We start from the raw sequence: 230,686 nt of genomic DNA on the forward strand, positions 1-230,686 counted from the left end.
TATTAGACAAAGAAGTTTTTGCTGTATTATATAAAGCTGCTCCTGGTATACATTTACCAAGAAACGACTGGAATTCTAATGTATTTAAAAAACTTGGTCAACAAATTGGAAAATTACATCGTATATCTAAAGACTTTGAAAGAATTCAACCGGTAAATCATATAAACGACTGGTATGAAAATGAAGAGTATAATTTTCTTTACTATATCCCTAAAGAAGAAACTACTATAAGAGAAATTGCATTTGACGTTTTAGCTTCTATAAAGGAACTGCCAAAGAATCCTTCAAATTATGGCTTAATTCACGGAGATTTATGGTTAGAAAACATATTAGTCGAAAATAATTCAAATTTAACAATGATTGATTTTCAAGACTGTGAGAAACATTTTTATATATTCGATTTAGCAGTTCCAATCTATAGTGCGATAGAGTATTCATTCGTTGGGAATGGTAACATAGTTGACTATGAGAGTTCTATTACAAAAGCAATAGTTGAAGGATACAAAGAGGAAAATGATTTACCAAAAGAGATGCTAGACCAACTACCATTTTTTACCAAATTAAAAGAGATATTCGAATATAGTTTAATGCATATGTATTGGGATAAAGAAGAATTAACTGAGGAAGAGGTACGGATAATGAATCTTTATAGAATGAAGATCGAAAATAATCATTCTTTCATTAACATCACTTGACACTCCCACCCCTAAAGGGGTCAGCTGACTAATGTCAGTGGGATTCTTGCTACCAAAGGCGAAGTCCATTTCTGGTATCGCTGACGTGCAAGGTTGCAGTGTGCCATTACCACTCCCACAACAGACCGTTTAGGTTCGTGGGCTACGGTACTGTGACCATACCGTACAGATTGTTGGTTCTCAAATATTTTTACGTCTTTTACATGACTATAAATAACCTATACCATGTTTTGCTATGCAAAAACGCTGCTTTCATCCCACGTCTAAAGACGCACTAAAGTCCTGCGTGGGATGAAAGCAGCGTAAATTCTGTAATTACTAATTTTCCGGAAAAATTCTATATTTCCTCTTTTATAAATTGATGTTCCTTCCCATGTCTTTTCTTAATTAAAATAGCTTTATACAAAGATGCTATACCTACTACAGCAAATATAATGATTATAGGAATACGAACAATATGTGGCAGGTAGCGAGGCAGAAAGAAAAGACGAACTTTTTCATCTACACTAAATATCTCAAAAATTAACGGTATTATACTTTGATGAATCAAAAAAAAGATCCCCATAAATACTAATAGAACAACAACAGCAAGTTTTTTCTTAGGTAATTCAGCCGCTATTCTGTTATTTTTCTTTTTGTTATCATCACGCAATATTTTCATGCCACTTTTCATTGCAAATAGCAACTCAGGGCCACTTTTTTCAAGTTTTAAGTAAGCAATTCGACCAAGCCCCCAAGCTAAAAACACTCCTGTACAAATGCCAGTCAGTACACCTAGCCATTGTATGAGCTCTATATGTAGTAATGTCCCAATCCATACAACTAACAAAGCGGGTATAGCTGTTGCTAATACCATCACCATCATTAACCATGTTGTTATAAACATTTTACTGGCACTCATATCATCACCTGAAATAACGGTTCCTTTTCCGCGACGATGAGGATCAGTTATTGGGATTAAGTTAAATACAGAAAACATCATAATAAGACCTGCAGCCCCACCGAGTAATGCCGGAATTATTGCAAATACCCAAGGATAAACGAAAGTAAGTCCGCTATAAATAGTGAAAATAATTGTTGTCAAAATTGCAATCGGGCCAATAGCTATCAACCAAGCAAATTGACGACCACACACATCAATCCGTTCTGCGCCAGGCGTCGTTAATGTTAACCATAATGCACTCCCATCAAACCCATATATATTGCAGGCAAACATACTTGTGAAAACAATCATAATTACCCCTGCCCAAGGCATTAAATACGATATATGAGCGCTTGTAACTAAAATACCATAAAACACTCCTATCCAAATACCCATCCGGAGGAAACGGCCTCGTTGTGGATCTCTTGCCCAACTTTTTAATTCTTTAGTAATTATTGCTCCAATTTTCGTTTCTGAAAAGATTCGGAGAGCTTTTCTATGTTTATTAGTAGTAATCGTATCTTGGATTTTCTTAGTATCCTTCACTGTATTTTTCATCAGTAATGTCGTCCATATAAATAAAAGCAGTCCGCATAATATTGTTAAAACAATTAAAAAAACAAAAGCTAATAACCAATTGGATTGAATAGCAAACTCTACAGCAAGTATCGCCCAACTAGACGGAAACATGTAAAGAAATGTAGGTTCGTTTAGTGTTACCCGATTAATAGCAGGAAGTGCATACCAGCCTACATTTAAAAACGCAATGATGAAACCAAAGAGCATTGCTCCCACTTCCATACCTATTCTTGATTTCATCGTCTCACCAATAATACTAGCTACTACTTTTGATAACAGCACCACAAATATTAACTGTAAAATAATTGCTGGAACTGCAACTATAGTTGCATATAAGCTAACCCTAGCTGCGTAAATTAATAATCCTACGTAGGCTATAAGACTAACAAGTGGCCCTAATCCTATAAAAGCTACAACGAGTAACGCCCTAGCAAGTTTAAATGAAGTGAGTGGAAGCAGCGCGAAATATTCAGGACGTAACATTCCATCTCCCCCAGAAAGAATCGGGCCCAAAATCCACCCTACTGTCCACAGAGCGAATACCACATATAGAATACTTTTTGAAACGTTATGTTCTGTAGGATAAAAAGAAAAGAGCACAATGGTTCCAATTGCAATCAATAAACCAACTATTCCTATAATAGTTAAAAGAACTGCTTTACCACTATTCATTGAATTTTTTAGGATTGATAACTTCATTCGAATCAAAACACTAACCAAGACAGTTCTCCTCCTTTAACAGCAGGAATGCCTACTAGCTGAACGAAAATATCTTCGAGCGTTTCATCACCGCAAACATCTTCCATTGTTCCTGAAGAAACCACTTTTCCTTTGGAAATAATTGCAACGTGATCACAAATTTGTTCAACTAACGCCATGACGTGACTTGAAAATACTACTGAACCACCAGAACTAACAAATTTCTGTAAAATCTTTTTAATAGTAGTTGCAGAAATAGGATCTACCGCCTCAAATGGTTCATCGAGAATGAGTAATTTCGGTGCATGGAGGAGTGCAAGTGCAAGACCAATTTTTTTACGCATGCCAGTAGAATAATTGATAACTAGCGTTCCTTCAGCATTATTCAATTCTAGTATTGTAAGTAATTCTTCTGTTCGTCGATTAACTTCTTTAGCACTCATTCCCCTTAACAGGCCCATATATGTTAATAATTCGCGACCAGTAAGTCTTTCCGGCAAGGCCAATCCATCTGGTAATACCCCGATCAATGTCTTTGCTTGTGCCGGATTTCCCCAAACATCAACCCCAAAAACTTTAGCGTACCCGCCATCTGGTCGTAATAAACCAACAGCCATCGACAACGAAGTAGTTTTTCCTGCCCCATTAGGGCCAACAACTCCATAAAAAGATCCCCTCGGAACAGTTAAATCAATATGATTGACTGCAATAAACTCGCCGAATAGTTTATACAGCTTCGAAATTTGTAGTGCGGGAGCAGATTCCTCCCATTCAGGTTCCCCTGAAATCGATTCAAAAGATTTCATAAAATGGACTCCTCCTTTGCAAATTTAATATCTGATTGTAAATCTCAATACCTTTACTTATCGGTTTGTATTGCTAGAACGTATTTAATTTAAAAATTAAAATGGCGAAAGTTTTTCTTTAATTACAATACTGTGCTACCAGATCATTCAAATATTCAATGTTTGTAGCAGATACATTTTCAGATATTCTAGCCGCAATAATAATAGGTGCCCATTGAAAAATCTCATTTCTTGATATTCGGGTATTCCTGCAATATATATGTAAATACATTTCAGCTAATTCTACAGAAGATTGTGAGTACAACAAGTATGTTCGAAACACATCTGCCCGAATATCACCTAAACTAGCATCAACCCAATCTATAGTTTTCACATAATCATTACTCATAATTAAATTAAACGGATGAAAATCACCATGACATAATCTTGGTTCAAACACAATTGAATCCATTTTGCTCAATATATTCTTCTTTTGTTTCTCATCTAGATTTTGAACAGATTGAATTTGACGATAAAGTCTCTCTTCCATCTGTTCTATTTCATCCGATCTTACAGAAATAGCATGAATCTTTTGTTGTTCATTAACACAAATACTTATGTAATGCTCTGCTTCACTTAAATTATTTAGCAGAAGCTCACCAATACTTTTCCCTTTTACATATTCCATAATAATCGCTTGTCTACCTTGTATCTCTGTAACTTCAAACACTTTAGGAACGTGTAAACCACGTGAATATGCATACTTCTGTTTTTGTGCTTCATATAGAGATTCTGTATTAGGGAGGTATTCTTTAAATAATTTCACAACTTTATTATTACAAAGGTAAATTTCAGCAGTATTTCCTTTTGCTATCGGATTTCCCAGATTCAATTCATTTCTCTCCTTACAGTAAATTAGGATAACGCCTTATACTCCTCTATAAATTCAGTGTAATTATGCTGAAACCCTTCTTCATGGAAATGCAAAAAACCTACCACCTCCTATAATTATATAGAAAGTGGTAGGTTTAATTTTCTAGGAGTATCTGAATGAAAATCCGGTGTATGCAAGATTGAAAATTTATACCCATGTTGTATAAATAATACTTCATTATGTTTACTTTCAAATGGAACACTATTTTTCTTAAATTTATTTTGGATTCGTTCTAAAAATACTTGATCAGTTGTTCCGAAAGAAACATGTACTTTCGGTGGTAAAGCTTTCATCGCAATTGGAATCCAAGGCCTCTGCCACCAAGTCGCAACAATATATGCAGTGCCACCAATAACAAAGTTGAAAATATCCCCATCTTCCATCGTTTTCATATTTAAATTTGATTTCAACCATTCCCTAAATACGGGTACACTTTTAACGGGAAGACCAATTTCCCTTACGTATAAAATGTTTAACGGTGAATGCGGGACTAATACATCTTCTTTAACATAACTATGTGCAATAATTTCGAGAAGATTTCCATCACCGTCTTTAAAGTATAAATTGAATAGATCGTTCTCCTCACCAATTGTATGACCATCTTTCCATTTCACAATGAGTAATCCAGACTCTTTAAGCCATTTTGCCGTTTCATGAAACTTTGAATATGGGATCTCAAAGGCGAAATGCGCAGGTGCAATTGGTTCATACACTTCTTGAAAGCTAATTGTTGTATACGGTGTTACTTCAAATTGAATATATGATGCGGTTTCTTTTTTTATTTGAAAAGATAATATGTCCTTATAAACTTGCTTTACCCCTTCTATGGAAACCGTTTGTAGTTTTATATCTGAAATATGTGTAATCATATTAAATCCCCCCTATTTTATTCTATTTATTCGTATTGTATTACACTTATAAACAGATAAAATCAAACGGAAGGATTGATTTTTCATATGAAAACTACAACTTTAGTATGAATCGTCTAAATCCAATTACTTTTAATTTCCTCTATAACAACTTCTGGTTTATCCCAGTGTAACAAATGTGTAATATCAGGAATTACTTTTACGTTAAAATACACTATGATTTAACAGCAATAATCATAAACCTTTTTGAATTCGTACGAATCCCTTTTTCGGAACTATTAGCGTCAATGAACTTTTGTAAAATATTAAAGTCCTCTTCTTTTTCTCCAAATCTAGGAATAATAGGCGTATGTTTTAATAAGAAAATGAGATCCTCAGGAGTACTGTAATAATCGGTTACATCATATTCACGTACTTGCACGAGTTCAAATCCTGCACTAATAAGTTCATCCATATACTTATCTTTTAACGTTCCATCTTTTTCACCTAAGCATTGCCCTCTACCAAATGCTTCTTTAAGATTTAATTTATCATGTTCGCTAACTTGTTGTGTTAAGAAAAAAGCACCTTTTTTTATTACTTTTGCCAATTCAGATGCTACAAACGGCGCATGACAACTTGAAGCAATATCAAAATGAGCATGCGGAAACGTTAAAGCTTCAGAATCCATTTGAAGAAATTCAACGTTTTGTACACCGGCTTTATTCAAATTGGAATGTGCTGTTTTGATCATTCCAATAGAATTATCTATTCCAATTAATAATTTGGCTGAAGATGCTATGTTAAGTACATTTTCTCCTCCACCTGTACCAACATCAAGTAAAATATGTGATGGTTTACATCTTACTTTCACTTCGCTATAAAAGTCCCAGGTGTCCCCTACAGTCTCACATTTTAGCTTACTAAAATCCCAGCCGTTTTCACTTCCCACTTTATCATAAAAGTTTTTGTACTCTAATTCATTCATTTTATTATTTCCCCTTTGCAAAAATGTATTAAATGTTTATGATGATCCCCGAAATAGACTCAAAGTTGATATTTTCGTAAATCTCCTTTTATATCTGGTACGCATTTTTTCAGCCCCGAACAACTAGTTACTTCGAACGATACAGCATTTCATCTATATCACCTCATCTGGAAGACTGTATATATAATAACCTATAACACTATTTAATTATATATTATAAAATATAAATTATTAAAACGATATGTTTCGACACATCACATTTAGTTTACATAATAATATTATAGTTTGTTTTTATCGATATATTCTAAATGTCCTCTTCCCCAACCACACATACTATCCAAAACAATACTGACTGTTTTTCCATGCTCAGTTAAGCTATATTCCACTTTAGGTGGTATTTCTTGATAAATTTCGCGTTTTATTAGTTGATCGTGCTCTAATTCACGAAGCTGCTTCGCTAATGTTCCTTGAGAAATGTCTGGTATTAATCGCTTTAATTCACCAAACCGTTTCGTTCCATCTGTTAATAATATAAATAAAATGAGTGGTTTCCATTTACCTCCGATTATTTGTAATGTTGCTATTACCCCTTTTAATTTCGGATCCTCTAAATTCATTTTCCTCACCACTCCCCCCAGTAATTTTTTATATTATGTATCCATACAAAAAGCGATTAGTACGAAATTCGCGACTAAGTACATATAAAGTGCGTACTTTTCAGTAGTCATTTTTTAACGAATAATAAAATTAACACAACTTATTTTAAATCTTATATTAAGGGAGATGTTTAATCATGTCTATTACTGTGTTAAAAGATAAACATATCGTTATCATTGGCGGGAGTTCTGGTATTGGATTAGCAACAGCAAAACAAGCAATTGAACAAGGCGCACATGTTATTATTGCAGGCCGTTCAGAAGAAAAATTAATGATTGCTCGAGAAGTAATAAATAACAACCATCTTCAAACTTATGTATTGGATAACCAAGATAAAAACCAATTACAAGATTTTTTCAAGAAAGTTGGGAATTTTGATCATTTATTCACACCAGGAGCCTCTTACACACTTGGACCAATAACTGCTACGGATGATATCGCCGAAAGCAGCTTTATCGGAAAGTTTTGGCCACAATATTATGCCGTAAAATATGCAATTCCTTTTCTCTCAAACTCTGGATCTATCGTATTAATGTCCGGTGCATTTAGTCAAAAGCCACTTAAAGGAGCGCCTGCTTACGGAGCTTGTAATGGCGCTATTGAAAGTTTAGGAAAAGCTTTAGCTGTTGAACTAGCTCCAATTAGAGTTAATGTTGTTTCTCCTGGAACGATACAAAGGAAAAATGAACAAAACGAAAATAGGCTAGCTGCTTATGAAGCTTATAAATCTCTTTCTCTTGTACAGAGACCTGGGCATAATGATGAAATTGCACATACTGTCCTGTATTTAATGCAAAATGGCTTTACTACAGGCAATGTATTGTTTCCTGATGGAGGATACACATATCATTAATTTAAGATTCAACTGTAAATTATCTTGAAGGTTTTTATTTAAACACAATTTCCAGTAGGTATAAAATTTTTTAACTTCCTCCACATATTTTTGTAATTTAGTTGATGAATCAAACCGACAAGCCCTTTAGCTATACATTTTTGAGCACAATAAAATAAAAAAAAGGCATAAAATATGCCTTTTTTTACTTATTTGTTAATTGGATAACAAACCTCTGTAACCCACTTATCAGGATCCGATTCCATCGCTGGGCTCACATGATAAATATTAAACATCGGGCCTGCTAATTCGTAACCTTCTGTCTCAATCCATTTTGCTGCAGCCTCATTTACAGCTGTCATTTGTTCATAACTTCCATTAACCGTTATAGAAGCTACATGAGTTGATTCTATATTTTTAAATGTAACATCTTTTGTATTTTCATGCTTACCTAAAATACTTAGCTGTATTTCTACATCTACATCATTTTCTTTGTATTCACGATCATGGAAAACCGCAATACTATAACTCGGATGGGCAATATTAATATTTTTCATTTGTATTTCTTGCATTAATATACCCCATAAATCCCCTTCGTGATTATAAGATGGAATAACCTTTCTAACACTAGCTACATTTCTTTCTGGAATTTCCTTTATTGAAATATGATAGTTCATCTCAACAACATCCTCTCTCATCGTTTTCATTGAGTCTTCGAGGAGACGTAATTGTTTTTGGAGGTTATTCATGTCTTCTTTAATTTGAGTACTACGATTTAGAAATTGCTCCTTTATACTATCTATATTATCGCATTCTATTATTTCTTTAATGGTAGCGATATTAAACCCCATATCTTTTAACGTTTGGATTCGATTTACTTTCTTTAATTGAGCTGCTGAATAATATCGATAACCACTTTGCTCATCAACTTTTACTGGCTGTAATAGCTCCACTTTATCGTAATGTCTCAACATACGTATACTAATGGAAGATAGTTTTGAAAAATCTCCAATTTTAAACATGGTTTCCTCCTAAAAATTCTATCTACTTCGAAGCTCAACTTTAGCTTAAACAATGACATTATGTGAGAGTCAACTATTTTTAACAACTTAAATTATATTTCTTCAATTATTTACCCTTATACTTTCTTACTCCTCAAGGCTATAAATATTGATATCAGTCCGTTCACAGCTAATAAAATTACTGTAATACTAGCGAGTAAAGCTACATCCGCTGCAAACAATTTAGTCGTATGCCACGGTGAATTTGTGCAATAAATAAGAAGTGGGATCAAAATAATAGATAATAGTAGAAATATACTCCCAACGAACAGCCTAGTTATTTTTTTACAAGTTTTCTTACGTTTATACTTTTTCACTAACATAATTGATGTAATAATGAGTGAGAGTGTGACTATCGACATAACAATTTGTGTGAATGGTATGTTTTTAGGGATATCACCAGGTTTTTCCCCGTTCAAAATACTAATAATCCCCTTTTTCAATACCGTTAGTGCTGTTTCTTCTAATACATGATTTTTATTCGTTAAAATCACACCAGCCCAGCCGCTTTTATTTAAAATAAACATTTCTGCACGAGCATCGGGCGTTGATCCTGAATGCCAAACCATCGTTTCGCCTTCATTTATATTTGTTGTTCTTAATCCAAACCCATAACTTTTTTCTGAATTTATTTTATAAAGCGGTGATAGATAAAGATCCATGCTTTCTTTCTTTAAAAATTGAGTGTACTCTCGGTGATTCAAAAACATTATAAATTGAATCATATCTTCCAAATTCGCGGTAATATAACCATACGGTGCTCCAGCATTATCATAAGACACTACACTTTTTCTTGGTATACCAAACCACGACTGATAACCTGTTAAATAGCCTTTTTCATATGCACTATCTTTATTTGCTGCCGCACCATTCATTTTTAATGGCTGAAAAACATGCTTTTCTATATATGAAGAATATGTTTCATTTGTGACTGCCTCAATAAGGGCACCAAGTATCATATAATTTGCATTACTATATTGATACTTTTCCCCTGGTGGAGCATTTAATTTTACTTTTGAAAGTTTCGTTACATTTTCTTTTAATGCTTTAGAACTCTTTAATTGTTTATCTGATAATGCTAAGCCTTCATATGTATTTATTCCACTTGTATGAGTTAGTAGATGTTGGATTGTTATATTTGAAGTTGATTGTGTATCTTTTAGTTTAAACGAAGGAAGATGTTGTTGAACTGAATCCTCTAATTTTATTTTTTTATCTTCTATTAACTTGACTATAGCTAAAGCTGTTAAAGATTTACTTATTGAACCGATTGCAAACGGCGTTTTACTTGTTACCTTTTTTTCAGACTCTCCAGTAATTCCCCACGATTTTGCGAAGAATACATCTTTATGATGTACAATTGCAACAGAAGCTCCTGGAATCTTCTGCTCCTTTATAAATTTTTCAATGTACTTATCTAAAGTAACTTTAATATTTTGCTCAGCATAAACTTTTGGATGTACGATACATAATATTAATACATTACAAAGAATACAAATTTGAAATAGTTTATAGATAGTTTTCTTCATTATACTTTAGATAGCTTTCTTTTTTTATAACTTACTAGGCTAATAAATACTAATATAGAGAGCGTAAAACTAAACATTATTAATATATAGTTCCACCATTGATTCTCTGCTATACGATATAAAAGATTAAAATTAAATGTATTTTTGCTATTAGCTCCGTTAAATGATTCGGTTAAAAATAGTGAAAGTGTAGTTTGTGAGATGAGGTAAGTAATAACTGCGATTAATATGCCACCTAAGATAAATGTGCTCGAATTTCCCTTTTCATTTTGAAGTTGTCTCATTTTAGCTTGTAGGTCAATTTCATTTATTTCTAAAAAATCTTGAACAAATAATTGAGGCGTACCTAGATCATTTATACTATCCTCCCCATTTTCACGACATTCTTGAACATGCTCTAATATTTGTTGCTTAATATTTTCCCTTTCTTCTAAGCTGATATCGTATTGCTCTAATTCCTTAAGTACGTCAGTTAAAAATTGCTTTTCTTTACCGTTTAATTCATTCCTCATTTCAGAAGGTCTCCTTTCAAACCGCTTTTTAATAATATTTGAATATCAGATTGCAATTCTAACCATTCATTAATTTTCTTCTCAAGACGTATTTTCCCGTTTTCATTAATTTCATAATAGATTCTAACTTTACCACTGTCTGTTACTTCTTGATAAGTATTTACCCACTCTTGATTTTTTAACTTAGTTAAAATAGGGTAAATACTTCCTACTCCTTTCAATTTTAAATTGTATACTTCAAGTTCTTTCATAATTTCATAACCATAACTTTTCTTTTTCGACAAAATAGATAACACACACATTTCTAAATGACCTTTAATTAAACTTGTTTTGTTCATAGGATAAATTTAACAGAAATATATACTTCATTCAAGTATATATTTCTGTTAAATTTAAAAATTCTAATAATTATACAATCACTAAAAAAGCAGCATATTCTTTTTGTTTATTATCCAAATAACCTAAATTATCATCCTCAAAAGAACATTTTTATACGTCAATAATTACATAATAAATAATCATAATTAACGATTTAAAACTAACTCTCGCAGATAAATATAAATGTATTTATATCTTAGAAAGACTAACAAAACTTAAACATAAATGCCAACCTGTAATACCTTTCAGTTTAAAATTTAAGAATAATTTATATTAGTATTACAAATAGATTTTTCTTGCTATATGGGGTAGCGTCAGGATAATGCCGATTTACAACGTTAAGGAAATTCCAACTTAAAAAGCCCAACTTCTCTGCAAAACAAAATAGAGAAAGTGAGCTTTTCAGTTACTTCATTATTTTTATTTGAACTAATATAAAACTGCTAAGTTGATTTTTTAGCTCAGCTATTTATTGAATTCATTAACTGGAAGAAGTATTCAGGTTTATGAGTCTTATTTAGGTTATACCATGAATGTAATGTGTCGGGTGCAAATACATCTAATTTTTTCAGTACTTCCATCGCAAATTCCAGAGGAGCTATTCCTGATGCAGTAACTAAATTCGCAGCAGATACCGCGGATCTCAACTCATAGAACTTTTCTCCTTTATAGTTAGGACATACCATTTTAGTGTATTCTAAATTATTACTTGTATGCTTTCTAGTATCTAAGTATCCCATATTCGCAAGGGCCTCAGTTGCACCACAAATTGCAGCAACAATAGTGCCAAGCTTTAAAGCTTGGCCAATTCTTTCCAAGATAGGTTGATGAATTTCTTCACTCCAAGTAGTCCCTCCTGGTAAAATCAAAAGATCTTTACTCTCAAAAGTACATTCATCAAGGGAAATATCTGGTTTTATGCTCAGTCCTCCCATAGTAGTAATCATTTCTTTATTAGCTCCTACTGTAATTACTTTTAAAGGTACTAAATCTTTTTTGAAATATCTTCCTGAGTTTAGTTCAGCAATTAAATATCCATATTCCCAGTCCGACATTGTATTAAATACATATAGAAAAACTTTTTTTGTTTGCATCCAATAACACTCCAATCACAATTGATATAGCTATTATAATATAACTTCCCTGACAGTTAACGTCAGGGAAGTTATCATACTTGATGAAATTTTATTAATTCCGACAGAACTTCAATAAGTCTTTTCTTAAGACTTATTGGCTCAATAACTTTAATAGATTTATTGTACGGTAAAAGTAAGTAAGGTACATATGTATGTATCATATCTTTTTCAAGAAGAAAAACTGCTTGATTTGAAGTCCGTTCTTGTAAATAATGTCCTAAAAACCAATGTTGGCAAATATCAGCCAATACACTTTTATCCCCATTAATAACCAAAGAAATAATCCCTTCCTTATCTTCTATAGTTGGAAGAAGATTTTTTATAAAAAAGTCACGTGCTGAAAAATTTTCTGGCCGGTTAAACTTATTTTCGGTTAGCATTAGACTTTCAATTCGATCTACTCTAAAACTACGGATATCATTCCTAAGATGACAAAATCCAATCACATACCACTTATTATTCCAATAGATAATTCTGTACGGATCGACCAATCTATAATTTAATTGCTTTTTGCCACTTTTATAGTAAAGAATTTTTACTGAGTACCCGTCAGCTACGGCCTGCTCCAACTCCTTCAAAAAAGGTTCCATAGAGAGTGAACTTAATCGACTTATTACTTCTAGACTAGTTAAATGTTGGTTTATCTTTGCTTCCTGCTCTTGATTTGAGTATTTACTTAGTTTTGAAATGGCCCTATTTAGTGCTTCACCTCCATAATATCCGGCTTCTTCCACAAAAACAGCAGCGTGAAATAGTGAAGTTTGCTCCTCAAAATCAAAAAAAAGAGGAGCCTCAATAAAATTGTTCAATAAAGTGTATCCACCGTTATGTCCTGGTTCTGAAATTATAGGTACGCCACTTGTTGAAATTGTATCAATATAACGATACACAGTCCTTATATTCATCTCTAACTTTTCTGAAATTTGTTTTGCAGTAATTTTTTTACCTGAGCGAAGCATCCATAGAATTGCTAACATATTGTCAATTTTAGGCATATAATTCCACCTCTATATGGAATTTATTTCCTATTATATATTTCTGATTTTTGGTATAACTCATCAACTGTTCCTTTCCGATAGCTTTCTATATAATGAGGCCCTAGACACATTTGTAATTTCACAAATTTGATTTACAGTCATATCTCCCTCTTTATAAAGCTTTACTGCATAATTCATTCCTGCATGATTTTTATGGTACTTCTTTAACCGACCTTTAAATTTCCCTTCTTTCTTAGCCAGTTCAATCCCTTCACGCTGCCGCATACGGATAAGATTACGTTCTAATTGGTTTACACCCGCCATAACCGTAATTAAGAATTGGCTGTAGGGATTATCTTCTGATAAATCTAGCCATGTATCTTTTAAGGATTTTAAATTTGCCTTTTTACTCCGTATGTTATCGATTAATTCAAATAAATCTTGTGTACTACGAGTAATCCGAGTTAAGTCCGTAACATAAATGATGTCACCTTCTTGTATATCCTCTAACATTTTTTGAAGTTGCTCACGATCTTTTGTTGTTCCGGAAACTTTTTCTTTAAAAATAATATCCATTCCGATTTCATTCAGTTGCTGAAATTGCCTTGAAGGATTCTGGTTAGTTGAACTGACACGTATATAACCGATTTTCCGCAAAATATCACCTCGTTTTTGAGACAAGTCTTATGAGACGCTCTTAACTATGATTTTATCAGTCTTCTACACTTGTATCAATAGAGTACACTCTATTGATATATAATTGAACTAATTAACTGAATAATTACAGAAATAAGATGATACTGTATGAAAATGGCGAGAGGTAGCGAATTACTTACACTGGAACAGCGACAAGCCTTTATACAAATTTCTGAAGATGAGTGGGTGCTAGAAACCTACTACGCTTTTTCCAAGCGAGATTTAGAAATTATAAATAAGCGAAGGAGGAAAAATTAGATGCTTTTGAGGTTTTAGGTACCCCTATATTATGTTAAAGAAACTCTTCTTCAACATAAAAACTCATTTGCAGATTATTGCAAATGAGTTTTTAATCCCTAACTGACCACTATTTTTTATTCTTCTTAATTTAATTATTTTTCTCCAGACATTCATAAACTGCCATCATTTCCCGCTTATTCAACTCACGAATTCGATTAAATATTAGAATGTCTGCAACATCCTCAGTTCGTAAGTTTTCATCCACAACATCACTAACTTTTCCAGTTAACCATGTTTGTACATCCATGCCATCAATAATTTCTTTAAGCCCTTCATCATTAATACCACTTGCATTACAAGTTATACATGGAATTGTTAATTTAAACACGCCATCATGTAGATTATCTTCGGTTATAACTTTTTTCCCGTTACAGAATCGACATGGGTTGCTTTTTTTAATTTTATTAATTTGGGTAACTAATTTTTTATAACCAAATGCTTCATACACATATGTTAATTTTTTATATTTTCCATTTGTGAAATACTTATCTATGATAGTTTCTCTTGTTTCATTGATATTTTGGAAATCACAAATAGTCACCTTATTATTATTGCTGATTGATTCGATATTACCTTTAATTTCGCCCCAGAATGGTAAAACATTTTGTAACACCATTTCATAGTTTGAAAAGCTTGCTTGTTCTAATTCAAACATTTTCAGTGCGACTTGTGTTTTCCTAGGCAGTAAAGAGACATCTTCTGTCATAATCATATTGTCACCTACGATGGATTTCAATTTGATGAGTACAGGTAAATCTCCTACAATTTTTATTATTTCATTAAGCGGCTGATTGATAATTTCACGAATATCTGTATCTCCAAATTTAAGCGGTTTATGATGATTTAAAACCGTCCCCTTACAAATTGGACATGTCATCATTTCTTTAGAAGACTTAATTTCTTCTTTAATTGCTGCTTTAGAAATAACAATATATCCACCGATGATTGTATTAAACCCTACCCATGTTCTACGTGTCTTGCCTTTCTTATCATAAAATGACTTATCAAAATAGCCGTACCAAAATGTATGTTTTTCTTCCTCAGACATATCATTATAGCTCTTTGACAAATCATGACCAAGCTCATTTTTGATTTCTTCAAATAGAAATTCTATTTTTTCATATTGATAAAATTTTAATACTTTCATGATTTCAGGATCGAATAGACCATCCCAAAATGGAACATTTTTATCTTGAATTGTAATTTCTTTATCAAAAACTTCAATTTGAAGACGTCCCGAACATGATGGGCAATGATTATCCTGAGAATAGAAATCGAAGCTTCTCGTATCTTTATTAGTCGGATGAGCAGCTACAATATGATTGATCAATCCACCAATTTCATAAAAGAAACTATATTGACTATACAAATGTCTCTCGAGATCAATAGCAACAACAGGTGCAATTGTATCAGATTCGTATTCACCGTAAATTAAACGCGCCATTGATGATAAGCTTTTTAATATGCCACCCTTATAGATGTTTTCTGCATTTTTAAAATAATCAATATGATTTTCTTCTAAGTAATTAATTCCACTTTGTTGATTCAGTGTTGAAGAAATATGTATTTGCTCAGCATTATTCAGACTGCTTTTTTGACGATAATAATCCTCATGACTTACTACATCAAGACGCTCTATAGATTCAAGCTGTCTTTTTCCAAAATCGACAATATAATCAGAGCTTTCTAACATGTAACTATTATGTTCAATCATAATGATAGAGACTGATTCATCTTGCAATATCCCTCTAACACTATCTATAAATTGATTTAAAATATTTTGTGATAACCCTTTTGAAGGCTCATCAAAAATAAATAATGTATGAGGGTTTCTTGTTTTTGCAAATAACTCAGAAACTAAATGAACACATTGAAACTCACCCGTTGATAATGTTTGTGTTTTTCGTTCTAATGTTAAATAGCCCAGTCCTAATTTGATTAGTAGGTTCAAACGTTTATACGCAATATCTTCATTTGGAATTTCATCAATAATATCCTCAATTGAGCGCTCAAACATATCATCAATTTCTTCACTATACTTTGTCAGTTTCTTTTTAATATCTAAGAAAGTTGCTACAGTTGATCGACTTGTAATCGATTGGTTTCGATCTTGCCCTACCATAACTAGTTTATCTTTTGGATATCGTTTCAAGAAATCTGTAGCTAAGCATTCATTGACAAGTGTAGATTTCCCGCATCCAGACTCTCCTGTAACAGTTACAAGTCTATTTTTAGGAATCTGAAACTCAGTCATTTGGATATTTCGGCAATATAATTCATGGAATGTATAATATTCTGTTGGCATTTCGTAATTTCGTTCTGATAGTATTGGCTTTGGCCTTGGTGATTCTTTTACGATTTTTCCACCATATTTTCCACTACCAGGTCCGAAGAACATTTGCTCATCCGTTGTATCCAGTACTGTATCTGAATGATCAATGAGCCAAATTTGATTTTTGCACCCTAATTTTTTGATCTCTTCTAATATTTGTAATAATGTTTCGTGATCAAGCCCCACGGAAATCTCATCAATAATAATTACAGCATTTTCACTTACTGCCATGAATTCAGCTAAGTAAAGTCGTGTTAATTCTCCACCTGACAACGTACCCATAATTCGATTTAATGTTAAATAACCAATGTTCATATTAACTATATTTTGCAGTATATGTTGTTTTGCTTCGCTAATATTTAATTCTTCTGCTAATGAAAGAATAGATTCAACACTTAAATCGTTAATATCCGAAATTGTATGTAATTTAGAAAATAACTCAATAGTACGTTGCTCAACTTCCTCACTATAACGTTTCCCCTTACATTTTTTACACTCAATATTTTTAGTAGTACCACGTCCTTTACAGCCAGTACACCAACCTAATTGATTATTAAATGAAAAGACTTCAGGAGAAAGATTAAATTCTTCCGCTAGTTTTTCACGAATCTCTTTAAAAACACCTGTATGAGTACCAATCGTCGAACGCGGATTGGAAGAAATTGATGATTTACCTAAAAATAGTACTAAAGGCATTTCTTCCATTTTAATTGCACTAAAATTAGTTTCCATAATATTAGGAAATAAATATTGATATTCAGCCTTTGGCAATAAGGAAACTAGACGCTTCTTTGATTCTTCACCAATTGTTTGACAAAGAGTTGTTTTTCCAGATCCAGATAAACCAGCAATACCAAGTGATTTATTAAATGGAATGACAGTATCAAGTTTATTTATGTTATTAGCAATTAATTGATTTACTTTCATATTAACCTCTATTCTTATTTTTCCACAAAGTCATTTTTGTAATATAATAATTACACAATAAATATTACTTATTATACAATTACCCTCTTACTTCATGAATCTTATCCTTGTATTTTTCGAACCATTGTTGCCATTCACTTTTAGAAAATTCTTTCTCTTCTCCTTCTAAAACGGAAGAAAAAAGATCTAAACAAATATGCCAACCAGCTATATCTTTCGGTGTATGATCAGTTAATTCATGAATGTATTCTTTAAGAAGTAAAAGAGAACCCTTTTCCTCTTTATGTATTTCAAATCGGACACGATCTTTATCCCATGTGAATTCAAGTACTGAATTTAGTTGGCACTCTAATATATCAATATTTAAAAATGAACCATCCATCATGTCAAATTTTATAATTCCAGCTGTTTTAAGGTTTTCAATTTGTAAATTGGACATCCACTTTTTTAACTTATTATTATCTGTTAATACAGACCAAACTTTTTCTATCGAATATGAAAAATAACGGTCAAATTGGACTACGTATTCATTACCCCGTTTATCTATTACAGCTAACATTATTAATTAACCTCCTCTTCACTAAAACGAATATACGTTCTGTTTTTATTTTACATGATTTCATTTAAAAAAGATATCTCTATTACCCCCCTACTAGTTTAAGACTTTTTTGTTACCTCCAAAATTGATTGACTTATTATATATGAGAGCTCTAATCTGGTTGACCATGCTTTTATTGGATCCATAATATTATCTTGGTTAAGCTTGTTCACATATTTTAAACCGTCCACTGCCATGTAACCAATATTAAAATCTGTAAAAGTATTTATAATCATTGGCCATTCTCCATCAGTCATTCTACATTTAGAATATTTTATTATGTGATTTATTGCTCGTTTTGATAGCGCACATGAACCAGCTGTAATATCTACTTCTTTCCCTAATTGTAATGACATAATTTTATTTGATACTGTTTCTGTAACTTGCCATTCTTCAGGATGCGTTTGAAAAGCTGTTTCCGTTCTCCCAATGATTAAATAATCTACATCCACTATATTATGAATGAAAGAATTAAGCTCAGCTGGATATTCTTTGATCCAAGTTAGTAAACGATCAAAGTCACAATAATGATAGTAATCATGATCATAGTTACTAACAAAATTCAGAGAATCCCTACGGGCATTTCCTACCCCTGATTTTTCTACTATGTTTATATGAAAGTTACATTCCTCCAGTTCTTTTACAATCTCTCTTGGAGTTACATTACTAATTGTTATACATTTTTCGTCATAATTTAAATTTAACAGTTCCTCTTTTAATTCTTTTATTGCAGCTAATAATCCCCCTGCTGGATCATGAGTAATGCATGTTAATGCTACTTGTTTTACAAGTTTCATACTATATTCTCCTCCCTCTGACAAATTAAAAAGCAGAAAGAATACTTTCTGCGCATTTTATAATAAATAATATATTTTGTATGTTCAATTTAACTCGTATTATATAATTTTAAGAATCTCTGTTATGTTGTTCCCACATAAAAAAACGCCGCTGCGACTCATGAAATTATAGTACTAGCACCTGCTTTAGTTGAATGACTTAACGTTTAATTGCATCAACAATTAGCGATGGAAAACCAAGTTTATCGCCTCTATTTCTAGAATCATACTTTTTCGAACGGAAAATAACACCATCGTTTGCATCCCATTCATTGTAATAAAATTGACCATTTCCATCACAATATTCAAGTAAAACTACCTCAAATCCAGCAATTTCAAATATTTTCGTTAATGTTTTATAATTATGAACGATTTTATGGCTTGCTGCTGGGTGATCTTTCGGACCAGGCCCGTCTATTTGAACTATATTTTGATATGCTTCATCTCGGAAAAACGCATCAGGAACACCGCACCGAATATGCCCTGATGGCTTTAAAAATTTATAACAAATTTCAGCTGCTTCTACACCTTCTTCAAACGTAAGGTGTTCCCATACATGCTCTGCTAAAATAGCTGAAATGGAATTGTATTCAAATCTTTCTTCCCAAGTGGTATTGTCTAGTAAATTAAGTTCATCTTCTTGAGTTTGAACCCAACCTGGATTATTATTAAATACTCCAGCTCCGACTACTACTTTAATTTCGTCTTGCTTAATTGCCATCACTTTCACCTCATAAACCTTTTGATATATTAATATATTCTATGTTTACTATATATTTTCCTTTTTCAACTAAAGTGCCAGTTAGCTCAATAAGATAGGTGACAAGACTTCTGTTGTTTTTACTTATCCTCCCACATACAGCAAAAACGTTTATAGTGCAAAATAAAAAGCGAAAAGAATAATTCTTTCCGCTTTTTATAGCAATAAATACATTTCATATTGTGCTAAAGAATTCTTTTCAAATCCAGATTTCTTTAAAAACCCTTCCAGTAAATTGTTGTTTGGAAACCCAATTGATAAACTTGATAACTTTAATTCTTCACTTGCTACCTGTAATAATTTCGTCCCAACACCAATATTTCTATAGTCTTTGTCTATGAAAATAAAACTAATTTTTCCTTGTTCATTTACACATACAGAACCTTTTATATCACTATCAACATATGCACCGTAAAATGTATGATTTGTTTTTTCGATATAATCAATATCATTTTGCCAATTTATATGGAAGTTTAACCATTTCTGAATTTCAACTTTAAATGTTGGAAATTCTAATTGTTTTACTTCAATATTTTTATTACCTTTATTCATTATTTCAGTTAAATCATTTAGATTATAATAAGAAAGATCATATACTTTTTCATAACCTAATTTTTTATAAAATTGAATCGCACGATCGTTTCCTACAATAACTTCAAGAAAAAGCTGCTTACATTTATTTTGTGTCGCTTCTTCTTTATGTAACTCAAATAACTTTTGACTTACACCAATGCCGCGAAACTTTGGATGAACCGCTAATGTTCCGCAGCGCATTGTTTTTATACTTTCATATACCTTAATACCACCAAGTATCACGCCAACAGATTTGTCACCGTCTAAAGCAAGAAAGGAGTGTTCCAGTGAATTCCCTTCTGCTCCAAAAAACCTTTTTATAAAGTCTTTTTTTGAAACATCCATTTTAATAATATAATCTGAAAATCCGTCCTTAAAAGCTTCATATACCAAATCTATACTGACTTCACTACATCTTTTGTATTGAATCATATAAATATAATCCTCCGCTTTGACTTGTTATAAACTGCATTCAAATACATGAAATGAATTCCCTACACCATATCCATCCTTTATTTCATGAACAACAATTTGACTAAATCCATTAGTAATAAGTATATTTTCAAACTCTTTTAAATCATATAGTCTTATAGGAAAATCCATAATCTCAGTTTCCTCAATTTTCTCATCATGAGTGACTTCATATTTCAGTATAATATTTAAAAGTTTTTGCGCCTTATCATATGACACTTTTCTATACTCAACAATTAATTCATTATTAATTTCTTTTCTATTTGTCTCTATCCAATCTAGAATTTGTTCTATCTCACTTCCACCTTGTACAATTGTTAGAAGCAATTTTCCATTTTCCTTTAAGTTATTTTTCATATTTTGAAGACTAATTCCTACTAAATTATCAGGTAACAGTGAAAATGAACCTACAGGAATCATAATAAGATCATATTTTTTATCACTATGGTATTCTTCTATTCTTCCTAGTGACACAACCGGTTTTAAGTTTAATTTTTCCGCTTTCTCTTTACACACTTTAAGCATGTCTTCTGAAATGTCGAATCCTTCTATATTCACACCATTTTGTATAAAAGGAATTAGCATTCTACCATTTCCGCACATTGGTTCTAACTCTTTCATGTTTTTGTCTTTTGCAAAAGAAAGATAAAAATCCAATTCCTTTCCACTCGCAATTGATTTATCACTTTCATATATCTTTGTACAAAGTTCTCCATAATACGTATGCAATTCTAATTCACCTCTTAATTTGAAATGAGTGGACATTTTCCTACATATGTCTCACTATTTATTTGTTTTATAACAAACGGTGCAATATCCCCATTTTGAATTTTGATTCCTGGCATATCTACTAAACTCTCTTTAATATCACCAGTACCATTTCCTTCTATAACAAAGGGTAATCTAACAATTGTCCAATCTACTTCACTACTTTGTATAATTTGCAATTCTTTATATTTATCCTGCATCATCTTTGGAAAAAATAATCGAAACAAATTAGCCCCTATTTTATTTGTAATTCCCTTCTGATCTCCTTTTACATTTAAGGATCCTCCAGAAATAAGAATATAGCGCTTCATTTCATATTCCTTCATTACTTTTAAAATATGCTCCGTAACTGTACTAAAAATATAAGATTCATTTTTCGGCTGACCTACCGCATTAATCACAGCTTTACACCCTTGAAGTAATTCCTGTATGGCTGACAAATCACGGGCATCCCCACTGATAGGCTCTATATTTTTATTGGTTATCGTCATATTTTTAGAATTTCTCGCTAATATTCGTACTTGATAGCCCTTTTCTAGCGCTTGATTTACTAGGAATTTTCCGACTTTTCCATTCGCACCAAGAATCGCTATTTTATTTGTATTTTCCATTATTAGAACCCTCTTACTATCCATTATTTACTACAGCAATCTCATAAACACGTAAAAAAGTAATTAAATGCTCACACGCTCGTTCACATGCTAACATTTTAAAAACCTTTTGTTCTTCTTTCGTTTTGTCATTTGCTTGATCTGAGGCAGCTTTTAAACATAGAAATGGTTTGTTATTTACACGACATACATAAGCAAATGCTGCCACTTCTTGATCAACGGCTAAAGCACCGTATACAGTATGAAGTAAATACCTCATTTCTGAACTTCGAATACGTTGATCTCCAGATAGAAATGTACCAAAATGGACCGGGTCATACGAACGCAATTTCTTCATTCGTTTTACGAGTGATTTAGTTGTTTCAATAGGTGCTGTTCTTCCATCATATAGATTAAAACTATCTTCTCCTGAACCAGCCGCTGTAACATCATGCTGCAAAGTATTAAGAGCTACAACGATGTGTCCATTTTTCACTTTATCTGATAAACTCCCGCAAATTCCTGTCATAAATAACTGGTCTGGCCGAAATTCACTAATTAATAATTGCACACAACTAGCACAACTTACTTTACCAACGCCTGTTACAACTGATATCACTTCTAATTCATTAATAGAATGAAAATGAAATTCCCAAGCTGCTCTCTTCTCTACACGCTCACTTGGATAATGTTGATGCAAATACGTAAGTTCTGGTTCCCATGCGGATACGATGGCGATACGTTTCATTACACGCTTCACTTCCCCTATTGTCATTTAAATAAGCTATCTATACTTTCTCGTTCATAATCTGGTATCCACTCTTTATACTTCTCATATAAATCCCGTATCTTTTCTTTATTCTTCGCGATTACTTCACATCCTCTATCATCATAAATAAACATGATGATATCCTTTGTTACATTTATAAAAAATATATCTGGATATGAAATCTCTTTTTTTCGTCCTAGGCGTGGACGTAGGTCAGGGAAATCCTCATGATTAACAGCTTCAATAAGCGGTTCATATTTAATATCTTCCGCAAAACATTGTAAAGAAAATTGATATGTACAATATAAGTCAGCTTCTGCATCTTCAAATAGAAAGGGGAATGTTTCTTGTCTTATATGAAACTTTAAATCCTTCTTTTTAATAAATCTATTGTATACGTTTATTTTCTGCGAATTTTTTATATTTTCCTGTTTAAATCGATAAACATTTGTGACTAAAAAGACAGTATCTTCTTTTGAAAATATATCTTTAAATAGACTTTTATTATACCTATATAGTTGTGTGAAATATTCCATATTATACGTGTTACCATCTTCTTTGAATTGATATTTATCTTTCCCAAAATCAAAATGAAGATGATTTTCCCACTGAAAGTATATGGACGGTACGAATGTAACTCCTGGGAATGTTTGATTCATATATTCTTTTAATTGCATTTTTATACCCTTTCTACTCTACAATTTCTTTTAAATGCCAATATGCTTCTTCTAGCCACGGGTGTATGACTTTTAATGTATCTTTTCTTTCCCACAAATATGAAATATATACAAAAGCAGCATGTTCTAAAGAGTTTCCTAAAGCTTTTTTTACATTTAGTAAATATGGAGGTGTCCCTATTTGATCCCATTCTAATTTATCAGCAACAAATAGTACTAAATCCATCTTTGTAGCATGTTTACGCAAAGTAGTGTGGCAACAGATAGCATTTAAAACTTCTTCATCCTCTATTTTAAATATCTCTTTTGCAATTACTCTCGATAATTTTTGATGAATAATCATTGGAAATTCTCGTTCTTCTTGTAATATTTCTATTCCAAATTGTTCAGCAACTGCAATCCGCTCCTCGTTCGGAAAGATTGCACTAATATCATGTAAATATCCTGCAATCGCTGCTTTTTCTTTATCTTCATAAAATATTTCCGCAATTTTTCTTGCCTCATTTGCCACACGAATTGAATGTTTATATGTACATCCTTTATTGTATTTTAATAGAAAAGCTTTAATATCATTTTCTATTTTTCCAGTCGGAGTAAATGGAGATATATCATTATATAACATAGCAAGTCCTCCTTATAACTAACTTTCAGTATAACGTGAAATTCAAATATCCTTCTTATTTTGTATTCGTTATAATTGTATTAATTCCTTTTTATTACGTTACGTGAAATTTTTTGTAGAAACATTACTACAAAATACATAAATGTTTGATATTATAGTAATGTTGATGATTCGCAAGGAAAGGAACTATATGATGAATAAAAACATATTAATTATTGATGATGATAAAGATATTGTAGAATTACTCGCTGTTTATTTGCGAAATGAAGGTTATAACATTTATAAAGCTTATGATGGTGATGAAGCATTACAAATGATATCTACATATGAAGTTGACCTTATGATTTTGGATATTATGATGCCAAAACGAAATGGATTAGAAGTTTGTCAAGAAGTGCGTGAAAATAATACTGTACCTATCCTTATGCTTAGTGCAAAAGCTGAAGATATGGATAAGATATTAGGACTTATGACCGGTGCAGATGATTATATGATTAAACCGTTTAATCCACTAGAATTAGTTGCTAGAGTGAAAGCATTGTTACGTAGATCATCTTTCCAAAACGCTGCCACACCAAAGAATGAAGATGGCATTATTCGCATTCGTACAGTTGAAATTCATAAACATAATCATACGGTTAAAGTAAATGGCGAATATATTAAGCTCACCTCTATCGAATTTGATATTTTATATTTACTTGCGAGTAATACTGGAAGAGTATTTAGTTCTGAAGAGATATTCGAACGCGTTTGGAATGAAGACGGTTATGGTTCTAATAAAACGGTAATGGTCCATATTAGTAATTTACGCGATAAACTTGAAACCGTAATGAATGGTGAAAAACTAATTCATACGGTTTGGGGAGTAGGATATAAAATTGAGAAATGAAGCATTTGATATATTAAAAGATATACCAAAGTGGAAGCTTATTTTTTGGCTTTTATTAGCTATCACTCTTACACCTATTACCGAATTAATTATATTTCGCCTCGTAACGAGTGTAATTGAGAGTTCACTTACTCTAAGCGAACTCGGTAAAGAATTCATTCGAATTTTTGGTTATGAAAAGTATAGAGGGATAAAGGAATCTTTATGGATGATGATCGTTTCTTATTTGTTTTTATTTTCTATTTTCTCATCCTATCTTTACATTTTTTATCGTCATGAAAGAAAGCTTTACTATGAAACTTGTATTAAAAAAATGATTGAAGAAATTCGATATATTGCGAGTGGAAACTTTAATCATAAAGTTTCTATTGTACAGCATAATTATTTAGAAGAATTAGCAACTGGTGTTAATCAAATTGTTGAACAGTTAAAAGTATCAATTGATGAAGAAAGACAGGCAGAACAAGCAAAAAGCGAACTAATTACAAATGTATCACATGACTTACGAACACCTCTTACATCTATAGTTGGATATGTGAATTTAATCCATCATGATAATTATAGAGATGAAGTGGAATTGCGTCATTATATACAAGTCATATACGATAAAGTAACCCGTCTCAACGCATTAATGAATGATTTGTTTGAATATACACGTGTTCAAAATAAAGAGTTAAGTTTAAATTCTGTTCCTATTGATATTGTAGAATTGCTAGGACAATTAACTGTCCAATTTCGGATACAGCTTCAAGAAGCTAATATTGAATGTCGCCCTTCTTTCCCATCTCAAAAGCTAATGGTACTCGCTGATGGGGATAAATTAGTACGTGTTTTTGAAAACCTAATCATAAATGCTATTACTTATGGAAATGATGGAAATCATATTGATATTACAGCTTACGAAGACAATAATACGATTGCAATTGATATAACAAATTACGGACAGGCTATCCCAAGTACTGATTTACCTCATGTTTTTGAACGTTTTTATCGCGTAGAAAAATCACGATCGACAAACACCGGTGGATCAGGGCTCGGATTAGCAATTGCAAAAAGTATTGTCGAACTGCATAAAGGAACGATTGAAGTATATAGTGATGATGAAAAGACAACTTTCACTGTAAAATTACTTCCATATAAATGTTAATAAGGCATATTTTTAGGTTCAATTTCTTATCTAATAAGAAATTGAACCTTTAATTTTCCATCAAAATCCAAAATTAAAGAATTCCTTAAAATTCTTTAGAAATTCTTTACCTTTTCTTTCTTACTAATTAAACATTCCTTCTTACAATAATATTATTGATGTAATTGTAGGAGGATCGCGTATGCAATTTTTTAAAAAAATAACAATTTTATTATTATCTTTTCTTATTACTGCACTTATCGTTTTATATTTTTATCTTTATGTAAATGGTCCAACTATTCGAGCTAAATCAGCTATTTTAATAGATACTAATTCTGGTGAAATTGTTTATAAAAAAAATGAACGTACTCCTATTCAGTCGGCCACTTTATCTAAATTAATGACAGAATATATTGTGATGGAACAACTTCATGATGGAAAAATACAATTAGATGAATCTGTGAAAATAAGAAACGAAGTTTTTAAAACAGAAACAAGTCCGATCCAAGTAACATCGAAGGATAACACTACCGTTCGTGACTTACTTCATGCTTTGCTTTTAACCGGAAATAATCGTTCTGCGCTTGCACTTTCAGAACACATTGCTGGAAATGAAGATAATTTTACATCGTTAATGAATGAAAAAGCAAAGCAACTAAAGTTATCACAACAATCTCCATTTTTAAATTCAACCGGAATAAATAGTGAAAAGAATAGACAATCAATTACAACAGCAATAGACGCAGCCGAAATAGCTGCACAATTAATAAAAGACTATCCAGATGTATTAAATATTACTAAACAAACCTCTTATCGATTTACCTTCAAAGATGTTCAAGTTTTCAACACAAATAAAATGATTTATTCTCTTAATAATAACATTAAATTAAAAGGTGTTGATGGCTTACAATCTAGTTTGTCAACTAACGGTAATTACAGCTTTGTTAGTACAGCAAAACAAGGAAACACACGGTTTATTTCTGTAGTATTAGACGCCAATGAAGAAAACACGGCTTTTGTTGAAACAAAAAAGTTACTTCAATACGCTTTTGAACCTACCTCATATTCTGCACTCCAAGCTTTCAAAGACACTATTACATCTTGGACCATTTTACTTCAGTTTAAAAATTTAATCATACAAACAGTAATAATCTTTTTAATCATTACGATCTTAATGTTTTTACATATACGTCAGAAAAAATCCGAGGACTTTAACTAACCGTTCTCTTTTATATAAAAAACCGACTTGCATTTAGCAAGTCGGTTTCTAAATATATAATCCTCTTCCAATTAAATTCGCTGAAACGGGCTGAAGATTTAATTCTCTTGCTCATATTGATAGCTGACCTATATGATGAATTTCATGTACAATAACGTGTCGTAACACTTCACCATACCTATACTCTTTATCCATCCATGAAACTTTTAATATTTTATTCTCTAAGTCTTCTGTCCACGATTGTAAAAACCTCTCTAAATCCTTGTTATACAAATCAGATAACGCTTTCAGTTTCTGGATTGATTGATAATCCTTAAATTGCGGCTCATCTACTTCTTTTCCTTTCAAATCACAAATCCAGCTATACTCAACATCTACAATATGGAAAAGTGTTTCTAAAATACTCCCAACACCTCCAACACGTTTGCGAAGCAATTCCTCCTCTGTAAGCTGTTCACACCACTTAAACCACTCTTCTCTTACTTGCCAATTATATTGAAATAAAGTGTACACATTTATCTCTCCCCTATCCCAAGGATCCACTTAACAGCATCTATAATATAATGTGGCTCATCCTTTTGAATATAGTGACCGCTATGTTCTGCAATTATAAATTTATTTTTGCTTGATAATTGTAATAATTCTTCTTGCAATTGTAACCATTTCAGTTGTGCATCTGCTGAATAAAAATCTTTTTTTCCAGCAGCTAACACGACAAGTGGAATATCACTCATTGATTTACAATGTCTATCTGCTTCACCTAGACTAAACATAAACTCTTCATATGAACTTTCATATACAAATTGCTTATAGTAAGCTTCTTGAAATTCTGGAGGCATTATTGATAAAAAATCTTCTTTATAATTTTCTGGTGTTGAATCAACCAAAACGATTCCCAACATACCATCAGGATAAAAAGTCGTAAATAAACGTGCATTGATACCACCAAATGAATGACCTACAAATATATATGGTGGGCTTAAATGAAGTTGCTTTAAACAATCTCTTAAATCTTTTACCATTTCAGAACTAATGCGTAGCTTAGAGCTATTCTCACTTTTTCCTAATCCAGCTCGATCATATGTGAGTACCGTCCCATATTCCGTCAGCCCTTCCGCAATACGATCCCATGCCTTTGAATGATCGCCATATCCTGCCTCCATTATAATAACAGGCTGCTGCTTTTTTCCTTGAAATATTTTTGTATATATTTTAAAGCTATCAACTTGTACATATTGTTTTATACATTTAACCATTCACAATCACTTCTCTTCGATTAAGTTCCTCTATTATTTGATCAATTATTTCACTTATAGATAAAGATCCATCCAATACAATATCCGAATTCGGCTTAACAGTATGAATTGCCTCTAAATAAGCTTTTCTCGCATGTGTCATGTAATGTTTCAAATTATTATGTATTTCACTCATTGTATCTTCTTTAAAATCTCTCAAAATTCTTCTAGCCATCGCAATATCTAAAGGTGTATCGATAAATATAGTTACATCAATTAGTTGTCCCACTTCCTTATTTAAGTATGCAAAAGGATAATCTACAATGATATAATCTAAACTACTATCTTGTATTGAACGCTGAATATCATCCATTAGCGGTGTAAGTACCCATTCATCGTAATTAGCTCCATCATCAATCCATTTACAAATATCAACAGGACAGTTATCAAATTTATATCTATCAAAATATAGAGCCTTTGAGTTTTTCAACTCATGAGTTAAACTTTCTGTAATGGTAGTTTTACCGCCCCCTGAAACAGCTGCAATTGAAATTATTTTAGTTTTTTTATTCACGATTCCCACCAAACCCCTTTTGTTAACATAATATAATTATAAAATACTATTGTTTATTGTCCCATTCATATTCTAACATACTCATTTCCCATAAATTCCAATACCTTTCTCCTACTCTTTTTGACTCTCTTAATAAACCTTCTTTTACAAAACCTATTTTTTCGTAACAAGAAATAGCTGACTTATTAAAGTCATAAACACCAAGAGTTACTCTATGTAGTTTTAATTCATCAAAAGCAATACAAAGTACGGCTTTCATCATATGTTGCCCTATAGAATGCCCTCTCATTTTCGTATTACCGACTAGCACTTTTCCAATTCTAGCAGACTTATTTATATTATCTATTTGTCCAAGAGAAATATGACCAATAACTGCTTTAGTCTCTTCATCTATTATTTTGAATGCCAGTGTGTTTGCACTTTCTGTATATTTCTCTAATTGCTGTTCATTTAAAGGATATGTAAATGCATTTCCCGACCATTGTATTAAAAATTCTTCGGAATTAATCCAATTTATTAATTGTTTGAAATCAGATCTTTTAAAGGGCACTAATTTAATCACTCTCATTCTCCTTTCGTACATCACTCTTTATAGCCTCAAACCTATTTCTATATAAAGAATATATTCTCCTTTTATACGAAATTAAAATAAAGCCATTCATAAGAATGGCTTTACAAAAAACAGCATAATTATGCTTTGTTTGCCACGTCAACACCATTAAAATCAAACTCAGCGGTAACCGTTGTAACAGGAGGGAAAATTGCTTCAATTTTGCAAATGGAGATAATTACTCCAACAGATCCAGGAATAGCTGCAAGCTTAACAACATCACAACTTACTGACAAAACAGTACCTACATAAGTACGTCCCTCTGTATTAATTTGAACTGTTTGATTAATTAATTTCTTAAGCTCATCTCTAATTCCTTGTACACAAGAATTATCACATTTCTCATGCTTTTCTTTTTTACACTCTTCGAATATTTCCAAACAATCATCCTGTTTACATGTACACTTCTTTTTACAATTATTAAATCGAGAACCCAAAACCTCACCCCCTAATCCTTTCTATTAGTAAAGTATGTCCAATAGCTTAAAAGTGTACGAGACGAAAGCATAAAAACAAAAAAATAAACACTTGTACTAAACCTTCTTTTTATATACTAAAAACGAAATTGCGTCATTTATAAAAACACCACTAATCTATTTTGTTAATAAAAAATAAAAAAGCGGGCACCCAACTACAGAGCAATATAACAACGCCCTTTTTAGTTTGATGTCCACTGGTTCTTCCAGTAGGACTAAATGTACAATTATTATTACAGCATTTTCTCATATTTTAGTATATTTCTTATTAGAAAAGGATTATTTTATATAGATTACTATAAGCATCCATAAAGCCAAGGCGCCAATGATAGTCAGCGCTATACGTGTAGATAGAACCCTGAATTCAAAGTCTGTTTTCTTGGAGAATTCAAGATCCCCTTTAGAACAATTCCAACACCTTTATATAGGCTAAATTCTGCTCTTTATTCATACAAACATGGCATATTCAATGCCCATCCTTAATCAACATATTTCTCTACGAAATGAAATTTTTATATCATTCTTCGTCATCATCTATCCGCACCAGCCGAAGTCGCTTTGTACTATTACCGTACACTTTTTCATAGTTTGGAGCTAACATACACCGAAGCCAATTTAATGATTTATTCATCTTTTCACTAACCTCTAAAATTGTCCCCTCTGTAATAAAATAATCACCTTGATACAATGTATACTCGCTTGTCCCATGGAATCATCATTATTCCCCTCCTTATTTAAATAGCGTTTTTGTTTCAAATGAGGCTCTCATTAATTTGGACGCATTTACCAGTATTTTCACCAAAAAAATTCATAATATCGTTAATTAGTTGAGTACGTCATTACTTGACTATTACCCTTAGGAGCTCCGCAGACAATCGGGGTTTCTTTTATTTAAATAATGATTTTGTTTAAACTTTACAAAACTCACCTATATTAATAAAATATCTTCTAAAATTCCTATTGAACATTTATAATACTTTTAAACGGTTTAAATTCTACAATCAGTAATGGAGGCATTTTAATGGGAAACATCCCAAAAGTATCATCACAACAATCAAATCCTAAGATACCCTCACAGCAAGTGAACGCTAACATCAAACAAGGTAATAATAAAAAAACAAGACGCCGTATTATAACTACTTTAGCTTTTATATTACCTATAATTTTTGTCCTTCAATATTCTCTTAATAACCAACAAGAAATGATTAAAGAAAAACAAATCACGGTTAATACGGAGCAACAAAAATTATCTTCTTTAAAGAAGGATGGTCATACCCTTAAAAATGATGTTAAAGTTTTAACAGGTAGTGAAGAAGAAGTTTTAAAATTCGCAAGGAAACTGTATGGATTTTCCAAACCGAATGAAACTATATTTCAAATAACTGAATAAAATTACACTGCATTTTCCAAAAGTCGATATAAAGATAATCGCCTTTTTATATTTAATTTCTAAAGTAATCATATTAATATCTCTTTCTATCAAATAACTATTTTGTTTAATTTATTAAAATACAACCGCTTGTCCATTTCACTTTGCTCTATCATTACATTTACTATTAGTAATACGATTTTAAGAGGTGATATATAATGGACGAGTTTTTATCTTTTGCTGCACTTAATCCGGGTTCTATTGGACCTACACTTCCACCTGTTCCACCCTTTCAATTCCCTACTGGTCCTACTGGAGCTACCGGTTCTACTGGATCAACCGGTTCAACCGGACCAACCGGACCAACCGGACCAACCGGACCAACCGGACCAACTGGATTTAATCTTCCTGCTGGGCCTGCATCTATTACCTTGACTTCTAACGAAACCACAGCATGTGTATCCACTCAAGGAAATAATACTTTATTTTTTTCGGGTCAAGTATTAGTAAACGGTAGTCCTACTCCAGGAGTAGTCGTCAGTTTTTCATTTAGTAACCCTTCTCTTGCTTTCATGGTTCCTCTTGCTGTCATTACCAATGCTTCAGGCAACTTTACCGCTGTATTTCTAGCCGCTAATGGGCCTGGAACAGTAACTGTTACTGCTTCACTTCTTGATTCTCCTGGAACAATGGCAAACGTCACTATTACCATTGTGAATTGTCCGTAATGGTTTTATTTTTAAGGACTAAGCAATTTCTGATAAGATGAGCACTGATTTACAGTGCTCATCTTATCATTGGGATGTTCCTTTCAAATGAAATTTCGTAGCATCCAACGAATGGGATCTAGTTACCACTAATAGAAATGTTCAAGTAACCTCCATTCATTATCTGTTGTCCTTTTTGAAAGGAATTGTTCCGTACAACAGGTTCTATTTAATCTACACCCCACTAAAATAACGCTTTTATTAAGAACTAATGATCTTTATATTCCTTAAGCTTGTCACCACAAGTAATTTTTATAATTAGTTAAATTCTCAATATAGTTTGTGTATATAATTCCATTCAAAAATACATAATACCCACGTAACTATTTAAAAAGACATCGTTTTTATATCTAAGTTCAAAAAGGAGCTACATAACTTGGATAAGAAAAATCTATTAAATCAACAACTTGATTATGTGTCATCGGATGCGCTGAATACTCCTAGTAAAGCCCAAGAGCAGATGCAAGAAGCATCTCAGGAGGCACATGATTCAAACAAAAAGGACAGTACTCAAGCTTTACATGGCGAAGATTTACCAATTTCAGATGTATATAGAACAACGAACAATCAGTAAATTTAAAAGGGAACAATCTTAAGAACAAGTGAACTTAATTCTTTTCCCTTTTCCTATTTAAATAACATTTTTATATGGAACCTGTACACATTTTTGACACATCCACTATCACAATCTCCTGAAAATTCGTGATAATATTAATTTGTCGGATACGCCAAATTTCGACATTGAACGACAATATTATCTCCCTTATTGAATCCCTGTCCCCCAGGGATTTCTCCTTTTATTCATTACTTTTTTCTTCACTAAATTTTCATTCTTAACAAAATCCAATCACTCCATTGAATAGACAGCCACAGTATCCTATTTTGATAAAAACTAAAAATAAACAGACATACTTAACACTAATAGTAGATTTTTTAACTTCAAATTTACTTTTTCTCTCGTATCTTTTTGTAAACATTAAAAATGAGCTCTATTTACATAGAGCTCATTCGTAATTTTATAATTTGCTAGACTGTAGTCCTTGAATAAAGGGTACTACTTCAGGATTTACTAGTGACGATAAATCGCCTAACTCTTTTCCTAAGTAAGCTGCTTTAATAACACGTCGCATTACTTTAGAATTACGTGTTTTTGGTAAATCCTCCACAACGTGAATATCTTTTGGACATAATGCTTTTCCGATATGAGAATTTACTAAACTCATTAATTCTTTCTTTAATTCTGCTGTAAATATTACACCGTCTCGTAATACTACAAAGCAATGACAAACCTCGCCTTTAATATCGTCAGGTACACCAATTGCAGCTGCTTCTATTACATTATTATGTTTCACAAGGATAGATTCATATTCAGCAGGTCCAATACGTTTTCCAGCAATGTTTAACGTATCATCTGAACGGCCTGTAATGATATATTGTTCACCGTCATAAATGACCCAATCCCCATGGACCCATTTATTTTCAAAGCGTGACCAATATGTGTTTACATAACGCTCATCATCTTCCCAGAAACTCTTCGTCATACCTACCCAAGGTTTTTCTAAACATAATTCTCCGACTTCATCACGAATAGGTTTACCTTGATCATCAAGTACAACCGCTGCCATCCCTGGTAAAGATGCGTTAAAACTAATCGGTGCGATTGGCTTAACAAGAACATTTCCGAAAATCCCACCTGAAATTTCAGTTCCTCCTGAATAGTTACAAATTGGTACTTTCCCTTTTCCAACCGTTTCAAACAGCCACATCCAAGGGTCTGGATTCCAAGGTTCTCCTGTTGATGCGAATACTTCTAAACTCTTGAGTGAATGTTTATTTACATATTCATCACCTTTAGCCATTAACGCACGGATTAATGTTGGTGAAATCCCTAGGTGAGTAATTTCATATTTATCGACTGTCTCCCATAAGCGGTCTGATTCTGGAAAGTCTGGAACACCTTCATACATAACCATCGTTGCTCCATTAATTAAAGAGCCAAATAGTAAAAATGGTCCCATCATCCAGCCCATATCAGTTACCCATAATACACGGTCACCTTGTTTTATATTCATTCCAAACCCTGCATCAAATGCAGATTTTAGCGGAAAACCAGCATGTGTGTGTACTGTTCCTTTCGGATTACCAGTCGTTCCTGATGTATAAATGAGCATTAATGGATCATCACTATGCATTTCTTCAGCATGTATAAATGGTTTTTCTTTTTCTAACGTACTCCATGAATAATCATAATTATGCGGTGTAAAATCATTTCCTGCATGACGAACAATTACCACCTTTTCAACAGTTGGACAATGTTCACAAGCTTTATCTACTTCATCTTTTAAAGAAACAATTTTCCCGCGGCGTGAAAAGCCATCTGCGGTAATAATCATCTTTGAACCAGCTGCTTGTACACGTGTCATTACTGCATCCGAAGCAAAACCTGAGAATATTGGTGAAATAATCGCTCCAATTTTCATTACTGCTAACATAGCAACAACTGTTTCAGGAATCATTGGCATGTAAATTGTTACACGATCACCTTTTTCAATACCAGCATATTTCAAACCGTTGGCAACACGGCTTACCCAGCTGTCAAGCTCTTCATATGTAAATGATTTCGAAGTTCCATTTTCCCCTTCATACATGAGTGCTGCCTGTGTTTTCGTTTTATCATCTGCAAGCCAGCGAGATAAAGCAGATTCTACAACGTTACAAGTACCCCCAGTGTACCACTGTGCAAACGGTGTACCATTTTCTAAATCTAACACTTCTGTATATGGTTCCATCCACTGATAACCAACTGCTTTCTCAGCTTCTCCCCAAAACCACGCTGTTTCTTCAATTGATTTATTATAAAAGGCTTCGTAATCTTCATAACCTAATGATTTCATCCAACTAAATAATCTCGTTTTTTCTTTATATTCTTCTGTTGGAAACCAAACTGCTTGTTTCAATGTTTTCCCCTCCTTGACTTATTGAGCAAGAAAGCCCTTAATAGGGCTTTTAAACTGGATATACAGGATGTTTACGATCCGTAAATACTTGATATTTACTCATATACATTTCGAATCGTCCTTTTAACTCTTCACGTAAATTGTTTGGATGAACAATACCATCAATCACCATTTCTGATGCTAAATGATAAATATCAATATCCTTCTTATACTCTTCACGTTTTTCAGCAATGAAGCTAGCACGCTCTTCTTCTGGTAAAGCTGCAATCTTATTTGCATATACAGCATTAACCGCTGCCTCTGGACCCATTACTGCAATAGAAGCTGTCGGTAATGCTAAACAGCAATCTGGTTCAAATGCTGGACCTGCCATTGCATATAAACCAGCACCGTATGCTTTACGAACAACGATAGAAATTTTCGGTACAGTTGCTTCACTCATTGCGGAGATCATTTTTGCACCGTGACGAATAATACCAGCACGTTCTACTTTCGTACCAATCATAAATCCAGGTACATCCGCAAGGAATAATAGTGGGATATGATATGCATCGCATAAATTAATGAACTTCGCTGCTTTATCAGCTGAATCATGGAATAAAACGCCGCCTTTCATACGCGGCTGATTTGCAATAATGCCAATTGGCTTACCGTCAATACGTGCTAAACCTGTAATTAGTTCTTGAGCAAATAATTTTTTCACTTCAAAGAAAGAACCTTCATCAATAATTCTGTTAATGAGATCTTTCATATTGAAAGGAGCATTTTGATTTTCTGGAATGATTTGTTCTAACGTTTTATCGAACTGTTTCGGCTCTTGAGGTGTAATCAATGGAGTCTTTTCTAGATAGTTACTTGGGAAATATGAAATGTATTGTCTTGCTTGCGTAATTGCATCTTCTTCTGTTTTACATAAAACATCTCCGCATCCTGATACTGAGCAATGCATACGAGCTCCGCCCATTTCTTCTAAAGTTACCTTTTCGCCAATAACCATTTCGGCCATACGCGGAGACCCTAAATACATAGATGCATTTCCTTCAACCATCATAACAACATCACAAAATGCTGGAATATATGCACCACCAGCTGCTGAAGGACCAAATAATAAACAAATTTGCGGCACTTTACCAGATAATTTCACTTGGTTATAAAAGATTCTTCCTGCACCGCGGCGTCCAGGGAACATTTCAACTTGATCTGTAATACGTGCCCCAGCGGAATCAACTAAATAAAATAACGGCACACGTAATTTCTCAGCCGTTTCTTGAATACGTAAAATCTTTTCAACTGTACGTGCTCCCCATGATCCAGCCTTAACAGTTGAATCATTTGCCATTACGCACGCAGTACGACCATGTATTTTACCAGTTGCAGTTACAACGCCGTCAGCTGGTAACCCGGTTTGTTCACAATTTGCAAATAATGCATCTTCCACATATTCACCATTATCGAATAAAAGAGCTAAACGATCTCGAACAAAAAGTTTTCCTTTTGCCTTGTTTTGTTCATGATATTTCGGTGCCCCGCCTTGCTTAATTGTTTCAACTCGTTCTTCAAATGAATTAGATTGTTGTTTTTGATCTAACATATTTACTCCCCCTTATACATTGGTTTGCGTTTTTCCTTGAATGCCTGTAATCCTTCTAATCTATCTTTCGTATGGATTACGCCCTCATACGCCTGTTTTTCCATTTGTAATCCGGTATGTAAATCTACTTGAATACCATTTGAAATTGCTTCTTTTGCTAATCGAACAGCAATTGGACCATTTTTAGCAATTCGATCTGCAATTTCAATTGCTTTCTCTTCTAGTAAATCAGCTGGTACAACAAATTCTACTAAACCATATTCTTTCGCTTCTTGCGCCGAAATACGTCTTCCAGTATAAATTAATTCTTTCGCTCTACCGACTCCAATTAATCTCGGTAAACGCTGAGTACCACCTGCTCCTGGTATAATTGCAAGAGAAGTTTCAGTAAGACCTAGACTTGCAGTGTCAGAAGCAATTCTAAAATCACAAGCTAAGCTTAATTCAGTACCTCCACCAAGTGCGATTCCATTAATAGCAGCAATAACTGGTTGTGGTAATTGTTCCACCATCTCCATAGTAGAACGAATCATACCCACAACATGGCGAACTTGTTCTTCACTCATGTTGGCACGCTCTTTTAAATCAGCACCAGCGCAAAACGCTTTTTCGCCAGCCCCTGTTAAAATAACAACGCGCGTATTTGATTCTTCGTTTATTTGAGTTAATATAGTTTGTAATTCTTCTAATAATGCCAAAGATAATGAGTTTGCTTGTCTATCACGATTTAACGAAATCTTTACAACGTGCGGTGTAACATAGTCAACTGAAATATTTTGTAATTGTAGCATCTTCTCACCTACTTATCGTTTTATGTTGAAGCGCTCTATACACATGACTCGGTAATTGGATATTTAACTTACTTTGAATAAACTGACTAGCTCTCAATAACTTTTCTTCATCAATATTAGTTTGGACTCCCAACTTATGGAGCATATGTACTAAGTCATCAGTAGCAACATTACCCGATGCTCCTGGTGCATAAGGACATCCTCCGAGCCCACCACAAGAACTATCAAACGTTGTAATACCATGTTCTAAAGACTTAACTACATTTGCCAGTGCCATTCCATACGTATTATGAAAATGCATTGCAAACTGCGAAGCATCATACTTCTTTAATAGATGTTCTAATACTTGTTCTACTTGTAATGGATTCGCTACACCAATCGTGTCACCGAGAGAAACTTCATAAATGCCATATGAAAATAGTTGATTACATATTTCGTCAACTGCTGTGGCACTTATATCCCCTTCATAAGGACATCCAAATACAGTAGAAACATAGCCTCTTACCTTTTTACCTTCGAACGTTGCCTGTTTTGTTATATCTTCAATTACAGCTAATGCTTCTTTAATAGATTTATTAATATTACTTTTATTGTGAGATTCACTTGCTGATAAAAAAACATTCACCTCATCCACATTTTGCAAAAAAGCTCGTTCCAAACCATTTTGATTTGGAACAAGCGCTGCATATGTAACATTTGGATCCCTTTTTAGCTCAGAAAATACATCACTTGCATCTGCTAATGCAGGAACCCATTTAGGGTGAACGAATGAGGAAACTTCAACGTACGATAATCCCGCTTCTGTAAGTAGTTGAATCCATTTTACTTTATCTTTTGTGCCAACAATCTTTTTTTCATTCTGTAAGCCATCACGTGGCCCGACTTCTTTAATGACAGCAAAATTAGGTAGTTTCAATTCGCTTCCCCCTATATCTCCCTATTCAATTTCTAGTAATACATCTCCTTCATTTACAAAATCGCCTTCTTGCACATTAATTTTCATAACTGTGCCAGCTTCTTCTGAAATGATTGGAATTTCCATTTTCATAGATTCCAAAATGACGACATCCTGCTCTTCCTCTACTGTATCTCCTACTCCTACAACTATCTTCCAAACATTTCCTGCCATCGATGCATATACTTTCGTCATCATTTTTTCCCCCTTAATATTCATAAACCCTATTTTTTAACAAGCTGTTTCGTTACAAAACCTGTTGTATAAATACCACTTTTGAACACATCGTCTTCCAATACTTGCAGTAGCATTGGTGTATTCGTTTTAATACCTTCTACTTTTAACTCTTGCAGTGCATCCTGTAATTTTGATATCGCTTCTTCGCGAGTTTCACCATGAGCGATTACCTTCGCAATCATTGGATCATAGAACGGTGTAATCGTTACTTGATTCTCCAAAAAGTGATCAATACGTACATTTGTCGGTAAAGATAGCTCTGTAATCTTCCCAGGTGATGGGAAGAAAGTTTTCGGATCTTCTGCATAAATACGTGCCTCGATGGCATGACCACTACGTTTTACATCCTCTTGTGTAAATGATAGCTTCTCACCGTATGCAATCAGAAGTTGTTGTTCTACAAGATCTAAACCAGTAATCTCTTCTGTAACTGGATGCTCTACTTGTAATCTCGTATTCATCTCTAAGAAATAGAAGTTCTTCTGATCATCTACAAGAAACTCAACTGTACCAGCATTCGTATAACCAAGAGCTTTAGCAGCCTGTACCGCAACTTCTCCCATTGCTTTTCGCGTACCTTCATCTAAAAATGGTGAGGGTGCTTCTTCAATTACTTTTTGATTTCGGCGCTGCACTGAACATTCACGCTCCCATAAATACACTGTGTTACCATGTGTATCTGCTAAAAGCTGAATTTCAATATGATGTGCATCTGCAATATAGCGCTCTAAATACATTTCTCCGTTACCGAAGAAGTTCTGCGCTCTTGTTTTGTTACTTTCAAATGCTTTGGTGAGCGTTTGCTCAGTTTCCATCAACTGCATTCCAATGCCTCCGCCGCCTGCGGATGCCTTCAGCATTAATGGATAACCAATTTGTTTAGCAATTTCAATTGCTTCTTCAGCAGTTTCAATATTTGTAGTAATACCTGGAACTACTGGGACATCTGCAGCTTGCATTGCGATACGAGATTCGATTTTACTTCCCATCTTTGTAATGATTTCTTCTGAAGGACCGATAAATACAATTCCTTCTTCTTTACAGCGAATCGGAAAAGATGGATTCTCTGATAATAATCCGTATCCTGGATGGATTGCTTCAGCTTTTGACTTCTTAGCTATTTCTATAATTTTTTCAAGGTTTAAATAGCTTTCTTGGACACGTGGGCCGCCTACTAAGTAAGATTCATTTGCCATTTTTACATGAAGGGCATTTTCATCAGCCTCAGAATAAATAGCAACAGTGCGAATGCCAAGTTTTTGACAAGTTTTTATAATGCGAACTGCGATTTCCCCTCGATTTGCAATTAATATTTTTTGAAACATAGTGATTCCTCCTTTTTATCTACATCCTAAATGTCTTGCAATTACGAGACGTTGAATTTCAGAAGTACCTTCACCAATTTCTAACAGTTTTGCATCACGAATATGTCGTTCAACTTCATATTCACGCATATAGCCATATCCACCATGAATTTGTACTGCATGATTCGCTATACGACTTGCTGCTTCAGATGCAAACAGTTTTGCCATAGCCGCTTCTTTACCGAAAGGTTTATCATTATCTTTTAACCAAGCTGCTTTATGTACTAAATTACGCGCTAATTCCACTTCAGTCGCCATATCAGCTAATTTAAATTGAATCGCTTGGAAATTAGAAATTGTTTTTCCAAATTGTTGGCGTTCTTTCGCATATTGCAGAGCACGTTCAAATGCAGATTGTGCAATACCTACTGCTAATGCCGCAATTGAAATACGTCCTCCATCAAGTGTATATAAGAATTGTTTGAATCCTTTATTAACATCACCAAGAATATTTTCTTTCGGTACACGTACACCATCAAGTACGATTTCACAAGTATTAGAAGCGCGAACACCCATCTTATCGTAAGGACTTGTAATCGTTAATCCTTCACTTGTAGTCGGTACGATAAATGCAGAAATACGTTTTCTACCATTCTCTTCAATACCATTGATAGCGGTTACAATAATTGTATTTGCATACTCTGCGTTTGTAATCCAGCACTTTTCACCACTAATTACATACTCATCGCCATCTAATACCGCTTTCGTTTGTGTGCCTCCTGCATCTGATCCAGCGTTTGGCTCCGTTAATCCGAAAGCACCTAACGTTTTACCTGATGCCATTGGAACTAAATATTTTTGTTTTTGTTCTTCTGTACCGAAATAATAAATTGGAGAAGCACCTAATGAAATTGTTGCAGCGTAGCTTAAGCCTGTACCACCACAAGCGCGACCAATTTCTTCAACTGCTAACGCGTACGATACTGTATCGCCACCTGAACCTCCATACTCTTCCGGGAATGGGATGCCTAATAATCCTAGTTCGCCCATTTTTTGAAATGTTTCATATGGAAATTCCGCAGTTTTGTCATAATACACAGCTTTTGGTGCGATTTCCTTTTCAGCAAAGTCACGTACCATTTCTTTAATCATTTGTTTTTCGCGAGTTAGAGTAAATTCCATTCCGCTACACACCCCTTATCGAATATTGAGTTTCGACAGCGTGCGAGTTACTACTACAAACATTACTTCTTAAAAGACACGAATATTAGTTAGACAATTGCTACAATTCTGTCATAACTTAATTTTAAAACAGATTCTGTACCAATGCACAAAAAAATTCCTACATTGTTCTACAACAACATAGGATATTTCATGTCGAAATATGCATTTTTTTGTTTAATAATCTCTATTTTTTCCGAATCAGAAATTATCACTATCGTTTCTGAGGGTGTTTCGAAATATGTTTTTTAATAATACTTTTCATCAAATCAAATTGCCCACAATTTTAAAATAGTAATCAAATCGCTAAGTGTTTTTCTCCTCCATGCATATTTATAAAATACCTCAGCAAATGCTCATACTATTTTTAAACTGTGTTTTATAATAAAATATGCTCACATACATTTCAATTTGATAAATAGAGCGGCGTATGCATTAATAACTAATAAAAGATCTTCTCATGATTTTCAAATACTACCTTTACGTTAGTAACATTACATCCTAATTTTTTACCCTTCACTTTGTTATGTGCCATAAATAAAAATCTTTAATCAAGTTATAAATTTAAATGGCATTCATATTTCAATTAATTTCTAACGTTTTAGAATATGCGATTGTTAAAAGACTTTTAAAGAAATGTTCCCGAATAATAAAATTCGACAATCTCTTTTCTTAATCACATAATTTTAACGTTTAATTTAATCAATTTTTTTCGTTTTATTTCACGCCGTGTAACATTACCTTTATCAATTCGACTATTATCTAAAAAGCAATCCAATTAAATTCATAAACTGTGCGTATACTTACTCCTGCTTTTCTGCTAGAAAACTATCAATGATTTCGTTTTAAGTCCGCTACTTTTCAGGTCACTCCAAAGCGTTGTCCGATTCACATCGAGTTCTTACGTTAATTCATCCTGTGGCCTATTGTTATGTTTTTTTGTCTTAGCTCGTTTAGCTTAGCCAATATTATGTTACGCTCCTCTTCTGAAATAGAAAAAAAGCAATCGATTTTATATCGATTGCTTTGAATTTCGTGTATCTTTCGTAGTTCTTATTGAAAGTCTGTATTAAACAACTAGATTCACCACTAATACAGCATGATCAAACGGCCAAAGAGCTGTTATCGTTATATCCGCGTTTGAATTCAGATTTTCTAGAAGAATTAGCGGTAGGTGTGTATTAACCGGTCCCAACAACAATTCGTTCTCTTATGCAACTTGAGCAATCGGAGAATTTCACATAATTTATTTCATTACCTCCGTGGCGTTAGTCCATACAATATAAATTGAATCGTATTTTCAATTTCCGCTTCATCATCCCATTTCTCTTCAGGCAATAATAAAAACCTCGTTAAGAGAAATCCTAATACAGCTGATAAAGTAAGACGTAATACGGAAGATGGTGGCATTTCAATAATTTCCCCTTCTTCTTGAAACTTTACAATTAACTTTTTAAATTGTGAAAGCAGTTCTGTTTCTACTAATTGTTGTATTTCGCTTTTTAGTTCCGGCTGAAATGGTACTTCTTGAATTAGTATTTTTATCATTGGAAAGTGCTTTTTGGCAAATTCAAACCTATTATGAATTACTACTCTTAAAAGACCATCATACGATTCATAATTTGTTTTAAATATTTCCTTGGCAAAAGCTTGTATGAAAAATGGCGCAGCGAACTTTGTTAAGGTCGGCATCACAACTGCAAACAATAAATCTTTTTTCGTTTTATAGTAGCGGAAGATTGTTCCTTCCGCTACACCCGCACGCTTTGCAATTTCACTCGTTGAAGTTGAGGCGTATCCTTTTTCTCCAAACATATCAACAGCTGCCTCTAATATACGCATTTGACGTTCATTACGTTTATCAGTATTCGTTGCGGCAACTAATTCTTCCAGCCAATCCTTCTTCATTTATAATGCTCCTTTTTTTCTTCATTATATTCTGCGATGTTTCTTTAAAGCAAATACATTTCCTACTGCAAATAATAGTGAAAAAAGAAGTAAAACAGTAAGATCTAAAGCAATTTCTGTAAATCCTTGATTCCGAATCATTACTTGTCTCATTGCGTCAGCACCATACGTGAGTGGAAATAATTTACCTAACATTTGCAACCACTTATTCATGGATTCCATTGGAAACAATCCAGAAAAGAAGACTTGAGGTACAATTACAAGCGGTATAAACTGAATCATTTGAAATTCATTATTTGCGTATGCCGATAAAAATGTACCTAATGTTAATGCAGTTAAAGAAAGCATACATGTTATAAGTAGCGTTAGCCATATTGAACCAGCTACATATAAATCTAAAATATAAACTGAAAAACTTACAATAATAATAGATTGTATAAATGCAAAGATTCCAAAACCAATAATATATCCTACAACTATTTCCCATCTTCTCACCGGCGTGGACAATAATCTCTCTAATGTGCCACTTAACCGTTCTCTTACAAAAGAAACTCCCGACAATATAAATACAAAGAAAAATGTAAAGAAACCAATTAATACGGGACCAAGCCCATCAAACATCGTAATGTCTTTAGAGCCATGTAAGTAATTCACTTCAGGCTTCATAACTGATACATCATTCTTTTCTATACTCTTTTGCAACACTTGGAGTACAGCACGATTTTTTGAAGAATCACTGCCTTCTAACAGAAGATTCATTTTCCCATTCTCTAAATAAATTACTGCATCTACCTTTTGTTTTTCTAACTCAGAAATTGCTTTCTCTTTCCCGTATTCATAAATTGAGGCTTCTTGATTTTTCATCGTTTTTACTATAGGAGCAGGCACATCGACTACGGCGATATGCGGTGTATAGTCTTTTTGTGTAAATATTAGCGACAATAACCAAAGTAATAACATTGGTGCCCCAAACATCATTGCTAAAGAACGTTTATCTCGAAAAAATTGACGAATGATTCGGATGACTACACCATTAACTCTCATGATTCAATCACTCCTTCTAACATAAAGACGTCTTCAATTCTTCCAGATGATGTTTGGTTTTTTAATTCCTCAGGTGTACCAATCGCAACTAACTTCCCTTCTCTAATTAGCCCTAGACGTTCGCAAAACTCTGCTTCATCCATAATGTGCGTTGTTACAATAATAGTTGTCCCTTTCTTTTTAAGATCATAAAACTTCTCCCAAATCGATTTTCGAAGAAGTGGATCTATCCCAACTGTTGGCTCATCTAAAATCAATATTTCTGGTTCATGTAGGAGTGCTATCGCCAATGATAAACGTTTTTTCATTCCACCTGAAAATTGCTGTACTTGCATTTTCATATGCTCGGATAATTGCACAAGTTCAAAAACTTCTACAATTCTCTCTTTCTTACGCTTACCTTTTAACCCATACATCGTTGCAATAAAATCTGCATTTTCATATGCCGATAGTTCTTCGTATAATGCATCAGCCTGAGCCATATAACCAATTCTTTTCATTCCATTTAAATTAGGCATGTTTGTATTAAAAACAATTACATCTCCTGTAGTTGATTCATTAATACCTGCAATCATTTTAATGAGTGTTGTTTTCCCTGATCCGGAAGGTCCAACCAATCCAAAAATTTCTGCTTTTTCTACTTGCAACGAAAGGTTATGCAAAACTTCTTTTTTCCCAAAATTTTTTGATACATCTCGTAAAATAATTGAAGATTGTTGCACTAAAAATCCCCCTTTTCTGTAAAATGAGTGAGTACTCACTTTTATTTTACTCTCGAATTATTATATGTCAAACTTTACACATAAATAATTTTCTGTTAATTACTAAAACAATGAAACAGAGTCGACATTAGAATACCTTTTCTGAAAGTCGACTCTGTTTCATTGTAAATTATTCGATTTTAGTTATGTTTTTAAATTTAAATATCTTCTAATTCTAGCAACATCTAATGAATATTCGATAACTATTTGCTGTATTGGTAATATAACCGTTTCCGGATATAAATGTGCATATTGTAACGTTTCTGCATACTTTTCTAACCGTTTTTCTAAATACTTTACAATTTGCTCAGGATGACTTACTAATAAAGACGTACTATAATAATGAATTTGCTCCTCAATCGCCGTATATTCTTCAATTTCAAATTCTTTATGCATTTGTACACCCCTTTATATTTTTAATATTGCTTAATAATAACTATTTTAACTCGACTAATTTTTAAGTTTTTTGATTATTTACACTATAACAAACTCAATAGGTCAAAATTTGTTACTTTATGTAACGTTGAAAAATTTTAACAAAATTGTAATGGAAACTTGTACTCAAGAAAAACTACCTTTAAATTATTCTCCTGAACAAAAAAGCCGTACAGATTAATTTAACTGCACGACTACAATCTCAGGTCTATTAAAAACTCTTTGCGGAATGATACTATTGCCTAATCCTCTACTAACTATCATAGACGTATTTTGTTGTTCATATAAACCCGCTGTATATTTGGGCAGTATTCCTTGATTAGGAGCAACTAATCCCCCGATAAAAGGTAACCGAACTTGTCCCCCATGTGCATGACCCGATAACACTAAATCTACTTTCTCCTCAGCATACTCTTCTAAAAATTCAGGCCTATGGGATAATAATACATTATACCTATCTGGCTGCGTTTCAATTTTTGCTTTTACAATACTTCCTTCATCAATATCTCCAGTATAAAATTCCGGATCATCAATTCCTAACAAGTTTATTTCGTGTCCTCCCTTTTGTATTATTACATGTTCATTTCTTAAAACAGTGACATGCTGTTTCTTTAATTTTTTTCTAAACTGTTATATTTTCCTGACCATTTTTCATGATTTCCTGTCACAAAATATACCGGATATTCCTTTACAAGTTCTCGTATTACTTGCATACTAATTTCTGCATCGTACGATTTACTGTCTATTAAATCACCCGTAATAGCAATAATATCTGGATTTATGCTTTTTACTTTTTGAATTAAAACGTCTTGATTATCACCAAATTTTTTATTATGTAAATCTGAAATTTGTAGTATTTTATATCCTTTAAAAGAAGAGGGAATTTTACTAGAGGTTATTTTAACCTCAGTTATACTTATTAAATTGTTTTGTAAATATAAAAAGATACTAATGCCTACTAATATACCAATAATTAATATGATTCTTTTAGTCTTCTTGTTCATATTTCCTCCTAAAATCTTGATCAGTACTACAGTTCACAATAAATATTACGTGCCCTTCGCATTCAGAATAACTGAAATTTTTTAATTGATTTATAGTATTTGTTATAGTTTTATACGCCACTTATAAAATTTTTCAATCGCATGCGTGTATGATGTCATGCTCATTTTTCAGTAATTTTATAGCAGATCACTGGAATCTCTTCATAATATTAACATTTATCTTACTTAGTTTGATAACTATATCATGATAATTCCTATAGTTTTTTATAAAAATATTGTGTACTTTTCTCGAAGTATATACGACATTTGATTACAAATATATTATTGCCACTACGATTTTAATTTGTTTAAAACGTACAAAGAGAGAATTGAAACACTAAATTGCCTTATGAAAAGGTATTACTGTATTATTTGTTAGAAAATTGAAAAAACATGTGTAGATAGCTATCATTGTAAGTGCATATATAATTAACTTTAATTTTCTGACATAATTTCACATAATTCTTAAACTAGTTTTTTGCGTGCATTATGAAATAAAATATTGCCCCATGTCAGTCTTTAAAAAATTATATATCATAACTTTAAGGGAGGAAGAAAACTATGAAGATGAAAAGAAAAATCATGATGACGACAGCACTTGCAGCTACATTGGCTACAGGTGCACTACCAAGTACATCGGTGTTTGCTGCTGAAAAAGAGGCTCCTATCCAACAAGAAGAGACACAGATGAGTATTCAACCATTTGCACAAAATAATTTGGAAACAGCAGTTAAAGCTGCCTTAAATGGTCCAGAAGTTAAAAAAATTAAAGTATTTGAGCATGAATTTAATGTAAAACCAATTGAAGTAGTAAATTTAGGTGGCGGTAAAACATATGTTAAGGGACAAATTTCTCATCATTTAAGTTTTCGTCCAGATGATCAATTTTATTATGAGTTTACAGTGCAAGATGGAAAGGTAATAGATAAGCCTGTATTTAATATCGATAGAGGTGGTTGGACACCATTTGCTGCTCCACTTTTATCAATTCTTGCTGCGTATAATGGGATTCCAGTTAATCCAAATGATTTAAATGCACTTGGTCAACAGATTGGAAAAGTGATAGATGGAAGCTGGGAACATGCAGCCCAATCTATCGCAACTGTAGTTAGTTTAAGTTTTAATGAGTAGAATTTCTTAATTTTTGTTAGCCTAACAGAGTCCCATTTTTCGTAAGTGACCTTGTTATAAAAAATTCTGAAACAGCTATAAATAGATTTTTACCACTCAGTCACATTATCTTGATTTGTTAACTACCTTATCATTCATTATATGTCACAAAATAGAAGTCTTTTTTAAGACTTCTGTTTTGTTTGTATACAGTACAGCGGAAAGTTTGTTTTTTACCTATCTATGCTTCAATTCTTTAAGAATCCGTTTGACTATTAGATACAATTTATTACAACAAACTATTAAAATCTCAAATAACTTCCTACCCTATTTTGATTTTTTTCAAACACAAAAATTCATTACTTTAAGAATGAAAACAATAGATGTAGTAAAAAACCATCTTGTTTTATTCTATCTATTGTTTAAAAGTCAGGAGAGATAAAATGAACAAAATAAAAATGAGGAATTTTTTTAAAATCAGTATCCTTACTTGTTTCACACTAGCAAGTTTAAGTACACCATCTACTATTTTTGCTGATAGTCATCCAGGTTATTCCTATGAATCCAATATAGGCTATCAAAACCCAGCATGGATGTCGAAAGTAGCAGATTCAACAAAATTGAGTGAAATATCTATTCCAGGGACTCACGGTACAATGGCTTTACATGGAGCAAGTTTTCTTGATGAAAATTTGACAAGAAATCAAACTATGAGTCTACCACAACAATTAAATTCCGGAATTCGATATGTAGATATGCGTGTTAAACGTGTAAAAGATTCTTTTGCAATGTACCATGGGATTGTAAATCAAAAAGCAATGTTTGAAGATGTATTAAAAGAGGCAATTCAATTTTTAAAAGATCATCCTACAGAAACAATTTTAATGCGCTTAAAAGAAGAAACTACTCCTGAAAGTGGCTCACTATCATTCGAGGAAATACTTAATAAATACAAAGACCTTAATTCTTCCTATTTTTGGGATCCGAGTTCTGTACCAACTTCAAAAAGAAATAACCCTACTCTAGGAGACATCCGAGGGAAAATTGTAATCTTACAAAACTTTACAGCCCCTCAGCAATATGGTATTAATTACGATAGCTTAAATATACAAGATACATTTGAAATTGAAAACGGACCAGACGGAATGTATGAAAAATGGAATGCGGTGAGAACCCACCTTCAAAATGCAAATAATAATTTTAACAATGATAAAATCTATCTTAACCATTTTAGTGGCACAGGTGGTGCTGCTGCATTATTAAATAATGTTTATCCTTGGTTTGTTGCAAGTGGTAAAGAGAGCAGAAATACTGATAGTAACCCCAAGATGATTCAAAAAGCTACAACTACTGCGTGGGAAGATTTCCCTCGTGATATAAATGGTCAAGTATTTTATGGTGGAATGAATACACTTGGGACCGAACTCTTGCAACAAGGTGGAATTAAACATTCTGGTATTATCGCAGCTGATTTTCCTGGTCCAGGTTTAATTGATAGTATCATTAAATTAAATGGTATACATTCGAATGAAAAAGAAATATTAATTTCGCAAATTTCATCCGAATCTAGCCCTTTATCCGGACAACAAAATCGATCCAGTCAAAACTTTAAAATTGATAGTTTACCTGTAGGTACTAAGGAATTAAAATGGATTATTGAGCCTTCAGAAAAAGATCATCCTTCTTCTATCTCTTTCAATGTAATGATTGACGTTTCCCTAGGTACAGATTCTACTCGTTGGAAAAATATTTCACATGGATCTAGGACTGAAGCTTATACGAATACTAAATATTATATTGCAAGCCCACTTGGTGCCACTAACAAATTTACAGTGAAAATATACGCTATTACAAATTAGAAAATAAAAAATCCCAATGGAATTCCTTTTTGATGGAATACCATTGGGGTTCTTTAATAATTTCATTTCGTATATATTGGGATGAAGAGTAAAAATTGCACCCCTGTTCCGGTATTGCACATAGAATAAGTGATAACTACCCTTTTCCACTTATCATTTATTTAAAACTGGCTTCCAAAGCGATAGTGCAAAAATCCAATTTGGATCGCCGTTCCCTTGATAACTTTGAATCGCTTCATACACTTTTCCCTCATGTACTACTTTATCACCTTTATTGTATGCTTTTCTTGCATCCCATTTTTCATAAGTAGAGTCCTCTAGTTTTGTTGCTACAGTTAAAACATCACTTCTACTAGACTCATTTCCAGCTAAATCAACCGCTGTCACTACATATTTGTACGATGTATTTGCCTTTAAATTTTTATCCACAAAGGATGTATTATCCGTTGTCCCAATTTTATTCATAACCCCTGCGTTTTCTCTATATACAACATAATGGTCAACACCTACATTATCTTCAGACGGACTCCACATCAAATCAACAGTTGTCGCTGTTGTACCCATACTATGTAATCCTTTTGGTTGAGTCGGAGCCTCTTTATCTGGAATTTCATTTGTTGTCTTAGCCTTTAGCTTTTCACTTTCTTTTGATATGTTTCCAGCAGCGTCTAATGCCTTTATTGTATAGGTATATTCCGTATTTGCTTTTAATTTTTTATCAGTAAAAGTTGTACCTGGTACCGTACCAATTACTTCTCCATTACGTAACACTTGATATTCTTTTACGCCTATATTATCAGTAGAGGCCTTCCATGTTAGTTCAACACTATTGGCAGAAACTTTAGACGCATTTAATCCCGTTGGTTGACTTGGAGCTACTGTGTCGGGAGTTTCATTATTTACTAAATTCACATCAATTACGTTATAAAACGCATTTGACGTATCTGCTACATCCCATACAGCTAAAATAACATGATAACCATTGCGATCAGTTGGTACATTAATTGTATGTGTTAAATTATTTGATGCTGCCGAACCGTCATGATTCACAGTTCCAATTGGTTCTAATTCAGCACGTGTTAATGGTTTATTAGGATCCCATCCCTTTTTTGTAATGTAATAATGCCATTTACTTGTAGAATGTGCCGCTGTGTATTTCCATGTAAATGTATTTGCTCCCCCCTTTATTGTGTTTTTGAACCAGCGATTTGATGTTTGTTGGTCAAGAATCCCTCCAAACAATCCTCCTGCCGAAGCAATTTTCCCATCAATCGGTCCACCATCTGGGAATCCTTTAGGTGCTTCTAGACTTTGAGGTTCGTACATTACATTTCCACAATTTAAATTTAATGCTCCATAATTCTGACTACATAAAGCAGCACGACTACTCGGCTTTTCAACAAACCCATGTGCATATGCACTTTGAGGAATCATTGTAATTGCCGTCACCCCTGCAGCTAAAACACAAGCACCAATTCCTTTTTTACTTTTTCTTAATCTTTCTAACTTAGATGTTAATTTTAAATTCATACTTGTCCCCCCAATATATTGTTTACGCTAATATAATAGCAATATAGGGATAAACGAACAAATCACCTATTAATATATTAATAGTTCAATAACATAAACACATTTAGTTTATTTATTAACCTGATATGGGGCTAAATTAAGCAAATTAATTCTATTTTGTAACATTATGTAGTAAAGAGTTTATAAAAAACCAATAAAGATTCACAAAAAATCCAAATATCGATTACTTAATTTTTTACAACCACACCCCACACGATAACTACATTATTAAGCAGGTTTCATGATTTATTACATTCTCTCGCCACCTGACAAAATCAGATCAAAAACATATCCCTGCATATTATCAATTAGTTTAACCACATCTGGATTTTTATCGTTGCTCAGCGACCAATTAATTGACACCATTGCGTTTGCTGTATACAACTGAGCTACAAAGTCAATCGGCACACTTACTTCAACCTGCTGCTCTTTCAAATAGGAATAGCAGGCATTATATAAAATGGATTCTAATTCTAAACGTAAATCCGCTGAGGGAACACGTACATGGAGTAAAGTTGCAACCTCTTTTTTTCGCGCTGAGATCTTATCAGTTATCATATTAATAGCTTGAGCCACATTTCCATTCTCTATTAATGCGAAACGAAATTCAATTTCTTCCTTGAACCAGCAGACATAATTTTGCACTAATTTTTCCAAAAGATCATATTTATCTGCAAAATGGCTGTAAAATGTGGACTTACTCACCATAGCATGTATGCAAATATCTTTAGTTGTAATTCGCCCAAACTCTTTTTCGTTCAAGAGGGTAATAAGTGTATTAGAAATATTTTTCTTCGTTTTATAAACGCGAACATCCTCTCCCATTAATAATCAATCTCCTTCCCAAAGTTGCTTATCAAACCATTTATATCCTTATGGTTCGATTTCGTACTTCTTACCCTTTCCTGCTTGTTGTTTCTTTAATATACTTCTCTTATCCTTACCTTGTAGTCAAATATAAGGAGGGGTTTTATGTTTAAACAGTATGTAAACAACGAACAGTTCAATTTGCAAATTAACCGTTTTTTCAACGATTTCTATCAAGACGATGAGCGGGCAAATCAAGATTTGCAAGCCATCATCCCAAGACTTACAGACACGGACAGCTGGTATAACACTTGGATAGAATATGCAGCAATGCGGGAGCATCAGAAAGACTTCGATCTGGCTTCGGTTTATTATCAGGCTGCCGAGTTTTATATGGAATCATCCGATCAAAAAAAAGAAAAAGTGTACCAAAAATACCGTGAAACTTTTTATAAGGGCTTTCATGACTTTGAGTATGAAACCTATCAAATTCCTTATGAAGATTCCTATCTTCCTGCAATCAAATTCATGACACCAGGCGCATGTAATACACTACTTTTCTTTGGTGGCTACGATTCCTACATGGAGGAAATGATGAAGATGATGAACTACCTCATAGGAATCAATTATAATATTATAGTTTTTGATGGACCTGGACAAGGAACAGCACTGAAAAACGGCTTAAAATTCATCCACAACTGGGAGAAGCCCGTTTCCACAGTCATTGACTATTTCAAACTTGACCGTGTTAGTATTCTCGGAGCTTCTTGGGGCGGCTACTTGGCAATGCGTGCCGCCGCTTTTGAAAAACGAATCGACAAAGTCATCGCCTTTAATATTTTTTATAGTGGCCTTGATGCACTCAAGATGCGCATGCCGGATAATATCTGGAATAAATTGACCACGCTTCTGGCTACTAATGAAGCTGACAAAATTAATACCATGTTTAAACAAATGATGGCCACCAGCATCGACCTGAACTGGAAAGTTAAAAAAGGTATGGAAAATACAGGTGAAAAAACGCCATTTAACTTACTTAAAAACTTTGAAAAACATACGATGGCAGGAATCGGTCAGTTCATAAATCAAGAAGTATTGCTCCTGGCTGGTGAAGACGATCAGTACGTTCCAATTAGCCGATTACCGCAAATCGAATCGGAGCTATGTAATGCAGCCTCCATCACTTCTGTAGTTTTCACTAAGAAAACTGGTGGTGAACAACATTGTCAGGCTGGTCATCGTCACTTAGCTTTTGATGAAATTAAAAGATTTTTGCGACATAGCTTCTAGTGAATAATATCAAGCATTTTAGCACTTTCAAAATTTTTTATATACTAATAACACATTAGAACATGGTGACTATCGTGACACTCCTCAAAAAAACTGATATTTTGTCATAAAAGAAATCCCCCACTTATTTGTGGGGGGATTATTCTGTGCTTTACTTATAATGATATGTGTGAAGTTTTGTTTATTTACAAACCTAAAATCCCTACAATCTGACTCGCCTTTAAATTAGTAAAATAATTGTTTATCTCTAAGCCTTTTCTTTCAGCCTTTAGCACCTTGCCTCTCATTTTCGATAAATGTTGGGAAACAGTAGATTGTGTAACATTACATTTTTTATACTGAATTAACTCGTTTATAATTTGCAATCTAATTGGATGTGCCATTATTTTTAACATATCTACATCCTCTTCAGTTATTACACTCTTTTTCATTTCACTTTTATACATTGTCATAAGAAATTCTCCTTTATTATCCGTGCATTTCCGCACGTCTTTTAATTAGAAGTATATTCTAAAATTATTACGGTTTAATATTCTTACTTTTTGGTATATTGAAGTTTATATTTTCAAAATAATATCATTCCAGAAACGCCTTACACACATATTGTGAAATTCCAATATATGATTCATATGAACTTAATATACGGTTTAAATGAATCTTATATAATAATTCTCACTTCACTATGGAGACACTGTTGAAACTTTACTTCAATAACTCTGTAGGAAACTTATAAACAACTAAAAAAGGACACACCTATAGCATATGTATGCGTAGGTGTGTCCTTTTCTAAGATAAATTTTAGAGTATTAACTTCTTTTTATCACATCGTATAAGATAACTATTTAAATTTTAAAATATATAGTATAGAATAGGAACATTCGCTATATTTATGTATGAAAGGATTTTCGGAAATGGACTTGTTGCAAATCAAGAAAATGGAAAATTTAATTTGGACTATTGAACATAGTAGTGACCTCTCAAAAAGGTTTTACATAATAAAATTTTTTGATAGAGAAAATACAATTAAGCCAATTGAAACATTAGAATTTGGAAATAGAAATATCGACAAATTTGAATGGGTGTTTATTAATTTCCAAGGGTAGTAACAACTTATGTCCCTTCCACTGGAAGGAAACCTGATGAATCATTAATAGATACAACTAGAGAAAACAGTAAAGAATCACTTATTTTACAAGGAATACGAACCTACACCAAGTTTTGGTCATGTTAACCCCCACCCTTCTATAGCAGCAAATATAATTTTGCATAAAATGTGTTTTTTTGAGTTAAGGTGAATTCTATATGTAAATTCTTCTGAGAGTTTCATTCACATTGTATTGTTCGTTATTTGAAGAACAAGGAGTTTTTTATAATATACGATATATCAATTTTTAAAATGTATGCTTATACTTATTTTTTTAGGCATTTTATTCTCTTAAGAGCATCCACGCAAATACATGCTCTTAAGAGAATAAAAGTAGTACGCATGAGATTGAATGAATATTAAATAAAACACTTTGGATCTGGAACTTACCTTACACTTTGTTTTATATACATAAAAGAAGAGGAGAATATCCTTTTTTATTTTTATATTTTCCTACTAACACTTCAAACAATCTATCAGGACGTTAAGTAGTGAATAGTTCAATTTAAGGGGATTGTTTTAGTCTCTACTAATTCACCAGAAAATTCAGTTTCATATTTAACCTTTCTAAATTCTAGATAATTAAACCCTTGATTAGCGCCTCATCGGTTGAATCAAAAAGGGTATGCACTTTAATACACCTAGTCCAACAAACGTAAATATTACTCCTACCAAATCTAACAAAAAAATTTGAGTAGCCCCCTATTTATTGCACTAATTATAACTAGAGCTAGCCCTTTCCTTTTCTTTAAATTCCTACTTTAACTAGACCATACGGACGTTAAGTGATATGAGTTCATTTTATAATGGGGGAAATTTTCACCTTTTCTAAACAACTTATTATATTATTTTTATCTAATAAGGCACAGAAACAAATTAAAAAACTTTAGTGCTCCTGAGAAAAAATCTCTTGAGGAAAAACGTTTTTAGGGTACTTTTATACTGACTCTTTTCCTTAAAATGTTTCTGTACCTAATATTTAAATTAACTTATGTCAAAATATTTCGCAATACAAGTGCTAAATGCTACATGGATATATAGAAAATGACACTTTTTATCACCATACCCCCTCAAATACTTATATTAAATATAGAAAAGTCACCTTACTATTATTAAATTTGTTAAATTAAATAATGAAAATGGAGAATACTAACTTTATAATTGTCACAATTTAATATATATATCTACTCTTTTATTACTCGTAAAAATCATTTGATAATTCCTTCAATATTAATTTATGAAATGCAGAGACCATCTAAAGCAACAATTTTCTTACATTAGATTGTTTTTCTATTTAATTTATTTTGTCGAAAAAAGTCGATATTTTTATATTTTTTTCATTTAATTATTGTACATTTGCACATTTAATGTTAGGATTATGCCTATTCAAATTAGATCCTATTGATTCCTCTTTAAGATTTCTTTATTTTATTTGTGAAAATTAGTTACTTTCTAGTAAATTCCCAGCAATAATACAGCAAACTACACTAATAATAATTCTAAAATTATATTTTTACCTCGTAAATTCATAAAAAGGAATTTAAGTCAAACTATATTTTCTATCTGTGTATATTCATTCTTTATTCAAACATGATTAATTATAAGTTCTAACTCGTTAATCAAATTTAAATAACAATTTTGATTCTAAAATAAGTTCAAAATCAAAATAAATATATTGTTATTTCAAAATAATGTTGTAAACTATCTTTAGAATGGAAAGATTTATGTAACAGCATGTTAAGGGTTTACAGGGGGAATAAAAATGAGAAATTTTTTCGATGACAGGTATAAAAATATTGAATTAAAAAGGAGACTATTAAATATAATTAGTGAAATTAGTGAATTAAAAGGAAAATTAGCTGCTTATCAGGAACAAAATCCTGATATATTTACTAGCTTAGAAAAAACCATACCACTTCATTACATAAAAAACTTTACTACTACCTATGAAGATATAAAAGTCCCTAATAAAAGATTAAAAGAACTTATTTTAGATGATATAGTACCTCAAAATATTTCGGAAGATGCTATCTTTTGTTTTTATCAAACACTTACTTTTGTACATAAGAATTCCTGTGATTTATTAATCAATCCAGAGACTATACAGGAATTACATTTTCAATTAATACATTACATTACCTCTGACAGTGCCAAATGGCGCGAAAAACCGTTTACTATTCCAGGTATTCCTGAAAACGGAATGCACTTAAATAGTTACCGCATTCTTCCACATGAGCTTATTCCACAAGTAATGGAACAATTATGTGATCAATATAACTCATTAAATTCTAGTAAGGGCCATCATTCACTTTTATTAATAGCTCGTTTTATATTTAATTTTTATTGCATAGTCCCTTTTAATCAGGGTAACGGCAGATTGGCACTTATGTTAATGCAATTGCTATTAATTAAGAGTGGAAATACATTTGTAAAATATGTATGTCTGGATAAATACATTAAGAAAAATGAATCTGAATATTACAATTCGATTTATAAATCTTCGGTAAATTGGTACTGCGAGGAACATAATAGTAGCTTTTGGTTAAAAACGTTTTTAACTATTATATTAGAGGCGTACAAAGATCTTCATAATACAGTTCTAGATTCTATATGTAAGCATACTAAAGTGGAGAGAATTCAGGATTTTATCCTTAAACAAAAACAACCCTTTACTAAGGAGTGTATTCGTAACACATATCCAGACATAGCAGAGAGTACAATCAGTAAGGCTTTAAATTCCTTGCAATTGTTTGGCCATATTAAGCTAGTGACAAAAGGAAGAAATGCTAGTTGGATTAAAGTTTAACTATACTTGTAAAACACTTACAGTTCAAAAAGGAAAATTATAACTTTATCATTTAAATTCATGCCTTTGGACTCTTATTCATTGAATTTCACTTTAATATATTAAGCTATTATTACTAATTTAGTTATTTCTAATTCCTACAAAATGTTTTATAGGAATATTTGTCGAAAAAAGTCGCATTTTAATATTTTTTCTTTATTTTCTGGTTGTAAACGTTTCATTTTCGTGTTACCATCTTAATCAAACAATAGATGGTAATAAAAATGAAAATATTTCTTTCCCTTAGAAACATATAAACGTACGGTCATATCAAGAAAATAAGGCCAAAGAAATATTTGATACCTATCCAAATTACCAATAGGAATTTTGCCGCATTAACTTTCTGTTATTTCAGAATAAAACTTCAAATTTTGTCCCTAAACAAAATTTGTTAGCGTGCAAAATTCAAATACACTAAAACACCCAAATAAATGAAATGTCCTTTTTTATTGAGCATTGAGGTATGCAAAAATAATTCTTCCTACAAAATTCAGCTGAGTAACATAAAGACATCTAAATTACTACCTTTATCGCCATCTATTGTTGACAACATATCTACCAACTATTAAAAAGAACCTATCAAGGGTTCTTTTTTATTATAATCATTCAAATTTCACTTCTATCTTGATACTTAGATTTCTACACAAATTACATCTACTTTTTTACTCTCAATTATTGAATTTATTATATAGTACTTCAATTTTAGTTATTCTTGATCTCAATCCGTTTAAATTAGTGAATAAAATTCAAACATATAAAAATAATAACTACAACTAATCGTTATATATTAAAGAGGTGTCAATTTTGTCCTTAAATGAAAAGACCCTAGAAACAAAGACAGATAAAACTATTGAAAAAATCCAAACAAGTAACTTAAAAGAACTTAAAAATACATTAGATAACATCTTTGATATTAGTGCAGATTTGATTGAACATCCTTTGCAATTAAAAACAAACACGAATATTTTACTATATTATTTTGAAGGCCTTACAGATGGTGTCGCATTAAAAGGAAATGTTGTTACACCATTATTACAAGAAGTGAATGAAGACAGTCAAATATTTAATTCTAATATTATTGCTACTCATACCAAAATAGTATATACGTGGAATGAAATTAAAGAAGGATTACTTGAGGGACAATGTGTACTGTTTATGGAAGGAGAAAAGAGGTCCCTTCTAATAAATACAAAAGGCTGGGCAGAAAGAGCGATTCAAGAACCCATTTCAGAAGTTACTATTAAAGGCTCACATGATGGGTTTATTGAGAATGTCACAAAAAACATAGGCTTAATTCGTCGATATATTCCTTCTACTGAATTAAAAATTAAAAAAATGACAATTGGAGAACGCGCCACTTCTTTAGTCTATTTAATTTACTTAGGGGATGTAGCAAACGAAGATGTGGTCCAAGAAATAGAAACTAGAATCTGTAATATTAAAACGGATGCGGTATTGAGCATTGGAGAACTATCTAATTATACAAAAGATCAAAATTGGACCCCTTTTCCACAGGCTTATTTAAGTGAACGCCCAGATGCCATTTCTAATCATATACTCGATGGAAAAATAGCAGTATTAATTGATAGATCTCCTGGCGCGATGATTGTCCCAATGAATTTAATTGGATTTTTTCAAACTCCAGATGATTATAATATTCATTGGCTCATTGCATCATTTTTTCGCTTATTACGATTTGCAGGATTTATTATAGCAATTTTTTTACCCGCATTTTATATTGCTATAGTCTCTTTTCACTTTGAAATCATTCCTATAGATTTATACACTTCTATTGCAACGTCAAGAGTCAAAGTTCCTTTTTCTCCTTTACTGGAAGCTTTTATAATGGAAATCACACTAGAAATGCTACGTGAAGCTGGTATTCGCTTACCACAACCAATTGGACAAACCATTGGAATTGTTGGAGGAATTGTAATTGGGCAGGCGGCTGTTCAAGCTGGTCTTGTGAGTAACGTTATGGTTATTATCGTATCTATTACAGCCATTGCATCATTTATTGTTTCTAATTATGATTTATCAAGTTCTATACGCCTTATTCGTTTTCCAATGATGTTATTGGCATACTTTTATGGGATTGTAGGTATTGTTAGTGGATTAATGCTCTTATTTGCTCATTTTGTTTCACTAACTTCCTATGGTTCACCATATGGATTGCCAATAGCACCATTTCGTCTCCAAGAGTTAAAAGATTCATTTGTAAGATTTCCTATTTCTATGATCACCACCCGCTCGAGTACCGGACAGCCGAAACAAAAAAAGAAAAAAGAAGGTGGTTCGCATGGGGAATCTTAAATTCCAAAACATAACTTTATTTGAATTTATTGTTTTCATTCATTCACTGCAACTAGCATCAGGTATGTTAATTATGCCAAGCCCACTTGCTACTACCGCTGGCACAGATGGCTGGATTTCTATCATTCTGGGTTGGATAACTACTTCTATAATTGGCGTATTTATTATATTAATGTTACAAAAAAATCCTAACAAAAACTTCTCACAGATTTTAAAAACATACTTTGGTAAATGGATTGGGACAATTTTTTTTCTTTTATATGCCTTTTATCTATTTTTTGCTGGTTTTAATACTTTATTAAAGGCAACTGATATTGTAAAAGTGTGGATATTCCCTTCCACTCCTGCTTATCAAATCGCCATATTATTACTATTGCCTTTTATTATTTTAGCCTTGAGTGGGTTAAGGGCTCTTACTAGTTATTCTATGCTTGTTTTCTTCTTCACTACTTGGATGCCACTATTTCTTCTTTTTTCACTAAAGAGTAACTACAATCCTTCACACCTACTACCTATTTTTAAAGATGGCTTATACCCTATTGTAAAGGCAACGAAAGAAACCATTACCCCTTATGCCGGCTTAGAAATTGCATATTACATATATCCGTTCTTACAAAAAAAACAAAAAGCTATAAAGGGACTACTAATAGCGAATACTGGAACCATGTTTTTCTATCTATATGTGACTATTCTTTCTTATATATACTTTAGTCCGGAGGGGATAAAAGACGTAATTTGGCCAGTATTTCATCTGTTAAAAGGAGTTCGTTTTTCTTTCATAGAACGATTAGAAATTATATATATCGCTTACTATTTAATTGTATTTTCCACTACAATATATCCATATTTATTTTTCAGTTTTGAATCTGTGACCATTTCACTTCAAAAAAACGCTCGCAATTGGGCGCTGGTTGGTTTTATGGTATTAATAGTCAGCTTATTTATTTTTCTAAATCCCAATGTGGATCAATATTTATTTATATATTCTCTTATGGATATCTTAAATATCATTTTCTTTATTCTATTACCAATTTTATTTTTCGCTTACAGCATTCTTTTTGCTTGGGTTACTAGGGGGAAACAACTTTGATTCGAAAATGGATATGGATTTTAATTTGTTGTGTATATTTGATTGGTTGTAGTCAGAGAATTCCTCTTGAGAAGGTTTCATTAATCCTATTAATTGCCTTGGATAGAACCCCTAATGGAGACGTAAAGGTGGGCACAAGCATACCACTCTTTCATCATAAACAGCAAAAAAGTACTATAGAGCATTGGACGCAGGCATCAACTGTATATAATGGATTCAGTAAGATAGATACGAAGTTAACGGGTTATATGACAGCCTCCAAAGCCGAAATCATTTTAATTGGAAAAAAATTAGCACAAGAAGCAAATTGGATACAGGAGCTTGATTCTTCTTACCGTGATCCTTACGCTACCATTAATGCTAAAGTAGTACTTGTTGATGGACCTGTAGAAGAAATTTTTACAATTAATAAGCCCGATAAACCATCACTACCATCTTATATAAGTAGTGTGATTGAATCCTCCATTCAAAATAATCAATCAGTTTCTTCCACGATTCAACAATTAATGAGAGAAAAAAATGAAGAAGGAATGACACAAGCTGTTCCAGTTATCAAAAAAACAAAGAATGAAATTGACACGGTAGGAATTGCACTTTTAGATCGACAAGGAAAATTTTTAACTCGTATCCCTAAAAAAGATGTTAAGTTCTTCAATCTTATAAATAAGCCCAAAAATAAAGGCCGGATGATACTACACCTTTTGCTTCCTCCTAAAAAATCCAACAAAAAACCAAACACCTCTATCTTGGTACAGAATGTGACAAGGAAGATAGAGGTTAATTTTCAAAACGGAAAGTTTGTATTTAATTTCGATATAAGCGCTAATGTAGCCTTAGTAGAAAAAACCAATGCGAATTTGCTTAAGGAGCATTATGATAATAAAAAAAACATAAATAATTTAGAAAGCGCTATCCAAAAAGAAATTAATAAGAAATTACAAAATATGTTGCATGAAATACAGCATAATAAAATTGATCCAATTGGATTATCCCTATATGCTAGAGCTTTTCAATATAAAGAGTGGAAAAAAGTAAAAGGAAATTGGTTGCAAGCGTTAACAGAGGCTAAAATAAATGTAAAGACACACGTCAAAATAAAAGATACTGGGACCATTAGAAATTAGGTCATCCTATTCTTGTATTTTATATAATGTCTCCTATGAATTTTCCTTCCTCCAGTATTATTATGTGAAGAGTGATTATACTTGAGGAAGGGTCTTTTGGTTTGATTCTAGCCAATAGATATTTTCTTTTTAACTAATGGTTCATACAGAATTCAAATCCGTAATTATATATATAACTATTCACGTGTTACAACCACCTCTGTTCCATTAAAATCCTTCGTAATTACTCATCTTACACTGCATTAATACCTATTTCTTTTAGAGTATTTCAACTGATTCTGTTTCACTTTCACTACTGACATCGTTTAATTTTCTTGTATCACTTGTTTTTCTTGTATTGAAACCTGATTATTATCAAAGGACATTTTGTAACCAAAATATATCAGGAAAAATAATAAAATAATTATCCAAATACAAACAAATACTTTATAAGAATGCTTCATATTATATACCTCAATTACTCTATCTATATTCAAGTATTTTAAAAGCCCAGAAATCCGTATGTATAAATTAACAAAATACTAAAACGTTTAAATTTCTCTATGAAAAATATCGTCTAGGCTTTTTTATAATACTTAAAATATCTAGGTGATATTTATTAAAGTTTAGCTTTTTAATGATGGTTTAAGTACTAACTTCTTCTTTAATTCTGATAAATCTTTAAGTATAAGAGTCTGTGTAGTAAATTGACTGAACCTTATATATGTACTAAATTGTGTGTGGAAAGGAAGTACATTTTATTTAATCTCATTGCCTAAAAAACCCCTAAATAGTTGGTATTCTTCTTTTAAGACAGAAAGGAGTTTTAATAAATTGCATGGAATTCTAACTCAGACTTTTTACTACACACACACTCTTATACAAATAGAAAAAATCACAGTTTATAATTTGTAACAAACCATAAACAATAAGAAATCATTTCGAAATAATTGTTACATTTTATAACTTTTTGTAACAATAATGTAACACAAAAAAATTAAACGTACAATAGATTTTTTTATAGCATTTTTCCATGATCGAATATTTATGAAATGTCTAGGCACCTCACTACATTTCATTCCAATAATTTTCCAATACCAGTACTATTCTAATAACGATGGATTTTTCAAAAAAGCGCTATTTCTTTTATAAAAAAATAGTTGGTACCATTACCGATACATCCGAATTAGAGAACCATTAGATTTACATGCATGAGAACTACGGGAATAGCCTATTGAATTAGATACCGTAATGTTTCCATACTTTTAAATTTTCTACTTCAAACAGTCCGTGAGGCTGTTACGTGCTGAATGGTTTAAATGTAGTTAACTTCGAATATAATTTATGTATATAATTCCATTCAAAAATACAAAATATCTAAGTAACCATTAATAATTACATTGCTTTTTATCTAAATCCAAAAAGGAGCTGTATAGCATGGATAAAGAAAATCTATTAAGCCGACAGATTAATCACGTCCCATCGGATGCTCTGAATACGCCTAGTAAAGCTCAAGAACAAATGCTAGAAACATCCTCTCAAGACAAGCATAATCCAAGCAACAATCATGTTAACAAAAAAGGTATTACCCAAGACCTATATGGCACAGACTTACCAATTTCAGATGTAGATAGAACAACAAATCAAAAGTGAATTACAATGAAAAAAATCTCAAGAAGCAGTAAACTTGATTCTTTTCCATTTATAAATAACAGGTTAGGATCACCCTCCAAAATAAGGGATTGGTTTTAACGTAATTCCCAAAATAGTTCTCCTTCCTCAAATATGCGAAGGCCGATAGCACAAAGATGAAATCCCCTTTCTGTGCATAGATAAGAAAACGAGCACCCTATCACAATGGATAGGAGTGCTCGTTTTTACTTTTGTAGATCAATATATAGACATACTTCTCTATTAAAGGCTTTTTACGAGCAGAACGCTTCAATAAGAAACAAAAAAGGACCGTATTCCGGTCCTTTTCTATTAATTGTTATCAATTTAAAAACATTCATCCTACTCTATTCAATTTGGTCTCAACCTGCCTTGTTAGCTTAATAGACATGGAGCTTTTCCTCTTTTCATATAATTCTTATCTCCGAATCTGTCCATTTCCACGGATCACATATTTTGTAGAAGTCAATGCAGGAAGCCCCATTGGTCCCCTTACATGTAGCTTTTGTGTACTGATGCCAATTTCTGCTCCAAATCCGAATTCAGATCCATCAGTAAAACGAGTTGATGCATTATGATAAAGTGCAGCCGCATCAACAGCTGTGAAAAATTTTCCGACGTTTTCCTCGTTCTCTGTAATAATCGCTTCGGAATGCATAGATCCATACGTATTTATGTGATGAATCGCTTCTTCTATAGAAGAAACTACTTTAACTGCCAGCGTAAGAGATAAAAATTCTGTCCCCCAGTCTTCTTCTGAAGCGAGTACAATTGAAGAATCAATTGCCAATGCTTTCTGATCACCTCGTAGCTCCACGCCTCTTTCCTTCAAAGAAGAAAACAACTCGCTACCGAATTGCTGCGCCCAGTTCTCATGAAGTATAATCGTTTCAATGGTATTACATACAGATGGACGTTGCGTTTTTGCATTTATAATAATATCAATTGCCATTTGTTTATTCGCTGTTTCATCAATGAAAATATGACAATTTCCCGCACCTGTTTCAAGTACTGGAACAGATGCTTCTCTCACTACAGTATCAATTAATTGTTTGCCACCTCTTGGAATAAGAACATCTAAGTACCCATTCAATGTAAACAACTGCTTTGCACTATCTCGCGTTGTATCTTCTATGAGCTGTACACTTTCTGGAGGCAAGCTTGTTTGTTTGAGTGCTCGGTGAATAACGGCAACGATGGCTTTGTTAGAATTGATAGCAGAAGAACTACCACGTAATATGACTGCGTTTCCTGTTTTCAAACATATTGTAGCAGCATCTACCGTTACATTTGGCCTTGCCTCGTAAATTATCCCAACAACACCAAGTGGTACACGCATCTCCTGAATAGATAGTCCATTTGGTCGCTCCCATTCGCTTACACATTCTCCAACAGGATCACGTAATTCAATTAGCTGCTTAATTCCCTCTGCCATATCAATAATACGCTGCTCATTGAGCATAAGACGATCAAGAAGAGAATGAGAAAATCCTTTCGCCTTACCTTCTTCAATATCCCGTTTGTTTTCCTCTAAAATATAAGCTGTTTCTACTATTAGCCTTTCAGCAATTGAAGCAAGTGCTTCGTTTTTTTGATCGGTTGATTTAAGCACAAGATCCCTAGCAATTTCTTTCGCTTTTTTTCCCTTTGCCAACACTTCATTCATTTTTATTTCCTCCTTTTTAAAGATTACAGTTTGAGAGCCCTTTAACACCAGTATCTAAATCTTTCTTGTATTAGAATTACAGCTTAAAATGAAACCCAATGATCCCTATGAATGACTTCATAATTATGCCTTTCGCCTCTTGCTTGAATATCTTGGCTTTGCATACCTTTTACAGCCCCTAGTTCCTCTGCGTTATATGTGCATTGTCCTTTTCCAATTACGCGCCCTTGTTGCGTGATTACTTCTACGACTTCACCCACTTTGAAAAATCCTGACACATTCGTAACACCAGCAGGAAGAAGACTCTTACCATGCTGAATAATAGCAGTAGCTGCTCCGGCATCTACTTCAATTTGTCCGCTAACAAGCGAATGCAAGGCGATCCATTGCTTGTTCATCTTCATTTCTTTTTGAGGAGCATTTCCGACATACGTTCCATCACCTTTGCCCTTCAAAACATCTACAAACTTCTCTTGTCCACGTCCTGTTCCGATAAATACACTCACGCCAAGAGAGAGTGCTGTCTTCGCAGCATCAATTTTTGATTTCATACCGCCAGTCCCAAGTTTTGATCCAGCATCTCCTGCAAGAGAAGCGATTTCTTCCGTAACTTCAGGAAGGAAATAATATTTTTTCGCATCTGCATTTTTCTGAGGATTTTTGTCATATAAACCGTTCACATCCGTAAAAATCATAAGCATATCCGCCGAAACAAGCCCGCTTACTAAAGCTGACAGCATATCATTATCACCGAACGTCAGCTCCTCTAAAGAGATGGAATCATTTTCATTAATTATGGGAAGAGCAGAACGGTTTAGTAACTCTCCTAAAGTAGCGTAAGCATTACTATATTGTTCTTTTCTAGAAAAATCACTTCTCGTCAGCAAGAGTTGCGCAGTAACGATACCATACTTACGGAATTCCTCCGTGTACGCCTGCATTAACAAACTTTGTCCGACAGCCGCAGCAGCCTGTTTTCCTTTAATTGTCACAGGTCTGCTAGGATACCCTAGAGCAGAAAAACCTGCAGCGACGGCCCCAGATGTAATTAACAAAACTTCATGCCCTTCCTCTTTCAATCGAGCCAATGCGGCAACATGATCTGAAAGTTGTTCTTTTGAAATGCCTCCATGACTATCTGCTAGAGAGCTGCTCCCAATTTTTACAACAATTCGTTGTTTTTTCACTTTTGTATCCCCCAAGTCTAAAATCAAAGTTTTTTATAAATTACACTTCTATTCATACAGCTTGCAGCGATTTCTATTCTCACCAATGCTGCACCTAGCCTATTAAAGAGCAAAATAAAAATGACCGTTTCGCCCTTAATAAAATAAAAAGGACGAAACGGTCATTGTTCCGCGGTACCACCTTAATTGATATGCATAGATATCCACTTGGCGCCCATAACGCAGGCGTACGCCTAAACTTTCATTTAAGACTCAGGGATAGGTTCGATACTTTCTATACGAGGAATCTTTCAGCCGGTGAATTCCACTCTCTTTCGTAAGAAGACATATGTACTAATTCCCTTCAACGATTTTCAATCTAATTTTTTTATATTATGCGATATAGTTTGGTTTTGTGTCAAGAGATATTTTGAAAAATTATTAGAGCGACAAGTTTTTAGTATAAAATTATGAACATCACCATTTCTTAAAAATGTAGATTTAACTATACCTTATCGATTATTAATCAACATACAGCTTTTTAGCATGCAACACATAGAGCTAGTCATGTCACAAATCCTACAACTTCTCCTAATTCCTTATGCGAATAATAGAATGTTTTGCTATTATCAAACATGATTTTTGATGTTATCAAGTGTAGACAATACAAAATATTAAATTATACTGCATGTACTTATATAGTTTCAAATAAAATTATTTTCTTTATTTTTTGTATTGCAAAAAGGCACGCACTCTCTTAAAATGTTTCTTTATATTGTATGGGATGTTATTTACTTTTTCAGAATAATAATTTCAAACAGATAAAATTTATTATAAAAGGAGCCAGATCGAGTTATTATGGACAAACAAATTGGATTCATCGGATGTGGAAATATGGGGATGGCTATGATTGGTGGGATGATAAACGAAAATATAGTGCCTTCAGAAAAAATAATTTGTTCAGATTTAAACGTTACAAATTTAAAAAATGCTAGCGAAAAATATGGCGTAACTATAACTTCTGAAAACAATGCGGTAGCTAAAAATGCTGATATTTTAATTTTGTCAATCAAGCCAGACTTATACTTATCAGTAATTAACGAAATAAAAGACCAAATAAATGGCGATGTAATAATCGTAACTATTGCTGCCGGAAAAAGCATTATGAGTACTGAGGATGCTTTTGGCAGAAAGTTAAAGATTGTAAGAGTAATGCCTAATACACCAGCTCTTGTTGGCGAAGGAATGTCTGCATTATGCCATAATGAACTGGTTACAGAAAAAGATTTAGAAGATATATTAAACATTTTTAATAGTTTTGGTCAAACAGAGATAGTAAATGAAAAATTAATGGATGTTGTAACTTCTGTAAGTGGTTCTTCGCCAGCCTATGTATACATGTTTATAGAAGCCATGGCAGATGCTGCTGTATTGAATGGCATGCCAAGAGATCAAGCATATAAATTCGCAGCCCAGGCTGTATTAGGCTCTGCAAAAATGGTACTAGAGACAGGGATACATCCAGGTGCATTGAAAGATATGGTTTGTTCTCCAGGTGGAACGACTATAGAAGCTGTAGCAACATTAGAAGAAAAGGGTTTAAGAACAGCCATCATTTCAGCCATGAATCGTTGTACTCAAAAATCTGTTGAATTATCTAGTCAAACGAACAACAATTAAAATAAAATTTAACAATTGCGTATGCCTTTATTAAGTTGTATACCATATTCACATTTGATTTAGATAATCCTCATTATAAGTAGTAAATAAAACGGACGAATTCATACTTACTCGATTCTGTCCGTTTTGTTCTTTTTATTATTCTTAAATAACTTCACTCTTTCCTAATTACATGCCTTTTGTTTCCTCTATTTTCACCACTTATTTCCCGAATAAGATTCTACATAAATACAAAAAACGATTCTTTTCACACGAAAAAGAATCGTTTTCTAATTTTAAACTTTCGATAACATGAAATAAAGAAATGCGAAAACTGAGAGTTTATTACCTAAGAGCATTGATTACAACTTCAGCAGCCTCTGCAATTAGTTGATTATCATAGGTAGCCTCTTTCTCATCTTTACTAGATAAAATTGCGATGATAATGGGTGCTCTATTTGGCGGCCAAACGATAGCAATATCATTGCGTGTCCCATAACTTCCAGCTCCTGATTTATCTCCAACTATCCAGTCAGTTGGTACGCCTGCACGAATAAGTTTGTCTCCTGTAGCATTTCCTTTCATCCACTCTGTAAGAATATTACGTTTATGAGCTGGAAGCGCATTTCCGACCGTAAAAGCTTTAAGATTCGTAGCAATTGCTTTCGCTGTACTAGTATCACGAATGTCTCCTGGGGTAGCTTCGTTTAACTCTGGCTCAAAGCGATCAGCCATAGTAACCCGATCACCCATCTGTCTAAGTGCTTTTTCATATCCTTTAGGTCCGCCTATTTTATTAAATAAAATGTTCCCGGCAGTATTATCACTGGAACGAACAGCGGCCTCTGCAATTTCCCCAAGTTTCATGCCTGTATCTACATGTTTCTCTGTAACAGGTGAATATTCTACTAAGTCGTCTTTCGTATAAGTGATAACTTCATTTAACTTCTCAGTTGAGTTTTGCTGTAGCAATACCCCTGCCGCTAAGGCCTTATAGGTTGATGCATAGGCAAACCTCTCATTAGGTCGATATGCAATTGTTCGATTTGTACCAGTATCAATAGCATACACACCTAATCGAGCATCAAATTTTTTCTCAAGTTGAGAGAATTCTTGATACGTCGCATGATTTTTATGTTTCACTTGCTCTGTCTTTTCTTTCGCTTCAACTTGCAATGTCCCTCCTGTAATAGTTTCTAGGCTTGTAAGACTTAAACCTAATATACCAACGCATATTCCTATTTTTAGTATCCTCTTGTTTTTCAAAATCATCATTCCTTTCAAACTTTTAATACTGAAAACAAGTGGTAAATTCAATACACTGTATCCAATTTGAACACCTGTTTTTATACGTACACATAATAGACTCTCTAAGTAACAAGTTTGTTCCATAAATAAAAAATTCTTTAACTAGTAATAGAGGTATTAACAAAAATGAGAAATAACAACTATGGTAGCTGCTATTTCTCATTTCAAATCTTATTTTTATTCTTTAGTTTATAACAGATTTATATAAACAGTGTCTCTTCAGCCCTGGTAATAGTTCTCTTTCCTAAAGAAAGATACACAAATTTCACTGATTTTTATTTGAACTATCTGTACTAGCAGCTTCACCATGTATACGTTGCTGTTTTAAATCAAAGTATACATCTAAAATTTCCTTTCCAATTATAGAATTAATTCCATTTTTATCATCATGAAGCCATGGGACTACTACAGAAAATGCTACTTCCGGATTATCATATGGGGCATATCCAACTAATGTTAAGTTGTAACATTCCATACGTTCTCCTTTTGCATTTCTACCAATTGGATCATCTCCACCATATACAGTTTGAGCTGTCCCTGTCTTTCCTGCTGGTTTATATGAAGCATTTTTGAAATACTTCACACCAGTTCCATCACCTTCTTGAAATACCCATCTAAACCCTTCTTTTATCCGATCAATATGTTCTTTCTTCATATCAACTCGATTTAATACTACAGGCTCTATAGAACTTATAACTTTGCCAACTTCCTCTTCTTTTATTGATTGTTCACGTATTTCTTGTACAATTTGAGGTTGCATTCTATAACCGCCATTAGCAATAGTTGAAATATATTGTGCCAATTGCAATGGCGTATAAGTATCATACTGACCGATAGAAAAATCTAGTAAAAATCCAGGTTGACTATCTACTTTTCTAGTTTGTCCAATTATTTCATTCGGTAAATCAATACCTGTCGGGACCCCTAAACCAAATTGTTTAAAATAATAGCGCATCGTATCAAATGCTTCTTGTTTAATATCCAACGAACCATTTGGTACGTAATTAACTCCCGCAATTTTTAAAGCTGTCTGGAACATGTATACATTCGAAGATACTTGTAAAGCTCGTAAATCATTAATATTACCAAATCCGGATACATTCCACGATTTCTTAGCTTGTGTACCTTTAAATTTCATCGGTGCATCATAAAATTGATCTCCTGGATGTATTGCCCCTGTCTCATATCCAGTTAATAAAGTAGCACCTTTTACAGCTGACCCTAGCTCATACGAAGTTGTCATGTTACCTAATGCTAAATCCTCAATCTCTATTTTCCCTTCTTTTTCTACAATCTTTTTGCCTGCCATGGATAAAATCTGCCCATTATTTGGATTCGTCATGACGACAAAAGCTCGGTCCAACAGTGGCTCTGAACTCTTAAAAGCTCTCAAATTTTTCTCAATACTTTCTTCCACTTTCTTTTGTAATTCCATATCAATCGTTAATGTTAAACTATTACCACTTTTTCCTTTAGAGATTATTTCTGTGTTTATAATGTTTCCTGATTTATCAGTAATGTTTTTCACTTCTTCTTTTGTGCCGTGTAATACATCTTCATATCGTTGTTCAATATAACTTTTTCCTACACGATCATTACGGTTATATCCACGTACCAAATAAGAATCTAAGTTTTCTTTCGGTAATCCTTCTTCACTACTTGTAATATTACCTAACACGGAACGAAATAAATTACCATTTACATAATTACGTTCCCACTCAACTGCTGCATCTACTCCTGGAAATTCCGCAAGTTTTTCACTTATGCGTGCATACTCTTGATCTGTTACATCTTTTTTAATAATTTGTGGTGTTAGTTGATAACCTGAACTCATTCTACTTTTAATAGCTAACACTTTTAAATCTTGTGCTGTTAATTCTGCCAATTCCACTTCTGTCACACGACTTCGTCTTAAATCTTCAATTTTTTTGTCTAGCTCTTTTCCCTCTATTCCCTTCTCTTTAAACTTTCCTATGTCTTTTTTAGTAATCTTTGATTCCGCACGTTTTGTATTCAATTGCATCCAGAAATCTTTTTTATCAATATCAGTTAATTTATTTATATCTTGCTCAGGCATTTCAAGTACTATTGCCAAGTCTTTTGCTGTTTTTAAAATGTCTTTACTCGTTATCCCCTTCACCCTTGTATACGTAATCGTACGAAGAGATCGATTATTAACAACCATTTTTCCTTCTCGGTCTAGAATTTGTCCACGTGGAACCGGAATGCTAGTTGTTTCATTTTGACTGTTTTCCACTTGGTTCTTATAAGCCTCTCCCTCTACGATTTGCACCTTTCCTAGCTGAACAATAATAGCTGAGAATAGTAAAAATATGCAAAGGAACATTATATTTAATCGAATAGATATATATGTCTTGTTCTTTCCTTTTTGTTTTTCCATAAATCCTCCATTTAATTCTTTCAGAAATTGCTATCAATATTTAGTAAATACAAATACTAAATGCATTCCTTTTGGTTAGCCACGTAATTAATAACCCTCCTTTCCTGTTGTTCTCTCTATTTTTTTGTCGCTCATATTAGAAATGCTAAACTGTATAATGACCCATATTAAACTTACACATAAATTTGCTAAAAACTTTTCATACTGATTATTCCTTTCTTCATGCTGTAATACTTAATAGACAACCTAAATAATAAAGTTGTTCCACATTTACAAAAAAAATAATTAACTATAAGATGAAATAGGCTACATAAGGGAGGGTTATATGTTACATACAAAAAGATGGAGATTTTTTGCGGTTCTTTCTATTGTAGGTTTGATTTTACTAATTTTATTAAAAATCAACTTCATTTCAATTACTATCGCAACTTCTTCAGCTGAAAGAGGAAAAATTTTTGATCAAAATGGTGTAATACTAGCTACAAATAAGAAAGTTAAGTCTCTATATTGCACTTCTAATGATGAAAAGTTATCGAATCAAGATACATCAAACACATTATCTTTTTTCAATCAATTTTCAAACGAGTTTCAACATGACATTTCTGCAGAGGACATAAAATCACAATTACAACAATCTTGTAAAAAGCAGACTATGAATGATATACCGTTATACTCTGACATAAATGAGAGTGAACTTACATTCATAAACAAAAACAAACCCAATAATGTAATAATCAAAGATGAATGGATCCGATATTATCCTAAACACGAAATTGGTTCACAGCTAATTGGGTATGTAGAAAATGACCTTAATTCTAAGTATGGACCTGTTGGAAAAAGTGGGATTGAGCTTCAATATGAAAATGATTTAAAAGGAAAACCCGGAAAAACTCTGATTTTTAAAATGAATAATAAAAAGTTCTTGTGGAACATTCAAAAAGTACAAAAAGGAAAAGATGTCCGGCTAGCTTTAGACTCTAAATTACAGCAAAAAACAGAGGAAGCATTACGATCTCAAATTAAGAAAATACCTGATGCTAATGCTGGCTATGTTGTAGTAACCGATGTAAAAACTGGCGCAATTTTAACTATGGCCAACTCGGCAGTTTTTAATCCAAATACATTAAATACAAATGTATCATCTAAAAATGAAAACATTAAATCACTTTCGCAAAATAAAGCAATTCAAAAATTAAAGTACGGTGAATCTTATGTAAATATGGCCTCTACTATAAAGCCACTTACTATTTTAATTGGATTAAACGAAAAGCTTTTTCAACCTGAAGATACTTATTTAGATAAGGGTAGTTTTCAGTATGACAATCAAAATAACATTACGAATGCACCTGGAACGCCAACAGGTGAGATTACACCGAGGCAGGCTATCATTAATTCATCTAACACATTTATGACAGCAAAAGTAGCTCTGCCCTTATTCAACCAAAATAATGGGAATATAGAAAAAGTGGCACATATATGGACAGATTATTTAATGCAATTCGGCCTACGTTCTAAAACTGGGATTGATTTACCTTTTGAAGAAGACGGACAATATGAATTCCATCCATCTAATAAGTTTGAAAATGGAATCTCCGCTTTATTAAATGCCTCTTGGGGAGGAAATGAAGTGCATACTCCTCTTCAACTCGCTCAATATGCAGCAACTTTGGCAAGTAAAGGTGATAAATATAAACCCCAAATTGTAAGTGCTATTATTGGTCAGGACGGTAAGGAAACAAAAAAGTTTAAACCAATTTTAGAAAGTTCAAATCGTTATCCTATGGAATTTTGGAGTGTCGTGCAAGGTGGAATGAGTCAAAATATAGAGGAGATTAAAAACTTGCCCTTTCATGTGGCAGGTAAAACGGGTATTACAGGTTTTCCGAATGAGCAAGAAAGAATGATAAATCATTCTCTATTCATTGCATATGCTCCTACCGAAGATCCACAAATTGCTATTTCTGTCGTTATTCCTGGTAGTAATTCAGAAAAAAATATTGCTGCTCTCGTTACATCAGAAATTTTAGAGTCCTGGAATACGCTTCAAAAAGAAAATAAAAACAAAGAGGAAGGTTCATTAAAGTGAACCTTCCTCTTTTACCAAATAGAATCTATATTTATTATTTTCCATTCACCTGCATCATTCTTTTCAAACATAAATGAATACTTAATATCAGTTAAAACATACTCTTTTTGTACATATCCAGTATTACCGTTTATTGTAGATATTTTTATATATCCATCATTCTGCACCTTTTCTGGAATCCAAGCTTTTACCATTTCATTAGATACTTCATATAAGACTTGTGATTCTCGTTTTGGTTCAGCTAAAATTTTCGTTTTATTTCCAGTAACAGTTGCATATATAAAATGCGCTTGCTTTGGTTGGTTACCTTCTGTCAATCCACTTGGTACTTTGTATACTTTTTTTGTATCATTTGCAAATTCTCCTCCCATTGTAAGAGCGACTTGCAACTCATGAAAAATATCTTCATCAAACTTCAATTCATCCTTCTTATAACTCTTCCCTTTAAATAGAACTTCATCATTTAAAGCTCTAAACAGGTCATTTTCATTTTTTGAATTTGTGCTTCGATATAAATCATTCATAAATTGCTTTAATGATGAATCTTGAGCAGACTCATCTTTTGTTTTCGGCTTAATTTGAGTACTACTTTGTACCGGTGATTTATTATCATCAAGCCAAGGTTGTTGTACAATAAAAAATAACATTGTACAAACCAAAACAACTACAACAGGCAATGCTTTTTTACGAAATGGTCTCTTGTATGTTACAGAATCTACTTCACTATTTTGGTATATCGATTGCTTTATTTTATAAATAAATTCTTCTTCATCTTTACGATGCTCCATTGGGCCGTTTTTTATTTTACTATACCAGTCAGGATTTTTTTTACTGTTCATCACTTCTACCCTCCCCTATTAGTTTTGAAACCTTACTTCTCGCTCGGCTTAATCTAGATTTGACTGTTCCAATTGACACCTCTAATGTTTCAGCCATTTCTTCATAAGACAATTCATATTTCGCGTCCAATATTAGTATTTCACGGTGTTTTTTAGGTAGTTTTAATACAACATCCCATACATCATTCATTTCCTCTTGCTTAAAAAATTCTTGTTCTGCCGATGGAGATTGCTTATCATCACTAAAAAATCCCACTAAAGATATCCTTTTAAAATAAGAGGATTTCAAATAGTTTATTGCCGTATTTCTTGTAATTTTTAATATCCACGTTTTAATAGATGACTCCTTTCGAAACGAATGCCAATGTTTAAAAACCTTAATAAATACATCTTGTGTGATGTCATCTGATAAGTGTGGATCTTTCGTAATAATAAATGAATAATTCCATACATCTTGCCAATAGTCTTTTATAACATACTCAAGCTCATCATGATTACATTTTTCAATAAACTTCTGTTCCATTTCCACACCTCAAACTTATTTGAATAAACATAAAACTGCCCTCACTTTTAATATGGTTTCAATATATAGACATGATACAAGTTTCATTTGTTCCATTGTTTATCTTTTTTTCGACAGATGATATTTCTAAAAAAATGTAATAAAAAAGACCAGGATAAATTCTTAAAATCATCCTGGTTTTTCCGTATTAAATATATTTTCATTATTTTTTAAATTTCAATTATTAAATTTAACATTTTAAATTTGTTGTTTTATAATTTTCAAATAAAAAATAATCGTATTTAATTGTGTAAAAAACACGTAATTAAATACGATTATTAAAATCATAAAATCTGCATTTAGACATGAATCAATCGATTCCTAATATAATCTTGAATCGGTAAGATTTGCATATTTACCAAAGAAGTAAATTTCACCTTTTAATTAAGTATTATTTCTGAAAAACATGTTTTACTTTTTCGCCCGGAACATTACTCCCCCCTCTTCCTTTTACATCTTCGATCATCATGGTAACAATCATGTCTGGCGCATTTGCATCAAAAGCTGCAAACCACCCAAGTTCTTTTCCGTCTGCTTCTTTCGACTCTTTCAGTTCTGCTGTACCTGTTTTACCAGCAAGCGTTACACCATCAACCTTAGCAATTCTCCCCGCGCCATCAGGGTCATTAATGACTTTTATTAATGCACTTTTTAATATCTCTTGATTCTTTTTAGAAACCACATTTTCTTTCCAATTCCCCGCTACTTTTGTTTCTTTTAAAAGATGTGGCGACGGAATATTCCCTTCATTCACAATTGGCGCATATGTTAATGCTAAATGAAGTGGTGTCATTAATACTTGTCCTTGTCCGTATCCCGTGTCTGCTAGTTGAATATCATTTTTTATCCCATCTTTTGCAATTATTGAAATAGGAAATTCGTATTCGATTGGTAATTTTTCGTGAAATCCGTATTTCTTAAATTCATTTACATACTGATCTTTCCCCATTTTCAAAGCTTGTTGAGCAAAATAAATATTATCAGAGTACTTCATTGCCTTATCAAAATCAACTGGACTAGCTTCCTTCACACGTGTTACATAATAATTTCCCCAGGATGAATCTTTTGTCCACTTTAATCCTTGAATTTTAAATTCTTCTTTAGGATTTATTGTGTTTGTTTCCAAACCAATTGCACCTGTAATCGTTTTAAATACGGAACCTGGTACAAATGCTTGTGTAAAGCGATTCATCATTGGTAGTTTCGAGTCATTATTCCATGCTTCTCGTTGCGCTTTTGATGCTCCTCTAACTATAGTATTTGGATTATAAGCAGGGCTACTTACAAGTGCGATTGTTTCTCCTGTTTTAGGATTAATCGCTGCACTAGATCCTGCTTCATTTTTCATCTCATTAAAGATTTTTTCTTGAATTGCAGCATCAATTGTTAACGTAACATTTTCCCCTTCTTTTGCTTCTTTTTTTGCTACGTTTTTAATTTCTTTCCCATTCTCATCTTCTATAAATACGCGTCCACCCTTTTCACCACGCAATTTATTCTCTAGCACTTTCTCTAAACCCGTCTTACCTACTAAATCATCTGCTTGATAACCTTTTTTTTGAAGCGATTTTAACTCCTCTGCATTCACCTTTCCTATATATCCAGTTAAGTGTGCGGCTGCTTCTCCTAATGGATACGTACGAATATTTACTGGGCGGGATGAAACTCCTTCTAATTCAATATAATCATTCTGTCTGGTTCCCTCTTTTAAAATACCAATTGGTACAAAGGAGTCTGGTTTTATCCATTTCGCTGTGAGCTTCTGTTCGACCTCTTCTATAGACATATCAAGTAATTGTGCTACTATTTCTTTTGTCTGCGTTGCCGTTTCGCCTAGTTTCTCTGGAATAATTCCAACCTCAGACGCTTTACCATTCGTTGCAAGCCCTTTTCCATTTCGATCATATATTTCTCCGCGTTTTCCTTGCTCTGTTTGCATACGTACTTTGTAATCTTTTTTCATACCTGGGAAAATGAAGTCTGGTGTCCAATCTATTTTCCAAGATTCCTTATCTTTCACGAGTTTTGCTTCATGGATGAATGAAACAGTTCCTCCATCTGTATCCATATTAACTTCAAAAAGAAAAAGCTCTTTATCTTTAGTATTCTCGCCTTTCGTTTTAACTTTTAAATTCTTAACTCCTATACCCTCATAGATTTTTTGATATTTCTCTGCGAAATCCTTTTTAGAGATCGTTTTTTTTGCATGTTCTGATAAATGATCATACATATTTGTAAATTTTTTATCATTCCATAAATTAATATATTCTTCAAATGCTTGTTTTGGCGGTTCGTCTTTATTACATCCTACCAACATAACTCCAAAACAAAAGAAAAACAGCATCCATAATTTTTTCAATTCAATCTTCTCCCTTAGTTAAAAATGTTTTAACGCTTAATAGACAGTGTAAGTAATGAAATTGTTCCATATTTACAAAAAGATTAAATTTATGGTAAAGCTGCATTCCTGGAGGGAAGATTTTAAGTTTCTTCCAAACATAAGGAGCGAATATATTTAGCGAACGTTATCATTATTAGTGTTGTTTTATCAATTTTATTTAAAATACCTTTTAGTTCATTTTCGCCGATCTTATCTTTTTTTCTTTATAGATTTTTGATACAAAAAAGAATCCTTATACTAAGGATTCTGCAACATCAAATAACAAAAATATAAACAATAAAAAGAATTACTTAAAGTATAATTTATAGGCACTCTATATCCTTCTTTTTCGCACCAAAAACCCCTGTACAGCATGCCACAGGAGTTTAGGTCATTCTACAGCTTATTTAGAAGAGTCATGTACAGGCAAACTACTAAAAATCAATTCAGCAACTTTTACATATCCTTTTGAGTTTGGATGAATTAAATCTGTAGACCAAAGCGTATTGTCCTTAACTAAATGATGATCCCAAAAGTCAACATGATGAAGCTTATACTCTCTACTCAATGAAAGTATAACTTCATTTGCCTCTAATAATTGTTCTTTTAATACTTGTTTTTTTTCAGAAGAAAAAGGAAGCCGAACTGTAAAATCTGGAAGGTTTGCTATAATAATATCAGCATCTGTTTTACTTAATGTATCTATCATAAATTCCATATCGTTCTTATATGCTTGATGATTCCAACGTCCTTTTAAAACATCGTTTGCACCTGCAATTAGACTAACCAAATCTGGATCAAAAGTTAATGCCTTTTCCAATTGCTGTGAGCGAATTTCTTTAGTTACTAACCCACGCTTTGCAAAATTAGCATATTCTATATCGTTTACACACAGTTGAACAAAATGATCTACCCAGCTTTTTAATGCTATTCCCTCAATTTCATCTCCTATCCCCTCTGTAAAACTATCACCAATCGCTACAAAACGCTTCCACATATCTAATCCCCCTTTTTGCTATTTATATCTACACTATACAATAGTTCACAACGTAATTGTTCTTTCTAAATGTATTTCGATTTCAATTAAATTCCATAGGGGATTTTTAAAATGAACAATTACAAATAGATTAAACTATTTCACATGAACAAAAACATGAAAATCTACGTTATTTTCTCGCAGAAATAGGTTGAGACCAACTATCTTTGTCGTTATCATTTAAGCGTACTTGAAAAACATATATAGGTTGAGAAAAACCTTTCGAATCAGCGTGGTAATCTATATTATAATCTGTAATGACTAATGTATCGCCTGCTTTGAAAGATATTATAGGATCAAAGTCTCCTTGTTTTAGTTTTTGAAATGCTTCTTTGGGCGAGAGAATTTCAACATCTCGAATATGTAATTTTTTTGTAACTAGCTCATTGTCATTATGCATTGTTGTAATTTTCTCTTTGTAAACAGGCATTTTTTTACCTTCGTCTTTTAAATCTATTAATGTTTTTATAGTGACATCAGTCATATCTGTTTTTGTAATGGGATCAAAAGACGTATTCCCAAATTCCTTCATTTGATACGAAATTATTATTCCAAGTGCAACAAAACTTACAGTAATCGGAAGAAATAAATACTTGATCATTTGTGTATCCGTTTCTTTTTTCTTCAACAATATAAGTACTATATTTACCATAGAATATCCTAGCATCATTCCTAAAGTATTATGAAGTAAATCGGCTAGTTCCATACTTCCACGTTGCATTGTAAATTCAAGGATTTCAATCAATAAACTTGCTATAATTGAGCTGATTAACATCCATTTTATTTTTTGAAAAACATTACTAAATAAAGGTAATAAAATTCCTAACGGAAAAAGCATACCTATATTCACAATGATATGGAAAAAAGAAGAAAATGAAAAAGTATTCCATGCTTTTTTATAAACACTAAGTACATCAAAGTCGATTGTTCTTGCAAAGGTCATATCATCTGGACGACCAAATGAAGTAGCTGATAATGCAAGGGAATAATATCCTATTATTAATATAAATAATATAATTTGTTGTACGGTGAATTTTTTTCCTCCTTTACATACCTTTTTGTATACTACAAAATAGCTAAAAACAACTATGAGTAGTAACAAGAATGTGAGTTTTATTGTAGGAATTGCAACGGTAACGAATAGTTCGGAAATAAAATTCATTTTACACCTCTGTTTTTACGAATAAAATATTCAATAGTTTTATATAACATTCTAGATATAGGTGGCGATGTGTTGTTACCCCTAATAATTATTAATACAGAGTTAAACCTGTATCCATTGAGCATTTCTTCCTCTTGAAACTAGTATTTTACTAATTGTACTTTCGGCTATGTTTGGATAAACGTTACGAAGATTTTCTTTAGTAAGAGGATTTTTGAAGTTATGTATAAAATTAAAAATTTATTCAATTTTATTATGTTTATATAGAATTTATAATTGACCGATTCCTAATATACATAGGAACCGGTCATATACGTATATTTACTAAAGAAATAAGATTCCTTCAAGCATTACACTTTTTTTCGGAAATTTGTTGTTCTTTGTTTTGCCCAGTTGATACATTTTTTTTCAATTAAATGATACGAAACTATAGAAAAAAGTAGTGTCATTGTAATGCACAAAGTAAGAAGTAAGAAGATAGGTAACTTTGTATACAAAAGTTTAAATAGTACCATCATGATTGGAAAATGACACAAATAGATACTATATGAAATTTCTCCTAAGTATACAAATACACTCTTATTTAAAAATGCTTTTACTTTTAGGTTACTCATCGCCATGATAATAAATATACTAATACCAATTACGACACCCCAATCTTTTAATAAGAAAGTAGTATCATTACGGGAAAAACCATAAATTAAAATGGAGTATAAATATAGAATTATCCCTAATACAATAAGAAATCCTTTTTTAAATTTTTTCATATTTTGATATAAATAAAAAAGCTTTTCCTGATACTTAAAAAGTAACATTCCAACCATAAACATAGATGTGAAATGCAGTGTATCGGCATAACCATTATAAAATCCCTCTGCTTTCCCAATATGCAACATATTAAGAAAAACACTAATTAAAGAAAAGCTTAAAGCAAATAGTATCGTTTTCTTCCAACTCAGTTTATAAAAAAGAAGAAATAACAATGGAAACACAATAGATATACGCATTTCTTGAGCCAATGACCAAATAACTGGATTATAATTTTCCGTAAAAAAGTTATTAAGAAGCACAAAGTGGTTTATAATATCTAATTTTGTTATAGACCCTTGCCACCTATCATAGAACCAATCCCGTAGTCCTGCCACTTCATACGACGAAAACAAAATAAATAAAGCAAAGGTAATGATTATCCAAAAATAATAAGGGATATAGATTCTTACAAATCTCTTAATTAAATATCCCCAATAATTTGTTTTTGAATGATAAAGTGCCATAGATAACACAAAACCACTTAGTACATAAAAAACGATTACAGCTTCTCCACCCGCCCATAAAAACCTAAGCGGGGAAAATTTAATAGAATTGGGCAACGATGGTAGCATTAAACAAAAATGTCCAAATACCACTGTAAGTGCGGCTAACCCTCGTATGGAATCTAACTCTTTTATTCTCTTACTCATAAAATGTTCTCCTTGTAAATTGTAGATTTTGCTGTTTATAAAGGCCACTATACTAGTGTAGTGGGAGAATTATACATATTGTTTCTTTAAACTCCTAATACAAGCAGTACAAAGTCAATTTGGCCTCCATTTCTTTATATAAATAATTTAAAACAAAATATTAAATACAAAGAAAAGATTTTATTAAATTTTTATAAAACTTAATAACAGAAATAAGTACCAGATATTAATTTTTTATTGTCACATGATGGAATAATAAATATTTTTCCATCATGTAACTTTATTAAACTAACCTTGCACCAGAATCCTTTAAATCGAAAGATTCATAATAAACGCTATCCGTATTGTATATTTCTACAAAAAGAATAGCGTTTTTTGATTATATGAATACAAATTTATTTTAGCTTGATAGCAATACCAAAAGTTCCGAAGAACCAAATTTGAGAATAAATGCAATCTTCAATTCTAAGCCATCCACATAAGAATCTATACTACTTTCAACCCTTTTGTTTCAAGCTAATATTTTGTTTTATTCTATAAAGTTAGCTTTTTACTATATCAACCACACTATCCCACATACTGCTAAAGAAAGTTCCTATTTCGCGCATAATACGTGTAAACCAATTAGCTTGTTCTACATCAGATTTTGTTACAAGGTCTACTTGTAATGACTTACCTGATAAGAACCCAGGATCTGTACTATCTTTAGGCGAGATAATCATTTTACTAATTGTTACACCTTTTTTAATAGGTGCTTCTTGCTCTTCATTCAATACTTTAAATTCTTCTTTATATACGTCTTTGTTGCTCTTTAGCATTGGAAGTGAAACATCTTGCTTCATTTGAACTACTACATCTTTGTCTTTTGCATTTGCTACTCGCACTGTTTCATGCCCTTTTACTACTGAACCTTTTCCATAGACCTTCTTCACTTCAAAATTCGCAAATCCATAATCATATAATTTCTTTGTTTCATCAAAACGTGCTGTATGAGAGTTTGCTTTTATCACTACAGAGATTAGACGCATACCGTTTCTTTCTACTGTACCAGTAAAACAATCTCCGGCTTCTGGAGTAGTTCCTGTTTTTAACCCATCTACACCTTCGTATTGCTTAATTAAACCTTTTAACATCCAGTTAAAGTTCGTCATATCAATCGGATACTTGCCACCATATTGGAATGTTTTTTTAGGGATTTTTGCTGTGTCTAATATTTTCGGGAAATCTTGAATAAGACGTTGTGCTAAAATCGCACAATCTCTTGCGGACATTTTATTTTTCTCGTCTGGATTTGTCCCTTCTGGGTGATGTCCTTTTAAATCATAGTTTGTTAAACCTGTAGAGTTTACAAATTTATAATTTTTCATTCCAAACTCTTTTGACTTATCGTTCATCATTTTCACGAAATTGACTTCTTTTCCAGCAATCTCTTCAGCTAAAGCAATTGTTGCACCGTTTGCAGAATAAATTACCATTGCCTCATATAAATCTTTAACCGTATAAGAGCCACCATTTTCTAATGGAACGTTTGATAATGAGCGATCTTGCGAAATCTTATATGCATATTCAGAAATTTTAACTTTTTGATCCCATTTGAGTTTTCCTTTATCCACCGCTTCATGAACTAAATATTCACTCATCATTTTTGTCATACTAGCAATTGCTAATAATTCATCTGCATTTTTTTCATATAAAATTTTCCCGGAATTTGCTTCTACTAAAATTGCTGATCCTGCTTCTACGTCTATAGCAGGAAATGTTTCCGCTGATGCTCTTCCAAATGTAACGACCATGCTACAAAATAGTGTAAGCACTGTTACTATTGCAATAAATCTCTTGCAAAACATACTTTTCACTTCTGTTACCTCCAATATCTTTGTATTCAAAAAAACGTTATTCTAACATAATCCCCAAAAAAATAGACAGCGTTATCAAATTCTATATACATATAAGACATTAGGATCACTTTCATATAGACCATCTCATCCCACCCTTTTAGGCACACTGACACTTAGTATTCCCACACATATCCCTCTTTTTAATACCTTTGTATTTTTCAAAATGATTCGTACTTTCATATCTTTTAGGATTACACTTAATAGACAATCTAAGTAATACATTTGTTCCACATTTATATAAAATAGAACCAGTGTGTCCCGATGAAATATCGAAACACACTGGTTGCTAAATTTACTATCGTCTTTTCCATTGTTCATATCAATGAACTTCCCCTTTATCCGATTAATTACTTTATAATAATAAACAAATTAATTAGTAAGTATCATGTCTACTATGAATGGCCTACTTGAATTATTAACTTAAGAAGTTTCTTAAGTTTTAAAAAAGCTTATGGAACCTTTCATTCCATAAGCCATTCTATTTGATCGGATGTTCAACAATAAAGGATATCCAACCTTCTTTATATTCTGCATGTATATTACCATTATGAAGTGCAACAATTCTTTTTGAGATAGCGAGTCCCAGTCCATTTCCTTGATTATCTTTTCTGGCCTTATCACCCCTGAAAAATCTCTCAAACAATTTATTTGGATCGCTAACAGGTGGTTTCTCAGCTTTATTTGATACTTTCAAAATTACTTTATTATCTATTACTTCAAGACATATTGATAATTCGGATGGTTTCATGCTGTACTTTATCGCATTTATAAACAGATTTTCATAAACACGTACCATTTTTTCTACATCCATGAGAATAGGTATTGTTTCTTCCGTTATTGATTTTTGAACAATTAAACTTTCCTTTTCGAATATAGGAGTGTATTCTCCAACTATTTGCTCCAACAAACCTGATACATCAACTTCATTAAGGTTTAACTTGGCATCGATGTCTGATAAACGGGTGTACTCAAATAGTTCATCAATTAAATATTTCAATCTCTGTGATTTTAAATAAGTGGTTTCGAGATACTCCTGTAATTGTGCTTTACTGTCATATTGCCCTCTTTTTAATAAATCTACATAGCCGATAATAGATGTCAATGGTGTGCGTAAGTCATGAGATACGTTGGTTATGAGTTCATTTTTTGTACGTTCCAATCGTCTTTCCTGTTCAAATGTATTCTCCAATTCCTTGGACATGTAATTAATATTTTGAGCAAGTTGGGTCAATTCGTCTTTTCCCTCAATCTCAATTGTCAAACCCAGTTTTCCATTGGCAATATCATTCACATTATCAGAAATGAGCTTCAAATATACTATTTTCTTTCGAACCAATATTAAAAAAATGATTATAAAAGTAAAGATCGCTAACGCGAATATAAGAAATGTAAGCATATTATTTTCAAATGTACTAAGATCATCAAGATAGTGATTTAGAGTTAATGGTATTATAATATATATAAAAGTGAGGATTGTTAAACCAAACGAAACAAAAAAACTAACTGCAACAGCACCAAGAAGTTTTATAATTATCTTATTTCTAAAACTAACACTCTTCATATTTTGTACCCAATTCCCCAAACAGTTTTAATATAAATTGGATGTTTAGAATCCTCTTCAATTTTGTCTCTTATTTTTGTAATATGCACCATGACGGTATTATCCGATTTATAAAAAGCATCTTTCCAAACTGCTTCATATATTTTTGCAACACTCAGGACAATCCCTTTGTTACGAGCAAGTAGTTCGAGTATATCAAACTCTTTTGGAGTTAGCCTTACTTCCGTGCCTCTTATCCATACTTGACGTGTATCTGTATTTACGGTCAAATCACCAATTTCTAGGACACTTTTATCATTATCTGTATTTGTATTATATTTTTTAAACCTTCTTAATTGGGATTTTACTCTAGCGATTAACTCCAACGGATTAAACGGTTTTGATAAATAATCATCGGCACCAGAGGCCAAACCCTGAATTTTGTCTATATCCTCTGATTTTGCAGAAAGCATGATAATAGGCATATTTCGTTCTTCCCTAATCTTCATACACGCTTCAATGCCATCCATATTAGGCATCATAACATCCAAAATAATAAGATCGAATCGCTTTTCTTCTAACAGTTCTAACGCTTCAATAGCATCTTCTGCCTTTTGAGTTTTCAGACCCTCATTTTCCAAATATACAGAGATAAGATTTCTAATCTCTTTATCATCATCAACAATAAGAATTTTTGATTCCATATGATTCCTCCACATTTTTCTCATATTGAACAACTAAAAGCATAAGCAGGCGGTACATTTCTATCCTCTTTTTTGTAAACCTGCAATTGAATGACCAAAAGTAACATAATCGATATAAAAGAATAACATCTTAAATATTGTTCAAAATTTTCTTTAGATCCATTTACAATTAATAATTTTTCTTCTTCATTAAATTAAGCTTTTAATAAAAAATATTTTTTTTGAGATTCCTTCTTTTAATTAAATTTTTTTGATTACACCGGTAGTGTATATAACTTATAAAATGAAAAAAGAATCCTCTTCAATACGCTCTTTAAAGAAAATTCTTTTTCAAATCGTATTTTCTTTACTCGTTACTTATTTTCACCAGTTTTTCTCCTTGTTCTAAAAGTGTTTCATAGTCATTGTTCTCTTTAATTTCTTTAATTTCTTTAATTTCTTTGATTTTATTTTCAATTGTGGGCGTATTATTTATATTAAAGTACGTATTTAATACTTCATATGGTGTCTTTCCTTGTTTGATTGCACTATCTTCAATAGCTTCTTTCCATGGAATATTTACTTTGTCCATGCTTAATTCAAGGGCTGAACCAGTCTCATATCTTATATTTCGCTCTAAAAAACTTGGAGATTCTGCCTGTCCATTAGCAATAAAATTGAATGCCTCCATATAACGGGGGCCAATTATGATGATACTTAGTATACATAACATTATTACATTAACCTTCTTTCGGAAGTACAATTCTTTTATACAATTGAACTGTAATCCAGTAGTAAATCGAGTAAATCACTATGAAAATAACAATTGGTAACCAAATTCGAAAATACGGATCGATTAAAAGAGGGCCAAACATATTCATACCAACTAATATGTGAACAATACCGATAATTGCTGGGACTAAGAATACGAAGGATAACTCCTTATAAATCGATTGTGTTAATAATTCCCGGCGAACACCAATTTTACGAAGCATTTGATAACGTATACTATCTTTAGATGCACCAGATAGAATTTTAAACATTAAGCAACTTGCCATCATTGCTAAAAACGCAATTCCAACGAAGAACCCCATAAACATTAGTCCGCTGGAAAAACTTTGATTCACCTTATATGTTTGATACTTACTATCCAGTTCTTCCACTTTCACATTTTTATATTTAACTACCTGTAATTCATCAATTTTTTTCCATTCTTTTACGTATGCTCCAAAAACATCTGTTTTCCCAATAAACACCGTATTTTCTGTATCTTCCATACTATCGTATATGTTTTGATCTACAATCTTTATTTTATGATCAGGATGTATATAATTTGGCTGAATTGTTTCGAAAGCTTCGCTCCATTGTTTTGATTTTGCATCCTCTTTACCCCATTGTCTTGACAATACAAATGCATCCATGGGAATCTCTTCTGAAACTTTCATTATCTTCTCATTTTTTCTATCTTTTACTAAAGGACGATTGTTCTCTAGCTCTTCTTTTATATAATAAACATACTTATCATCTACTTTGTAACGATATTCAAGTTTCTCTTGAAATAAAATACTACTCAAAATGCTCTTTTCTTCTGCTGTTGGATTATGAACTACCGAATCGTAAATTGTTCCTTTATCAGTTTGCTTTAAAACGTCGTTTTTAAATGCCATACCACACGCAATTCCACCTGCTCCAAGAGCCACTAAGATTGCTACCGTCGCAAGCACATTTGTTAGGCCATTAATGCGGAAGTTTAATTGAGCAAATGTAAAAGTATTAAGCCCTTTTTCACTACGCTTTTTATTACTTTTTATTTTTTTTATCATAACTGGAAGAAGTGATCCAAACAACATGTAAGTACTAATAGTTGCTGCGATTAATCCAAGAGCCATTAATGTAGGAACTGTTCCTAGATTTTTTGCCTGTGGTATATAGAGCAATGATGCATAACCAATACCTAACAAAATCAGACCAAGTAATGCAACTACAATTGTCATTTTTCCTTTTACCGCGACACGCTCTGTTTGTGCATCTGCATGTACAAGCTGTAATACAGAAATACGTGACAATTTAATACTATTCATACTTGCTGATAGTACAAATAATGCAAAGAAGAAGATGCAAGTAACAACCATAGACGGAATGTAGAAAGCTTGGTAACCTTCTCCAGTTAACTCCAATTGTTTCATTAATAACTGCCCGATACCTTCTGCAAGTGCTACACCACTTGTAATCCCAATTACAAGTGACGCCGCACCTAATATGATTGTTTCAAGGAACATTAATAATGTAACTTTATACTTTCTTGCTCCTAACATCATATACATACCAAACTCTTTTTGGCGAAGAGATAATAAGAAAGAGTTTGCATACATAATGTAAAAAAATGTTACAATCGCTAATAAAGAGGAACCTATTTGAAATATTAATACAATAGGACCAACGTTTGCATTGGATTCAAGGAACGCTTTATTTAGTGATAGCGTTTGAAACATATAAAAAGTTGAAATAGATACAATAAGACCAATAAGTAATACAATATAATCTTGCAACTTACTTTTTAACCCTGACATGGAAAGTTTAAATAACATGTCCAAACCTCCTTTCTTACGCTTTTTGTGTGCCTAAATCTGCAAGTACGTCTAAAATTTCTTTATAAAACTCTTCACGTTTACCACCACGGTAAATTTCTTTATATAACTCACCATCTTGAATGAATAAAATACGCTGACAGTAACTTGCACTATATGGATCATGCGTAACCATCATAATCGATACGCCTTGTTCTTTATTTAAATTTGTCATTGCATTAAGTAAACTAGTTGCATTTTTAGAATCAAGAGCTCCTGTTGGCTCGTCCCCTAAAATAATTGCAGGCTCATGCACTAACGCACGTGCTGCTGCTGAACGCTGTTTCTGTCCACCAGATACTTCAGGTGGGTACTTTTGAAGTATTGCTACAATCCCTAACATATCAGCTACCTTTTCTACTTTGGCCCAATTTTTCGTGATGGGACACCTTGAAGAGATAATGGAAGTGCAATGTTTTCGTAAATAGATAAATTCTCTAATAAATTAAAGTCTTGGAAAATGAATCCTAACTTTTGCGAACGGAAATCAGAAAGCTCACCTTGCTTCATTTTCGTAATATCCGTTCCTGCAATTTCAATAACGCCACCTGTCGCTTTATCAAGAGTCGAAATTACATTTAATAATGTTGTTTTGCCAGAACCAGATGGCCCCATAATCCCAACAAACTCCCCATCTTGAATCGAGAATGAAACACCTTTTAATGCGTGTGATTGATTCTCACCTTTTTTACCGTACACTTTTTGAATGTTTTTTACGTCTACGACTGGTTTTATCATATATATCCTCCTACATCTCTATGATTGATAAGCTACTGTTTTGGTTGTTTCTTTTTCTTTTTCGTTTCCACTTGCAATGCCTCATCTGTAAAAGTATTAAACTTGTACCCCACCAATATATACCCTTTTATTTTTCAAAATAATAAGTCCTCTCATATTTTTGCAATACATAAAAATAGATATCAAACAGGATAAATTGTATTCAATTTGAACATCCATTTTTAGGAATACACGCAATAGACAATCTAAGTAATAAATTTGTTCCTTTTTAGATAAGAAAGCACTAGGTATTTTGTTAAGAAAACAAAATGAATTGCATAAAAAAATCCCTTTTCGCTATCTCAAAAAAAAGAATCATTGTGCTGGTTTTATAAACTGTATAATGTCCAGCTTATGCATAAGTACAAATGTTGCTGTCCACCAATACTTCAGGTAAATACTTTTGGAATATCGCTGAAACTTCTAATATATGAGCTACCTTTTTTCTATTTCCTGGCGAATATTTCGTGATGGAACACCTTGCAGGGAAAATGAAAAAACAATTTTGTGCAATCATTTGAATTATAAATAAAACATATTAAGAACTACTGGTTATATTTCTTAATTTTTCTTAAGATAATTTATAAAAACTAAACCATAACGGGGAGATTATTTCATAATTATTTCTAGTACAAATAATAAAAAACTACACCCTATTTAGGATGTAGTTTCTCTAACTGATTTATTTCTTTTTTACTTCATTTTTATAAAAAGTAAATAATGGTTCAATGGCTGGACTAGATAAAAGAGGAATTGCCTTCTCAATCAACTCTCTATCCCAATCAAACCAACGCATCTCCATTAGCATATTCATTTCTATATCAGTGAACCGCTTCTTTATTTCCTTAGCAGGATTTCCACCAACTATTGTATACGGCGGAACATCTTTACTTACGACAGATCCTGCTGCAACGATTGCACCTTCACCGATTGTAACGCCAGGCATTATAATAGCATTCATTCCAATCCAAGCATCACTTTTAATGACTGTATCACCCTTCGGTTCATATGATTGTTCAATTTGCTCAGCGAATGGATATACTGTAATCCATTCTGAGTGATGATTATGATTACCACCCATTAATATGACTACTCCACTGGCAATACAAACATAATTCCCAATTATGAGTTTATCAAGATGCCATCCCATCTGTTCAATTGGATTGAAAAGTGCTCGGGACTTAGCGTCTCCCCACAAATACCTTACACAGCCATCTTCAAAATTTTGATGACTATAATACCCAGAATAATAGGAGTATTCTCCTACTTCTATGAGTGGATTTGTTACTATATCTTTTAAATACTTCGTTTCTGACCAATGATTAAATAATGGATGCTTCATAACTTTATTCCTCGCTTCTAAGTATTATAGATCTTTGTAATTCACTTAGAAGCTTAATACAACTGCAACATTTTTTAGCTTTTTCAAACGACGAATCATTATATTCAAGCCTTTCTTTTATAATAAAAAAATCATAACGTGATAAATTACATAAGTCAAATTGTAAAATTATGTGCTCAAACTTAAGGTGTGCATTGAAATTTCAGTTTTAAAATAATCATGGTTTCAAATAATATATCGCAATTACATATAATAAAGATTTATTAGCTATATCTCTAACTTCTTTCTTATATTAGCCTTCACTCCCTCGATATAATTGTATTATTTATTAATTTGTCTGATAAATCAATAAATGTTAATATGATTATAGAAGATATTATCATCCATTAGATTTCACAGCTAGTTTTTCACAAAAATGATTTCTGAATCCTTTATTAATTAGGAGGTCTAGATGATGAAACTTTTAAAGCAATCAACAATTATCGGTGCATTGACTGTTGGAGGATTTTTATTTTCAAATACAATTAGTACAATCCCACCTGTGTCTGCTGAATCGCAACTTATACAAAAAGAATCACAATTTACAGATAATTGGCGGTGGCAAAGCTATTTTTTATTACATCATAATGCAGATTTTTTAGAAGAGTTAGCAGTTGGTGACTTAAAGCATGGAGATACATTCGATGTTAATATATATACTGGTGGTAAGGATACTGGTATTGTAAAAATATATCAATTGAGTCGAAATGAAAATGATGGAATAAACTTGCATAGATATAAAACCATTTACGACTCAGGTATAACACATAATTATGGTAGATTTGTAACACCTATTACTACGGTTTATAATCCAGGAACATATGTAGCCGTTATGAAACTTGGAGAAAATTATTATTATGGGGGCAGCTTTAAAATCTCAAAATAATTTACGTTTATCTCACCAATAAATATTGGATACTATAGTTATTAGACAAAAACTATTTTAAAAGCTTCTCTGCCTTATATAAGGTAGAGAGCTTTTTGATTGTCTGCCCTTTTAAGGTTAGAAAAAATCCTTACTTTCTTTATAAATTAGCATTTTTATTCACGAACCGTTTTCACTTCTTTATATCCTACAATTCGATATGTAATATTGCATATTCTATATGTTCATGCTTTTAACATGTGATAATTTATTTATATAAATATTTTAAATTAATATTGAAAGGAGAATATTACATGTCTTTCTTTTCTTGGTCTCCTCTTATTTTCTTAATAGTTGTCGCAATTATCATTTCTATTCAAAAGGCTAAGAAACAATAATTTATTATTTGGAGGTGTAATAATGTCATTTGCAGCATGGAGTGCAGTTTTTATGACTTTAATCGGAGCAATCTTTGGTACCCTTCCCTCTAGAAATAAGAACAAATCTATGAACTAAAAAGCGAATAATAAAAATTAGCATCTATACTTCTAATAAAATTCAATACAAAAAAGTAGCCTATACAGTTTTATAGGCTACTTTTCATTTCATCATTATTACTTAACTAATTCTTTCGTTCCCTTCATTACATCAACGAAGAATCCCCAGTTATTCACAACAGAAGAAATACTAATATGCTCATCTGGAGTGTGAACGTTGAATATATCTGGACCGAATGAAATTGCATCTAATTCAGGCATCTTTTGAACGAATACACTACATTCAATCCCTGCATGCACAGCAAAGATTTCAACATCTTTATTGTATTTTTCTTGATGCACTTTTTCAAATAAATTACGAATCTGTGAATTCGGATTGTATGGCCATTCTGGATACTCTGACTCTATTTCAAATGTTGCACTAACTAATTCGGCAATACATTTAATTTCATCTGCAACATGTTGTTTTAAACTACTTACAGAACTTCTCACTTCGTTACGTAATTTAATTTCATCTTGCAACGTTTCAATAACGCCTAAATTTGTTGAGCTTTCTACTAGACCTTTAATATCCAGGCTCATACTTTGAATGCCGTTCGGAATTAAGAATAATGATGAAATAAGCTGCTTTTGTGTCTCTTTAGCAAATACTTTTTCTACTGCTTTATCCAATTTTGTAAGTGTTACATGAACATCTGGATCAACAGCACGCATTTCTTCTTGTAATACTCTTGTCCATGATACTAGTTTTTCTTCTACTTGCTCTACATCTTCTGTACGTAATAAAATTGTAGCTACACTTTCACGCGGAATTGCATTCGTTTTTAATCCGCCGTGAACCTCACTTATATCAAATTGAATATTTGCTGATAAATCACGTAATACTCGTCCTAATACTTTGTTCGCATTACCGCGTTGTTTATCAATTTCCATACCAGAATGTCCGCCTTTTAGACCACCAACATATAGACGGTATGCATCCATATTCGCTGATGCTTCATCCCAAATTACTGGAATTGTTTCAACAGCTTTCGCACCACCTGCGCTACTTACAAGTAATTTATGATCTTCTTCAGAATCAATATTAATAAAAATCTTTCCTTCAAAATGATTTGAATCAACAGCGAAAGCTCCGCCCATTGTCGTTTCTTCTTCAGTAGTAATAACTACTTCAAGTGCTGGATGCGGAATATCTGATGCATCTAATAAAGCCAATGCATATGCAACAGCAATACCATTATCAGCTCCTAAAGTCGTTTGATTTGCATATAACATGTCCCCAATAATTCGTAATTCAATTGGATCTTTTTCAAAATCATGTACGGTTGCTTGATTTTTTTCACATACCATATCCATATGACCTTGAATGATAATAGCTGGCACATTTTCATAACCAGTAGTTGCTTCTTTTTTAATAATGACATTCAATGCTTCATCTTGAATCACTTCTAAGTTACGCTCTTTTGCAAAGCCCACTAAATAATCACTAATTTCCTTTTCATTACCCGATCCTCTAGGAATCTTTGAAATTTCTGCAAAATGATAAAATACAGGGTGCTTTGTTAATTGTTCTAAAGTAGAAAGCATTTTTAAGCTCCTCTCAAAATGACAAAATAATATGTAAGTCTTTAATCATTATACCATGATTCATTATTTTACCTTTCTTTTAACTTTTTAATATATTGTTCATTTTATGTACAACACTCTTACAACATTGTAAGGGTGTTGTAATCTATATCGATTTTTCTCATTTCATAATAGCCGTATACTGTGTAAAGAAACAAATTGAAGGAGATAAAGAAAATGAAAAAGTTTTTAGCAATTATTTCACTATGTTTATTATTTTCTAGTTTTACTATTGGATGTGAGAGAGCATCACTAAATCGAATTGGTAAAGATGTATATTACGTGCAGATAAAAGGAGAAGGAAGTATCGAAAAAGTAGAAGGTAGAAACTTACGAAACTACACACTGCCTGCTTATGACGAAGACGGAGTAAAAAAAAAATTACATTTAGAAGTACAAAAAAAGAAAACGATCATAAATTAAATGAAAATGCATTTTTACGCCTTTATGTAGATCAAGATGATAATAACAAAAATGAAATATCATCTATTGAAGTAAAGTCCTATGAAGAGATTCAGAAAGCAGATTTACCTGAAAAAACAAAAGAAAAGTTTAACATTAAATAAAAAAACAAAAGAAAATGCTCTATGCATTTTCTTTTGTTTTTTTCACTCGTATATATTTCGAACTATTACTATTCATAAGCTTTTCTAAACGATTTATATTTTCCGTTAATGCACCTTTCACAAGAGAGAAATCTGTATTTGCTTCTTCTTTTTTTTCTTTAAAAAACGAAGACTTTTGTACATTGATTTCAGCCATCTCTTCTCCCCCTTTTCAAAAAGATACAACCTTTTATTTATATTATATAGCAAATGCAGACAGCGTGTACACGTATCATTTTCTTTTTAATTCTTCTTCTAACTCTTCTACTTGCTGCAAAGTATCTCCTTTTATTAAAGAGAAATCTGTTGTATCTTCATTATCTTCTTTAAAAAAATCATTGTCATAATCTTTTATCACTACAATCACCTCTACGTGCTAGTGTAGGAATGATTGTCCGATTTTATTCAACTTTATCCGATTTATTCCGAATTTATGTATAAAAGAGTAGGACAGAAAGTTCTGTCCTACTTACTAAAATAACTATGATGTATTGTTAAATTATAAACATTTTCAAAATCCCGATCTTGCAGGTTATTTTTCTTCCCATCAATAACAATGAAAACATCAATCACTATTTTTGCTGGTATTATTCCGACATTTTCTACTTGCACCGCTTTCTGCTCATTCAGTTGATCAATGTGTTCTAACGGAACCATAATACTAAATTGCGAGCGGATACTGCGAAAGTTTGTATTTAATTCCTTTGCCGCTTCAAATACAACAATTTTCGCACCAATCTTTTCCCCATACGAATCTAAAAATGCGTTTAAGCTTTTTGTATATTCTTCTTCCGTATGCCATTCCATTGTACCGAATACTGCTGGATTGACATTTTGAATAATTGTTGTGTATATTTCTCCTCTTGCTTTTGAAGCAATTAATGACCGTTTTATCGATTGAACAGTCTTGCCGATATCGCTAAATTTCGCTCCCCATATTTCTGAAATGTTAGGTGTTAAAATAAATGCAATATCAACGAAAATGACCATCGCAGTAAACATTAATAAGTTTTTCCAGAGGGTTAAATCGATTCCTTTTATCATGAAATAAACTGTGACTGATGTTATGAATAATCCATACCAAGTTTTTCGAATTCGCTGCTTTTTCTCTTCGTATAACTCTTCATTTCTCCAATAAAAGAAAACAAGAATTACAAAAATGATCGCTAAAATAAATAAGCCGATTCGAATGTTAGAGATTACCAATCATATCACCCTCCATTCAAAAACTACTCACGATATCATTACATGCACAAGCAGCTCTCTTTATGACAAAAGACGTGGACAAGCTTCTAAATTTAGCAATATCGCATATACATTAGAAGGCGGCCGCGTCTTTTATCATGAGTCTACATTGTATATGTAGACAAGCATGCGTTTCAAATTTTCATGTTAAAAAGAGATATGTTTCGGAATTTCCCCTTCAGGTACTTCTCCATCCATACTTAAGTAATAATGACGAATCGGACGTAAATTTTCGTCTAATTCATAAACAAGCGGAATGCTAGTTGGAATATTTAATGAAACCACTCCATCATTTGAAAGGTTGTCTAAGTATTTCACTAGCGATCGAATTGTATTACCATGAGATGAAATAATTACTTTCTCACCACTTTTTAATGACGGTGCAATTTCTGAATGCCAATAATTAAGCACTCGTTTCTCCGTATCCTCTAAACATTCAGTTAATGGGAATTCACCTTTTGGAAGTGTTTTATATCTTGGATCGTTCGCTTCATATCTAGGGTCATCTTCAGTAAGAGCAGGTGGTCTTACATCAACACTTCTTCTCCAAATATGAACTTGCTCCTCACCATATTTTTTCGCAGTTTCATCTTTATTCAACCCTTGCAATGCACCGTAATGTCTTTCATTTAATTCCCAGGATTTATGTATAGGCACCCAAGTAAGATTCATTTCATGCAGCACAATCCATAAAGTCCGGATTGCTCGTTTTAATACAGATGCATAAGCAACATCGAAAGTATAACCATTTTCCTTTAATATTGCTCCTGCTTCTCTTGCTTCACTTAATCCATTCTCTGATAAATCTACATCAGTCCATCCAGTAAAGCGATTTTCAAGATTCCATAAACTTTGTCCGTGACGAATAAGTACAAGTTTTATCATTATAATTCCCCTCTCGGAAATGTGAATTTTATTGTTCCATCGCGTACACGTATAAAGTAGCTAGTAATGTAACTTTTTATCCATTCACTCTATGATTTATCCATAGTTGCCAAATGCATGGATAAAATTCATTTTTTTTCAAACTATAACGAAAGGCATATTTCTCATTATTTTTGATCAACCGGTATTTCTCGTTTCGATATCCATGCATCAAAACCTGAACGGCTATTCGCCATATCATTCATAACTTGATGCCAATTTTCTTCACATGATTCACCAAATTTTGAAAAAATAGCATCCATTTGCATCCTTTGAACATCGCTCAGTTTTTTCTCTAAATCTGTACCTTCTTCTGTTAAAGATAACTGTTTCACACGGCGGTCATGTGTAGCTTCATTACTCTCAATAAGTCCCTTTTCCACAAGTTGACGAAGTGGTCCGTGAAGAGCTTGTTTACTTATTTCTAATAGCGATAGTAACTCATTTACACTTATCCCTGGAAAACGTGCAATAAAAAATAAAATTCGGTGATGTACTCGCTGTATACCGTACTCTTTTATAATTTCATCTGGCTTTTCAGTAAATGTTTTATATGCAAAGTAAAATAATGCTAATGCCTCATTCATCTGTTCTTCTTTATGTTGTGTCATCTACTTTCCCCCTGTATGTAAATTATACCACAATCCAGTAATCAATATTTTAATCAATGCACTGGAACTTCTTTAGTTTATTGAAATATTCATTGTACAGTTAGGAGATGATTCAATTGCAAACGCAATATACTGTAAGTACATATTTATTAGATCGACTAAACGAATTAGGAATTGAACATATATTTGGTGTTCCTGGTGATTATTATTTGGCTTTTTTAGATGATGTACTCGCACATAAAAATTTAGAGTAGATTGGCAATTGTAATGAATTAAATGCGGCATATGCTGCAGATGGATACGCTCGCATAAAAGGAATCGCAGCGAGGAAGTTCTTGAAATTAAGCCTTTTATCTCTGAATCATCTTTATTTACCGAAGAGTTCATTCCCAAAAAACAAATCGTTACGCAAAAACGATTTTGGCAATAAATGTATCATTTTTTAAAAGAAAACGATGTCTTAATTGCAGAGCAAGGAACACCTTTCTTTGCTAGTTCCACTATCCCTTTACCAAACAACACTACATACGTAGGGCAACCATTATGGGGGGTTATACATTACCTGCTCTACTTGGTACACAGCTCGCTGATTTATCGCGACGTAACATTTTAATTATTGGTGATGGTTCTTTCCAATTAACTGTTCAAGAGTAATCGACTGTACTTCGTCAAAATTTAAAACCGATAATATTTTTAATCAATAACAATGGATATACTGTTGAACGTGCGATTCACGGCCAAAATCAACCGTATAATGACATACAAATGTGGGATTACACTAAACTAGCAAACATATTCAGATCAGAAGAAAAAAGCCTAGCATTTAAAGTGGAAAATGAAATAGATTTAGCAGAAGTCTTAACTAAAATAAATTTTAATATGAATCGACTTATCTTTATTGAAGTTGTAATGAGCCAAGGGGATCAGCCTGGATTGTTAACTTGGGAAAAGATTCGGCAAGCAGAATTCTTAAAAAGAAAAAGCGTAACTATAAATAATAACAAGTTAAGCTAAGAGCTATAAAACTTATTATTATACTCAAAATACACAAGGAAAAGGATGGCATGTGCCATCCTTTTTGACATATATTGAACTTTCCCTATTTTTAAGACCATTCTTCTACTAACGCCCAGTATAACAAGTAAAAATTTTTAATCCATCTTTAACTTTATAGCTTTTGTAGCAATAAAAGTTTTAATATGCTTATCTAATATCCTAGTTCCACCAAAATCATCCTCATAAAAACCGGTTATAACTAAACCAGCTTCAATTTGACCTTGAATTTGGTCTTCAAGAGTATGTGCATATTCTATTGTTTGATTAGAATTCACATACTCTTGAACTTCATCCTCTGGTAAATAATCTAGTGTTGATGATGGTATTGAATGTTTAACATCTAGAATACCTTTTTGTTCTAAGTTGTCATCAAAAATCCATAGTAATGGATTTGTAAATCCAGAAATAAGAATACCTCTATTCTTTAAAACTCTTGACGCCTCATTCCATACAAGATGAACATCTTTTACAAACAAATTAGAAACAGGATTTACGACAATATCAAAATATTCATCTTCAAAATCACTAAGGTCTGACATATCTCCTTGTACTGTTTTTAAAGTTAGCCCCTCCCGTTCCGCTACCTTTTTATCTTGTTCCAACTGCTTTCTTGATATATCAGTAACTGTTACATCTGCTCCAGCAGCAGCTAGAACCGGTGCTTGTTGCCCTCCACCTGATGCTAAGCACAGTATCTTTAATCCCTCTAATGACTTTGGAAACCAATCTCTAGGAACTGATTTTTCTGTGGTGACTGTGATTTCCCATTCACCTGATTTACTTTTTTCGATAACCTCGCTACTTACAGGTTGCGTATATCTAGAACCTTCTTCAACCTTTTTATCCCATGCATTACTGTTTTGTTGAGTTGTATCCATTATAACTATTCCCCCTAGCTATCTTGTTACATTTTAAGTGTAAGATCATTAACTATTTATTCTTTCCTTTTCTATTAACCTGCCTAATAGCTAATATACACTTTTCTATATTTATATTAACAGATAAAAAGCGGTAAGAAATATAAATATTCCAAATAGAAATAAAATTTAGTGTTTAATTAATATAACAGTAGAATTAGTGAGTTTAAACAACTCACTTACATATAAAAAGGCGTTCCAAACCTGTTGACGGTTGGAACACCTTTTTACATGTTATTTAAATTTCCAACCTCTTAACTGAACTCATTAAACAAATAAATTACAATTTATTCCACAAGTGTTAACTGCCAAGACACACCATACTTATCATTTAACCAACCAAATTTTTTACTAAATGGATAGGAACCTAAAGGCATTAATACTGATCCATCCTGCGCTAGTTTATTAAAGACCGTTTCAATTTCTTCTTCCGTCTCACAAGTTACATAAAGAGACATAGCTGGAGTGAATGTAAAATCATGCTTTACGTAACTATCAATACACATGAACTCTTGTCCATTTAGCGTAAAAGTTGCATGAATTACAGTTCCCTCTTTACCTGGTCCATTCTCATCATAACGAGAGATACTTACAATTTCTGATTGATTAAATAGCGATGTGTAAAAATTCATCGCTTCCTCAGCTTTGCCCTCAAACATTAAAAACGTCGTAATTTTTTGATTTGTGTTACTCATATAGAGACAGCCCCTTGTTATGTATTTATGTAAAACATACATTGGCCAACAAAAACCGAACGTATATTCTTATAAATATATTGTCTATAAAAACGATGAGTTTGTCAATTATCTACTTTCTTATTTCTTCTTAAATAATGCTGTCCAAAGAAATGATTCTCCAAACATAGTATTTGGTTGTTCAATTTGTTTCATCTTCCTAATTTCTATCACTTCAAACTCTTTAAATATTCCCCTTAATTTTTCTTCAGAATATGCAAGACCACCTTGTAGACTCCATCCTCTATATACGTCCCAATCCGTTATTTCTGATCCATTCCTCTCATCTAAATCGCCAGCTGCAAAACATGTTAATCCGAAATAACCACCAGATTTCAATGAATTTTTAATTAAATCGACATAATTCATTCTTCTATGCGGTGGAATGTGATGCAAACAGCCCGAATCGTATACAAAGTCAAATTCATTTTGAGCACCTAAATTAAAAATTGAATCACAAATAAAGTGAATTTCTATTCCTTTTTCTAATGCCCTCTCTTTCGCCCAATTAATACCTTCTATAGATAAATCTACTGCTGTTACATCAAATCCCTCATTTGCTAAATAAATTGCATTTCTTCCTGGACCACATCCAAGTTCTAATACTTTCCCTTTTGAAACACTCTCTTTTTGTATATACGAAACTAGATTCTCATCTGGAACATTTTCAAAAAACGGAACATCTTTTTCTCTATTCACATAAAATTCATTCCAAAATGGTTCTGCAGGTCTTAATAATGAATCAAGCATTTTTAATATATCTTCTTGTGTACGTAGCGTTTCATTTTTCATTTATATCCCTCCATAATCAATAGTCAGAAAATTATTATATCTCTTTTTGAACTTTCAAACAAAGAAAAAACTCCTATATTCAATAGGAGTCAAAAATATTATCTCTTTAAAATCCAAGTACGGTTAACCATTTTAACAACTTCTCTTCTCGCACTTTCAAATCATCGTTTCTATACTTACCCATCTGTATTTCGCTAACAATTTCTCCGTCCGCCATAAAAAGAACTCTTTCTGTTTTAGCTGCTACCTTTACATCATGAGTTACTAACATAATAGTAGTTCCATCACGGTTAATATTTAGTAATATTTGCATTACCTCTTCTGTTGATTTTAAATTTAGAGCACCAGTTGGCTCATCAGCAAAAATAACATTTGGATTATTGATGAGCGCTCTACAAATAGAAACTCTTTGTAATTGCCCTCCAGATGCTTCAGTTATATAATGAGACGCTATATCACTTATCCCCATTTTCCCCATTAGCTCCAGAGCACGTTTATTTACTGTTTCCTTACTCTCATATTTCGCTAAATATGCTGACAAGATGATATTATCAAATAGATTCAAGTTTCTTAGAAGGTTGCTCTGCTGAAAAATAAATCCTATTTCAGTAAGGCGCAATTTGGCTAACGCTTCTTCTTTCATACATGATATTTCTTTACTATCAATTTTCACACTTCCTGATGACATTTGATCCATTCCACTAATATTATATAATAACGTCGATTTCCCAGAACCAGAAGGCCCCATGACCGATACAAACTCTCCCTCATAAATCTCTAAATCTATATTTTTTAACACATGATAAGTTGCATTTCCATCTATTGAATATTTTTTGTTTAATTGCTTTACTTCTAAAATTTTTTTCACGTTACAACCCCTACTCCCCATTTCGTTTTAAATCGTTTGTTTGTTTCATAGTAAAACTACTGAAAAGTGTTGTTGCTGTCACAGATATAAATAATATAGCTGGACATATTACATAAGAAACGATAGGATTTACAACAAATTTTATTTGAGCTGCTCCCATAAATGAACCTAACCAACTTACTAGCATTTCACCAAACGTAGCAGCTATAAATGTCCCTGTTAAAATGCCTATTAATACAATGACAATAGAACGAGTTATATACTGTATACGAATATCTTTGTCAGAAAAACCGATACTTTTCATAATTAATATTTGTGAAGAATCTTTTGCCAATAACATTTTAAAAAACATTGCAGTAATTAAAACCGATATCAATATAGCCACCAAAATTGCCACTTGAGTCACGAATCTTAATTGTTTAATTGTCTCTCCTAAAGTTTGAGATAAATAATTATCCGTATCTGTTATTTTTGCAGAATTAAAATTTTGTTTATACTCCTTCACTTTTTCTTGCAGATTCACTTTGGGTTTCATATCTACATTTACTATATACCATAATATATTTTTTTTATTATAAGAAAAGCTCGCTTTAGCTGTTTTGCCGCCATTTGTTACATCTTGATATATACCAGTAATAGTTAGCACTTTCTCTTTTCCTTCTACAAATAAAACGATCTCATCCCTTACATTCTTTTTTAATTCATTTGCGTTCATATAAGAGAGAGCGATCTCATTTTCATTTTTTGGTGCCATACCTTTAACATATTCTATTGGAAATTGAGTGAAATCTCCTACTTCTACATTTAAGTTTTCATTTGTACCATCAGCTTTCACCATTTTAAATGTACTCGTTACAAATGCTGCATATTTTTCTACTTCTTCATCATTTCGTATATATGAAATTACGTCCTTAAATCGTTTATCTATATTTTCAGATTGCTGTAAATCTATTCGTATATCACTCTTTCCTGTTCCCATGTAATTTACAAACTTCGGTGACTGAATCGTATACAAAAAGTTAACAGGTACAACAATCATGAACACGGCTATGATTAAAACGATACTTAATACGCGATATAACTTAAATCGTTTCACTACATCTTGTATACCAATAAAGATATTTACATTTGTAATTTTAGTTTGATAGAGAGAAAAAAATCTTCTAATCTTTCTTTTTCCTAGTTTATCTCTTGATCGTAAAGCGTCTATTGCTGTAATTCTCCTGAAATTCCGCAAAATGATGCAGCAAAAAAGGATAACGGCTAGAAATAACAATGTTGTGACTATCAATGGCACAACATAATGTAAAATACTTTTATTAGCTGTCCCCATATAAAGTGCGATGTTAGAGGTAAATATTTTTGTAACAAATAACGAAAGGATATATCCACATATACATCCGATAGCGGAAATAACAATATATTTTGTTACATATAGTTTTTGAATATCTTTACTTTGAATGCCGATAGCTTTCATAACACCAATTTCCCGATAATCTTCTTCCATTGAAGTCATAATCGTAAATCTAATACATAAAATCGCGATTAGCATTAATAATGCACTTATTATGATAAGTACTGCAGCTATTATTCCATCTGTTAATGAATTGAGTGTTTTAAAGAGTGAATACGTAATAGAGGGACCTTTTTGAGGTAAGTTCGATGACTGGTATAGATTTTCAAATTCATTTATTTTATTTAAATCTGTTAGCTGGAATTCAATAAGATATTCACTTTCTCCAAAATTCCCCTTTATTCTTTCGAAGTCTTCATCGCTTATTACAAATCGTTTTGAACTCACAAGTGATGGGTTCATTTGAACATCACGAACAAATGCCGAAATAGTAAATTCTAGCTCATTATTATTTTTCACAACCCATATTTTATCTCCAATACGCAAATTATATTTTTGCATATAATAAATTGGTACACCTATTTCCCCTTTCCTAACATCGATCACTTCATTATTTAAATCTAATAAAAAGTCAAAAATAGTATTTTGCTTAACGAAGCTAATGTCCATTACACTATTATGTTCCGCTTGATTTTTCTTCTTTATAAAAATGTTAGATCCGCCTATTTGAACCATCTCTGCTGTTTGTTGTTTTTTTACAAAAGGAGTTTGCGCTACAAATGAATTAATTGACTTTTGGTTTATTTCTCCGGCATGCATTTGTACGAAGTGCGGTGCGTTTGATACTTTAAATAATTGATCCATTGAGTTCAATAGATTTATAACGTTACTTGAAGCACTTGCCATTAAAAGACTGGATAACATGATAAACATAAATAAAATGGTAATTATCATTTTATTTTGAGAGAAATCTCTCTTTAACATTCTCCTAATCATATTAAGCTAGTTCCCCTCACTCCATAATATTTTCTTCGTCACTATCGCTATTATTATCATTATGAAACTAATAGCTAATATAGGTAAATAAATTTTCATACTGAATCCTTCAAACATAAAACCATAAATGACTTGCCCAATTGGTGCCATACATTGAGATACCGCTGTTATAATTGCCATTACTTTTCCTAGGTTTTCATTTGGTGTTTTCTTTTGGACTACAGTAATCACATAGATGGATACAATTGTCATGATTATTGCAATTAGAATAGAAGAAAGTATAAAGAGGATAAATGGTGGATAGTATCCTAAATTAAGAATAACCGGCATAACTGAAAGTGCCATTGGTATTACTAATAAAGCTATTAAAAGCATCCAGTAATACAATGTTTTCATCTGTAGCTTTTTCGCAAAAAAACCTATTGATAATGCACCCAAAATAGTAGCAAAATCGATTAATCCCATTCCAATTCCGTATAACATGTCGCTACTTTCCATTGTTACTCGTATAATAATTGGAGCACCAACAACAAATAGCGGTGTAAGTATTAAATTTAGTAATGCAGCTAAAAGCATAGATTTCAAAATAAATGGTTGTTTTAAAACATATATAAATCCTTCTTTCATATCCTTTACAATTGTCGGTATGATATGGATTTCTCGCGCTCTTTTTATAAAAGGTATTGTAATAAACATTTCTAAAATCGCAGATAAAAAGAAAGCAAGACAACTTATTATTACGAGCATTTTCAAACCAATTATGCCGTAGAATATTCCTCCTAATACAGGAGCAACTATATTAGATAATGCTTGCACACCATTTACGATACCGTTCGCTTGCTCTAACTTATTCTCTGGAACTAATTGCGGTATACTCGCCATTACAACAGGTGAATACATTGCACTAACGACTGCTAGTAAAAACATAATTGTTCCAATCAATATAATAGATACAGTTCCAGTAAATAACAAAACTATAAAGCTTAATACAATCGCAGCGTTGATAAAGTCAAAAATAACCATTAAATTACGGCGATTGAAACGATCTGCTATCGCTCCGCCAAGAGGAGCTAGCAAAAACGGAATACTCGTTACCGCATATAATCCTGCGAAGATATCAGCACGTCCTGTTATATCTAATACATATAAAGACAGGGCAAAACGTAAAAGTGTTGAACCTAAAATAGTAATAATCTGCCCACTTACCATTAAGTGAAAATCTTTCATAGAAGATTTTATACTTGCTGGCATCCTCATCACACCCTTCATTTAATTTCGACCGACTGTCGGTCTATAATAATTAAACAGAAATCATGATTTCTGTTTAATTAAAACCTCAACCATATAATCAAAGGACCCTTTTTTCGCTCCAACAGATACTTCCATCATTTTAATATAAGCTTTAGCTCTCCTTATCATTTCTTCCTGCTTCCACTGGAATAAACCTTCATCAAATATGACTTGTGCTGAAGAGAGTAATAATTCAATCGTTTCTTGTGGGTATGGTGTAGAAAATATGCCTTCATCGATTCCTTGTTCTAAAATCTCTGCTAAAACAGGAGATAAATGAATAATGGATTGTACTATACTTTTTTGATGCATTTCCGCATTATTTGGCTGATGAAATTGCTCAATCATTTTATCTTTTATATCTCCTGATTCTGGTGATTGTTCCATTAAAACTCGAAATAACTTATCCAAAACTGGGATATTAGGATTAGAGACAATTGCTTTCGCTTTAGCAACATCTGCTTTAATAATCCTCATAATAATTTCATCCATTACTTCTTCTTTCGACTTAAAATAATGATAAAACGTCCCCTTTGCTATACCAATCTCTTTTAAAATGTCATTTACTGTAGTTTTCGTATACCCTTTTGTAACAAACAAACGTTCAGCAGTTTCTAAAATTTCATTTCTACGCTCCCCATACTCTTTTACGATCCTCATTCATGTACTCCTTCCTACGGACCGACTGTCGGTTTATTTAAAGTATATGTTTAGTATGTAAAAAGTTTCCTGTTATCATACATATACAACAACCTACTTTATATTTCCTTTATGAATTTTAAAATTTATTTTTAATACGGTGAATGAAATTTTTAAAATTATTCCTATGCAATCACCCTTGTACTTATATCGACTGCGTTGTTTAAAAATAAAAAAGAGCCGCAATGCTTTGCGACTCTTTTAGAATAATAACTATTTAACGGCCACGTCTTTGCTGACCTTGTTTTGTTCTACTTTTCTTATTATTTGGCTTATTAAATGATCGATTGTTATCATTTCTCGAAATATTTCTTGAATCGTTTCTTGGACCACCTTTTGAACCACTTCTTGAACCTTCACGGCTATCTCTTTGACGATATTGACCTGATTTCTTTGGAGCCGGCTTTTGTACCGGTTTTCCATTTTCATCTACATTTTTTATCATCGGTTGTTCGATTATTTCTCTTTGTATTGGTGCACCAAGCGTTTTTTCAATTTCTTCTAAATGTTTTTCATCTTTCGCTGCAACGAACGTAATTGCAAGACCTGATCCACCTGCACGTCCTGTTCGGCCAATTCGGTGAATATAACTTTCTACATCTTCAGGGATATCAAAGTTAAATACGTGCGTTACACCATCTACATCAAGTCCACGAGCTGCTACATCCGTTGCGATTAAGTACTGAATTTTAGCTTCGCGGAAACTCTTCATAACTCTTTCACGTTTCGCTTGAGGTATATCACCATGAAGTTCAGCACAATTATAACCTAGTCCTTTTAAATTATCATAAAGCTTACTTGCTCTAACCTTTGTACGACAGAAAATAACTGCTAAAAATGGCTGATCACGATCCATAACAAAACGAAGTGCATCTGGCTTTGCACGATCTGTCGTCTCAATGACACGCTGTTCAATTGTATCTACCGTTACTTCTTCACTTTGTACTTGAATCATTTGCGGCTCATCCATATAACGTTTCGCCAATTTTTTAATATCTTTTGGCATCGTTGCTGAGAATAACATCGTTTGTTTACTACCAGGTGTCTCATCTAAAATATCTTCAATATCATATAAGAAACCGAAATAAAGCATTTGATCCGCTTCATCTAGTACAATCGTTGAAAGATTACTTAAATCAATTGTTTCACGTCGTATATGATCTAATAATCGTCCTGGTGTCGCAACAACAATATGTGTATTACCTTTTAATTTTCTCAATTGTTGCGCTACATCTTGCCCGCCATAAATCGCTAGTACATTAATATCTTCTCTTTGAACAAGCATTTTTTTAATTTCAGTTGTAATTTGCAGTGCTAGTTCCCTTGTTGGCGCAACGATTAAAGCCTGAACATCACTACACTCTGGATCGATTTTTTCTAAAATCGGTAACACGAATGCTAACGTTTTACCCGTTCCTGTTTTCGCCTGCCCAATAATATCTTTACCTGACATAATAACAGGAATTGCCTTCTCTTGAATTGGTGTTGCTTCTGTAATTCCATTTTCACGTAATGTATGATTAAAAGTTTCACTAATTCCTAATTCTAAAAAGTTTTTCAAATAGACCACTTCTTTTCCTTATTTTTCACATTAGCTTTCATTGTACCATTTGTTTCGCCAAATATGAAAAATAAAAAAATTCTTATCTTCTTTTTTTATATTCATCCTGTACTAGATGAACAAATTCTTTTTGTTTTTTCTCGGATTTTATTAATGCTTCCATGTTAATAGAAGACAAAATAAACTTTTTAATTTTTCTATTACTCCAAATTAAAATTGTATACTTCGGATCTTCATGTAGATTTCGAAACCACTCTAATTCACTTAATTTTGCGATATGATGTTTTAATTTTATGTCATTTCGAGGATAAAATAAAATTATATCTGCTATGACATCAAATAATGAGCCCAAGTTATTCCCTCCTATAACTTCTTTAATGAAGATATTAACCTAATTTTAAAAATCATTGTTTCACCAATTCAAAATAAATTACACCAATATGTACATCAAGGAACTAAGTTCTATCATTTAATATGTAATACGAAAGCATTATATAACCTTCATTTTGATTTAGCATATGAGCTTATCTTTCAGAAAGATGGTTTGCAATATAAAATGGAAAAATCCTAATAGTGCATTAGAGATATTTATTAAAGTTTTTATAGCCTTACCATATCAATTTGGGAATTTAGTGCGTTAGAAAACCATTTAGATACATTTAGCCATATATTGTACGCCAATAATATAGTAGTAAGAAATTTACAAATGAAGGATATAGAAAGAGTAAGGGGGTATGGCTAATTAATCATGAAAGTATAGTGCGGTTATATGAATAAATAGGCTTCATTTGCAGTAACATAGTATGTTTTCCCTTTACTGCTGCGTACTTTGTACTGTGGCGAACCATTGACACTCACCTTTGCATCAATCATAAATCCCTGCATCTACAGAACCAGATCCATATTTATACTTCCAAGATGGAGCATCATAGAAACGTAGATTGTCCACTTTGAAAACAATACGTTTTCAAAGTGGACAAATAAACTGTGCTTTTCTTATCGAGTAGCAACAGATACTTCTGAAAGAAATAGACTACATCGTAATAGGGGTTATATTCACAGCTGTAATTTTACAAGTTGAAATTGCAAACCTAACGGTTGTAGTTGGATTTATAGGTAATGTCCCTAGTACTATACCAAGTCCTGTTTGTTCCACGCTAAAATCTGCTGCAATAGAACCATTACTTGCTAAAAGACTTACTGTAGATCCGATAAACGCATCTAGTAATTGTCTAATTGGTCGTTCACGACATTCACACTCGCATCCTACATCGGTAGGTGGAAGTAATGTAATAGGTGGTCCTGGTGGTAAAAAACCTACCCCTGTTACATCAGATATATTGACCACAAAGGTTGTGGTGCCATCTGTAACTGTAACTAAAAAATCATTCACGGAAGTGATAGTAAATAGAAAAAAAAGCGGGGGCGTGTTGGGTGTGTCTGCAATAGTGCCAAGAATAACAGTTTCTCCAATAAGTTGTTGTAAAACGCTTTGCATAGGTAAAACACAGCAATCACAAAGACAACCTTCAGTTCCTCCTGTTGGGCCTGTCTCTCCTGTTGGGCCCGTTACTCCTGTTGGACCCGTTATTCCTGTTGGACCCGTTACTCCTGTTGGACCCGTTACTCCCGTTGGGCCTGTCCCTCCTGTTGGACCCGTTACTCCTGTTGGGCCTGTCCCTCCTGTTGGACCCGTTACTCCTGTTGGACCTGTTGGTAAAGTAAATGGTGGGATTGGGGGAAGTGTAGGGCCAATTAAATTTGGATTTAATGCATTAGCTTGAAGTATCCCATTTATCTTTTGTATTTCATTTTTATCAAACACATAACTACCTCCTATGAGTGTACTATACTGTAGTAATACAGTTACATATACATAAACTTCATTGATCGTAATATAATATGTTTTCTCTATACTATTGTGCACCTTAAATTGTACTGAACCTTCCATATTTAATTTCCTAAAAATTGTAAATACCTCACCTACATCTACAAAACTATCCACGTCTTTCTCCTACCAAGATCGAGCATCCTAGAAACGTAGAATGTTAACTTTAGAAACAACACGCTTTCCTACAATAGAAGAATCTACTGTACTTTTCTTACTAAACTTCACATAGGATGAATTGTTCTTAATCCATTGCTCTCCACCAAAATTTAACCAACCAGCCTTTTCGCCCCATTCAACATAAGCTTCTGATTTATTTAGTTGACGAATCTTAGAATAGCTTGTGTCTGGTCCTTTACGTAAATTAACGTTGTAACCTTCAATATAAGCTATACCATCGGTTACAGCTGTTGGTACTTCTGTTGGTTTAGGTGGCTTTCAGATACAGAAACATCCACACTAGAATTATTGTATGCGCGTTGTACATCAGCACGGGATTGAGCTCCTGATCCGCCAAGATATTTAATCACATCGTAGTGAATCCACAATCCTTTTCCTACAGATAACTTGTTATCTTTTAAGATTTCCACTAAAAGTTTTACGTATTTTTCATATGAACGCTCGAGCTTTGTATGGTCTGCTGTTTCACATAACTCTACATGTACAAATCGTTTATTAGCAGCAGATCCACCGCCATATGCAATGTATTTTATGTTAGCGATTTGGATTGTTTCATCTCAATCAACAGCATATTGAACAAATGCGTTTCTCCATGTACGAGATTCATACTTTTGAATATTTCAGAAGTCGCTGTACTATGAGCTACTACGCCCTCATAAACACCTACGCCAAAACGATATGGTTGTTTTGGTAAATTAGGGATAATAAACGTTCTATCAGCAAAAACACTTGTAGCAAATGAACCAGCAAGTACTAGAATCATAAGGAACGAGGTAATTAGCTATATTAAAACCAGCCAAAATTGGAATGAATGTAAGTGATTGATTATTTATATCCTTAATTCCTTTCAATATTATTGTTGTATTCGGATTCATATACGCTATAAACAATCTAATAATTATTATCAAGATAGCTGGTATTAAGAAATCAAAAGTTTTTTCTGCCTTCGTTGCAGAACGCAAATAATTCATTTAAACCTCTATCGGAAACTTATTTGCTTTCCAAAACAGATTTTCTCTTCGTCCATCTCCATAATCGTATCGCTTAACAAGCATTGTTTTATTTTGAACAGGTATTCGCTTATAAATATCGAAATATACAATAAGAAAAAACAATAAAATTGATTATTCTTTCGCTTCTTTGTCCATCCTTTAAAAAAATCTATGTTTTTGTAAAAGGAGTGTTTATATGGAGAAACAGACACTTTGGAAAAAATTCAAAAAAAGCTCAGCGAACCTCGGGAAATCAAGCGTATATGAAAGTATTATTTTATACTACACAATGAGAAAAAAGGAGCTACCTACTAAAGCGAAATTTATAATATTAGCCGCTTTATCTTATTACGTATTAGCAATCGACTTCATTCCAGATATAGCTGCTATTATTGGAATTGGCTTATTAGATGATGTTTTAGCAATCGCTATAGCGCATAAATTTGTAATGCGCCATGCAGACGCTGAAATTCGAGAAAAGAGTAGAATAAAAATGGAGTCATTATTTACTTCAGCACAAGCATAATTAAACTATCTAGTCATTTACCTAGCTTTTTACTTTCAAAAAAGCTAACTTTAATTATTGATAGTTCTATTTAACCTTCACCATGAGAGCATTACAGAATAAACTCTTAATTTCTCTTAGCTCTCAAACCGTAAACAAATAGGGTGTCAGTACTTGTTCCTAAGTTCTGACACCCTATTATTTGTTCTTATATTTATCTGTTATACAATTCATTCAGGAAAGATTCTAATAGAGAAATTCTTATATAAAGAAAGACCATAATAGTGCTGATAATTTATAAAGTTGCATGCGTACCCCTATACAAAACTGCTATTGCAACTACTATAAGAATCATCCCCATAAAAGCAGGTGCAGCATGACCAAGTGTTACATAGATTTGCCCTCCAATGATAGGACCAATCATTCTTGCTAAAGCTTGAATAGATTGACTTCCACCTTGAATCCTTCCTTGTTCACTAGAATCGACAGACTTTGAGAGCATCCCATTGAATGAAAGGCCCGAAAATTGAATCACCAAAGCCAAACATTAACATTCCAATGATAAGAAGAGGATATAGGGAAAACAAAGCAGATGCTGCAATAAAACTGTAGCCAATAATCTCCGAAACCATCCCAAGTATTGCTATTTGTTTATCACTAAGCTTGATCAAAAGCTTTGGCATTATAAAAGCTTGTGAAATGATGTCTTGAAAGCCCATAATTGAAAACATAAGTCCGATTAGTGCAGGCTTCCAGCTAAAAGTATCCATCGTAAATTGTGTGAAAATTGCTTGTAAAGATCCGTTAGGTATCCAAAGTAAAAACGCTGAGACAAGTAACCATTTTAAGTTTTTCATGGAAAGTATGTTTGCAAGCTGTGCAAAAGGATTTAACCTTACAAAAGTAATCTCTTTCAACCTATTATTTTTGGCAAGACTCTCGGGCATATATTTCATCCCATATAAAACATTTAATAAAGTTATGAACGCTCCAAAATATAAAGGTACAGAATGACCAAACTTGGCAAGTAATCCCCCAAGAGTTGGTCCAATAATGGTTCCTACACCTACCACTGCACTCACCCATCCAAAGTACTTCGTTCTCTGTTCTGGAGGAATTATGTCTGCAAAATATGCAAAAATTGTACCTATACTCCCTCCTGTTATTCCTTCTATTATGCGTCCAGCAAATAGTACCCATAAAGCCCCTCCTATACCAAAAACTAAGTACCCGATTGCACAACCGAAAAGACATATTAAAAGTAATGGACGACGGCCATATTTATCGCTCAAAGCCCCGAGTGCAGGAGCAGCAAAAAACACACAAACCGCATAAACAGAGGTCAGTAGCGTAACAACTAGAGCCTGTTCTTCCGGACTACTTATATAAGGCTGCACTAAGAATGGCACTACAGGCATAATGATACTGAAACCTATTCCACAAAGAAATACAGAAATAAGGCCGAATATTAAAGCATGTTTATCTATGTTTTTTTCAGTTTCGCTTTCATTTTGTGATCTAAAAATAGACATTTAACTTCTCTCCTTAAAATATTTTGTTGCTTAGTCAACAAAATATTAACTCTGTTTTGTTGATTAGTCAACAAAAATACAATAATGAAAAGGTAGCCTGTTCATAGTAAGGCTACCTTTTTATTATTTAAATGTATCCCGCATGAACCGGAAAATAAGTTAGTTTTCGGGATTAACTACCCGTAAAAGCCCGAATGCTTCAACTTTATTATGACTTAATATGTATACCTTGTTTCTTTATTTCTGCATCCAAATGCCTACTATACTTTTCCACGAAGTTAATTATACTGTCGAATTCTGCCTCGGTTACTTGCTCAAATACAGCTTTATCCCGCTCTTGAAACTCATTGTGCAACTCTTCGTGAATTTTATATATTTCTTTCCCTTGTTCAGTAAGCCTAAAATAGATTTCTTTTTTATTCTCTGATTTCTGGTAACTTTCGATAAGGCCTTTTTTTATGAGCTTCTTAGTCATTCTACTTATTGCACCGCGAGTCACATAAAAAGCCTCTGCAAGTTGTGTCACGTTAGAATCTGTATTGTTTTCAATATATTCAATACAATGTACTTCAGAAGACTTAAAACCCTTCAGACCTGCTTCCATCTTATCCTTATTTAGCCAAACCATCTTATTATATAATTCCCTGAAACCGTTCATGACCTGTTCTTCCTTATTCATGGCCTATCCTCCTAACCGCTCATTCATACATTAAAACCATTATATTAAATTTCTGTTTCTGTTTCGACAATATTGATATAATTATTTGAGTTATCTTTGAATATAGACGATTACATATAATAATTTACTATACAGTAGACAAAAAGTAAGAGCTAAGATTAGTTTTCTTAGCTCTGCTTTCATAAAATTTATGTTATTTAAATACTATTTCACTTCATTAGCTACAAAAAATTGCTCACAAACACTTGATATACGTTGCAAGTCTACGTTCCCACCAGATATAACCGCTACCACTTTTTTCCCTTTAATATATGTATCCACTTTCCCTGCAAGTAGAGCAGCAGTAGCTAATGCACCTGCCCCTTCTACAACAGCTTTTCCACGCTGTAATAAGTCTTTCATCGCTACTTCTAATTCACCTTCTGACACTGTTACAATATCATCTACTAATTCGTTTACAACCTCAAACGTTAAATTCCCTGGTATTTTAACTGCGCAACCATCTGCTATAGTAGGTGCCTCGTAATGTTCTACAATCGTGCCTTTGTCATAAGATGCCTTCATCCCATGAACATTTTCTGCTTGTACACCAATTATATTAATGGATGGATTAAAAGATTTTAATGCAACAGCAATACCAGAAATAATGCCACCTCCGCCAATTGGTACAATGACAGTATCTACATCCCACATATCATCAAGAATGTCCAAACCAATTGTACCTTGACCAGCCATTACCTCTACATCATCATATGGATGTAAGTATGTTTCGCCTGTTTCCCTAATAATCTCCTCACATTTTGCCTTCGCATCATCAAAAGTTTCACCATATAGAATCACTTCTGATCCATATCCTCTAGTTGCTTCAACTTTTGCCTGAGGGGCAGAAATCGGCATCACAATTTTACTCTTAATACCAAGTAAATGAGCAGATAAAGCGACTCCTTGCGCATGATTACCAGCGGAACAAGCAATTACTCCTCTCTCTTTTTCCTGATCTGTCAACTGTGACATTTTATTAAATGCACCACGGAATTTAAAAGAACCCGTTAATTGCATATTTTCTAATTTCAAGTGAATTTCTCCGCCTGTTTTACTAGTCAAATAAAATGATTTTACTAGTGGCGTTTTACGAGCATTTCTGTCTAAAATGTTTTGAGCTTTTTTAATGTCTGCTATATGTAATGGTAGTTTTTTAGTTATCATACTAATACCCCTTCTCATGATTTATGATTTACTATTTGTCTCATTCCTAAGTTTTCGTAGGCAATAACTCCTTTATACGCGACCAACCCTGTAAAAAAATCATTCCTCATATATGTACGCTATTATTTACTGTACATATATGCAAACAATTCAACATCCTCTTCATATCACGTTCTTTGTAATGATTCAGGCATGCAATTTGGATCCAGTTATTCTTTTGTAAATACGCTGATTCATAATGGACGATATATCCTTGTAGCGCTAACATATCACCTACCGCTTTAGAAGAAAGACCTTCGCTTAATTGAATGGTAAGTATAACTGATGCGGCATGTTCTTTAGGTGAAACAAGATTTAAACCCATATTAGTAATAGCTTGTTCAATATATGCATACGTCTCGTTTATTTTTTCAAATGCCATTTCATCATCAAATCTTTTTAAGGCTTCTTGCAGTGCATAAATTAAATTCCATGAATGAGAATATGGAATACTTTCATTTTCTTCATACATACCAACGTCCATATAGGCCGGTAATGTCTCGTTTACTTTCACATTATGATTATAAAAAACGAAAGATAATCCAGTAAACGATTTAATTGCCTTTCCGCTAACACCGCTTGCAAAATATACATCTTTCAAATCTATCGGTATTGCTCCAATTGAGCTAATACAATCTACACATAGTTTCACTTTATACTTTTCACATAAAACATTTAGTTCGTCTAAATCATTTAACATTCCGGTTGATGTTTCATGGTGAACAAACCAAAGCCATTCATAATTGCCAGTTTCCATTATTTTTTCTAATTCTGTATAAAGAAACGGCTCTGCCATTTCTTTTTTATACGTATCATAATGTAATTGCGCACGTGTTGCATGTCCCACTAACCTATTTCCAAATTCCCCATTTGTTAAAACTAGTCCTTTCCCTTTTAAAGAATTCAACTGTAAAGCAATGGCATCATTCGCTAACGTCCCTGTTCCTAACATGATTTGCACACGTTTTGCTTTTGTCATTTGCAGTAAACGTTTTTTCACATTTTCCATTGTCACTTGAAATGACTTAGAACGATGCGAAATAGGCTTAGTAGAAAATGCCTTTCGAACATTCTCTTCAATATCCACTGGACCTGGTAAAAACGTAAATTCTTTCGTCATTATCCCTCCTACACTTGACGCTTCAAACATAGCAGGGGTAACATACATTGGCTGGAAGGCTGCTTCTTCTGTTCCAATTAACGTATGGAAAGACTTGAATCCCATTTGTTCGTATAAAGGTAGTTCACGTGTTGTAGCAGAAATGAGTGCTAATTCATATCCACTTAGAAGCAAATAACGATGTAAAAAGCGAATTAAACCTAATAATGCTCTTCCATTTCGGTATTCACGTTCTACTGAAAGCAAACGAATTTCATATACATGTTCTCCATGTTCTTGCAAATAAAAATCTAGATTTGAAATTTTATTATCTAATGAGAATGGTCGTTTTCCTCGCAATGCAACCATACCTACTAACTTATCGTCATCTAAACAAATCAAATATGTATTTTCATCATGAAAACGATCAATACGAACACGCTCTTTCGTTTCTTCGTGTTGCGGAATTTCTTCTACAAATGTTTTATAATTCAATTTATGTATACATTCAAATTCCCAAGCTTGATCAGCAACTTTATATATTAACCCCATGTTGTATCTCCTTTATGTATTTAATAAAAATTATAAGTGGAGATTTACTCCACTTATTAAAAGTTCGTTTCATTCTCGATTTACATATAAAATAAGTACAATGATAAGAGCACTTAAAATAGTCGTAACAATTGAGTAAGAATATAAAATCATGCAAACTGGTAAACAAGCGATTGTAATTAACCCTGGCTTAGTAAATCCTTTAAAGATTAAATAAAATATAATGAAAACAGCAACAAGAGTAAGCGCTATCAAATAATCAAATGCGATTAATCCTCCGATAAATGTTGATATGCCTTTTCCGCCCTTGCCTTTAAATACAATTGGATAAATATGTCCAAGTAAAACAGCCATTAAAGCTACCATTACAAATGTAGAATCCCAAAAAAGGTATTTTGCAATAGAAACTACGATTGCCCCTTTGATTGCATCACCTAAAAATGTAGCGATGAAATACCCTTTTCCATATACGCGCCCCATATTTCTTGCACCAGGATTACCGCTTCCTTCATCCCGAATATCAACGTTATGTCTCCATTTCGTTACTATATAAGCGGTCAATATGTTTCCAAATAAATAAGAAGCCACTACATACAACAATTGCATACTATTAATCATGTAATTATTCACCTTCTACATAGGAATACTTATACAATATTCAATTACTATGTATATTGTACTTTTCTTGTTCTACATTCCTTTATACATTTTAACATCATATTTTTACAAATCATACCAAAAGTCGCATTTAGTTATTTACACATTAAAATATATATCCTTCATTAAATAATATGTTCCTTTCGCTACAACTTCTGATAGTGTTATAAATGTAACCTCTCCCATACTTTTCTCACAGCATTTCTTAAATTCAGCATATATTTCAGGTACTGAACACAATATACTACCACTAACTGCAATTGAAGTTAATACATCAAACTGCATCTTATTATAATTATTTACTGTAATTCCCGCCAATTCCTTACCAGCTTGCTGCATAATTTCATATGCATCGTCATTCCCATTTCTCGCCTCCCGAATAATTAATGGCGCGATTGCTGCAACCTTATCTTTTGAGGAGGTATATACTAGACCTTTTATGTGTGATGGCGTCAAAAGTTTAAACTCATTTTGAATGTTTAAGCTTAATGGACAAAGTCTTATTCCTTGATCAAATTGCAATGCCATTCTCTTTAAGGCTTGCAAGGCAATCCAATAACCGCTTCCCTCATCACCTAAAATATGTCCCCATCCACCGCTATACTCGTACACTTCTCCTTTCTTTCCTATACAAATTGCACCTGTACCGCCAATCGTTAAAATTCCATCCTGCCCTTTTAAAGCAGCTGCATGTGCAATCATTGCGTCATTAAAAACTTCAATTTGCGTTTCATATTTCTTTATTAATCGTAATGTTAATTCATTTGTATTCGCTCCACTTATACCCGCTAACCCTAAACAAATACAAACGCAGTGCCCATCTATTAAAGCTTTCTTGCATTGATCGATCGCCTCCATAATATGCGAAACTGCTTTTTCATAATCTATTAATATATTTCCAAACCCACTCGTACCTCTTACAACTTCGTTTCCGTCTTGATCAAATGCAATTGCTTCTGTCTTCGTGCCCCCACCATCTACTCCAATCATATACTTCATATGTTCGCCTCATTTTCATCATCTTATTGGAGGGAATGTTATATTCCCTAAAACTACAGATTGCTTTGCACCTGTTGCGCTTGGCACATTACTCGGATTACGATGATGCGTTTCGTTTGCTAAAATCGCAAAGGCGATTGCTTCTTTCGCCTCTGAAGAATAGCCTATATCTTCTTGAATGAATATCGCGCATTTTTCTTCCTTCAATCCATTTCGTATCATTTCAACAAGTGTACGATTATAACTACCCCCACCACCTAAAATTACTTCATCGATTTCATAATACGGCAGAATAAACTCCTTATAATGATGAACAATTGAACTTGCTGTAAACATCGTGACAGTCGTCAAAAGATTTTCTTTACCATGCTTTTCAAACCGCTTCAATAATTCACTTACAAATTCTTCTCCAAACTGTTCTCTACCAGTTGATTTCGGTGGATTCATTTTCAAAAATGGATGGTTCATACAATATGTCAAAATTTCATCTACAACTACTCCTTGTTTTGCAATCCTACCATTTTGATCATATGGCAACTGAAATAATCTTTGACATACATCATCGATTACCATATTTCCTGGGCCAATATCAAAAGCAATAACGCTCTTATCACTTAAATGACTTGGTATTACTGTAACATTACCGATCCCGCCAATATTTTGTAGTAATCTATTTTTAGTTTGATGACGATACAAAATGAACTCTGAATATGGCACAAGTGGTGCACCTTGTCCCCCTGCTGCCATATCCATCGTTCGAAAATTAGAGATAACCGTAGTGTTCGTTTCATATGCTATAACTGCTGGTTCTCCAATTTGCAATGTCGAAGAAATTATATTGCCTTCTTGCTTTGGCTGATGATAAATCGTTTGTCCGTGAGAACCTATTAAATCTAATTGTTTCAAAGGAAAATTGGCCTTTTTACAAACTTCCATTACAGCGTTGGCAAAACATAAACCGAGCTTAAAATTTAAACTGCATATCAGTTGGACATTTGAATTTTCTATTGATAACGATTGTTTTATCTCATTTTTCATATCATTACTAAATGGAACAGTAGTAAAATGTATAAGTTCGACCTTAGACTCTACACCACTCCCTTCTATATGAACGAGTGCTACATCTATTCCATCTAACGATGTACCGGACATTATCCCTACAATATACATAACGCGCATGACCTCCTATTTACTAAAAAACAATTATGTAAGTTAAAAACGTACAACCAACCGAAAATAATAAAAATCTAAAAAACAACTGTGCTTTCGATGCAAACGATCCATCAATGAAAGAAACAACTACCGTAGCAAAATACTTGCCGCAAAGCTTGTAACGAGCCATATACTATGCATTTGTGATAGATTTAACATTCTTAATAAAGGTACTAAGAGTAAATTTGCACATATTACTCCAAACAATAATATAAATACACCTTTATAACTAAATTTTATATTCATTCCTTTACACCTTCTCTCAGTTTAATATGAAAGAAGTAATAGACAAAAAGTCTATCACTCAAAATAACCGTATAAAGCTTAAGAACTAACAGATTCCCCGTCACCATTCTTTTCAATTTCAAGCATATTTTTGTCGTACATTTTAAAGAATGGTAGGTAAATAAGAAATGAGATTGTTATGTTTATAAATACGAGTACAATCGCTCGCCAATCCCCACCTGTTGCTAAATATGCACCAATTGGAGCTGGTAATGTCCATGGAGGCATTATATGTGTTGGTGTAACAAACCCCATCGCAGTTGCTGAGTATGCAATAGTTGCTGTTACTAGTGGTGTAATGATAAATGGGATAATTAAAATTGGGTTTAGTACAATTGGCAATCCAAAAATAACAGGTTCATTAATATTAAAGATACCAGGCACAATACAAGTTCTTGATAATGCCTTCGAATATTTTGATCGACCAAATACAATCATAGCTAATACAAGTCCTAACGTCGCACCAGAACCACCAATCCATATAAACCATTGGTATAATGGTTCTGGTGAAATGAATGGCAACTGATTTGCTCCACTAGCAACTGCTTCACCATTTTTCCCTAAATATACTTCCCATAATGGCCTGGCAACAGTTCCAACAACCGACACACCATGGATTCCGAATGACCAAAAAAATGTAATTAAAAATACTGGAATGATTACACCGAAGTAACTATCACCAGCTTTTACTAACGGTGCCGCTAATTTATCAACTACATGATGTAAATCAATACTAAAAACGACAGTTACTAAACTCATTAAAATAATAACGAATGCAGCAGGTATAAGTGCTTCAAACGAACGTGAAACAGACGGCGGTACTTGTTCTGGCATTTTAATCATTACATTTTTCGTCTTACAAAACCTTAAAATCTCTACTGATAAAATAGATACGATCATCGTTACGAATAATCCATGCCCCCCGAGATTTGTCATCGGAAGCATAAATCCTTTTTTATCGATTAATTCAGGCGTCAATGTTAAAAGTAGTGAGCATACTGCTAACTGCGCCCCTGATAAAGCATCTAACTTATAACTTTTCGCTAAATTGTATCCTATACCAAATGCTATATATAAAGACATAATAAACATTGTTAAACGATATGGTATTAAAATACTTGTTTGATTCTTTAATGCCCAAACGGATATGAAACTATCTTTCGGTAATGGCGGAAATGCTACGATTAAAAAGAAACTTCCTACGATGATAAATGGTAATGCTGAAATAACTCCATCACGGATTGCTTGTAAATGCCTCTGTTCAGAAAGCCTTGCCATCGGTCCAGATAAGTTTTTATCAAGAAACGTGACAAACTTATTCATAGCTCTTCCCCCTAACTAATTAAATCATTTACAGTTTTTAATAAAGTCGGTCCGCCAAGCGGCGTGTATGCTTGTGGCGGAATGATACCGCACGGAATAGATTCTTCTTCTGCAAATTTTTTTACAGAGTCAAATCGATGTCTTACTTGAGGTGCAACCATTACAACATCCCAACCATTCTTTACTTCTTCTTCCACCTCACTTGTTCCAATCGCATGCACTTCTATGTTCATGCCTTTTTTCTCCGCTTCCTTTTTTAAAGCGTTTACAACAATTGCGCTGGACATTCCTCCAGAACAAACAAATAAAACTTTCATTATTGAATCCTCCTATACTTATAAATTGTTTCCTTCAAATGAAAGAAAGTTTCACTTTATTAACAAGCATATGAAGAAATGAAACGATTTAGTTATACTGAAATTAAATTTCACTAAAAATATTTTTCCTATTAAATTAATGTTTCAATATGCAATTTTCTCTATTGCAAGGCCAACCTCGCTTCAGATATTATTTTAAATAATCATATGATAGGGAGGCGTATAAATGATCGTTAAACGTTTATTAATGATATTTTGCATCGTCATCTTGTTCATTCCTTTCTGCCTCATTTCTCCTCACTCTACTTACGCTGAAGTAAATACTACGTACAAAAAACATGAATTACGTGCTGTATGGATCGCATCTGTTCTTAATATTGATTGGCCCTCAAAAACTGGCTTACCCATCGAAAAGCAGAAACAAGAATTTATTAGATTATTAGACGATGTAAAAAACACCGGTATGAATGCAGTTGTTGTACAAATAAAACCAACCGCTGATGCTTTTTACCCTTCCAATTACGGTCCTTGGTCTGAATACATTACAGGTACACAAGGAAAAGACCCTGGATACGACCCGCTCGCATTTATGATTGAAGCAACACATAAAAGAAATATAGAGTTCCACGCATGGATTAATCCATACCGAATAACGATGAATCACACTGATATAAATCGATTATCAGATAATCATCCTGCAAGACAGCATCCGGATTGGGTTGTACCCTATGGCGGAAAGTTATATTACAACCCTGGTATTCCAGAAGTGAAAAGGTTTATAACAGAAGGTGCTTTAGAAATCGTGCAAAATTACGATATTGACGCTTTGCATATGGATGATTATTTCTATCCTTATAAAGTATCAGGTGAAGAAATTCCCGATCAAAAAACGTACGAAACATATAATAACGGTAGATTTACAAATATAGAAGATTGGCGACGCGACAATGTAAATGAACTTGTCAAAGGTCTAAATACTGCTATAAAACAAGAAAAATCATACGTAAAGTTTGGCATAAGTCCGTTCGGCGTGTGGCGAAATATAGCTGATGATCCAACTGGTTCTAACACAACTGCAGGCCAAAGAAACTATGATGACCTTTACGCTGATACACGTGAGTGGATACAAAAAGGATATATAGACTACATTACACCACAAATATATTGGAATATTGGTTTCACGCCTGCTGCATATGATATATTAGTAGATTGGTGGGTAAAAGAAACCAATAATAAACCCATTCACCTATACATCGGTCAGGCGGCCTATAAAATTAATAACAACTCTGTTCCTGCTTGGTCTGATCCTGAAGAATATCCAAAACAAATCGCATTAAATCGTCAATATCCTGAAATAAAAGGAAGTATGCATTTTAGCTTAAAAGATATTAATAACAATCCACTTGGTGTGAAAGATAAACTCTCAAAAGACATATATAAACATCCTGCATTAATCCCGCCTATGCCTTGGCTTGATCATGACCCACCAAAACAACCTACTTTAAAAGGTGCCATTCCAAGAGATGAAGGTATTGCTGTAGGTATCATTGATGATAGAGAGAATGACTCTGCTTATTACGCCATTTACCGTGTGAATGGAAAAAATGAAGTTGATATACAAAATCCGAAACATTTACTTACTACTATAAGAAAAACAAAACTTGGAGAAATTTATGTAGATAAAACAGCTATTTCTGGAGAAACGTATACGTATGTAGTAACTGCAGTTGATCGATTGCATAATGAAAGTGTTGCATCTAGTAAAACTACAGTTAAAGCAAAATAACATCTAATAAAAAAAGCGCCTTAAAAGCTAAGAACTATAGCTTTAAGGCACTTTTTTTATTTATTCTTAAATTTCTCAGTCGCTGCTCTCATCTTCACATTCAAATCATGATCAATGGAGTCGCGAATATCACGCTCTACTACTTCCATTTCTTTTTGGAAATTTTGCAAGTAGACTTTTAATTCTTCTTCTTTTTCTGGTCGTTGTGACGGAGGTAATTGCACCACTAAAGATAACATCGCAGTTAAATCTTTCATTAAGAACGTTTCGAGTTTATGTTGTTGTTCAAACATACGCTGCTCTTGATAGTACGGCAATGCATTTAATACTGAAATTGTAATATCATCAACCGTTCTTTGTAATGAAGGATTTATCGAGCGTTTATACGCTTGAATTGTATTCAATGCATCTGGATATCGATCATAGAAATACAATTTATAAAACGATAAGTCTGACGGTTTTACAGTTTGCTGCGTTTCTTGTCTTAAGAAATCTTTCACTTTCATCGCGGCAACATCGATATCTTCATTTGTAAGCTTTTTCGTTGTTTTTGCCATTACATGCACTTTTTTCTGTTTTTCTTTCGGCAACATTGAAAATACTTGTTCTCTCGTACGTTGACCTGATGTACAGAAAAGAGTATTCAATGTATGTTGTTCTTTCTTTCCTTCCGTACGAATCCAGCGATAAAAGAGTGGATGTTGCGTAAACTCTTGTAAAAACGGTGTCGATTTGTTTGATAATTTCTCAATGGAATCTTGTGCTCTCTTATATGGTTTCGTCCATGAAAAATAAAGTTTACGTCCGAAGTATACAACTAAAACAACGACAGTAAATGCGATTAAAAGTAATGACCCTAGTAGTAATAATACTCCTTGAATGAAACTCATTTTTTCACCTCCTCTAAAAGTCTGTTATTTCCTTGGACGCTGAATGAGTTTCTGCTTCATCTCATCATTAAATGTATCTAGTTCAATTACAAATTTCTTACTAGACTCAATAATACGTTCTGACGATTTCTCAGATGCTTCAATAGCGGCAAATACATTTTGGAATGATTCACGTAATTTATCCATGCTAATTGCAGGATTTTCAAGGAGTTTTGTTGTTTCTTCTGTATTTTGTTTTAATGCCTGTGAATTGCTTAATACCATTGATTCAATCGCTTCATTTGTTGCATTAACAGCATCAATTGTTTTACGTTGATTTGTTAATGCAAGCTGTATTGCAGCGGAAACCGTTACAACGTTTTGCGTCATCGTAATTGCATTACGAATTGCCTCTGATAGCTTTTCATTATTTTTCTTAATGATGTCTACAGATGCGATAGATTGTAATAATACACTTTTTGCTTGCTGCATATTACGTGTACGTACAAGTATCTTTTCTAATGCATCATTTATTAACGGAATATCCCTTTGACGTTCTGGGTTTTGTTTCTCGGCTTCAAGCATGCCTGCAAGTTTTCTTCCTAAGTATACTTGTTTATCAAGAGCGTGAATTTTATCGTGCGATTGTTCTTTAAGCATTTCAAGACCAACTGTATCTTCTTGTAAGTTGTCACGACCAATTAGAAGGGATCTTATAATCTCCTCAATTTGCTTATCTATAGATTGATATTTATGCACGTATGTTTCAAGTGGATTTTTCTTGAATACTTTAAACATAATTTTCTTCATACCACTTGCTTTTAATGAATTCGGATCAAGCTCTGATACCACTTTGCGTAATTCTAACAATGTATTTGGAATTTCTTCGTTCTTTCCATTCATCATCGCTGTTACAGGACGTTTTAATGCTGATAACGTTTGTCCTGCTGCTTGCTGCTCTTTATCTCCTAAGTCTCCAAGCTGCGACAATACTTTTGATAAATCTGTATTTTGCTCGCTATTTAACTTTTGTACATACAGATCAGCTTCTTTATTTAATTCTTCAAGTTCTGCATCTTTTATTACTGTATCCACTACTACTTCTACATTATTATCTTTCACAATCGATACAGGTTCTTTTTTCTCGAGTTCAGTCAACAAAATCGCTCCTTTATTTATATGTGCGAATTTATATGCACTATATTTCATCTAATATATCGTATTTCATACACATTTTGCTTGCTTGAAATCGATTTTTCAAGAAATACCTGCTTATGCAGTCATTCCCTGTTTCATAGTATAAGTATACCTGTTCTCTTCATTATTTTCCTCAGACTTAAGACCTAGAGAGGAACATGCTGAAGGCGGATTCTTTACGAATCCCATTATTTATTACCTCTTCATTCTAATTTGAAATCCGATTGGTCAATCTCCTTCAAATCATACAGTACTCAATCTTTTGACATTTGTTATCTTTCAATGTGATAATTATGTCATGCTCGCTTCTACTTATTTTTTCGAGCAACGAATGCTCCCTTTTGAAAAGCTAATAACGCCGTTTCATACGTATCATCTTCTTCAATCATCTTTATAAACTCCGCTAATTCTTCTGTATGTGAAGTTGCATTATCAATAACAAGCAAACCTTTTGGCTCTAAAATACGTTTTATATGTTCCCACCACCACATGTATTGTGTACGTTCTGAATCTAGGAAAATAAAATCAAATGAATGATCTAATTGCGAATCTAAAAACGCCCCAGCTTCTTGATTATGGACATCAATTCTTTGTACAAGGTTTGCCTTTTCAAAATTTACAATTGCCTCTCCAACCCGTTCTGAAGAAAGCTCTACAGTTGTTACATTTCCATTTGTTTCTTCTACCGCATTAGCTAACCACAATGTAGAATAACCATTAGAAGTTCCAATTTCTAAAATATTTTTTACATTACACCCTTTTACTAAAATTGATAAAAATTGCCCCATCTCACGAGAAATGTTCCGTAATTTTTCTTCCCGCGTTTTTTTATTTCGATCATGCTCTTCTCCATATTGTTCAAGTTGAGATAATAATGAATCTACAGTATCCATCCTTTTCATCGCCTTTCAAAAAGCAATATGATGAAAAAGCTCTTGTTGCCCGTCTACTTTTCATTATATGCGAAACGAAACCCTTTTTCTCGTTATATGACAAAGTTTTAAATTTTTTTATAGCATATTGTTTCGTTTTTTGGTAAAGTTAATTTCTACGTGCAATTATTCCATTCATACTATTTTTAATTAAATTGCAGTTATTAAATAATATAAACCCCATTTAAATGAATCGGTATTTCAAATTCAATTAAGCGCCCTTTCCGGACGCATTTTCTTTTGTTTATATATTTCTAGAAGAAAGGATGCTTACAATGAACGTGATTAGCTTAGATGCCGCTAGAAAGCGAAAACAGCATAAAAAATTAATGATTACTATACCGATTATTTCACGTATTTATGAAGAAGACGGGGAAATTAAATTTGAGGTAGCCGGCGAAAAAGATGTACCTCTTGAAATGTTAGAAAAATAAAAAAAAGACGCACTTCTAAAGAAATGCGTCTTTTTTATACTATTACATTTAAGTGCATAAGTTTTTCAGGATTAACCATCATATAAATGTTTGAAATTTTCTCATCCTCAAATACGAATGAAAGTACATACGTCACTTTATTATTTATTGTAACTATAACGCCTGGTGCACCATTTACTATTTTGAAATCAACACTATACTTTTCTGGCAATCGTTTTGCAATTCCAAAGAACAAACGTATAATTTTATCTGCAGAATAAATCGGATTAATAGCAGTTGTAACTTTACCACCACCATCTGCTTTAAATATCGCATCTGTTTTTAATACTTCTAGCATGCCTTGCGTATCCCCACACTGTAATGATGATACAAACTTTTCCACATAGGCAACCATTTTCTTCGTACTTAATGTTGATTGCTTCGGCTTATCTAAAATACTTTTTCGTGCGCGTTGAAAGATCTTCCGGCAATTCACACTACTCTTATCAACAATTGAAGCTATTTCCTCGTAGTCATAACTGAACACCTCTCTTAATATGAAAACAACCCTTTCTACCTCAGACAATTGTTGTAAAAGTAATAAATATGCCGTAGAAATTGATTCTTTCATTACAAATGACTCTGCTGGCTCATCAGACTCTTCCACAAATGGCTCTGGTAACCACATCCCTACATATACATTACGTTTATGCGCTGTCGAACGTAATGTATCAATTGAACGATTTGTCGCCATTTTACACAAATATGCTTTCATATTTTCTATAGATTGAACATCCTCTATATTATTTACCGCAATAAATACGTCATGAACGATATCTTCAGCGTCCATAACACTCCCAAGTATTCTATATGCTAATGAAAATAATAATGGTTGATACGCTTCATATAATTGCTCCGTTTCCATGATGAACTTCCTCACTTTCTAATTGCTTTAAAATGTGTAACGCTGCATCAGCTAATATTTCATCATGCCCAGCCCAATCTCCTGCAACGTAAACACCTGGCATTTCAGGTATATTAGGGCCCGGTTTTTCAACACGGTCAATATGAGGAAAATCATGTACTACCGTTATTTTCGGTAAATATTGCTTTGCAACAACTTCTCTTTTCCAATTAGGATGTAGCAACTCCATCGTATTTTCTAACTGTTCTTGATCATCATGAAAATGATTTATCTCTAGCATAGGATTATGGTACTTAATTAAACTCACTACAAGTGCTCCATCTTCACTTAATTTGGCTGCTCTTGATTGATTCGTGAAAAATATAGGTTGATCTAGCCCTAATGCAAATTGATGTGTAGGATTGGTTAAGCGTCTTAAACCAATATCTAATGCAGCAACGGTAACCGGTACCGATTGTTCACTCCATCTATACAAACTTGTTCCTTCTGCACCTTTTATTATTTTACAAGCTTCTTTCGGTGGAATCGTCACGACAACTGCATTAACTTTAAATACTTCATCATCCGAACAACGAATTTTTTGTATACCTTCACAATTTTCTACTTCCAATACATGCTTACTAGCCTGAAATTGCACCCCAACATTATTCGCTATATCTCTTAATTTTGTTATTATCGTCTCCCAACCACCATCTACATAAAATACTCCTTCTTTTATTGAAAGCTGTATTTGCTTTAGTACAGATGATGCTAATTGTATTGTAGGAGCAAACGTATATGTTGTTGTTCGGCATAACGCATAAAATATATTTCGAACCATTGGATCTTTTATTTCTTTTTCTGCCCATGTAGTTAGACTCATTTTCGGAACTTCTCCTACATCTAATTTCCCTAAATGAATCATAAGACGAGAAAATTGTACTTTTGCAGACCATGAAAGTAGTGGAGTTGCTAAAATAGAGCGAAAATCTGTTGGAATAGTAAATACATCGCCTTTCCATATTCCATGCGCTTTTGTAGATGGCATTCCACCTGGAAGATTCAAATCAAGCTCATTAAAGGTTAAAAATGCTGCTCCACCTCTATATAAAGCATGTGCACCAAGATTCATACAAATGCCATTTTTATTTACAGTCATCCCTCGACCACCGAAGCGACTGGATTTTTCCAATACAATAACTTTCCTTCCAGCTTTCGCTAAATATATAGATGCTGTTAACCCAGCAAGCCCACCGCCAACAATTGCTACATCAAATGTATTCATAATAAAATCCCCCCTTATCGTTCTACATACAAGACGAACGAATTAGGAGGGATGTGACATAAAAATAAATTTTTATTTATCTACTTTATTTCTTTTTTTGTATTCGGTCATATTGCATACGAAATAACTCAATTGCGAATGGAATATCCTCTTCACTCTTTATATAATAACTTATCCATCCTGATTCAGGTAATACGTGATGTGGTTTCACTAACCCTTCATTCACTAATTCATCTCGCTTTACCTTCTGAAATGGTAAATCAACTACCTTTTCACCATGAAGATGACCAAGTTCTTTCTTACCATAATTTATTTCAATACCACCAAATCGATGCGGTTTTTCAGAAACACCCGCCCAGCTGAGCACTTCATTTCTAATCATTTCACTAAATGACATGAACATTCACTCCTTATTATTGATTGATGTAATTTTAAATTAACACGTTCATTACTTTTTTCCATCAATCCAAAGTATGAATGCGAATACGAATATAGTTTAATCTCAATATACTTTATTTTTTTAAACAATAATTACAATTTCAAAAGGTCTTTATCATATTATATAGAATTATTATTAAAAATAATTTTAAAGGATGGATATATATGTGCAAGGTATTATTACGAAAGGCGAATTATCTTCAATCTGAGGAATTAACACTATTTAAAAAAGCTATAAAGTTTGCAGAGCAAGCACACGATGGACAATACCGTCAAACTGGAGAACCATACATCATTCATCCTTTCGCGGTTACAGAAATATTACTAAATTATAAAGCTGACGTCACAACATTAATTGCTGCGTTATTACACGATGTTGTAGAAGATACAGAGCATTCTCTAGAAGAAGTTAAGTTATATTTTGGTGCGAACGTTCAATATATTGTAGATGGATTAACAAAAGTTAAAAAACAATGTGGTCAAAAGAAAGCATTATACGAAGCAATTAATTTTAAAAAGTTATTACTAGCCTCTCAAACAGATATACGTGTAGGCATTATAAAAGTTATAGACCGCCTTCATAACATAAAAACATTGAGTGTTAAAAAGCCTGCAAAACAAGTAGCTTATGCAAATGAAACACTAACACTCTTTGCACCGCTTGCAGAGCGATTCGGTTTATATTCAATCCAGAATGAATTAGAAAACCTTTCTTTTCAATATCTACATAAGGAAAGATATAAAAAAATACATAATCTTCTAACGGAATATGCGCCACGCATTCAAAACAATATAACGAATTTAAGAAAAGGCATACTTTCTTTTTATGATACTACCCTTTCATTTGAAATAAGTTATGAACTCAGCGCTATTTACTCTGCTTACTCACAACTACAAGAATCTCAAAACGTATCAAGTGTTTCACGAATATGTATCACCACTGCAAGTGTGCTAGATTGCTATAAAATTCTTGGAATGATTCATCAATTATACAAACCAACTATAAACTATTTCGAAGATAATATCGCTCTTGAAAATAGCCATTTTAATAACAATTTAAAAACTAAAATAAATATGAATGATATCGAACAAACAATTATCATCCAAACGCAATCAGCAAAAACATTAAAAGATAATGGTATTTTTTATTTATTGAATAGTAGAACTGTAGATGTTCAAGCAATATCTTATAAAATAATGAATGATACAATTGTGAATAACAATTTATTAACTACAGATCCAATCACCTTCCACAATTTAGTATCGTATGAACTATTCGAAAATACCATTACGGTTTATACTACAGATTTACAACCTATTTATTTACCAGATGGTGCTACAATTATTGATTTCTCTTTCTCTGCATTTCCAAAAATTGTACATAACATGAAAAAAGCAAAAGTAAATGGGGTGCCTGTTCCACTTAAAACAAAGGTATCTCATTTTGACGTCATCGAAATCCATTTCGATTTAAAACAAAACTTGGAATTAGAGTGGCTAAATTACGCCAATACTGCTAAAGCACAATTAATGATTCATCAAAAACTATCTTAAATAAAAGGCCAATTCCTTTCTATAAGGCATTGGTCTTTTCATATAACGTAACCATTAAAATATACGAAATAAATTTTAATATTTTTACTCCTAACCTAACATCAATAATTCCGACTTTCATTAGTTCGCTCTAATTTTTATCCGTATTTACATTACGGGAAATAAGAAGCACAGCCAATATTCTTTATAAAACAGGTGAATTTATTATGATACAGACAAATTCACCTAACTAACACTAGGCACATATCCTAAAGTTGTATCCATACTTACCTATAGAAAGGCAGGTAATACGATTGACTTCTACTATTGACTACACCTCTCCTTCAACGAACTTCACTCATGATTTAAGTAAAAGTAATTTTTTTAAGAAAGATGCCCAAAATTATATTAATGTACTTGGCATAAAACAATTAAACACTTTAGAAAATACTTCTTTATTAGATATTTATTTAAGTACAGGCAACGTTGTAGAACCACATATTCATCAAAATGCAGCTGAACTCGTTTACTGTATTTCAGGATCTGCTGTTGTTTCTTTACTTAATCCATTTACGAATCAAATATTAAACTTACCGATAAAACCAGGGCAAGTTGCCAACATTCCACAAGCGTGGTGGCATTATGAAATTGCTTCAGCAGATAATACTCATTTATTAGCTATATTCGACGCCCCAACCCCAGAAGTTATTTTTGGTTCTGATATTTTAAGATTAACTCCCGCTAATATGATGGCTCATACTTATTGCCTCAATGAACAACAATGGAAACAAGCAGTATCCCCAATTCAATCCACTACGGTAATTGGTCCCCCGGCGAACTGTAATCAAAACCGCGACATGATAAATCAGTCAACTCAGCCCCCTACTCAACAACAAAATCTATATTACCAAGATTCTTATTACTTCCCTTTTTACTGGGGGTATTAATTAGTATCATTTTAATAGAACCATCATTTATCTCCTCGGAAAATATCGAGGAGATTTTTTATCGTAACAATTAATAGAGTACATACATATAATATTTATATATTTAATTGGAGGTGATAGTACTATGAGTAATTATAACTATCGAAAAAACTACTCTAATAATAAAAATAGTAGCTCGTCAGCATCCTCTCAATCTTCGAACTCTCAATCTTCCGATTCCCAGTCACAAAGAGATTTAGCCGAGCAAGGCTATGTAAAGAAAAAAGGATGTAACTGTAATAAAAATAAATAGTTTATTACTAATTTGAGCAATGACATTTCACCGCTCATGATAAATAATTTACGCCCTAGTATATAGTTTATTTAATGGATGAATTCTGTTTTTAATAGAATTCATCTTTTTTGTTTATATGTAATTTTTCAAACCATATAACTTATTCCATAAACAATAAAGTGCAAAGCATAAATTTTTATTTTTCTTATATACCAACTTATCAAACAGTAATTTCTCAATTGATTCATCACCTATCTTTCCATAAAAGATAGCCCCTCCTAATAAAATTAGGAGGGGCTATCTACAAATGCCTGTTTAAATTTCAAACAAACATTGTAACAAGTTAGACGATATTAATACCTGCACTTACAAATCCAGCAACTGCAGCTATTGGACTAGCAGCTGTTAATGAAACATATAATAGTATTTGATCCCCAGCAACTACTGGAATACTTTCAGCTACGATCCCTGATGCTGTGTCCAAAATTGCTATTGTAGTAAATGTTGGTGTTAATAATAGAGGTGCTCCCTGAACTGTAAACGTATTACTTCCTGCAGGTGCAGTTAATATTTGCATCTGAATTTGTACCGGTGTTAATACCGCTAATGCAGCTGTTGCACTAAAGAAACCTGCTAATGACGTAATAGTTCCTGCACGTGGTGCTACAAATGCATAATCACCTACCCCTAACGCTAGTGTGATATCAGTTCCACCTGTTAATGCTACGCCAGGCTGACTAAAACCAAATCCAAGGAGAGTTCCTGTATTAGCTACTAATGCGTTAACTAACGCAGCTGGCGTTGTACCTGAAGCATACGGAATAATAGCTCCGCCTCCTGTTGCTCCTGTTGCACCAGTTGGACCTGTCGCTCCTGTTGCTCCTGTTGCTCCTGTTGCTCCTGTTGCTCCCGTTGCTCCTGTTGCTCCTGTTGCTCCCGTTGCTCCTGTTGCTCCTGTTGCTCCCGTTGCTCCTGTTGCTCCTGTTGCTCCCGTTGTTCCTGTTCCTGCCGGGCCTGTGTCTCCTGTTGGACCTGTTGCTCCTGTTGCTCCTGTTGCTCCTGTTGCTCCTGCTCCTCCTGATCCTGTCGCTCCTGTTGGACCTGTTGGACCTGTTGCTCCGCCTCCTGGAGTAGCACCAATTAGTTGTGTTAATAAGTTTAATAGAAGTTGTAAACTCGCAGGATCAATAATTAGAGAGAAGAAGAATGGTGCAAGGGCACTGTAGAATTGTTGTAATAAAGAAAGTAATTCGCTTAAGTTTGGATTAGGGGATTGTAGTACATTGATAATACTTTGAATTAGTTGTTTTAAATAATTACCCTCTGGAGATGGTGCTAATCCATTTAGTAAATTTAATAGTTGAGTAAACAAATTGAGTAAATTTAATCTGTTTGCATCACTTGGATTTGCAAAAAATGCTGCAATAGCCGAAATTAAAGAATTTAGTAAAGTGATTAATTGTCCTAATTGAGTGCTAGTAATTGGAACTGTTTGTGGATTATTACAACATTCTGGAGTGAAAACTATCGGATTGCAGTTATTATGACCAAAACAATTGTTATGTGACATTTATTTCCTCCTTACTTGTCTTATAGTTGAGTGTTTTCCTATTATAAGAACCATAAAAGTGTACAAAGAGAGTTATGTTATATATTCACTTAAAATAGGAAACATGGATTATAATTAAACTTTAAAACGATATTTAATTATGTTCATGACTCACATATTAATTATATGTTTTTAATAATTGACTGCTTAGATTAAACACCTAAACTTAAGAGTTTATTTTATTTTTCCACGTTTATCTATTAGGTCCAAAAGCACATTTTCATTTAAAAATTAAAACATAAATAAATCATTAGCATATATTCCACAAGTAACAACATCATTCTTTCAAATAATTAACAATGATACCTTTACTAATATTATATTCCTTCTATAATCATGAAGCCGTTTCTATTATAAAAAACTTTCATACAATATAGTGGACAAGTTATTCTATACTTCGTTCAAAAAAGATAATTAAAGGAGTGAAATTTAATTGCCAATCATTCAACCATTTATGGCTTCTAGAAGATTTACATCTACACTAGGAGCTGGAACAGGAACAGGTGCAGCTTTTGCGATTGCTGCAACAGCTTGTTTAAACGATGCCGGTACTACTGCCACTGCCTTTCCGACTTTTACGTATTACAACCTCTATGTAAACGGCATAATTCAACCTAGCGTGAACTCCAGCGTCACCACAGGTCCTACTGGTGCTATTACAATTCCTGGCGGAGATGCATTAGACGGTGGAATCCCAATAACAATTGAATTTATCGTCACTTAATTTTAACTAATGTAATTTAGAACAAAAAAAGACAGATTCCTTTTTCCATTAAGAATCTGTTCTTTTTTAATTAATAATAATAAATTGTAATATAATTGATGACCCTTGCGAAGGTGGTTGATTATCCAATAAAGTTAGTTTACCAGTACTAACTTCATAAAATGGTTGTGGTTGCAGAATTCCATTAATAAACAAATTTATATATGAAACCTCACTAGGTGATAATATATTCGTTGTCCCATATTGAGCTATCCCATCTGCGTCTGTATATATAAGTTTCTCTCCATCTGAAAAAGTATAATATAATAAATTGGTTGTTGTTATGGGGCCAATAGCCCCAGGTTCTCCGGTTGGTCCTGTTAGGCCTGTTGGTCCCGTTGTACCGGTCGGCCCTGTTAAACCTGTTAGTCCCGTTAAACCTGTTGATCCCGTTGTACCGGTTGGTCCTGTTAGACCGGTTAATCCTGTTGATCCCGTTGTACCGGTTGGTCCTGTTAGACCGGTTGGTCCTGTTAGACCGGTTAATCCTGTTGTACCGGTTGGTCCTGTTAGACCTGTTAATCCTGTTGATCCTGTTGTACCGGTTGGTCCTGTTAGACCGGTTGGTCCTGTTAGACCTGTTAATCCTGTTGATCCTGTTGATCCTGTTGTACCGGTTGGTCCTGTTAGACCGGTTGGTCCCGTTGCACCGGTCGGCCCTGTTAAACCTGTTGGTCCCGTTGCACCGGTCGGCCCTGTTAAACCTGTTGGTCCCGTTAGACCTGTTGATCCCGTTGTACCGGTTGGTCCTGTTAGACCGGTTGGTCCCGTTGCACCGGTCGGCCCTGTTAAACCTGTTGATCCCGTTATACCTGTTGGTCCCGTTGGAATATAAATTGGGGGAAGAACTGGAAAAGTAGGTCCAATATTTCCAGGTTGTATAATAGCTTTATTTATTGATAATTTATCATCTCGCTTCAATTTAATACCTCATTCCACATTTTTGTCTACTAATTTATATAATAACTCTATCCTTTTAAAAGAATTCCATAACTAATCTTTTTTTCATTCTCAAATGATTTTTACATATATTAAACTTTTACCTTTGCTATAACTACTACTTTTAAACTCTTCCACTCCACTTCCTAGATCTATTTTTACTCCCGCAATATCAACTTCAAATTATAATAATAATTTAATTACCAATTTATTTGCTGGTAATACAATTTCGCTTCAATTATTCTGCATATTATCCATCTTTAATTTAGTTGAAGGTGGTTCAACAGGTACCTTTCTAACAATTATACGAATCGATTAAAAAATGATTCATTCTTTTTTTAATAAACATTTTTAGATACTAAACTAGTAACTATCACGACAGTGATTATGCAACACAAACACATTGCACTATATTCATAGTAGTAACTATCTTTACTAAATTTTCCGTATATATATTATCAATTTACACTGTGCCCATGCTGATGTTACATTAAATAAGAAGAAAGTTTCTCCTTTACGAACCATCTCAATACGTATTTGAGAAATATTCTCCAATCCTATACGCGAGAGCAATACTGTGTTGACACTCAGATGAGTGTCTTTTTTTTGTAAATTGTAATAAATAAAACCATCTTTTATAGATGGTTTTATCAAAACGTATCTCTTTATATTCTAAATAAAATAACAAGTTTATGAAGCTGGATAATAAATGGTCATACTTAACCGAGTTAGCGTTCGTCCGGAATTATGATAAGAGTGCGGTCTATCCGCCTTAAAGCGAATTGAATCTCCGCTATTTAATGTATATTGACAATCATTTATTTCAAGTGTCAATTCTCCCTCAAACACCGTTATAAATTCTTCGGTCCCTTCTTTATGGCCTTCCGAACTTAATTTTCCTTCCGTTTCAATTTCAACCGTATAGATTTCAAAGTTCCTATCATCTTGAAAAGGAAAAGAAGGATACACTTTATATCTCCCATTGTCTTCTGATAATACTTGAACATCGTTTCGTAAAACCACTTTCGTATCAGGCTGTGGATTATTAATTAAAGACGTAAAAGACACTTTTAAACCATTCGCAATTTTCCATATTGTTGTTAGTGTTGGACTTGATTCTCCCCTTTCAATTTGTCCAATCATCGTTTTACTTACACCTGTTAATTGGGCAACCTTTTCTAAACTTAATTTTTCTTTCTCACGAATTGTTTTTAAATTTTTCGCCAAAATAAGTTGAATTTCTTCCATAAAAAACACTCCCACACTATATACAATATAACGACCGTTATGTATAATAAAAAGCACACGTTATATTGTTCTTTTCGGTCATTATAACATACAAAAAAATACTTAGGGGGTTTTGAAATGCCTTTATTTTCTTTTTTATTATTTGTTTTTATAAGTAGCTTCACACCCGGTCCTAACAATTTTTTAGCAATGACATACGCAAATCAACTTGGTTTGAAAAGGAGCATGCAATTTTGCTTAGGAGTAGCTTTCGGTTTTTTCCTCCTCACTTCTTTATGTAGTTTCTTTAATATCGTACTAATTAATATTTTACCCAAAATCGAATTACCTTTAAAAATTTTAGGAGTAGCATACATGCTATATTTAGCTTTTAAAATACTCACTAGTAAAGGCAGTACAGATCCCGATGAAAAAGATAATAAAAACTTATTTACAGTGGGGATTTTTCTTCAGTTTGTTAACCCTAAAGGGATATTATTCGGACTGACTGTAGTTTCTACTTTTATTCTCCCTTACTACAATTCATATTCCAGTTTTCTACTTTTTTCTTTATTTCTAGGTGTAGTCGGTTTAATGAGTACATTTAGTTGGAGCCTGTTTGGTTCAATGTTCCAAAAACTTTTATTAAAACATACTCAGTTATTTAACATCATTATGGCTGTTTTATTGGTTTTCAGTGCTATATCAATTGTTATAAACTAGCTCTATACTCATTCTGGTTACTTATAAACTATCTTTCCATATAAAATTTTTAAAGCTTAGATTGTTTTTAATAGTAATCTATATACCATTTGTGACATATCGAAACGAACTAATTCCGATATGTCACAAATGCTTAAAGTTTTTACCTAGCCCGCTCAAATCTCCCATCTATTTATTGGACTCTGTTCTATTCACTCCTTAAGGCGGGAGTTTTCTGCAAAAAAATAATAACGTATAGCTTTAATCGAAGCGGATTTTTGTTCATGTACCACTAAATATAAGCTGAAACCAAACTGACTTATCCCCCCAAATAACGAAGCAACAAACACCGAATCAATCTTACTTCAAGTTTACTCAACTTCATACCACCAGCCTTTATGATCAAGCCAACCTCTTTTCACCTAGTCTGCAAAAGGACGCTGTTAAAACATTCAGTGAAAGACTATTCGGATGACAATGTTTGCAAATATAAAAAATGAGGTTTCTCTTTTCTAGAGAAACCTCACCACATCAATGTTTTTGTTAAATTTTAAACTGACTCGTATACAAATCAAAGTAAAACCCTCCATCTTCCATGAGAGTTTCATGATTTCCTCTCTCTAAAATACTTCCATCTTTTATTACAAGTATTTGATCTGCTTTTTCAATCGTTTTCAGTCGATGAGCAATTACAAAGCTCGTTCGCCCTCTCATTAAATTATTTAATCCTGCTTGAATTTGTAATTCTGTTCTCGTATCAATATTAGATGTCGCTTCATCGAGAATTAATATATCTGCATCTGCTAGAATTGCTCGTGCGATCGCAAGAAGTTGTTTTTGTCCTTGACTTAAATTTGAACCTTCTGAAGCAATTTCTGTTTCATATTGATCCGGTAAATGTTTAATAAAAGAATGCGCCGATGCTGCCTTAGCTGCATTAATTACTTCTTCATCACTTGCATCTAATCGTCCATAACGGATATTATCCATAATCGTCCCAGCAAATAAATACGTATCCTGTAAAACAACCCCTATTTTACTCCGTAAAGAATTAATATCATAATCCTTTATATCTTTTTCATCAATACTAATTTGTCCTTTTGGAATGTCATAAAAGCGAGTTAGCAAATTTATAATTGTTGTTTTTCCTGATCCGGTTGGACCGACTAAAGCGATTGTCTCCCCCGGATTCGCCTCAAGACTCACATCTTTTAAAATCATGTTGTCCTGTTCGTACCCAAATGAAACTTTCTCAAGCGTAACGCGCCCTTGTAAATCTTGTACAAGTACTGCATCTTTTTTATTTTGAATTTCTGGCACTTCATCCATAATTTCGAAGACACGTTCTCCGCCAGCAACTGCCGCTTGAATCGTATTCATTAACGTTGCAAATTGACTAAGTGGTCTTGCGAATTGACGAGAATAGTTAATAAAAGCAGCAATGACACCTACTGTTGTCATTCCGTTTAATACCATAACTGATCCAGCTCCAATTACAAGCCCCATTCCTAAGTTATTAATAAAGTTCATACTCGGAAAAATAAATGCTGAAAATGTTTCAGCTTTCGTTGCTGAAATTCTTAGCTGTTCGTTAATTTTATTGAAGTTATGTACGGTTTCTTTTTCTTTTCCATATAACGTAGTTACGTCTGCACCTGTAATAGCTTCCTCAATAAACCCATTTAATTCTCCTAAATCCTTTTGACGTTTCGCAAAGTTTTTCCCACTATAAGCAACTAGTTTTTTTGTAACGAAAAACATAATAGGTACCGTAATTAAAGTGACAATTGCTAAAATCCAATCTAATGAAAACATCGCAATTGTTACACCTATAAACGTCAACGCTGATGAAATGATTTGCACAACACTTTGTGTCAAAGCTTGATTTAAGTTATCAATATCATTTGTCACACGGCTCATTAAATCACCTTGAGAACGTACATCAAAGAATCGTAGAGACAGTGTTTGGATTTTTCCAAAAATATCTTGTCGTATTTTTTGTATTGTTTTTAATGCAACATTAATCATGACAAATGTTTGTAACCATGTTAACAATACGGTTACCCCATATATTGCAATGAGCAGCATGCACATTCTCGCTGTCCCGCTTAAATCCTTCGGTACAATATATTCATCAATGATGACCCCCATATAATATGGCCCAAGTAAACCTAGTAATGTCGTGATAAATACAAGAATAATAACGAACATAAGAGATGCTTTTTGATACCCCATGTAGTTCCATACTCGCATTATAGTTCCTTTAGTATTCTTTGCTTTTCCCTTTTTCGGATTATTACGTCCACCTTTATTTCCAAATTGGCCTTGAAAATTACGCACGCTCTTCCCCTCCTTCTTGCTGCAGGTTACCACCTTGGGAAAGATAAATTTCCTGATACACTTCACATGTTGCCAATAAAGCCTCATGCGTACCACTTCCAACTAATTCCCCGTTATCCAGAACGAGAATTTTATCAGCATCTATAATAGAGGATATTTTTGATGCTATTAAAAATGTCGTTGTGCCACTATATCTCGACCTTAATGCTTCTTGTATTACAGATTCTGATTTCGCATCAACTGCCGATGTAGAATCGTCTAATACAAGAATAGATGGTTTTCTCACTAAGGCTCTTGCAATTGATACACGTTGTTTTTGTCCACCTGATAAATTCGTCGCACCTTGTGTTAAATTATATTGATAAGAATCTTCTAACTTGTTGATAAACTCAGTCGCACAAGCAGATGAAGCTGCTATTTCCAATTCATCGTGTGTGGCATCTTCTTTACCATAACGTAAATTCTCTTCTATACTACCTGAGAACAGCAATGCCTTTTGAGGTACAAAACCTATTGAAGCACGTAATTTTTGTAAATCATATGTCTTAATATTTATTCCATCAATACATATTTCACCTTGATCAACATCATATAAACGCGGTAACAGCTTAGCTAAAGTAGATTTACCACTTCCTGTAGAACCGATAATTCCTACTTTTTCACCTTTACCTATGCTGAATGTAATATCTTTTAAAACGTATTCATTATTTTTCGTATAACTATAACTAACACCTTTAAAATCAATATTCCCCTCGATTTGCTCAGGTTCAATCGCATTTGCTTCGCTCATAATATCAACTTCAGTATTTAAAACTTGTTGTACACGATCCGCAGATGGAAAAGCTCGAGCAATTTGAATAAATACCATACTAATAGACATAAGTGCCATTAAAATGATATTCAAATAGTTAATAAATGCTAAAATCGCTCCTACTTGAAGAGTTCCATTAAATACTTTTTCTCCACCAATCCATAGTGTTGCGACAATCCCACCGCTTACAACTAGCATAATGATTGGCATCATTAAGGAGATAAGCTGCACAGCTCGAATATTTATCTTCGTTAAACTTGTATTAACATTTCCAAACTGAGCGATTTCATATTTTTGTCTTACGTACGCTTTTATAACACGTACACCAGATAAATTTTCTTGTAACTTTGTATTCACTTTATCTAATGCTTCTTGCACCTTTTTAAACGTTCCACTTGCTTTACTTGCAATTAAAATAATCGCCAGCAATAAAATTGGTACAACTACAAGTAATATAGGAAATAACTCTCTCGCTGTTACAAAAACAATAATTATACTACCGATAAATAGCAATGGTCCACGAACGAGAACGCGTAATGTCATCGTCATCGCCGATTGAATGGATGTAATATCATTTGTAACAATCGTTAATAATTTTCCTGTTCCAAATGTATCCCGATTTTTACTAGAAAATGTTTCTATTTTCGTAAACACATCTTTTCGTATGTCTGTAGCGAAATTAACAGCAGCTTTTGTAGAATACATCATACAACCAAGTCCTCCAACTAAACCGAGCGCTGCTGCCCCTATCATAAGAAGCCCCATTTTTATTACATAATTCAAATCCCGATTTGCAATTCCAACATCAATAATATGTTGCATAATTGTCGGTTGAATTAAGTCCATCGCGACCTCAAGTACCATAAATAGCGGTCCAATAATAGCGAAGAACATGTATGGTTTTAAATACTGTAACAACTTGCGAAATGATTTCATACATAATCTCCTTTTTTCATGAAATTACCATTGAATAATTTATATTCCTCCTTATCTAAACGATTTAGTCTAGAATTTCTTCATTACTTCTAATATATTATGTAAATTAATATTTAACATTATTAAATGATAAGCATTAATGACTTTCTGGTCAATAAATGTGCTTTATCTTACGTAAATACAAAAACCGCATTCTAAATAAAAAGAATGCGGTTTTTTATTTATATTTGTTTAATTGTAAAATTCAATCTTAAACCCATTATTTTCAGATGGATTCCACATGTAAAAATTTTTTAATACGATTATTACCTTTATCCTTCATCAAAAGCATCTAAATGAATATTTAAAAATCCGTTAAAACTGGGAATCTATACCCTTTTAAATCTAATTCTTTATTACTCCGAACCATTAAATACTTACTAGACTGTAATTCTGTATATTGTACCTCATCAATCCCTAATTGATCTGGGCAAAAGTAAAATTCAACCTCTGTAAATGATTCAGAGATTTCCTCACATAATTCATCTAAAATCGGAAGTACTGGAGCAAATACTCCATATAACTTTAGCTTTTCATTTTCTACTTCATAAACGATCATCGCATCTAGTTTCTTAGAATAATACAGTTTCTCATTCCACTTTAAGTCATACATTTTCAAATAAAACGAAGATCGATAATTTATTGTCGAAAACATATTAGAAAGCCTTTGACCATTTTCAATTATTTCATTTATTGAATTTCTATCCTCTTCATTATAAAAATCTAACTTTCTAAGTATAGAATCTTTATTATTCTTTTTATCATATGGTATAGTCATCAGATATTCCTGCACAATTTGAAATCCAAATGATTTATATAGTTCAGGGGTTTCAGTAAACAAGACAGCATATTCACATTGCTTATCAATTTCTTCTATCATCTTATTAAGCAATTGTGTCATTAGTCCTTGTCTACGAAAATCCGGATGTGTCATTACTGATTGAATACCCGCTGCATTTATTTTTTCACCATTAATTAGTAACGGAAGTGAAAACGCCGCAACATTTGCAATCACTTTATCATCTTGTATAAATGATAAAGCTTTATATGTATAATCCCAATATCCTTTCTCTGAAAAATCATGTAATGTTTGACTTGTAATCCCAAACACTTCTTCAAATAAAGGAAATAACTGCTCTCTTTTCGGTTCTTCTAATAGAAGATTTGCAATTTTTTCAACATTCCCCATGTTGTACCTCCATACGTCGATTCCATTAAATTAGATAAACCTATAAGATCTACCCATAAAATAATAGGTCTTACAAATCAATATAGTACCATAAAACATAAAAAAAGAATCTAATTAATTTTATGTTTTGACTCTTTAAAAATAAGTCGAATAAACCAATATTAAGATTTTTTAATATTAATAAGTTTATTATATAATAAATAGCGCTTTCTAATGAGTTTTTACTAATAGAAATGCACCATTTATAAAAAAATATTTATTTAATCTTTTGTTCCTTCAATCCTCTCCTTCGTATTAATTTCTTCTCCCCTCATTCGTTTTTCAAATGTCTTTCTCCAACTAGTAGAAAGCGCATGTACTTCTAAAATTCTTTTTAATCCCTCCATATTTTGTTTTTCTTTATGCATGATACAATTAGCAAACGCTACTGTAATACCTTTCGAATCAGATTTCAGCAATTTTAACGTATCGACTGGTGATACCCATCCTTCTTTTAATACGCGAAAATAAAACCCTGTATATCCTGTTTCTTGAAAATACAATGGTAACTTTGGAACATTGTATTTCTTAGCTAGTTTAAAACAAGGCTGTCTTGGCTGCGTAACTTGTACTATCGCATCTCCAAGTTGAAACGTATCACCAATACAAACATCCTCTTCGCGCATACCGCTAACTGTTATATTTTCTCCGAAGGCTCCATAAACAAGGTCTTGACTCAATTCTTTCTCCCAATATCCATAATGTTCTCCCGAATACACACAAACTGCTTTATCCACTCCACCATGATGAACTAAATCCGCTTGGCCATCACCTTTAAATTTTACAAACGATAAATATATAGGTTCCTTTGTTTCAACTTTATTTATGCCTGTTTGAATTAACTTCCCACCATATATAACCTCTTTTGGCAATCCTATATTTAGTGATAGTACCTCATATACTTTATCCATCATAATTGCCCTCTAACTTTCCACACAATTTTTCAAAAGATTGATTTATTATTTCAAAACCCTTATCAATTTCTTCATTTGAAATGACAAGAGGCGGTAAAAAACGTAGTACATTATCAAATATCCCTGCCCCAATACTTATAAGCCCATTCTTCCAGAACTCATCAATTAATTTTACTGTTAGTTCTTTTGCTGGTTCTTTTGTTATACGATCCGTTACAAGTTCCATTGCAATCATTGCACCAATTCCACGTACGTCACCTATAGCTTCGTATTTCAATTGCATTTCATGTAAATGTGACATTATTCTATTTCCGACTTGCTGGGCTCTTTCAACTAGATTTTCTTCTTCCATAATTTCAAATACAGCAAGACCGGCTGCACATGATAATGGACTTCCTGCAAAGGTCCCACCGATTTGTCCTCTCCCAGGAATATCCATCAATTCAGCACGGCCAACAATTGCACTTAATGGTAAGCCTCCAGCTATTGATTTTGATAATGTAATAATGTCAGGCTCTATTTGAAAATGTTCCGTTGCAAACCATTTCCCAGTTCGACCAAATCCAGTTTGCACCTCATCCATTATCATTAAAATACCATATTGATCACAAATCTCCCGGATTCGTTTTACAAATAAAATAGAAGGAACAATAAATCCACCTTCTCCTTGTACTGGTTCCATTACGATTGCCGCTACTTTTTCAGGTGATACTGCTTCTAAAAACTTTTCAAGCTGATAGATGACCTGAGAATCCACCTCTTCAGAAGAAACGCCTTCTTCAGCTCTGTAATAGTACGGATACGGCAATATATGCATGTCTGAAACGAACGGACCAAATCCTGCTTTATATGGATTTTCTTTGGTCGATAAAGACATCGTCATTAAGGTTCTCCCATGAAACCCTCGTTCAAACGAGATTACTTTACTTCTCCCTGTTACTTTACGTGCGATCTTTACAGCATTTTCAACTGCTTCCGCACCACTATTTGCAAACATCGTTTTTTTCTTACTTGTTCCTGGTACTTTTTCATTAATTTTCTCTGCTAAAGTAATGTAATTTTCATATGGAGTTACATGAAAACACGGATGAATAAATGTTTCTGCTTGTTTTTGTACCGCTCTTACGACTTTCGGATGACAATGCCCGACATTTTGCATTCCAATTCCACCAGCAAAATCAATATACTGATTTCCATCTACATCTGTAATAATCGCTCCTCTTGCTTCTTTTACATATAAAGGTGTTAAATGATATATTCCTGTCGGTACAGCCTCCTCATACCTTTTTTGAAGTACTTGTGAATAACTGCCCGGTAATACGCTTGATTTCAACAATTCCTCTTCACCTCATCTATTTTTTTATTAATTCATTTCTGATAAAGTGATTATAAATCTCTCAGAACCATTGTTCAATTCAATTATTTATATAATAATGATAGGTATATCCTATGATTAAATTTGAGGTGATTCCAATCGAATTACGACAACTAGAATACTTTTTAGCTGTTTCAAAAGTGTTGCATTTTACAAAAGCAGCTGAGAAATTAAACATTTCACAACCTTCACTAAGTCAACAAATACGTGCATTAGAACACGAAGTGGGAATGCCGCTTTTCGATCGAATTGGTAAAAAGATATCTTTAACTGAAGCAGGAAGAATTTTATTATCACATAGTAAAACCATTTTTCATGAAGTCGAACAAGCTCGTTCTGCCATTCAAGATTTAAATGGATTACAGCACGGTTCCTTAACAATAGGATCTTTGTTAACCGTCGTAAATTATTTACTACCGCCGGCTATTTTAAATTTTAATAATTTATATCCAAATATTGAACTTTCTGTGTTAGGGCTTCGCACAGGAGAAATTCGCGAAAAATTATTACAAAATGAATTGGATATTGGCATTACATTTCTCCCGGTACAAGATAAAGAGATTGTTTCCATCCCACTATATAAAAGTGAACTTACATTAGTCGTACCAACCGGTCATCGATTAACTGGACGTGATCATGTATCTATTGCTGAATTACAGAACTACCCTTTAATTCTTTTACCTAAAAATTTCTTTTTAACCGAACTAATTACATCTCATTGTCAAAAATTCAACTTTACACCAAAACCAATTTTAGAAATTAGTACGATGGAATCTTTAATTCAAATGGTCTCAAAAGATATGGGAATTACAGTATTACCAAAACCTTATATAGATTTTTTGCAAAGCGAACACATTCAATCTATTAAAATTGAAAACCCCACTCCAACAATAGATATAGGACTTATTTATAGAAAAGATAAATATATGTGCGCTGCTACCCGAGAATTTATTGAACAACTAAAGTTAACAGTACATTCTCTACAAAATTAAACATAAAAAGAGATTATCCTATGTAGCCGTTACACAACGACCTATTAGAATAATCTCTTTTTATAATGATATAAAACATTACATTTTATGGTTTCTTTTCTAATAACCTATTATTCATTATAAGTGCTTAATTATTATCGTTTTATTAAGCTACCCATCAGCGATATTTTATGTCTATTTCGTATAGATATTAGCAAGTTAGCACATTTTTATAAAAATTATATAATGCTTCAAAAAGTAGGAATCCGTTTCGATCAATCTTTTTTCAAAATGGATTCCTTTTTGTCTCTTATCAATATTCATATGTTACAGTAGTGCCATTAAAACCATCAAAACAATTAGAGCAATTAGAGCAACCACCACAACCAAAACAACTAAAGCAACCGAAGCAACCAAAACAACGGAATCCACCACAACGACCACCGCCACAACCGCCACAACGACCACCACCACCACAACGACCACCGCCACAACCGCCACAGCGACGAGCATCATCTGTAATATAGTAATATGGATATTGGCTTTGCTGGTCCCAATACAAAATATTTCCAGACTGATAATCATTTAGGCTTAACGCTTGTAGTTCTTGTTGAAACTTATTCATTTTCATGACCTCCGTTTATAAACTACAACCCAATCGATGCTTTCCTATATTTCTGTTCGTTAAATCTAAGTAGAGATAGCGCTATAAAGTGAAACTTTAATCAGTGGGGAGTGTTCATCCCCCACTGATTATTAGCCCGACTCCCACCTAACTTCTTTGCTCCAGTCGAATTTTGAGGTGGGAGTTTTACTGCCCACAAATAGCGGGTTAAACTAAGTTCAATACGTACACCTACAAAATATGACCTATCACTAGATGATGTACCTTGTTCATATGCCTATTTTTAGGTTGTTTTTACTATGGGCTCATTTTTACAAATGGAAATTATAAAATATGAATTTAAACAATAACATTTAGATTTATGTTATCATTTTCTAGTTCTATAGTCGTATATTCCATAATTTTGTTTGGTCATCTTCGTATTTCCAATATGCACTCCCATCTTTTTCTTCGCTTCAATAACTGCTATATCAGAGCTAATTTTGAACGGTATTTTTCCATTATGCTTCTGTTTATAAATCTGCGTAAGCTCTTCTTACTTTTTTAACTTCTCTTCATTTATTTTTATCTCCGGTGTATTTCCAACCCTTATTTTTATCATTTAACCTCTTTTATCACAGTCCTTTTTTCTTTTCAGCTGACTAAAATAAATATTATTTGATGTCTACTCAAAATCTTGTTAAAATCGTTGCAAGAACATACATTCTGATTATTATTAATGTGTGTATAACATTTCAAAACTAGATTAAATAGTTCCAAATGAATAAAGCTCTATATTGAAACTTCTTATTGGCGATCAACTATTTTTTGAAACGAGCAAACTTGTATGTATAAGATTGAAATAGCCACATTGAACAGTTAAAGAATAAATTTTTGAATCATCCATTTATTATGTTAAGAGAGGAAAGTACTTATGAATAAAAGCAAACCAGTTGATGAATTGACTATTGAAGACTTGAAACAAAACCCGATATGAGAATGGGCAATAGATGAAGAGGAAAATGAAGAGTGCGATGAAACGTGGGTAAAACCAGTGGAAACTATAAATTTCACAGAAGAATTAAACGGTTCAATAGTACTGGGCGAATTAATAATACATAATGATGAGAAATTCCCTATGATGTGTAGTATTGATATTGAAAATAACGAGGTATTAATTAGTTCCATTGTTTTTTATAACGAAAAAGAAAATGAGTATATTGCTATAGAAGATGTAGTGAAAAAGGTTGAGATGCCAATCTCAATTAATATTTATCTCACAATTAATGGAGAGCCTAGATTTTTAAAATTCTCTGCAAATAAAATTGATATTTATAAAAACACTATAAAAACTAACTTAAATTAAATTCAAATTGAAGTTAGGAGAATACTCATTAAGTAAAAAATGGGAAACCATTATAATTAACGGTTTCCCATATATCCTCCTATTTTCAATATTTATATAAATTTATACTAAATAATCCCCTTTTCCACCAATGTCTCTGCGATTTGAACTGAGTTCCAAGCCGCACCTTTTAATAAATTATCAGAAACAATCCAAAGATGGAATCCTTTTGGCGTATCCGGATCTTTGCGTATTCTACCTACAAATGTATCTCTTTTACCCTCTGCATATAATGGCGTTGGATAAATTTGTTCACTAGGATTATCTTGTAAAATAACACCTGGTGCATTCAGTAGTACTTCTTTAATTTCTGCAACGGTCGCTTCTTTTTCAAGTTCAATATAAACCGATTCAGAATGCCCCGATACAACTGGAACTCTGACGCAAGTAGCTGCCATTTTCAGATTTGGATCTTCTAAAATTTTCTTCGTCTCTTGAATCATCTTTACTTCTTCGAATGTGAAATCGTTGTCTGTAAATATATCCACTTGCGGCAATACATTAAATGCAATTGGATAATGTTTTTTATCTTTTTTCGCTGGTAATATAGTACTCTTCACTTCTTCACCTGTAAGCATTGACTTAGCCTGTTCTTTTAATTCATGAATCGCATGAATCCCTGATCCTGATACGGCTTGATACGTGGAAACAATAATTCGTTCTATACCAAATGATTTTCGAATTGGCTGAAGAGCTGTTACCATCTGTAGTGCTGAGCAATTCGGAACTGCAATGATCCCTTTATGTTCCCTTAAAGTATGTGCATTTACTTCTGGAACGACGAGTGGTACATCGTGTGCCATTCGGTATTCACTTGTGTTGTCAATTACGATTGCACCACTAGAAACTGCATGATTTACATATTGTCTAGAAACTTCTCCTCCAGCACTAAAAAATGCAATGTCTACACCTTCAAAACTAGTTGTTTTTGTCTCTTGTACAATTATCTCTCGTCCTTTAAATTGCACTACCTTACCAGCAGATCGTTTTGATGAAAGCAATATAACTTCAACTATATTAAATTTAGTTTCTTTCTCTAACAGTTCAATAATTTTCTGCCCAACTGCACCTGTAGCTCCAACAACAGCTACATGATAACCTTTTTTGATCATCTTTTCTCCTCCAATATCACTTGAATGAATATTTCTACAATTTCATTTTATAAAGAATTTAATCATTTAGAAAATTGAAATACATGATATAATCATTCACAAATCATGATAATAAAAGAGGGATTGCTTATGGAAATGAGACATGTTAAAACATTTTGTGCCATTGTTAAATATGGCAACTTTTCTAAAGCTGCTCATGCATTAGGTTATGCGCAATCTACAGTGACCGCCCATATTAAATCATTAGAGAGCGATTTAAACATTCCTCTATTCGATCGATTAGGAAAAAAAATACTTCTTACAAAAGCAGGTCATCAATTTCATCCTTATTCCCTAGAATTACTTGCTATTTATGAAAAAGCGCAAGAAATCCCTCAAAATAGTGATAATTTAGAGGGAACATTAACAATTACCTCTAACGAATCATTAGCAGTGTATCGTTTACCACAATTATTACGTACTTACAAACAGGAAAATCCGAAAATAAATATCGTACTGGAAACAACTACAAACGAACAAGCAATGAATAAGCTGCGTGAAGGAGAAACAGATGTTATTTTCATAATTGGAGAAAGTATGGAACATAATGATTTTATTACGCGTACTTTTTGTAATGAAACATTTGGATGGATTTTACCTACTCATTACTCAACACACTCTAATCCATTTTGTTTATTAAAGGATACCCAGTTTATCTTTACAGAACAAAGCTGTGGCTATAGACCGATGGTAGATCGTTTTTTACGTCAAAGCGGGACTATTCCAGCTAAAACATTTGAAACTTCCAATGTTGAAGTCATTAAACAATCCGTGATGTGTGAGTTAGGAATTTCAATTCTTCCTTACATCGTTGTACAAGAAAGTTGTCAAAAAGAACAACTCTGTTATCAGCCTATCGAAACTCCAACAGTTATTCAAAGCCATGTAATCTATCATAAATCTAGATGGATTTCACCCGTTTTACAATCGTTTCTTACATTATTAAAAAAGACAAAAATATAATAGAGATAGTAGTTAACTTATATAGTCATGTTCTTTTTATTAGACGTTTCCTTTTCTTTAACTAAAGCATATACGATTGGAAGAACTAGTAAACTAGCAATTGCACACATAATTCCTAAAGAAGAAAACGGCAATCCATTACTTACTGCAAGTGAAGCTGCTCCAGAAGCAATGGTCATTCCAATATACATGGCAGAACTATTTAATGCCATCACAGTCCCTCGCACAGCTGGTTTTAATTCTGAAATTAAAGCCGTTAATGATGCTTGGCCAAATCCAATAAATAAACTCCAAATTATATGTACAGTAATTGCAATTGCTAGATTTTCTATAGAAAGCGAGAATATCATTACACTAATTGAGGCTACAATACTGGCAATGGAAACAACATTCCTCTTTCCTACTTTATCAGCTAACTTTCCACCAAAAATATTTCCAGCCACACTACCAATTCCCGCCAGAAAGATGACCATCCCTATCTCGTCAACAGAAAGTCCAAAGTTACTTCCATAATAAACACCTATGTATGAAAACATTCCGTGTAATCCAATTGTCCATAGGAACGTTGCTAATAATGCAAATAAAACTGATACATTTACTAAAACCATTTTTAACGATGCAATCAACGTCTTCGTTATAGAAACACGCACCTCATCTCTCGGTTTTTCATTTTCTAATAGCTGATTAACTAGTAATGTAATAAATAAAGTTAATAGTCCTATACAATAAAATGTCCACTGCCAATTTCCTACTTCAGATAAAAATGCGCCTATGGGTACTCCGATGACTGTCGAACCTACCATTGCTCCCATAATCGTTCCCATTGCATTTCCCCTTGACTCATATGTAACTTTATCTCCTACTAATGCAAATATACTTGGCATAATCATTGCACCGGCTAAACCTGTTAGACCACGAAATAATAAAAGTATTTCAAAATACTTAGCTATTCCTGTACAAAATGTAGAAATGGAGAAAATAACAAACCCCATTATTATCATACGTTTCCTTCCAACTCTATCAGACATTGGTCCGAATAAAGGTGCCGTTATTCCATAACAAAGTGCATAAACAGTAATTAAAAGTCCTCCACTCCCATCAGGCATACTGATTGTTTCTGTAATAGCTGGTAATAAAGGTGCCACAAGTAATGAATCTAGCCCGACAAAAAAAGCTACAATTGCCAAAATACGTATCATCGACTTTACCTCCATATAAAACTCCCCTTTTATTTCACATATAAAATAACTCCTTATAATTATCTCCCTTCTTTTATCGTTGCACTAGTTTTTATTTCATATATGAAGTATTTATATAAATAAAAATGTAACAGAATGTTACATTTTTATTATATTTAACTCAAATGCATCTTCCACTTTAATAATAAAGCGTCTAAATGCTCTTCTTCTTCTTTCGTAAAACAACCACAGTTCTCTTTTAAAAAATCACTATATTGCACATCTACTTGCTTTTTTGTTTCTTCACCTTTTTTAGTTAAATAAACGAGCGTTTCACGTTGGTCATTGGGGTTCTTCTCTGTCATAACGTAACCATCACGCTTCATCCGTTGAATCATTGTTGTCATATTACTTGGAACACATCCCATGTTTTCAATTAACTTTGACATGGATACTTTCCCAGATTTTGCGAGTACTTGAATTACTCCGAATTGAACATAACTTATATCATATTGTTCAATTGCTTTATCTAAATTTCTTTGGAGTAAATGATAAACATCACGAATATTTCCGTAAAGCTCTCTGTTATTCATATGTATATTTAAGCCCCTCTAATTTATTTCATATATGAATCATATTCCCATTTATTTCTTGTGTCAATAAAAACACCTTTGCATTTATACCCACAAAGGTGTTTCAAAATCAATATGTATATTATTTATTAGCTTGTACCTCACCTGCAATTAATTTACTACCTGAATATGTACCTTTTTGTATAAAAACTTGATTAATTAATTCTTTTTGCTCCTTTTCTGACATTACTCCTTTCCCTTCTCCTAAATTCCCACTTTGCAATTTCCAAATCTTGTTGTGGTCCACATCAACCTTTTCATATTTTCCTTGTTTCCATCGTTCTAAAATATCCACATATGTACTTTTTTGTGCAACATCATTACTATTTATAATTTCAAGTAAACTTTCAATTCGTTCTTGTGTAATAAAAATATAGCCCCATTTTTGATCAGCTTTCGTTTTTTGATGTGCCATTTCATGTAGTGCTGTCTGTATGTTCTCATCTGTCCACTTAAAATTTTTATTAAAACCGCTATTCGGTAATGAATGATTGCCATTTTCTAAAAGCTTTGCATCTTCAGCTTTTACATTACTATCAGCTAGCACTTCTACTGCCGGAGCGGCTGGTGATTCCTTTTTCGCAGCTGGTTTACTGTGATTCAAATAATACAATACCCCATATGTTAGACCTACCCCGATTACTACCATCCCCGCGATAATCCCTAATACTTTAAATAGTGTTTTCATCTCGCCTGTTTCCTCCCACATAGCCCTTTTCATAATTTCTATCTATCAAAAACAGATATAGCTTCTCTTTTTTCGCAACATACTGCAATTCATTTTTTTCTACTAATTAGCATAAATATAAAAATTACTTTCCAGAAATGTAGCAACCCCATCCTCATCATTACTTTTGGCAATAAATTTAGCGACGGATTTTAATTCCTCAACAGCATTGCTCATCGCTACACCAATCCCACACTTCTCAATCATTTCCATATCATTGTAGTCATCTCCAAATGCAATTACTTCTGATACGTCTCGATTTAAGTACTGTAGAACATGCTGAATACTATTCCACTTTGAAACATCCGTATGCATAATTTGACATAATGTTCCGTTATCTGTAATGACTGCCTTACACTCATCGGGCAATTCCTTAGTGAACTCCTTATTTATTGAGCCATGAGTACAAACAATTAATTTAGAAGCTTTTTCAAAGTTTAACTTTCTTATATCCATGACTTCACACGGCACATCACCAAAATAATCAGTAACATCAAAATTTGAGTACAGCTTATCATTTATTTCAAGACAAATCTGATGAAGATTATACTTTTTTGCTATTTCTATCATTTCTAAAATATCATTTTTAGAAATCTTCATTTCATATAAAATATCATTACCTTTAAGAACTAGAGCTCCGTTATAACAAATGATAATCTCACTTTTTAACACGTTGGGAATATACTGTTTTATAGCCCTTGGAGGCCTTGCCGTAGCAAAAATCAATTCGTCTCCATTATTTTTACATTCCCTCAAAATATTAATAGATTTCTCTGAAATTGTTTTATCACTTCTTAATAAATTCCCATCAAGATCTGAAATAATAATCTTTTTCATGCTTATATTTATTCCTCCTTCACAAGTTATAACTCGAAACATCGATTATTCGTTGAGGCAATCGAGTCTTTACGGGTAGTTGACCTCCGCTGAATTTTGAGTCTAATTTCCCGTAAATAGGGGAATTCATTTTCGTTTATTACATATTTTCTATTCCCTGAATCATATATGCATTTCCTTATATTGTATTTCTTTTCTTTATAAATTGAAAGATTATTCTGTTAAAAATCGCAGTCTTTTTCAAATGCAAATCCAACTCTAAGCATTTCGTTTTAAATTCATAAAAATATATGCTAGCCTAAATATAAAGGAGATGAATAAATATGAGTTTATTGTATAGCGGTTTAACTTTTTTAAACTTTGATGATACATATTTATTACAAAATAAACTTCATTCTTATTCACATGAAGATATTGATTTTAGTCATTTAGAGCACTCAAACCTGTATTGCGAGACTCCTTCTTTAATGCGTATTAAACGGGAGTTATATCGTAGAAAACAAAAAGGAATCACCTTTATCGGTTCTGGAAATTATCATTATGTAACTTATTTGCTACTAAAAGAAATAGATGAACCATTTAGCCTTATTTTATTTGATCATCACACTGACATGAACTTAAAAGAAAAAAATGATCATACTCTTATTTCTTGCGGGTCATGGGTATCATTCGCTCTTCAAAACAACCCGAAATTAAAGAAAGTCATTATTATTGGACCTTCTTCTTTAACAATTCATTCTAATGATTATTCATGCGTAGAAGTGTTCCCGATAAATACATCTAATGAAGTTTCTGCACATACAATACTTTCGCATATTCATACAGATACTATATATGTAAGCATTGATAAAGATGTTTTAGATTCAAAAGTAACTATTACAAATTGGGATCAAGGACATATGAAACTCTCTACACTTTTAAAATGTATTCATTCTCTTATTAGGAATAAAAATGTCTATGGTATTGATATTTGTGGTGAACTACCGGTTTATCCGTCTCAGCTCTTTCTAGCTAAATATACAAATGCTATTAAAAAAAATGAAAAAGCAAACTTGCAAATTTTAAAATCAATATATAATACATAAAAAAACAACGAGTGTCTTATAAGGCACTCGTTGTTTTTATGCACGATTCTCTTTTAACCACTCCGTAATAGCATCTAATCTCGAAACATCAAAACGTCTCTCTTCACACACATTTAAACTGTTTAAACTTTTCACAATTTCTAATTCATTCGATTTTACACTTTCCGCGTCAATCATTTTACAGTACCCGTCTGTAACAGTATTTAAATTTTCGTAATAACGTTGAAGTGATTTTGATATATGTAAATGTTTTTCAAAATTTCTTCTTTTTCTCGTCTCGTCAGATTCTTTCCGTTTTCTAAGTTCTTCATCATTCGTATATAAATAAAAATATTGATCGGGAAAACCAATTTCCTTATGTATCAGTTTTTCTTTATAAAAGTTTTCTATTAAAGATAATGGTTGATTAAATATTTCAAAATGGAAACACCAATTATAACTAAGTGGCTGATAAATATCACCATCAAGTATTACTAATTCATATTGCTCTGACTTCTGCATTGCTATTTTCCAGCGCTCTACTTGTTTTTCAAAATACCATGTTCTATGTTCATTTTTCGGTCTTTCGAATAAAAAATTCACTTCAGGTATAATGTATGCACCATAATTTTTTTCTAGTTCACGACATGTGCTACTCTTACCAACAGCACTCGCTCCCTCAAACGCTATAATCCCCATAGTTTCTCCCACTTTCATTAACTTAAATCTCTTTGCTTCGCATTTTTTCCCCATAACTGTCTCCATAAAACAATTGAAGCGATAGAAAGCATTATTGTTGTAATGATACTCCCCTCAATACCGAACGAGCCCCCATGAAGGACTTCCGATCCTTTTGTTACAGGTTTAAAAAGTGGTGTAGAATACATTTCCATTCCACTAACTGCAAAACCATAAATATTAAACTGTGCCCAATTCCACAACGAATGCCATGCGCATATCCCCCAAAGACTACTGTCCTTTAATACGTAAAAAGCTGCAAATACACCAACTAATATTATATTCGATATCGAAAGAATTGTAATACCTGGATTAAGTAAGTGAAGAAAACCAAATAAAAAAGAAGTCACAACAATCCCAATCCATATACGGCTTCTAACAGAGAGAACTGGGAATAACCAACCTCGTACAACAATTTCTTCCGTTGCCCCTTGTATTAAAAATGCAACTAAAGACCCTACAATACCAAATATAGCTGTCATCGTAATTTCTTGCATTTGTAGTTTTACATTTCCTGCTAATACGAGTGAAATTACTGGTATCGAAATGAAAATAAACCCTATTAATGCACCTCTCAAATACTTTCTCATCCATTTCTCTTTCCAAAAACCAATAGATGAAAATGACCTTTTCTCTACAAATTTAATCCATAAAAACACAAAAAATATAGCCCCGCCAAACGTTAATATCATCTCAATATTACTATAAATTGCCTTCATAAAGGTTGTTTCTGTTTTCGGTAAAAACAGCATAAATAACATAAATAATTCACCTAAAGTCAAAAATACAATAGCAAGTATAACAGCGAAAACAGGATGAACTTTTCTTCTCCCTTCTTTTGCTGCTTCAATTATTTTAAATTGTTTATTTAGCAATATTCTATCCTCCTTATTATTGTGATCATCTGTATTCTTAAAATATATATATCGTTTCCCTTAATAATACTTTTTAATATAAATGATTTCTGTTTGGAATAAATTCAGATTAGGAATAATATATAAATAAAAGAGATGTCTTCGTGCCTTTTACCAGTATCACCCAAATCTTTCGCTGGTATTACCAGCACTTGCTATTTCACACCATTTGTTGTAAGATAGTAATTAAGGTCAATTTAACAATATATTTTCTTTGCATATTATCAAGTATCAATCTGGACCATTTCGTACTCCTTATGGGTTTTTGATAATATGTGAACTTTTATTTTCATTCAAATAAGGCCGATCATATTGTAATCTTTTTAAATTTTAGGAGGCATTACCATGACATTAACAGGCAAAGTAAAATGGTTTAACAGCGAAAAAGGTTTCGGTTTCATCGAAGTTGCAGACGGTAGCGACGTATTCGTTCACTTCTCAGCTATCACTGGCGACGGTTTCAAATCTCTTGACGAAGGTCAAGAAGTTAGCTTCGAAGTTGAAGACGGTAACCGTGGACCTCAAGCTAAAAACGTTGTAAAGCTATAATTCAAACAATAAAAAGGTTGTTACCAGCTCGGTTAACAACCTTTTTAATATATAACTCAAAATTTTTACATAAAAGGAGTGGTTACATGTATCGCAATCGAAAGAACGATGTAGCAGAAGTACCACCAGAACAAACACCTGTTTGGGAATGTGAATCAGAGGATTGTTTAGGATGGATGAGAAAGAACTTTTCATTTGAAGAAGAGCCTAAATGCCCTTTATGTAAAAGTAGCATGAAAAGCGGAGAACGTTTATTACCTAAGTTAGGTTAATTTTTACATGCCCCTCTTATTTTATTAAGAGGGGCTTTTTATTAATAATGATTATCCCCTACATCTGTTCGCACAACAGAATACATTAATGCATCGTGTTGTTTATTTCCTTGATGAATGTATCCGCGTAACAGTCCTTCCTTTTGAAAACCTAATTTAGATAACATATTACACGAAGTTATATTTTCAGGATATGTAATAGCTCCAATTCTAAATAAACCTAAATCTCGAAATCCATAAGTAATAATTTCTCGAGCAGCTTCTGAAGCATAACCATTCCCCCAATAACGAGGATGTAAATCATATCCAATCTCAGATCGTTTACTCCAAAGTTGTAAATTATTTAATCCAATTGTTCCTACTAAAGTATTTGTTTCTTTTAATACAATCCCCCAACGTATCGCCTTTTTCTCAAAGTAATTTTTCGAAAAAGATTCAATCATACGTGAAGCTTGTCCAAACTCAGTAAAAGAATTCATACCGTAATAACACGTTACCTCATCTAATGAGAATATTTCATATATTTTTTGACAATAAGATTGTTCTATTTCAACTAAGCGCAAGCGTTCTGTTTCTAACATAGGAAATGCCATAGGATCACTCCTTTCTCTCTACTCATTTATTATAGCAGAAAAAGTATTTATAATTAGGAAAGTCCTTAATGTCCCACAAATCAAATATTTCTAGCGATGTTTATCCTCTTAATAATATATAACTTCGTTGTATTTATTAATTCCCCTCTAAAAACCACCCCTAATTAATACCATCTCATGTTAAAATATAGAAAAAACAGTAAATACTTCTTACGGAGGTGCTTAAACTTTATGTATATTTTCATTGGCTTATCCCTCTTGCTCATTTTACTCATTTTTTTATTCGCAAAAAAATTCACACCAAACTCATTCATGATGACTAGTTTTAAAGGAAATAGCTTTAAGACATTTTCAGTTGGTATATTAATGGCTGCCACACTCTCTCTTTCATACGGAATTTATCACGCAGCGACATATCAACCTAAATATTTAGATATTGAATTGCAAAATCAAAATTTTCCTGTTTTCGGTAATGTTGGTGAATTGGGTTATTTCTCAGAAGAATTACTAAAAAAAGATGCAGAAGTTGAACTGTATTTTGCCTCTTGGGAAACAATACAATTAAGTAATCCAGAAATAGTAGTAGCCTACCCTTCAGGAAAACAGGAAACATGGAAACCTAATATAACAATAATACCTACAAATAAATTACAAGAAGAACATAATATTAAAGAACTTTATCAACTCTCACCGTACTCCTTTAAAGAATCTGGAGAAATAACATTAACTATTAAAAATAATAAAGCCAATTATAAAAAGATTTCAATTAATGTGCAGTAACTACAAATAAAATGTCCCTCCATTATGTTGGAGGGACATTTTTATTTACATATGTATTCAATATTATTATTTTGATTGTTCATTCAATGTCGCAATTATTTCATTGGCAGTATTCTTTCCGTTTCCAATACAAGCTCCAATTCCGACACCGTAATATGAAGCTCCAGCTAAGTATACATTTGGATAAAGAGCCGTCAATTTTTCATTTAATGATTGAACCGCTTGATTATGTTCTAAATGATATTTCGGCATTAAATCTTTCCAATTTGTAACTTCAATTACTTCTGGTTCACCTTGAATTCCAAGGCTCTTTTCAATATCATATAAAGCTACTCGTACCAATTCCTCTTCACTATAACTTTTGATCGTTTCATATACTGGATTAGTGCTCTTATAAAACATTCTTACTAATAGCTTTTGTTTACCCGATGTATGTTTCCACTTCCTGCTTGTCCATGTGCAAGCATCACAATGTAAATCACTGTTTTCCGTTACGATAAAACCTGTTCCGTCAGTCGGTAGTTGTTCATCTAGTATGTCAAAACCTAAGTAAATACTTATAAGCGATGAATTTTTAAATTTATTAAAATTCTCGTTTAACTCATTAGACTGTAATAAAGTTTGTGCGATATCATGCGGAGCCGCTAAAACGACAGAATCAGCTTGTATTGTCTCATGATTTGCAAAAGAAATCTCATATTGATCACCTTTTTTACTTACAGCAGTCGTTACAACACCTTTTTTAATGACAGTCTCAGTTAGCACTTCTTCTAAGCGATTAATAATTGTAGATAGTCCACTTTTAAATGATATAAATTTTTTATTTCCTGCTGATTGAAATTGTTTTTTATTCTCTTCAAAACCTTTAATAATACTTCCGTATTTATTTTTATAATCCACTAAATACGGTAATGTAGATGCCATAGTAAGCTCATTCAATTTACCAGAATATACACCTGAAAGTACAGGCGCAATTTGTCTATCCACTAACTCTTTCCCCAAAAAGCTTTCTAAAAATACAGCAAGTGATGTATCCTTTGTAAACTCTTTATTTTTTGTAATAAAATCTTTTAAAGCAACGATTTTCCCTTTTTTTGAGACTAGTGTACTGCTAAATAATGATTCAACACTCATAGGAATCCCAAATATAGTGTCAGCAGGAATTGGATGTAATATGTTATCAGAGTATATGTATGAAATACCTGTTTCGTTATATACCATTTCATTTTCTAAATTCAAATCTTTTACAAACGGCAAAACATGTTCATTACGAACAACGATAGAATCTGCTCCAGATTCCATAATAAAATTATTTTCTTCCACACTGTGGATTTTACCACCTAAATACTCTTCTTTCTCAATAAGGATTAAATTCATATCTATATTATAATCCTTCTTTAATTTTTCTAAATAAAACATAGTAGAAAGTCCAGTAATACCTCCACCGATGACAACGACTGTTTTCATATTTGCTGCGCTCCTAACCGATACAATTAATAAATCCTATTTTATTATACCCAAAATCCCTCATATTCGACTAGCAGCTTGCGCATTCTGTAAGAAATTAGACAATATATATGAATATATTTTTGGCTGATCATTATGCACTAAATGATTTGCAAACGGAATAACGGCAATATGTATATTATTGTTTAATTGTTTAAAAGTTGTAGCGGCGGTAACTTCATCTTCTGAATCTCCCCCGACAATACACAGTGTAGGTATTTGAAGATTAGCTACATCACCCGTTTCATGAAATGGGTACCAATCCTTAACTTGCCACGATTCAAGCAATCCTTTCCAGTCACTTTTCACATGAACTTGATTCATATAAGTTACAACTTCTTCATTTTCCATCAACTGTTGATGACACTTTGCTTCATACTCCTGCGACTCTTCCCAATTATCTCGCTTAACTGGAAAAACACCTGAGAAGGTTAATGTCCTCACTTTATCTGGATATTTTTTTGCAAATAATAAAGCGGCTAATCCCCCTAGTGAAACACCCGCTATATGACAACTATTGATTCGCAAATGTTCTAGCGTATCATTTAAATCATCAGCAGAGCAAAGAAAATAATTATCTAATGTACCTCCTGATTCGCCATGTCCTCTTAAATCAGGACGAATTACTTTAAAATGCTTTTCTGTAAAAAATTCTACCTGTTCTTCAAACTCTACTAAACCTGTCATACCACCAGAATGTAAAAGCACAATTGGTTCCCCTTCGCCTGAAATATGCGTATGTAGTATCATTTATCCCTCTCCTTTAAAACTGAATATTCCATTTACTAATAGTATATCGAATATATTTTTAAATTACCAAATAAAAAAGAACTATAACATATTCAACTCACGTCATAGTTCTTTCTATTTTAAAAACATAAACCAGTTTATTAATTTGTCAATTTCTTGGCTGAGCTCTATTACTTTTTCATGTTGAAGTCCATAATTTGAGACTAGATTCAATAATTCTTCTTTTTTCAATTCAATTACTTTTTCTAACTTCACTAATTCCATGTCGTCTATATTCGCTCCAATTTCAAAATATATGTATTTTAGTATAGCCTACTTACATAATAAGTAAAAGTAAAATACGCATGTAAAATCTTACAAATATAAAAATAATATACTATCAACAAAGAAATTTTAGATTTAGCCCCTTTATACAGATCATTGACTTCATTACGTATTAATAACAAATCGGAATTTCTCTAATGTTATATCTTTATATTCCGGAGTTCTCTTTATATGATCAAAATAACTATATGAAAATTTGAAAACATGCCCAAAATCCCAATCAAATTCACTATAGTCTTTTAGCCAAAATTGATTTTCCGTTGGTAATACGTTAGCACGTTTAGATTCAATCAAAGGTAAATGATCTATAGGTGAATGTAGATTTATTTCAGTATTCAGCACGAGCTTTTTACTAGCACGCAGTACGTATACTAGTTTTAAAAGTGGACGTATTCCTCTTTGAAATATATCTTTATATCCTAAATCATACATTATATTAATTGCGTGGGAAAAAGTAAGCATATGGCCAATTAAATCATGATGTGATTCTGCTCTATAAATAATCTTAAACTCCGATAGTTCATTTAAAATAAACTTAGATAATTGTTTTGGATTTCTTAATTCACTTTGTATCTCATCTTTTATACTTAATTGTTTTACTTCCTTCGTCGTAAAACCAATCCACGATCTACCGGGAATTGTTTTTTGAAATGATAATATAAGGTCCGTTACCCCTTCTATTGCTTGATTATCGCCCCATTTTTGTAGTTCTTTCATAGCTAATAAACTTAATGCCGCATAAATAACGTTATGCCCCACCCAATGAAGTTCATCAATTGTATTTTCCAATGATTTTATTATCATTTTTTCGGCACTTTGAAAATCAATTTCTTCTTTACTATCGATGATTTCATCTAAGTTTTGCTTGTTCAGCATCATTTTTGTATGGGAATGCATATTACGAGCTATCTCTTTTTCAATATTATTATCTTTCATGAAAAAATAACTAGCAATTGCAGCTGCCCCGTAATGTGCATGCCAAATATCATTTGTTTGTTTTTTGCATTGAGAAATAATTGAAAGGCCGCCTTTTAAAACACTTTTATCTTCCATTTTCTATCCCCCATTATAAAGCTCACTTTATACTCATCCTAAAGATGGCGTTAATACAAATAAAATGTGATTCGATTCATCACTTTTATTCAAAAATCGATGCTTCACGTTTGGTGGGATACGCACAACATCACCTTCTTCTAAAAAATATTCTTTTCCTTCTAATTCCACATACACTTCCCCTTTCATGACAACCGCAATCTCTTCCTTATCTTCATGTGAATAATGACTTTCCGTTGTGTTTGCTTTTTTATTTAAATCCATCATCAACATTTCAATACGCGCTTTCATAAAATCCGGTGTTAATACATCATATACAATGTGATCATTATTTTCCCGATATACTTTTTTTCGATCTTTTTTCTTAGAAATGAGTGAATCTGTATCAATCTCATTAATAAAAAGTGTAAATAGCGGTACATTTAATGCTTTCGCAATTAATTCCAATACACTTAAAGAAGGATTCGCATATCCTCGTTCAATTTGACTAATTAGTGAAGTACTAATCCCTGTATAATCAGCAAATTCACGAATTGTCATCTTATTTTTCTTACGATAACTTAATACAGTTTGTCCGAGTCTATCATGTATCATAGTAAAAACTTCCTTTCGTCCATCATATTGCATGTTTCGTTGCCTTTGTGCTGACATACTAAACAAAGGAAACTAACCCTTTCCTATCGTCTCAGGGTCTTATATACTTACCTTTGTACATTATATCTTATTAAGTTTATTATAATAAACATTCTATCGGAGGGACAGAATTTGAAATCACCTATTCTTTCATATTTCATCTTATTTTTCGGTGTATTCGCCTTATCAACTTCAGCAATTTTTGTGAAATTGGCAGATGCTCCTGCAGCAATCATTGCTTTTTATCGATTATTATTTGCTACAGTAATTCTGTTACCGTTATTACTATTTAATAAAAGGAATCGAAACGAACTAAAAACATTATTGAAAAAACAATGGAGATTCGGATTTCTATCCGGGCTATTTTTAGCTGCACATTATGTACTATGGTTTGAATCCTTACAATATACTTCCGTAGCAAGTTCTACAGTTATCGTAACGTTACAACCTTTATTTTCAATGATTGGTGGTTACTTTTTATTTAAAGAGAGATTTACGAAAGGAGCGGTTATCGGTTGCCTCATTGCCATTTCAGGAAGTATCGTCATTGGTTGGCAAGATTTCCAAATTAGTGGCGACGCTTTATACGGAGATATTTTAGCATGTATGGCGGCCGGAATTATTACAGCTTACTTTTTCATTAGTCAACACATTCGTAAAGATTTATCCCTTATACCATATTCGGTAATTAGTTATGGAAGTAGTGCATGCTTTCTCGGTATATTTGCTTGTATGCAGCAACAATCTTTCATTCATTATGCTACACAAACTTGGTTGTCCTTTATTGGATTAGCTTTCATTGCAACGATTTTAGGACAAACGATATTCAATTGGTTATTAAAATGGATGAGTGCTACTGTTATTTCGATGAGTATTTTAGGTGAAACAATTGGTACTTGTGTTCTAGCCTATTTTATTTTGAGTGAAACCATTACTTTACAACAAGCACTAGGAATTTCAATTATTTTCATTGGATTAGCATTATTTTTATTACAACCGAAACTACCGAATCGCAAATAACAATTAAAAAAGCATGACATTGATTTGTCATGCTTTTACATATTAATTATGTACAATTAAACCATCAGGTCTAAAACGACTCATCATAATTTCATTTATAAACTTTCCGTGAGCCTTCAAATTCCCTATCTTTACCCCTTCTACTACAAACCCGAATTTTTCATATAGATCTTTTGCTTTCGGATTCGTTTCTAAAACACCAAGTTCTACTCTCTCTAACATTAACCAATTATCAGCTAAATCAAGCATTTTTGTAAGAAGTGCTTTGCCAATACCTTTATTATGATATTCACTGTCTACCCCAATAAATAAATCGCCTGAATGAGATCTTCGTCCCGGACTTTGTGTTAAGCCAATAAAACCTACTACTTCCCCGTCATACTCTGCAACAAATTCAAATTGATTTGGTGCTAGGTTCCGAATTCTATTTTCCATAGCATCTACACGCATACTAGGTAAGAAAACCATATAAGGTAAAACCTCATCCTGTATACATATACGATGAATTGCTCTAGCATCTTGTATTTCTACTGCTCGTATGTTGATTCCCATATTCGTCCCCCTCCATGTAAATACCAATATATTATCATTCTGGAACCCTACATTAAATCCTTTTTCACATGTATTTCTTTATGTTATTTTTACATAACTATTTCGGTATAACACTTATTTTCCAAACATCTTATCCTAACAACCGATATGCTTTAAATTTTCACCTTATTATATAACTCAAGCAAATTTTCTATTGGAATACCATTTATTTTCATACCAGTTATATCACAATTTACTATTTCAATATTTTTCAGGTTACTATTATGTATTGTACTACCTTCCAAATCACAGTTTTCAAATGAAATAGGTTCCTTCTCATCTCCAAGACTTGTATTTTGGAATTGCACTCCACCTAATGTCACCAAATTAAATTTACTACTAGAAAGATTTAAATCTGCATATGAGGACCTTCTAAAATTTATATTTCTAAACTTTGATTGACTTACATTACAATTACTCATATTCATATGCATTATATTACTACCAACAAATGCACTATTTTTTAAATTTACTTGATAATATTCTGTATTAACCAAATTACAGTTTTCGTATTGACCATTTTTCATATCTTTATTTTTAATTAGGTTCTCTCCAGCTGCATCTACATTTTTTCTTTTTACATAGCAATACTCATCTTCAGATTTAAAAATTATTTCATAGCCCATTTTTTTATAAAAATGATGATTATTAATTTGTCTACTGGATGTTTCGAGATCCCAAATCCTTATGTTCGGATATTCCTCTTCTATTAATTTAATAACATATGATCCAATTCCTTTTCCTTGATAAACAGGATCTACAAAAATACGATCAATCCGACCGTACGACTTACCAGAGATCGTAACTATAATTCCCCCAATTATTTTTTCATCCATTATCACTTTGTAAGAATCTAATTCTTCGATTGAATATTTCATCATTTCAACTGAAGAATAGCCTGGTGGTTGGATGTTATAGTCAATTACATCACCTTGATCGCATAGCCATCGTTTTGTTTCTTCATCAAATGTTCTTGTCATTATTTCTGTTAACTTTCCAGCATCTAAAATTGTAGCTTTATCTATAGTTATTATCGTCATTTTTGTTTTCCCCTTCATTGTTATAAACCGATAACTTTTGTGAACGATATAGTTATTAATTTACTTTTGTCTTTAATATTTTTCCCATTATTACATATGGAACATCACTTTTACTTGGGTGAAATGGCTCTAATACATCCACCCAATCCAATCTTTTATATAAAGAACGCGCTTTTCCATTGTTTATTTGTGTTGTTAAAATACTCGTTCTATTTGAAATCCCTTCTAATAATTCATTATGTAATTTCATTCCAAGACCTTCATTTTGATATTGTGGGTGAACTGCTAACTCTACAAATTCAAAACAATCTTGCAGCCACTGATCTACTTGCTCCAGATGTAATGCTTCTCTCATTAATTGATTATAGTACTGTCCCCCCATTGAGCGATAACCATAAGTAAAACCAACTACTTCATTTTCATCATTTATTGCTACTATACCTTTAAAATCTGCATATTTTATATGTCTTTTCATTCTCTCAATCATTTCAGTAAAATTTGTTTTCTCAAATGCTTTACAATACAATTTTGCCATATTATTAATTAGGATTTCATCTTTTTCAATACGTATGAATTTCACTTTACCTTCCCCCTATTAAAACATTTGAACCCTTAAATAATTATAAAATAAAGAAAATTAGAATCAATCACTCTCTTTACTATTAAACTACAAATCACCCTATATTTTCCACTGTTACTTAGTATGAATGAATAAAAAGAAGAAAACATGTAATATACATATGTTCTCTTCTTTTTATTTTAACGCTTATTCATTTTCAATTTTATATAATTAATAATTAGATATTACTTAAGGTTACAAGTATTAGCTAGCTCCTGTAAATCCTCTATAAATCGACTCGCATGATATCCATCACAAACCGCATGATGTACTTGCAATGAAACAGGTAGCATAACCCTGCTTCCATCATTGAAATATTTCCCACAAGTAATAATTGGTAATAAAAAATCACCATCATTATTAATATTTAAATTAAATCCTGTAAAACTAGTCCAAGGTATACTAGAAATCGGAAAAATATTTGGCGGAATATTTTCTTTCGTGAAGAAACCATGAACATTAGCATAACATCTCATATCCTCTTCATAGTTTTTATAGAAAATGTGGAAATCGCTAGAATAATCCGTCCATATACTTGAAAAAGATTTATCATCTTTATGAAAGATTGTATAACTAGGTATCATTTCCTCCCAATACCCTAAAACTCCTTCATCATTAAAACATGTTCGAAATTCTGTATGTTTATTTATCACTTTAGAAATTACATAAATAAAAGTCGGATAAAATTTAATTTCCTTTTGATGTATTTCCTCTAGCATCATCGTAATATCAACATTCGCTGTCATACTAAACGAACACTTTAATTTTAAATAATGTTCAAAATACTGCTCTCTATTCCAATTTTCCCTGTCAATTACATGAAACTTCATTTCATTAGCCTCCTAAAATTTCATTTTTATTTTAGAAGGCTAATTTCCTTGTTTTCACCACACTTGTTCACTCCTTATAGTTTAAATTTATCCTCACGTTTTTATTTAATTATATAACATTTGCAAAAATCCATTCACATATTTCTTGAAATCCATCCACATACTATTAATAAAGTGAAACTTTAATCAGTAGAGGGCACTTCATCCCCCACCTAACTTCTTTGTTTTCGCCGAATTTTGAGGTGGAGGTCTTACTGCCCGTTAATGCGGGATAAATCAAATGACATTTGGAGGACTCAAACATGCATGATAAAAATGTAAATAAAAAAGAAAATGTTATCGAAAATACTACATCTATTCAAAATAATAATACTGCAAATCTAACTAGCGAAGAACAAGCAATGAACGGCTTATATGGAATGCCCGAAACAACCATTGAAGATGCTGATCACACTGTAACTGATGATTTGACTTCAAAAAATTAATGAACTACATTAAAAAAGCCAAGGAAAATATCCTCGGCTTTTTTAACTATGCATCCACTTTTTGTATTTCTTCACTCTTTCTTGAAAGTTTCCCTGGCCAAAAAGCAAAGCGACCTAAAACAACTGTAATTGCCGGTACAAGTAGTGGTCTTACAATAAATGTGTCTAGCAATACTCCAATTGCGGTCACAATACCAAATTGAACTAAAACTTGAATTGGTAACGTACCTAACACCGCAAAAGTTCCTGCTAAAATTAAACCTGCGGATGTAATGACACTTCCTGTTTGTATAACACCATTTTTCACTGCATCTAGATGATTTTGTTTCTTTCTGTTTTTCCATATTTCTGAAACCATAAAGATATTATAATCTTCTCCTAAGGCAACTAAAAATACGAATGCATATAACGGTATCGCACCTTGTATTGCTGGAGCTCCCATACCAAAATGAAGTAATATCCATCCAGCTCCTAATGCAGAGAAGAATGATAAAACGACAGTTACAATTAAGTAAATCACCGCAACGATTGAACGTAAATACACGAGTAAAAGTAATGCGATAATACTAATCATAACCGGAATAATAACCGCTTCATCACGTTCAGTAATTTGCTTTGTATCATATAATGACGCTGTTTCTCCGCCAATCCACAATTGATTTTCAGCATTACTAATCCCAGTATCTTTTAGTACTTTTTCTACACTACTTTTCAATTTAGGGATTTGATCTAATGCTTCAATTGAGTAAGGATTCTCTGCTAAAGAAACTTCATACATTTGTATTTGTTTATTTTCTTTTCCCTCTTTTGGCTCTTTCACTGTATTTACAAAAGAAAATTTCTCAATTTCTTGTTTAATAGGAAGCTCTTTTCCTTTCGTATCAACAACAATTTTTACAGGTGCTAGTTCACCAGCCGAAAAATGATCACTAATCAACGTAAACCCTTCACGTGAAGGCATATCTTTTGGAAATGATTCTAATAGGTCATAAGTGTATTGAATGCGCGGTACGAATGAAGCTAATCCACCTAATACAAATACGGTTAGCATTATAATTGTCCACGGTTTTCGTACTACAATATCTCCAAGCTTTTCACTAAATAGGCCTCTTGATTTTTTGACTTTTACTACTTTCTTTTTCTTTCTTGCAAACTCTTCATTCATCGAAGTTGTTCTCGGTATAAACGGGAAGAATGCAACTCTGCCGAAAATTAATAAAAATGCCGGAAGAATTGTTAAAGCAGCAATCCCCATTATGAATACAGCAACACTAAATGGTACTGCAAATCGATGAAAGGCACCATACTGAGCAAGTAATAAAGTTCCTAATCCAAGTACAACAGTTAAGGCACTCATTATAATTGCCCCGCCAGATGCTTTAATCGCAAGTTGCAGCGCTTTATATTTACTTTCTTCTTCTAACAAGTACTCTCTATATCTCGAAATTAAAAATAAACAATAGTCCGTTCCAGCACCAAACAATAATACTGTCATGATTGATATCGCTTGGGCATCTACTTTAATCCATCCGTGATCGGCTAAAAAACCAAGTGTAGGACTAATAATACCGTATGCAAAGCCCACAACAAGTAAAGGTAAAATTGCTAAAATTGGTGAACGATACAATAAAATTAATAAACCTAATACGAGTAATACGGTAGCAACTAATAATTTCACATCTGCTTGACTAAATAAACTAACCGCATCCGTTTGAATTCCTACAGGTCCAGATAATCGAACATGTAAACCGGAGTCAGTTATTTTTTCTTTAAATGGATCGGCATCCACCTTACTATTTACTATTTTTCTTAAATCCTCCAGATTACCTTTTAATATATCCGTTCCAGCAGATTTATTAAAGAATACCGGTGTAACAAATGATGTACCATCCTTTGATGCGCTTTTTGATAATACTTGCTCTGGAATTGTATCAAATGGTGGTAATGTTGATTGTTCTTTTAAAGGACTGGCCTTTAATTCTTTATAAACGTCTTGTATGAGTTTATAATCCTTTGACTGTAATCCACCATCTCTATGCCATACCACTAGCAACGGATTTCCTGCATTATTAGGAAACTCTTTTTTCATAAGTGCTTCAGCTTGCTGTGACATAGCTGTTTCAGGTAGATTTTTCGGATTCGGCTCTTTCTTACTATTTACTTGTGGTAACGTAAATGAAAGTACTAATGTAATAAGAATCCATACCGATAATGTTATCCATTGCGTATTCTTCCCTGCTACAAGTTTCCCTAACATATGTAACGGGTGCTTTTTCATAAAAACCCACCTTTCTTTCCCCTCCAATATTAATTATATATACTGGTCAGTTAATTAATCAAGAATGATTAAAAATTATGTTATAATTATCTCAATCATAAATGTCAGGAGCGAATGTAGTTGGAACAAAAGCAACGTCCTCTCGGAAGGCCTCGTCAAAATAAAAATACAAAATCTACAAAAGAAATCATTTTAGAAGTTGCAACTAGGTTATTTCTCACTCAAAATTATCAAGTTGTTTCGATGGATGAGGTCGCGAAAGAATGTGGTGTTACAAAAGCAACCGTCTACTATTACTATTCAACAAAAGCGGATTTATTTACCGCTACTATGATTCAAATGATGGTACGAATAAGAGAAAATATGGATCAAATCCTCTCTACAAATAAGAATTTGGAAGAAAGATTATTGGACTTTGCTACAGTATACTTACACGCAACGATGGATATTGATATGAAGAACTTTATGAAAGATGCAAAACTAGCGTTATCTGCAGAGCAATTAAAGGAACTAAAAAATGCCGAAGATAACATGTATGAAGTATTGGAAAAATCAATTGCTAATGCGATGCATATTGAAGAAATACCTAAAGGGAATCCAAAATTAGCTGCCCATGCTTTCGTAGCTTTATTATCAATCGGGAATTTTAAAGATGAGAATCACAATCCTATTCTTGCAAATATAGATGAATTAGCAAAAGAAATCGTTTCTTTTTATTGGAATGGGTTAAGTCATTAAAATTAAATTGATTATATTTAATAAAGAGCAGGTTTGAAATTTCTTCAAACCTGCTCTTTATTAATTTAAGGGTTTTATTTATATACTAGCAATTAGATTGTACGTTAGCACTGATTAATAATACATTCTTGTCTACAGCTTTTGAATTTGTGCATTTATATCTCCCTTACTTAATCCCCCATGGTAACAAACTACGGATTCAATATCTAGATTTGAATACTTCTTCAAAGACTGCTGTGCTTCCTTAACATTTAAAGTTGTTGGGGCATGAATTCCTCCTAACATTCCATTCACACTGTACATTGAATCCCCGGCAACAAGAGTTTTACTTTGTTTCAAAAATAAACTGATATGACCCGGAGTGTGCCCTGGGGTATGGATAATACGAATGCCACCGCAATATGGAAGTTCTTGACCGTCAATCACACTTTCACTTACTTTTCCTTTTGGCAGGTTCTCTAAATGTGCACCTTTCAATAATGGTAAATCCCCTTCAATATAAGGTTTATCTAACTCGTGTGCATAAACTTTAATATTACTTACACCGTTCTTCAATAATTCAGGAAGACTCCCTATATGATCTATATCCTGATGTGTCAAAATGACGACTTTTAACTTATCAAAAGATACCCCAACTCTCTCCATCTCTACTTTTATATCTTCAATTTGTCCAGGGAAGCCAGTATCTATTAATACTGCCATTTCATCATCCCATAAAAGAGTTGGGTGAATAATAAATTCTTGAAATTCAAGGTGTAGCATTTCTACTCCTTTAGCAATCTCCATACAGCAATTCTCCTTTATAATGAAGTTTGAAAATATGTACGAGTACACCGAAAATATAAAGCCCCGCTATCTTATAATATGTTTTGTCATTCCAATAGAGAATGCCTCAAACCCTATAGATTCATAGTAAGATTGCAGATTTTCTACACACATAAGTTGGGGAATAACTTTGTTTTGTTCACAGTGCTGGATTAATCGTCCCACTATTTCTTTTCCAATGCCAATGGACTGATATTCTGGCAATACACATACACCGCAAATAACCCCCGTTATTACACCATCGGATATAACACGCCCCATACCTATTAATTGTTTCTCTTTAAAAACATATATTACATACCAACTTTGTTTACACATTTGTTCCAATTCATTAGCCGTTAATTTTAGAGAATTCCATCCTAAAGATTCATATAAAGCTAATAATTCATTGAAATTTGTTGGATGTTCAATTGTGTAGCTTATTTTAGGTTTCATAAACGCCTCCCTATCCTATTTATTTGTATCCTCTTTTACATTACTCTATTACAAATTTTAGACCCTCATCAACTTAACTTGAACACACTTCAATAAGAAAAATGGAATTCCTTCTCAACATAAAATAAAAAGAAGTTACCTCACCTGAGATAACTTCTTTTATATAAATTTATCACTATATTATCACCCGAAAATTATGCAGCTACATACGATAAGAACGAACAAAACTAATAAACCATTTGAGAAATAACCCATAGAATACTACCCCTTTATTTCATTATGTAAAAGATTTTATCATAAAATTATTTACAACATAATAACTGAAAAAGACATTGTATTCATTAGTTACGTATATTTAGTAATATTTTATTTTTGGCCACATTCGCCTTTTCTAAAATCACTTCTCATCCTCCTCTGCTTTAGTCCACACAATTTCAAAAACAACAAATTAGTAAATGTTAATTTACTATAATAAATTTAAACATTTGATTTTCTGCTAAAATAGTAATAAAATAATGACTAAATCCAAAAAGGAAGCAAAAACAATGGCCCATAAAGAATTATTAAACGAATACATGAATTTATTATTAAATATGTCAGGTACTTTCAAATTACTATCGGAAAAATCCTCTAAATTTACACATTTAGAACAACACGTAGTGGAGTATATCGCCCAACAAAAAGTACCTGTAAATTCAAAGATGATTGCTAGTTATTTAAACATACCTAAACAACAATTAAGTGTAACTGTACGTAATTTAGAACTAAACGGCTATATTGTAAAAAAACAAGATACAGTAGACAAAAGAGCCGTACTAATTTCTCTAACAGAAAAAGCTGAAAAGGTACATTATGAGAGATGGAAACAAATATATAATAACTTCACTCATAATCTCGAAAAGCTAAGTGAAGAAGATCAATGTGATTTAACTTACGGATTGTATAAAACAAATAAAATGCTCTCAAAAATGTTAAATAACGACTAAATATATTGTTTATTATTAAACGGAGGATGTTTCATGGTTAAAGAAATAGATTTACAATCAGTTCAAGGTACTATGCTTATCCCCCTATGGGGACGAGCATATGGTAGTGAGAAAAACAAGGATATTTTAGATGATACGGAAGCAATTCGTATTATTAATGAATGCGACTTTGATTTCTCTAAAATAGCAGATACATTTGGCGAATACGGATGTATCACTTACATTGCCCGTGCAAGAAAAATAGACGATACTATTAAACAATTTATTATAAAATATCCGAATGCTACTATAGTAAATATCGGTTCTGGACTAGACACTACTTTTTCAAGAGTTGATAACGGTACAATACAGTGGTATAACCTTGATTTGCCTGATGCGATCGCTTTTCGCAAAACATTAATTGAAGATACACCACGAAATATAAGCATTGCCAAATCATTTTTTGATACTTCTTGGTTTGACGATATTAAGTTTAACGAAATGAATGGCATCCTTTTTATATCAGCCGGTGTTTTTTATTACTTTAAAGAAGAAGATCTGAAGGAGATAATTGTCGCTATGGCAAAACGTTTTCATGGAGGAGAGTTATATTTTGATGCTGAATCAAAGTTCGCGCTGACACTTTCGAATGCTACTGTAAAAAAATCTGGAAATAACGGCGCTATGATGTATTTTCACGTAAATAATCCAAAGGCAATAGAAAAGTGGTCTTCTAACATAAAAATATTAAGCTGCTCCCCTTTCTTTAAACATATACCTACAAATAAAGATTGGGATGGAAGTACACGAATTATGATGCGGATTGTAAATTTAATAAAGATGTTGAAATTCGTTCATTTACGGTTTGAAAAATGATAAATCTATAGCTTATACGTGAGCGGAAAACATATCAACAAAACCACAGCCTAGATGCATAGTGCTCTCCTTTCAAATTTGATAGGTTCTTCTCTTATCTATTTTACTTTTTACACATTAAAAAAGAGCGAATCTACATTCGCTCTTTTCCACATATTTATGGCGTAAAGCTTATCATCCAACCTAACATAAATCCAAATATAGCAAACAGTATCATAAAAACAAATAAACTACATGCCCACAATGCATATTTTCGACTTTTGCTTTTTGTGAGCATGCCTACGACTGAACACATCAATCCAGCTCCAACTATTTCTCGAAAACCTTCGCCTATAAATGTTTCTTGAATAAGCAATGTAATGTTCAAATACAATAACGCTAGAAAGGCAATTATTAATGAAATAATCCCCATCCACGTTTCCTGTTTATAAATCTGACTCTTTCTTTTTTTTAAGAATGCCAATTCCATAATCTTGCTTCACCTACTTTCAAGTTTCTAACTTTTTCATGGCTCATCAATTTTTCAACTTCTCCTTTAGGTCCAGTTACAACTGCCCCGTATGTTTTTATCCCATTTTTTTCAAGGAAAGAAATACGCTTTGACAACTCTAATGTTTTCGCTCTAGATAGCTTCGCCGCTAAATCTTCATGCTTCCGTAATGACTTTAACACATCAATAAATTGCTCCTCATGAGGTGAGTCACTTAAAAAAGGACCACTTGGACTTGAAATCAGATCTGTTGGAAAGCCAATTGGGGCAACATACTGACCCTCATCATTCTTTTGCTTCTCCTCTAATCCTGTATTCACGGCATACCAAACAATATCAATAGTAGGAAACATGTTCTTTACCTCTTGTACACTTAATAATTCTCTAAAAGATACAAATGCTTCTACTACAGATTCTTGTGGAAGACCTTTTAATACCTGAGCTTCCTCGCTACTATTATAAGACACATTATAATTATTAGGATGAGATAATACCTCGTTATCTATATATGGGACTTCTGGAATTTTTTCATCTATTGTATATTCACGGCTTACTTTCGTTGCTTTACTTAATAAATAATATGTTTTCTCTTTGCCTATTCGAATATCTTTCTTTCCTACCCTTTTATACAAATCAAAATGCAATTGTAAACTAAGCGGTAACAATGTTTGCTCCATGTCCCTTTCTTTCATAAATACATTTGGTTCCGTTACACTTAACGTTTGTTTTACTACATTCCGTATCTCCATTGCGTTTGTAGGTGCAAATGCATAGTATGCGAGTGTAGATACATATAAAATAGGTTGGATAAGTAATAAAAAAGTAAATACAATCAAAACATTCGTGATACGTGCTCTTTTTTTTCCTATTTTCAACACTTGCTCCTGTTTTCCATCAGGAAGAGAAGCAGGCCTTTGATGAAGAGCTTCTTGTAACAATTCTTTATAACCTTCTTCTTCAGAATGAGGTTTATCATTTGTCATTTTGACACTTTTCCTCCTTTAACAATTGTTTTAATCTCTTTCTCCCACGAAGTATGTGACTTTTATACGTGTTTAACTTTAAATCTAATACAGAAGCACCCTCTTCGTACGTTAATTGATGTACGTCACATAATAAAATAGCTTGTGCCTCTACCTCAGGCAAAGTATGAATAATCTGAATTAATTTCTCGTAACTATTTTTTGCGACTACGTACTCTTCTGTAGATTCACCTGCTTGTATTTTCTCTAATTCCTCCGTTCCTACAAAAGCTACTTTTTTCTCTTTCCTAACAAAATCAATAAACGTATGATATGCCACTTTAAAAAGCCATGATTTTACCTTTTGGTTTTCATAGTCTTCTAGATAAAGATACGCCCGATAAAAAGTCTCCTGCATCAAGTCCTCCGCTACGTGATGGCTACGAGAAAGGGAAAATAAATACCGGTACACATCGTTTATATAAACCTTATATATTTCTTCAATTTCCATCCCCCTCCTCCTTTCATATATAACACGAATAAGCGCGTTATAAAGTTGCATTATTTTTCCTTTTTATATTTTTTATTTATTAAAAAAGAAATAACATTTATACATCTCGATAACTATTTACAATTATAAACAAAATATGAGATGTTATAACTGTAAATTCCTTAAAAAAGAAAAACGACCGCGAAGTTAAAGATATAAAACTACAATTAAGTATTATAAGTAAAAGCCTCTATCGAAAATTACTAAGTAACTTTCGATAGAGGCTCCTTTTATTTAGGTCGCTCTATATTCATCAAAAAAATTGAATACTACTTTACAGGGTTCATCCAGTATTTAGGGAAAAACCCACGCTAAGAGCATGCAAGATTTTATACATTTTTACGGCTCATTCAGTAACAAACGAGAACCCTAAAACCGCACCATGATAGGAATGTATAAAAAGATGAATAGGGTTATAGAAAAAGAAAAAGGCGAATTCCTCTTGAAAGTAGGGATTCGCCTTTTTCTTGCTACCGATAATGAGACGTTATGTTAACCGAGCATGAATAGAACATTTATCATTTTTTCTCTTGTATTCACTTGTACTAGAATTAAACTAGTCTTCAAACCAAAATAACACTTCAATAGGTGCTTTTAAAACTTTTGCAATATCGTAAGCCAATTTTAATGAAGGGTTATATTTTCCGTTTTCGAGATTACCAATTGTTTCTCTTCTAACTCCAACCTTATTAGCTAAATCTCCTTGGGACATATTTAACTTTACCCTATATTCTTTCATCCGAGTAATCAACGTCATCCTGCATCCCTTTCTTTTCTCTACGTTCAAATATTTCTAAATTAATTAGAAAAGTTCCTAACGGTATTAAAATTGAAAGTCCAAAAAATAAACGAATTACATGTACATTTTCAAAAATAGAAACACTTAAGAGTAATATACTACCAAATACTAGTGTTACAAAAAATGCCCTTGTAGCGGCGATACGAACATGCAATATAAAAAGCTCATCTGGTATAACTTTTGCGTATAAAAAAAAGAAAAAGAAAAGGAAATAGTAGTGAGGCGAAAACGAATTTTCACTTAAAAATGAGAAAGGTGCCAAAAAACCTAAAAAGCCAATAAACCCTAAGTAAGCTAATTTATTCTTCATATAAGATCTCCTTTGTGATATATTTCGCTCTTTATGCGATAAATATATCACATAAAGAGCGAAATAAAAAGGAATTGAAACGGTATATCTTTGTTTCAAACCAATACTTTTAACTTCCGCTTTCGATAATTATGTAAATAAGCTGTCCATACGGGCAGCTTATTGTATTTTTGTCTTAGCGAAGGGTTTTTCAATCGCCTCTTGTTTCTTAACAAATTGTAGGTTTGGAATATTTGACGCTTACGCTTATACAAATAAGACCTCATATAAAAAAGGGCTTTTTGTTCCTATTTTTTAACTAAGCTGCTTGCTAACTCACGTTTGTATCGAATAGATGTGAAATCTTCGTTTACAGGAAGCCCATATAAAGGTCTTTCATCTTGATATATAAAACCAACTGCTCCATAAAACGGGATTCCCATAAAATTATCTTTTGCAACTGAAACCCATTGTTCCTTTGCACCCCGTTCAATTTGATCATTTGTAATAATAGAAAGTAATTCTGTGCCAATACCTTCTCTTTTTCTATTTGGATTTAAATATATTACAAATAACTCTGCTGTTTCTTTACCAGTGAAGCCACCTCCACCAGCACCTAGTATTTCTCCATTATCACTTGCAACAAACCAACCATTCCACTCGTGATTAATATTTAATATTTCATTTCTCACTCTGTCTTCATTGTAAAATTCCTTAATCGTACTTTCTATGTATTGCTGAGGCAACAAACCTGGGTATGTATTTCTATAGCCATCTGAACACATTTTAATAATCCCCTGCATATCTTCTAGTCTTGCTTTTCTATATTCAATCATATTGCATCCTCCCCATCTATAAATAATTCACACCTTATATAATTCAATATTCCAATAATTAATCCTCTCTTTGTTTTTATACTATATTTCTAAAAACTCTATAATCGCTTCACATACATTATCTGTTTCTTCGATATCTGGAAAATGTTCACTATTTTCAAATATAATAAGTTTACTATTTTTCATATGACTCGTTATCATTTTACTCATTTCCACACCAGTATTATAGTCATACGCTCCAACAACGACACATGTATCTTGTTCCAAACCATTAATACGCTCAATAAGCGGTACAATTGATTGCGTTTCAAAAATAACTTTACTCATCTTCCCTGTATTACTTAAATGATTTTCTTCCCAAAGAGTACGATTTAACTTTGCAAATTCTTGATTTTTAAACAATAGCCGATCAACAATTTCAGTATCAACAATGTTCCAGACTTGATTATTTCTTTCTTTCAAGGAGATTTCCGACTTACTAATTATAGATATTTGTTCTTTCATTTTCCCTTCCGTTACTTTTAGGAACCCTTCTATCTGCACCTTATACACTTCATCATATTCGTCTAATAATGGTGCCTGTAATACCATTTTCTCAACTTCTTCTGGGTATTTTAAAGCATACTCTAAACAAAGTTGTCCACCAAAAGAATATCCTAACAAATTTACCTTGTTTATATTTAATCGCTTTCTTAATTCCTCTAAATCTTCTGCTAAAGTATTTATAGAATAGTCATTGTCATCTTGAGGTGCCTCGCTACGCCCACATCCTCTTTGTTCATAATAAACTACCGTTAAATATTCTTCTAATTTCATTCCCAGAGTTCTCTCAAATACGTAATGATTACCGCCTGGACCTCCATGTACAATAATGAGAGGAACTGTATTATGAGCCGCCCCTGCAACTTTACACCAATGCTGAATCCCATCGATTTTCAAATAATGTACACCATCTTCCAACATGTACTGAATCACTTATTTTCTCTCCTTATCGCTCATTTACTACAATCTAAATGTATATGTTCTAATTATTAACACCTATTTCCTTTAAATTCTTTAGGCCCTATCCTCATTTATAGTACTAACTTTCTTATCCGAAAAAAGATTTTTAAAAATTCCAACCCCTACAATTAATAGACCTATACCAATTAATTTATTTATTTGTATAGGTACTCTCTCTATTCCAAACAATCCTAATGTATCAATGCATAACGCAACAACTAATTGAGTAATAAGGCTAATGAGCACCGTATAAGCTGGACCTAAACTCTTTATTGCACCCATTATACAAATAATTAATCCGATACCAAACAATCCACTTATATAAAATAAATAATTTGTAGTATAAAAGTTAACGCTTATACTTTTCTCTGTAATGATATAAAATAAAACAGAACTTATGAGACCTATTCCAAGAACACATGCAGTTGTTAACCACTGTCCTACATTTTCATTCACTTTCGTATTAAAAACAGATTGTAAGCTAATTAATATTCCAGCTAATATAGCTAAACTAAATCCAATCATAATCCTTCTCTCCCCTTCATTACTCATATATATTATCTTTAGCAACTTCCTTCATTCTAGAAAAATCTTTAATTACAATAACTCCATTATTCTTTTCAATTAATTTTTCACTATAAAATTTTTGTAAAACTCGAATTACATGCCTATAACTTACACCTATAAAATCTGCAATACTTGATACAGAAGTTGAATCTAAATCCTCTTTATACATATGCCCATTACTATCCGTTGAAATCGAAAGTAAATAACTAGCTACACGTACTTCTACCGGATAAAGTAAATTTAGAGCTGTAAAACTAGTCGATATTTTTAACGTGTTCGCAATGTTTTCAAGCAAGAAGTTCATACATATAGGATCATGTAATAACTTATTTCTAATAACTGTATTAGTAATGGAGATTGCTACAACATCTGAACAAGTTTCAACAACATTATGTGCTTTGCTATTTTGTATTAATTCAATATCACCAACAATTGCTAATGGATTGATAAAGCGAAGGATTAGTTTCTTTCCTTCTGGTGTAATCGTGTAAACTTTTACTTTACCTTTAACAACAAAATATAAACGATGAATTTCATCATCTTTATCGCAAATAAGCTTGCCTTTTTCAAAATGATTTACTTGAAAATTGTCAGTACTTATTCCTGAAAAAATTTCAAGCAAATTATAAGCTTTCAAATATTGAATAATTAAGTCTGATTTATTATCCACTTACAGTCCCTTCTTTCCTTACCTATTAAACACAACAATACCTAAAATCATTACTATTGTTCCCACAATATGGTATCTCTCCATTTGTATCTTTTTTATATGAAATAATCCTTTCATTTCAATAACAGTAGCTGTTAATAATTGAGCAACCATAAGTGTTCCAGCTGTTAATGTAACTCCCATTGAATATATCGCCATTGTTTCTGCGCAAATAATCAAGCCACCAAGTGCACCAGCTACTAAATATACTTTTTTCACGCCCTTTAAATCCGTTACTTTCTCTTTTTTCTTTAACAAAAATATAGTTATTGCAATGAGAAACCCAATTAAATGCGTCATAATACTCGTCGACCATATACCTATATCTGAACTAAGTTTCGCATTAAAGGTTCCTTGAAGTGTTATAAATACACCCGCAAAAACAGCAAATATAATACCTTTCAAAAAATCATCTCCTAATCTTTTATTTCTGACTTAATTAAAAGCTATAATCCTATAAAGGCAAAAGGACAAATGTCACATCAGTTTGAAAATAACTAGAATCAACAAGAAAAAACACATCTCAAAAATGTGAGATGTGTTTAAAATGTTTTATTTATATATAGTATTTTAATAATTAAAACTATGCTACATTAACACCTTTATTCTTCAAAACAAACTTTCCAAATAAGAAACGCACAAGTGGCCCCATAATCATTAATTGTAATGGATACGCTACAATAAAGTTCCTCATAAAGATTGAAAAATAAATGGAAACAAACGAATCTCCGTGTAGTCCACCATGTAAATACATCAAAGCCATTCCGTAAAATGACATAAAGAAAACCATCCCAATTACCATTACTGTCGCCATCGCAACGATAATATTAATTTTCTTTGATTTATCAAACGGTAACGCGAATACAATTTTTTTCGCACAGGGCCCAACAATACATATTTCAATTAATAGCGCAATAATAAATCCAATAATTAGTTCTAATGTGATCTCCTTAAAATGAATTGGCCCTCCTGCTCCATTCATTAATAAATTGTAAAATGTCATTACGATAACCATCCCTAGGCACATCATCATGCCAAATTGGAGGTTTTCCTTTCTTGTTGTTGGCAATTTTCATCATCCCTTCTCTTCGAGTCTTTGTCATTATATCGATATTGGAAACCTCTTCGTAAGTGAACATTTTGTGAACTTTTTTAAAACGCTCATATGTACTTTTTTCACTCTTCACTCAAATCCCCCTACTTTATAGCTCTTTACTTATAAAGGTTTTATATATTTCAATGTTGAATTACTAAATTTAACATTACAATATTCAATAATTACTACTAGGAGGATACCCATGAATGAATCAGAATTTTACGCATATCACATCGTTACAAGGAAAGAAATGAAAATCGGACAAATCATTCAATTTGATACAAATCAAACTAATACTCTATATCACTTCTTTTTTGAAAGAGAACAATTAAATTCTAACGGTGAAGATGGCATAAAAATTTTAAATAATCATTATAAAAGTGACGGATTACATATAAATAATGAAAATACTCAAGTAGTTATGAATTATATGGATCAAACAATAAGAGCGGTTAGAGAAACGATTGTAGAAATGGTTAGGCTGCAAGAATATCCTGAATACCCTTCAAGGTTGTCTTGCTTATATGCTTCCAAAAGCTATGAAGATGCTTTGAAATGGAAAGCATTATTTGATTCTTACAATCGAGAAGTTTTACAGATTGTTAAACTACGAGTGATTGGTAGTTCTTTTGAAGGTGACGGAACTCTTTTACCGAAGGAAGATGGTATCTCTTTCTCTCAAAAAATCGAACAAGCTAAAGAGTATTGGAAAGGAAATGTTAAAAATGATCTTCCTGAACTACTCATTAATGGGGAGATTGAAGTGGTGGAAATTATTGATGATTTTTCATCAATTAAAATTTAAAGAATGGAGATTAAAATGATGAAAAAAGTGTACTTCAATCATGATGGTGGTGTAGATGATTTAATTTCATTATTTTTATTACTTCAAATGGAAAGCATTGCACTTACTGGTGTATCTGTTATCCCAGCAGATTGCTATTTAGAACCAGCAATGTCTGCAAGTCGTAAAATTATCGATCGCTTCGGCAAAAGTAATATTGAAGTAGCAGCATCAAACTCTCGTGGGAAAAATCCATTTCCAAAAGACTGGCGGATGCATGCATTTTATGTTGATGCTTTACCCATTTTAAATGAGTCCGGAAAAGTTGTAACACCTGTAGCTGCTAAACCTGCACATCATCATATAATAGAAACTCTTCTACAAACTGATGGAAAAACAACTTTATTATTTACAGGTCCCCTAACTGACCTTGCTCGTGCATTGTATGAAGCTCCCATAATCGAAGATAAAATTGAACGTCTCGTTTGGATGGGCGGTACATTTCGTACTGCAGGCAATGTACACGAGCCGGAACATGACGGAACAGCCGAGTGGAATTCATTTTGGGATCCCGAAGCAGTAGCTCGTGTTTGGAATGCTAATATAATCATTGATTTAGTAACTCTAGAAAGTACAAACCAGGTTCCGCTAACTATAGACATACGTGAACAATGGGCAAAAGAGCGTAAGTATATTGGTGTTGATTTCCTTGGTCAATGCTATGCGATGGTTCCTCCTCTCGTTCACTTCTCAACTAACTCTACCTACTACCTATGGGATGTATTAACTGCTGCGTTTGTTGGGAAAGCTGATCTTGCAAAGGTACAAACGATTAATAGTATTGTTCATACATACGGACCTAGCCAAGGGCGTACAGTGGAAACTGATGATGGGCGACCTGTAAATGTCGTTTATGATGTAAAACGTGATGTATTTTTCAACTATATAACTGAATTAGCAAAGAAAGCTTCTACTTGAAATTCTATCTATACGAAAAATAAATAAAGTCGTATAACTTCAGATGATGAGCCTACAAAAAACTTCAAATTGGCTGCGGCTTAATATTTACTTATTAAAAAGAGTATTGAATTAACTTTCAATACTCTTTTTGTGCAGTTTAATGCTATTTGATTAGAGTTGCGGTTTACAGGTTAATCATTTCATAACCGTTTACAAAAAACGTTATTGTTTCTAGTTCATCCTCATTTATTTCTCTATCTAGCTCTCTTTTATACGCTACCTTTATCTTCTCTTCATCGCCTTTATGAGCTTCTGTATAAGTTCCTATTGTTTTTAGTAAATGAATTTCTTGTAAAAATTCAGCCCGGTCTATAGCTTCTCCATGAGAAAGAATATAAGTTTCAGCATCAAATTTCTCTAATTCTTCTATTAATGTAAACGTTCGTTTCGTCGTATAGTTCCATTTCGAAGAAAAAATATCTGCATATATGCAGTCTCCTAAAAATAAAATCTTTTCTTCTTTAACGTACATAACAACGGAATCATGTGCATGATCTCCGCCCACATGCTTTAACACACATGTTACTTCACCAAGGTCTAATTCAAGTTGGTCCTCGAACGTTAAGGTCGGAGGAATAATTTTAATATTTCTTGGTTTTTCACTGAACTCTTTTTTGATACATTCCGCACAAAATTCAATTTCAGTACCTTCTTTTACTCTTGCGTCCAACGCGTCATCTGTCCATTTATATGAAACTAGTGTCTGCATCTCTTTTTTCGTTTCAGAATGTGCAATAGTTAATACATTTTGTAGTACAGGCAATCCAAAAATATGATCCCAATGCCAATGCGTTAATGCTACGAAATCAGGATTTGATACATTCTGTTCTTTTAGCATTTCTAAAAACAATTGTGCATGTTCTTCTGAATTCCCTGCATCAATCATTAAAGTTTTTTCTTTTCCAACGACCATCCCTAATATTGGTCTATCTGTTTCAGAAACAGGTGTCATATACCAAAATGAGTTTCCTATTTTTTTAATTTGCTGCATAATTAGTTCCCCTTTTCATCTTTCCACTTAAATTCAATATATAAATTATAACGAATTGCTAGTTTTTTCTCTATAACCAAACACAATTACTTGGACTAATCTAACTTTCCTTTTCGTAAGCTAAAAATAAGTGGAAGAATCGGAGTGTGATACGATGGAACGATTATGGATTCCAATGATTGTAACATTTTTTTCGTTCGGCGGGTTACTATTAGGAGGCGCTGTTGGAGTTGCAACACGTCAACTAATTGAAGAAAAGATGCATCGCTTATACGCATTATGTGGTGGGATTTTACTTGGTTTATTATCACTTGAAATTATTCCTGAAACATTTTCAAGCTATGAAATAATAGGTCCTATACTTGGGATAGCTATCGGTATTTTAGTTATGAGCTTATTAGATAACTATTGCCATCATCCGAATATACATAAGAAAGATCAACAAGCATGGCAAACTTTCCTGTTTCTTTCTTTCGCTATATTTATTCATAATATACCGAGTGGATTTGCGCTAGGTACAGCTTTTATAAATCATAATGACTCTGCCATTCCCTTTTTAATAGCAATCGTCGTTCACCATATTCCAGAAGGATTAGCTTTAATTATCCCCTTCCTCTTTACAAAGCATAAATATATTTCATTTCTATTAACAACTTTATTACTTTCTCTTATTCTCGGTACCGGTACGGTTTTTGGAATTTTGATGGAAGGAAAAGCTCTTCATTTACAAGGACTCATTATGGGAAGCGCTATCGGTTCACTTGGTTATGTCACAATTCACGAAATGCTTTGGAAAGCTAAGAAACAGCTCTCTTTCCTTACATTTCTAACGTGGGCAATTAGTGGATTTTTACTAATAACAGTATTTACACTATTCGCCGGTCATCATTAAAGCTAAAAATTTTATCATTTGTATATTTTTCCTTTTTCTCCAAAACATAATAGTATCTACCTATTATAAGGAGGAACAATTATGTTTGGAAAAACAGCCGGTGAAGCATTAGTTGATTTATTAATTGACTGGGGAGTAGAACACATATATGGTATGCCTGGAGATTCCATCAATTCAATAATTGAGGCTTTAAGAAAAAAACAAGATAAAATTAAATTTATTCAAGTTCGCCATGAAGAAGCTGGTGCGTTAGCAGCGGCAGCCTATGCGAAATTAACAGGAAAACTTGGTGTTTGTATGGCTATTGCAGGACCTGGGGCTATCCATTTATTAAACGGTTTATATGATGCCAAACTCGATCAAGCTCCTGTACTAGCAATTTCAGGACAAGTAGAAACCGACTTACTCGGAACGGATTTTTTCCAAGAAGTAAACTTAGAAAGAATGTTTGATGATGTCGCGGTTTATAACCAGCGTATTATGTCAGCTGAACAACTACCTGCTGTAGTCAATCAAGCGATTCGTATGGCATATACGAAAAAAGGTGTATCCGTTCTTACTATTCCAGATGATGTTCCGAAATTCGAAGTAAAAAATGGTGCTCGTATTACAAACACTTCTTTTACATTGCCTGAGCTATTTCCGCAAAAAGAAGATTTAGATGCAGCGAAACTCGCAATAAATGAAGCGACAAAACCCGTTATTTTAGCTGGAAAAGGTGCAAAACATGCGAGAGAATCTTTACTTGCATTCGCAGAACATATTGGCGCTCCAATCGTACTTACATTACCAGCTAAAGGAATTGTTCCTGATGAACACCCTCTTTGTATCGGTGGATTGGGATTAATCGGGACGAAACCTTCTTATGAAGCAATGAAGCATGCAGATACTTTAATTATGGTGGGCACTTCTTATCCGTTCACTGGTTTCTTACCCGAAAAAGCAAAAACACTTCATATTGATACAGATCCCGCACAAATCGGGAAACGTTATACGACAGAATATCGGCTTAGCTGGTGATGCTGATAAAACATTAAAATGGTTAATTGAAAATGTAGAAAAACACGAGGACCATTCCTTCTTAGAGCATCATCAAGAAATGATGAAAAAATGGGAAGAAAAATTACACAATCAAGAAGAAGATTCTTCGACTCCAATTAAACCACAGCGAGTTATGCATGCACTGCAGAAAGTAGCCGAAGATGATGCAATTCTTTCAGTCGATGTCGGAAATGTAACAGTGTGGACAGCAAGGCACTTCCGTATGACAAACCAGAAATTTATCATTTCTAGCTGGCTTGCAACACTTGGCTGCGGTTTACCTGGTGCACTTGCTGGACAAATTGCTTTCCCAGATAAACAAGTGTTTGCAGTTTGTGGTGACGGCGGATTTGGAATGACAATGAACGACTTCGTAACAGCTGTTAAATATAAACTACCAATCGTTGTTGTTGTATTAAACAATAATAAAATTGCTATGATTAAATTCGAACAAGAGGTTATGGGTAATATTGAATTTGGTACAGACTTAACGAATCCTGATTTCGCAAAATACGCAGAGGCGTGCGGTGGTATTGGATACCGTGTAGAACATTTAGATGACTTACTTCCTGCCTTTGAAAATGCGGTAAAACAAAGTAAACCATGCATTATTGATGTAGTTGTAGATGTAAATGAAGCACCAATGCCAGCAAAAATCACATTTGGTCAAGCAGCTGGTTATACGAAACATATGATAAAAGAATTATTTGAAGAAGGTAAGATTGATTTACCACCACTTTAAACAAAAAAGATAGCTGAAAACAAATTGTCTTCAGCTATCTTTTTTTATTTTTGTACCTCTTTATAGAAAGAAAAATCATTCATAGTAGGTTGTACCTGCTTCTCTACTTTCACTTCTTTATCCTTCCTCTTCGGCATTCTTAAATTTCCTAGTTTAATCGCATCTTGCATACTATTACTAATCAGATTTCCTGACAAAATTGTCATACTATAAAAAGCAATCGGAATAAGTACAATCCATGTATGTGTAGTTAAGTGACGGAAGTTTTGTCCGATTAAACCTGTCCACTCTTTTGTTACACTATCTGCTTCTGTGCCAAAAATTATTGTTCCGCCAAAAAATAATTCTAACAAACCAAGATGCAAGAGGAGTAATAAAGTACTTACAAATTGCTGGGCTACTAATAAAAGAAATGATGGTAGCATATGCGGCCATACATGGCGTTTCAACCTCTGCCACTTACTCCCGCCGAGCACAGTGGCCGCCAACATAAATTCTTCATTCTTAATACGTTTTACTTCTTGCGCTACATACAACATAACTGTCGGTACTGCAAGACATGCAAGAACTATAATTTGAAACGCAACTCGCAAATGAAACGGAGCAGCTGCCTCTCCACTGTCGAACATTAAAACTTCCTTTAAAATAAAATAGGAAATCATAACCATTGGCACGATACTGAATGGATCAAAAAAAGATGAGATAACTGGAAATGAGCGTTTACTGTACATACCAAGTAATAAACCAATGCCTCCCCCAATCCCTACACGTAAAACTGCAATAACTATACTCGCACCTACAGTCCATTTTGCTCCTTCTATTATTAACTGGAAAAGATCGCGACCTTTGTCATCACTTCCGAACCAAAATTTACTCGATGGCGAAAACAGAGCAGCCTCTAATTCTCCTTTTTCGTTATACAACATCGTTAGTTCTCGAATGTTCCCATCGAAAAACAACGTATTCCCAATACTAACAATCATAAGTACACTTAAAAAAGTAACACCAAACCAAAATCTTACATCTCTTTTTACAAGTTGCCACATGTTACACACGCTCCTTTATAATATTTTGTAAAAGCGTATGTAATAAACGAAATAGTATAAAAAGCGGTACGTATAATATAACTAAACTAACTGTAAATATTTCTAATTTGGAATTTTCTTTTACAAAAACAAACATGCCGTACGTATTAAATAACCATTCAATAATGTATAAGTTTGATAACATAAATAAAATATTTGTTTTTGCATAATAGACTGTTGTTAACAAGACATTTCTTGAAATATGATGTGTTAAAATATGTCGTAAACTAAGCCCTTTACTTTTAGCAAATATACTATAATCTTTCTCTAATTCTTCTCTGAAACGTAATAGTAGTAACTTAATAAATAATAATGTTGTAGGTAAAGTAAGGCATAGTATTGGTAACAGGCGAGCCCTTTCCTCTCCAAGTCCTGCAAATTTCACTGGCATAAAACCTGTCTTTTGAAAGATTATTACTACTAGAAGTTGAGATAATAAAATTAATAAAATGTCCGGAATACTTTCAAGTGCGACGAAAATCCCATTCCACATACGTTGCTTTGATTGAGAGCGCTGTAATACCCACACAACGATAAAATACGCAATGAGTAAAGATAGTATAAATGCCGAAATAAATACAAACATTGTCTCTACATAATGAATCCATATTTGAGGAAATAACTTTCTTGAATTCCGAAATCCATACGTAATTCCACCTGGTTGAAGTAACTTCTCTCCAAGAAAAACAACTGTGCTCCAAAAACCGATTAAATCAATTTGTAATCCCTTAAATAACCGAGGGAGCGCACCTAGGCAGATTATACATAAGATTGCAGCTAATAGTTGTAAACAAGTAATCCCACACCATTTAGCAACTCGCATCAACATCACTCTATCCTCCTTACCTTTCGATAGAATATTCAGAAATCAAAAACCTACATATGTTACATTTCTTCAGCTATACCCTGCACTTGCTTCTTCCCACTAGGTAAAATAGCTTGATATAAACACGTAACAAATAATAATAAACCAAATAAAATAATATACAATGTATCTGCACCAATCCATTTTGGGAACAACATTGCTATCGCACCGAGAGATAACAGCTGGAATCCTGTCGTTAATGGACTAAGTAAACTTTGAACACGTCCCATGAATGACTCTTCTACAATTTCATACATCCAGCCAGATATTGCAACATTAATAAACGGTAAAAAGAAAGTCGCTAAAGCGATACATACATAAAAAGACCAAACATGATTTACAAAATAGCACATACCGAAGGAGATTCCTGATCCCGCCATACCAAATACAATAATAGATTTTGGTGCATATTTCTTACCTATACTCGTTGCTACTATACTTCCAATTAGTAATGAGATTCCTCCAACTACACCGCCCACCATCGCTAAACTTTCATACGATGCTGGTGCTAATTTGTATTTTAATATGTAAGTAGTGGATACGCTTAAAATACCATTTAATAGTCCAAATACGATAAATCCTAAAAGTAATTTTTTTAAAGTTTCATTTTGGTATATATATCTAATCCCCTCTTTAAACTCTGTTATTAACATCTTTAGATTAACTTCTTTCCATTTTGTTCTACCGTTTGGCAAACGAACTTTTTCTGGAATTGAGATCGTTTGAATCAAAATACCACTCGCAATAAAGGTGAACGTATTTACTAAAATGCTCCCGTAAATTCCAAATGTCCAATATACCATCGTCGCAATCCCTACACCAAATAAAGCGTACAAACTAGTTACCATTTGATTAATACCTGCTGCTGCACCGTATTGGTCTGATTCTACTACTCCCTGTATCATAGCCTGTTCAGATGGAGAGAAAAATTGGATACATGCATTTTCCAAAAATAAAAATATAAACACAAGTATAATCATCCCGTAATAAAGCGAAATTAGAATTCCAATATTACAGAGAGAACAACATATATTACTTACCGTACAAATACGTTGTCTATCAAACCGATCCACTACTGTCCCTACTAATAAAAAAAAGATTAGTGCAGGTAATGCAATCATAATTTGCGTCATCGTTGCGTAAACTGGTTGTTTTCCGTATTGATCTAACAAGTAAAACATTAAAGAAATTCCAGCAATCATAGAACCAAGGCGTTCTAAAATATTCGCTAAAAAAAAGCGTGCATAAACTTTGTTTCGAAATAACTGTAGCATTTCTTTCATACGTAATATCCTTTCCCTCGACAAAATAGTATTATTTCAGTCATTTCTCGGAAGTTATATTATATTTTTCGATCATTATCCAATCTTTTCCTTCTATATAGAGAACATTATAAAAAGACTCTTGTCATTTATACAAGAGTCTTTTTATTTAACTTCGCTTCACGTAATGATATGTAGCTAAGATCTTTTTACGTCTCGCTAACTTTTTTAATTCTCTAAAATCCGGATATACTTTGTTTATTTTATGAATGTATCGCACATCCACTTATAAAATTTTTCTTTCTCTTCAAATTGTGGATAATGAGCTGATTTCTCAAAAGAAATAAATTCTTTTTGATCTGCTTCAATCGTATCAAAATATGCCTTTGCTGCATGAAATGAAGTGTTATAATCATATTTCCCCATAAGGAAATAAAACGGTAGCTTCATTTTAGTCACCTTAGTAGGCAATGGATTCTTTAAATCCTTTTCTAATAAGACAGTTTGAGAATGTGATAATCCAACGTTATAACGAATTACGTCTAAAAAGTTATATTCATTACTGAGTAACATCCCCATGTTATCACCATCTGGATTTTCAATGCGCCTTGATGTTCCACCATATTTCGCAACATAATTTCGCGGAGTGTATATATCGCCATTTTTAATTTTTTCGGTTAACCCTTTTAAATAGGAAACCTCATCTGTATTCCCCGCATTTTGTGCCTGTTCAATCACATAGTTTAAGCTATCCATTTCACTTTCTACTGTATCACTCATCTGCCCTATTCCAACATATGCTTCATATTTTTCAGGGGCTTTATAGGCAGCTTGCATTCCAATATATGTACCGTAAGAATGACCAACCAATATTACTTTTTCTTTGCCAAGGCGTTTTGAAACATAATCTGTCATAGCTAATAAATCTTCTACAAGATGATCTGATGTAAGATTCGAATAATCTTCAAAGAAATGATAAGACTTCCCGCTCGCTCTTTGATCGTAATTAACAACTGTGAATTTCTCCTCCAATAAGTTTTGGTATTTTTGAGCATATGGTATTTCTGAAGTACCTGGTCCACCATGTACAAAAATAATAACCGGATTGTTCTTATCTTTTCCGCGTATCATAATTTCATGACCACTTCCATTTACCTCTACTTGCTCTAATGTACTTATACTGTTTTTCCCTTTTATTTGCGATGTCCATGTAGGAAATATTAGTGCTACGATTAATAATAGTATAGTGATGACTCCAATTAGTTTTATTAATTTTTTTATCATCTTCATAAGTAGTTTCCTTTCTTTTAAATTTATAAAAATATCAATTTAGTTCTGTAAAACTACCCTAAAAAAATATAAATGTACAACAATTGCACTTTCCAATTTCACCTTGATCTTTTGCACATTCTTAATATCCCATACACTTCTTAACTTTCCGCTATATAAACTCTTAATATTTTCTTAATTTTCAATATATTATTTATAGAAAGACTTGATCACAATGTATTACAAATATAGAAAAGAGTCCTTGTTGTCAAAACAAGGACTCTTTTCTTAAACTATTTCGCTACTTCCTCTTTCGGCATTACCATACCTTTATAAAGTTGGACAGTAATCCAGTAATAAATGAAATAAATGACTAAGAAGATTCCTATTGGCACCCACACTTTTACAAACGGGTCAACTAATATAAAACTGAATAAGTTAAGCCCTACTAACACGTGGGAAATTCCAATAATCGCTGGGAAGATAAATAAATATGAAATTTCTTTATAAATACTTTTTGTTAACATACTACGTCTCACGCCGATTTTTCGTAACATTTCATAACGACGTACGTCACGAGAAGCACCTGTTAATATTTTGAACATAAGCGAACTTGCCATCATTGCTAAAAAGGCAATCCCTAGGAAGAATCCCATAAACATTGTTCCACTCATGAAACTGTTCATAAATTGATAAATTGTCATTTTCGTAAATAAGTCTACTTTTGTACCTGTTGTTTTTTCAATTTGTTCTTTTTGTCTCTTATCTATTTCGATTAATAACTGTTTATACTTTTTCATATCATCTACTTTTGCTAATGTTACAGTATGTTCTGTTCCTTGAATTTCTTTATAACGCTCTTCATCTGCAATTCTAACAGGTTTTCCGTTAAATTGATTATGTGTAATTTGTATTTCTCTTACAACCGCATCTTCCCAATCTTTTGGCATACGAGGAAGCTTATTCGCTACTTCAGGAGCGTCCAAAGCAGAATAGACAGGTTCAGTTAAAGGTTCAGCCACACGTTTACGAGCAGGTTCTTTCAAAGTCTTTGTATCAAAGTGATCAGAAACAAGTGGCGGTTTCGCAATTAAATCGTTACGTAAATAATAAACTGCTTCACCATCTACTTTATATTTATACTTACTTTCTTCAACAATTTCCATTTCTTTTAATGCTGCTTTATCTTGTTCATTTGGATCATGAATTACGACATCATATACACGTGAGAAGTCTGTCATAATGCCTACGTTCTTTTGAAACGCCATACCTGCTGTCATGGCACCTGCACCTAATGCAATTAACATCGCTACAGTGCCTAGTACTCTCGATAAACTAGTTACTCGAAAACGTAACTGTGCATAAGTAAAACTATTTAATCCCGTTTCATTCCGTTTTTTATTCCCCTTAATTTTCATCACGAAAAATGGGAGTAATGAGCTAAAAATGAAATACGTCCCTAATGTTGTAACGATTGTCGCTATTATAAATCCTAGTTCAGCAAACATTTTTATATTTATCATAAAATAATATCCTGTACTTACAAGTAACACACCTAGTACTGTCATAATAACAATTCGAGTTTTACTTTTCTTCACTTCATCTTGCGTTTCATCTTCACGTATTAACTCTAATTCTGTTTTACGTAATAATCGGAAACTATTCATTAAACCAGTAATGAAAAATAATATTAAGAAGAATATAGATGTAACTAATATAGCTGGTGTGTATACAGATGCATAATTACCTTTTGCTGAAATTTCCATTCCATTCATTAAAAAATTTCCTGCTACACTAGCGAGTACTATTCCTACTAGAATACCGATAATAATACTTACAATACCCATACCGAATGTTTCAATAAATAATAACTGTGCTACTTTTTTCTTTTTCGCACCGAGCATCATGTACATACCAAGTTCTTTTCTTCTTAATGTAAGTAAGAAAGAGTTGGCATATATAATATAAAATACAGTAATGAAAGATAATAGTATTGCACCTACCCAGAATACGAGTCTAATACTACTAATAAGACTATTATCTTTTGTAAATTCACTATTCATCGCCATCGTTTGGAACATGTAGAAAATGCTAATACTAATAACGAGACCAATAAGTAAAACCATATAATCCTTTAACATTTTTTTCATACTATGGCGTGATAATTTGAATAACATAGTCTCGCCCCCCTACTTCGACTCAGCAGCTGAGCCCATATGAGCAAGCACACCTAAAATGTCTTGATAGAAATTTTCTCGAGTCCCTTGACGCTTTAACTCTTTATAAAGAAGACCATCTTGAATGAATAAAATACGCTCACAGTAACTTGCACTAAACGCATCATGTGTGACCATTAAAATGCTTACATTGTGATTTTCATGTAAATCTTGCATCGCTTCTAATAAGCTTTTTGCGTTTTTACTATCAAGCGCCCCTGTCGGCTCATCAGCTAATACGATTGCTGGATTATGTACTAAAGCTCGTGCTGCCGCTGTTCTTTGCTTTTGCCCACCAGAAACAGCAGTCGGATATTTAGTTAAAATTTCAGTAATCCCTAATTTCTTTGCTACTTCATTTACTTTTCCAGTAATCTCACTTGACGGTACGCCTTGCAGGGAAAGCGGTAAAGCGATATTTTCATAAATTGATAAATTTTCTAGTAGATTAAAGTCTTGAAAAATAAATCCTAATCTTTGAGAACGAAAATCTGATAATGCATTACCCTTCATAGAAGTAATATTTGTACCCGCTATTGTTACACTGCCACCTGTCGCTTGATCAAGTGTACTAATCACATTTAGTAATGTCGTTTTTCCAGATCCAGAAGGACCCATAATCCCTACAAACTCCCCTTCTTTAATACTTAATGAAACACCCCTTAATGCTTTTGACTGATTCTCATTTCTTTTCCCATACGTTTTTTCTACACGTTCTACAGTAACTACATTTGTTGACATCTCTTTCACTCCATCCCTTTTGTATAAAATTAATTTCTCACATATTTCTTATCTTTCTGTCATATAAATCCTTAAAAATTTTTTTAACTTTTCAAACTAAAAAGAAATATGAATCATATCACTTCTCAATATTCTCATTTTTCTAAAACTCGTTCATTCGATTTCTCTTACATTTACCTTACAATTTTGTAAGGTAAATAATAAAACACACCAATTTCTAATGGTGTGTTTTATTTACAATCAATATTTTCTATTTTTAATTTCCTCTTCAATACTTGCCACAAATACATCTAACGCAACAACTTCTGACTTCTCTTCTCCATATTTACGTACATTTATAGATCCGCTTTCCATTTCCTTATCACCAACAACAAGAACATATGGAACTTTTTGCATTTGTGCTTCTCTAATTTTATACCCCAATTTTTCATCACGTATATCTTGTTCAACACGAATCCCAGCTTGTGCTAATTTATGTGCAACTTCATTTGCATATTGTACATGTACTGCATTTGAAACTGGGATTACTTTCACTTGAACTGGTGCTACCCATGCCGGGAACGCGCCTCCAAAGTGCTCAATTAATATCGCTAAGAAGCGGTCTAAAGATCCTAAAACTGCTCGGTGAATGACAACTGGTCTTCTCTTTTCATTCTTCTCATCTATATAATTTAAATCGAATTTCTCTGGCATTTGGAAATCGAGCTGGATTGTTCCGCACTGATGACTTCTATTTAAAGCATCTTTAATATGGAAATCAATCTTCGGTCCGTAAAATGCACCGTCACCTTCATTTAGTCTATATTTATAATTTAATGAATGTAACACATTTTCTAATGCCGCTTCTGCTTGCTCCCATAACTTATCATCACCCATTGAATCTTCTGGACGAGTAGAAAGCTCTACTTCATACTCAAATCCAAAAGTTTTATATACGTAATCAATTTGCGCCATTACGGATTTAATTTCATCTTCAATTTGTTCTGGTGTTACAAATAAATGAGCATCATCTTGGCAGAAAGTACGAACTCTTAATAATCCGTTTAATGCGCCACTAAATTCATGTCGGTGTACTTGACCGAATTCACACATACGAATTGGCAATTCGCGATAAGAGTGTAATTTATTTTTGAACATTAACATATGGCCAGGACAGTTCATTGGTTTTAATGCAAAACTTTTATTGTCTACTTCTGAGAAATACATGTTGTCCTTGTAATGTCCCCAGTGTCCTGATTTCTCCCATAATTCTTGGTTCATCATAAACGGAGTACGTACTTCTTGATAATTGTATTCTTTTTGAATCTCTCTTAAAAATACTTCTAATTCATTACGAATAATCTGTCCTTTTGGTAAATAAAATGGCATTCCCGGAGCCTCTTCAGAAAACATAAATAGCTCCAACTCACTACCTAATTTACGATGATTTCTTTTTGCTGCTTCTTCAACGAAATGTAAATACTCTTCTAATTCTTTTTGAGAAGCGAATGCAACACCATATATACGCTGAAGCACTTGGTTATTACTATCACCTCGCCAATATGCACCGGAAACGTGAGATAATTGGAAGGCTTTCAAATAGCCTGTTGACGGTAAATGTGGTCCTCTACATAAATCTACAAATTCACCTTGTTTATATAGTGTTACAATTTCTCCATTAGGAATAGCTTCTAACAGTTCTAATTTCAGGTGATCATTCATTTCTTGAAACAGTTTTTTTGCCTCTTCTCGTGAGACCTCCACACGTTCTATTTTTACATTTTCATTTATAATCTTTTTCATTTCTTTTTCGATTTTCGGTAAATCTTCTACGTTTACACTACTCGGAAGATCCATATCATAATAAAATCCATTTTCAATAACCGGCCCTACACCAAGGTTTACATTACCATACATTCTCTTTACAGCTTGCGCTAAAATATGTGCCGCAGAGTGTCTTGCAATTTCTACACCTTCATTTGAATCTATAGTAATGATTTCTACTTCCGCATTATCTTCAAGGTTTCGGCGTAAATCATATAACTGATCATTTACTTTCCCTGCGACTGCTTTCTTTTTTAAACTACTGCTAATGGATCCAGCAATTTCTTCTAAAGTAATTCCTTTTAAAAATTCTTTAACGCTACCATTTGGAAATTTAATTTCAATCATTTGTTCTTTCATTTTTCATCTCTCCATTTCATAATAAAAAGCACACTCATCCCAAAAATAGGGACGAGTGTGCTTTTACCCGTGGTTCCACCCAGATTCCCATCACAAAAAACATAATGGCTTCTTTTACGGTAACGTCGTTTACACGGCACTAGATACTGAATTTCCCTAGTGCAGCTCTAAGGTGGTAAGTTATTTTTCTGCGTTAGGAAGTTCTCAGCTTTCCTTCCTTCTCTGTACAACCGGGTAAAATAACTCGTGTCCTTTTCTTCGCTTATTATGAAATTGAATGCAAAAAAGCATATTCATCCCTAAAATAGGGACGAATATGCTTATATTCGTGGTTCCACCCAGATTCCCATCACAAAAAACATAATGGCTTCTTTTGCGGGTAACGTCGCTTACACGGCACTAGATACTGAATTTCCCTAGTGCAGCTCTAAGGTGGTAAGTTATTTTTCTGCGTTAGGAAGTTCTCAGCTTTCCTTCCTTCTCTGTATAACCGGGTAAAATAACTCGTGTCCTTTTCTTTGCTTTTAAAAGTACATCCATTAATTGTTATTTACTATATCTTATTCATTTTATTTTTGCAAGTGTTTAAAAAAGATTTTTTATTTAATAAAAAAAGAAACCAAAAATAAATTTTTGGTTTCCCCTTCTCAATTTTACCAATCTTGTGGTTCATAATTCAAGTCTGAAAATAGTCGTTTTTTCTCTTTTTTCGATAAATCTCTCCACTGTCCGACTGGTAAATTATTCAATTCAATATTCATAATTCTAGTACGTTTTAACGTATATACTTGATAACCTAAAGCTTCACACATACGACGAATTTGGCGATTCAACCCTTGTGTTAAAATAATTTTGAATTCATATTTTGATAACTGTGTGATCTCACAAGGGAGAGTTTTTGTATCTAAAATTTTAACACCCGCTGCCATTTTCTCTAAAAATTCCGGTGTAATCGGCTTATCTACTGAAACGATATATTCTTTCTCATGCTTGTTTTCAGCACGTAAAATCTCATTAACAATATCGCCATCATTCGTTAACAAAATTAAACCGTCTGAGTCTTTATCGAGACGTCCAATGTGACTAATTCGTAATGGATGATTCACTAAATCGATAATATTACCTTTTACAGCTTTTTCACTCGTACATGTAATACCTACTGGTTTATTTAAAGCGATATATACGTGATCTCGAGCGATACGAAGTTGCTCTCCATTTACGCGCACATCATCACCTGGATTTACTTGGTCACCAATTTTTGCAACCTTACCGTTAATAATTACTCTTCTCTCATTAATTAATTTATCTGCTCCACGTCGAGACGCTTTTCCAGCTTCACTAATAAATTTATTGATACGCAAATTAGGCACATCCTTTTCTAAAAAAAATTTCAAGCTCACACTGCTTCTACCGTACAATACAAAAGGGTAAGCCTCCTATTATAACTTAAATATATTAACATGAAAGGGTATATAACGTCTTCTATTAATTACTCATTTATAAGAAAATATCTTTATTATACATTCATTTATGCACGTTTTGTACACTTAATATACAAGCCACTCTTCCTTACATACAGCTTGTTTTCCTTTTATCTCTTCTATATCTTCATGAACATTAGCTGATCTATTTAACTCAGGAAAAATCTCTTCCACATAATTTTGATGCATCTTTTCATCTTTCCAATAAGTTAACACGATGTAACGATTTTCATTTTTTAAAGACTTCCCAACTACCCCACCTAACATCCCTTTTGCTTTTTCCATTCCTTTATTCCAAATTGTTTCTTGCTTATGTAAGAATTGCTTTTCTTTTTCTTCCTTTACATCACATATGGCAACTCTTACGAATGATCCTTCTGTAACTACGTTTTTCAAAGGCTTATCATTTATATCATACAACGTTTGAAATAGTTCAATTTCACATGAAAGAAACGTATCCTCTTGATTACTATTTAAATAAATTGTATCGTGAGCACCATTCATAAATGATTGATATGCATTTCTATCTGCCCATAAAGTAAATACACATGCTTCCTCTTCACTCCACCCACCAAATTGTCCATTAAATCCATCTAAATGCTGTAAATCACACCATTTTTCTTGAGCATCCGAAAACATCTCCCTTTTCTCTTCTTCCACTTTGCAAAATATTGTTTTTAGTAACATTTCTAGTTCCCCCTTATAATACAATCCATTTCCCGGCCGCATCCTCTTCTTGTATACCAAAATAATCTGCAGAATCACGAGCATTAAAATTATTCATTTCTCCACACTCGAAATTTGATGACAAATCATAAATACCGCAAGTTGATTCTCTGTATATTACCTTGTGAAAGGACATCTACGATATAAAAATCCACAGTCCTTGCCTATCTTACTTCATTCAAAATATCAGTTTACATAAAAAAATTATAAAAAACTAGAATTCCCCTCTGCTCTTTCTATCAACCATTCACCAAACGTATTTAAAAATAATAAAATTTCATTTATATCATTTATCGGTTCAATTACATATTGTAATGCCTTTCTCATATTTTTTTCTTGTTTGGGAAAATACTTACTAAATAACACATATGCAGGATATAAGTCTCTGGAGTAGACCCCTTCTCTATCAATGGTTAATGCAAGACCTGCTCTAATGATTATCTTCATAATCCAACGACAACAATCCGCTATAACTTCTACGCCTTTATTATGTATTAACTCTTTGCGTGCTTGTCCAATTTGTTTCCGCAATTGGATAAGGTGTTCATAAGCTAACTCCTGACTTACTTTATATTTAGGTAAAGACAATTTTACGTCTTCACCAAATAAGCATATACCATGCGTCCGTATCATAAAGCCTATAAAAGAAAAACTTTTGGAATTCACTACCTCTTTTTCACTGTGAAAACTTAACTCCACTCCCGATATACAATTAAATTGTTGTAAACTTTGAACTTCTAGCTTCTTTCGCCAGCCTAAGTCTATTAAGTTAGGATCCTTTCGCACTAATATAATCACATCTATATCTGCAATCCCTTCAATTCCAAGCCCTCTTGGAATTGAACCTCTTATATAAACACTGTGCAAATCATCCTGTAACATTTCACAGCAAGTATTTTTTATTTCTTGTATTACCTCCATAAATATAGGTTGAATTTTATCAATGTGTGCATCATTTATAATATATCCTTCATCATCTATAGGAAAAAAACGACCTATTTTTTTATACTTGGCAAATTATCAACTCCTTTCTACATAAAATATTATTTTATTCTCACACATCATAATTATAATTCAAATAATTCAGAATCAAAAACCTGAAGTTCTCTTTCTACGTATATTTTCTTCTACATTTTAATTATAAAATCGTAATTCAAATCAACTTTGGTCTATTTTCTCTACTTAAAATAGCATTATTGTTATATATTATAATTATAATTTTTGAATTTTGGAGGCGTTACACATTGAAGAAGTTATTTTTTAATAAATGGACGGTTTTTTTTTTCTATTCTTATCATTGCTAGCACAATTTTCTACACAATTAAAGATAGAAATAATAAAGAAAGAGCAACTGTAGAAACAGTGGATACAAAAACTTTCAAAACTAAATTACAACCTAAAATCAATGAATTAACTACTAATTATAATGACATAATTGAAAAAGATTGGTTGCCTGCATGGGAAGAGATTAACACTAACGGAGATTCAGTAGATAGAAATAAATTATTAGTTACAATGAGTGCAGTTTCTAAACAATATGAAACAATTATGAAAGAAATAGACACAATGAAAATTGAAGAAAACATAACAGATATACATATACAAGAACAACTAATCCACTTTACAACTGAGTTTAAAGTTGCATCAAAATTCATGAAAAATGCAGCAGATTTGATTATAGACGGATACAACAATTCTACTCCAACCAATGAAACAATTGAAAATACAAAGCATGCTTTAGGGCTTGCAGATCAACATATTGTAATCGCTTTGTCTACTTTAAATGAAATAGAAGATAAATTAGGAATATCAAAAAAATGAATTTATTTACTATTTCAAAATAAAAAAATGATTGCAATTCTTATTTTGTCTGTCTATAATATTTTTATTGATTTATAATCAATGCGTTTAAGTTATTAATTTTATAATTCGGATGAACCATTCAGGAGAAGGTCTATTGATCTACCGACGGGGCAAAAAGTTGTTAAACCAACTTTGAAACTCTCAGGTCTTGGTTACAAGTAGAACTGCATGGGGACGAATCTCTGGAGAGACTCCCTCTCGCTTTTAATAGCGCGGAGGAAAACGAGCGCCGAAGGAGCAAATCCGCTATTTTAGCGGATAATCTCTCAGGTAAAAAGGACAGAGACAAGCGAAAGAAAATGCCGATTTGTATCGGTTTATTTTTCTATCCCTTGTTTCTCCAGAGACCATTTCATTTCCTTGAAGTGGTTTTTATTTTTTCTAAAAAAGGAGAATACAGATGGAGACAGTAAGTAAAGTATTAGAACAAATTAATCAGTATGTGTGGGGGTTGCCAACTTTGTTGCTACTTGTTGGAACTGGTATCATTCTCACAGTGCGCTTAAAAGGTTTACAGTTTAGTAAACTAATATACGCTCACAAACTAGCTTTTAAAAAATCAGAGGATACATCATCTTCTGGAGATATTAGTCACTTCCAAGCACTGATGACGGCTATGGCTGCAACGATTGGTATGGGAAATATAGCAGGTGTCGCAACTGCTGTGACGATTGGTGGACCCGGCGCAATCTTTTGGATGTGGATTACTGCTTTATTCGGAATGGCAACAAAGTATGCCGAAGCAATCCTTGCGGTGAAATACCGTGTTAGTAATGAAAATGGTGAATACTCTGGTGGGCCAATGTATTATTTAGAACGTGGTTTAGGGAAAAAGTGGCTGGCTGTGTTATTCGCTATATTCGGCACAGCTGCTTCTTTCGGTATCGGTAATATGGTTCAATCTAATTCAGTTGCAGAGGCAATGCGAATCAACTTCTCTTTCCCTCCTGCATTAACTGGTATATTCATGTCATTCTTAATCGCTATCGTTATTTTAGGCGGCGTTAAAAAAATCGGGAAAGTGACAGGATATATCGTTCCTATTAAAGCTTTCTTTTATATCATTGCTGGTCTTATTATTATTTTCTATCACTACGATCAAATTCCAGAAGCATTTTCACTTATTTTTTCTGGTGCATTTAATGGTACTGCAGCCGCTGGTGGTTTTATTGGCGCAACAGTTGCATCAGCTATTCAAATAGGAATGGCACGTGGCGTATTTGCGAACGAGGCTGGTTTAGGAAGTGCTCCTATTGCTGCGGCTGCTGCCAAAACAGATTCACCTGCAAAACAAGCTTTAGTTTCTATGACTGGTACTTTTCTCGATACATTTATTGTATGTACAATTACTGGTCTTGTATTAATTACAACAGGTGCATGGAAATCTGGTAAAACCGGCGTTGAAGCTACAACATTAGCATTCCAATCCGTATTCGGTACTGCTGGTAGTATGATTCTCGGTATCGCCATTATATTATTCGCCTACTCTACTATATTAGGATGGTCGTATTACGGTGAGAAATGTGTAGCTTATTTATTTGGACAAGGTGCTGTACGATATTATAAAGCAATCTTTATCGTTATGATAGCTATTGGAGCTAATTTAAAGTTAGGTGTTGTATGGACATTTGCTGATATTGCAAATGGACTTATGGCGATTCCAAACTTAATTGGTCTAATTGGATTAAGTGGTGTAGTTGTCGCTGAAACAAATCGGTTTTTACAAGCAGAGAAATTAAAAGAACGCAATAAAAAACAGGCAAGTTAATGTTTGCTTGAAATAAAATCCGTTCAAATTCTATTACAAATATCGATTGTATATAGAATAAACCCACACATTTTGAAAAATGTGTGGGTTTTAATTATTGTCCACTTAAACAAACACAACTGTTAGTTTAAGAATATCCCTTCAGGATTAACATAAATAACGCTTTCTTTAAACAGTATAACTTTATTTTAAAGCCACAGTTAATCTATCAAAAAAGGAATGACTCATATATAATGAGCATTCTTTTTTTTAAACTATATTACTCCCCATCCTTCTGAACCATATGTAAATACAGTACAAAATCCATCATAGTCGACGAATGACCAAGTTGACGAATCATTGCTGTTATATTTCCTCTATGATATGTACCATGATTTACGACGTGCTGCACTAATTCTAAAATTGAAGTATCTAGTGTCCCTGCATATGGATTTTTGATAACAAATTCAGCATTTACATCTTGTTGTGTACTTAGAAATTCTTTATACTGATTAGCCATATTTATAAACATTTTCTCTAATTCATTTAGCGATTTTGTATCGATTTGTTTTTTTAATTTTTCACGATTTTGTATTGCTTCACTCATACTACTGCCATGTAATATGTGTAACCACACTTGATCTGTAATATAAATATGCGCAAAAGTATCCTTAATTGATGGAAATACACTCTGTATCTGTTCATTAAAAATTGTCTCATAGTTTGGTAACTCTTTTAGTCGATTGAATAATCGTGTATTAGCCCAAGCATGGTAATCAAACTGCTTTAACATATAATCTTTCAATTTAAATCGCCTCCTTATTGTATGAAACGAATGTTTTGCCTCTTCATTTCCGATTCTCTATCAGCTTTTACAATCCCTTTTTCATTCATTTCATATTTATTTATAGTTTTATACTTTACATGAGTAAGAAATTCTTTTTTAAATGGAAACGGTGTAATCCGAATTGTTTCCTCGTCCACCCATTCAGCTTGAATAAGTCTCTCCCCCTTACTATTAAACATTTCTGTTCCTTCAAAACCCTCTTTAAATAAATCAATTTCATCTTCCTTTTCTACACCAGGTTTATTCATACATACATATAAAGAAAGTTCATCGCAAAACTTTAATAATCTATAATGTTTATCGAACATCGCATATTGTTCTTTTGTTAACGTTTTCAAAATTCTTTTTTGTCGTTCCAATTCATGTTTATAAAAAGACATCATCTCTTCATTTTCCTCATTTAATGGAAATGATAAAAAGTGCTTACTACAAAGTAGCGCCCCGTATGGATTAGAATCTTCAATTTCATTCAAACCAATCGTATAAAAAACAAAGCGTAATGAACTTGGACAATCCATAAATGTATATGGAATATTGTTAGCATCATTCAAAATTGGTACTTTATCAAGCTCTATCCATCCTCTATCATGTTCATATATTGCATCAATTGTCTCTTTTAAGTATCTTTTATCTTCAAAGAACTCCTCTTTTATATAACTTGCAATCTCACCAGCTAAAAAACCATGATCATGTTGACGAATTAATATACTTTGTTTCTCATTCTTTTCACGAAAAATCATCCGTATACTCCCCCTCATCTTCATATTATAGCTTGTCGTATGCATCAATTCTTAATAAATCCCTTTTAATTTGCAGGGATTCAGTTTCTTTCAACGAAATTAACATAAATATACAGCATTCTTTCTAATTACAAAGTTAGCTTTATCTTTACTATCCATTATACTAAAACATTCATTCTAAAAATTTTTTTATGAGGTGAAAACATGAACAAAACAGAATTAATTAAAAACGTGGCACAATCAGCTGATATTTCTCAAAAGGAAGCTTCTGCAGCTGTACAATCTGTATTTGACACAATTGCTACTGCATTACAATCTGGCGATAAAGTTCAATTGATCGGTTTTGGAACTTTTGAAGTGCGTGAAAGATCTGCTCGTACAGGGCGTAACCCGCAAACTGGAGAAGAAATTCAGATTGCAGCTGGTAAAGTTCCAGCATTTAAAGCAGGAAAAGAGTTAAAAGAAGCTGTTAAATAAACAAGAAACCAGCCATTTTATAGGCTGGTTTCTTGTTTATTTCTTATTTAAGCAGTTCCTTTATATTCTCTGCATGATACACTTCACAAATATAAAATACACATTTGCAGTTACTTACAACTTGATATTTTCTAGTTGGATACACATTCGCCGTAACAGAGCATCCATCAAACAATTCAATAATATTTCCAGATGGCTGATATCCTTCATATAATACGTTTCTTCTTACTTCCATCTTTTCTATAAGTTTTTCAACTGGAATGTTTCCACTCTCTAATTCACTCTTAATTGTATTTGGTAAAAACGAAGTATCCGCAAAAATTAGATTTTCAGATAACACTTTTCCTTTATAACTAACATTGGATACACGGTAAAGAAATGTTCCGTTTTTATCAAAGAAATTCTTTGCTTCTTTCGGGATGTACTGTCTATCAAGTACCTCTTGTTCGAGAACATCAAACTGAACTGTATCATTCAAAAGTTTTTCTAAAGCATGAATAGATGATGTATCTCCAGAAAATAAAATATTTTTAATTGCTTGTACATTATAAGTGAATTCATTTGTTCTATTTTCCGCTACTAACATGAGGAACACCTCTTCTATAAAATTTTTTATTTAACTTATTTATAATTTAAAAGCGCTACTGCGTCTAACTGTGTAATTTCAGTTACTTCTTTACTAAATATTGCAATGGAAGCCATATAATCTACACTTGGCCTTATATCCCCCATCATTGTATTTTCTACTAACTCTTGCCTATCCTTAAAAACCAACAAATTTGGAGGATCATTTGGAGCTGATACAGTAATACCTACTGGTTGAATCATTAGTCCTTCACCTGTCGCTTTGAGTACCGCTTCTTTTCGAGTCCAATATGTTAAAAAACCTTCTATTTTCTGTTCATTAGGTAACTTCATAACTTGCGCTATTTCAATGTCTGTTAATACGCCCTCTGCCATTTTCATAACATCTACATTTGGATTCATTTGTTCAACATCAACGCCTACAGGTGCAGATTTTGTAAATGCCACTACAACCCACTCACCCGAATGGGAAACTGATAATTGTGGCATGCCTTCTGGCAATTGTGGCCTACCATGTTGTAACTTACATACTGGGCACATTCGATTAATCGGCACTTGAACTGGTGACATAGAAAGTATCTTTCCAAGGACTAATCTACTAATTACACAACCTATTATAAAACGTGCACGATCTGCCGAATGATGATATGAATTTGCTTTCTCTCGCTCTACATCATTTAGTAAATTGTAATGCCATGATTGTAAATCTGAAATTCTCGCCCACCATATTTGACAACTATTCTCATTAAGAGTTGGTACAGAATCTACAACTTTACTCTCCATCATGTAAACTCTCTCCTTTTAAATGCCAATATCACTTTATTTCAAAAGAGTATTAGCATGCTACAACTTATTCATTTACAACTTCTTTCTCTTTTTGTAATACAGATAACGGCTTTTTATTCTTCTTTGACATTACCTCTTGATCAGAAATACGTAAAGAAAATAGTAATGCTAGAAGTAAAAATATTGCCGATCCAATTAATGCTGCTTGATATGGTAAGAAATCGGCTGGAGCATCATTTTGTACACTATTACTTCCAAATCCAGATAGTATACTAGCTAAAACAGCAACTCCTATTGCAGATCCTAGTCGGTTTTGCACATTGAATATAGTAGTCGCTCTACCCATAGAAGGTGGTGCAATATTGTTAAATGCAGAAAATTGAACTGCGCCGACAGACTGACCTAAGAAAATACCTATGCCAAACAATAATGCCCGTATTTGCCATGGATTCGTATCATGATTTACAAAACTTAATAAAACAAATATAACCGCGGTACTTATTAATCCAATAGAGATTACCTTTCGAGCCCCTAATTTCTTATACGACCATGGTACAATCTGTGAAGAAATCATTAATCCAATCGCCTCTGGAAATGTAGTAAGACCTGATTCCAGTGCTGAAACTCCTATTACATTTTGATACATAAGCGGAAAAATAAATAGCATTCCTAGTAAACCAGCAGATGAAAACAAGGATATGAGACTCATTTTTCTAAAAACTGGTTCTTTTAATAAGCGTAAATCTAACATCGGTTGCTTTACTTTCAGTTCAACAATTATAAACAATGTAATGAATACAATCCCAGCTATTCCAGTACTTATTATTTCTGGAGAAACCCAACCTTTTGACGGGCCTTGACTGAGTGCATAGATAAGCATCGCAAAACCTGGTGCTGAAAGAACAAAACCGAGAGAATCAAAGCGACCAGCTGATTTTTCAATATGTTCTGCTAAAAATAGAAGTCCAAATAGCAGCGCAATGATACCAAACGGCAAATTAATATAAAATGCCCAGCGCCAAGACATTTGATCTACAAAGAAACCACCAATAATTGGTCCAATCGCTGGTGCTACAGCAATTGGAAGTACAATAAACCGAGAAATTTTTGGTCTTTCCTCTGGTGAAAATGTTCGGAATAACATCGCCATCCCGACTGGTGTTAAAAGCCCACCACCAGCACCTTGAATAATACGAAAAATGTTTAATGAAGTAATATCATTCGCAATTCCACATAATGCAGATGCAATTGTAAAAACGAAAAGGGCAATTAAAAATACTCTTTTCGTACCAAAGCGATCGCCTAACCAACCAGAAATCGGAAGAAAAACAGCTAAGCTAACTAAATACCCAACATTTACTGTCCCCATTGCAGATGGAGGAACTTGTAATTCTTTACTTATCGTTTGTAGTGCTACATTTACAATTGTTGCATCCATTGCAGCCATAAACATCGCTGTAATATAAACGATACTTACAACTACTTTTGGGTTTATTTTTGCCTTCATTATCGTTTTCCTACTAATATTTTTTCGCTAATTTGATTTTTTTTTGGCTCTAAATCATTCCAGTTAACTTCAACGTATTCTAAGCAAACTTGTCTGCTAGCTTCTTCATGAACGACATTCCATCCAATTGGTACATCGAGAAAGGCAGGCCAGAGAGAATACTGGCCCTCCTCATTCATTAATACTTTATATGTGTAATTATCATTTTCAAATGGATTCGTCATACTCTACTTACCCCTTTCTTATTCTGTAAATATTTCGCTAGCACTTGTCCAATTTCTGTAAGCGGCCCTGGCTGACATAAATCTTTATGTCTACAATCAATATCATGTTGCACGATATCTCCATCTAAATAATTTAGCCATGTATTTGGAGAAATAGGATCAAACCAGTCTGGTATAACAGTAGATCTAAAGAATAAAATATCCCCGTTATAAACTTTCGGTACGTATTTTCCTAACAGCCCTACCGAATTTACATATGTTTCTTTCAAGTTCAAAATAGTCTCTTCTTCAAGACTTGCTAATGCACTTCCATCTTTGCGAAGTATTGCAACCGCACTTTCCATAGTAAGTGGTTTCCCATCCATGTTATCTGGATCATATCCACCTAAAGCAAGTAATGCGATTAACGCTTCTTCTTCAGTAGGTGCTTCCGTATTCGGCAAGAAGTGACCAGGATAAGAATCAAGCATAACGAGTAATTCTACTTCTTCCCCTTCATTTTGTAGTTGCGCCGCCATTGCATGAACAACATTTCCTCCAAGCGACCAACCGAGTAAACGATACGGTCCGTGAGGCTGTACTTCACGAACGTGTTTCAAATAATCCGCCGCCATCTCCTCTAAGCTTTTTGGAAGTTCTTCATTTTCAGCGATACCACGTGCTTGTACACCATAGATTGGATAATCTGTTCCTAAAGATTTCATTAGTCCTGCATAGCACCAACTTAATCCCCCTGCTGGATGAACACAAAATAGTGGTAATTGATCTCCGCTTGCTCGTAATGGAAGCAACACATCAAGTGCACTTTGACCATTCCCCATTTCAAGTCTTTCAGCAAGACCTGCAACAGTAGGTGCTGCAAATAAAGTTCCGATATTCAGTTCAACGCCAAGTGCCTCTTTAATGCGACTCATAAGCTGCACTGCAAGAAGTGAATGACCACCAAGATCAAAGAATCCGTCATCAATTCCAATTTGAGACACACTTAAAACTTCTGTAAACAAGTCACATAACATTTCTTCTTGCGGTGTTCTTGGTCCGCGGCTAGAAGATGATGCAATAAATTCTGGAGCTGGCAATGCCTTTCTATCTAATTTACCGTTTGGAGTTAAAGGTAACTCATTTACTACCACAAAAGCGTACGGAACCATATAATCTGGCAAACTACCTCCAGCATGCTGACGCATTTCATTCGTATCAATCGTTTCATTATTTGATGCGACGATATAAGCAACTAATCGTTTATCCCCTGGTTGATCTTCCCGGACAATAACGGCTACTTGTTCAACTTTATCGTGTTTCATTATTACCGCTTCTATTTCCCCTAATTCAATTCGGAATCCACGAATTTTAATTTGATGATCTGCACGTCCTATATAATCTAACGTCCCATCTTGACGCCAACGCGCTAAGTCTCCTGTTCGATACATTCTTGTACCTGGCTTACCAAATGGATCTGCGATAAAGCGTTCAGCAGTTAATCCTGCTCTTCCTAAATATCCACGAGCTAGTCCAGCACCTGCAACATACATTTCTCCAACTACTCCTGGTGGCACTGGTTGTAAATAGTTATCTAATACATATACTTTAAGATCTGGTATACTGCACCCGATTAAACTATTTGCTCGTAAAGAAACGATACTCTCATCTAACTCAATATAACTAACATGTACCGTCGTCTCCGTTATACCGTACATATTAATAAGCTTCGGTGCGTTATGAGGATGACGACTATACCAATCTTCTAATCGACTTAGTTCAAGTGCTTCTCCGCCAAAAACAACATATCGTAAAGATAATTTTTGACCAACGTCTTCATTTTCACGATCTGCTTGCATCAATTGATAGAACGCTGATGGAGTTTGGTTTAAAACAGTAACCTTCTCCTTAACAAGAAGCTGTAAAAATTCTTTCGGCGAGCGACTTACAGTATGTGGTACTACAACTAAACGCCCTCCATATAATAAAGGTCCCCAAATTTCCCAAACCGAGAAATCAAAAGCGTATGAATGGAACATCGTCCAAACATCGTCTGCGTCAAATTGGAACCAATGATCAGTTGCTCCTAAAAGTCTTACTACATTTTGATGAGGTATCATAACACCTTTCGGTCTACCTGTTGAGCCTGACGTATAAATAACGTAAGCAATATGTGAAGGAGATAACGGCTTCATGCGCTCCATTTCATCAATATTGTCTTCACTATATTTCTCAATTTCTTCTATTACGTTCACATCATCAACTAAAATCTTTAATGCCTCATCACATTCAATTTCTACACTTGAATTTGTTAAAACACATGATGGTTTCGCATCGTCTAGCATAAATGAAATACGATCTGACGGATAATCCGGATCTAACGGAAGGTATCCGGCACCAGCTTTCAGAACAGCAAGTAAGCTTACAACCATATTTAAAGATCTCGGCATCGCTAAAGCAACAAGTTGATCAGGACCGATTCCTTTCGCTATTAACAAACGAGCTATTTTATTCGCTTTTCTATTTAACTCTTCATACGTTAGCTTTTCATCTTCAAAAACGACAGCAATAGCATTTTGATTTACATGAGCCTGCTTTTCAAATAATTGTGGCAATGTCATTTCAGGTACAATTTGAAAACCACCATTCCACTTTTCTAAAACTGTATTTCGCTCTGCTAAAGTTAATATTTCTAATCTACCAATTGATTGATCCGGATGTTTCTCTGCATCATCTAATAATAGAATGAATCGTTCTATTATTTTTTGAACCGTTTCACGTTTATATAAATCGGTACTAAACTCTAACAAGCCGTGTAAGCCGTTTGGAGTACCATCAACTCCGTTACTCTCGCTAATTTCAAATGTTAAATCAAATTTTGCAGAACCAACACTTTGAATTTCAAGGCTCGCTTCTAAATCCGGTACATTAAACGTTGCTTCTGGCGTATTTTGGAAAGCTAACATAACTTGAAACAGCGGATGACTATTTCGAGTTCGTACTGGGTTTAACACTTCAACAAGTCGTTCAAATGGAACATCTTGATTTTCATAAGCTGCAAGGTTTACCTGCTTCACTCTATCCAATAATTCTTTAAAGCTTGGATCTCCTGATGTATTTGTACGTAACACTAATGTATTTACAAATAAACCGACTATATCCGAGAGTACATCATCGTTTCTTCCAGCAATCGGGCTACCTAATGGTATATCAGTTCCAGCACCTAATCTTGTAAATAGTGCACTAAGTCCCGCTTGCAACACCATAAACAAACTAACTCCATTTTTACGACCAAGCTCTACTAACCTACTATGCATACCTTTATCTATATGAAAATGAATTGTTTCTCCGCAATAACTTGTTTCAATTGGTCGCTGATAATCTGTAGGCAACTCCATTTGATCTGGTAAACCTTTTAATTCCGCTTTCCAAAAATCTAATTGTGTTGAAATAAGACTTTCTGGTGTCTTTTCATCACCTAGTAATTGCTGTTGCCAAAGTGAATAATCTGCGTATTGAACTGGAAGGGCTTCTAATTGAACACTATCACCTTGACATCGTGCTTTATAAGCTACTGTAAAGTCTTTCGTTAAAGGTTGTAATGACCAGCCATCTCCTACAATATGATGTAAAAGAATTAGTAATACATGCTCATTTTCACTCACTTTAAAAAGTTGTAAACGAACTGCTGGCTCAACATCAAGGTTAAAGCTATATTTTACCGCCTCTGAAAGTACACTTTCTAATTCATCTTTACTTGTTTTTGTTATAATCATTTCTAGATTTAAGTCTTCCATATTTAAAATTTTCTGATAGGAACTACCTAATACGTTAGGGAAAATTGTTCTAAGTGTTTCATGTTTCTTCACTACATCATACAAGGTACCTTGCAGTGCTTCCTCATTCAATTTTCCAGACATACGAATGACTAACGGAATATTATAAGTAGGACTTGGACCTTCTAAACAATTTAAGAACCATAACCTGCGCTGTGCAAATGAAAGTGGAACTTCATTTGGCCTACTTACTTTCTTAATAGCTGGTCTTGCGCTTTTTGCACGATCTAATTGTTTCGCTAATTCAGCAACAGTTGGTGATTCAAATAGCTTTCCGATCCCTAATTCTACACTTAACGTTTCACGAATTCTTGCCATTAAACGAGATGCAAGAAGCGAATGACCACCCATTTCAAAGAAATTATCATCTATACTAATTCGCGAAACACCAAGTACTTCTGCAAATAAATCACATAGTATTTCTTCTTTCGGATTTCTAGCAACTCTCTCATTGTTCATTCCATTAAAATCAGGAGCAGGTAATTTCTTTCTATCCACCTTACCATTTGGTGTTAATGGTAATTCTTCTAGCGCAACAAATGCTGATGGTACCATATAATTCGCTAAACTTTCTGAAACATAAGAACGAATCTCTGAAAGATTAATTGGTTCCTTCTCTTCGGCAACGATGTACGCAATGATTCGTTTATCATTTGGGCGATCTTCTCGTACCATTACTACCGCTTGTTGAATATTTTCATGTCGTTGTAATACCGTTTCAATTTCAGCTAATTCAATTCGGAAACCGCGAATTTTAATTTGATGATCTACGCGACTAATGTACTCTAACACACCATCCTTACGCCATTTCACAAGATCACCTGTGCGGTACATACGTGCTCCAGCTTTTCCATAAGGGTTTGCAACAAACCGTTCAGCCGTTAACGCTGGTTTTCCTAAATATCCGTTCGCAAGTCCTTCTCCTGCAATATATAATTCACCGATAACTCCAGGTGGAACAGGTTGTAACCCTGCATCCAAAACGTACACTTCTGTATTCCAAATTGGTCTTCCAATAGGAGGTATACCATTTTCACTGTCATCAATGTTCATGAAAGTAGACCAAATAGTCGTTTCAGTTGGTCCATATAAGTTAGTTATAGAGCAACCTAATTCTTTTAATTTATTTGCTAAATGTGCCGGAAGAGCTTCACCGCCAACGAGTATGTTTAGCCCTTGTAGCCCCTCTGGATATTCATTTACTAACGCCTGCCAGAGCGTCGGTGTAGCTTGCATAATTGTCGCTCTTTCTTCTTGTAAAAATGTCGTTAACGCAGAAGGCTCTTGAATTACCTCTTTTTGTGCGATTGTTAAACTTGCACCACTAATAAGAGGTAAATAAATTTCTAGTGCAGAAATATCAAACGCAAACGTTGTAACTGCTAATAAATGATCGTTTTCATGTAATGAAAACATATCGTCCATGGCCAATAAAAAGTTATTTAAAGCTTTCATAGGAACAATTACACCTTTTGGATTTCCGGTTGAACCTGAAGTGTAAATTGTATACGCAGGCTTTAGAAGTGATTCATCACTTCTAAATGGTAAATTCATATGAGAATATGCTTTTAATGCTAGTTCTGTTTCTTCGCGATCTAATTCGATTTTTTTCATATCATTTTCTATAACTAAAGTAGATGAAACAGATGAATGTGTGATGAAACAAACTGGTTTTGCATCATTTACTATATAATTTATTCGCTCAGCTGGGTATTCTGGATCTATTGGTACATACGCTGCACCTGCCTTTAAGACTGCTAGCATACTAACTACCATTTCTATTGACCTTGGAAATACTAAAGCTACAAACTGATTTGGTCGTATTCCTTCTTCTACTAAATAGTGTGCTAGTTCATTCGCTCGTTCATTTAGCTCTTTATACGTAAGTTTTATTCTGTTACAAGTAACCGCTATTTTATTCGGATTTTTTTGTACTTGTTTTTCAAATAATAAAGGCAGATTGGTTAGCTCTTCAGCTTCCTTCGTTTCATTCCATTCCAATAAAACTTTATGATTTTCTTCAGAAAGAGTAATGTTTATTTTTCCGATTGGCTCGTCTTTGTGATAATTATTTATCACTAATTCTAATAGATTCATAAATCTTTCTTTATACAATGCTAGTTCCGTATCGCTATATACTTCCGGATTCGCATCAAAATGAATCATTAACTCATTTTCATCGAAGCGCTTATATACATTTATCGATAAATCATCGACAGGTCCTGCTGATAAATTATGTGTAATACCACGATTTCCAGCAAAGTTAAGCCCATAATCAAAAGGCATAACATTCACTAACGGCCCAAACAACCTTTGATTTTCACCTAGTAACTTTAAGTCTCTTCTTAATTCCTCATGACGGTATTTATGATGACGACGTACGTCTCGAATTTCTTTGGAAACTCGCTGTATTAATTCCGCAAGAGTTATATTTGGAGTTACAGTGAGACGAAGTGGAACTAAATTCATTACCATGCTTGGTGTATGAATAGATACGGAACCAAGACGCCCCATCATCGGTAAACCTAAAACAATATCATTTGCACCTGTTAATTTATGCATGTAAATACTTGTTACGGCTACAATAAATTCGGGCCAACTCGTTAACGAAATGTTTATATCTTCTAGTAAAGTTTTCGTACTAGTATTTGATAAATAAGCAGTTTCTCGTAAAAATCCATTTGATGTTCTCGGCGCTCGTTCTGCCAAACTTACAACTTCCGGTTCATCTGCAAACTTCTCTAACCAAAAAATACGATCTTCCTGAAATTGTTCAGATTCACGATACTCATTATCTTCTTGTACAATTTTTGCAAGAGAGCCAAATGGCTTTTCATTCTTATTTGTTTCTTCTATAAGTGATGTATACTCATTGGCTACCTTTTGGCTAAGAAGTGAAAACCCATAGCCATCCATCACAATGTGATGGATGCGCTGATACCAAAAGAAACGATTATTTTCAACTTGAATAAGTGCTTCAGTAAATAATTTATCTTCTTTTAAATCTATCGGTACAGATAAATCATTTTTCATCCATACTTTAGCAGCTTCTTCAGGATTTTCTTCTTTACGAACGTCAATAAAATGCATATGAAACGTTGACGATTCCTCAATAACTTGCCATGGACTAATTTCATCCTCTTCGAAACGAACATGTAGTGCTTCTGCTTCTGTTACAACTTTACATACAGCTAACTCGAAAATTTCTTGATTAATATTTCCGTTTATTTCTATATATTCCCCAGTATTATAAATCGGATTAAGCGGATCTAATTGTTGCGCAAACCACATACCAGACTGCGCAGATGATAACGAATGACGAATCTTTTGACTATTAGGCATTCTTTACTACCCCTTTATTATGTAGTCTATTTGTTACAGCACTTGTGCTGCTTGTGAAGATAGTAAACGGTACCAATCATCAACAGTTGGACGTTCTGCTAAATCTGCAAAAGTGATTTCTTTCCCTTCGCGACGCCACTTCTCTACTAAACTCATAATTCTGACCGAATCGAGTCCTCTATTTAATAAATCTTCATCAACTTCAATACTCTCTACAGACTCACGAAGTAGTTGTGCAACTAGTTCATGAACTTCCTGTAAAGTGATTCCTTCACTCTCATAACCCTTTAAACTCTGTAAATCTTTTAATAGTAAGTTTGTTGATGTAGTTACTGCACATCTATTAGATGCATACTCCAATGCTTGTTTATGATGCTCTAGTGAAAAATCAGCAACTGCATCTGCTACAAAAAATGGCTCTATACCATCCATAAATGCTTCGCAAGCTGTTAAAAGGCAACCGATATGCGCATAAATACCACAAATAATAAGTTGATCTCTTCCCTGTTCATTTAAAATTTCTAATAGATTTGTCTTTTTAAATGCACTATATCTCCATTTTGTCAGGAATATATCATCTTCATCAGGAGTAAGTTCATCGACAATTTTCTTTTTGTCTGGTCCAGCAGGAATACCGTCACCCCAAAAGTCTTGTAATAATCCACGTTGTTCTAACGTTTGTCCACCAGGTTGTGCTGTATAAACAACTGGTATGCCAACTTCCTTACATCTTTCTCTTATCACCTTAATATTTGAAATTAGTTCTACTTTTGGCGATTCTTTATCGCTATATGCATCAAGAAAGTATTCTTGCATGTCATGGATTAGAAAAACCGCACGTTTCGGATCTGGCGTCCAATTCACTTTGTTTTTTGGTAGTTCTGATTCAATTGGCATTTTATATACTGAAATAGATGGGATAGCCATCTAATCACTTCCTTCCAAATTTTAATAGTTTTTTATCGTTTTACTGTAATAAGTTTTTCAGCAATGGCTTTACGTAATTCTTTTTTGCTTACTTTTCCAACACCTGTTTGCGGGAATGATTCAATAAATTCAATTCGATCTGGAATCTTATAAGCCGCTATACCACGTTCTCTTAAAAACGTTTTTAATTCACTTACAGTTGGAGCTTGTCCGCGAGCTATAACAAAAGCGCAAGTACGTTCTCCTAAATAATCGTCAGGCATAGACACAATTGCTACATCATGTACTGCATCATGTGCTAATAGATGATTTTCAACCTCTTCCGCAGCAACCTTCTCACCACCACGATTAATTTGATCTTTATCTCTTCCTTCTACAATGATGTAACCTTGTTCATTTACTTTTACAAGATCACCTGTGCGATAAAATCCATCCTTTGTAAATGATCGTGTATTATGCTCTTCTGCTTTATAATAACCACGAATTGTATATGGACCTCGTGTTAATAAACTACCTACTTCACCATGTTTTACATCGTTATCATTTTCATCAACAACCCTTACTTCATCAAATGTAGACATCGGTCTACCTTGTGTATGAATAATGATTTCTTCAGGATCATTTAATCTTGTGTAATTTACTAACCCTTCTGCCATACCAAACACTTGCTGTAACGTACATCCAAATGTAGGGTGTATACGCTTTGCAACTTCAGCACTAAACTTAGCACCACCTACTTGAATCACTTGCAGGCTCGATAAATCGTTATTGCGGGAAGATGCCGCATCAAGCCATATCATTGCTAACGGTGGAACGAGAGCAGTAATCGTAACTTTTTCTTTTTCTATAAGAGCAAATGCCTCATCTGGACTCCCTCCAGTTGCCAACACTACTTTTCCACCCGCATAGAACGTTCCAAATGTCCCTGGAGAACTCATCGGGTAATTGTGTGCTACTGGTAGAACTGCCATATAGACACTTTTTGCATTTAAATTACAAATTTCAGCGCTAACACGTAAACTATAAATATAGTCATCATGTGTTCTAGGAATTAATTTAGAAAGTCCTGTTGTCCCTCCTGATAATTGGAGAAACGCAACATCACTTGGCTGAACTTCTGGTAATGGAACGGGATCTATATAAAGATTACTTATGTTCACAAATTCTTCTTCTTCTCCCACTACAATTACATGTTGTAAAGTTGGCACTTTCACTTTTACTTCTCTTGCTAGTTTTCGATAATCAAAGCCGAGAGCCTTATCTGAAATAACGTAAGCGCTCGCCTCACCAAACTCACAAAAATAACTAATTTCACTGCTTCGATGTGAAGGTAGTGCAAAAACAGGAAGCGCTCCGATTCGAAATAGTGCAAAGCATATTTCGAAGAACTCTATAATATTAGGTAACTGGATTACAACTCGGTCCTCTTTCTTTATTCCTAAATTCAGTAAACCTGAAGCTAAGCGATCTACCTTTTTATCAAGTTCACTATACGTTATATGCGTATTACCGCTTACAACCGCAATTTGATCCCCATATTTTTCAGCACGTTCTCTTAAAAGTCCGCCAAATGTTTCACCAAGCCAACACCCTTCTTCTCGATAGCGATTGGCAAATTCTTTTGGCCATTCCGTATAACCTATTAACATTCTTTCTTCCCCCTATTTTTCATTCAGCGAATTATCTCTTAACCCTAAAGCCTTCAACATTGTTTGGAACTTAGCTGATGTTTCTGCTAGCTCATCTTCTGGTTTTGACTCAGCAACAACCCCAGCTCCTGCATATAAACGAAGTGTATTCTCTTGCACTTCAGCACAACGAATTGTAACAATCCATTCGCCATCTCCATTTAGATCGCTCCACCCTAACATTCCTGTAAAGAATTCACGGTCAAATGGCTCAATTTTTTGAATAGCCTCTCTTGCTTCTTCCATTGGAGTTCCGCAAACTGCTGGCGTAGGATGAAGAGCAATTGCTAATTCCAAAGAAGTAGTATTTGAATCCTTTAGTTCACCTTTCACTTCAGTAGACAAATGCCACATTGCTTCACTATGAATAACTGATGGTTTTTCCGGAACATGTAATGTATGACAATACGGACGAATCGCAGCAGCAACCGCTTCCACTACTACCGCATGTTCATGTAAATCTTTTGGAGAAGAAAGTAATTCCTCTGCTCTTCTCTTATCTTCCACTGGATCATCACTACGTGGTCTTGAACCAGCCAACGGATTAGAAATTACTTGCATACCATTACGTGAAACAAGCAATTCAGGGCTTGCTCCAATTAATGTCTTATTATTCTCGTTTTCATCTTTCGGTAAATTAACAGCAAATGTGTAGCCATGCTTATTATGTTCTGCTAATTCGCGAAGTAGTTTTTGTTTATCAATCTTCTCTGAAGATTTAACATCTAACGATCTAGATAGAACGATTTTCTTTAAATCTCCGTCCTGAATTTTTTCAATCCCTTGCTTCACACCATTCATATAAACTTCAGGAACTGGAACCGGTGTCATTTCGAATGTCAGTTTCTCATTTCGTTTTATTTCATTTGTTGTCTCCAACTGTAAACGCTCAGTAATTCTGCAATATTCCGGTACAATAAGTTGAACTTCTTTTCTACGATCAAAAGGCAAAGCACCAACAACGATAGGATTCGGATTTCCAGCTTGTTTTGCATTACTTAATACCGCTTGTACAAGTTCTGGAAAACTTTCAATTACATGATGTTTTACTGTAGTAAACTCTCCTTCTGTCAATATCGTACGAGTTGGTGAAGCGAAAAAGAACGAAGATTCAGTCTTAAAATCTTCTAATAATTTTTCTGGCAGTTCCTTTACGGCTGTAAGTTCATTCATAGTATTAAAACCTCCTGAATTTTTTATTAAACTCCTAATGTAGCTCCGCCATCGACACATAAATTGTGCATTGTAATATGACTCGCTTTATCAGAGGCTAAAAACAATACTGCTTCAGCAATTTCTGAAGGTTGTGCAATTTTTTGTAACGGTATACCGAGTCTATATGTATTTTGAGAACCAGCAATTATATTTTCAGCTCCATTCTCATCAGCCCATAATAATCTTTGCATTTCAGTTTCAGTAGAACCTGGAGAAACTAAGTTGCAGCGAATATTGTATGCTGCAAGCTCTAATCCTAAACATTTCATGAACATGGTCGTTGCAGCTTTTGATGCAGCATATGCAGCCATCTCCATTCTCGGAGTATTTGCCGCATTTGAACCAACTGTAACAATTGCCCCTGACTTTCTTTGCATCATATATTTACTTACTGCTCGGCACATATAGAAAACTCCTGTAGAATTTACAGAGAATGTTTTATTCCAATCTTCATCACTTAAAGAGTGAATCGCTCCCATACGTAAAACCCCTGCAACATTTACTAATATATCTATCGGTGCTATATCATTTTCAATACCCTTTACCATATCTTCAACAGCGACACTATCACTCACATCTAAACGAAACGTTTTCACACGTGTTTCATTTAATTCATTTTGATTTAAGAGTACGTTTAACCCCTCTTCAGTTTGATCAGCCGCAATAACTGTAGCTCCTCTTTCTAAAAACATGTTTGCTACAACACTACCTATACCTTGGGCTGCGCCAGTTACTAAAACCGTTTTCCCATCAAATTCCCCTATGTTCATTTCCTCTATCCTTTCATTTGAAAATTAATCTAATTAAACAATAATGATAATGATTATCATTATTGATGTAAAAAATAATACACTTACTAAACTAATTGGTCAAGTGTACTTTTCATCAAAATATTATTCATTGATAATGTTTTTCATTTAATATTCCTACACCGAAATGATAATCTTTCTCAATAAACTTGTCAACCTATTTTTATTTTTCAGATAAAATATTTTAATGATTCTCAACACAATTACATCTAAAAGCATTAATAAGTACTTACATTACACATTTAATTCATACTCCTCTTTTTGAACTTGTAGAAGACTAACTGTAGATACCTTCATTTACAAAGCCTTATCAAGAAACCAAGTATATATTTTCTCAATATTTTTCTGAAAACACCGAGAAAATATATCTTGCAATTACTGATGTATGTCTTGTTTGTAATTTAAGATTTAATACGTATTTCGAATATGATGTATCATTTTTTTGATATTCCAATATAATCCAAACGAATACTTTACTCCTTTTTTGCCTCTAGAAAATTCCACAGGTTGTAATTCAAAAAAAAGCACCCTATTTAATAGGGTGCTTTTTTTTAAACATAGTGTTAAAGAAGATTTATATATTTATGCTACGCTGCGATACTCTTCTTCTTTTTCTTTTTTCTGATTAGGTGCTTGAATTAAAAGTGCGATAATAAATGACACGACACATAATACGCCGATAACCATGAAAGTTGGTTTAAATCCACCTAGAATTGCACCGATAAAGGAACCTGCAAGTGCTCCAAATCCAAACCCTTGATACACAATTCCGTAGTTCTTACTATGGTTTTTCATGCCGAAGAAATCACCAACAATAGCTGGGAAAATAGTGATATTTCCACCAAAGCAAAACGCTACACTTGCTACACATACGAAGTAGATACCATAATTTAAATCTACGAAACTTAGAACTAAGACTGAAGCCGCCATAACAACAAAAGTACCAGTAACGATTTTTAAACGGCCGATTTTATCTGATAACGGTCCTAGAATAATACGACCTAATGTATTGAAGATTGCAACCATAGCCACCGCATTAGCTGCTGTTGCTGCGCTAAGCCCTACAAGTTGAACACCAATGTCTTTTACCATACCAATTAAGTATAAGCCACTCATACATGATGTAAATAACATAATAAATAATAAGTATACTTGTTTTGTACCTAACATTTCTTTCGTTGTATATTCCTGAGTTTTTGTTTCATGAACTGCTCCTTGATCTGCAGCTTGATGGATCAAACATGCGCCAATTACAATCATAGCTGTAACAATTAAACCCCAGTATATAAATGCTTGTGATACACCAACTGATTCAATCAACTGTGCGTTAATGTATTTAAAGATTAAGCTACCCGAACCATATGCAGAGACAGAAATACCAGCAATTAAACCTTTACGCTCTGGAAACCACTTTATTAAATTGGATAGTGAAGTGATGTACGCTGTACCATCTGCATAACCTACAACAACTCCTGCTAGTACATAAAGCAATATTAATGAGGAAGCTTGTGAACTAAGTACTAATCCTAGTCCCAATGCTAGTCCAGCTATCATAATAAGTTTACGAAGTCCCCATTTTTCTTGCAATTTACTCGCAAATAAAGTTGAAAATGCTAAGGAAAGACTAGTAATTGAGAAAGTTATAGCAACAGCGTTAAGACTCCAACCGTATTTACTAACTAAAGGCTGATTGAATAAACTCCATGTATATATCGTCCCAAGCCCCATTTGTACTATGACTGTGCCAAGGACAACAAGCCATGGATTAACAGTTGATTTTTTCATATCATTCCGCCTCCTCTTTCTATTTCAATGCTATTCGCTAAATATGCTTTTTTTATTTTCATTTTCGCCACCTCATTCGATTTAACAACTTCATTGTATAGGATGTTCCCGCTTATGTAAGCACTTACAAGACGGAGCGTCAAAAATATGGAATCAGTTACAGAAAACGAAGGGTGAAATACAAAAAATTACTTGTTAAATACGTAGCAGCTTTTATAATGTTTTACATCAATACGACTTATGTGTGTTTTCATATCCTCTTTTATAAAAAGTTATGCGCCCTGTTACACCATGGCTGGACTTCAAAATTTTGATTATCCTATACGAACAAATAAACACCATATTCTTTTTAACTCCTCAGCTTTGTAACATGTTGCGTCCGCATTCCTTGATACAAGTCATTTAATAGTCCTATAAACTGGCTTTTCGTTACAAGGCTTGTGCTCAAAAATCCCACTCTTTTGTACTTCCAATTTCCTACATAAAAATAGAAAATATACAATCTATTTACATAATGTTGCACTTTCAGTTTATTAAACAACAAATATTTTATTGATAAATAAAACTAAACATTCACTAATATATCTATACGTGGTTTAATATATATAATAAACAAACATTTCTGTCTTTTATAAGGAGGTACTATGAAAGCAAACGTAGGGGATACTATACTATTTCAACGAAGTAACTTAAAGATTACAGGATCTGTACTAAAACTATACACTGAATCGGTCTTAGTTGAAGTTACAGATGTGAGCGGTGGTACTTTTGAATTTGATCGAACAATAGTAAATCATAAAAACTATAAAATTTTAAATGCAAATAAATAAAACAATACAAAATAGCCCCTGCTTAACAGCGGAGGCTATTTTGTATAATAACACTTCATTAATTTATATATCCTAAAACACTAACAATCTTGCTTGCTTTTAAATTATTAATGTAATAATAAATTTCTAACCCTCTTCTCTCAGCTCTTAACACTTTACCTTTCATTTTTGATAAATGCTGCGAAACAGTCGATTGAGGAATATTTAATATTTCTGTTAATTGTGTTACATTACAAGTTTTGCGTGCACTTAATTCATTTACAATTTGTAATCGTATTGGATGCGCCATTATTTTTAAAATATCCACATCTTCTTCAGTTACTAAACTTTTTTTTATCTCGCTCGTATATGTTGTCATAAGACATTCCCCTTTTATTTGAATTCCTTTTTATTAAAATCTGCTTCTAAATAAAATATTACCTCTAATATACAATTAAGACCCTTATATAGAAATAATAGGATTTTGATTATTTAAAAACAGCAATACTATACAAATTCATCTATTTGGTACATATACATAATACAATTTCAATTTGTGCTCTATGTGAAGTTAGCATAAATTTATAATGAAGATTTTTCAAACAATTCACATCTAACTACATACTTCCTCATAATACTATCCAGTGGTTTTAACATATTTTAGGCGTTTGTATATACTATCTACAAAAGAAATGTTGTTTAGGGGGAATTTAAATGCCAACAATGTTACAAGAAGAAGTTGAAGAAGCGCGCGAAACATATGTCAGTCGTATCATATTGGTCGGCGGATCAGCTTTATTTCTAGTAGGTGGTGTTATATCAGCAATTTCGGCCTTTAAAACGTATAATCGCTTAGAAAATACACCGCCTTCTACAGATAACTCGTAGGTGAATTATGTAGTTTTGAATAAAAAACAAATGCCATCTCTATAACGAGGCGGCATTTGTTTTTTCGTAAGTTCTATACTGGAAAATTGCAAACAATACTTTGAGCATGAATTATAATTGAACTTATTTCACCACAAACCTCGTCTGACTACACCCATCCTTCTGCTTCGTTACCTCTAATACAGCTGGCATTGCGTTTTTCAGTTCTTGGACGTGTGAAATTACACCAATAAAGCGGCCTGATTTTTGTAAGTCAATTAGGGCATCAACCGCCTTCGTTAATGACTCTTCATCTAATGAGCCGAATCCTTCATCGATAAACATCGTTTCGATGGAAATACCACCTTCATATGCTTGAATTACGTCTGCCATTCCAAGTGCTAAGCAAAGTGATGCGTTAAATTTCTCACCGCCAGATAATGTTTTTACATCTCGTGTTTGACCTGTGTATGCGTCATATACATCTAATCCTAATCCACTTTGACGGTTTCTCTTTTCAACTCGTTCACTTCGTTTTAAATAAAACTGTCCATTTGATAATTTACGTAATCGTTCGTTCGCAATTTGAACAATTTGTTCTAGATACTCAATTAAGATGTAGCGTTCAAAGGATATACGACTATCGTTATCCCCTTTCATTACTTCATATAAATCAACAAGTTCTTGGAATGCTTTTTCTTCCTCATGAATTTGTTCATCAATTCGTTTAATGTTTTCATGTAAATCAGAAATATATGTTACCGCATTTTGCGCACGTTGACGTTTTTCTTTTATTATATCAAGATTAATTTGTAATTCTGTTATGTGTTCACTTAACGCCGTAATATCCATGTACTCTTTATCTTTTAATTCAGCATGTAACTCTTCAATTTGTTTTGCAAGCACTTCAAGAGATGAATAATAACTTTGAATTTCTTTTTGTAACATCTCCATCTCGATATCATTTAATTTAGCTTCTTTATACATGATTTGATCTGTAAATCCGCTCTGTTCAAGCTCTTTCATAAAGCGAGTAAACGTCTCTTCTTTCTTCAATTTTGTACTTTCAAATTGATTAGAAGCACTTTCCTGTTCTGCTTGAATACGTATATTTTCATTTTGCCAATGTTGATACGCTTCCTGCACTTTCTTCCATTCGTCTTCCATTAATCTGAGTTCATTCATAGCTTGGTCAAACTGAACTTTCCAAGCTTGTACTGTTTGTAAGCTTTCAGGAATACTTTTCTTATCATGTTCATATGACGTACGAAGCTGCATACACTCCATTTCTATACGGTGCTGCTCTATTTCTACCTCACGCTTTTGTTTCTGAAGTACATCTATTTTTTCTTCTACGCTTTTTATATTCACAGCTGTTTGCTTACGCGTTTCTTCGCTTGCTTTTAACGTATTCACTTCAGTTGCTAATTGTTTTCCCTTTTGAACAAGCGCACTGTATGTTTCAACTAATTCTTCCGAGCGATAGCCTCGCTTCTTAACCTCTTCTAGTACCTGTTCATATTGAAGATGATAGAAATTCCATTTCTCCTCTAATTGAACATGTAATTTTTCAGCAACATTTTTCTTAGCTCTTAAATCATTTAACTCTTTCTCATCGATCGCATCACTTTGCTCTGTAGCTTTTTTCGGATGGTTCGTACTACCACATACTGGACAAGATTCACCATCATGTAAATGAAGAGCTAATATACCAGCTTGTTCACTTAACCAGCGACGTTCCATATTTTCATATGCGTTAACTGCCAATTGCATCTTATTATATGCCGATTCTTTTTCTTGCTCGAATTTTTGTTTTTCTTGCGAAACATCATATGCTTGCTTTAAAACTTTTGCATCTTCTCGCATATTCGTTAGTTCTTCTACTTTAGCTACATATTGTTCAAGCGCTACTTCTAATTGCTGTAATTCATCAGACATTAGCTGTTTTTGATTTGTATGCTCCTCTAATTGTCGATCTAAGTTTTGCATACTTTCTTTTAATTTCTCTACTTGAATTTCTGTATTTTGTAAATTCAACTGTTTCTCAGCTAATGATGCAATGATCGGTTGTAACTCTTCTAATCTTTGAACGAGTTTTTTTGCATTTTCTCTCTCAGGTTCTTTATTCTTTACTGCTTCATATTTCTCCTGAGCAAGTTCAAAGTTATTCGTTATATTTTCTTTTTTGGCGATTATCTGTTTTAACAAACTTTCAGCCTTCTGCTCATTTTGCATTGCTTCTTCGTACCATTGTTCAAATGGTAATAAGCGCTTTGCTTGTTCCGCACGTTTAAAAGATTTTTCTTTCATTTCAATAACTGTACGGTTCTCTTGTAAAGTATTATATTTCTCATTCTTTTGTTGTAAATCTATAAATTTCTCATTTACAGATTTCGCTGCATGAAAACGTGTTTCAGCATCCTTTAATTGCTTCGTTTGAACTTCTTGTTCTACTTGTAATTGCTCAACCTCTGCCTTATACGCAGCTGTTTCTTGTTCTAATGCTTCTACTACTTGATGCGTATTTACATGTTCTTGTTCCACTAATGTCTCTAATAATGATCCATCGCGAATTGGTAATTTAAAAACATTACGGAAGTATAGCTCTCGCTCTTTCTGCTTTTCTTGTAAGACGTCTTTCCATTGTTTTCGTTTTTGATCAAGTAACTCACGCATTAGCTTATAACGATCTGTTTTAAAAATACGACGTAATATCTCTTCTTTATTTTCTGTTTCAGACGTTAATAGTTTTCGGAACTCTCCTTGCGGTAACATTACTATTTGGCTAAATTGATGTTTACTTAATCCAATTAAGTCTTCAATTTTATTATTTACATCCGTTACATGAAAACGATCGACACAAGGAACCTTTTCTTCATTAATTACTTCATATAATTCAACTGCATGTCCTGTAATTGTTTTATTTCCTTGTTTTTTATGACCCAGTTGTCGTTTTATTTCATATCTTTTCCCTTTTAATTGAAAGGTTAATTCCACACTTGTATAAATATTATCATCAGCAAATTGACTACGAAGCATGCTTGTATCACTACGCTCTTCTCCACTAGCTTCTCCATATAACACATAACAAATCGCATCAAAAATCGTTGTTTTTCCGGCCCCTGTATTACCAGAAATGGCGAAGATACGATGCTCTCCAAGATCATCAAAATCAATTACTTCTTTCTGTTTATAGGGCCCAAATGCTGTCATAATTAGCTGAATCGGTCTCATCCTCGTTCACCTTCCCGTTCTTGCACTGTTTGTAATACCTCTATAAATAGACGTTCTTTCTCTTCTGATAACTCTAACCCTTTCATTTCTTTATAAAAAGCTTTTAAAAGTGATAAATCATCCGTTTTATGTCTTGAAATAGTTACTTCATTTTCATCTGTGAACTCTCGTCTTTGAATAGATCTTTCAACATGCATTGCATTTGGGTATACAGAACGTATTTTTTCCATTGGCTGCAAGACTGGATTTTCGTCTAATAATTTCACAAATACATAATCCTCATTTACTGGATGATGCAATAAATCATCTATTTTTGTTTCTACTGTACGCATTTTACGACGTGGTGTAAGTAAACGTTTCTCAATTGTTGTTTCACCTTTTTCATCCAGTTCCACAATATAATATCCTTTTTTATGTTTTTCTTCAGAGATAGAATAGGCAAGTGGCGAACCTGAATAACGAATTGTCTCATTACGTACAAAATGCGCTTGATGTAAATGACCAAGCGCCGTGTAATGAAACTTATCAAAATAATGGCTATTTACATATTCAGCACCACCAATTGAAAGTGGTCGTTCCGCATCACTTGTATTTTCCTCAGCCTCTCCTGAAGAAGTTACAAATGCATGTCCTACAAATACATGTCTCACTTCTTTATCCATCGTTTCAGAAAGTTCATTCATAAAAATACGCATCGCATCATCATGAGAACGAATATCCTCATTTTTCAATATATGTCTAACAATACTTGGATCCGCATACGGAATGAGATGGAAATGAACCTCTCCGTATTCATCATTTAAAACAACAGGATTATATGGAAACTGGAATTGTCCAACAATATGTAATCCTTGTTTTTTCATTAAATTACTACCAAAATGTATACGGTCCGGACTATCGTGGTTTCCTGCAACTGCTATTACTGGTGTTTGTAAATCAATAACTATTTTTTGTAATACATCATTTAATAAGTCTACTGCTTCTGTAGGTGGAATTGCTCGGTCATATAAATCTCCTGCAATAATTACAGCATCCGGTTTTTCTTCTTTAACAGCTTGTACAAACTGATCTAACACAATTTTTTGATCTTCAGTCATATATACACCATGAACAAGCTTACCTAAATGCCAATCCGCTGTATGAAAAAACTTCATATTATCCTTCTCCTTTTAGTTTACTGATTGTAGTGAAACGAGCTGATAGTTTAGTGTAGTTTTTCCGTTCTCCCATTCTAACTTTTGGACAATTGCACTACCGATTCTTTCTTCGTTTGATTTATATAAAGGCAATATTTCTTGAACAGTAAATAGATGATAACCATCTAAATTTAATTGGAATAAATTATCTTCTATATGTAATCTTACTTCTTTTTCATTTGAAATAATTTTTGTGTGCATCTCAAATTTCATGTTAGATACAACCCCTTTTTTTCTAATCTCTACATTTTAATAGTATAGTGGTCATGCAAGATTGACAAGTAAATACACCGCGATGTACATACTTTTTTAATTATAAATATTTTATGTTTTTTCACATAAAATACGGTATGTGAAATTTTCAATCTACAAAAATAAAAATGCCATTCAGGCATCCTTATTTTTGTAAGTACTCTTTCATAACGTAGTACAATACAGTTATTAAGACAATCGCTACAAAAAACGCGAATACGGCCACTACATACCCATCTTTATTTAGTAAAAAACATATGGAAATAGATATTATAAAAATCGGAAACACGAGACGCACCTTATCCTTCACTTCTTCTGTCGTATCTGTATGATGAAAATACTGTGTAATTCCTACCATAAGAGATGACAAAATAATTACCGACAATAGTAATGGTCCTGGCATTCCGATCTCTCCTTTCTCTATTTCTAATTATATACAAACCCAACGGTCTTTAAAAGTTAGATAATTCAGCTTTTTAATCTTTTCTACATCCACTCTTTAATAGATTGTTACGCCACGCATAATAACTAAATATAAGTTATACATATAATAGCGCCTTCAACACTATAATTCCAAATAATTGTGCTTACAGTAATGTTGTAATATTCCTCTTCATTCTTCAGAATCCTGCAAATATAACTCGTCAAAATATGCGGAGTACATATTAATCCTTATAGCGCCAATATTAGACAAATTTATAAAGGACATTTCATCATGTATCAAGAAATAAGAATAGGAAGATATGTAAGGGAGGATTTATAATGACTGAACACGTTTTATTTTCTGTTAGCGAAAACGGCGTTGCATCTATTACTTTAAACCGTCCAAAAGCACTTAATTCTTTATCCTATGACATGTTAAAACCAATTGGGCAAAAACTTAAAGAATGGGAACAAGATGATCAAATTACAGTAATCGTTTTAAAAGGAGCTGGAACGAAAGGTTTTTGTGCAGGTGGCGACATTAAAACGCTATACGAAGCACGTTCAAATGAGATTGCATTACAGCATGCAGAACAATTTTTTGAAGAAGAATATGAAATTGATACATTTATTTATCAATATAAAAAGCCAATTATCGCCTGTTTAGATGGAATCGTAATGGGCGGTGGTGTTGGTCTGACAAATGGGGCTAAATATCGAATCGTAACAGAGCGTACGAAGTGGGCAATGCCTGAAATGAACATCGGTTTCTTCCCAGATGTCGGTGCTGCTTATTTCTTAAATAAAGCTCCTGGATCTACTGGCAGATATGTTGCTTTAACAGCATCCATTTTAAAAGCTCCTGATGTATTATATATAAACGCTGCTGATTATTTTATGACATCAGATTCATTACCAAATTTCCTTACCGCACTTGAAAATGTAAATTGGAATAAAGAAGATGTACATACTCATTTAAAAGAAGTTATTCGTACATTTGCAACTGCTCCAAACTTAGATGGCAATCTTTCTTCTTCATTAGAAGAAATTAATTCGCATTTTGCATTCGATACAATTGAAGGAATCATTCAATCGTTAGAGAAAGATCCAAGTTCCTTTGCCCAAGCAACGAAAGAAAAGCTATTATCAAAATCCCCTGTTTCATTAAAAGTAACATTAAAACAGTTTATCGATGGCCAAGAAAAGTCAGTTGAAGAATGTTTCGCGACAGACCTTATACTCGCTAAAAACTTCATGCGACATGAAGATTTCTTTGAAGGAGTACGCTCCATTGTAGTTGATAAAGATCAAAATCCAAATTATAAATATAAACAATTAAGTGATGTTTCAGAAGAAGATGTAAATCGTTTCTTTAACTTACTTAACGCCTAAACAACGAGACCATATATTGTAGCTTACTCTCAGCTACTCTATATGGCCTCTTCTTTTCAGTTAAATAATTTTAAATATAATTTAATTTTATTTAACTACAATGTATGTTAAACTATCGTTAATAGAATTTTCTAAAAACATAAAGGAAGGCGGATAACATTATGGGAAATTATTTTTTGTTTATTATTATGTCTATATGTCTTATTATTCTACCCGGTCCTGATACAGCAATGGCTACGAAAAACACATTGGTTGCTGGAAAAATCGGCGGCGTAAAAACAGTTTTTGGTACTTGTGTTGCGCTTTTAATCCACACTTTAGCTGCTGTAATTGGTCTTTCGGCACTTATTGTAAAGTCTGCTCTTTTATTTTCTATTTTTAAATATGTTGGTGCTATATATTTAGTCTATATTGGTATTAAAGCCCTTTTAGCAGTAAGAAGCACAGGAGACTTAACTACAAATGAAGTTCCAATAAATAATGAAAATAAACATACTTCCTGCTTTCGCCAAGGGTTTCTTACAAATTTACTAAACCCTAAGGTTGCAGTTTTCTTTTTAACTTTTTTACCACAGTTTTTAAACCCAAATCATAATACATTTATACAACTTCTCGTTATGGGACTTACTTATCTCATTTTAACAGTCATTTGGTTTGCTTTTTATATATTTTTAATTGATAAAATTAGTGCTTTTATGAAAAAACCGAAGACACAGCGTTATATTCAAGGGGTTACAGGACTCGTCTTAATTGGATTTGGTATTAAATTAGCCTTTGAAAGAAATAATTAATACACAATAAAAAACCACTCTTTAGAGTGGTTTTTACATGTAACAACTTACATACTATTTCTTAAAACCAACGCTCAGTTACGACTTTTTTGCGTGTATAAAATTGAACGCCATCCGTACCATTTGTACCAAGATCTCCAAAGAATGAAGCTTTGTTTCCTGCAAATGCGAAGAATGCCATTGGTGCTGGAACATTAACATTCACACCAATCATACCAGCATCAATATTGTCTCGGAATGTTTGTGCATGTTTTCCATTTGATGTATAAATAACAGCACCATTCGCAAATTTCGATTGATTTGTCAGCTTAATACCTTCTTCTAAATCTTTTACTCTTACAATACTTAATACTGGAGCGAAAATTTCATCTTGCCAAATTTTCATTTCTTGATTTACACCATCAAAAATCGTTGCACCAACAAAGTAACCTTCCCCAACTTCTTCATTGATTTTACGGCCATCGACTAGTAAAGTTGCTCCATCTGCTACACCACTATTAATATAGCCTAAAACACGTTCTTTATGAGATTCACGGATTAATGGTCCAACATAATTATCTTCGTTGAAACCGTCACCTACTTTTAACTTCTTCGTTTCTGATACTAATACATCAATGAATTCATCAGCAATTTCATCAACTACTGCTACTACTGAACATGCCATGCAGCGCTCTCCACTACTTGCGAACGCAGACCCAATTACACCTTGTACCGTTTTTTCAAGGTTGCAATCTGGCATAACAACCGCATGGTTTTTCGCACCTGCTAACGCTTGTACACGTTTTCCATGTTTCGTACCTGTTTCATATACGTAACGAGCTACCGGCTCAGATCCAACGAATGAAACAGCTTGAATATCTTTATTTTCTAAAATGCTATTTACAACATCTTTTCCGCCTTGTACTAAATTTAATACACCTTTTGGGAAACCAGCTTCATAGAATAACTCTACAAGTCGCTCTGCTAAAAGTGGCGTTCTTTCAGATGTTTTTAATACGAATGTATTACCGCAAGCAATTGCAAGTGGGAACATCCATAATGGAATCATCATTGGGAAGTTAAACGGCGTAATACCAGCAACTACACCGATTGGATAGCGCCAAATCGACCCATCAATTCCGCTAGCAATATTCGGAAGAGCTTGTCCCATCATTAAATTTGGTGCTGATGTTGCAAGTTCTACTGCTTCAATACCACGCTGCACTTCACCAGTTGCATCTGTTAGTGTTTTACCGTTTTCTAGCGTAATGATTTTTGCAAGCTCTTCTTTGTTTTCTTGTAAAAGCTGTAAATATTTATACAATTGTCTTGAACGATTCGGAACTGGTACTTTAGACCATGTTTCATATGCTGCTTTTGCCGCTTCAACAGCTTTTTCAACATCTTCTTTCGGAGATAGCGGAACGTAAGCGATAATTTTTCCAGTCGCTGGATTTGGAACTGCTTCTACTTCTGTACCAGTAGACTCTACCCACTCACCATTAATATGATTTTTCACTCGTTTAATTTCAGTTGTAATCATTATATTCTCTCCTTTTTTATGATGTATATAAGTCTATTATTTTTGATTAGAAATTAATTGTTCGCTAACTTTCTTATATAAAGCAGCCATATCGTTTTCACCATATCCTGCCTCACTCGCTTCTTCATATACGTTCAATAGCATTTCGCTTACTGGTAAGTGAAGTTCGCTTTCTTTAGCTAAATCTACTGCAAATCCCAAATCTTTCTTTAATAAATTCACAGTAAAGCCTGGCTCGTAGTTTTCGGATGCAATGAAACTTTTATAATTGCGCTCATAAATTCTACTTTGACCGTAACTTACATTTAAAATATCAAACATTTTATCTAAATCCATATTGTTCTTTTTCGCTAACGTTAAAGCTTCACTCACACCAGCTGTATAAAAACCAATTAATAGATTGTTAATTAATTTAACAGTCGTACCGCTATCAATTTGTTCACTAACGTGGAAAATATTCGCTCCTAACACTTCCATGATAGATTCAGTTTTATCATATACGTCTTTTGATCCACCAACCATAAACGTTAATGTGCGATTTTCTGCTCCAATTACACCACCGCTAACAGGCGCTGCTAAAAAGTCTACTTTCTTTTCCTTCGCCGACTCCTCTAACAGTTTGTTTAACTGTGGAGATACAGTACTTGTATCAATTAATACAACATTCGAGTGGCTATTTTCAAATAATCCTTCTTCCCCAAAATATACTGCTTCAACAGCACGAGGTGAAGGTAAACTTGTAAAAATCACATCACATGTCTCTGCTAGTTTTGAGATTGATAAGCCAATAATTCCTCCTTCTTTTTCAAAGGAAGCTTCAGCCTCTTTGTTTAAGTCCACTCCATATACTGTGTAACTTGATTTAACTAAATTTTTAGACATTGGAAGACCCATGTTACCTAAGCCGATAAAACCAATCTTTTTCATATCGCTTTCCTCCTATTTACACAATATATTT

General features: G+C 33.1%; 208 protein-coding genes, 19 pseudogenes, 1 riboswitch and 3 other annotated features (2 of these 231 only partly in view). Of the genes and pseudogenes, 56 read left to right on the forward strand and 171 right to left on the reverse strand.

The features are described 5' to 3' along the window. Window positions 1-695, forward strand: the 3' portion of a protein-coding gene (locus SJY24_RS17410; RefSeq protein WP_377865607.1) for a phosphotransferase enzyme family protein. It extends 277 nt beyond the left edge of the window; the window shows 695 of its 972 coding nt (coding positions 278-972); the start codon falls outside the window, past its left edge; its stop codon occupies window positions 693-695. Window positions 696-1,032: 337 nt separating this feature from the next. On the opposite strand, the gene SJY24_RS17415 is transcribed toward SJY24_RS17410, so the two are convergent. From SJY24_RS17415 to SJY24_RS17440, 6 genes are all read right to left on the reverse strand, one after another. Further along, complete coding sequence (locus SJY24_RS17415) at window positions 1,033-2,916, reverse strand: hypothetical protein (protein WP_377865608.1); 1,884 nt, start codon at window positions 2,914-2,916, stop codon at window positions 1,033-1,035. Further along, window positions 2,901-3,701: an ABC transporter ATP-binding protein gene (locus SJY24_RS17420; RefSeq protein ID WP_377865609.1), complete on the reverse strand. Its 801-nt coding sequence runs from the start codon at window positions 3,699-3,701 to the stop codon at window positions 2,901-2,903. The genes SJY24_RS17415 and SJY24_RS17420 overlap by 16 nt, the downstream gene beginning before the upstream one ends. A 118-nt stretch (window positions 3,702-3,819) precedes the next feature. Then, window positions 3,820-4,572 carry an aminoglycoside phosphotransferase family protein gene (locus SJY24_RS17425; protein WP_377865610.1) on the reverse strand — a complete coding sequence of 251 codons (753 nt, stop codon included), beginning with the start codon at window positions 4,570-4,572 and terminating at the stop codon, window positions 3,820-3,822. Between the two features lie 116 nt (window positions 4,573-4,688). Continuing rightward, the gene (locus tag SJY24_RS17430; protein WP_377865611.1) at window positions 4,689-5,483 is read right to left on the reverse strand and encodes a VOC family protein; all 795 of its coding nucleotides are present in this window, start codon (window positions 5,481-5,483) and stop codon (window positions 4,689-4,691) included. A 214-nt stretch (window positions 5,484-5,697) separates the two neighbouring features. Next, the gene (locus SJY24_RS17435; RefSeq protein ID WP_097884702.1) at window positions 5,698-6,450 is read right to left on the reverse strand and encodes a class I SAM-dependent methyltransferase; all 753 of its coding nucleotides are present in this window, start codon (window positions 6,448-6,450) and stop codon (window positions 5,698-5,700) included. A gap of 278 nt (window positions 6,451-6,728) precedes the next feature. Beyond that, window positions 6,729-7,067, reverse strand: a complete 339-nt coding sequence (locus SJY24_RS17440) for a winged helix-turn-helix transcriptional regulator (protein ID WP_377867267.1) — start codon at window positions 7,065-7,067, stop codon at window positions 6,729-6,731. 176 nt (window positions 7,068-7,243) lie between these two features. On the opposite strand from SJY24_RS17440, the gene SJY24_RS17445 reads away from it, so the two are divergent. Continuing rightward, entirely contained in the window at window positions 7,244-7,960 is a 717-nt protein-coding gene (locus SJY24_RS17445) for an SDR family oxidoreductase (protein WP_377865612.1), read from the forward strand. A 188-nt stretch (window positions 7,961-8,148) separates the two neighbouring features. Here SJY24_RS17445 and SJY24_RS17450 read toward each other — a convergent pair whose 3' ends face one another. From SJY24_RS17450 to SJY24_RS17480, 7 genes are all read right to left on the reverse strand, one after another. Further along, entirely contained in the window at window positions 8,149-8,961 is an 813-nt protein-coding gene (locus SJY24_RS17450; protein WP_377865613.1) for a MerR family transcriptional regulator, read from the reverse strand. A gap of 116 nt (window positions 8,962-9,077) precedes the next feature. Further along, a complete protein-coding gene (locus SJY24_RS17455; RefSeq protein ID WP_377865614.1) occupies window positions 9,078-10,529 on the reverse strand; it encodes a serine hydrolase domain-containing protein in 1,452 nt (483 codons plus the stop codon). Further along, window positions 10,529-11,041 carry a DUF1129 domain-containing protein gene (locus SJY24_RS17460; protein ID WP_377865615.1) on the reverse strand — a complete coding sequence of 171 codons (513 nt, stop codon included), beginning with the start codon at window positions 11,039-11,041 and terminating at the stop codon, window positions 10,529-10,531. The genes SJY24_RS17455 and SJY24_RS17460 overlap by 1 nt, the downstream gene beginning before the upstream one ends. Then, a complete protein-coding gene (locus SJY24_RS17465; RefSeq protein ID WP_377867268.1) occupies window positions 11,038-11,343 on the reverse strand; it encodes a PadR family transcriptional regulator in 306 nt (101 codons plus the stop codon). The genes SJY24_RS17460 and SJY24_RS17465 overlap by 4 nt, the downstream gene beginning before the upstream one ends. A 537-nt stretch (window positions 11,344-11,880) precedes the next feature. After that, entirely contained in the window at window positions 11,881-12,513 is a 633-nt protein-coding gene (locus SJY24_RS17470; protein WP_377865616.1) for a type 1 glutamine amidotransferase family protein, read from the reverse strand. A 74-nt stretch (window positions 12,514-12,587) separates the two neighbouring features. Continuing rightward, on the reverse strand, window positions 12,588-13,550 hold the full coding sequence (locus SJY24_RS17475) for a helix-turn-helix transcriptional regulator (protein WP_377865617.1): 963 nt from the start codon (window positions 13,548-13,550) through the stop codon (window positions 12,588-12,590). A 63-nt stretch (window positions 13,551-13,613) separates the two neighbouring features. Next, window positions 13,614-14,189: a recombinase family protein gene (locus SJY24_RS17480; protein WP_377865618.1), complete on the reverse strand. Its 576-nt coding sequence runs from the start codon at window positions 14,187-14,189 to the stop codon at window positions 13,614-13,616. A 147-nt stretch (window positions 14,190-14,336) separates the two neighbouring features. Between SJY24_RS17480 and SJY24_RS17485 the strand changes: the two are divergent. After that, a pseudogene (locus tag SJY24_RS17485) lies at window positions 14,337-14,480 on the forward strand (DUF4158 domain-containing protein); the annotation flags it as partial. A 136-nt stretch (window positions 14,481-14,616) separates the two neighbouring features. On the opposite strand, the gene SJY24_RS17490 reads toward SJY24_RS17485, so the two are convergent. The 10 genes from SJY24_RS17490 to yqeK form a co-directional block, all read right to left on the reverse strand. Beyond that, window positions 14,617-17,787 (reverse strand): ATP-binding cassette domain-containing protein, encoded by a 3,171-nt coding sequence (locus tag SJY24_RS17490; RefSeq protein WP_377865619.1) that lies wholly within the window; start codon window positions 17,785-17,787, stop codon window positions 14,617-14,619. Between the two features lie 79 nt (window positions 17,788-17,866). Beyond that, entirely contained in the window at window positions 17,867-18,346 is a 480-nt protein-coding gene (locus SJY24_RS17495) for an SRPBCC family protein (RefSeq protein ID WP_377865620.1), read from the reverse strand. A gap of 98 nt (window positions 18,347-18,444) precedes the next feature. Beyond that, window positions 18,445-19,182, reverse strand: a complete 738-nt coding sequence (locus SJY24_RS17500) for a hypothetical protein (protein WP_377865621.1) — start codon at window positions 19,180-19,182, stop codon at window positions 18,445-18,447. 199 nt (window positions 19,183-19,381) lie between these two features. Then, window positions 19,382-19,945 carry a class I SAM-dependent methyltransferase gene (locus SJY24_RS17505; RefSeq protein ID WP_377865622.1) on the reverse strand — a complete coding sequence of 188 codons (564 nt, stop codon included), beginning with the start codon at window positions 19,943-19,945 and terminating at the stop codon, window positions 19,382-19,384. Window positions 19,946-20,137: 192 nt separating this feature from the next. Continuing rightward, window positions 20,138-20,986, reverse strand: a complete 849-nt coding sequence (locus SJY24_RS17510; RefSeq protein WP_377865623.1) for a GNAT family N-acetyltransferase — start codon at window positions 20,984-20,986, stop codon at window positions 20,138-20,140. A gap of 27 nt (window positions 20,987-21,013) precedes the next feature. Beyond that, complete coding sequence (locus SJY24_RS17515) at window positions 21,014-21,754, reverse strand: class I SAM-dependent methyltransferase (protein WP_377865624.1); 741 nt, start codon at window positions 21,752-21,754, stop codon at window positions 21,014-21,016. A 14-nt stretch (window positions 21,755-21,768) separates the two neighbouring features. Beyond that, window positions 21,769-22,404: an SDR family oxidoreductase gene (locus SJY24_RS17520; RefSeq protein WP_377865625.1), complete on the reverse strand. Its 636-nt coding sequence runs from the start codon at window positions 22,402-22,404 to the stop codon at window positions 21,769-21,771. Between the two features lie 16 nt (window positions 22,405-22,420). Then, on the reverse strand, window positions 22,421-23,158 hold the full coding sequence (gene mtnN, locus SJY24_RS17525) for a 5'-methylthioadenosine/S-adenosylhomocysteine nucleosidase (RefSeq protein ID WP_377865626.1): 738 nt from the start codon (window positions 23,156-23,158) through the stop codon (window positions 22,421-22,423). After that, window positions 23,155-23,829: a DUF3885 domain-containing protein gene (locus SJY24_RS17530; RefSeq protein ID WP_377865627.1), complete on the reverse strand. Its 675-nt coding sequence runs from the start codon at window positions 23,827-23,829 to the stop codon at window positions 23,155-23,157. The genes mtnN and SJY24_RS17530 overlap by 4 nt, the downstream gene beginning before the upstream one ends. Window positions 23,830-23,842: 13 nt before the next feature. Then, entirely contained in the window at window positions 23,843-24,451 is a 609-nt protein-coding gene (gene yqeK / locus SJY24_RS17535; RefSeq protein WP_377865628.1) for a bis(5'-nucleosyl)-tetraphosphatase (symmetrical) YqeK, read from the reverse strand. A 193-nt stretch (window positions 24,452-24,644) separates the two neighbouring features. Here yqeK and SJY24_RS17540 point away from each other — a divergent pair, with 193 nt between their 5' ends. The 3 genes from SJY24_RS17540 to SJY24_RS17550 all read left to right on the forward strand — a co-directional run bounded on the left by SJY24_RS17540 (window position 24,645) and on the right by SJY24_RS17550 (window position 27,685). Then, window positions 24,645-25,340 carry a response regulator transcription factor gene (locus tag SJY24_RS17540; protein WP_033656750.1) on the forward strand — a complete coding sequence of 232 codons (696 nt, stop codon included), beginning with the start codon at window positions 24,645-24,647 and terminating at the stop codon, window positions 25,338-25,340. Next, window positions 25,330-26,487, forward strand: a complete 1,158-nt coding sequence (locus tag SJY24_RS17545) for a sensor histidine kinase (RefSeq protein WP_001243292.1) — start codon at window positions 25,330-25,332, stop codon at window positions 26,485-26,487. Before SJY24_RS17540 ends, SJY24_RS17545 begins: the two co-directional genes overlap by 11 nt. Before the next feature lie 181 nt (window positions 26,488-26,668). Further along, complete coding sequence (locus tag SJY24_RS17550) at window positions 26,669-27,685, forward strand: D-alanyl-D-alanine carboxypeptidase family protein (RefSeq protein ID WP_377865629.1); 1,017 nt, start codon at window positions 26,669-26,671, stop codon at window positions 27,683-27,685. Window positions 27,686-27,796: 111 nt separating this feature from the next. Here the strand turns inward: SJY24_RS17550 and SJY24_RS17555 are convergent, their stop codons facing one another. The 6 genes from SJY24_RS17555 to SJY24_RS17580 form a co-directional block, all read right to left on the reverse strand. Continuing rightward, window positions 27,797-28,198, reverse strand: a complete 402-nt coding sequence (locus tag SJY24_RS17555) for a DinB family protein (RefSeq protein WP_377865630.1) — start codon at window positions 28,196-28,198, stop codon at window positions 27,797-27,799. A 2-nt stretch (window positions 28,199-28,200) separates the two neighbouring features. Beyond that, window positions 28,201-28,941, reverse strand: a complete 741-nt coding sequence (locus SJY24_RS17560; protein ID WP_377865631.1) for an alpha/beta fold hydrolase — start codon at window positions 28,939-28,941, stop codon at window positions 28,201-28,203. After that, entirely contained in the window at window positions 28,934-29,494 is a 561-nt protein-coding gene (locus SJY24_RS17565; RefSeq protein WP_377865632.1) for a nucleoside/nucleotide kinase family protein, read from the reverse strand. Before SJY24_RS17565 ends, SJY24_RS17560 begins: the two co-directional genes overlap by 8 nt. A gap of 46 nt (window positions 29,495-29,540) precedes the next feature. Next, on the reverse strand, window positions 29,541-30,056 hold the full coding sequence (locus SJY24_RS17570; protein WP_377865633.1) for a GNAT family N-acetyltransferase: 516 nt from the start codon (window positions 30,054-30,056) through the stop codon (window positions 29,541-29,543). Between the two features lie 128 nt (window positions 30,057-30,184). Further along, complete coding sequence (locus SJY24_RS17575) at window positions 30,185-30,541, reverse strand: hypothetical protein (protein ID WP_088009004.1); 357 nt, start codon at window positions 30,539-30,541, stop codon at window positions 30,185-30,187. A 556-nt stretch (window positions 30,542-31,097) separates the two neighbouring features. Continuing rightward, on the reverse strand, window positions 31,098-31,268 hold the full coding sequence (locus SJY24_RS17580) for a hypothetical protein (protein WP_377865634.1): 171 nt from the start codon (window positions 31,266-31,268) through the stop codon (window positions 31,098-31,100). A 333-nt stretch (window positions 31,269-31,601) separates the two neighbouring features. On the opposite strand from SJY24_RS17580, the gene SJY24_RS17585 reads away from it, so the two are divergent. Continuing rightward, entirely contained in the window at window positions 31,602-31,970 is a 369-nt protein-coding gene (locus SJY24_RS17585) for an FtsB family cell division protein (protein ID WP_377865635.1), read from the forward strand. A gap of 197 nt (window positions 31,971-32,167) precedes the next feature. Continuing rightward, a pseudogene (locus SJY24_RS17590) lies at window positions 32,168-32,224 on the forward strand (exosporium leader peptide-containing protein); the annotation flags it as partial. A 221-nt stretch (window positions 32,225-32,445) separates the two neighbouring features. Here the strand turns inward: SJY24_RS17590 and SJY24_RS17595 are convergent. Then, window positions 32,446-32,661, reverse strand: a complete 216-nt coding sequence (locus SJY24_RS17595) for a hypothetical protein (protein ID WP_000237377.1) — start codon at window positions 32,659-32,661, stop codon at window positions 32,446-32,448. A gap of 431 nt (window positions 32,662-33,092) precedes the next feature. On the opposite strand from SJY24_RS17595, the gene SJY24_RS17600 reads away from it, so the two are divergent. Then, window positions 33,093-33,290 (forward strand): hypothetical protein, encoded by a 198-nt coding sequence (locus tag SJY24_RS17600; RefSeq protein WP_377865636.1) that lies wholly within the window; start codon window positions 33,093-33,095, stop codon window positions 33,288-33,290. 442 nt (window positions 33,291-33,732) lie between these two features. Here the strand turns inward: SJY24_RS17600 and SJY24_RS17605 are convergent, their stop codons facing one another. From SJY24_RS17605 to SJY24_RS17660, 12 genes and pseudogenes are all read right to left on the reverse strand, one after another. Continuing rightward, window positions 33,733-35,673, reverse strand: coding sequence for an AMP-binding protein (locus SJY24_RS17605; protein ID WP_377865637.1), 1,941 nt, complete (start codon window positions 35,671-35,673; stop codon window positions 33,733-33,735). A gap of 49 nt (window positions 35,674-35,722) precedes the next feature. After that, window positions 35,723-37,264, reverse strand: a complete 1,542-nt coding sequence (locus tag SJY24_RS17610; protein ID WP_098271584.1) for an acyl-CoA carboxylase subunit beta — start codon at window positions 37,262-37,264, stop codon at window positions 35,723-35,725. 2 nt (window positions 37,265-37,266) lie between these two features. Continuing rightward, on the reverse strand, window positions 37,267-38,055 hold the full coding sequence (locus SJY24_RS17615) for an enoyl-CoA hydratase (protein WP_377865638.1): 789 nt from the start codon (window positions 38,053-38,055) through the stop codon (window positions 37,267-37,269). Between the two features lie 4 nt (window positions 38,056-38,059). Further along, window positions 38,060-38,971: a hydroxymethylglutaryl-CoA lyase gene (mvaB, locus tag SJY24_RS17620; protein ID WP_002136444.1), complete on the reverse strand. Its 912-nt coding sequence runs from the start codon at window positions 38,969-38,971 to the stop codon at window positions 38,060-38,062. Window positions 38,972-38,992: 21 nt separating this feature from the next. Further along, window positions 38,993-39,208 (reverse strand): acetyl-CoA carboxylase biotin carboxyl carrier protein subunit, encoded by a 216-nt coding sequence (locus tag SJY24_RS17625; RefSeq protein WP_001987345.1) that lies wholly within the window; start codon window positions 39,206-39,208, stop codon window positions 38,993-38,995. Between the two features lie 26 nt (window positions 39,209-39,234). Next, window positions 39,235-40,572 (reverse strand): acetyl-CoA carboxylase biotin carboxylase subunit, encoded by a 1,338-nt coding sequence (locus tag SJY24_RS17630; protein WP_377865639.1) that lies wholly within the window; start codon window positions 40,570-40,572, stop codon window positions 39,235-39,237. A gap of 15 nt (window positions 40,573-40,587) precedes the next feature. Then, window positions 40,588-41,733 carry an acyl-CoA dehydrogenase gene (locus SJY24_RS17635; protein ID WP_377865640.1) on the reverse strand — a complete coding sequence of 382 codons (1,146 nt, stop codon included), beginning with the start codon at window positions 41,731-41,733 and terminating at the stop codon, window positions 40,588-40,590. A gap of 1,293 nt (window positions 41,734-43,026) precedes the next feature. Continuing rightward, the gene (locus SJY24_RS17640) at window positions 43,027-43,680 is read right to left on the reverse strand and encodes a TetR/AcrR family transcriptional regulator (protein WP_377865641.1); all 654 of its coding nucleotides are present in this window, start codon (window positions 43,678-43,680) and stop codon (window positions 43,027-43,029) included. A 24-nt stretch (window positions 43,681-43,704) separates the two neighbouring features. Continuing rightward, window positions 43,705-44,724, reverse strand: a complete 1,020-nt coding sequence (locus tag SJY24_RS17645) for an ABC transporter permease (protein WP_377865642.1) — start codon at window positions 44,722-44,724, stop codon at window positions 43,705-43,707. Next, window positions 44,721-45,446 (reverse strand): ABC transporter ATP-binding protein, encoded by a 726-nt coding sequence (locus tag SJY24_RS17650; RefSeq protein WP_377865643.1) that lies wholly within the window; start codon window positions 45,444-45,446, stop codon window positions 44,721-44,723. The genes SJY24_RS17645 and SJY24_RS17650 overlap by 4 nt, the downstream gene beginning before the upstream one ends. 183 nt (window positions 45,447-45,629) lie before the next feature. Beyond that, complete coding sequence (locus SJY24_RS17655) at window positions 45,630-45,881, reverse strand: hypothetical protein (RefSeq protein WP_002017002.1); 252 nt, start codon at window positions 45,879-45,881, stop codon at window positions 45,630-45,632. A 216-nt stretch (window positions 45,882-46,097) separates the two neighbouring features. After that, window positions 46,098-46,924: pseudogene (locus SJY24_RS17660) on the reverse strand (metallophosphoesterase). A gap of 600 nt (window positions 46,925-47,524) precedes the next feature. Here SJY24_RS17660 and SJY24_RS17665 point away from each other — a divergent pair. Both SJY24_RS17665 and SJY24_RS17670 read left to right on the forward strand, forming a co-directional pair. Continuing rightward, on the forward strand, window positions 47,525-48,094 hold the full coding sequence (locus tag SJY24_RS17665; protein WP_002016999.1) for a hypothetical protein: 570 nt from the start codon (window positions 47,525-47,527) through the stop codon (window positions 48,092-48,094). 422 nt (window positions 48,095-48,516) lie between these two features. After that, a complete protein-coding gene (locus SJY24_RS17670) occupies window positions 48,517-49,932 on the forward strand; it encodes a phosphatidylinositol-specific phospholipase C (protein ID WP_377865644.1) in 1,416 nt (471 codons plus the stop codon). Between the two features lie 153 nt (window positions 49,933-50,085). Here the strand turns inward: SJY24_RS17670 and SJY24_RS17675 are convergent, their stop codons facing one another. Beyond that, complete coding sequence (locus tag SJY24_RS17675; RefSeq protein WP_377865645.1) at window positions 50,086-51,462, reverse strand: lytic polysaccharide monooxygenase; 1,377 nt, start codon at window positions 51,460-51,462, stop codon at window positions 50,086-50,088. A 288-nt stretch (window positions 51,463-51,750) separates the two neighbouring features. Next, on the reverse strand, window positions 51,751-52,326 hold the full coding sequence (locus SJY24_RS17680; protein WP_002136431.1) for a TetR/AcrR family transcriptional regulator: 576 nt from the start codon (window positions 52,324-52,326) through the stop codon (window positions 51,751-51,753). Between the two features lie 147 nt (window positions 52,327-52,473). On the opposite strand from SJY24_RS17680, the gene SJY24_RS17685 reads away from it, so the two are divergent. Next, window positions 52,474-53,598 carry an alpha/beta fold hydrolase gene (locus SJY24_RS17685; RefSeq protein ID WP_377865646.1) on the forward strand — a complete coding sequence of 375 codons (1,125 nt, stop codon included), beginning with the start codon at window positions 52,474-52,476 and terminating at the stop codon, window positions 53,596-53,598. A 185-nt stretch (window positions 53,599-53,783) separates the two neighbouring features. Here SJY24_RS17685 and SJY24_RS17690 read toward each other — a convergent pair whose 3' ends face one another. Continuing rightward, window positions 53,784-54,050 carry an ArsR/SmtB family transcription factor gene (locus tag SJY24_RS17690; RefSeq protein WP_377865647.1) on the reverse strand — a complete coding sequence of 89 codons (267 nt, stop codon included), beginning with the start codon at window positions 54,048-54,050 and terminating at the stop codon, window positions 53,784-53,786. 459 nt (window positions 54,051-54,509) lie between these two features. Between SJY24_RS17690 and SJY24_RS17695 the strand changes: the two are divergent. From SJY24_RS17695 to SJY24_RS17720, 6 genes and pseudogenes are all read left to right on the forward strand, one after another. Beyond that, window positions 54,510-54,829 (forward strand): annotated as a pseudogene (locus SJY24_RS17695) (hypothetical protein). Between the two features lie 1,675 nt (window positions 54,830-56,504). Next, on the forward strand, window positions 56,505-57,548 hold the full coding sequence (locus tag SJY24_RS17700; protein WP_016091364.1) for a Fic family protein: 1,044 nt from the start codon (window positions 56,505-56,507) through the stop codon (window positions 57,546-57,548). 843 nt (window positions 57,549-58,391) lie between these two features. Further along, window positions 58,392-59,900, forward strand: a complete 1,509-nt coding sequence (locus tag SJY24_RS17705; protein ID WP_377865648.1) for a spore germination protein — start codon at window positions 58,392-58,394, stop codon at window positions 59,898-59,900. Further along, window positions 59,887-60,990 carry a GerAB/ArcD/ProY family transporter gene (locus SJY24_RS17710; protein WP_377865649.1) on the forward strand — a complete coding sequence of 368 codons (1,104 nt, stop codon included), beginning with the start codon at window positions 59,887-59,889 and terminating at the stop codon, window positions 60,988-60,990. Before SJY24_RS17705 ends, SJY24_RS17710 begins: the two co-directional genes overlap by 14 nt. Further along, on the forward strand, window positions 60,987-62,114 hold the full coding sequence (locus SJY24_RS17715) for a Ger(x)C family spore germination protein (protein ID WP_377865650.1): 1,128 nt from the start codon (window positions 60,987-60,989) through the stop codon (window positions 62,112-62,114). Before SJY24_RS17710 ends, SJY24_RS17715 begins: the two co-directional genes overlap by 4 nt. Window positions 62,115-63,530: 1,416 nt before the next feature. Then, on the forward strand, window positions 63,531-63,746 hold the full coding sequence (locus SJY24_RS17720) for a hypothetical protein (protein ID WP_000356919.1): 216 nt from the start codon (window positions 63,531-63,533) through the stop codon (window positions 63,744-63,746). Window positions 63,747-64,182: 436 nt separating this feature from the next. On the opposite strand, the gene SJY24_RS17725 is transcribed toward SJY24_RS17720, so the two are convergent. Both SJY24_RS17725 and proB read right to left on the reverse strand, forming a co-directional pair. After that, a complete protein-coding gene (locus SJY24_RS17725) occupies window positions 64,183-65,430 on the reverse strand; it encodes a glutamate-5-semialdehyde dehydrogenase (protein ID WP_377865651.1) in 1,248 nt (415 codons plus the stop codon). Between the two features lie 83 nt (window positions 65,431-65,513). Further along, window positions 65,514-66,617 (reverse strand): glutamate 5-kinase, encoded by a 1,104-nt coding sequence (gene proB / locus SJY24_RS17730; RefSeq protein ID WP_016129458.1) that lies wholly within the window; start codon window positions 66,615-66,617, stop codon window positions 65,514-65,516. A gap of 145 nt (window positions 66,618-66,762) precedes the next feature. Next, window positions 66,763-66,973: a binding site (T-box leader), on the reverse strand. 481 nt (window positions 66,974-67,454) lie between these two features. Between proB and proC the strand changes: the two genes are divergently transcribed. Continuing rightward, window positions 67,455-68,276 (forward strand): pyrroline-5-carboxylate reductase, encoded by an 822-nt coding sequence (gene proC, locus SJY24_RS17735; RefSeq protein ID WP_377865652.1) that lies wholly within the window; start codon window positions 67,455-67,457, stop codon window positions 68,274-68,276. 324 nt (window positions 68,277-68,600) lie between these two features. On the opposite strand, the gene bla is transcribed toward proC, so the two are convergent. After that, a complete protein-coding gene (gene bla, locus SJY24_RS17740; RefSeq protein ID WP_377867269.1) occupies window positions 68,601-69,548 on the reverse strand; it encodes a class A beta-lactamase Bla1 in 948 nt (315 codons plus the stop codon). A gap of 280 nt (window positions 69,549-69,828) precedes the next feature. Further along, on the reverse strand, window positions 69,829-71,964 hold the full coding sequence (locus SJY24_RS17745; protein ID WP_098764181.1) for a peptidoglycan D,D-transpeptidase FtsI family protein: 2,136 nt from the start codon (window positions 71,962-71,964) through the stop codon (window positions 69,829-69,831). 325 nt (window positions 71,965-72,289) lie between these two features. On the opposite strand from SJY24_RS17745, the gene SJY24_RS17750 reads away from it, so the two are divergent. Beyond that, a complete protein-coding gene (locus tag SJY24_RS17750; protein WP_377865653.1) occupies window positions 72,290-74,050 on the forward strand; it encodes a peptidoglycan D,D-transpeptidase FtsI family protein in 1,761 nt (586 codons plus the stop codon). 11 nt (window positions 74,051-74,061) lie between these two features. On the opposite strand, the gene SJY24_RS17755 is transcribed toward SJY24_RS17750, so the two are convergent. The 14 genes and pseudogenes from SJY24_RS17755 to SJY24_RS17820 all read right to left on the reverse strand — a co-directional run bounded on the left by SJY24_RS17755 (window position 74,062) and on the right by SJY24_RS17820 (window position 90,356). Beyond that, entirely contained in the window at window positions 74,062-74,889 is an 828-nt protein-coding gene (locus SJY24_RS17755; protein ID WP_377865654.1) for an SH3 domain-containing protein, read from the reverse strand. Further along, complete coding sequence (locus tag SJY24_RS17760) at window positions 74,879-75,412, reverse strand: RNA polymerase sigma factor (RefSeq protein WP_000435497.1); 534 nt, start codon at window positions 75,410-75,412, stop codon at window positions 74,879-74,881. The genes SJY24_RS17755 and SJY24_RS17760 overlap by 11 nt, the downstream gene beginning before the upstream one ends. A 430-nt stretch (window positions 75,413-75,842) precedes the next feature. Next, window positions 75,843-77,810: a penicillin-binding transpeptidase domain-containing protein gene (locus SJY24_RS17765; protein ID WP_377865655.1), complete on the reverse strand. Its 1,968-nt coding sequence runs from the start codon at window positions 77,808-77,810 to the stop codon at window positions 75,843-75,845. 424 nt (window positions 77,811-78,234) lie between these two features. Further along, window positions 78,235-78,828, reverse strand: a complete 594-nt coding sequence (locus SJY24_RS17770; protein ID WP_377865656.1) for an SGNH/GDSL hydrolase family protein — start codon at window positions 78,826-78,828, stop codon at window positions 78,235-78,237. Between the two features lie 169 nt (window positions 78,829-78,997). Next, window positions 78,998-80,029: a VanZ family protein gene (locus tag SJY24_RS17775; protein ID WP_377865657.1), complete on the reverse strand. Its 1,032-nt coding sequence runs from the start codon at window positions 80,027-80,029 to the stop codon at window positions 78,998-79,000. Between the two features lie 102 nt (window positions 80,030-80,131). Beyond that, a pseudogene (locus tag SJY24_RS17780) lies at window positions 80,132-80,290 on the reverse strand (Fic family protein); the annotation flags it as partial. An 89-nt stretch (window positions 80,291-80,379) separates the two neighbouring features. Next, on the reverse strand, window positions 80,380-81,489 hold the full coding sequence (locus SJY24_RS17785; RefSeq protein ID WP_377865658.1) for an acyltransferase family protein: 1,110 nt from the start codon (window positions 81,487-81,489) through the stop codon (window positions 80,380-80,382). A 542-nt stretch (window positions 81,490-82,031) separates the two neighbouring features. Continuing rightward, window positions 82,032-83,345, reverse strand: coding sequence for a D-alanyl-D-alanine carboxypeptidase family protein (locus tag SJY24_RS17790; RefSeq protein ID WP_377865659.1), 1,314 nt, complete (start codon window positions 83,343-83,345; stop codon window positions 82,032-82,034). Between the two features lie 520 nt (window positions 83,346-83,865). Beyond that, the gene (locus tag SJY24_RS17795; protein ID WP_377865660.1) at window positions 83,866-84,948 is read right to left on the reverse strand and encodes a HAMP domain-containing sensor histidine kinase; all 1,083 of its coding nucleotides are present in this window, start codon (window positions 84,946-84,948) and stop codon (window positions 83,866-83,868) included. After that, complete coding sequence (locus tag SJY24_RS17800) at window positions 84,945-85,631, reverse strand: response regulator transcription factor (RefSeq protein ID WP_002017038.1); 687 nt, start codon at window positions 85,629-85,631, stop codon at window positions 84,945-84,947. The genes SJY24_RS17795 and SJY24_RS17800 overlap by 4 nt, the downstream gene beginning before the upstream one ends. Before the next feature lie 346 nt (window positions 85,632-85,977). Continuing rightward, window positions 85,978-86,304: pseudogene (locus SJY24_RS17805) on the reverse strand (hypothetical protein); the annotation flags it as partial. 46 nt (window positions 86,305-86,350) lie between these two features. After that, window positions 86,351-88,198, reverse strand: coding sequence for an FtsX-like permease family protein (locus tag SJY24_RS17810; RefSeq protein ID WP_377865661.1), 1,848 nt, complete (start codon window positions 88,196-88,198; stop codon window positions 86,351-86,353). Between the two features lie 16 nt (window positions 88,199-88,214). After that, window positions 88,215-88,975 (reverse strand): annotated as a pseudogene (locus SJY24_RS17815) (ABC transporter ATP-binding protein). A 721-nt stretch (window positions 88,976-89,696) separates the two neighbouring features. Continuing rightward, window positions 89,697-90,356, reverse strand: a complete 660-nt coding sequence (locus SJY24_RS17820) for a CatB-related O-acetyltransferase (RefSeq protein WP_377865662.1) — start codon at window positions 90,354-90,356, stop codon at window positions 89,697-89,699. Between the two features lie 454 nt (window positions 90,357-90,810). Between SJY24_RS17820 and SJY24_RS17825 the strand changes: the two genes are divergently transcribed. Further along, entirely contained in the window at window positions 90,811-91,281 is a 471-nt protein-coding gene (locus tag SJY24_RS17825) for a DUF5065 family protein (RefSeq protein ID WP_377865663.1), read from the forward strand. A 593-nt stretch (window positions 91,282-91,874) separates the two neighbouring features. Here SJY24_RS17825 and pepD read toward each other — a convergent pair. Continuing rightward, a complete protein-coding gene (pepD, locus tag SJY24_RS17830; RefSeq protein ID WP_377865664.1) occupies window positions 91,875-93,344 on the reverse strand; it encodes a beta-Ala-His dipeptidase in 1,470 nt (489 codons plus the stop codon). Window positions 93,345-93,560: 216 nt separating this feature from the next. Between pepD and SJY24_RS17835 the strand changes: the two are divergent. Continuing rightward, window positions 93,561-93,949, forward strand: a pseudogene (locus SJY24_RS17835) (YxeA family protein). Window positions 93,950-93,968: 19 nt separating this feature from the next. On the opposite strand, the gene spoIISB reads toward SJY24_RS17835, so the two are convergent. From spoIISB to SJY24_RS17860, 5 genes are all read right to left on the reverse strand, one after another. After that, window positions 93,969-94,145, reverse strand: coding sequence for a stage II sporulation protein SB (spoIISB, locus tag SJY24_RS17840; RefSeq protein ID WP_377865665.1), 177 nt, complete (start codon window positions 94,143-94,145; stop codon window positions 93,969-93,971). A gap of 75 nt (window positions 94,146-94,220) precedes the next feature. Continuing rightward, the gene (locus SJY24_RS17845; protein WP_000588712.1) at window positions 94,221-94,346 is read right to left on the reverse strand and encodes a hypothetical protein; all 126 of its coding nucleotides are present in this window, start codon (window positions 94,344-94,346) and stop codon (window positions 94,221-94,223) included. Between the two features lie 107 nt (window positions 94,347-94,453). After that, window positions 94,454-95,194, reverse strand: coding sequence for a type II toxin-antitoxin system SpoIISA family toxin (locus SJY24_RS17850; RefSeq protein WP_377865666.1), 741 nt, complete (start codon window positions 95,192-95,194; stop codon window positions 94,454-94,456). 186 nt (window positions 95,195-95,380) lie between these two features. Further along, the gene (gene gpmA / locus SJY24_RS17855) at window positions 95,381-96,118 is read right to left on the reverse strand and encodes a 2,3-diphosphoglycerate-dependent phosphoglycerate mutase (protein ID WP_377865667.1); all 738 of its coding nucleotides are present in this window, start codon (window positions 96,116-96,118) and stop codon (window positions 95,381-95,383) included. 167 nt (window positions 96,119-96,285) lie between these two features. Continuing rightward, entirely contained in the window at window positions 96,286-96,768 is a 483-nt protein-coding gene (locus tag SJY24_RS17860) for a MarR family winged helix-turn-helix transcriptional regulator (protein WP_377865668.1), read from the reverse strand. 116 nt (window positions 96,769-96,884) lie between these two features. On the opposite strand from SJY24_RS17860, the gene SJY24_RS17865 reads away from it, so the two are divergent. Then, window positions 96,885-97,022 (forward strand): thiamine pyrophosphate-binding protein, encoded by a 138-nt coding sequence (locus SJY24_RS17865; RefSeq protein ID WP_377865669.1) that lies wholly within the window; start codon window positions 96,885-96,887, stop codon window positions 97,020-97,022. Between the two features lie 65 nt (window positions 97,023-97,087). Then, window positions 97,088-97,741 (forward strand): annotated as a pseudogene (locus SJY24_RS17870) (thiamine pyrophosphate-dependent enzyme); the annotation flags it as partial. Between the two features lie 178 nt (window positions 97,742-97,919). On the opposite strand, the gene SJY24_RS17875 reads toward SJY24_RS17870, so the two are convergent. The 9 genes from SJY24_RS17875 to SJY24_RS17915 form a co-directional block, all read right to left on the reverse strand. Continuing rightward, entirely contained in the window at window positions 97,920-98,702 is a 783-nt protein-coding gene (locus SJY24_RS17875) for a class I SAM-dependent methyltransferase (protein WP_219918432.1), read from the reverse strand. 326 nt (window positions 98,703-99,028) lie between these two features. Then, a complete protein-coding gene (locus SJY24_RS17880; protein ID WP_377865670.1) occupies window positions 99,029-99,436 on the reverse strand; it encodes a VOC family protein in 408 nt (135 codons plus the stop codon). A 120-nt stretch (window positions 99,437-99,556) separates the two neighbouring features. Further along, window positions 99,557-100,267: a class I SAM-dependent methyltransferase gene (locus SJY24_RS17885; protein WP_377865671.1), complete on the reverse strand. Its 711-nt coding sequence runs from the start codon at window positions 100,265-100,267 to the stop codon at window positions 99,557-99,559. Between the two features lie 106 nt (window positions 100,268-100,373). After that, the gene (locus SJY24_RS17890) at window positions 100,374-101,135 is read right to left on the reverse strand and encodes an ABC transporter ATP-binding protein (RefSeq protein WP_377865672.1); all 762 of its coding nucleotides are present in this window, start codon (window positions 101,133-101,135) and stop codon (window positions 100,374-100,376) included. A gap of 10 nt (window positions 101,136-101,145) precedes the next feature. Continuing rightward, window positions 101,146-103,485 carry an ABC transporter permease gene (locus SJY24_RS17895; RefSeq protein WP_377865673.1) on the reverse strand — a complete coding sequence of 780 codons (2,340 nt, stop codon included), beginning with the start codon at window positions 103,483-103,485 and terminating at the stop codon, window positions 101,146-101,148. Window positions 103,486-103,491: 6 nt separating this feature from the next. Next, entirely contained in the window at window positions 103,492-104,754 is a 1,263-nt protein-coding gene (locus SJY24_RS17900) for an MFS transporter (protein WP_377865674.1), read from the reverse strand. A 42-nt stretch (window positions 104,755-104,796) separates the two neighbouring features. Continuing rightward, complete coding sequence (locus SJY24_RS17905; protein WP_377865675.1) at window positions 104,797-105,435, reverse strand: TetR/AcrR family transcriptional regulator; 639 nt, start codon at window positions 105,433-105,435, stop codon at window positions 104,797-104,799. Window positions 105,436-105,691: 256 nt separating this feature from the next. Further along, window positions 105,692-107,044, reverse strand: a complete 1,353-nt coding sequence (locus SJY24_RS17910; protein WP_377865676.1) for a DEAD/DEAH box helicase — start codon at window positions 107,042-107,044, stop codon at window positions 105,692-105,694. 73 nt (window positions 107,045-107,117) lie between these two features. Next, on the reverse strand, window positions 107,118-107,387 hold the full coding sequence (locus SJY24_RS17915) for a hypothetical protein (protein WP_377865677.1): 270 nt from the start codon (window positions 107,385-107,387) through the stop codon (window positions 107,118-107,120). An 18-nt stretch (window positions 107,388-107,405) separates the two neighbouring features. Between SJY24_RS17915 and SJY24_RS17920 the strand changes: the two are divergent. Next, window positions 107,406-107,594, forward strand: a pseudogene (locus SJY24_RS17920) (hypothetical protein); the annotation flags it as partial. 206 nt (window positions 107,595-107,800) lie between these two features. Here SJY24_RS17920 and SJY24_RS17925 read toward each other — a convergent pair. From SJY24_RS17925 to SJY24_RS17940, 4 genes and pseudogenes are all read right to left on the reverse strand, one after another. After that, window positions 107,801-108,002 (reverse strand): annotated as a pseudogene (locus tag SJY24_RS17925) (N-acetylmuramoyl-L-alanine amidase); the annotation flags it as partial. Window positions 108,003-108,068: 66 nt separating this feature from the next. Then, window positions 108,069-108,860, reverse strand: coding sequence for an exosporium leader peptide-containing protein (locus SJY24_RS17930; RefSeq protein WP_377867270.1), 792 nt, complete (start codon window positions 108,858-108,860; stop codon window positions 108,069-108,071). A gap of 42 nt (window positions 108,861-108,902) precedes the next feature. Next, a pseudogene (locus SJY24_RS17935) lies at window positions 108,903-109,866 on the reverse strand (N-acetylmuramoyl-L-alanine amidase); the annotation flags it as partial. Beyond that, window positions 109,820-110,074 carry a hypothetical protein gene (locus SJY24_RS17940; protein ID WP_326997821.1) on the reverse strand — a complete coding sequence of 85 codons (255 nt, stop codon included), beginning with the start codon at window positions 110,072-110,074 and terminating at the stop codon, window positions 109,820-109,822. The pseudogene SJY24_RS17935 and the gene SJY24_RS17940, both read right to left, overlap by 47 nt. A gap of 217 nt (window positions 110,075-110,291) precedes the next feature. On the opposite strand from SJY24_RS17940, the gene SJY24_RS17945 reads away from it, so the two are divergent. Then, the gene (locus SJY24_RS17945) at window positions 110,292-110,621 is read left to right on the forward strand and encodes a YkvA family protein (protein ID WP_377865678.1); all 330 of its coding nucleotides are present in this window, start codon (window positions 110,292-110,294) and stop codon (window positions 110,619-110,621) included. 274 nt (window positions 110,622-110,895) lie between these two features. Here SJY24_RS17945 and SJY24_RS17950 read toward each other — a convergent pair. The 10 genes and pseudogenes from SJY24_RS17950 to SJY24_RS17995 form a co-directional block, all read right to left on the reverse strand. Beyond that, window positions 110,896-112,132, reverse strand: a pseudogene (locus tag SJY24_RS17950) (MFS transporter). 208 nt (window positions 112,133-112,340) lie between these two features. Then, the gene (locus tag SJY24_RS17955) at window positions 112,341-112,811 is read right to left on the reverse strand and encodes a MarR family transcriptional regulator (protein WP_215556353.1); all 471 of its coding nucleotides are present in this window, start codon (window positions 112,809-112,811) and stop codon (window positions 112,341-112,343) included. 204 nt (window positions 112,812-113,015) lie between these two features. Beyond that, the gene (gene tdcB, locus SJY24_RS17960) at window positions 113,016-114,017 is read right to left on the reverse strand and encodes a bifunctional threonine ammonia-lyase/L-serine ammonia-lyase TdcB (protein ID WP_377865679.1); all 1,002 of its coding nucleotides are present in this window, start codon (window positions 114,015-114,017) and stop codon (window positions 113,016-113,018) included. Between the two features lie 106 nt (window positions 114,018-114,123). Next, window positions 114,124-115,707: an aminotransferase class V-fold PLP-dependent enzyme gene (locus SJY24_RS17965; RefSeq protein WP_377865680.1), complete on the reverse strand. Its 1,584-nt coding sequence runs from the start codon at window positions 115,705-115,707 to the stop codon at window positions 114,124-114,126. Between the two features lie 69 nt (window positions 115,708-115,776). After that, a complete protein-coding gene (gene plsY, locus SJY24_RS17970; protein ID WP_377865681.1) occupies window positions 115,777-116,325 on the reverse strand; it encodes a glycerol-3-phosphate 1-O-acyltransferase PlsY in 549 nt (182 codons plus the stop codon). Window positions 116,326-116,463: 138 nt separating this feature from the next. Beyond that, on the reverse strand, window positions 116,464-117,363 hold the full coding sequence (locus tag SJY24_RS17975) for a BadF/BadG/BcrA/BcrD ATPase family protein (protein ID WP_377865682.1): 900 nt from the start codon (window positions 117,361-117,363) through the stop codon (window positions 116,464-116,466). An 18-nt stretch (window positions 117,364-117,381) separates the two neighbouring features. Further along, the gene (gene anmK / locus SJY24_RS17980; protein ID WP_377865683.1) at window positions 117,382-118,533 is read right to left on the reverse strand and encodes an anhydro-N-acetylmuramic acid kinase AnmK; all 1,152 of its coding nucleotides are present in this window, start codon (window positions 118,531-118,533) and stop codon (window positions 117,382-117,384) included. Window positions 118,534-118,555: 22 nt separating this feature from the next. Continuing rightward, window positions 118,556-118,821 (reverse strand): annotated as a pseudogene (locus SJY24_RS17985) (hypothetical protein). Between the two features lie 78 nt (window positions 118,822-118,899). Beyond that, window positions 118,900-120,183 (reverse strand): PTS sugar transporter subunit IIC, encoded by a 1,284-nt coding sequence (locus tag SJY24_RS17990; RefSeq protein ID WP_377865684.1) that lies wholly within the window; start codon window positions 120,181-120,183, stop codon window positions 118,900-118,902. Window positions 120,184-120,194: 11 nt separating this feature from the next. After that, complete coding sequence (locus SJY24_RS17995; RefSeq protein ID WP_377865685.1) at window positions 120,195-120,500, reverse strand: PTS sugar transporter subunit IIB; 306 nt, start codon at window positions 120,498-120,500, stop codon at window positions 120,195-120,197. Between the two features lie 226 nt (window positions 120,501-120,726). On the opposite strand from SJY24_RS17995, the gene SJY24_RS18000 reads away from it, so the two are divergent. Continuing rightward, complete coding sequence (locus tag SJY24_RS18000) at window positions 120,727-122,286, forward strand: glycoside hydrolase family 10-like protein (protein ID WP_377865686.1); 1,560 nt, start codon at window positions 120,727-120,729, stop codon at window positions 122,284-122,286. 56 nt (window positions 122,287-122,342) lie between these two features. Here the strand turns inward: SJY24_RS18000 and SJY24_RS18005 are convergent, their stop codons facing one another. The 3 genes from SJY24_RS18005 to SJY24_RS18015 all read right to left on the reverse strand — a co-directional run bounded on the left by SJY24_RS18005 (window position 122,343) and on the right by SJY24_RS18015 (window position 125,254). Continuing rightward, window positions 122,343-123,176 (reverse strand): DUF3974 domain-containing protein, encoded by an 834-nt coding sequence (locus SJY24_RS18005; protein WP_212091089.1) that lies wholly within the window; start codon window positions 123,174-123,176, stop codon window positions 122,343-122,345. A 24-nt stretch (window positions 123,177-123,200) separates the two neighbouring features. Continuing rightward, window positions 123,201-124,313 (reverse strand): toxic anion resistance protein, encoded by a 1,113-nt coding sequence (locus SJY24_RS18010; protein WP_071745911.1) that lies wholly within the window; start codon window positions 124,311-124,313, stop codon window positions 123,201-123,203. Window positions 124,314-124,660: 347 nt separating this feature from the next. After that, window positions 124,661-125,254 carry an O-methyltransferase gene (locus SJY24_RS18015; RefSeq protein WP_098764326.1) on the reverse strand — a complete coding sequence of 198 codons (594 nt, stop codon included), beginning with the start codon at window positions 125,252-125,254 and terminating at the stop codon, window positions 124,661-124,663. 305 nt (window positions 125,255-125,559) lie between these two features. On the opposite strand from SJY24_RS18015, the gene SJY24_RS18020 reads away from it, so the two are divergent. Then, window positions 125,560-125,718 carry a hypothetical protein gene (locus SJY24_RS18020; RefSeq protein WP_001100983.1) on the forward strand — a complete coding sequence of 53 codons (159 nt, stop codon included), beginning with the start codon at window positions 125,560-125,562 and terminating at the stop codon, window positions 125,716-125,718. Window positions 125,719-125,752: 34 nt separating this feature from the next. Here SJY24_RS18020 and SJY24_RS18025 read toward each other — a convergent pair whose 3' ends face one another. From SJY24_RS18025 to SJY24_RS18035, 3 genes are all read right to left on the reverse strand, one after another. Continuing rightward, on the reverse strand, window positions 125,753-126,622 hold the full coding sequence (locus tag SJY24_RS18025) for a sigma-70 family RNA polymerase sigma factor (RefSeq protein ID WP_377865687.1): 870 nt from the start codon (window positions 126,620-126,622) through the stop codon (window positions 125,753-125,755). Further along, complete coding sequence (locus SJY24_RS18030; RefSeq protein ID WP_377865688.1) at window positions 126,600-127,886, reverse strand: phytoene desaturase family protein; 1,287 nt, start codon at window positions 127,884-127,886, stop codon at window positions 126,600-126,602. The genes SJY24_RS18025 and SJY24_RS18030 overlap by 23 nt, the downstream gene beginning before the upstream one ends. 85 nt (window positions 127,887-127,971) lie before the next feature. Next, on the reverse strand, window positions 127,972-128,283 hold the full coding sequence (locus tag SJY24_RS18035) for a luciferase domain-containing protein (protein ID WP_377865689.1): 312 nt from the start codon (window positions 128,281-128,283) through the stop codon (window positions 127,972-127,974). Between the two features lie 206 nt (window positions 128,284-128,489). Between SJY24_RS18035 and SJY24_RS18040 the strand changes: the two genes are divergently transcribed. Next, window positions 128,490-129,878 (forward strand): HD domain-containing protein, encoded by a 1,389-nt coding sequence (locus SJY24_RS18040; protein ID WP_377865690.1) that lies wholly within the window; start codon window positions 128,490-128,492, stop codon window positions 129,876-129,878. Between the two features lie 293 nt (window positions 129,879-130,171). Continuing rightward, on the forward strand, window positions 130,172-130,804 hold the full coding sequence (locus SJY24_RS18045) for a cupin domain-containing protein (protein ID WP_377865691.1): 633 nt from the start codon (window positions 130,172-130,174) through the stop codon (window positions 130,802-130,804). A gap of 617 nt (window positions 130,805-131,421) precedes the next feature. Here SJY24_RS18045 and SJY24_RS18050 read toward each other — a convergent pair. Beyond that, window positions 131,422-132,648, reverse strand: coding sequence for an exosporium glycoprotein BclB-related protein (locus tag SJY24_RS18050; protein ID WP_377865692.1), 1,227 nt, complete (start codon window positions 132,646-132,648; stop codon window positions 131,422-131,424). 472 nt (window positions 132,649-133,120) lie between these two features. Between SJY24_RS18050 and SJY24_RS18055 the strand changes: the two genes are divergently transcribed. Continuing rightward, the gene (locus SJY24_RS18055) at window positions 133,121-133,411 is read left to right on the forward strand and encodes a DUF4183 domain-containing protein (protein ID WP_097808884.1); all 291 of its coding nucleotides are present in this window, start codon (window positions 133,121-133,123) and stop codon (window positions 133,409-133,411) included. Window positions 133,412-133,477: 66 nt separating this feature from the next. On the opposite strand, the gene SJY24_RS18060 is transcribed toward SJY24_RS18055, so the two are convergent. Then, on the reverse strand, window positions 133,478-134,371 hold the full coding sequence (locus tag SJY24_RS18060; protein WP_377865693.1) for a DUF4183 domain-containing protein: 894 nt from the start codon (window positions 134,369-134,371) through the stop codon (window positions 133,478-133,480). 136 nt (window positions 134,372-134,507) lie between these two features. On the opposite strand from SJY24_RS18060, the pseudogene SJY24_RS18065 reads away from it, so the two are divergent. Then, window positions 134,508-134,708, forward strand: a pseudogene (locus SJY24_RS18065) (BclA C-terminal domain-containing protein); the annotation flags it as partial. A 371-nt stretch (window positions 134,709-135,079) separates the two neighbouring features. Here the strand turns inward: SJY24_RS18065 and SJY24_RS18070 are convergent. Then, window positions 135,080-135,694, reverse strand: a complete 615-nt coding sequence (locus tag SJY24_RS18070; RefSeq protein WP_377865694.1) for a helix-turn-helix domain-containing protein — start codon at window positions 135,692-135,694, stop codon at window positions 135,080-135,082. 60 nt (window positions 135,695-135,754) lie between these two features. On the opposite strand from SJY24_RS18070, the gene SJY24_RS18075 reads away from it, so the two are divergent. Beyond that, window positions 135,755-136,339, forward strand: a complete 585-nt coding sequence (locus SJY24_RS18075; protein WP_377865695.1) for a LysE family translocator — start codon at window positions 135,755-135,757, stop codon at window positions 136,337-136,339. A gap of 522 nt (window positions 136,340-136,861) precedes the next feature. Here the strand turns inward: SJY24_RS18075 and SJY24_RS18080 are convergent. From SJY24_RS18080 to gabT, 5 genes are all read right to left on the reverse strand, one after another. Next, window positions 136,862-138,658 (reverse strand): ABC transporter ATP-binding protein, encoded by a 1,797-nt coding sequence (locus SJY24_RS18080; RefSeq protein WP_377865696.1) that lies wholly within the window; start codon window positions 138,656-138,658, stop codon window positions 136,862-136,864. Further along, window positions 138,651-140,405, reverse strand: a complete 1,755-nt coding sequence (locus SJY24_RS18085) for an ABC transporter ATP-binding protein (RefSeq protein ID WP_377865697.1) — start codon at window positions 140,403-140,405, stop codon at window positions 138,651-138,653. The genes SJY24_RS18080 and SJY24_RS18085 overlap by 8 nt, the downstream gene beginning before the upstream one ends. 343 nt (window positions 140,406-140,748) lie before the next feature. Continuing rightward, window positions 140,749-141,633 carry a GNAT family N-acetyltransferase gene (locus tag SJY24_RS18090; protein WP_377865698.1) on the reverse strand — a complete coding sequence of 295 codons (885 nt, stop codon included), beginning with the start codon at window positions 141,631-141,633 and terminating at the stop codon, window positions 140,749-140,751. Between the two features lie 260 nt (window positions 141,634-141,893). Continuing rightward, a complete protein-coding gene (locus tag SJY24_RS18095; RefSeq protein ID WP_377865699.1) occupies window positions 141,894-142,583 on the reverse strand; it encodes an MOSC domain-containing protein in 690 nt (229 codons plus the stop codon). Next, the gene (gabT, locus tag SJY24_RS18100) at window positions 142,576-143,922 is read right to left on the reverse strand and encodes a 4-aminobutyrate--2-oxoglutarate transaminase (RefSeq protein ID WP_377865700.1); all 1,347 of its coding nucleotides are present in this window, start codon (window positions 143,920-143,922) and stop codon (window positions 142,576-142,578) included. Before gabT ends, SJY24_RS18095 begins: the two co-directional genes overlap by 8 nt. A 128-nt stretch (window positions 143,923-144,050) precedes the next feature. Between gabT and SJY24_RS18105 the strand changes: the two genes are divergently transcribed. Further along, the gene (locus SJY24_RS18105; protein ID WP_377867271.1) at window positions 144,051-144,953 is read left to right on the forward strand and encodes a LysR family transcriptional regulator; all 903 of its coding nucleotides are present in this window, start codon (window positions 144,051-144,053) and stop codon (window positions 144,951-144,953) included. A 292-nt stretch (window positions 144,954-145,245) separates the two neighbouring features. Here SJY24_RS18105 and SJY24_RS18110 read toward each other — a convergent pair whose 3' ends face one another. Then, window positions 145,246-145,557: a heterocycloanthracin/sonorensin family bacteriocin gene (locus SJY24_RS18110; protein WP_377865701.1), complete on the reverse strand. Its 312-nt coding sequence runs from the start codon at window positions 145,555-145,557 to the stop codon at window positions 145,246-145,248. A gap of 487 nt (window positions 145,558-146,044) precedes the next feature. Continuing rightward, window positions 146,045-146,122, reverse strand: a pseudogene (locus SJY24_RS32080) (replication-relaxation family protein); the annotation flags it as partial. A gap of 348 nt (window positions 146,123-146,470) precedes the next feature. Here SJY24_RS32080 and SJY24_RS18115 point away from each other — a divergent pair. Continuing rightward, window positions 146,471-146,902: pseudogene (locus SJY24_RS18115) on the forward strand (hypothetical protein). A 107-nt stretch (window positions 146,903-147,009) separates the two neighbouring features. Here SJY24_RS18115 and SJY24_RS18120 read toward each other — a convergent pair. Further along, complete coding sequence (locus SJY24_RS18120; RefSeq protein WP_242311480.1) at window positions 147,010-148,053, reverse strand: aspartate-semialdehyde dehydrogenase; 1,044 nt, start codon at window positions 148,051-148,053, stop codon at window positions 147,010-147,012. Between the two features lie 105 nt (window positions 148,054-148,158). Here SJY24_RS18120 and SJY24_RS18125 point away from each other — a divergent pair, with 105 nt between their 5' ends. Further along, window positions 148,159-149,055, forward strand: a complete 897-nt coding sequence (locus tag SJY24_RS18125) for a LysR family transcriptional regulator (protein WP_377865702.1) — start codon at window positions 148,159-148,161, stop codon at window positions 149,053-149,055. 17 nt (window positions 149,056-149,072) lie between these two features. On the opposite strand, the gene SJY24_RS18130 is transcribed toward SJY24_RS18125, so the two are convergent. The 4 genes from SJY24_RS18130 to SJY24_RS18145 all read right to left on the reverse strand — a co-directional run bounded on the left by SJY24_RS18130 (window position 149,073) and on the right by SJY24_RS18145 (window position 152,429). Then, window positions 149,073-150,269 (reverse strand): MFS transporter, encoded by a 1,197-nt coding sequence (locus SJY24_RS18130; protein WP_377865703.1) that lies wholly within the window; start codon window positions 150,267-150,269, stop codon window positions 149,073-149,075. 140 nt (window positions 150,270-150,409) lie between these two features. After that, entirely contained in the window at window positions 150,410-150,826 is a 417-nt protein-coding gene (locus SJY24_RS18135; protein ID WP_377865704.1) for a MarR family winged helix-turn-helix transcriptional regulator, read from the reverse strand. 121 nt (window positions 150,827-150,947) lie between these two features. Further along, complete coding sequence (locus SJY24_RS18140) at window positions 150,948-151,553, reverse strand: PRK06770 family protein (protein ID WP_377865705.1); 606 nt, start codon at window positions 151,551-151,553, stop codon at window positions 150,948-150,950. Window positions 151,554-151,655: 102 nt separating this feature from the next. Next, window positions 151,656-152,429 (reverse strand): HAD family hydrolase, encoded by a 774-nt coding sequence (locus SJY24_RS18145; protein WP_377865706.1) that lies wholly within the window; start codon window positions 152,427-152,429, stop codon window positions 151,656-151,658. Window positions 152,430-152,752: 323 nt separating this feature from the next. On the opposite strand from SJY24_RS18145, the gene SJY24_RS18150 reads away from it, so the two are divergent. Beyond that, window positions 152,753-153,514, forward strand: a complete 762-nt coding sequence (locus tag SJY24_RS18150; protein WP_377865707.1) for an arginase family protein — start codon at window positions 152,753-152,755, stop codon at window positions 153,512-153,514. Window positions 153,515-153,550: 36 nt separating this feature from the next. Here the strand turns inward: SJY24_RS18150 and SJY24_RS18155 are convergent, their stop codons facing one another. Beyond that, the gene (locus tag SJY24_RS18155; protein WP_377867272.1) at window positions 153,551-154,192 is read right to left on the reverse strand and encodes a chloramphenicol acetyltransferase; all 642 of its coding nucleotides are present in this window, start codon (window positions 154,190-154,192) and stop codon (window positions 153,551-153,553) included. A 17-nt stretch (window positions 154,193-154,209) separates the two neighbouring features. Next, window positions 154,210-155,106: a CPBP family intramembrane glutamic endopeptidase gene (locus SJY24_RS18160; RefSeq protein ID WP_377865708.1), complete on the reverse strand. Its 897-nt coding sequence runs from the start codon at window positions 155,104-155,106 to the stop codon at window positions 154,210-154,212. A 384-nt stretch (window positions 155,107-155,490) separates the two neighbouring features. Between SJY24_RS18160 and cspD the strand changes: the two genes are divergently transcribed. Together cspD and SJY24_RS18170 are read left to right on the forward strand one after the other, a co-directional pair. After that, entirely contained in the window at window positions 155,491-155,694 is a 204-nt protein-coding gene (gene cspD / locus SJY24_RS18165; protein ID WP_002012849.1) for a cold-shock protein CspD, read from the forward strand. Between the two features lie 86 nt (window positions 155,695-155,780). Next, window positions 155,781-155,966 (forward strand): cold-shock protein, encoded by a 186-nt coding sequence (locus SJY24_RS18170; RefSeq protein ID WP_000286203.1) that lies wholly within the window; start codon window positions 155,781-155,783, stop codon window positions 155,964-155,966. A gap of 41 nt (window positions 155,967-156,007) precedes the next feature. Here the strand turns inward: SJY24_RS18170 and SJY24_RS18175 are convergent, their stop codons facing one another. Further along, window positions 156,008-156,559, reverse strand: a complete 552-nt coding sequence (locus tag SJY24_RS18175) for a GNAT family N-acetyltransferase (RefSeq protein ID WP_377865709.1) — start codon at window positions 156,557-156,559, stop codon at window positions 156,008-156,010. Window positions 156,560-156,790: 231 nt separating this feature from the next. Between SJY24_RS18175 and SJY24_RS18180 the strand changes: the two genes are divergently transcribed. Beyond that, window positions 156,791-157,339, forward strand: a complete 549-nt coding sequence (locus SJY24_RS18180) for a hypothetical protein (RefSeq protein ID WP_377865710.1) — start codon at window positions 156,791-156,793, stop codon at window positions 157,337-157,339. A gap of 66 nt (window positions 157,340-157,405) precedes the next feature. On the opposite strand, the gene SJY24_RS18185 is transcribed toward SJY24_RS18180, so the two are convergent. The 5 genes from SJY24_RS18185 to SJY24_RS18205 form a co-directional block, all read right to left on the reverse strand. Then, window positions 157,406-158,806 carry a protoporphyrinogen oxidase gene (locus SJY24_RS18185; protein WP_377865711.1) on the reverse strand — a complete coding sequence of 467 codons (1,401 nt, stop codon included), beginning with the start codon at window positions 158,804-158,806 and terminating at the stop codon, window positions 157,406-157,408. 60 nt (window positions 158,807-158,866) lie between these two features. Next, window positions 158,867-159,595 (reverse strand): alpha/beta fold hydrolase, encoded by a 729-nt coding sequence (locus tag SJY24_RS18190; RefSeq protein WP_377865712.1) that lies wholly within the window; start codon window positions 159,593-159,595, stop codon window positions 158,867-158,869. 114 nt (window positions 159,596-159,709) lie between these two features. After that, the gene (locus SJY24_RS18195; RefSeq protein WP_000424364.1) at window positions 159,710-159,859 is read right to left on the reverse strand and encodes an aspartyl-phosphate phosphatase Spo0E family protein; all 150 of its coding nucleotides are present in this window, start codon (window positions 159,857-159,859) and stop codon (window positions 159,710-159,712) included. Between the two features lie 165 nt (window positions 159,860-160,024). Then, window positions 160,025-160,972: a hypothetical protein gene (locus SJY24_RS18200; protein ID WP_377865713.1), complete on the reverse strand. Its 948-nt coding sequence runs from the start codon at window positions 160,970-160,972 to the stop codon at window positions 160,025-160,027. A gap of 33 nt (window positions 160,973-161,005) precedes the next feature. Then, window positions 161,006-161,566 carry a helix-turn-helix domain-containing protein gene (locus tag SJY24_RS18205; RefSeq protein WP_377865714.1) on the reverse strand — a complete coding sequence of 187 codons (561 nt, stop codon included), beginning with the start codon at window positions 161,564-161,566 and terminating at the stop codon, window positions 161,006-161,008. A gap of 171 nt (window positions 161,567-161,737) precedes the next feature. Here SJY24_RS18205 and SJY24_RS18210 point away from each other — a divergent pair, with 171 nt between their 5' ends. Continuing rightward, window positions 161,738-162,625 (forward strand): DMT family transporter, encoded by an 888-nt coding sequence (locus tag SJY24_RS18210; protein ID WP_377865715.1) that lies wholly within the window; start codon window positions 161,738-161,740, stop codon window positions 162,623-162,625. A gap of 42 nt (window positions 162,626-162,667) precedes the next feature. Here SJY24_RS18210 and SJY24_RS18215 read toward each other — a convergent pair whose 3' ends face one another. The 4 genes from SJY24_RS18215 to catA all read right to left on the reverse strand — a co-directional run bounded on the left by SJY24_RS18215 (window position 162,668) and on the right by catA (window position 165,705). Beyond that, window positions 162,668-163,177 carry a GNAT family N-acetyltransferase gene (locus SJY24_RS18215; protein WP_377865716.1) on the reverse strand — a complete coding sequence of 170 codons (510 nt, stop codon included), beginning with the start codon at window positions 163,175-163,177 and terminating at the stop codon, window positions 162,668-162,670. A gap of 152 nt (window positions 163,178-163,329) precedes the next feature. Next, complete coding sequence (locus tag SJY24_RS18220) at window positions 163,330-164,274, reverse strand: GNAT family N-acetyltransferase (RefSeq protein WP_377865717.1); 945 nt, start codon at window positions 164,272-164,274, stop codon at window positions 163,330-163,332. Window positions 164,275-164,311: 37 nt separating this feature from the next. Beyond that, window positions 164,312-164,836, reverse strand: a complete 525-nt coding sequence (locus SJY24_RS18225) for a GNAT family N-acetyltransferase (RefSeq protein WP_377865718.1) — start codon at window positions 164,834-164,836, stop codon at window positions 164,312-164,314. A gap of 224 nt (window positions 164,837-165,060) precedes the next feature. Further along, window positions 165,061-165,705: a type A chloramphenicol O-acetyltransferase gene (gene catA, locus SJY24_RS18230; protein ID WP_377865719.1), complete on the reverse strand. Its 645-nt coding sequence runs from the start codon at window positions 165,703-165,705 to the stop codon at window positions 165,061-165,063. A gap of 302 nt (window positions 165,706-166,007) precedes the next feature. On the opposite strand from catA, the gene SJY24_RS18235 reads away from it, so the two are divergent. Then, on the forward strand, window positions 166,008-166,190 hold the full coding sequence (locus SJY24_RS18235; protein ID WP_100062088.1) for a DUF4021 domain-containing protein: 183 nt from the start codon (window positions 166,008-166,010) through the stop codon (window positions 166,188-166,190). 46 nt (window positions 166,191-166,236) lie between these two features. Here SJY24_RS18235 and SJY24_RS18240 read toward each other — a convergent pair whose 3' ends face one another. Beyond that, a complete protein-coding gene (locus tag SJY24_RS18240; protein WP_377865720.1) occupies window positions 166,237-168,468 on the reverse strand; it encodes an MMPL family transporter in 2,232 nt (743 codons plus the stop codon). A 120-nt stretch (window positions 168,469-168,588) separates the two neighbouring features. Here SJY24_RS18240 and SJY24_RS18245 point away from each other — a divergent pair, with 120 nt between their 5' ends. Further along, window positions 168,589-169,206: a TetR/AcrR family transcriptional regulator gene (locus SJY24_RS18245; protein ID WP_377865721.1), complete on the forward strand. Its 618-nt coding sequence runs from the start codon at window positions 168,589-168,591 to the stop codon at window positions 169,204-169,206. Window positions 169,207-169,338: 132 nt separating this feature from the next. Here SJY24_RS18245 and SJY24_RS18250 read toward each other — a convergent pair whose 3' ends face one another. Beyond that, on the reverse strand, window positions 169,339-169,992 hold the full coding sequence (locus tag SJY24_RS18250) for an MBL fold metallo-hydrolase (RefSeq protein WP_377865722.1): 654 nt from the start codon (window positions 169,990-169,992) through the stop codon (window positions 169,339-169,341). A gap of 66 nt (window positions 169,993-170,058) precedes the next feature. Continuing rightward, entirely contained in the window at window positions 170,059-170,466 is a 408-nt protein-coding gene (locus tag SJY24_RS18255) for a GNAT family N-acetyltransferase (protein WP_377865723.1), read from the reverse strand. Window positions 170,467-171,011: 545 nt separating this feature from the next. On the opposite strand from SJY24_RS18255, the gene SJY24_RS18260 reads away from it, so the two are divergent. Both SJY24_RS18260 and SJY24_RS18265 read left to right on the forward strand, forming a co-directional pair. Continuing rightward, window positions 171,012-171,452 carry a MarR family winged helix-turn-helix transcriptional regulator gene (locus SJY24_RS18260; RefSeq protein ID WP_377865724.1) on the forward strand — a complete coding sequence of 147 codons (441 nt, stop codon included), beginning with the start codon at window positions 171,012-171,014 and terminating at the stop codon, window positions 171,450-171,452. A gap of 33 nt (window positions 171,453-171,485) precedes the next feature. Beyond that, the gene (locus tag SJY24_RS18265; protein WP_377865725.1) at window positions 171,486-172,307 is read left to right on the forward strand and encodes a class I SAM-dependent methyltransferase; all 822 of its coding nucleotides are present in this window, start codon (window positions 171,486-171,488) and stop codon (window positions 172,305-172,307) included. A 157-nt stretch (window positions 172,308-172,464) separates the two neighbouring features. Here the strand turns inward: SJY24_RS18265 and SJY24_RS18270 are convergent, their stop codons facing one another. The 12 genes from SJY24_RS18270 to SJY24_RS18325 form a co-directional block, all read right to left on the reverse strand. Then, window positions 172,465-172,776 carry a hypothetical protein gene (locus SJY24_RS18270; protein WP_377865726.1) on the reverse strand — a complete coding sequence of 104 codons (312 nt, stop codon included), beginning with the start codon at window positions 172,774-172,776 and terminating at the stop codon, window positions 172,465-172,467. Continuing rightward, window positions 172,758-173,780: an anti-sigma factor gene (locus SJY24_RS18275; protein ID WP_377865727.1), complete on the reverse strand. Its 1,023-nt coding sequence runs from the start codon at window positions 173,778-173,780 to the stop codon at window positions 172,758-172,760. The genes SJY24_RS18270 and SJY24_RS18275 overlap by 19 nt, the downstream gene beginning before the upstream one ends. Beyond that, window positions 173,770-174,270, reverse strand: a complete 501-nt coding sequence (locus tag SJY24_RS18280; RefSeq protein WP_098665655.1) for a sigma-70 family RNA polymerase sigma factor — start codon at window positions 174,268-174,270, stop codon at window positions 173,770-173,772. Before SJY24_RS18280 ends, SJY24_RS18275 begins: the two co-directional genes overlap by 11 nt. 595 nt (window positions 174,271-174,865) lie before the next feature. Further along, window positions 174,866-175,066 (reverse strand): helix-turn-helix transcriptional regulator, encoded by a 201-nt coding sequence (locus SJY24_RS18285; RefSeq protein WP_000172689.1) that lies wholly within the window; start codon window positions 175,064-175,066, stop codon window positions 174,866-174,868. After that, the gene (locus SJY24_RS18290; protein WP_098453070.1) at window positions 175,035-175,418 is read right to left on the reverse strand and encodes a DUF3796 domain-containing protein; all 384 of its coding nucleotides are present in this window, start codon (window positions 175,416-175,418) and stop codon (window positions 175,035-175,037) included. The genes SJY24_RS18285 and SJY24_RS18290 overlap by 32 nt, the downstream gene beginning before the upstream one ends. A gap of 287 nt (window positions 175,419-175,705) precedes the next feature. Beyond that, on the reverse strand, window positions 175,706-176,233 hold the full coding sequence (locus tag SJY24_RS18295; protein WP_377865728.1) for a GNAT family N-acetyltransferase: 528 nt from the start codon (window positions 176,231-176,233) through the stop codon (window positions 175,706-175,708). An 81-nt stretch (window positions 176,234-176,314) separates the two neighbouring features. Then, complete coding sequence (locus SJY24_RS18300) at window positions 176,315-177,208, reverse strand: alpha/beta fold hydrolase (protein WP_377865729.1); 894 nt, start codon at window positions 177,206-177,208, stop codon at window positions 176,315-176,317. A gap of 81 nt (window positions 177,209-177,289) precedes the next feature. Continuing rightward, the gene (locus tag SJY24_RS18305; RefSeq protein ID WP_377865730.1) at window positions 177,290-177,760 is read right to left on the reverse strand and encodes a DMT family transporter; all 471 of its coding nucleotides are present in this window, start codon (window positions 177,758-177,760) and stop codon (window positions 177,290-177,292) included. 19 nt (window positions 177,761-177,779) lie between these two features. Then, a complete protein-coding gene (locus tag SJY24_RS18310; RefSeq protein WP_377865731.1) occupies window positions 177,780-178,472 on the reverse strand; it encodes a Crp/Fnr family transcriptional regulator in 693 nt (230 codons plus the stop codon). Between the two features lie 18 nt (window positions 178,473-178,490). Beyond that, window positions 178,491-178,916, reverse strand: coding sequence for a DMT family transporter (locus SJY24_RS18315; protein WP_377865732.1), 426 nt, complete (start codon window positions 178,914-178,916; stop codon window positions 178,491-178,493). 178 nt (window positions 178,917-179,094) lie between these two features. After that, window positions 179,095-179,544 carry a DUF2798 domain-containing protein gene (locus SJY24_RS18320; protein ID WP_377867273.1) on the reverse strand — a complete coding sequence of 150 codons (450 nt, stop codon included), beginning with the start codon at window positions 179,542-179,544 and terminating at the stop codon, window positions 179,095-179,097. After that, the gene (locus SJY24_RS18325) at window positions 179,462-179,698 is read right to left on the reverse strand and encodes a hypothetical protein (protein WP_377867325.1); all 237 of its coding nucleotides are present in this window, start codon (window positions 179,696-179,698) and stop codon (window positions 179,462-179,464) included. Before SJY24_RS18325 ends, SJY24_RS18320 begins: the two co-directional genes overlap by 83 nt. 111 nt (window positions 179,699-179,809) lie before the next feature. Here SJY24_RS18325 and SJY24_RS18330 point away from each other — a divergent pair, with 111 nt between their 5' ends. Then, window positions 179,810-180,412 (forward strand): DUF2441 domain-containing protein, encoded by a 603-nt coding sequence (locus tag SJY24_RS18330; RefSeq protein ID WP_377865733.1) that lies wholly within the window; start codon window positions 179,810-179,812, stop codon window positions 180,410-180,412. 15 nt (window positions 180,413-180,427) lie between these two features. Beyond that, complete coding sequence (locus tag SJY24_RS18335) at window positions 180,428-181,369, forward strand: nucleoside hydrolase (RefSeq protein WP_377865734.1); 942 nt, start codon at window positions 180,428-180,430, stop codon at window positions 181,367-181,369. Between the two features lie 166 nt (window positions 181,370-181,535). On the opposite strand, the gene SJY24_RS18340 is transcribed toward SJY24_RS18335, so the two are convergent. Next, window positions 181,536-182,402 carry an MBL fold metallo-hydrolase gene (locus tag SJY24_RS18340; RefSeq protein WP_377865735.1) on the reverse strand — a complete coding sequence of 289 codons (867 nt, stop codon included), beginning with the start codon at window positions 182,400-182,402 and terminating at the stop codon, window positions 181,536-181,538. A gap of 154 nt (window positions 182,403-182,556) precedes the next feature. Between SJY24_RS18340 and SJY24_RS18345 the strand changes: the two genes are divergently transcribed. Beyond that, window positions 182,557-183,294 (forward strand): ZIP family metal transporter, encoded by a 738-nt coding sequence (locus SJY24_RS18345; RefSeq protein WP_071734169.1) that lies wholly within the window; start codon window positions 182,557-182,559, stop codon window positions 183,292-183,294. Window positions 183,295-183,375: 81 nt separating this feature from the next. Next, window positions 183,376-185,077, forward strand: a pseudogene (locus SJY24_RS18350) (pyruvate oxidase). A 44-nt stretch (window positions 185,078-185,121) separates the two neighbouring features. On the opposite strand, the gene SJY24_RS18355 reads toward SJY24_RS18350, so the two are convergent. From SJY24_RS18355 to SJY24_RS18400, 10 genes are all read right to left on the reverse strand, one after another. Then, entirely contained in the window at window positions 185,122-186,123 is a 1,002-nt protein-coding gene (locus tag SJY24_RS18355) for an ABC transporter permease subunit (protein WP_377865736.1), read from the reverse strand. Window position 186,124: 1 nt separating this feature from the next. Continuing rightward, window positions 186,125-186,991 carry an ABC transporter permease subunit gene (locus tag SJY24_RS18360; RefSeq protein ID WP_377865737.1) on the reverse strand — a complete coding sequence of 289 codons (867 nt, stop codon included), beginning with the start codon at window positions 186,989-186,991 and terminating at the stop codon, window positions 186,125-186,127. Between the two features lie 56 nt (window positions 186,992-187,047). Continuing rightward, window positions 187,048-188,310 carry an MFS transporter gene (locus tag SJY24_RS18365; RefSeq protein ID WP_377865738.1) on the reverse strand — a complete coding sequence of 421 codons (1,263 nt, stop codon included), beginning with the start codon at window positions 188,308-188,310 and terminating at the stop codon, window positions 187,048-187,050. Window positions 188,311-188,547: 237 nt separating this feature from the next. Further along, window positions 188,548-189,579, reverse strand: a complete 1,032-nt coding sequence (locus SJY24_RS18370; RefSeq protein ID WP_377865739.1) for an alpha/beta fold hydrolase — start codon at window positions 189,577-189,579, stop codon at window positions 188,548-188,550. Window positions 189,580-189,851: 272 nt separating this feature from the next. Further along, window positions 189,852-191,735, reverse strand: coding sequence for an ABC transporter permease (locus tag SJY24_RS18375; protein WP_377865740.1), 1,884 nt, complete (start codon window positions 191,733-191,735; stop codon window positions 189,852-189,854). Window positions 191,736-191,747: 12 nt separating this feature from the next. Next, window positions 191,748-192,515: an ABC transporter ATP-binding protein gene (locus tag SJY24_RS18380; protein ID WP_377865741.1), complete on the reverse strand. Its 768-nt coding sequence runs from the start codon at window positions 192,513-192,515 to the stop codon at window positions 191,748-191,750. Window positions 192,516-192,755: 240 nt separating this feature from the next. Continuing rightward, a complete protein-coding gene (gene thrS / locus SJY24_RS18385) occupies window positions 192,756-194,678 on the reverse strand; it encodes a threonine--tRNA ligase (RefSeq protein WP_377865742.1) in 1,923 nt (640 codons plus the stop codon). Between the two features lie 44 nt (window positions 194,679-194,722). Further along, window positions 194,723-194,946: a binding site (T-box leader), on the reverse strand. A gap of 35 nt (window positions 194,947-194,981) precedes the next feature. Next, window positions 194,982-195,206 (reverse strand) — a binding site (T-box leader). 125 nt (window positions 195,207-195,331) lie between these two features. Further along, window positions 195,332-196,039, reverse strand: coding sequence for a pseudouridine synthase (locus SJY24_RS18390; RefSeq protein ID WP_289359121.1), 708 nt, complete (start codon window positions 196,037-196,039; stop codon window positions 195,332-195,334). Between the two features lie 186 nt (window positions 196,040-196,225). Next, window positions 196,226-196,846, reverse strand: coding sequence for a DUF4937 domain-containing protein (locus SJY24_RS18395; RefSeq protein WP_377865743.1), 621 nt, complete (start codon window positions 196,844-196,846; stop codon window positions 196,226-196,228). A 243-nt stretch (window positions 196,847-197,089) separates the two neighbouring features. Continuing rightward, the gene (locus SJY24_RS18400; protein WP_377867274.1) at window positions 197,090-197,884 is read right to left on the reverse strand and encodes a nucleotidyltransferase domain-containing protein; all 795 of its coding nucleotides are present in this window, start codon (window positions 197,882-197,884) and stop codon (window positions 197,090-197,092) included. 245 nt (window positions 197,885-198,129) lie between these two features. On the opposite strand from SJY24_RS18400, the pseudogene SJY24_RS18405 reads away from it, so the two are divergent. Both SJY24_RS18405 and SJY24_RS18410 read left to right on the forward strand, forming a co-directional pair. Beyond that, window positions 198,130-198,706: pseudogene (locus tag SJY24_RS18405) on the forward strand (hypothetical protein). A 214-nt stretch (window positions 198,707-198,920) separates the two neighbouring features. Further along, window positions 198,921-199,041, forward strand: a riboswitch (glycine riboswitch). A gap of 107 nt (window positions 199,042-199,148) precedes the next feature. Continuing rightward, window positions 199,149-200,516, forward strand: a complete 1,368-nt coding sequence (locus SJY24_RS18410) for an alanine/glycine:cation symporter family protein (protein WP_377865744.1) — start codon at window positions 199,149-199,151, stop codon at window positions 200,514-200,516. A 259-nt stretch (window positions 200,517-200,775) separates the two neighbouring features. Here the strand turns inward: SJY24_RS18410 and SJY24_RS18415 are convergent, their stop codons facing one another. Both SJY24_RS18415 and SJY24_RS18420 read right to left on the reverse strand, forming a co-directional pair. Beyond that, window positions 200,776-201,300: a DinB family protein gene (locus SJY24_RS18415; protein ID WP_377865745.1), complete on the reverse strand. Its 525-nt coding sequence runs from the start codon at window positions 201,298-201,300 to the stop codon at window positions 200,776-200,778. A 14-nt stretch (window positions 201,301-201,314) separates the two neighbouring features. After that, window positions 201,315-202,082 carry a DUF3891 family protein gene (locus SJY24_RS18420; protein ID WP_377865746.1) on the reverse strand — a complete coding sequence of 256 codons (768 nt, stop codon included), beginning with the start codon at window positions 202,080-202,082 and terminating at the stop codon, window positions 201,315-201,317. Window positions 202,083-202,286: 204 nt separating this feature from the next. Between SJY24_RS18420 and SJY24_RS18425 the strand changes: the two genes are divergently transcribed. Continuing rightward, window positions 202,287-202,559: an HU family DNA-binding protein gene (locus SJY24_RS18425; protein WP_002157910.1), complete on the forward strand. Its 273-nt coding sequence runs from the start codon at window positions 202,287-202,289 to the stop codon at window positions 202,557-202,559. Between the two features lie 43 nt (window positions 202,560-202,602). On the opposite strand, the gene SJY24_RS18430 is transcribed toward SJY24_RS18425, so the two are convergent. The 10 genes from SJY24_RS18430 to SJY24_RS18475 form a co-directional block, all read right to left on the reverse strand. Beyond that, window positions 202,603-203,145: a cold-shock protein gene (locus SJY24_RS18430; RefSeq protein WP_377865747.1), complete on the reverse strand. Its 543-nt coding sequence runs from the start codon at window positions 203,143-203,145 to the stop codon at window positions 202,603-202,605. Between the two features lie 35 nt (window positions 203,146-203,180). Beyond that, window positions 203,181-203,930 carry a 4'-phosphopantetheinyl transferase Sfp gene (sfp, locus tag SJY24_RS18435; RefSeq protein ID WP_377865748.1) on the reverse strand — a complete coding sequence of 250 codons (750 nt, stop codon included), beginning with the start codon at window positions 203,928-203,930 and terminating at the stop codon, window positions 203,181-203,183. 64 nt (window positions 203,931-203,994) lie between these two features. Beyond that, complete coding sequence (locus SJY24_RS18440) at window positions 203,995-205,437, reverse strand: MDR family MFS transporter (RefSeq protein WP_377865749.1); 1,443 nt, start codon at window positions 205,435-205,437, stop codon at window positions 203,995-203,997. Beyond that, window positions 205,437-205,661 (reverse strand): MbtH family protein, encoded by a 225-nt coding sequence (locus SJY24_RS18445; RefSeq protein WP_377865750.1) that lies wholly within the window; start codon window positions 205,659-205,661, stop codon window positions 205,437-205,439. Before SJY24_RS18445 ends, SJY24_RS18440 begins: the two co-directional genes overlap by 1 nt. Then, window positions 205,658-212,818 carry an amino acid adenylation domain-containing protein gene (locus SJY24_RS18450; RefSeq protein ID WP_377865751.1) on the reverse strand — a complete coding sequence of 2,387 codons (7,161 nt, stop codon included), beginning with the start codon at window positions 212,816-212,818 and terminating at the stop codon, window positions 205,658-205,660. The genes SJY24_RS18445 and SJY24_RS18450 overlap by 4 nt, the downstream gene beginning before the upstream one ends. Window positions 212,819-212,851: 33 nt before the next feature. Further along, window positions 212,852-213,745 (reverse strand): isochorismatase family protein, encoded by an 894-nt coding sequence (locus SJY24_RS18455; RefSeq protein WP_377865752.1) that lies wholly within the window; start codon window positions 213,743-213,745, stop codon window positions 212,852-212,854. A gap of 32 nt (window positions 213,746-213,777) precedes the next feature. Next, a complete protein-coding gene (locus SJY24_RS18460) occupies window positions 213,778-215,394 on the reverse strand; it encodes a (2,3-dihydroxybenzoyl)adenylate synthase (RefSeq protein WP_377865753.1) in 1,617 nt (538 codons plus the stop codon). Window positions 215,395-215,406: 12 nt separating this feature from the next. Then, window positions 215,407-216,606: an isochorismate synthase DhbC gene (gene dhbC, locus SJY24_RS18465; protein WP_377865754.1), complete on the reverse strand. Its 1,200-nt coding sequence runs from the start codon at window positions 216,604-216,606 to the stop codon at window positions 215,407-215,409. Between the two features lie 26 nt (window positions 216,607-216,632). Then, complete coding sequence (gene dhbA / locus SJY24_RS18470; RefSeq protein WP_377865755.1) at window positions 216,633-217,418, reverse strand: 2,3-dihydro-2,3-dihydroxybenzoate dehydrogenase; 786 nt, start codon at window positions 217,416-217,418, stop codon at window positions 216,633-216,635. A 621-nt stretch (window positions 217,419-218,039) separates the two neighbouring features. After that, window positions 218,040-219,242 carry an L-lactate MFS transporter gene (locus SJY24_RS18475; protein ID WP_377865756.1) on the reverse strand — a complete coding sequence of 401 codons (1,203 nt, stop codon included), beginning with the start codon at window positions 219,240-219,242 and terminating at the stop codon, window positions 218,040-218,042. Window positions 219,243-219,886: 644 nt separating this feature from the next. Here SJY24_RS18475 and SJY24_RS18480 point away from each other — a divergent pair. After that, complete coding sequence (locus tag SJY24_RS18480; protein WP_000646796.1) at window positions 219,887-220,072, forward strand: YkvS family protein; 186 nt, start codon at window positions 219,887-219,889, stop codon at window positions 220,070-220,072. Window positions 220,073-220,130: 58 nt separating this feature from the next. Here SJY24_RS18480 and SJY24_RS18485 read toward each other — a convergent pair whose 3' ends face one another. Further along, window positions 220,131-220,430, reverse strand: a complete 300-nt coding sequence (locus SJY24_RS18485) for an ArsR/SmtB family transcription factor (protein ID WP_097832019.1) — start codon at window positions 220,428-220,430, stop codon at window positions 220,131-220,133. Window positions 220,431-220,765: 335 nt separating this feature from the next. On the opposite strand from SJY24_RS18485, the gene SJY24_RS18490 reads away from it, so the two are divergent. Beyond that, window positions 220,766-220,939 carry a hypothetical protein gene (locus tag SJY24_RS18490; protein ID WP_001142748.1) on the forward strand — a complete coding sequence of 58 codons (174 nt, stop codon included), beginning with the start codon at window positions 220,766-220,768 and terminating at the stop codon, window positions 220,937-220,939. Between the two features lie 123 nt (window positions 220,940-221,062). On the opposite strand, the gene SJY24_RS18495 is transcribed toward SJY24_RS18490, so the two are convergent. The 4 genes from SJY24_RS18495 to SJY24_RS18510 all read right to left on the reverse strand — a co-directional run bounded on the left by SJY24_RS18495 (window position 221,063) and on the right by SJY24_RS18510 (window position 226,003). Beyond that, on the reverse strand, window positions 221,063-224,152 hold the full coding sequence (locus SJY24_RS18495) for an AAA family ATPase (protein ID WP_377865757.1): 3,090 nt from the start codon (window positions 224,150-224,152) through the stop codon (window positions 221,063-221,065). Continuing rightward, window positions 224,149-225,306 carry an exonuclease SbcCD subunit D gene (locus tag SJY24_RS18500; protein WP_377865758.1) on the reverse strand — a complete coding sequence of 386 codons (1,158 nt, stop codon included), beginning with the start codon at window positions 225,304-225,306 and terminating at the stop codon, window positions 224,149-224,151. Before SJY24_RS18500 ends, SJY24_RS18495 begins: the two co-directional genes overlap by 4 nt. Window positions 225,307-225,321: 15 nt before the next feature. Continuing rightward, window positions 225,322-225,561 (reverse strand): DUF2584 family protein, encoded by a 240-nt coding sequence (locus SJY24_RS18505; RefSeq protein ID WP_000667340.1) that lies wholly within the window; start codon window positions 225,559-225,561, stop codon window positions 225,322-225,324. Window positions 225,562-225,745: 184 nt separating this feature from the next. Next, window positions 225,746-226,003, reverse strand: a complete 258-nt coding sequence (locus tag SJY24_RS18510) for a hypothetical protein (RefSeq protein ID WP_001119412.1) — start codon at window positions 226,001-226,003, stop codon at window positions 225,746-225,748. 359 nt (window positions 226,004-226,362) lie between these two features. Here SJY24_RS18510 and SJY24_RS18515 point away from each other — a divergent pair, with 359 nt between their 5' ends. Next, the gene (locus SJY24_RS18515; RefSeq protein ID WP_377865759.1) at window positions 226,363-227,415 is read left to right on the forward strand and encodes an enoyl-CoA hydratase/isomerase family protein; all 1,053 of its coding nucleotides are present in this window, start codon (window positions 226,363-226,365) and stop codon (window positions 227,413-227,415) included. A gap of 158 nt (window positions 227,416-227,573) precedes the next feature. Further along, entirely contained in the window at window positions 227,574-228,206 is a 633-nt protein-coding gene (locus tag SJY24_RS18520; RefSeq protein ID WP_377867275.1) for a LysE family translocator, read from the forward strand. Window positions 228,207-228,267: 61 nt separating this feature from the next. Here SJY24_RS18520 and SJY24_RS18525 read toward each other — a convergent pair whose 3' ends face one another. The 3 genes in view from SJY24_RS18525 to SJY24_RS18535 are tightly spaced (at most 36 nt apart) and all read right to left on the reverse strand, a layout consistent with a single transcriptional unit that may run on beyond the window. Then, window positions 228,268-229,728 carry a CoA-acylating methylmalonate-semialdehyde dehydrogenase gene (locus SJY24_RS18525; RefSeq protein WP_377865760.1) on the reverse strand — a complete coding sequence of 487 codons (1,461 nt, stop codon included), beginning with the start codon at window positions 229,726-229,728 and terminating at the stop codon, window positions 228,268-228,270. A gap of 36 nt (window positions 229,729-229,764) precedes the next feature. Continuing rightward, entirely contained in the window at window positions 229,765-230,655 is an 891-nt protein-coding gene (locus SJY24_RS18530) for an NAD(P)-dependent oxidoreductase (protein ID WP_377865761.1), read from the reverse strand. Between the two features lie 16 nt (window positions 230,656-230,671). Beyond that, window positions 230,672-230,686, reverse strand: partial view of an acyl-CoA dehydrogenase family protein gene (locus SJY24_RS18535; protein ID WP_377865763.1) — the end only. 1,695 nt of this gene lie beyond the right edge of the window; only the last 15 of its 1,710 coding nucleotides appear in the window; its start codon lies beyond the right edge, outside the window; it ends in the stop codon at window positions 230,672-230,674.

This window comes from Bacillus sp. R86525, assembly GCF_042466195.1.
GTDB lineage: Bacteria > Bacillota > Bacilli > Bacillales > Bacillaceae_G > Bacillus_A > Bacillus_A nitratireducens.

Coding starts and splice junctions, on each gene's coding strand:
- SJY24_RS17430 (WP_377865611.1), bottom strand. CDS start 5,483: ATGATTACACATATTTCAGATATAAAACTACAAACGGTTTCCATAGAA.
- SJY24_RS18195 (WP_000424364.1), bottom strand. CDS start 159,859: ATGGAATTAGTGAAGTTAGAAAAAGTAATTGAATTGAAAAAAGAAGAA.
- SJY24_RS18510 (WP_001119412.1), bottom strand. CDS start 226,003: ATGCCAGGACCATTACTATTGTCGGTAATTATTTTGTCATCTCTTATG.
- SJY24_RS18110 (WP_377865701.1), bottom strand. CDS start 145,557: ATGAATAAGTTTCAACAAGAACTACAAGCGTTAAGCCTAAATGATTAT.
- SJY24_RS18320 (WP_377867273.1), bottom strand. CDS start 179,544: ATGATGATGTGCCTAGGGATGGTTATCGTAATGACATTTTACAATTTA.
- SJY24_RS18445 (WP_377865750.1), bottom strand. CDS start 205,661: ATGACGAATCCATTTGAAAATGATAATTACACATATAAAGTATTAATG.
- SJY24_RS18395 (WP_377865743.1), bottom strand. CDS start 196,846: ATGTTACTAAAAACAATATTTTGCAAAGTGGAAGAAGAGAAAAGGGAG.
- SJY24_RS18120 (WP_242311480.1), bottom strand. CDS start 148,053: ATGATCAAAAAAGGTTATCATGTAGCTGTTGTTGGAGCTACAGGTGCA.
- SJY24_RS17810 (WP_377865661.1), bottom strand. CDS start 88,198: ATGTTATTTAAACTTTCCATGTCAGGGTTAAAAAGTAAGTTGCAAGAT.
- SJY24_RS17520 (WP_377865625.1), bottom strand. CDS start 22,404: ATGGAAAATACAAATAAAATAGCGATTCTTGGTGCGAATGGAAAAGTC.
- pepD (WP_377865664.1), bottom strand. CDS start 93,344: ATGCTTTCTACTTTAGAACAATTAACAAAGCACCCTGTATTTTATCAT.
- SJY24_RS18460 (WP_377865753.1), bottom strand. CDS start 215,394: ATGTTAATAGGTTATACGGAATGGCCAAAAGAATTTGCCAATCGCTAT.
- SJY24_RS18030 (WP_377865688.1), bottom strand. CDS start 127,886: ATGAATACATTTGATGTAGCAATTGTTGGCGGTGGGCTTGCTGGGTTA.
- SJY24_RS18090 (WP_377865698.1), bottom strand. CDS start 141,633: ATGGGGAATGTTGAAAAAATTGCAAATCTTCTATTAGAAGAACCGAAA.
- SJY24_RS17745 (WP_098764181.1), bottom strand. CDS start 71,964: ATGGAAAAACAAAAAGGAAAGAACAAGACATATATATCTATTCGATTA.
- SJY24_RS17435 (WP_097884702.1), bottom strand. CDS start 6,450: ATGAATGAATTAGAGTACAAAAACTTTTATGATAAAGTGGGAAGTGAA.
- SJY24_RS17755 (WP_377865654.1), bottom strand. CDS start 74,889: ATGAACAGTAAAAAAAATCCTGACTGGTATAGTAAAATAAAAAACGGC.
- SJY24_RS18050 (WP_377865692.1), bottom strand. CDS start 132,648: ATGTCACATAACAATTGTTTTGGTCATAATAACTGCAATCCGATAGTT.
- SJY24_RS18250 (WP_377865722.1), bottom strand. CDS start 169,992: ATGGAGATTGCTAAAGGAGTAGAAATGCTACACCTTGAATTTCAAGAA.
- SJY24_RS17760 (WP_000435497.1), bottom strand. CDS start 75,412: ATGGAACAGAAGTTTATTGAAAAATGTAATCATGATGAGCTTGAGTAT.
- SJY24_RS18365 (WP_377865738.1), bottom strand. CDS start 188,310: ATGAAAGAAATGCTACAGTTATTTCGAAACAAAGTTTATGCACGCTTT.
- SJY24_RS17825 (WP_377865663.1), top strand. CDS start 90,811: ATGAAACTTTTAAAGCAATCAACAATTATCGGTGCATTGACTGTTGGA.
- SJY24_RS18145 (WP_377865706.1), bottom strand. CDS start 152,429: ATGAAAAAGATTATTATTTCAGATCTTGATGGGAATTTATTAAGAAGT.
- SJY24_RS18135 (WP_377865704.1), bottom strand. CDS start 150,826: ATGAATAACAGAGAGCTTTACGGAAATATTCGTGATGTTTATCATTTA.
- SJY24_RS17610 (WP_098271584.1), bottom strand. CDS start 37,264: ATGTTAGATCAAAAACAACAATCTAATTCATTTGAAGAACGAGTTGAA.
- SJY24_RS17725 (WP_377865651.1), bottom strand. CDS start 65,430: ATGAATGAAGTGTTGGCAAAGGGAAAAAAAGCGAAAGAAATTGCTAGG.
- SJY24_RS18095 (WP_377865699.1), bottom strand. CDS start 142,583: ATGGATAAAGTATATGAGGTACTATCACTAAATATAGGATTGCCAAAA.
- SJY24_RS18020 (WP_001100983.1), top strand. CDS start 125,560: ATGAACGTGATTAGCTTAGATGCCGCTAGAAAGCGAAAACAGCATAAA.
- SJY24_RS17665 (WP_002016999.1), top strand. CDS start 47,525: ATGAAGATGAAAAGAAAAATCATGATGACGACAGCACTTGCAGCTACA.
- SJY24_RS18375 (WP_377865740.1), bottom strand. CDS start 191,735: ATGTTATTCAAATTATCACGCCATAGTATGAAAAAAATGTTAAAGGAT.
- SJY24_RS18475 (WP_377865756.1), bottom strand. CDS start 219,242: ATGAAAAAATCAACTGTTAATCCATGGCTTGTTGTCCTTGGCACAGTC.
- SJY24_RS17490 (WP_377865619.1), bottom strand. CDS start 17,787: ATGAAAGTAAATCAATTAATTGCTAATAACATAAATAAACTTGATACT.
- SJY24_RS17640 (WP_377865641.1), bottom strand. CDS start 43,680: ATGAAGAAGGATTGGCTGGAAGAATTAGTTGCCGCAACGAATACTGAT.
- SJY24_RS17685 (WP_377865646.1), top strand. CDS start 52,474: ATGTTTAAACAGTATGTAAACAACGAACAGTTCAATTTGCAAATTAAC.
- SJY24_RS18530 (WP_377865761.1), bottom strand. CDS start 230,655: ATGAAAAAGATTGGTTTTATCGGCTTAGGTAACATGGGTCTTCCAATG.
- SJY24_RS17495 (WP_377865620.1), bottom strand. CDS start 18,346: ATGTTAGCTGTAATAGATAAACGGGGTAATGAATACGTAGTCCAATTT.
- SJY24_RS17645 (WP_377865642.1), bottom strand. CDS start 44,724: ATGAGAGTTAATGGTGTAGTCATCCGAATCATTCGTCAATTTTTTCGA.
- SJY24_RS17455 (WP_377865614.1), bottom strand. CDS start 10,529: ATGAAGAAAACTATCTATAAACTATTTCAAATTTGTATTCTTTGTAAT.
- SJY24_RS18235 (WP_100062088.1), top strand. CDS start 166,008: ATGCATGATAAAAATGTAAATAAAAAAGAAAATGTTATCGAAAATACT.
- SJY24_RS17710 (WP_377865649.1), top strand. CDS start 59,887: ATGGGGAATCTTAAATTCCAAAACATAACTTTATTTGAATTTATTGTT.
- SJY24_RS18270 (WP_377865726.1), bottom strand. CDS start 172,776: ATGGAATTGGCATTCTTAAAAAAAAGAAAGAGTCAGATTTATAAACAG.
- anmK (WP_377865683.1), bottom strand. CDS start 118,533: ATGTATATTGTAGGGATAATGTCCGGTACATCGTTAGATGGAATAGAT.
- SJY24_RS17820 (WP_377865662.1), bottom strand. CDS start 90,356: ATGAAGCATCCATTATTTAATCATTGGTCAGAAACGAAGTATTTAAAA.
- SJY24_RS17965 (WP_377865680.1), bottom strand. CDS start 115,707: ATGGGGTTAATATATAAAGTTGCTGATCAAGCTTGGGAATTTGAATGT.
- SJY24_RS18280 (WP_098665655.1), bottom strand. CDS start 174,270: ATGGAAATTGAAGAAATATATAAGGTTTATATAAACGATGTGTACCGG.
- SJY24_RS18450 (WP_377865751.1), bottom strand. CDS start 212,818: ATGCCTAATAGTCAAAAGATTCGTCATTCGTTATCATCTGCGCAGTCT.
- SJY24_RS18500 (WP_377865758.1), bottom strand. CDS start 225,306: ATGAAGTTTTTTCATACAGCGGATTGGCATTTAGGTAAGCTTGTTCAT.
- SJY24_RS18440 (WP_377865749.1), bottom strand. CDS start 205,437: ATGAAGGCAAAAATAAACCCAAAAGTAGTTGTAAGTATCGTTTATATT.
- SJY24_RS18505 (WP_000667340.1), bottom strand. CDS start 225,561: ATGAAATTTGAGATGCACACAAAAATTATTTCAAATGAAAAAGAAGTA.
- SJY24_RS17795 (WP_377865660.1), bottom strand. CDS start 84,948: ATGAAGAGTGTTAGTTTTAGAAATAAGATAATTATAAAACTTCTTGGT.
- proC (WP_377865652.1), top strand. CDS start 67,455: ATGGACAAACAAATTGGATTCATCGGATGTGGAAATATGGGGATGGCT.
- SJY24_RS17635 (WP_377865640.1), bottom strand. CDS start 41,733: ATGGAATTTACTCTAACTCGCGAAAAACAAATGATTAAAGAAATGGTA.
- SJY24_RS18490 (WP_001142748.1), top strand. CDS start 220,766: ATGCCAACAATGTTACAAGAAGAAGTTGAAGAAGCGCGCGAAACATAT.
- SJY24_RS18370 (WP_377865739.1), bottom strand. CDS start 189,579: ATGAAGATGATAAAAAAATTAATAAAACTAATTGGAGTCATCACTATA.
- SJY24_RS18000 (WP_377865686.1), top strand. CDS start 120,727: ATGATCGTTAAACGTTTATTAATGATATTTTGCATCGTCATCTTGTTC.
- SJY24_RS18155 (WP_377867272.1), bottom strand. CDS start 154,192: ATGGGGATTATAGCGTTTGAGGGAGCGAGTGCTGTTGGTAAGAGTAGC.
- SJY24_RS17675 (WP_377865645.1), bottom strand. CDS start 51,462: ATGAATTTAAAATTAACATCTAAGTTAGAAAGATTAAGAAAAAGTAAA.
- SJY24_RS18380 (WP_377865741.1), bottom strand. CDS start 192,515: ATGTCAACAAATGTAGTTACTGTAGAACGTGTAGAAAAAACGTATGGG.
- SJY24_RS17800 (WP_002017038.1), bottom strand. CDS start 85,631: ATGGAATCAAAAATTCTTATTGTTGATGATGATAAAGAGATTAGAAAT.
- SJY24_RS17995 (WP_377865685.1), bottom strand. CDS start 120,500: ATGAAAGTTTTATTTGTTTGTTCTGGAGGAATGTCCAGCGCAATTGTT.
- SJY24_RS18035 (WP_377865689.1), bottom strand. CDS start 128,283: ATGTCATTTAGTGAAATGATTAGAAATGAAGTGCTCAGCTGGGCGGGT.
- SJY24_RS18485 (WP_097832019.1), bottom strand. CDS start 220,430: ATGACAACATATACGAGCGAGATAAAAAAAAGTTTAGTAACTGAAGAA.
- SJY24_RS17540 (WP_033656750.1), top strand. CDS start 24,645: ATGAATAAAAACATATTAATTATTGATGATGATAAAGATATTGTAGAA.
- SJY24_RS17900 (WP_377865674.1), bottom strand. CDS start 104,754: ATGAAGGGTGTGATGAGGATGCCAGCAAGTATAAAATCTTCTATGAAA.
- SJY24_RS18355 (WP_377865736.1), bottom strand. CDS start 186,123: ATGTGGCAACTTGTAAAAAGAGATGTAAGATTTTGGTTTGGTGTTACT.
- SJY24_RS18075 (WP_377865695.1), top strand. CDS start 135,755: ATGCCTTTATTTTCTTTTTTATTATTTGTTTTTATAAGTAGCTTCACA.
- SJY24_RS18260 (WP_377865724.1), top strand. CDS start 171,012: ATGGCCCATAAAGAATTATTAAACGAATACATGAATTTATTATTAAAT.
- SJY24_RS18495 (WP_377865757.1), bottom strand. CDS start 224,152: ATGAGACCGATTCAGCTAATTATGACAGCATTTGGGCCCTATAAACAG.
- SJY24_RS17940 (WP_326997821.1), bottom strand. CDS start 110,074: ATGAATTATTTGCGTTCTGCAACGAAGGCAGAAAAAACTTTTGATTTC.
- catA (WP_377865719.1), bottom strand. CDS start 165,705: ATGAAGTTTCATGTAATTGACAGGGAAAATTGGAATAGAGAGCAGTAT.
- SJY24_RS18265 (WP_377865725.1), top strand. CDS start 171,486: ATGGTTAAAGAAATAGATTTACAATCAGTTCAAGGTACTATGCTTATC.
- SJY24_RS17460 (WP_377865615.1), bottom strand. CDS start 11,041: ATGAGGAATGAATTAAACGGTAAAGAAAAGCAATTTTTAACTGACGTA.
- SJY24_RS17595 (WP_000237377.1), bottom strand. CDS start 32,661: ATGGTAATAGTGACGTTTGCCATTGTTCCAGGAGAATCAAGAAGTGAA.
- SJY24_RS17720 (WP_000356919.1), top strand. CDS start 63,531: ATGGATAAAGAAAATCTATTAAGCCGACAGATTAATCACGTCCCATCG.
- SJY24_RS17880 (WP_377865670.1), bottom strand. CDS start 99,436: ATGAGTAACACAAATCAAAAAATTACGACGTTTTTAATGTTTGAGGGC.
- SJY24_RS18130 (WP_377865703.1), bottom strand. CDS start 150,269: ATGGAGGTAAAGTCGATGATACGTATTTTGGCAATTGTAGCTTTTTTT.
- SJY24_RS18125 (WP_377865702.1), top strand. CDS start 148,159: ATGATAATAAAAGAGGGATTGCTTATGGAAATGAGACATGTTAAAACA.
- SJY24_RS18190 (WP_377865712.1), bottom strand. CDS start 159,595: ATGATACTACATACGCATATTTCAGGCGAAGGGGAACCAATTGTGCTT.
- SJY24_RS17420 (WP_377865609.1), bottom strand. CDS start 3,701: ATGAAATCTTTTGAATCGATTTCAGGGGAACCTGAATGGGAGGAATCT.
- SJY24_RS18290 (WP_098453070.1), bottom strand. CDS start 175,418: ATGAAGAATAAATTAGCTTACTTAGGGTTTATTGGCTTTTTAGGTTTT.
- plsY (WP_377865681.1), bottom strand. CDS start 116,325: ATGATTAATAGTATGCAATTGTTGTATGTAGTGGCTTCTTATTTATTT.
- SJY24_RS17905 (WP_377865675.1), bottom strand. CDS start 105,435: ATGAGGATCGTAAAAGAGTATGGGGAGCGTAGAAATGAAATTTTAGAA.
- SJY24_RS18085 (WP_377865697.1), bottom strand. CDS start 140,405: ATGAAATCATTTCGCAAGTTGTTACAGTATTTAAAACCATACATGTTC.
- SJY24_RS17655 (WP_002017002.1), bottom strand. CDS start 45,881: ATGCATAAAGAATTTGAAATTGAAGAATATACGGCGATTGAGGAGCAA.
- sfp (WP_377865748.1), bottom strand. CDS start 203,930: ATGATGGAGAGTAAAGTTGTAGATTCTGTACCAACTCTTAATGAGAAT.
- SJY24_RS18480 (WP_000646796.1), top strand. CDS start 219,887: ATGAAAGCAAACGTAGGGGATACTATACTATTTCAACGAAGTAACTTA.
- SJY24_RS18275 (WP_377865727.1), bottom strand. CDS start 173,780: ATGACAAATGATAAACCTCATTCTGAAGAAGAAGGTTATAAAGAATTG.
- SJY24_RS17860 (WP_377865668.1), bottom strand. CDS start 96,768: ATGACACAACATAAAGAAGAACAGATGAATGAGGCATTAGCATTATTT.
- SJY24_RS18335 (WP_377865734.1), top strand. CDS start 180,428: ATGATGAAAAAAGTGTACTTCAATCATGATGGTGGTGTAGATGATTTA.
- SJY24_RS17750 (WP_377865653.1), top strand. CDS start 72,290: ATGTTACATACAAAAAGATGGAGATTTTTTGCGGTTCTTTCTATTGTA.
- SJY24_RS18345 (WP_071734169.1), top strand. CDS start 182,557: ATGGAACGATTATGGATTCCAATGATTGTAACATTTTTTTCGTTCGGC.
- SJY24_RS17630 (WP_377865639.1), bottom strand. CDS start 40,572: ATGTTTCAAAAAATATTAATTGCAAATCGAGGGGAAATCGCAGTTCGC.
- SJY24_RS17550 (WP_377865629.1), top strand. CDS start 26,669: ATGCAATTTTTTAAAAAAATAACAATTTTATTATTATCTTTTCTTATT.
- SJY24_RS17700 (WP_016091364.1), top strand. CDS start 56,505: ATGAGAAATTTTTTCGATGACAGGTATAAAAATATTGAATTAAAAAGG.
- SJY24_RS17530 (WP_377865627.1), bottom strand. CDS start 23,829: ATGCAATTAAAAGAATATATGAATCAAACATTCCCAGGAGTTACATTC.
- SJY24_RS17785 (WP_377865658.1), bottom strand. CDS start 81,489: ATGAGTAAGAGAATAAAAGAGTTAGATTCCATACGAGGGTTAGCCGCA.
- SJY24_RS17775 (WP_377865657.1), bottom strand. CDS start 80,029: ATGAATTTTATTTCCGAACTATTCGTTACCGTTGCAATTCCTACAATA.
- SJY24_RS18220 (WP_377865717.1), bottom strand. CDS start 164,274: ATGAAGGGGAAAACAAAAATGACGATAATAACTATAGATAAAGCTACA.
- cspD (WP_002012849.1), top strand. CDS start 155,491: ATGACATTAACAGGCAAAGTAAAATGGTTTAACAGCGAAAAAGGTTTC.
- SJY24_RS18040 (WP_377865690.1), top strand. CDS start 128,490: ATGTGCAAGGTATTATTACGAAAGGCGAATTATCTTCAATCTGAGGAA.
- SJY24_RS17585 (WP_377865635.1), top strand. CDS start 31,602: ATGGGAAACATCCCAAAAGTATCATCACAACAATCAAATCCTAAGATA.
- SJY24_RS17955 (WP_215556353.1), bottom strand. CDS start 112,811: ATGAATAAGGAAGAACAGGTCATGAACGGTTTCAGGGAATTATATAAT.
- SJY24_RS18170 (WP_000286203.1), top strand. CDS start 155,781: ATGTATCGCAATCGAAAGAACGATGTAGCAGAAGTACCACCAGAACAA.
- SJY24_RS17690 (WP_377865647.1), bottom strand. CDS start 54,050: ATGACAATGTATAAAAGTGAAATGAAAAAGAGTGTAATAACTGAAGAG.
- SJY24_RS18295 (WP_377865728.1), bottom strand. CDS start 176,233: ATGATTGAATATAGAAAAGCAAGACTAGAAGATATGCAGGGGATTATT.
- SJY24_RS17875 (WP_219918432.1), bottom strand. CDS start 98,702: ATGGATACAACTCAACAAAACAGTAATGCATGGGATAAAAAGGTTGAA.
- SJY24_RS17895 (WP_377865673.1), bottom strand. CDS start 103,485: ATGATTAGGAGAATGTTAAAGAGAGATTTCTCTCAAAATAAAATGATA.
- mtnN (WP_377865626.1), bottom strand. CDS start 23,158: ATGACAATAGGGGAAGTGAAGCGTGTAATGAAACGTATCGCCATCGTA.
- SJY24_RS17445 (WP_377865612.1), top strand. CDS start 7,244: ATGTCTATTACTGTGTTAAAAGATAAACATATCGTTATCATTGGCGGG.
- SJY24_RS17475 (WP_377865617.1), bottom strand. CDS start 13,550: ATGCCTAAAATTGACAATATGTTAGCAATTCTATGGATGCTTCGCTCA.
- SJY24_RS18525 (WP_377865760.1), bottom strand. CDS start 229,728: ATGATTACAACTGAAATTAAACGAGTGAAAAATCATATTAATGGTGAG.
- SJY24_RS18215 (WP_377865716.1), bottom strand. CDS start 163,177: ATGGGAATCAACATACGAGCAGTAGAAATACAAGATGCTAGAGCAATT.
- SJY24_RS17990 (WP_377865684.1), bottom strand. CDS start 120,183: ATGAATAAGTTTGTCACGTTTCTTGATAAAAACTTATCTGGACCGATG.
- SJY24_RS17465 (WP_377867268.1), bottom strand. CDS start 11,343: ATGTGTGTGTTATCTATTTTGTCGAAAAAGAAAAGTTATGGTTATGAA.
- dhbC (WP_377865754.1), bottom strand. CDS start 216,606: ATGAATGAACTTACAGCCGTAAAGGAACTGCCAGAAAAATTATTAGAA.
- SJY24_RS18205 (WP_377865714.1), bottom strand. CDS start 161,566: ATGATACATGATAGACTCGGACAAACTGTATTAAGTTATCGTAAGAAA.
- thrS (WP_377865742.1), bottom strand. CDS start 194,678: ATGAAAGAACAAATGATTGAAATTAAATTTCCAAATGGTAGCGTTAAA.
- SJY24_RS18175 (WP_377865709.1), bottom strand. CDS start 156,559: ATGGCATTTCCTATGTTAGAAACAGAACGCTTGCGCTTAGTTGAAATA.
- SJY24_RS18240 (WP_377865720.1), bottom strand. CDS start 168,468: ATGAAAAAGCACCCGTTACATATGTTAGGGAAACTTGTAGCAGGGAAG.
- SJY24_RS17670 (WP_377865644.1), top strand. CDS start 48,517: ATGAACAAAATAAAAATGAGGAATTTTTTTAAAATCAGTATCCTTACT.
- SJY24_RS17885 (WP_377865671.1), bottom strand. CDS start 100,267: ATGAAAAATGAAACGCTACGTACACAAGAAGATATATTAAAAATGCTT.
- SJY24_RS18330 (WP_377865733.1), top strand. CDS start 179,810: ATGAATGAATCAGAATTTTACGCATATCACATCGTTACAAGGAAAGAA.
- SJY24_RS17510 (WP_377865623.1), bottom strand. CDS start 20,986: ATGATTCAATACAAAAGATGTAGTGAAGTCAGTATAGATTTGGTATAT.
- SJY24_RS18025 (WP_377865687.1), bottom strand. CDS start 126,622: ATGGAAACGGAGCAATTATATGAAGCGTATCAACCATTATTATTTTCA.
- SJY24_RS18430 (WP_377865747.1), bottom strand. CDS start 203,145: ATGTTAGTAGCGGAAAATAGAACAAATGAATTCACTTATAATGTACAA.
- SJY24_RS17450 (WP_377865613.1), bottom strand. CDS start 8,961: ATGTTTAAAATTGGAGATTTTTCAAAACTATCTTCCATTAGTATACGT.
- SJY24_RS18200 (WP_377865713.1), bottom strand. CDS start 160,972: ATGGAAGATAAAAGTGTTTTAAAAGGCGGCCTTTCAATTATTTCTCAA.
- SJY24_RS17615 (WP_377865638.1), bottom strand. CDS start 38,055: ATGCTACAATTACAAAATATTTCAGTTGACTATGTTACACCGCACGTT.
- SJY24_RS17560 (WP_377865631.1), bottom strand. CDS start 28,941: ATGGTTAAATGTATAAAACAATATGTACAAGTTGATAGCTTTAAAATA.
- spoIISB (WP_377865665.1), bottom strand. CDS start 94,145: ATGGCTGAAATCAATGTACAAAAGTCTTCGTTTTTTAAAGAAAAAAAA.
- SJY24_RS17440 (WP_377867267.1), bottom strand. CDS start 7,067: ATGAATTTAGAGGATCCGAAATTAAAAGGGGTAATAGCAACATTACAA.
- SJY24_RS18285 (WP_000172689.1), bottom strand. CDS start 175,066: ATGACGTTGATTACTCGGATGAAAGAATATAGGGTAAAGTTAAATATG.
- SJY24_RS18360 (WP_377865737.1), bottom strand. CDS start 186,991: ATGTTGATGCGAGTTGCTAAATGGTGTGGGATTACTTGTTTACAACTA.
- SJY24_RS17625 (WP_001987345.1), bottom strand. CDS start 39,208: ATGATGACGAAAGTATATGCATCGATGGCAGGAAATGTTTGGAAGATA.
- SJY24_RS18180 (WP_377865710.1), top strand. CDS start 156,791: ATGTATATTTTCATTGGCTTATCCCTCTTGCTCATTTTACTCATTTTT.
- SJY24_RS17500 (WP_377865621.1), bottom strand. CDS start 19,182: ATGAAACTTGTAAAACAAGTAGCATTAACATGCATTACTCATGATCCA.
- SJY24_RS18185 (WP_377865711.1), bottom strand. CDS start 158,806: ATGAAAACAGTCGTTGTCATCGGTGGAGGTATTACTGGACTTTCTACT.
- SJY24_RS18005 (WP_212091089.1), bottom strand. CDS start 123,176: ATGAGTTTCATTCAAGGAGTATTATTACTACTAGGGTCATTACTTTTA.
- yqeK (WP_377865628.1), bottom strand. CDS start 24,451: ATGTTATATAATGATATATCTCCATTTACTCCGACTGGAAAAATAGAA.
- SJY24_RS17770 (WP_377865656.1), bottom strand. CDS start 78,828: ATGTGGAAGCGTTTTGTAGCGATTGGTGATAGTTTTACAGAGGGGATA.
- SJY24_RS18305 (WP_377865730.1), bottom strand. CDS start 177,760: ATGATTGGATTTAGTTTAGCTATATTAGCTGGAATATTAATTAGCTTA.
- tdcB (WP_377865679.1), bottom strand. CDS start 114,017: ATGATAACTAAAAAACTACCATTACATATAGCAGACATTAAAAAAGCT.
- SJY24_RS17680 (WP_002136431.1), bottom strand. CDS start 52,326: ATGGGAGAGGATGTTCGCGTTTATAAAACGAAGAAAAATATTTCTAAT.
- SJY24_RS18340 (WP_377865735.1), bottom strand. CDS start 182,402: ATGCAGCAAATTAAAAAAATAGGAAACTCATTTTGGTATATGACACCT.
- SJY24_RS18150 (WP_377865707.1), top strand. CDS start 152,753: ATGAGTTTATTGTATAGCGGTTTAACTTTTTTAAACTTTGATGATACA.
- SJY24_RS18410 (WP_377865744.1), top strand. CDS start 199,149: ATGGAGACAGTAAGTAAAGTATTAGAACAAATTAATCAGTATGTGTGG.
- SJY24_RS18420 (WP_377865746.1), bottom strand. CDS start 202,082: ATGATTTTTCGTGAAAAGAATGAGAAACAAAGTATATTAATTCGTCAA.
- SJY24_RS17470 (WP_377865616.1), bottom strand. CDS start 12,513: ATGCAAACAAAAAAAGTTTTTCTATATGTATTTAATACAATGTCGGAC.
- SJY24_RS18455 (WP_377865752.1), bottom strand. CDS start 213,745: ATGGCTATCCCATCTATTTCAGTATATAAAATGCCAATTGAATCAGAA.
- SJY24_RS17975 (WP_377865682.1), bottom strand. CDS start 117,363: ATGAAGTATATGATTGGAGTAGATGGTGGGGGCACGAAGACAGAAGCA.
- dhbA (WP_377865755.1), bottom strand. CDS start 217,418: ATGAACATAGGGGAATTTGATGGGAAAACGGTTTTAGTAACTGGCGCA.
- SJY24_RS17945 (WP_377865678.1), top strand. CDS start 110,292: ATGGAGAAACAGACACTTTGGAAAAAATTCAAAAAAAGCTCAGCGAAC.
- SJY24_RS18140 (WP_377865705.1), bottom strand. CDS start 151,553: ATGAAAACACTATTTAAAGTATTAGGGATTATCGCGGGGATGGTAGTA.
- SJY24_RS18015 (WP_098764326.1), bottom strand. CDS start 125,254: ATGAAAAGGATGGATACTGTAGATTCATTATTATCTCAACTTGAACAA.
- SJY24_RS18255 (WP_377865723.1), bottom strand. CDS start 170,466: ATGAAACCTAAAATAAGCTACACAATTGAACATCCAACAAATTTCAAT.
- SJY24_RS18425 (WP_002157910.1), top strand. CDS start 202,287: ATGAACAAAACAGAATTAATTAAAAACGTGGCACAATCAGCTGATATT.
- gpmA (WP_377865667.1), bottom strand. CDS start 96,118: ATGATAAAACTTGTACTTATTCGTCACGGACAAAGTTTATGGAATCTT.
- SJY24_RS18515 (WP_377865759.1), top strand. CDS start 226,363: ATGACTGAACACGTTTTATTTTCTGTTAGCGAAAACGGCGTTGCATCT.